Source organism: Micromonospora sp. CNZ295 (assembly GCF_004217535.1).
Genome location: NZ_SHKZ01000001.1, coordinates 1,658,435 through 1,885,437 on the forward strand (window position 1 = coordinate 1,658,435; position 227,003 = coordinate 1,885,437).

Genomic DNA, 227,003 nt, shown 5'->3' on the forward strand with positions numbered 1-227,003 from the left:
CGACGATGCGGAAACTCATCTGGACCTGCCGGGACCGGCCACTGCGCGGGTCCAGCCTGCCGACGACCGCGCCGGCCAGCGGGGCGCTTCGCTGGGCCTCCGGCGTGGCCGCCACCGGCAGGCGCAGGTCGGCCGTACGACCGGCCGGCACGGTGCCGACCTCGCACCGGGTGCGCGTGGCGTCGACGGCGACGCAGCCCGGCGGCAGCGTCGGTACGGTCACCCCGGCCGGAAGGACGACCTCGATCCGGCCGCTCGCGTCCACCGGCCCGGTGTTGCCGAGCCGTACCCGGAGCCCGTTCGCGGCGCCACCGGCGTCGAACGCGACCTCGTCGGCCTCGAGCCGGATCCCGGCGGCCGGCGGGCCGGGCGGGAAGAGCACGGCGAAGCCCTGGTCGTCGGTGACCGGGCTGGCGCCCGGTGCGCTCGCGGTCACCCGTACGACGCCGTTGAGCGGCATCTCCCGCCAGGCGTCGCCGCTGACCCGGAGCCGTAGTTCGGTGCTGAACCGCGCGCCGGGCGCGGCCGCCCACTCGCCGCACCGGTGGTCCCGGCCACCGGCGGCGGAGCAGCCCTTCGTACCGGCGTCCGTGATGCCGTCCGGCAGGGTGTAGGCGAGCCGGATCCGCTCGGCGACGGTGCCGGTGTTGGTGACGGTGACCCGCAGGGTGGCCGCGGTCGAGCGCCGGTTCCAGTACCCCGGGGTCAGCACGACGTCGCCGGTGGTGACGCTGACGCCCGGTGCGGGTGCCGCACCTGGCGCCGGAGGGTGCACCACCGGGGGCGGGGGTGGTGGGGCCGCCGTGGTGGGGACCGTGGTGGTCGGTGCGGTGGTGGCCGGAGGCGGGACCGTGGGGCCGGTGGTCGTGGGCGCCGGATCGCTGGTGGGTGGCTCGCTGGTCGGCTCGGCCACGGTGGGCGGTGGGCTGGTCGGCGCTGGCTCGGTCGAGGTCGGGTCGCCGGTCGGTGTCCCCCCGCCCGGCTCGGTCGCCCCTCCGCCCGGCTCACCCGGGTCGGTGGCCGTGACGGCGACGGCGCCCAGGACCGGGGCGGCGGTGGCCAGCCCGGGCGGCGCGGCGACGGTCAGCGCGGCCGTCAGCGAAACGGCCAGCCGGTACGCCGTGCGCGGGTCTCGCGGGCGGCGTCCGGATGGTTGGTCCACGCGGGCCATCAGGTCCTCCGTGACAGTGGGTGAGGGAACCATGGTCGGCAATAGTTGCTGGAAGGCACTAGTCCCCAGGAGAAACGAATCCGTAACGTGTTCGGTGCGGTCCGGCGGGGTGGACCGGTAGGCTGAGCCACCGTGACCGGTTACCTGGGCTCGTACGCGACGCTCGGGCTGCTGCTCCTCGCCAGCCTTCTCTTCTTCGGTACTGCGTTCGCGGCCAACCGGGTGCTACGTCCCGCCCGTCCCGCCGAACCGGCGGGCAAGCGCACCACGTACGAGTGCGGCCTCGATCCGGTGGGCGGCGACTGGGCCCAGGCCCAGATCCGGTACTACGTGTACGCGTACCTGTATGTGCTCTTCGCCGTCGAGGCGGTGTTCCTCTTCCCCTGGGCGGTGGTCTTCGACCGGCCCGGCTTCGGTCTCGTCACGGTCGTCGAGATGGCGATCTTCGTGGCGGTCCTGGCGCTGGGCATCCTCTACGCCTGGCGGAAGAACATCCTGCGCTGGACCTGACCCGGCCGCGCACCGGCCCGGGCAGGCCGGCCGCGCACCGGCCCGGGCAGGCCGGCCGCGCCGGGTCAGGCCAGGCCGCGCCGGGTCAGCGCCGGTGGCCGATCGCCCCGGATCGAGGCCACCATGTCCAGGACCCGACGGGTGGGCCGGACCTGGTGGGCGCGGAACACCCGGGCGCCGAGCCAGGCCGAGATCGCGGTGGCGGCGAGGGTCCCGTCGAGCCGGTCGGTGACCGGAAGGTCCAGGGTCTCGCCGACGAAGTCCTTGTTCGACAGGGCGACCAGCAGCGGCCAGCCGGTGCCGGACAGCTCGTCCAAGCGACGGGTGATCTCCAGCGAGTGGCGGGTGTTCTTGCCGAAGTCGTGGGCCGGGTCGATCAGGATGCCGTCCCGCCGTACGCCGAGGGCCACCGCACGCTCGGCGAGCCCGGTCACCGTCGTCACGACGTCGGCCACGACGTCGTCGAAGGCCGCCCGGTGCGGCCGGGTCCGTGGGGCGAGTCCGCCCGCGTGCGAGCAGACCAGCCCGGCGCCGGTCTCGGCCGCCACCCGCGCCAGCGCCGGGTCGGCGCCGGACCACGTGTCGTTCAGCAGGTCCGCGCCGGCCGCCACCGCCTCGACGGCCACCTCGGACCGCCAGGTGTCGATCGAGATGACCACGTCGGGAAAGGCGGCCCGGACCGCGGCGATGGTGTCGACGGTCCGGCGGATCTCCTCGGCCGCGTCGACCTGCGCCCCCGGGCCGGCCTTGACCCCGCCGATGTCGATGATGTCGGCGCCCTCGCCGACCGCGCGCTCCACCGCGCGCAGCGCGCTGTCCGGCGCGAAGGTGGCCCCCCGGTCGAAGAACGAATCCGGCGTGCGGTTGACGATCGCCATCACGGCCAGCTCGCCGGGGCCGAAGGTTCGCCCGCCGAGCCGCAGCGTGTCCGTCATCCCGCCTCCCGAGGGTCTCCGCCGCCGGCCGTTCCGGCCGGGTGGCCGATCACGACGCTAACCGGTGGCGCGGCGGCCGGCCCGACCGGTGCCGATCCGGCTGCTCACGAGGCGTCCCGGGGTGGTGGGGTCGCCCAGGTCCGTTCGACATGCCACGATCTGTGCATGGGTCAGGTTCTGCTCCTGCTGGTCGTTGCGCTGACCGTCGCGGCGGTCGTCTTCGGGGTGACCGTGCTGGTCACGGGTCGGGATCCCGGTCTCGCGCCGGCCGAGCCGGACGGCAAGGCGGTGCCCCTGCCCGGCACCCGGCCGTTGCGCGAGTCGGATGTCGGGGAGGTCCGGTTCGACACGGCCCTGCGCGGGTACCGGATGGCCCAGGTCGACCAGGCGATGCGCCGGGCGGCGTACGACATCGGCTACAAGTCGGAGCTGATCGGGGTGCTGGAGGCGGAGATCGCCGCGTTGCGCGAGGGGCGTACGGCCGATGCCGACGCGCTGCGCCGCGCCCGCGAGCAGGCCGCCGGGGGGCAGCCGCCGGCGTCCGATGTGGCGGCCGGGCCGGAGGCCGTCGGTCCGGACGACAGCCGAGCCGAGGCCCCGGACCAGGCGGGAACGCCGGCCGTGCCGGGCGGTGCCGTCGCGAACGGTGCGAGCCCGACCGCCGGCCCGGCCACCTCCGGCGACGCCACGGCCACGCCCGACGGGGCGACGGACCCGGCCGGTGGCGACGCCACGGCGGCGCCCGGTGCGGCCGACGCCGACGCGACGGGCGGTGCCGACCGGTCCCCGGCCGATCGGTCGAGCGGAGCCGCCGGGCCGGGCGACGAGGCGTCCGGGGTGGAGGACGGCTCCGGCCCGGTCAGCGAGCACGGCCCGGTGGTGCGCTCGGAGTCGGCGTGACGGCCGGCGACGGCGCCGACGACCTGCGTGAGGCGGCGCAGCCGGGTGCCGCCGAGGTGACCGCGACGGTCATCGTCAAGGCACCCGCCGAGCGGGTCTTCGCGGCGCTGACCGCCTGGGAGCGGCAGTCCGACTGGATCCCCTTCACCCGGGTGCGGGTGGTCGAGGGCGACGGCGGCGAGGGCAGCCGGATCGAGGCGGTCACGACGGTGGGTCCGGCGGCGCTCCGCGACGAGATGCGCGTGGTGCGGGTGGACGCCCCGTACGAGGTCGGTGTGGTGCACTGCGGGAAGCTGCTGCGCGGCCCCGGGGTGCTGCGCTGCACCCCGTTGGCCGGGGACCGGACGCAGGTGGTCTGGCACGAGTGGTTCCACCTGCCGGGCGGGACGGCCGGGCGGATCGCGTGGCCGCTGCTGTGGCCCGGCTCGAAGGTGGGCCTGACCCAGGCTCTCAAGCGCTTCGGGCGGATGGTGGAGCAGGGCCGCCTGCCCTGAGGCACCGGGGACGCCGCCCGGGCGGGCGGTCAGGTGATCGGCGCCGGCGCCGGCGGTGGTGGTGCGCCCTCGGCGGACGGCGCCGGTAGGGCCGGCTCCGGTTCCCAACCCGGCGAGCGGAACAGGTGCCCGGCCCGCTGCCGCCAGTCGCGGGCGGCGCGTACGTCACGGGCGATGGCCGCGTACTCGTGGAACGCCACCCGGATCGGGTTGTAGGTGGCGATGTTCTTGGTCAGGCCGTAGACGCAGCGCTCCCGCTCCGGCGCGAACGTGCCGAAGAGCCGGTCCCACACGATCAGGATGCCGCCGAAGTTGCGGTCCAGGTAGCTGCCCTGGGAGGCGTGGTGCACCCGGTGGTGGGAGGGGGTGTTGAACACGAACTCGTACCAGCGGGGCAGCCGGTCGATCCGCTCGGTGTGGATCCAGAACTGGTAGAGCAGGTTGACCGAGCCGGCGAACGCCAGCACGGCCGGGTGCACCCCGGCGAGGATCAGCGGGATGTAGAAGATCCAGCTGGTCACGCCGGTCCACGGCTGGCGCAGCGCGGTGGACAGGTTGAACCGCTGCGACGAGTGGTGCACGACGTGCGAGGCCCACAGAACACGGATCACGTGGTGCCCGCGGTGGGACCAGTAGTAGCAGAAGTCCTGGGCGAGCAGGATCAGCGGCCAGGTCCACCAGACCTCGGCGACCCGGAGCGGGGTGAGCGCGTAGAGCAGGGCGTACGCGGCCGCGATCGGGATCTTCCAGAGCAGGTCGGTGAAGACGCTGCCCAACCCCATGGCGAGGCTGGTCGCCGTGTCCGCCCCGGCGTAGCCCACCTCGTCGTCGTCGCGGTGCAGCAGGTACGACACCCGCTCCAGGACGACGAGCAGCAGGAAGGCCGGGATCGACCAGGCGATGATGTCCGGGAACTCCTTCATCCGACCGCCTCCGTCCCGGTGCCGGCCGGCACTGCTACCGGCCGGTAGCAGCACCATAGGCAGCCCCCGGGCCGCAAGGCAACGGTGTCAGACGCGTCGCCTAGCGTTGACGCGTGACCGACCTGGTGATCGGCGCTGACGGCGCGCCGCGCTGTGCCTGGGGGGCGAGCACCCCGGACTACGCCGTCTACCACGACACGGAGTGGGGCCGCCCGCTGCACGGCGACGACGCCCTCTACGAACGGATGACGCTGGAGGCCTTCCAGTCCGGCCTGTCCTGGCTGACCATCCTCCGGAAGCGGCCGGCCTTCCGGCAGGCCTTCGACGGGTTCCGCATCGAGCCGGTGGCGGCCTTCACCGAGGCGGACGTCACCCGGCTGCTCGCCGACGCCGGCATCGTGCGCAACCGGGCCAAGATCGAGGCGGCGGTCGCCAACGCCCGCGCCGCCCTGGAGCTGCCGGACGGGCTCTCCGCCCTGCTGTGGTCCTTCGCGCCGCCGCCCCGGCCGGCCCGCCCGGCCTCGTTCGCGGAGGTGCCGGCGCTGACCGCGGAATCCACCGCGATGGCGAAGGCGCTCAAGAAGCGCGGCTTCCGGTTCGTCGGCCCGACCACGGCGTACGCGCTGATGCAGGCCACCGGAATGGTCGACGACCACCTCGCGGGCTGCCACGTGCCGGCGCCCGTGGCGGCGTGATGGGATGGAAGCATGACGAGCGACACCGCATACCGGGCCGACCGGACGACCCACGCTGACGGCACGGACACGTGGGCCGTCCGGCTGCCGCCCGGCCGGTACGAGGCCGAGCGGCTCGTCCACCACGACACGCTGGAGCTGACGGGTCTCACCGACGGGCCCCGGCCGCGCCCCGGCGACCGGGTGGCGGTGCTGGCCGACGAGCCACCGCGGCTGGTCGCGCTGGGCCGGGTCACCGACGCCGGCGAGCGGCGCCCGGAGGTGCCGGAGGATCCGCTGTCCGAGCGGGTCGAGCCGCGGCTCGTGGTCGCGTACACCCGAAGGGTCTTCGACGAGCCCGTCGCGGCCGACGCGCTGGCGCTGCACGGGCCGGTCACCGCCCTGGATCCGGCGGTGTTCCGGGAGCTGGCCGACCGGCTCGGTCCGCCCCCGCCGCGGCGGACCTGGCTGGTCAGCCTCGACCTGCCGATCGAGGCCGCCTCCCCGGCGGAGGCGGTCCGGCTGTTCTGGGCCTACGTGCAGGAGCTGGGTCCGCGCGAGCTGCCCGCCTTCGTCTCGCCGTCCGGTGACGAGTTGGCGATGCAGGCGTTCGTGCTCGGCGAGGAGGCCAACCAGGATCCGGAGGAGGACGACTGAGCCGGCGCCGGTGGCCGCCGCGCCGTCCGGGCGCGGGACCGGCTCCGCTCCGCGTCAGCTGCCCTCGAAGACCGGCTTCTGCTTGTTGACGAAGGCCATCGTGGCCCTGCGGTGGTCGTCGGTGGCTCCGCAGATGGACTGGGCCTGGGCCTCCGCCGCGAGGGCGTCGGCGAGGGTTCCCGCGTCCGCGATGGAGAGCTGTCGCTTGATCGCCCCGTACGCGACGGTCGGGCCGGCGGCGAGCCGCGCCGCCAGCTCCTGCGCGGCCGGCAGCACCTCCTCGTCGTCGGCGACCAGCCGGTTGAGCAGCCCGAGTTGGCAGGCCTCCTCGGCGCGCACCGGCTCGGCCAGCATCAGCAGCTCGACGGCCTTGGCGTGGCCGACCAGCCGGGGCAGCGTCCAGGAGGCACCCGTGTCGGCGGCGAGGCCAACCTTGGCGAAGGCCATGAGGAAGCTGGTGGACGGCCCGCCGATGCGGATGTCGGCGAGGAAGGCCAGCGAGGCGCCCGCGCCGGCGGCCATGCCCCGGACGGCGGCGACGACCGGCTTGGGCAGGTTCGCCAGCCGGGCGGCGATCGGGTTGTAGTGCGCCCGGACCGTGTCCAGCGGGTTGCCCTCGGTCGACTCCAGGGTCCGCACGTGCTCGCGCAGGTCCTGCCCGGCGCTGAACGACCCGCCCGCCCCGGCCAGCACCACCGCCCGGCAGCTCCGGTCGGTCTCCAGCTCGGCGAGGGTGTCCCGGAGGGCCTCCTTGAGCGCCACGTCGAGCGCGTTCAGGGCCGTCGGCCGGTTGAGCGTCAGGGTGACGACGGCGTCGGTGCGGTCGACGAGCAGGGGCTCGGTCACGGTGTCAACGACCCTTCTGTCGGGCGATGCGGTTGCCGGCGTCGAGGCAGTGCTCGACGTACCGGTCGGCGGCCGGCCGCAGCCGGGCCGCGTGGCGGTCGAAGAAGCTGGCCGCGGCGGTGCCGGGCCAACGCTCGGGGAGCAGCGCCGGGGGCAGCTGCGGGTCCCGGAAGAGGAAGGTACGCCACGCGTGGACGAGCCGGAACCGGGCCGCGTACGCCTCCTCGTCCGGGCTGCGCACGGTCACGCCGGACAGCTGCGGGCGCTGCTCGGCGACGAACTGCTCGTACGCCCGGCCGATCTCGGCCAGGTCCCAGGCGCGGCGGACGACCCCCATCGCCCCCGGCGTGCCGGCGGTGTGCGCGGCGGTGAACCGCTCGTAGCGCACGCCCGCCTCGTCCAGGAGCAGGTCGACGTCCTCCCCGGGGCGGGTGGCCACCCAGGTGCACTCGTCGAGGGTGCCGTAGCCGAGGAAGCTCAGGTTCGCGGCGAGGCGCTGCCGCTCGCGGCGGGAGGCCGGCGCCTCCAGGACCAGCAGGTCGAACCGCCCGTCCCAGGTGATCCGTCCGGTGCGGTAAATTCGCGCGGCCGCCTCGTCCAACCGGCGGGCGGCTTTCGGTGTGATCGCGTAGCCCGGTCCGGAGGCCATCCGGAGGGGTTCGAGCCAGCCCTGGCGCACCATTCGGGAGACCGCCGTCCGCACCGCGGGCGGTGCGATGCCGAGTGGCGCCAGCAGCTTGACCAGGGCGGCGACCGGCGCCCGGCCACCCCGGGGCCGGAGGTAGTCACCGTACAGGTCGAAGAGTGCCGACCGTGCCTGCATGACCGCACATTGTGACAGGCCTTCTCAGGATAAGCTAGATGCTGTTACATCAATGCTGCCTCGGTTTGGGTCCGGCGGTGTTCATCAGGGAAAATCGTTGGTCGACACCCCCGCACTGGTTGCGGGTGGTCGTGGCGAAGTGGCTGTGGGGCAACCCACCGACCCTGGTTCAGGTCTGAGGGGAGACAACATGGCGGCGATGAAGCCGCGGACGGGCGACGGTCCGCTGGAAGTCACCAAGGAGGGCCGGGGCATCGTCATGCGCGTCCCGCTGGAGGGCGGTGGCCGGCTCGTCGTCGAGATGACTCCCGACGAGGCCAACGCGCTCGGCGACGCGCTGAAGGCAGCCGCCGGCTGATCACGGCCCGTTCCGCGCAGTCGCGCGGACGGTCCATTCACCCCTGAGCCACCGGCCTGCCGGTGGCTCAGGGGCCTTCACGTCCTGCGGAGGCCGCTCCGCACGCTCTTCCTGGAGGTACGGCGCCGCGTGCTCGCCATCCGTCTGCTCGCCGAGCCCGACCGGCTCGACGTCCTCGCTCTGCCCGTTCGACCGGTCACCGGCGCGGAGCCGCCGGCGGAGCCGGTGCCCGTCGCCTCGGCCCTGCCCGACGGGGTCGCCGACGAGCTGGCCGCCCTGGTGCCGGCGGCGCGGCTGACCGGCACTCCCGGCGAGACCTGGACGCAGGTGCGGCCCGGCCGCGTTCCGGGCCGGCTGCTTCCGTTCGGCGTCGGTGCGGGCGACGAGGACGCCTGGCGGGCCGCCGGCGCCGCCCTCGTCCGGGCGACCAAGGATGAGAGCCACATCACAGTCGCGCTGCCCGCCGACGCTTCCGCCCCGGCCGTCCGGGGGCTCGTCGAGGGGCTGCTGCTGGCGTCCTACCGGTTCCGGCTCGGCGCCGACGACGCCGCGCCCGCACTGGGGGCGGTCGACCTTCTGGTGGCCGACCCGGCCGGGTCGGCGGCGGCGGTCGAGGTGGCCCGCACCACCGCCGAGATGACGCGGCTCGCCCGCGACCTGGTGAACATGCCGTCGTCGGTGAAGAATCCGCGCTGGTTCGCCGAGCAGGTCGCCGACGCCTCGGCCGCCGTCCCCGACCTGCACCTGCGGGTCCGGGAGCCGGCGGAACTGGCCGCCGAGGGCTTCGGCGGCATCCTGGCGGTCGGCTCCGGCTCGGCCAGCGGCCCGCGCCTGGTGGAGCTGGACTGGCGGCCCGCCGGGGCGCGTACCCACGTGGTGCTGGTCGGCAAGGGGATCACGTTCGACACCGGCGGCATCTCCATCAAGCCGGTGCCGGCGATGAAGCTCATGCGCAAGGACATGGCCGGCGCGGCGGCCGTGGTCGCGGCGACCCTGGGGGTGGCCGCGCTGCGGCTGCCGGTACGGGTCACCACCCTGGCCCCGCTCGCCGAGAACATGGTCAGCGGCGCCTCGTACCGCCCCGGCGACGTCATCCGCCACTACGGCGGCGTGACCAGCGAGAGCACCAACTCCGACGCCGAGGGGCGGCTCGTCCTGGCCGACGCGATCGCGTACGCCGTGCGCGAACTGCGGCCCGACGTGCTGGTCGACCTGGCCACCCTGACCGGCGCGAACGCGGTGGCCCTCGGCAAGCGCACCGGCGCCCTCTACAGCGAGAACGACCGGCTCGCCGCGGACCTGCTGGCCGCGATCGAGGCGGCCGGGGAGGCGGCGTGGCGGATGCCGCTGCCCGCCGACTACGTCGACTACCTGCGCAGCGACCTCGCCGACCTCTACAGCGCGCCCACCCGGGGCGCCGGCTCGGTGGTGGCGGCGCTCTACCTGCGCGAGTTCACCGGTGAGCTGCGGGACCGGTGGGTGCACGTCGACATGTCGGCGCCGTCCTGGTCCGACGGCGACGACGCGGAGCTGACCAGGGGGGCCACCGGTTGGGGCGTACGCTCCCTGCTGCGCTGGCTGGCCACGCTCGGCTGAGGCCCGGCGCGGCTCAGCAGCGGACGGCGGCGAGCAGGCCGTGCCCGACCGGCAGCAGGGCGGGGATCCAGTGCTCGGACTCCCGGATCGCCTTGACCGTCTCCCGGATGGTCACCGTCTCCACGTCCCGGGCGGCCGGGTCGCCGATCCGGCCACCGGCCAGCGTGCCGTTGAGGGCGAGCACCCCGCCCGGGCGCAGCAGTCGCTGGGCGGCGTCCACGCAGGCGGCGAAGCCCGTCGACTCGGCGTCCACGAAGACCAGGTCGTACGCCCCGTCGGCGAGGCGTGGCAGGACGTCCAGCGCCCGCCCGGTGATGATCCGGGTCCGGCCGGCCGGGAAACCCGCCTCGGCGAAGATCCGCCGGGCGATGCGCTGGTGCTCCACCTCCACGTCGATGGTGGTCAGCACCCCGTCGGGACGCATGCCGCGGAGCAGCCAGACCCCGCTCACCCCGGTCCCGGTGCCGATCTCCACCACGGCGCGCGCGTTGCCCGCCGCGGCGAGCAGCCGCAGCGCCGCTCCGGCGCCGGGCGTCACCGCGTCGAGGCCCACCTCGCGGGCGAGGGCGCGGGCCGTGCGCAGCACGAGATCCTCGGTCACGTACGACTCGGCGAACTGCAGAGCCTGGGTCGAGGGGCCGGAACCGGCGACCGTGGCGATGGGGCACCTCCGGGCGGCGCGTGTGGTCACACAGGGGCGGGTGGGCACTGTGAGCCTAGAGGCGACGTGCGGCGGGCGCAGCCGCGCGTCCCGGCATTGACGATCACGGAGGCAACCGGTGACTCCACCGGTGGCATCCGTGTAATCCTGGAAGCGGTGTCCGTTCGACCGCGAACCGCCGTGGGCGGGTCGCGCGGATGGCCCGGGGACGAGTGGGAGGCAGCGACGTGACCGACGGCTGGGACTGGCGCCAGCCCGGGACGGGGCCCGGAGCGGCCGGCCCGCCGCCGTCCGCGTACCCCCCGGCGGGCCCACCGCCGCACGGGCCGGGCGGCACGGGTTCGCCCTGGTGGTCCGACGCGCTCGCCGACCCGTGGCGCGACCCGGGAGCGCCGGCCGCCGTCGTCGTGCCCGGCGGGCCGGTTCCCGGCGCCGAACCCGAGCCGGTCACCGACCCGGACGCCCCCGGCCGGCCCGCCCTGCGGGACCTGCTGCTCATTCCGCTGATCACCGCCCTGCTCGCCGGCGCGCTGGGCGGCGCCCTCGGCTACGCGTTCGCGATCCGGGGCGGCGGCGCCGGCCCCGTGCTCGGCGCGAACCCCGGGCAGCCGCCGGAGCTGGCCCAGCGCAAGCCGGAGTCGCTGGCCGGCGTGGCGGAGCGGGTGCTGCCCAGCGTGGTGACGGTCCGGGTGGCCAGCGTCGGTGGGACGAGCGAGGGCTCCGGGTTCATCGCCACCGCCGACGGCCACGTGATCACGAACGACCACGTGGTGGCGGGCGCGACCGGTCGGGCCTCGGTCATCTTCAACGACGGCAGCTCGGCGCCGGCGACCGTCGTGGGGCAGGACCCGGAGTCGGACATCGCGGTCATCAAGGTCACCAACAAGAGCGGTCTGCGTCCGGTGGAGTTCGGTGACTCCGACGCGCTCGCGGTCGGCGACCCGGTGCTGGCCATCGGCTCGCCGCTCTCGCTGGCCAACACCGTCACCGCCGGCATCGTCAGCGCGCTCGACCGCACCATGCAGGCGGGCGAGCCGGGCGGCCCGACCCGCTACTACGCGGCGATCCAGACCGACGCGGCGGTGAACCACGGAAACTCCGGCGGTCCCCTGGTGGACGGAGCGGGCCGGGTGATCGGCGTCAACTCCACGATCAAGTCGCTGGTCGCCGACGGGCAGGAGGCCGGCAACATCGGGCTCGCCTTCGCCATCCCGATCAATCAGGCCAAGCGGATCACCCAGGACATCATCGGCACCGGCAAAGCCCGCCGTACGGTGATCGGCGCCCAGGTCGGCGGTGTGGGGGCGGGTGCCGGAGCGGGCGTCCGGCTGGCCTCGGTGGAGCCGTCCGGCCCGGCGGCCGGCGCTGGGCTGAAGGCCGGCGACGTGATCCTGAAGCTCAACGGCCGGCCGATGACCGAGCCGACCGACCTGATCGCCCTGGTCCGCAAGTTCGCACCCGGATCCGTGGTGGCCGTGGAGTACCGCCGGGGTTCCGCCCGGCAGAACACCTCGGTGACGCTCGCCGCGGATGCGAAGTGAGCCCGTCACCCCCTCCCGGGGTGGCGTACGACGTGCGTAGGCTTGCTCTGACGCCGAGAGGAGGCCCGCGCAGTGTTCGACAACCTGAACTGGTGGGAGATCGGTGCGCTGCTGCTCCTGGCGCTCCTGATCTTCGGTGACCGGCTGCCCACGGTCATCAACGACGGCCTGCGGATGGTGCGCAACCTGCGCCGGATGGCGACCAACGCCACCACGGACCTCAGCCGGGAGCTGGGCACCGACATCAAGCTGGAGGACCTGCACCCGAAGGCGTTCATCCGCAAGCACCTGCTGAGCGAGGAGGAGGAGGCGGCGATCCGGAAGCCGCTGCAGGGCGTCTACGACAACCTGCGTGCCGACGTCACCGGCGTGCACGACGAGCTGAAGGACGTCGCGTCCGCCGTCGACCCCCGCTCGAACGGGAGCCGCTCGTCCACCACCACCGCCTCACCCGCCCCGGCCCCCCGCGTCAGCTACGACGACGCCACCTGACCGAACCGGTACGCCCACAGACAGCGAAGAGTGGCCCTCCCGCGTGGAGGGCCACTCTTTCTGCTGTGCGGGATCTTGGGTTGTGGTCAGCGGCCGGCGGGCTTGAGGCCCAGCGGCTTGCCGAGGAGCGACTCGCGGCGGACGGCGAGCCGGTCCGCGACCTGGCCCAGTGCCTTGGCGGCGGCCGACTCCGGCTCGGCCAGCACGATCGGGTTGCCCTCGTCGCCGGCCTCGCGGACCCGGGTGTCCAGCGGGATCTGACCCAGCAGCGGCACCTGCGCGCCGATCGTCTGCGTCAGCGAGTCGGCGACCGTCTGCCCGCCACCGGCCCCGAAGACCTCCATCCGGGAACCGTCCGGCAGCTCCAGCCACGACATGTTCTCGATCACACCGACCACCCGCTGGTGGGTCTGCAGCGCGATCGCGCCGGCCCGCTCCGCCACCTCGGCGGCGGCGGCCTGCGGCGTGGTGACCACCAGGATCTCGGCGTTGGGCAGCAGCTGGGCCAGCGAGATGGCCACGTCGCCGGTGCCCGGCGGCAGGTCGAGCAGGAGCACGTCCAGGTCGCCCCAGTAGACGTCGGCGAGGAACTGCTGCAGCGCGCGGTGCAGCATCGGGCCGCGCCAGACCACGGCGGCGTTGCCGGAGGTGAACATGCCGATCGAGATGACCTTCACGCCGTGCGACTGCGGCGGCATGATCATGTCCTCGACGCGGGTCGGTCGACCGTCGGCGCCGAGCATCCGGGGCACCGAGTGGCCGTAGATGTCGGCGTCGACCACGCCGACGGAGAGCCCCCGGGCGGCCAGCGCCGCCGCCAGGTTGACCGTCACGCTGGACTTGCCGACGCCGCCCTTGCCGCTGGCCACCGCGTACACCCGGGTGCGCGACCCCGGCTGGGCGAACGGGATCACCGGCTCCTGGCCGGCGGCACCGCCCCGGAGCTTCGCCTGCAGCTCCTGGCGCTGCTCGGGGCTCATCACGCCGAACTCGACAGCCACGCCGGTCACACCGGGCACCGCGCCCACGGCGGCGGTGATGTCGCTCCGCAGCTTGTCCTTCAACGGACAGCCGGCCACGGTGAGCAGCAACTCGACCCGGACGACGCCGTCGTCGCCGACCGCCGCGGAGCGGACCATGCCCAGCTCGGTGATGGGCCGGCGGATCTCCGGGTCGTTGACGGTGGCCAGCGCGGCCTGGATCGCGTCGGAGACGGTGCTGACGGGTGCTGACATGCCCGCAATGCTACGTCGGCGGTGATCCGTCACCGCCCCAGGCGGGGGTCGGTGTGAGCGAATCGATGGGCTGGACGGGACCCGGCGGAAATGCGACGATCCGAGGCGAACGCCGCTCGCCTGGCCCCTTGAGGCAAGCGGCGTTCAATACTTCCCGGACTCCGGGCGGCCGTCCCGGGCGTAGTCGCTGTCCAGCTCGTCCCGGGGCTCGTCCAGCCCGTCTCCGCCGGCCGTCCGCTCCTGCGCCCGGCGCTCCAGCCGCTGCCGGCGCTGGGCGGCGTCGTCCAACTCCTGGGCGAGCCGGGCCAGCTCGGAGCGGAGGAAGTCGCGGGTCGCCACCTCGCCCATCGCGTTGCGGAGCGCGGCGATCTCCCGGGTCAGGTACTCGGTGTCCGCCTTCTGCGCGGTCGCCCGCCGCCGGTCCTCCTCCATCGCGAGCCGGTCCCGGTCGGCCTGGCGGTTCTGGGCCAGCAGGATCAGCGGCGCCGCGTAGCTGGCCTGCAACGACAGCACCAGGGTCAGGAACGTGAAGGTGTACGGGTCGAAGCGCAGGTCCGGGGGCGCGAGCGTGTTCCAGAGGAACCAGGTCGCGATGACCACCGTCATGTAGACGATGAAGTGGGCTGTCCCCATCCCCCGCGCGATCGCCTCCGACCAGCGGCCGAAGGCCTCCGGGTCGAACCGGGGCAGCTGGAGCCCCCGGGCCTCGCGCGGCTGGTCCAGCCGCTCCGGCCGCCGCCGCTCAACCATCCGCGGCCTCCGGCGGCTCGTCGGTGGCGGCCTGGCCGGTCGGCGCGGCGTCCCGTTCGCGCCAGTCGCGGGGCAGCAGGTGGTCCAGCACGTCGTCGACCGTGACGGCGCCCACCAGCCGGTTGTTCCGGTCGATCACCGGCATGGCGACCAGGTCGTACGTCGCCATCCGGCGGGTGATCTCGGGCAGCGGGGTGGCGGGGCGCAACGGGTCGATGTCGTTGACGACCACGCCACCCAGCAGGTCGGCCGGCGGTTCCCGGAGCAGCCGCTGGAAGTGGACCATGCCGAGGTACCGGCCGGTCGGCGTGGTCATCGGCGCCCGGGTCACGAACACCTGGGCGGCTATCGCGGGGGAGAGCTGCGGCTCCCGGACCCGGGCCAGCGCCTCGGCGACCGTGGCGTCCGGCGGCAGGATCACCGGCTCCGAGGTCATCACCGAGCCGGCCGTGCCGGGCAGGTACTTGAGCAGCTGACGCACCGGGTCGGCCTCGTCCGGCTCCATCAGGTCGAGCAGGACGTCCTGCTCCGGCGGCGGCAGTTCGCCAAGCAGGTCGGCGGCGTCGTCCGGGTCCATCAGCTCCAGCACGTCGGCGGCGCGCTGCCGGCCCAGCGCGGCCAGGATCTCCACCTGGTCCCGCTCCGGCAGCTCGCTCAGCACGTCCGCGAGCCGCTCGTCGTCCAGGGCGGCCGCGACCTCGTTGCGCCGCTCGTCGGGCAGATCCTGCAGGGCGTTGGCCAGGTCGGCGGGGCGCATGTCCTCCAGCACCGCGAGCAGGTTGGCCGTACCCCGGTTGTCGGCGATCCCGCTCAGCCCGCGGACCCGGTCCCACTCGACCTGGTGCAGGTTGCCGCGGCGGGTGAGCCGGCCGGTGTGCTCGCGGACGGCGACCCGGGACAGCGTCCACTCGCCACGGGAGGACTCCATCGCCACGTCCACCACGGTGCCCGCCTGCCCGCCCGGGTCGATCTGCACCCGCCGGTCCAGCAGCTCCTGGAGCACGAGCAGCTCGTTGGGGCGCTTCTCGAAGCGGCGCAGGTTGAGCGTGCCGGTGCCGAGCACCACCGCGTCCGCGTCGAGGGAGGTGATCCGGTTTATCGAGAGGAAGATCCGCCGCCGCATCGGCATCTCGGCGACCAGACCGACGACCTCCGGCGGGCGCTTCGTGGCGCGCAGCCGGGCCACCGCGTCGCGTACCCGGCCCACCTGGTCGCCGTTGGGGTCGTAGACGGCGACGCCGGCGAGACGGGCGATGTAGACCCGGGTCGGCGTGCTCACGCGCACCAGCCTAAGCGCCTAGTGTTTATCAACATGTCGACCCTGGCCTACGAGATCGTGGACGTGTTCACGGACCGCCCCTTCGCCGGTAACCCCTTGGCGGTGGTGTTCGGTGCCGACGGCCTGGCCACCGAGCAGATGCAGTCGCTCGCTCTCGAGTTCAACCTCTCCGAGACCGTGTTCGTGCTCCCGCCCACGCAGGCCGGCGCCACCTACCGGGCGCGGATCTTCACTCCCGTCGACGAACTGCCGTTCGCCGGGCACCCGAGCGTCGGCGCGGCGGTCACCGCCTGCCGGCGTGGGCTCTTCGACGTCGGCCAGGTCACCCAGGAGTGCGGCGCGGGCGTGCTGCCGATCGAGGTGACGGCCACCGGCGCGACGCTGACCGGTGGCCTGCCCACCCTCGGCCCGGAGCTGGACCCGGGGCCGCTGCTGGAGATGGCCGGGCTCACCGCCGACGACCACGTCGGGCCGCCGCCCCGGGTCGCCGGCTGCGGCCTCGAGTTCCCGTACCTGCCGGTGCGGCGGGACGCGGTGGCGCGGGCGCGGGTGAACGCGGCGGCGGCGCAGCGGTACGGAGTGGAGCACGTGAGCGTCTTCTCCTGGGACGCCGATTCGCAAACCGCCCACGCCCGGGTCTTCGTGCCCGGGCTCGGCGTACCGGAGGATCCGGCGACCGGGTCGGCCGCCCTCGGGCTCGGCGTCTGGCTGGTGGCCAGCGGCCTGCTGCCCGGCGACGGGCGGTCCAGCTACGCGGTCCGGCAGGGCATCGAGATCAACCGGCCGTCGTCGCTGGCCTGCACGGTCACCGCGGCGGGCGGGGCGGCGGTCGGCGCGACCGTCGCCGGCCAGGTGATGCCGGTGGCGAAGGGCGAGATCCTGGTCCCGCCCTTCATCGGCTGAGGGGTAAGGAAGGGTCCCTTCTCAACGCCTGCGGCAGCGGAAGGGCCCTTGTCAACGCCGCACTGAGGAAGCGGGACGGCGACGGGCGCGGGAGGATGTGGGAGTGAGCGACGCGGCGGAGCGCAGCACCCCCCTGATCGACGAGGCGATGAAGAAGGCCGCAGTGGCCTGGGTGGGCGTGCCCGGCGGGCCGGCGTACGCCCTGTGGTGCGTCCCCCTCGAGGGGGCGCTCTTCGTGGTGAGCGGGCCGGGCGAGCAGTCCGCGCCCGGGCTCGCCGACGCGACGCGGGCGGAGGTCACGCTGCGGGGCGACCACGGCGGCCGGATCGTCACCTGGCCGGCCGACGTGACCCGGCTGGTGCCGGGCACCGAACACTGGGAGACCATCGCACCGCTGGTCGCCGCCAAGCGGCTGAACGCACCCGGCCCCGCCGCCGATCTGGTGGCGCGGTGGGCGGCCGAAGGCTGTGCGCTGAACCGGCTCGCCCCCGCCGGCGAGTCGACCGCCGGTGCCGCGCTGCCCACCGGGGCGCTGGCCGAGCCGCCCCGGGCGGCGACGGTGGTCCGGGCCACCCGCAAGCCCTTCCGGCTGCACCGCGTCCGTCGCCGCTGACACCGCCGCTACGTGTTGACAAGGGACCCCTGCTCTACGGCAGGCGTCAAGCAGGGGCCCTTCCTTTCACCTGCCGCATCGACGTAGTCCAGCACCTCGGCGAGGGATGCCAGCTCCGCGCCGACCCAGCCGTGGTCCGGGTTGAAGACCAGGTGATCGGCGAGATCGGGGGACGCCAGTCGTACCGCGGTCAACCCGGCCCGCTCCGCCCCGGTCAGCTCCTGGCTGTCCCCGTCGCCGACGTACAGGCACCCGGCCGGCTCCACGGCCAGGCGGCGGCACGCGGCCCGGTAGAGCTCCGGGTCCGGCTTGCAGCGCCCGACCTGGACCGACAGGACGCGGACGTCGAGCAGCGGGTCGACCGGCAGGTCCGGCAGGTAGGCGGGCAGCTCGTGGGTGCAGTCGCTGACCAGACCGGTGCGCAGTCCGCGCCGGCGCAGCGCGGCCAACGTCGGTACGGCCTCGGCGCGGAGCCGGATGTCGGCCCGGACGGCGCGGTGCCGGGCGGCGACGGCTGACCGGACCGCCTCGTCGGAGGGGTGGACGCCGGCCTGCTCACAGACCCAGCGCAGGGTCGCCTCGGCGGTGCCCAGGCGGCCGGTGGCACGTTGGTAGAAGGTGCGGTCGAGCACGTCGACGAACACCTCGAGCGGGCAACCGAGCAGCTCGGCGGCGGTGCGATGAGCCGCGCCGCGGGGTGCGGAGCAGGTCAGCGTGCCGAAGAAGTCGAACAGCACCGCCTGGAACGTGGGCATGGGGGAGGGCCTCCGGGCGGTCGAGGGGTCGCCGGCGGATCGCGTGTGATCGTAACCGAGCACTGACGGTCCGTGGTTGCCCGGGCCGTGTGAGTATTGCTCTCCGTGTCATCCCCGCCGCACCGCCCGTCGCCGGACCCGCTGACCCTCGGCGCGCTCGCCCTCGCGGTGGTGGCCGTGTCGTCGTCCGCACCGCTGGTCGCGTTCGCGGCCGCGCCGGCCCTCGCGATCGCGTTCTGGCGCAACCTGCTCTCGACGGCGGTGCTCGGACCGGTCGCGCTGGTGCGGCGGCGGGCCGAGTTCCGGGCGCTGAGCGCACCCGCCGGCCGGCGGGACGCCGGGTACTGCGTGTTGTCCGGGGTCGCGCTCGCCGCGCACTTCGCCGTCTGGATGCCGAGTGCCAAGCTCACCACGGTGGCGGCGGCCACCGCGCTGGTCGCCACCCAACCGGTGTGGCAGGGGTTGATCGCCCGCGCGCAGGGCCGGCGGCTGTCGTGGGGGGTGTGGGTCGGCATCGGCGTGGCGGTCGCCGGCGCGGGGCTGGCCACCGGCGCGGACGTCACGGTCTCCGGGCGGGCCTTCCTCGGCGACCTGCTCGCGATCGTCGGTGGCATGTTCGCGGCGGTCTACACCGCCCTCGGCGAGCGGGCGCGCAGGACGTTGAGCACCACCACGTACACCACCGTCTGCTACGGGGTGTGCGCCCTGCTGCTGCTCGTGGTCTGCCTGGTCGGCGGGGTGCCGCTGACCGGCTTCGACGCCCGTAGCTGGCTGGCGGTGCTGGCCCTGGTGGCCGGCGCCCAGCTGCTCGGCCACTCGATGTTCAACTACGCCCTGCGCCGGGTCTCCGCGACCACGGTGAGCGTGCTGATCCTGCTGGAGGCGCCGGGCGCCGCGTTGATCGGCTGGGTCTGGCTGGGCCAGCTGCCGCGTCCGTTGGCGCTGGCCGGCCTGGCGCTGCTGCTGGCCGGTGTCGCGGTCGTCATCCTCGCCAACGCGGGAACCCGCCGCGCCAGAGCCGGGGCACCGGTCCCGCCCACCGTCCCGGCCGATGCCACCCCGCTCCGCGACGACTAGTTCCGTTACCGGTTCCCGACCGGGCCGGGACCTGACCTTGCCGCCCACGACCTCTCGGCAACCAGAACCGGGTGCCCACAGAAGCCGCGAAACCGCGTCCCGGTCCACCTCGCCGAGTGACGCTCAGACCTCCCGCACCTCGAGGACCCTGGTGGTCGGGGCGGCGTCGCCGAGGGCGGCCCGCAGCGCGACCCGCTCGGGGTCGGTCAGGAAGGACTCGTAACCCGTTCGCGTGTCGAACCGGATGACGTGCACCTCGGAGCGCCCGTCGCCGGTGCGCAGCCGGCGCTCCACCCGGCCGCCGTGCCGCCCGAGCAGGGCGAGCACGCGATCCTCGTACGCCCGGCCGGCCTCGACCGCGTCGGCGGCCAGCTCCACCAGCGCGACCAGGAGCACGGCGGCCGCCGGGTCGGTGTCCTGCCCAGTCGACGTCATGTGGCGGAGTATGGCAGCCGGCCGCTACTCGCCGATGCCGACGGCCTTGGCGCTGGCCGTCCAGAGCCGGGCGGCGAGTTGCGGGTCGGCCGCCTTGGGCAGCGGCCGGCGCAGTCGCCGGTCGAAGTAGTAGCCGCCGCTGCGCAGCCGCTCCGGCTCCTGGTTGGCGAGCCAGACCAGCGTCTCGGCCCCCTTCTCGGGGCTGCGGAACGGCAGCAGCCGCATGCCGAGGGCGACCACGCGGCTGTCGTTGCCGAACCGGGTCCGCACCACGCCGGGGTGGAAGCAGTACGCCGGCAGGTCCGGCCAGCGGCGGGCCGCCTCCGCGGTGAACAGGATGTTCGCCTGCTTGCTGGTGCCGTACGCGTTCATCGGGCGGTACCGGCGCAGCGGGCGGTTGAGGTCGTCCGGGTCGAGCGAGCCGCTGCGGTGGGCGCCGGAGGCGGTGCCGACGATCCGGCCCACCCGGTCCCGCAGGAGGTTGGTCAGCAGGAACGGCGCGAGGTGGTTGGCCTGGATCGACAGTTCGAACCCGTCGACGGTGGTGATCGGCTGGAGCACGATCGCCCCGGCGTTGTTGGCCAGCACGTCGATCCGGTCGTACACGGCGCGCAGCCGCTCCGCCAGGCCGCGGACGTCGTCGAGGACGGCGAAGTCCGCCCGGAACAGCTCCGGGCGCTCACCGGCGGCCTCGCGGACCTGCTCGGCGGCGGCCTGGAGGCGGGCCGGGTCGCGGCCGACCAGTACCACCTGGTCGCCGCGGCAGGCCAGGTCGACGGCGGCTGCGAGGCCGATGCCGGAGCTGGCCCCGGTCACCACCACCAGCCGACGCCCAGTGAGATCTTCCACAGGTCCATTCACCCCGGTCACGGCACGAGGTTACCGTGGCGTCACAACGTCCTTTGGGATCGTTAAGTCTTCACACTCTCAGGTTCAGGTGACGTCGGCGTGCCCGCCGAACGCTGGAAGGAGCGCATCCATGGCCGCAGTCGGTCGCCCCCGCCGGTCCTGCCTGGCGGTACCGGGTTCCAGCGTCAAGATGCTCGGCAAGGCCCAGGGCCTCCCCGCCGACCAGGTCTTCCTCGACCTGGAGGACGCGGTCGCCCCGCTCGCCAAGCCGGACGCCCGCAAGAACATCGTCGCCGCGCTGAACGAGGGCGACTGGACCGGCAAGACCCGGGTGGTCCGGGTCAACGACCTGACCACGCCGTGGACGTACAAGGACGTCATCGAGGTGGTCGAGGGGGCGGGCGCCAACCTGGACTGCATCATGCTGCCGAAGGTGCAGAACGCCGCCCAGGTGCAGTGGCTGGACCTGACCCTCACCCAGTTGGAGAAGACGCTCGGCCTGGCGGTGGGGCGGATCGGCATCGAGGCGCAGATCGAGAACGCCGCCGGCCTGGTGAACGTCGACGCGATCGCCGCCGCGTCGCCGCGGGTGGAGACCATCATCTTCGGGCCGGCCGACTTCATGGCGTCGATCAACATGAAGTCCCTGGTGGTCGGTGCGCTGATCCCGGACTACCCCGGCGACCCGTACCACTACATCCTGATGCGCATCCTGATGGCCGCCCGGATGCACGACAAGCAGGCCATCGACGGCCCGTTCCTGCAGATCCGCGACGTCGACGGGTTCCGTGACGTGGCCAAGCGCTCGGCCGCGCTGGGCTTCGACGGGAAGTGGGTGCTGCACCCCGGCCAGATCGACGCGGCCAACGAGGTCTACTCGCCGGCGCAGGCCGACTACGACCACGCCGAGCTGATCCTCGACGCGTACGAGCACTACACCTCGGAGGCCGGCGGCAAGCTCGGCGCGGTGATGCTCGGCGACGAGATGATCGACGAGGCGTCCCGCAAGATGGCGCTGGTGATCGCGGCGAAGGGCCGCGCGGCCGGGATGACCCGCACCTCGTCCTTCACCCCGCCGGCTGAGTGACCGTCCCCGCGACGTGCCGCCCCGGCTCCGTTCCCCGGAGCGGCACGTGGCTTTCCGGCGCCGCTCAGACGCTCGACTGGGACGTCGTGATGGCGAAGACGATCGCGACCACGTAGAAGGCGATCAGCAGCGCCAGCAGGCCGGTCAGGATCCAGCCGACGATGATGGCGGCCTTCGCCATGCCCTCGCCGCCCTCGCCGGTCTGCTGGATCTGCTTGCGCGCCACGTGACCGAGGATCGCCCCGATCGGCGCGGTGATGCAGGACGCGATGCCGACGAGCGACAGGACCAGGGCCGCGATGGCCATGCTGTTGGTCTTCGGCTGCGGGTAGCCGTAGCCGGGATACATCGGCTGCGGGTAGCCGCCCATCGCGTACGGGTCGGGCATCGGCTGGCCGGGCGCCTGCTGACCCCCGTACGGGTCGGGGTACGGGCTCGCCGGCGCGCCCGGGTACGGGTTCGTCGGGGCGTACGGGTCGCCACTGGTGGGCTGGGCGGGGATGGGCTGGCCGCTCACCGGGAGGGTGGGGTCAGCCGGCGGGGAGGACTGCTGGCCGGCCCAGGCCGGGTCCTGCCAGCCGCCGGACGGCGGGGGGTAACTCATCGTCTGCTCTCCATCGAGGTTCGGGTGAGCCGTCAGCGTAATCAGCGGCGGGCAAACCCGGGCGCTCCGCCACCGGGTGCCGCGTTGCCCGAACCAGGGTGAACGGGCAGGATCCTGGCATGGCGATTGACTCGAGAGCCGGCAGCCGGTCGAGACGGGACGCGAGCCGTCCCGGTGTGGCGCGCCGCAACCGGTCGGTGACCGGCCCCGCCGGTCAGGACGAGCCGGCGGCCCTTCCGGAACCGGTCACGATGCGGCTCGACGGCCGGGTCGCGTTGGTCACCGGGGCGGGCAGCCCGGACGGCATCGGGTACGCGACCGCGCGTCGCCTCACCGACCTGGGCGCCCGGGTCGCCATCGTCTCCACCACGCGCCGCATCCACGAGCGGGCCGGCGAGCTGGGAGTCACCGGCTTCGTGGCGGACCTCACCGACGAGTCGGAGGTCGGCGCGCTGGCCGACGCCGTCGCGGAGCAGCTCGGCGACGTGGAGGTGCTGGTCAACAACGCGGGCCTGGCCAGCCGGGCCAGCCCGGAGGTGTTGCGGCCGGTCGCCCAGCTGAGCTACGACGAGTGGCGCGGCGAGATCGACCGCAACCTCACCACGGCCTTCCTGTGCAGCCGGGCGTTCATCGGCGGGATGGCGGAGCGGGGCTGGGGGCGGATCGTCAACCTGGCGGCGACGGCCGGTCCGGTCAACGCGCTGCCCACCGAGGCCGCGTACGCGGCGGCCAAGGCGGGCGTGGTCGGGCTCACCCGCGCGCTGGCGATGGAGATGATCGCCGACGGGGTGACCGTCAACGCGGTCGCTCCCGGCACCATCCACACCGCGGCCTCCACCATGGCCGAGATCAGGCAGGGCCTGGGCACGCCGGTCGGCCGGCCCGGCACGCCGGACGAGGTGGCGGCCGCCATCGCGTTCCTGTGCTCGCCGGCCGCCTCGTACATCACCGGTCAGATGCTGGTGGTGGACGGCGGCAACAGCGTCCGCGAGGCGCAGTTCCGCTGACGACGGTGGCCGGTGCCGGCCGCGCGGTCAGTACCGCATTCCGCCGTCGCTGCCGGCCAGCGCCACCAGGGCGATCCAGCCGCAGCAGGACAGCAGGATGAGCGCGGTGAAGACGTAGCCCAGGATCAGGCCCCAGGTGGCGAGCTGGTCGCCGTCCTCGCCGCTGGTGCGGATCTGGCGCTTCGCCAGGTGGCCCAGCACGATTCCGGCCGGCGGGAAGACGAATGCGAAGACCAGGGACAGGATCGCCAGGACGTTCACGCCCCGGTTGGCGCTCGGCGGCGGCCCGTAGGGACCGTACGGCGATCCCCACTGCTGCCCGTACGGCTGACCGCCGGGCGGCTGCCCGTACGGCGGTTGGTTCGGGTCGTACCCGTGCGGGGGCTGGTTCGGGTCGTACCCGGGGGGTGGCGGCGGTGGGGGCGGCGGTTCGGGGCCCGACGTGGGCTGCTCCCACGGCGACGGCGGCCGGTCGGGATCCGGCGGTCCCGGCGGCGGTGGCTGGCTCACGGTCTCCTCCTCCTGCCGGATCGCGTCCTATTGCCGGACGCTACCGCGACCGGTGAACCTTTTCACAGCGGTTGTGTGGACTGGTCACCTTGGCGACGCCGTCCGCGCGGCCGATACTGACCGAGCGTTTAGTTACCCCTGAGTAATGCGTCGATCCCCCGGAGGCTGAGATGGCCCGACTCGCCCAGACGCCCGGCCTGACCGATGTGCAGCGGTCGATCCTGGAAACCGTCCGGGAGTTCGCGGACAAGGAGATCATCCCGCACGCGCAGCGGCTGGAGCACGCCGACGAGTACCCGACCGACATCCTCGACGGGATGCGCGAGATGGGGCTGTTCGGCCTGACCATCGCCGAGGAGTACGGCGGCCTGGGCGAGTCGCTGCTGACGTACGCCCTGGTGGTCGAGGAGCTGTCCCGCGGCTGGATGTCGATCTCCGGGATCGTCAACACGCACTTCATCGTCGCGTACCTGATCTCCCAGCACGGCTCCGCGGAGCAGCGGGCCCGGCTGCTGCCGAGGATGGCCACCGGCGAGGTCCGCGGCGCCTTCTCCATGTCCGAACCGGAGTGCGGCTCCGACGTCTCGGCGATCAAGTCGAAGGCGGTGCGCGACGGCGACAACTACGTGCTCAACGGCCAGAAGATGTGGCTGACCAACGGGGCCTACTCGTCGGTGGTCGCGACCCTGGTCAAGACCGACACCGGGGCCGACTCGGTCTACGGCAACATGAGCACGTTCCTGCTGGAGAAGGAGCCCGGGTTCGGCGAGACCGCACCCGGTCTGACCATCCCCGGCAAGATCGACAAGATGGGCTACAAGGGCGTCGAGACCACCGAGATGGTCCTCGACGGGGTGACCGTCCCCGCCTCCGCCGTGCTCGGCGGCGAGGAGCGGGTGGGTCGCGGCTTCTACCAGATGATGGACGGCATCGAGGTCGGTCGCGTCAACGTCGCCGCCCGGGCCTGCGGCATCTCGATCCGGGCCTTCGAGCTGGCCGTCGCGTACGCCCAGCAGCGCCGCACCTTCGGCCAGCCGCTCGCCAAGCACCAGGCCGTCGCGTTCAAGCTCGCCGAGATGGGTACGAAGATCGAGGCGGCGCACGCCCTCATGGTCAACGCCGCCCGGCTCAAGGACGCCGGCCAGCGCAACGACGTCGAGGCCGGTATGGCCAAGCTGCTCGCGTCCGAGTACTGCGCCGAGGTGGTGCAGGAGGCGTTCCGCATCCACGGGGGCTACGGCTACTCCAAGGAGTACGAGATCGAGCGCCTCATGCGTGAGGCCCCGTTCCTGCTGATCGGCGAGGGCACCTCGGAGATCCAGAAGACCATCATCAGCCGCGGCCTGCTGAAGGAGTACAAGCTCTGAGTTGAGAAGCGTCCGCCCACCCTCCGTCGGGCCGGAGGTCAGCTCAGGCGGGTCAGGCCGGCGGCGGCGCGTTCGATGACCAGGCAGCGGTCCTCGACGTAGTCCATCCCGGCCTCGGTGGCGATGCGGCGTGCCTCCGGCGAGACGATGCCGAGCTGGAGCCACACCGCCGGCGCGCCGATCGACACCGCCTCGCGGACGACCTCGACCGCGTCGTCGGCCGGGCGGAACACGTCCACCAGGTCGACCGGCTCGGGGATCTCCGACAACGAGCGGTAGACCCGCTCGCCGAACAGCTCGTCGGCGGTCGGGTTGACCGGGATGATCCGCCACCCGTACCGCTGCATCTGCAGGGGCACGCTGTGCGCGGCCTTGCGCGGGTCGCGGGACGCGCCGACGACGGCGATCACGGCGGCGTCGGCGAGGATCTGCTGAGGTGAGCGCACCAGCCGACTCTAACTCCGCTGATCAGGGCGCGCCGCTGAGCGCGCGACGCAGCCGGTCGTACTCCTCCGGCGTGCCGATCGCCGCGGTGCTCGGGGTTGCGGGCGTGGTGGCCGACGGCGGCGGCGAGGAGCACCGGGGACCCGGCCACGTCCAGGGGCCGCACCCGCTCCTCCCGGCGGCGGACGCCGCGCCGGTTCACTCGCTCGGGCTGGGCCAGCGGCAGGCGGAGGGAGCGGTCGGCAGCCGCCCGGTCGGTGAGCTCGCCCAGCGGCAGGCCGAGCAGCTGCCGCCGGGCTACAGCAGCGAGAGCTGCTCGGCGGCCGGCCGCGGGGGCGGCGGATCGGGCTGGCGACGGTTGTCGCCGCTCTCGCCCCGGTGCAGGCCGTGGCGGCGCGCCGCGATCCGCACCCGGGCGGTCAGCTCCCGCTGGTACGACTGCGGCGCGTACGCGCCCGCCCGGTAGAGCTCCCGGTAGCGGGGGACCAGGTGGGGGAACTCGCGGCCGAGCCAGCGCGCGTACCACTCCCTTGCGCCCGGGCGCAGGTGCAGCGCCAGCGGCGTCACGCTCGCCGCGCCGGCCGCGGCGATCGCCGACACCGTCGCGTCGATCGACCCGTCGTCGTCGCTGAGGCCGGGCAGGATCGGCGCCATCAACACTCCGACGGGGAAGCCGGCGTCGGTGAACCGGCGTACCGCCTCCAGCCGGCGACGAGGGCTCGGCGTGCCCGGCTCGACCGCCCGCCACAGCCGCTCGTCGACGAAACCGACGGAGAACGAGATGCCGACCCGGGTCACCTCGGCGGCCTGCCGGAGCAGGGGCAGGTCCCGCAGGACGAGCGTGCCCTTGGTGAGGATGGAGAACGGGTTGGCGAAGTCCCGCAGGGCGCTGAGGATCTCCGGCATGAGCTGGTAGCGACCCTCGGCGCGCTGGTAGCAGTCCACGTTGGTGCCCATCGCGACGTGCGCCCCGCGCCACCGGGGTGCGGCCAACTCCCGGCGGACCAGCTCGCCGGCATTGACCTTGACGATCACCTTGCGGTCGAAGTCCGCGCCGGCGTCCAGGTCGAGGTACGTGTGGGTGTTGCGGGCGAAGCAGTTGTGGCTCACCACGCCGTTGGCGATGAAGTCGCCGGTGCCGGTGGTGATGTCCCACAGGGGGAGGTCGACGCCGAGCGGCTCGACGGCGGTCACCCGTGGCGCCACGCTCCGGGGAACGGGCGCGCCCTCGACGAGCCGCCCTGCCGCGGCCCCGGTCAGGTGCAGGAACCGCAGCCGTTCGCGGAGCCCGCCGGTCAGCCGGATCTGCCGGGGCCCGCCGGGAAGGTTGTGATCCTCCCGGACGGAGGTGAAGCCGAAGTGCTCCAGCGCCGCGGCGACGTCGCGGAAGAGCGCCCCGTCCGGCAGGCCGATCCGCAGTGCGTCACCGCCGCACCGCCCACCCCGGGCGAACGCCCCGGCCAGCAGGCCGAGCAGCCACTCGTCGGTCGGCGCGTCCGGCCGGTCGCCGCCGGCCGTCGCCCAGCGGTGGCCGCGTTCGTGGTCGGCGGAGCCCTTGGGGCTCTCGGCGAAGGCGCCCGTGCCGAGCAGCCGCTCGCCGGGCACCAGTGGCCGGCGGCGTCCCGGGTCCGGCGCCACGTACCGCCAGCCTTCGTCGGACAGGAAGCGGTGGTCGCCGCTCGCGACCAGGCTGGTGCCGTCGTCCAGGGTCAACCGGTAGGCAGGCTTGACCGTGGACCAGATGGCGCGGACGGTGGTGACGACGTAGCGGCGGCGACCGCCCCGGCGTTCGGTGCCGAAGATCCGGTCGCCGACCCGGAGGTCACGGATCTGCCGTGGCCGGCCATCTGCCATCAGGACCGGCGTGTCGCCCGAGAGGCAGTACACGCAGGCGTGGCTGCAGCCCCGGTAGGGGTTGATGGTCCACTCGAACGGGACGCGGGAGGCGCCCGGCACCCGATTGATGATCGACTTGGCCCGGACCTCGTAGAACGTCATTCCGGCGAAGCCGGGCGTGTCGAAGGTGCGGGTGATGGCGCCGGGCAGCGCCAGCGGCAGGGGTGGCGTCGCTGGCGCTGACCCGTCGGGACGTCCCTCGTCCGGGGGAGCGGAGAGGTTGTCCCAGCGCATGGTCATTATTCGAACACATGTACGAGCACGGCGCAAGCAGCACGGCCGGCCCCGGATTCGGGGCCGGCCGTGACGGTGTCGGTGAACCTCAGTGCTTGTGCTCGGCGAGCTTCTTGCGGACGTCGTCCATGTCGAGCGCCTCGACCTGCTCGATCAGGTTCTCCAGGGCGGACTCGGGCAGTGCGCCCGGCTGCGCGAACACGATGACGCCGTCGCGGATCGCCATGATGGTCGGAATGGAGCGGATGTCGAACTTCGCGCCCAACTCCTGCTGCGCCTCGGTGTCTACCTTGCCGAAGACGATGTCCGGGTGCTTCTCCGACGAGCGCTCGTAGACCGGGGCGAACCGCTTGCAGGGGCCGCACCAGTCGGCCCAGAAGTCGACGAGCACGATGCCGTCGCGGCCCGTGACCTCGTCGAAGTTTGCCGTGGTCAGCTCAACGGTTGCCATCTCAATCTCTCCGATCACCGCGGAATAGCTACGTCTGGTGGAACCAGGGCGTACCTCGTCGAATTCCCGCCCTCCGATGGCCGAAACGCCACGGCCCGGCCGGCGTTGCCGGCGATCATCGGCATCGATGGTCTTCGGTGCCGGGGCGGTGTGCGGTGCGCAAGTGCACGTCGCATTTGCGTGACGACCCGTGATGGGAGCGTTTCCATCGAGAACGGACGCTCGATCAGCTACGAATCGGTAACTTGACGCTTGACATGGAGCTATCAACCACCCGGAGATCGCCCCCACACATGATCTTAGTGACTCTGAGTAGTGTTACAAAAAGATAAATGTGATCCCCGTCTCTGTCCGGACGTTGCTCGGGTGGGGCAGAATCTTCCGCATCAGAGCGTGGGCGGCGGGTGCCGGGGAGGGCCCCGCCGCTCATTGCGTCCGGCCCCGGGTTCGCGGTGTGAGATTTCCCCGCCGTCGCCGCCCCGCCCATCGCCTTAACACCGCATAAGGCATGCTGTGCCGAACTCCATCGCCGCCCGTCGAAGGGGACAAGGATGCAGTTCGGCCGCTACTACGAGGAGTTCGAGGTCGGCGCGGTCTACCGGCACTGGCCGGGGAAGACGGTCACCGAGTACGACGACCATCTCTTCTGCCTGCTCACCATGAACCACCACCCGCTCCACCTGGACGCGCACTACGCCGAGACGTCCAGCCAGTTCAAGCGCAACGTGGTGGTCGGCAACTACATCTACTCGCTGCTCCTCGGCATGTCCGTGCCCGACGTCAGCGGCAAGGCGATCGCGAACCTGGAGATCGAGTCGCTGCGGCACGTCGCGCCGACCTTCCACGGCGACACCATCTACGGCGAGACCACGGTGCTGGACAAGCGGGAGTCCTCCTCGAAGCCCGACCGCGGGGTCGTCGCCGTCGAGACCCGCGGCTACAACCAGGACGGCACGCTGGTGTGCGTGTTCCGGCGCAAGGTCATGGTGCCGAAGAAGGAGTACGCGGCCGCCGCGGTCCCCGAGGGCGTCGACCCGGAGCGGCCGAGCTTCCCCGAGCCGCGCTGACCGCGTACCGGTGTCGGTGCCGGGCACCCGGCGGTGCCGGGCGCGGCGCGCCCTTCCCGACGTTTGCGGATGGATGGGGCCCTACCCGCTCAACCGGGGCATATGCTGACGCCGGAGGTTCCCATGAGCCACTCCGTCGCCGGAGAGCCGTCCTCTGCCGGCCGCCGTGCCGCGCCGTTGACCACCGCCGTCTACTCCGCCGCCGAGTGGGACCTGCTCACCAGACTGCCCGGCCGGACGGTCGTGGCCGCCGCCGCGCCGGCACCGGGGCGGCCGGCGCGGGGGGTCGCCGCGGGGCTGGCCGGCCTCGACGCCGTCGCCGCCGGCCGGGCCTTCGACAGCGACCTGGTCCGTGCCGTGGTGGCCGCGATCTACGCCCGGGACGACGGACCGCTCCAGGGGGCGGCCGGCCAGCTCACCGATGTCGTCGACCTGCTCGCCGCCGCCCGGGCCGCGGTCCGGGTGCTCAGCCGGCGGGCCGACCCGGCCGACTCGGCGGCGTACCGGCAGTGGGTGCAGTCGGTCGCGGCCCGGGTGTGCCGGGCTGCGACGGAGGGGCAGCCGGCCCCCGCCGACCGCCGGTTCCTCGACCGGCTCGGCCGGGCGCTGGGGCTGGGCTGAGCGGTCCCGCCCGCTGGCCGTACTGTCTTGTGACCGTGACCGGTGACCAGCTCGACGTCGGCGTCGGCCCCTGGGCGGGCGACCCGCCGGACGACCCGCGGTACGACCCCGAACTGCTCGCGGGCGGCGACCGGCGCAACGTCGTCGACCGGTACCGCTACTGGCGGCGCGAGGCGATCGTGGCGGACCTCGACCGGCGGCGGCACGACTTCCACGTCGCGATCGAGAACTGGCAGCACGACCTCAACATCGGCACGGTGGTCCGCAACGCCAACGCGTTCCTCGCCGCCGAGGTCCACATTGTCGGCCGCCGCCGGTGGAACCGTCGGGGCGCGATGGTGACCGACCGCTACCAGCACGTCCGCCACCACGAGACGATCGAGGACTTCGCCGCCTGGGCCGCCGGCGCGGGACTGCCGGTGGTGGGCATCGACAACCTGCCGGGCTCCCGGCCGCTGGAGACGACCACGCTGCCGCGGCGGTGCGTGCTGCTCTTCGGCCAGGAGGGTCCGGGCCTGTCCGACGCCGCCCGCGCGGTCTGCGACCAGCTCTTCTCCATCGCGCAGTACGGCTCGACGCGCTCGATCAACGCGGGTGTGGCGAGCGGCATCGCCATGCACGCCTGGATCCGGGCGTACGGCGGGCCTCCGCCGGCCTGAGGCCGACGCGCCGCCCGACCGCCTCGGTCCGGCGGTTCGCCGCCGCCCGGTCCGCGCCGGATTCGCCGCCCCGGTCCGCGCCGGATTCGCCGCCCCGGCCCGCGCCGGATTCGCCGCCCCGGTCCGCGCCGGATTCGCCGCCCCGGCCCGCGCCCCGAGCGTCGCCGATCGCCGCGGGTCCGGGTGTTTCCGCAGCCACGGGCGGAAACGGCCGCTCCGCTTGACGGCGTGGCCCGGCCGGGTGACGGTGGGGTGGTGAGCGTCGCGGTGAGTTGTCCACGGTGCGGTGGCGAGGTCCGGCCGCCGGACCTCATGCACTCCGAGTCGCGGTGCCTCCTGTGCGGCCCGGTTCCGCCACTGCACGTTCCGGAGCACATCAACGCGGAGATCGTCGCCAGCGTCGTCGACCGCATCACCGCCTGCGCCGATCCGCCGCACCGGCCGCCGGTCCCGCTCTGGTGCCCGTGGCCACTGCCGACGGGCTGGACCCTGACCGGAGTGGCGTACGCCGGTGACGACCGCACCGGGGTGCGCGCCACGGCGGTCGCCTGCGCCGGGCCGGAACCGCTCGGCGGCGGCCCGGCAGACCTGGTCTTCGTCGCCGAGGAACCGGGCGTCGGCCTGGCCACCCGGTTCGCCGGCATCATCGGACCGGACGCGGGCCCGCAGCTCACCGAGGCGCTCGCCGACCCCGGGCCGGGGCACCCGGAGCATCACGGGCAGGCCCGGATCCGGGTGGCCGGCCACCCCACTCCACTGTGGCTCCTGGAGTCACCGACCGATCGAAGCGCGTACGCGGGCGAAGCTCGGGGAATGTGGCTGCATGCGATAGCCTGGCCGGCGAGTGCGGGACATCTGCTCGCCGAGGACGTCGTCCTGCGCGACCTCACCGAGTGGATGCCACCCGAGCTCGTGTACGGCGCACCATCTCCGTATCTGCACGGGAAGGCTTGACAAGTCCCCCGGAATGTCGGAGAACGGACGCAGGAAATAACTGTACGACACCACGCTGATACTGTGAGTGCTGCTGCGGTAATCGACCCGGCGCCGCGCGAGAGGATGGCCCGCCATGGTCAAGAAGGTCCTCACCTGGGCCGGTATCGCATTCTTGATCTTCTTTGTCGCCTACCGGCCAAACTCCGCCGCCGATGTCTTCAAGTCCCTGGGCGGCGGCATCGTGGACATCGCCCAGGGCTTCGGCGACTTCTTCACCAACCTCGTCGCCTAGCCGGCCATGGGCAGCCCCTCCGGTCCACCCTTCGACCCGGACGACCCTGACCGGGAGCGTCGGGAACGAGACACGGAGCCGATCCCCCGCGTCGGTCCGGACGACGGCCCGGGCTACGGCTCCGGTGCCGGTCTGTCCGACGGCCCCTCCCTGTCCGAGGACGCGAGCCTGGGGGACGGCCCGGGCTTCGCGGGCGAGGGCCGGTCGGGCCGGGCGTGGATCCGCGACCCCGAGGGCGGCTACCAGCCGCCGCAGATCTCCGAGGACGAGCTCGCCGGCCTGCGGGCCGACGCGGCCGGCATGACGCCGCGCCGGGTGCTGCCCCTGGAGGACGAGCCCAGCTCCCTCGTCGCGCGCTACCTCTTCCCCACCGAGCGGTACCGGGGCGAGTGGAAGCGGCACTGGATCCACCTCGCGACCCCGCTGCTGATCGGCGTCGCCGCGACCTTCGTGCTGGGTTACCTCTCCGGTTTCCTCGCCGGTCAGGACGTCGGCGCGCTGACCACGGTCGCCGTGCTGCTGTGGTTCGCGGTGATGGGCTGGGTGGCGTGGAAGGTCGCCGACTGGTGGTACGACCGCTTCATCCTGACCAACAAACGGGTGATGGTGGTCAACGGCATCATCACCCGCCACGTCGCCATGATGCCGCTGGTCCGCGTCACCGACATGAAGTACGAACAGACGCCGGCCGGGCGGGCGCTCAACTACGGCACGTTCGTGCTGGAGTCCGCCGGCCAGGAGCAGGCGCTGCGCGAGATCAAGAACCTGCCCAACCCGAACGAGCTCTACCTGCGCGTCGTCGAGGAGATGTACGAGCCGCAGGCGGTCGAGGCGCGGCTGGGCAAGGAGGCCGACGAGGCGAAGGCCGACGACGGTGCCTGAAGGTTTCTGTCCGAAAATCGGATGAACAGCGCGCCATTTTCCGTGGGAGCCTGCTGGCAGGACGGGGGATGGAGGTTGGGCGGTGGCGAGCAGGGACCTTCGGGAGGAGGAGTTCCGCGAGTTCGTCGCGGCGCGCTCCGGCGCCCTGCTGCGGACCGCGTACCTGCTCGCCGGGGACTGGGCCACCGCCGAGGACCTGCTCCAGACCGCGCTGACCAAGACCTACCTGGCCTGGAAGCGGCTCGGCGGCATCGAGGCCGTCGAGCCGTACGCCCGGCGCGTCATGATCAACACATCGACGAGCTGGTGGCGGCGGCGTTGGCACGGTGAACGCCCGACCGAGGTGCTGCCCGAACAGGCCGGCGTGGACGAGATCGAGCGGCAGCTCGACCGGGACCTGCTGTGGCGGCACCTGAAGGCGCTGCCGGCCCGGCAGCGAGCGGTGCTGGTGCTGCGCTTCTATGAGGACATGTCGGAGGCGCAGACCGCCGCCCTGCTGGACATCTCGCCGGGCACAGTCAAGAGCCAGACCTCCCGGGCCCTGACGACGCTGCGCAAGCGGATGGGTGTCGACGCCGCCGACCTTCCCGCCGCGCCCACGCCGCCACGGCAGCGGTCCCCCCGTACGCCCGGGGCGCCCGCGCTCCGGCCCGCCGCGCCCGCGCCGCCGGTGGACGTGCCGCCGGGTGAGTCGTCGGTCTCCGGCGGCACGCCGCCGACCTCCGGCGCAACCCGGTCCGGCGCCTCCCGGACCGCGCCGGTGCCGGTGGGCGCACGGACCGGCCGCCCGGGTGGTGCCGCAGCGGCACCGGCCGGGGAGGGTCGGTGAGCGGCCCGGCACGCCGTGACAACCTGACCGTGCCCCCGGCGCGTTCAACAGGCGTGACACCGGACGAGCTGGAGCAGGCGGTGCGCGAGGCGCTCGGCCAGCAGGTCGCCGAGCCGCGCCCGCCCGCCGCGGACCACGCCGGCGCCGCCGTCCGGCGTGCCCGGCGGACCCAGCGTCGCCGTACCGCCGCCGGCCTGGCCCTGGCCGCGGTCACCACGGTCGGGGTCAGTACGGGGATGATGCAACTCCTCAGCGACCCCGTGGTGGTGCCCGGTCCCGCCGTCGTCGGGCTGGGCGACCCCGAGGCCACCGGGCGACCCGACCCGGCCTTCCAGCTCCCGCTTCCCGAGCCCGCCGAGGTCGACCTGATCGTGGGGGACGTCCTGGTCACCACCAGCAACCGGCGGGTGATGCTGACCGGGGTCGGTGCCGTGGAACGGGCGCAGCGTTACCCGGAGGCCGGCGCCTGGCTGCTCGTCGGCGCGAAGACGCCGGCCGGGCGCTCGCTCTGGATCGCCCGGCCGAACGGGGTCGCGCAGATCCTGCTGGCCGGAGCGGGGGAGATCGTCCTGTCCCGCGACGGGCGCCAGGTCGCCTGGAGCGAGGGCGGCCTGCTGGTCAAGGGCACGGTGATCAACAACGGGGTGATGGTCGTGGCCCGCCACCCCGCGCCGGCCGGGGCGGAGCCGGTCGGCTTCGTCGGGGACGACGTGCTGCTGCGGCTCGACCCCGAGCGGGGCGGGCACGGGCTCTGGGACCCAGTGACGGGCCGGACCACGCCGGAGAGCGGCACCGGAAGCCGCCACGTCTACGGGTCACGGCCCGACGGTCTGCTCGTCGGGCAGATCCTCGCCGGCACGCCGCGCCGCCCCTGCCTGGCGTTGCTCGATCCGGCGAAGGCGCTGACCGTGGTCCGCAGCGCCTGCGGCCACGCGCTCAGCGACGACGGGCGCGGCACGGTGTCACCCGACGGCCGCTGGCTGCTGGTCAACGGCGAGGGGGGAGCGTTCCTGGTGGACCTGGAACGGCTCGGCCCCGACCCGCTGGTGCGCGCGGCCGGCCCGTCGCTGACCGGGCCGGTCGCCTGGACGCCGAACGTCGCCGTCCACCTGCTGGAGGGCAACCGCCTGGCGCGGATCGATCCGAACCTGGTGAAGGCCGGGCAACCGGTGGGCAACACGCTGGTCTCCGGCGTACCCGCCGGCGCTCGCGTGTTGCCGGTGGCCGGCGCCGGCTTCTGAGCCCGGCCGGCCCGCGCCGTCCGCCACCGTGCGGCCGACCCGGTAGCGTCAGGCGCGATGAGCCCGCGGATCGACCTGCACACGCACTCCACCGCCAGCGACGGCACCCTGACGCCGGCGGAGCTGGTCCGGGCGGCGGTGGAGGCCAACCTCGACGTCCTGGCGATCACCGACCACGACACCACCGCCGGCTGGGATCCGGCGGTCCGGGCCCTGCCGCCCGGGCTGCGCCTGGTGCGCGGCGCGGAGCTGTCCTGCCGGTGGTACGGCGCGGACCCGCCCGTGCCGCTGCACCTGCTCGCGTACCTCTTCAACCCGACCGAGCCGAACCTGGCCGCGGAGCTGGCCCGGGTTCGTCTCGCCCGCGAGCAGCGCGGGGAGCGGATCGTCCGGCTGCTCCAGGCCGACGGCATCGACGTGAGCTGGAGAGAGATCCTGGCCGGGGCGGCCGGGGGGACGGTGGGCCGCCCCCACATCGCCCAGGCCCTCATCCGGGCGGGACTCGTCGCGACCACCAACGAGGCGTTCGGCCCGGACTGGCTGGGCGAGCGGTACCGGCTGCCCAAGGAGGACATCGAGGTCTTCCGGGCGGTCCGGCTGGTCCGCGCCGCCGGCGGCGTCCCGGTCTTCGCCCACCCGCGGGCCACCCGGCGGGGGCGCATCGTGCCCGACGCGCTGATCGCCGACCTCGCCGCCGCCGGGCTGGCCGGCCTGGAGGCGGACCACGAGGACCACGCACCGGCCGAGCGGGCGCACGTCCGGGCCCTCGCCGCCGACCTGGGCCTGCTGGTCACCGGCTCGTCCGACTTCCACGGCACCCACAAGACGGTCCGGCTGGGGGCGTTCACCACCGGCGTCGAGGCGTACGAGCGGATCGTCGCGGCCGGCGTGACCGAGATCGCTTCCGGCTGATCCGCGTTTGGCGGGGAACCGCGCGGTTAGGTTGATCCGGTGGATCTCAAGCTCTTCGGCGAGGTCTTCGTGACCCTGCTGGTGATCGTCGACCCGCCGGGCATGATGCCCATCTTCCTGGCGTTGACCGGCCCGCTGCCGGCGCGGGACCGGAACCGCGCCGCGTGGCAGGCCGTGGCGCTGGCGCTCGGCGTGATCGTGATCTTCGCGGTCGCCGGCCAGACCCTGCTCGACTACCTGCACGTGGACCTGCCCGCGCTCCAGGCCGCCGGTGGCCTGCTGCTCGTGCTGGTGGCGCTGGAACTGCTGACCGGCAAGGCGGACGACCCCAGCCAGCAGGCCACCTCGAACATCGCCCTGGTGCCGTTGGGCACCCCGCTGCTCGCCGGCCCGGGCGCCATCGTGGCGACGATGCTCTTCGTCCAGCAGGCCGACGGTGTGGCCGACGTCAGCGCGATCGCGGCCGCCATCGTCGCGGTGATGCTCACGGTCTGGGTGGTGCTCCGCTTCTCCGGCGGGATCGTCAAGGTCCTCCGGCCGGGCGGGATCGAGGTGCTGACCCGGATCGCCGGCCTGCTGCTGGCGGCGATCGCGGTGCAGCTCATCGCCGACGCGGTGGCCGCGTTCGTCAGCCAGTACACGACCACGGGCTGATCCTGTCGGGGCCGGATGGCAGGATCGCGGTGTGCGACGAGCCGGCCGACCCTTCACCTCCGCGCCGCGACCCCGCGCCGAGCCCGAGCAGCTCGGCTTCGAGGGCATGCCGGAACGGCTGTTCGTCTGCACCCCCAGCAAGCTGGGGGCCTACGCGGACTGCCCCCGGCGCTACCGCTACTCCTATCTGGACCGTCCGGCCCCGCCGAAGGGCCCGCCCTGGGCGCACAACTCGCTCGGCGCCAGCGTCCACACCGCCCTGAAGAACTGGTACGCGCTGCCCGCCGACCGGCGCCGGCCGGAGGTGCTGGCCACCCTGCTCAAGGGCACCTGGGTCCGCGAGGGTTACCGGGACGACGAGCAGGAGCGGGCCGCCTACCGGCGGGCGCTGAGCTGGCTCGAGGCGTATGTGGGGACGCTCGACCCGGAGACCGACCCGCTGGGCGTCGAGCGGGTGGTCGCGGTGAAGACCGGGGTGCTGGCGTTCAACGGGCGCGCCGACCGGATCGACTCCCGTCCCGGCCCGTCCGGCCCCGAACTGGTCATCGTGGACTACAAGACCGGCCGGACCGGGCTGGACGCCGACGACGCGCGCGGCTCACAAGCCCTCGCGCTCTACGCGTACGCGGCCGAGCGGGTGTTCCGCAAGCCGTGCCGGCGGGTGGAACTGCATCACCTGCCGACCGGGACGGTCGCCGCGCACGAGCACAGCCCGGAGTCCCTCGCCCGGCAGGTCGGCCGGGCCGAGGAGACGGCTCGGGACATCATGGCCGCCGAGCGGTCGGTCGCCGACGGCGGCGACCCGGACGAGGCGTTTCCCGCCGCGCCGGGCCCGCGTTGTGGCTGGTGCGACTACCGGCGCAGCTGCCCGGAGGGCACGCGGACGCCCGGAAAGGAGCCGTGGGCCGCCATCGACCGGGCCGGCGACGCCTGACCGTGTGGACGGCCCGGCGGTCAGTGGGGGGTGTCGGTCAGGCGGGCGGCGCGTTCCTTGGCGGCCTGCTGCAGCGGCCCCTCCCGCCACCGGCGGGGCAGCGCGGCCAGCGCCAGCCGCAGCCCGCGGACGGTCAGGTCGGCGGAGAGCGCGGTCGTCGGCAGGCCGAGACCGCCGTAGAGCCGCCGGGCCCAGGCCGGCAGCAGCGCCAGCGCCGTGCCGGCGATCCCGAGGTACGCCCAGCGGGGCGGCCCGAGGGTCAGCCCGACCCGGGCCGGAAGGCTCACCTTCCACGGCAGCGGAGGGGCCGTGAGGAACAGCGCCGTCTCGGCGGCCTCGCGGGTCATCCGCAGCTCGGGCCGGATCCGGCGGTAGTACTCGGCCACCTCGGCGGCCGTGCCGGGGACGGTGTCCGGGGCGAGCCCGACCAGGGCGGCGGCCCACCGCTGCTCGGTGTAGTAGCCGTCGATCTCCGCGTCGGTCAGCGGCAGCCCGGCCCGCCGCGCGGTGTCGAGGAACGACTCGACCTCGGTGACGTGCACCCAGCGCAGCAGCTCGGGCTCGTCGATCCGGAACTGCTCGCCGGTGAACGGGTCGGTGGCCCGCATCCGCGCGTGCAGCCGGCGCAGCCGCTGCCCGGCCGCCCGCGCCTCGGCAGTGGTGCCGTAGACGGTGGTCCCCACGTAGGTGGCCGTGCGGACCAGGCGACCCCAGGCGTCCGAGCGGTAGTTGCTGTTCTGCGCCACCCCGGCCATCGCCCGAGGGTGCAGGGCCTGCAGGTAGAGCGAGCGCAGGCCGGCGACGATCAGGATCGGCTCGTCGTGCACCTTCCAGGTGACCGAGCCGGGGCCGAAGAGGCCGAGATCGTCGGAGTTCACCGACCAAGAGTGCCACGAGCCGGGGCGGGCCGGCGGCGGCCCGCTCAGTCGTCGACCGAGCGCCGGGCCTGGCAGGCCGGGCAAAGGCCCCAGAAGGTCACTTCGGCCTCGTCCACCTCGAAGCCGTGCGCCGGGCCCGGGTCGAGGCAGGGCGCGCGGCCGACGGCGCAGTCGATGTCGGCGATGTCGCCGCAGCCCCGGCAGACCACGTGATGGTGGTTGTCGCCGACCCGGGCCTCGTAGCGGGCGGGGCTGCCGGCGGGCTCGATCCGGCGGGACAGCCCGGCCCGCGACAGCGCGCCGAGCACGTCGTACACCGCCTGGGTGGAGACCGAGTCGAGGCGCTCCCGGACCCGCCGGGTGATCTCGTCCACCTCCAGGTGACCGCCCGAAGCCAGCACGTCGAGGACGGCGAGGCGCGGCCGGGTGACCCGAAGGCCCTTCGACCGGAGCAACTCCTCACCCGTGGACATGTGCCAATGACAGCACGCGGGGCAGGGACCGACAACCGGACGGCGATGCGGGTGGCCCCGGACACAGATGGCGGTTTCTGCACGGGCGGTGAACCGGTTCGGTTCCGGGTGCGTGTAGCCCCGGTGAGAGTTTTCGGCGGGCAGGCCAGCGCACCTTAGGCTGACCTCCCGCGACCGCATCCTGCCGGAGGTGCCGATGTTCAAGGAGATCATGGGGTTACCAGTGCACGTGCTGGTCGTGCACGCGGTGGTCGTCCTCGTCCCGTTGCTCGCGCTGCTGTCGATCGCGTACGTGGCGCTGCCCAGGTTCCGCTCCCGCCTCGACTGGGCGCTGGTCCTGCTGGCCGTGGCGGCGCCGGTGACCGCGTGGGTGGCGGTGCGGTCCGGTGAGGAACTGACCGACGTCTTCACGGCGCGCGGCCTCCAGGGCCCCGTCGTCGACCAGATCTTCGAACACTCCCGGTACGGCGATCTCACCTTCCGGTACGTGCTTCCGCTGGCCATCTCCGCCGTTCTGCTGCTCGTGCTGACCAGCGGCCACCCGCGGGTGCCGAAACTGCCGTCCTGGGTGACCCCGGCGCTGTCGGTGGTGGTGGTCGTGCTGGCCGCCGTGAGCCTCGTGTACGTCTACCTCACCGGGCACAGCGGCGCCGAGACCGTCTGGGGCAACACCCTCTGACCGGGGTGGCTGTCCCGGCGGCCGCTCAGAAAAGCAGTCGCGAGCAGAGTGTGCAGGTCAGGACCAGGACCACCACACCGGCCACGGCGCCCACGATCCAGGTGACTCGCTGAGCCCGTTGCTCGGTGAGGTCCAGCTCCGCCATGTCCTGCGGGGGCAGCCGCCGCGGCGGCGGAGGCTGGACGTGCAGCGGTGGGCGCCAGCCGGCCGGCGGCGGGATGGTGGGCGGGGGACCCGGGTATCCCGCCGGTGGACTCGACCGGTCGGGCGGGCCGGGGCGGGTGCCCGGGTCGGCGTCGGTCGCTCCGCCCTGCCCGGCCGCGTCGGGTTGGCCGGGGGCGGGTCGACGCCAGTAGTCGTCCGGGGTGTCGCCGGGGGTCGTCACGTCGTCCGACGCTACCAACGGCGTGACGCTCCGGCCGCCGGGCGCGCGGCGCCGGCGGGCGGCATCGCGTGGCGACGGCCGGCGCGACGACCGCCGGCCTGGCGGCTCGATGCGCCGGCTGCGCTACCGTTGCCGCTCGTGACCATCGAGGATCCGGGGACGGCCGGGGTACGCGGTGACGACGACCGGCCGGTCGACCTGAGCGACGACGATTTCCTGGTGCTGCCCGAGCAGACCAGCGACGACACCGACCGGGGCTGGGGCGAGCGGGCCGGCGGCAACGACGATTGGCTGCTCGAACAGCGTCCGCCGCACTGGGACTGACGTACCGCCGGGTCGGCTTCCGCGGCCCGGACGGGCGCCGGGGTCAGGAGGCGGTGCTGGCGGCCGGGGCCTTGGCCGAGGACGAGCCGCCGGAGGCGCTGCTGGACGACCCGTTGGACGACCCGTTCGACGAGGTCGACGACGAGCTGCTCGACGAGCCGGAGTCGCCGTTCGACGCGGCGGGCTTGCCGGCGCTGGTGCCGTTGGCGGAGTCGGAGCCGGCGGAGCGGGAGTCGGTGCGGTAGAAGCCCGAGCCCTTGAACACGATCCCGACCGAGTTGAACAGCTTCCGCAGCCGCCCGTCACACGCCGGGCACTCGGTCAGCGGCTCGTCGGAGAAGGACTGCACCGCCTCGAGCTGGTGGCCGCACGCGGTGCAGGCGTACTGGTACGTGGGCACGTTCTCCTCCGGATCTGGCACGGCCGGTTGGCACTCGACGTCTTCGAGTGCCAATGGTGCGGCATCGCCCCCGGATTCGTCCAGCGGAAGTGTGGGGCGCGACACCTCCCGACCATGGTCAGGCCGGTGTGGTGCCGTCCAGCGTACGCAGGCCTCCGGCGGGCGTGACCACGGCGCGGACCGGGCGGTCGTGCGGCTCGGCGGGCAGCGCCCCGACCAGTTCGCCGTCGTACAGCGGCACCACGGTCAGCGCCGACGTCGGCACCCGGGCGAGCGCCCGGTCGTACGAGCCGCCGCCGCGGCCCAGCCGCACGCCCCGGCGGTCGACCGCCAGTGCCGGCACCACCACCAGCTCGGCACTCGCGACGGCGGTCACACCCAGCCGGGGCCAGGTCGGCTCCCGCATCCCGCGCCCGGCCGCCACCAGGTCCGCCGGGCCGGTCCAGGGCGCCCAGTCCAGGTCCAGGTCCTCGCGGAGCACCGGCAGCAGCAGTTCGGCCCCCTCCGGCAGGGCCGCGTGCAGCACGGCCGGCAGGTCCGGGCCGCCCGGTTCGGAGGCCACCGGCACGTACGCGGTCATCCGGCGCGGGCGCAGCCGGCGTACCAGAGCCGCCAGCTCGGCCTGGACGCGCCCGGCGGCGGCGGCCCGCTGCGCCGCGGTCAGCGACCGGCGGCGGGCGAGCAGCGCGACGCGGACGTCCCGCTTCGCACCAGTCGTCACTTCCGCTCCATCAGAAAATTCCGGCACGCAACACTCCTGACGCAAAGCTCATCCCGGGGTGGCTCTGTGTCAGCATCGCAAGCATCGGCCGGCGAAGTTCCGGGGGGACCGAGTGACACTACGGGGGCGCCTGACCGCAGCCTTCCTGACGGTGGTGCTCGGCCCGGTCCTGGTCGGGGCGTTCTTCGTGGGGTCGGCCGTGGCCGCGGTCGACCGCAGCCGCTCCACCGAGCGGCTCGCGGTGGCCGCGGCGGCCGTCCGCACCTCGGTCGACGCGCTGTGCCAGCAGCTACGGGCGGCCGCCGACGCGGTGGCCCTCACCGACGACCGCGTCGCCGCCGCCGGGCAGGTGGTCAGCCGGGGCCTGGCCGCGGCCGTGCTGGTCACCGACGTCACCGGCCGGGTCGTCCACGCCACCCCGGGGGCACCACCGGCACCCTGGCGGGACTGCTCCGCCGCTGCCCCCGCCGGCGGGCCGCCCGGCGCGCTGGCCGCCCGGGTCGACCTGCGGGACACCGCCGGCGCGCCGCTGGGCGCGGTCACCGCCGCCCAGCCGGTCGACCCGGCCTTCGTGGCGCGGCTCGCGGCGGTCACCGGGGTGGCGGTCACCCTGCTCGACCCCGCCGCGCCCGTCCGGCTCCGCCACACCACCGAGTCGGCCGGAGTACGCGACGAGGTACTCGCCGCCGCCGGCGGCCTGGACGGCGAGCGGGTCGTCGGGACCACCGACGGTCGGTACGTGCGCCGGGTCGGGCCCTCGGAGGGGCAGCCGCTGCCACTGGTGCTGTCGGTCCCCAGCGACACGCCGCCCGGCCTGTACACCGCCCTGGTCGTCGCCGTGCTGCTGGCCGCCCTGCTGGCGGTCGCCGCGGCGTGGCGGCTGGCCCGGGTCACCACCCGGCCACTGGTGGAGCTGGCGGGTGCGGTCGACCGGGTGGCCCGGGGCGACCTGACCGCGCGGGTGCCGGTGCGCAGCCGCGACGAGATCGGGCGGCTGGCCGGCGCGTTCAACCGGATGACCCGGGAGACCGGCACCTACGTGGCCGCGCTGACCAGCAGCCGGGACCAACTGCGCGGGCACCTGGCGGTACTGGGGGACACCCTGGCCAGCACCCACGACCTGCAACGCATCCTGCGCGTCATCCTGCACAGCGCGATCGCGGCGACCGGCGCCCGGGCCGGCGCCGTCCTGCTCGTCGACCCGGGTGGGCTGCTGGTCGCGCAGGCCACCGAAGGGCTGACGCCGCCCGACGGCGCGTCCGGACCGGTGCGGGTGCCCCTGGGCAGCGGCGTGGTGGGCGCCGTGGCGGTGACCGGTGAGCCGCGCCGCGGCCGGGTGGACCCCTCCGCCGGGCCACCGGAGGAGCCGCGCTGCCGCACGTACATCGCGGTGCCGTTCGCGGCGCCCGGCCCCGACGTGACCCGCGCCGACGACGCCGGCGGCCGGCCCCCGCCGGACGGCACGGCGCCGGCCGCGGTGCTCGGCGTGCTGGCCCTGTACGACCGGCACGGCGGCGACGAGTTCGACGACGACGACCTCGTCACCCTGCGGACCTTCGCCGGCCACGCGGCGGTGGCGGTGGACAACGTGCGGGTGCACGAGGAGACCCAGCGGCTGTCCCTCACCGACCCGCTGACCGGTCTGTGGAACTACCGCTACCTGCGCGAGTCGATCCGCCGGGAGGTCGAGCGGGCCAGCCGGTTCGGCCGCATGCTCAGCGTGCTCGTCCTCGACCTGGACCGGTTCAAGGACGTCAACGACACGTACGGGCACACCGCCGGGGACACGGTGCTGGCCGAGTTCGCCCGCCGGGTCCGCGGCGAGATCCGCGAGGTGGACCTCGCGTTCCGGCAGGGCGGCGAGGAGTTCGTGGTGCTGCTGCCGGAGACCGACGCCCGGGGCGCGACGACCGTCGCGGAGCGGCTCGGCGACGCCATCCGGACCACGCCGATCGCCGTCGCCGGACCGGGCGGGCCGGTCCCGGTGCGGGTGACCGTCTCGATCGGTATCGCCGTCTACCCCGATCACGGCAGCAGCGGGCAGCAGGTGCTCGACGCCGCCGACGAGGCGCTGTACGCGGCGAAGGCCGGCGGGCGGGACGCCTGGAGCGTCGCCCCGATGGCGCGGGCCACCCCGCCGGTCCGCGAGATCCCGGTGCCGACCGGCGCGGTCAGCCCGGAGGACGGGCTGCCCCGGGCCGGCGCGCACCGGGAGGCGCGGGACCCCGACGCCCGGCCCGCCCCCGGTGCGGCCGCCCCCGACGGCGGCGCGTCTTCCGGTCCTCACCCGCCACGACAGAGCCGTGGCCGATAGTCTCGCGGCATGTCGGAGCACTCAGCGAACCCCTCAACGACGGCCGCCGCGACCGGCCGTCCCCGCGCGGTCAAGGCTGTCATCCCGGCCGCCGGGCTCGCCACCCGGTTCCTGCCGGCCACCAAGGCCGTGCCCAAGGAGCTGCTCCCGGTGGTCGACCGGCCGGTGCTGCAGTACATCGTCGAGGAGGCCACGCAGGCCGGCATCAACGACGTCCTGCTGATCACCGGGCGCGGCAAGACCTCCATGGTCGACCACTTCGACCGCCGCCCGGACCTCGAGGAACGGCTCGAGAAGAAGCCCGACCTGCTCGCCGCCGTCAAGCGGACCGAGGAGCTCGCCGCCATCTACACCTGCCGGCAGCCCGAGCAGCTCGGCCTCGGCCACGCCGTCGGGTACGCCGAGTCCCACGTCGGCGACCAGCCCTTCGCGGTGCTGCTCGGCGACGAGTTCGTCAAGCCCGCCGAGCCGCTGCTGCCGGCCATGCTGGAACTGCAGGCCCGCACCGGCGGCATCGTGCTCGCCTTCTTCGAGGTCGACCCGGCCGAGACGACCCGGTACGGCATCGCCTCGGTCGAACCCGCCGAGGCGGAGTTCGGCGACATCGCCGACGTCGTCCGGGTCACCGGCATGGTGGAGAAGCCGAAGCCCGAGGACGCCCCGAGCAACCTCGCCGTGCTGGGTCGCTACGTGCTGCCCGGGCGCATCTTCGACGCGATCCGCCGCACCGAGCCGGGCAGCGGCGGCGAGATCCAGCTGACCGACGCCATGGAGATCCTGCGTACCGAGGGGGTGCCGGTGCACGCCATCGTCTACCGCGGCACCCGCTACGACACCGGCATGCCGCTGGGCTACCTGCAGACCGTCGTGCAGATCGCCGCCGAACGCGACGACCTCGGCGCCGAGTTCCGCAAGTGGCTCGTCGAGTTCATCAACTCCGACGCGTCGGGCGGTCCGAGTACATGACCGCGACGGCCGACGCCGAGGCGGCCGCGAACGAGTTGACGCCGCTCGCCGACTACCTGGGCAGCGTGCTGCGCAGGTTACGCGCGCTGCCTCCGCTCGACCTCGACCTCACCCAGGCGTACGGCAACGTCCTCGCGGAGGACGTCGTCGCCCCGTCCTCCTTCCCGGCCTTCGATCAGGCGGCCGTCGACGGGTACGCGGCGCGCTGGGACGACATCGCCGGCGGCGGCCGGGGCGTGGGCTACGTCCCGGTCCAGGCCGGTTCACCGGGCGGCCGCGCCGTCCGGCTCAATGTGGTCGGTGACCTCGGCGCGGCGAGTTGGCGCCCGGTCCGGCTCACCCCGGGGGCCTGCTTCTCGGTCGCCGCCGGTGCGCCCCTGCCGATCGGCGCGGACGTGGTGGTCCCGGTGGAGTGGACCGACCAGGGCATGGCCGCGGTGGAGATCCACCGCACCCCGAAGCGCGGGTACGGGGTCCGCAAGGCCGGCGAGGAGATCACCGCCGGGACCCCGCTCGCCCGTGCCGGCACGTACGTCTCACCGGCACTGGTCGCGGTGCTCGCGGCCACCGGCATCGGGCACGTGGTGGTCCGCCCCAGCCCACGGGTGGTCATCGTGGCCACCGGCGACGAACTCGTCGAGGTGGGCCGGGGCAGCCAGCCCGGCCAGGTGGTGGACGTCAACTCGCACGCGCTGACCGCCGCCGCGGCCGAGGTCGGTGCCCTCGCGTACCGGGTGGGGATCTGCGACGACGACCCCGAGGGGCTGCGTGGGCTGCTGGAGGACCAGACCCTCCGCGCCGACCTGATCATCACCACCGGCGGCACCGGCACCGGGCCCGGCGACATGGTGCGGCGGATCCTGTCCCGGCGGGAGGGGAGCCGCGCCGGGCCGGTGACCTTCACCGAGGTGGCGCTCTACCCGGGCACCGCACTCGGCTTCGGCACGGTCGGTCCGGAGGAGGTGCCGGTGGTGTGCCTGCCCGGCGAGCCGGGCAGCGCGCTGATCGGCTTCGAGGTGCTGGCCCGGCCGGCGATCAACCTGCTCGCCGGGGCGGAGCCGGTGTTCCGGCCCAGCGTCCGGGCACACCTGTTGGAGACCATCTCCTCACCGGCCGGGCTGCGCGAGTTCCGCCCCGCGAACGTCGCCGAGCGGCGCGGCGGCGGTTACACCGTCCAGCCGCTGCGCGGCGGGCCGCTGACGCTGTCCGGGTTGGCCGAGGCGAACGGCCTGATGGTGCTCGGCGAGCGGGTCACCACCGCCGCCGCCGGCTCCACCGTGGACGTGCTGCTGCTGGACCGACGCCGGTGAGGAGTCTTGCCCTCGACGCGGCGAGGGGCGGAGGATCGGCCGGGTGAGCCTTCTGGGAGGCCGTACGCCCGGCTGGCCGGTCGTGCTGGTGGACGGCCCGGTGCTGCTGCGCCCGTACCGGCGTTCGGACGCCGCGGCCTGGTCCGAGGTACGCCGCGCCAACCAGGCCTGGCTCGCACCGTGGGAATCCGTCATCCCCGGCAGCTGGGACGAGCTGAACTCGCCCGCCGCCTTCCGCTGGGTGTACCGCGACCAGCGCCGGTCGGCCCGGATCGGCGAGAGCATGCCCTTCGCGGTCTGCCTCCGGGAGGAGGGCCGCGAGCGCCTGGTGGGGCACCTGAACATCGGCAGCATTGTGCGCCGCGCGTTCTGCTCCGGCTACGCCGGCTACTGGGTCGACTCCCGGGTGGCCGGGCGCGGAATCACACCCACCGCCCTGGCGCTCGCCGTGGACCACGCGTTCGGCCCCGGCGGGCTGCACCGGATCGAGGTCAACATCCGCCCGGAGAACGGGCCCTCCCGGCGGGTGGTGGAGAAACTGGGCTTCCGCGAGGAGGCGTACCACGTGCGCTACATGCACATCGACGGTGCGTGGCGTGACCACATCGGGTACGCCATGACCAGCGAGGAAGTCGCCGCCGACGGCGGGCTGCTGGCCCGCTGGCACCGCCTGCGGGCCGCAACCGGGTGAACCGTCCCACCCGTGACGATCGGCGCGGCGTGCCAGCATCCGGCAGGACCGCCCGTAACCTCAGGTAACTGCAAGCTGCGGCAAGCGCGGCCCGCCCGTACGATCCTCGCCCCCGAGGCTGATCGGTGAAAGATCCTGCGGTCGGGTGGCGGTTGCTCCGAACTCGGTGACGGGAGGGGTGAGGGTGCCGACCTCGGTGCTCCTCGCCGTCCTCGCCGCCGCCGGCCTGCTCGCCCTGGCACCGGCCCTGGTTCGCCGGTACGACGCCACCGAGCGGCTGGCGGCGGAGCGGGCGCAGTCGACGGCGCGGGTGCTCCAGCGCCGTCGACGGCGCCGTACTGTCCCGGGCCGCCGGCCGCTGAACCCGCCGCGTACCCTTGTCGTCACCCTGAGTGAGGATGTGTCGACCGGCCGCCTGGCCGCGCCGATCTCCGCGCCGCCGGCCGGGTCCCGCCGGTCGGACCGGCTGCGGGCGATCCCCCCGACGGGTACGCGGGCCTTCGGGCGTGCCCGCCGCCGGCCGCCGCGCCGCCGCCAGCACACCCCGGCCGTCTACCGGCGGCGCCGGGTGCTGGCCGCGCTGCTGCTGCTCAACGCCACCGAGCTGGTCGGCGTGCTAGTGGTGGGCCCGGGGTTCTGGATCAGCTTCGCGGTCACCGGCACCCTGCTCATCGTGTACGTCGTCCACCTGCGGTCCCGTGCGCTCGCCGACCAGCGCCGCCGGCGCGCCCGCGCCCGCGAGGCGGCCTGGCTGGCCGCGCGGCAGGCTGAGGTGCGCCGGGAGCAGGCCCGCCGGGCGGCGGCCCGTCGCGAGGCGCAGCGCCGCCTGGCCGCCCAGCGCGAGTCGGTACGCCGTACCGCGATGGGCCTGGACCGGCCGGCGGACCTGCCGGCGGCGGCGAACGGGGGCACGGTCTCCTACCGGCGTACGGGCGGCCTGCGCGGCCGCCCGTATCAGTCCGGCGGCGGCCCCCACTCAGCCTGACCGCGCCACACCGCGCCGGCGCCGCGCCCTCCCGCGGAGGCTGCCCCGCGCCCGCCCGTCGTGCCCTCCCGCGGGGGCCGCCCCGCGCCCGCCCGCCGCGCCCTCCTGCGGGGCCGCCCCGCGCCCGCCCGTCGTGCCCTCCCGCGGAGGCCGCAACTTCGGGGAAGTTGCGGGCTCGCGTGCGGTGGAGGCAGCAACTTCCCCGAAGTTGCGGTGTCTCTGACCGTCGGGCGCCCCGATCCACGGGGAGATCGGGTGGGTTTCGGGCGCGGCGCAGCGCGGCCGCCGGCCGGGGGTAGTTCGCGGGGAGGGTCGGTGACCTGTTAGCCTTGTCGCCGGCCCGCCCGGTGCAAGCCGGGTGGGACCGACGCCGGCACGCCGGCGGAGGGGCTGTGGCGCAGACCGGTAGCGCACCTCGTTCGCATCGAGGGGGTCAGGGGTTCAAATCCCCTCAGCTCCACCAGTAACACCGTTCACCTGGGGATACCCGCCGCACAAGATCGGCGGGTACAGATCGGGTACAAGTCAGCTCAGATCTCGGGTCTTCGGACCCTGCTGACGCTTGGCGCTCGCGTCCCGGAGCGCGCTGCTGATGATGTTGCGGCGACGATCTTTCTTGGGCCACCAGTGAACGTAGGTTTCCAGCGTGATCCGCAGGCTGGAGTGCCGTAGCGCGTTCTGCACGTCGGTGGGATCGGCTCCCGAGGTGATGAGGCGGGTGGCGAAGTAGTGCCGCAGGCAGTGGAAGGTGCCTTCGTCGGGCCAGCCGGCCGCCTTGCGCCAGGTCTGCCACAGGTCGGACCAGCGTTGGTCGTGGATTGGCCGGCCGTAGTCGTCCGTGAACAGCAGCGGGACCAAACGTCGCTTGGGATCCTTGCCCGGGTCTGGTGTGCCGGTGGTGATGTCGGGCAGCTCGACCAGGACGGGCGGGTACTTCCGAACGTGCTCGGCGAAGACCGTCGCGACGTGGTCGTCCAGGTCGACATCGCCGACTGAGCCGGCCTTGGGCGGCGCGAGGTAGAAGCCGCCGTAGGTGGCCTTGTGGAACCGCAGTTGCTGAACCACGTGGACTTCCTGACGGTTCCGGTCGATGCACCGCGGACTGTCCTCCAGGCCGAGGACTTCCCCGAGTCGCATTCCCTCGCCGGCGCCGGCCCAGACGGCCGCCTGATATTCGTCGGGCACCACGTCGACCAGGGCGAGCACGTCGTCATCGGTCGGTACCCATTTCGGTGCGCGGGAGAAGCCGCGCAGGATCGCGAAGAGTCGGATCGACTTGCAGGGGTTGTCGGGGATCACCTTGTCGGCTACGGCGGAGTTCATGATGTTGTTGAGCAGGTCGAAGTAGGTCTTCACCGATGACTGCGCGACGTTGTTCTGTAGGAGCTGGGCGACCCATTCCAGGATGTCGGTGACGGTGATCGCGCGGATCGGGCGGTGGCCGAAGGGCGGGTAGTGGTGGTGGCGTAGCCGGGACTCGATGTGGCGCTGATAGTCCAGGGCCTGACCGATCTGGCGAGACAGCCGCCACCGTTCCGCGTAGTCGTGGAAGGTCGTGCGTCGCTCGCCCTGGTCGACCTGGGTTTCCTCGGCAGCGCCGCTGCTGGCCTTCTTGTCCCAGGCGTCGGCATCGGCCTTGCGGTCGAAGAAGCGAGTCCGGGTGCGCCCAGCGGCGTCCTCGTAGCGGCAGCGCCAGCGCTTCCCCCGGCCGTAACGCTTCGACTTCACCTTCTCGCCGTTGGGGCCACGCTTGCTCAGGTACCACAGGTCATCGACGGCCATCGTCGCTCCCTCGCTCCGCAAGCCAAGACCGCACATCGCTGGGGTCATAGCGCAGGTGACGACCGATTTTGAACGCGCGCGGGCCGGTGCGACGCGACCGCCACTGATAGAGGGTGTCTACCGGAATGCGCAGGAACGCTGATACCTCCTCGATGGTCCAGAGCGGTTCGCTGGTGGCTACTGTCATGGGCTCTCCTTTCGCTTGGTCATGACGGGCGCGGCTTTCGCCAGCGCATTGGCTGGGCGGGCCCTCTTGCCGCACGACCCGCTCGCGGGCCATGAATGGTTGAGAGGGAAAGTGCGGTTCTCGCGTACGGTCGGTCGCGTGCCCACAGACGAAGACCGGGACCATCTCGCCGAACAGCTCGCGGCGTTCCCGATCCGCGAACTCGTTGATGTCCTGCGGCGCGTCCTCCCGCGCTACACCCAGGACAGCCACGGCATACGAACGGTGCTGGTCCTGGCTACAGCGACTCAGTACGAGGACGAGCCGGGTCTCGACCTTGAGCTGGTCGCCTGGCCCGACCGGGACTATTACGGTGGCGGCCTTGGACCCGACCAGGGCCTCTGGGAGGACGGGCGCTGCGCGAGGTGCGATACGGACGTGACTTCGAATGCCAAACGTGGGTACTGCCCGATCTGCGGCTCTCGGTGCACTCTGACCTGACCCAAGGCTGGCTGCTGGCCATCCGTGATTGGTGCGCTTTGGAGTTGTCAATGAACATGCACCCAGCGGGCCGGGCGGGTGTTGACACGTACGTGTCAAGCGGCCAGGGGTCGGGCGGCGGTCCGGTGGGCTGCCAGCTCGTCGGCCAGGGCGTCGAGGCCGGCTTGGTGTCGGGCGCGGGCTTGAGCGGCGGCGGTGTTGGCGAGCAGGGCGTCTCCGGTGGTGATCCAGCCGGTGGCGTGGTAGCCGAGTTCGTAGATGACGCGCTCGGTCAGGGATCCGCACCCTGTCGATGGACGAGGTGGCGTACAACCCGATCGGATACCACCTCGGCACGGTGTGGCCGCACGACAACTCCATCGCGGTGCTCGGCATGGCGCGCTACGGCTACCGGGAGGAAGCGAACCGGGTCTCCCTGGCGCTGTTGGAGGCGGCGAAGGCGTTCAGCTTCCGACTGCCGGAGGCGATCGCCGGCTATCAACGGGCGCGCTCGACCTGGCCGGTGCAGTACCCGACCGCGTGCAGCCCGCAGGCCTGGGCGGCGGGTGCGCCGCTGAACTTCCTCCGCTCCATGCTCGGCCTCGATGCGGTCAACGGCAAGCTGGTGGTCGACCCGCAGGTTCCGGAAAAGATCGGCCGGGTCATGATCAGTGGGGCGCGGGCGTTCGGCCGGCACTGGGACATCGAGGCGGTGGGCTCGACCGGATACGTTCGGCTGGCCGAGCCCTGACCGGTCGCGCCGGCCGACGGGGTCCGACCGGTCGCGCCGGGCGACGGGTCCGGACGTCCGGCCGCCACCGATTCCATCTCCAGCACTTCAGCAGCCGTTCGATACGCCAGATCGGGTCAGTGCGTCAGGGTCTCCCAGACCGGCTGCTGAGGCTCGTCGTTGTGCACGATGAAGTCGACGTGCTCGGTCGGGCGGACCGTAGCGAAGTAGAGCTGTTGGGCGGGGATGTACCGCTCGCGCCAGCGCCGTTCGACGTCGGCTCGGGTTGACACCCGGCGCTCTCGGATCACGGCCCGGTCCACGGTCGTCTCGAGCGCGGTCGACACGAAGATGCGCAGGTCCCACCGATCAATCAGGTCGGGGCGCATGAGGAAGACGCCGTCGAACACCAGCACGGCGTCTGCTGGGGCAGTCGTGACCGGCGGGGACAGGGCAGCATCGGCGGTGCGGTCGTAGACCGCGGGTTGGAAGCGTCGATCTCCGCCGGGACCGAGCGGATCGAGCAGGACCCGGTTCAGCGCGTCGTGGTCGTGGGCGTCGAAGTAGCAGCCCTCGGCCGAGTACTCGCCGCGCGGATAGCGCCGTGCCCGCGGGAAGAGGAAATCGTCGATCGTCGCGCGGATGACGTGGCGGCCCTGTCTGCGCAGCACGACGGCCAGCTCGTCGGCGAGGGAGGTCTTGCCCGCGGCCGGCGGTCCGTCGACGGCAACCCGGGTCGGGTGCGCGGCTGTGACGGCCTCGACCGCCTCAGCCAGGCGGCCGAGCAACTCGTCGCGGGTGCCTTGATCCACGTCCTACCCGTCCTAGCGTCGCGTAGGTGGGGTCAAGCCTCGCGGCTCCGTCCGGTTGGCGGCCGCAGGCCGGGATCCAAACCCTGTCACGAATTTCGAGGCCTGGACCCCGGCCCGCCGCCGGGTCGATGACTCAAGCACGGACGGCGGACACCCCGCGTCGATCAGAAGGCGACGAAACCGCCAAAGTTCGTCCCGTGCGTTGCCTCGGGGAAGTGCAGTTCGACGCGGAATGTCGTGTTGTCTACAACATTCGAGGCGATGACCATCCAGCCATGCTTATTGATGTCATAGGTCTTCCAGGTATTGCAGTAGCCGGCGCCGACAAAACAGACTCGCACCAGGAATGATTTGTAGCTACTGCTGCCACTGTATGTCCTGACATCAAAGTTGATGTCGTTGCACCGGCTGGTCGTCTTGTACGTTCCCGATGCGGACGGGAGAAGAGCGTTCTTGCTGCTCCCGGTTGCATACCAGGTAACTGCCCCGTCGTAACACGACGCAGCATGGGCGGGTGACGCCGGCGCGAGCGCCAGCGGTATGCTCAACAATGCGGATAGCGCGCTGGCGAACATCACGCGAACACTGCGTCTTTGCTTCATGAGTAACCCTTTCGGCCGGTGCCCGAGGAGTGCGGTTTTCCGCCTCCCGCATAGGGGATGATCGTAGCGACGAGCTTCGTTGTCGGCAATCCCGGGTGCGCCGGAAACATTGCCGGCACCGCCTTGGTGGCCGTGCCATTCCTTTTGGCCGCAGGAGTCGCCTGGCGCCGGTCCGGCTAAGCGACTTCACGCAGTCGTAAACAACCATGCGCGCAATCTCTGCTCACGTCGGTTGCAGAACTCCAGCGCTCGATCATCGATATGCCAGTCCAGCAACTGGTGTCGACCGGGGAGCTTTTCCAGCCCTTCGGCCGGACGAGTCTTCTTCCTCGCCCGGAGGGCGAGGTCCCCGGTGTGGGCGACCGGGGCGCCGGTGTCCGGTGGCTAGCTCTGCCCGAATGCCGGCGAGCGGCTGCGCCGAGGTGACGGAGAACAGCAGGGTGCCCAGGTCCTGCGTCGAGTCGTTGTCGGCGTCGGTGGCCTGCAGGACATCGCTGGCGTGGGCGGGCGTCGGCCAGCCGACCACCGCCGGGGCCGCCTCAGAACGATGGCAGCAAGAAAGAACCTGCTCTTCATGTTTCCCCCGTGTCGAGCCCGCCGAAGGTCGACGGACCTGACTGTATTTATAGAGACGGACGTGACTTCCCGCAACCCCGTCGAGCGGACGCGGTACTGCTCCAGCGTGAAGAGACTTCGGGGGACTCTGGCGCCGGGCGATACCTAGCACTACTATGCATTGCAGTTCTAGGGTATGAGCCCGGGAGGTCTGATGAAGGTCACCAAGGATCTCGTGGCCGCCTCGGCGACCCCGATGGTGCTGGGCATCCTCGCCGACGGCGAGAGCTACGGCTACGCCATCCTCCGGCGGATCAACGAGCTTTCCGGCGGCGAGCTGGACTGGACGGAGGGGCTGCTCTACCCCCTGCTGCACCGGCTCGAGCGCCTCGGGCACGTGAAGTCGAGCTGGCAGTCGGTCGCCGGCGAGCGGCGGCGCAAGTACTACCGCATCACCGACGCGGGCCTGGCCGAGCTCGCCGAGCAACGGCGCCAGTGGGACACGGTCGTGGGCGCGCTCAAGGAGATCTGGATCGAGCCGGGTGACTTCCGGCCGTTCCGGGCGATCCCGCTGGGCGGACCGGCATGACCGCGCCGAGCGGCAACGACGAGCTGGCGGCCCAGTTCGCCCAGTGGCGCCACTACGTGCAACGCCGCCCGGAACTGCAGCCGAGCGACGCCGACGAGCTCGAGGACCACCTGCGGGGCTCCGTCGACGAGCTCATGACCGCCGGCCTACGCGCCGACGAGGCGTTCCTGGTCGCGGTCAAACGCATGGGAAGCCTCGACGACCTGTCCCGGGAGTTCGCCCGGGAGCACTCGGAACGGCTGTGGAAGCAACTGGTGCTCAGCGGCGACGCGGCGGGGCCGGCGGCGGACACCCGGTCACGGCGTGATCTGTACGCGATGATCCTCTGCGCGGTGGGTGCGGCGGCCTCCGTGAAGGTTCCGGAACTCTTCGGGATGAGGTTCGAGGAGGACGGCTCGTTCTACGCGCCCAACTTCAGCCTGTTCGCGCTGCCCTGGCTGGCCGCCTTCCTGGCCTGGCGTCGCCGGGCCAGACCCGCGCTGGTCGGCGTGCTGCTGGCGTTGTTCGCACTCGGCGCCGTGGCGGCGAACGCCTACCCGCTTCGGGACGGGTCCCAGTCGCTGGTCGTCACCAGCATCCACCTCCCGATCGCCCTGTGGCTCGTGGTCGGTCTGGCCTACGTGGCCGACAATCTCCGCTCGGCACGCCGGCGCATGGACTTCATCCGCTTCACCGGCGAGTGGTTCGTCTACTACGTCCTCATCGGGCTCGGCGGTGGCGTGCTGATCGCCTTCATGTTCGGGACCTTCGAGGCCATCGGGCTCCTCCCCGGGGACTTCATCGGGCAGTGGGTCGGTCCCTGCGGGAGCGTGGCCGCGGTGGTGGTGGCCGGCTGGCTCGTCGAGGCCAAGCAGAGCGTCGTCGAGAACATCGCCCCGGTGCTCACCCGGCTGTTCACCCCGCTGTTCACCGCCGTGCTGCTGGCCTTCCTGGTCGCCCTGGCCTGGAGCGACTCCGGCATCGACGTCGAGCGGGAGGCGCTGATCCTGTTCGACCTGCTCCTGGTCGTGGTGCTGGGGTTGCTGCTCTACTCGCTCTCGGCCCGCGACCCGCTGGCGCCGCCCGGCCTGTTCGACAAGCTGCAACTCGCCCTCGTGGTCAGCGCGCTCGTCATCGACGTGCTGGTACTGGTGGAGATCACCGGGCGCATCACCGAGTACGGCAGCACACCCAACAAGGCGGCGGCGCTCGGGGAGAACGTCATCCTGCTGGCCAACCTCGCCTGGTCGGCGTGGCTGCTGTGGGGTTTCGTCCGCCGGCGGACGCCGTTCGGCGCCCTGGAGCGGTGGCAGACCGGTTACCTCCCGGTGTACGCGGTGTGGGCCTGGATCGTGGTGCTCGTCCTGCCGCCGGTGTTCAACCACCTGTGACGGAGACCCAGGCTCCGGCCGGCACGCCCGCCGGCAGGGCGCTCAGGTCTCGGACGCCGGGTACCGCCGGCAGAGCCGGCGGTACTCGGCCGACACGACGGCGAGCAGGAACAGGTCCACGCCGAGGGCGGCGAGCGCCCCGAACTGGTTGACCGTGAAGCTGAAGATCTGCCCGAACAGCAGATCCACCAGGAGCGCGAGCTTGAACAGCCGGAAGGCCCGCACCTGGTCGGTCGGCAGCAGCAGCGCCCCACGGATGGCGAGCACCGCGGTGATCAGCGCCGAGAGCGCGACCCCGAGCACGGCCCCCCACTCGCGCTGGTCCGGCAACTGGCCGCTGACCGCGCTCTCCACGACCTTGAGTACGACGACGAAGGGCTCGCCGACCAGGTAGAGGACCACCAGCGACACCACCCACCGGTGGGTGGTGACCCACACCATCGCCCGGCGGGCCCGGTCGACCCAGGGCTGCCAGAACCGGGTGCCCGGCGGCTCCCGTCGGGGCACGGCGTCCAGCAGCCGGGCCACCGCCTCCTCCACGTCCGGGCCGCACCCGCGGACCAGCCGCGTCACCGCCTCGCGGCGGCGATCGGTGAGACCGGCGCCGAGCCCGCCGACCACCGTGTACAACGCGTTCGCCGTCCGCTCCGGCCCGGAGAGCCGGAGCCGTCCCCGGATCGCCTGGCTGATGACGACCAGCAGGGCGAAGGCGCCGTAGATGATGCCGGCGGCCGGAGCGTAGAAGTAGTCGGTCCCGGCGGTGACGAACTTGCCGACCTCGTCGATGAACAGCCCGAACCCGGTCCCGCCCAGGATCGCGCCGAGGATGCGCGCCGCGCTGCCGAGGAAGACCAACGCGGCGGCGAGGCCGGCGGTCATCAGCAGGCCGCCCCAGAGCACGTGCGCGATGTGGAGGCCGCCGCCGCCGAGCTGCGGGTAGCCGGTCGCCTGGAGGAAGGCCCGGGTGAGCAGCACCGTCACCACCCCGGAGAGTACGAACGCCTGCAGGTAGGACGGTGCCTCCAGGACCCGGGGCGGCCACGACCGGCGGAACGGGCGGGCGGGCATGTCCCGACGCTAACGGCGCGCCGCGTACGCCTGGGTCCGTTCTGCCCGAATCACCGCCGCCCGCGCCGCTCAGGCGGGGGGACCAGCCACGATCCGTTCCCGAGCGGCGGCGACTCCGCCGCGCCACCAGCCCATCGCCTCGATCCACCAGGTCAGCCCGGCGGCGGCGTACGGCGCGATGGCCTCCGCCGCGTCCGCCGGCGCGGTCCAGCCCTCCACCGCGATGTCGAACCCCGCCAGGGTGCCGCGTTCGGCGGCGACGAACCGCACCACGTCCTCGAACTCCTCGACCGGCACCGGCACGCCCTGCCCCGCGTCGGTGAAGGTCGCCACCACCCCGTCCCAGCGGGCGGAGCGCCGGAAGCCCGGGCGGTTGGGCCACCGGCCGGCGCACCAGACCGGTACGCGGGGCCGCTGCACCGGGGTGGGCAGCATCCGGACCCGGGCGCCGGAGGGCGTCGCCACCTCCTCGCCCGACCAGAGCGCGCTGAGCTGCTCCAGCGACTCGTCGAGGCGCCGGCCGCGTACGCGCAGGTCGGGATCCTCAGCGAAGGCGGAGTACTCCAGGTCCATCGAGCCGATGCCCGCCCCGAAGACCAGCCGGCCGCCGGAGAGGGCGTCGAGGGTCGCGGTCTCCCGCGCCACGATCTGTACCCGCCGCCTCGGCAGGGCCGTCACGAGGACCCCGAGCCGGATGCGCGAGGTGCGCGCCGCGATCGCGGAGGCGACGACGACCGGATTGACCACGGGCCAGTCGGCCTCGTGGAAGAGCACGTGATCCCAGAGGAAGACGCCGTCCCAGCCGGCGTCCTCGGCGGCGACGGCCAGGTCGAGGAGGGTCTGGGCGTCGGCGAAGGGCCCCACGTTGGGCAGACCGACGGCGTACCGGGGCATGTGCCGACCCTACCCAGCCGGGGCGTCGCACGCCGACCCGGTCACCGCCACGCGGCCGCGTGGGTGCCGCCCGGCGTGTTGATCCAGCCGACCAGCAGCCGCCGGTCGTTGAGCGCCAGCACGGCGGCCGCCGGGTCGCCGGTCACCGTACGGCCAGCACGCCACAGCAGGGCTCGTCGCGGGGAGCCGCTGGTGCTGCCGCCGATCCAGCCGGCCTCGTTGATGTCGCCGGCGTAACCGCTGAACTCGGTGCGGACGCCCCGGTGCCACCGGAACGCCTGCTGGGCCCCGCCCGGCGAGACCGTCCACCCGGTGACCTCACCGCGGTCGTTGACCGCCAGGGCGCCGCTCATGCCCGACGGCGTGCCCAGGTCGATCATCCGGCCGCGGTCCCAGAGGAACGCGTGCTGGGCGCCGTCGGCCGTGGTGCTCGTTCCGACGATCTGCCCGCGCTCGTTGATGTCGGCCGGCACCGACTCGCTGCCGCCCAGGGTGCCCAGGTCGGTGAGCCTGCCGCGCTGCCAGCGGAAGGCCCGCTGCCCGGCGTCCGTGTAGTGCACGCCGATCACCTGGCCGCGGTTGTTGATGCCGGTGGCGCTGCGGTCGCCCACGCCGCCGAGGTCGGTGAGCACACCACGCCGCCAGAGGAAGGCCCGCGTCTCCCCACCCCGGATGAACGTCTGGTTGTCGCCGACGACCTCCCCGCGGTCGTTGACGGCCAGCGCGGTGCCCGTTCCGCGATGGTCGAGCGTGCCGAGGTCGTACGGCCGGCCGTGCCGCCACAGGCACGGGCGCGCCGCGTACGCGTCGGACTGGCAGAACCCGACGACCTCGCCGTGTTCGTTGATGTCGCGCGGAAGGGTGCCGGTGCCGCCGGGCAGGGGCCGCAGCACCGTGTGCCGCCCCGCCCGCCAGACGAACCCGAGCGGCGGCTGGATCTCGCCGTCGACCACGTTGGTCGCCGTGATGATCACCTCGCCGCGACCGTTCACGTCGGACGCCGCGCTCGACATCCAGCCCGCCGGGTGGATGTCGCGGACGGCGAGTTGCGCCCGGCCGGTGGCCTCCGCCGGCGCGGCGGCCAGCAGGGGGACGGTGATGAGCAGCGCGGCGGCGAGCCGCCCGATCGGCCGGGTCATCACGCCAGCCTGCGCCGCCGGCCGGCCCGGGCGGACGCACCGTCCTAGATCCGACAGCCGCGGGGGCGCGGATGCTGCCCGGCAGCGCCGCCCCGACGGCACCGAGCCGGGCGGGCAGGGTCAGCCGGGGGCGCCGCCGAGGAGATGGGCCGGAGGGCCGCCCGAAGGCGGCCCTCCGGACCCGACGCGATCAGATGGTGAAGTTGTCCGGCGTGTCCCGGGCGTCCTCCTGGATGTGCTCTCCGGGCTTCTGGCCGTGGATCTCGTCGTGCTTGCGCACCCGATCCGCCTCGGACCGCTCGTTCCGGTTCAAGTCGCCCATCCGGGCCCGGGCCGGGCCGGCGAGCTGCTCGATGTTGTCGGTTGCCCGCTCCACGCTCATGTCGCCTCCCCTGTCGTCGCGGCGAACGGCGGCGGTTCCCCGCCCGCAAGGACGCGTCCCCAGCGGGGGGGCGACGAAACGCGGACGCCCCCGGTACGCGAGGCGTTGTTCGTAGAATCGACGATGTGCCCGAGATCGTCCAGTTGCTGGCCTCGCCCGTACACCGGTACGTGGGCCGGCCCGCGGACGGTCCGGCACCGGCGCCACCCGGCGAACTGGTCGACGAGGTGCGGATCCGGGCCGGGCTCGGCATCGTCGGCGACCGGTACTTCGGCAAGCCGGCCCACCGGAACGCGAGCGTCACGCTGATCGCCCGGGAGTCGTTGCCCGCCGGCACCGACCTGACCCAGGTACGGCGAAACATCCTCACCGCGGGCATCGAGGTGGACGGCCTGGTCGGGGCCGTGCTGGTCCTCGACTCCGGCGACGGGCCGGTGCGGCTGCGGGCGAACCGCCCGGCCAACCCGTGCGCCTGGATGGACGTGACGATCGGCCCGGGGGCGTTCCGGGCGCTGCGCGGGCGGGGCGGCGTGCGCTGCTCCCCGCTGGACGACGGGGTCCTCCGCGTCGGCCCGCTCACGGTGGCCGTCGAGCCCTAACCGAGCAGCACCGCCGCGGTGCGGACCAGGCCGTGGTCGACGGCGAACCGGCCCGCGACGACGGTCGGGGCGCCGGCAACGGGCGCGGCGTCCACCCGGGCGGCGGCGATCCGGGCCGTGAACGTGCCGGCCTCCGGATCCAGTTCCACCTGGGCGTCGTGGAAGTCCAGCCACGTGCCGACCAGCGGGTGCCACACCTTGTAGACGGTCTCCTTGGCGCTGAACACCACCGCCGGCCAGGAGACCCCCGCCGGCAGCCGGGCGAGGCGGTCCTCCTCCTCGTTCAGCAGGATCGCCCGGCGTACCCCCGGGTTGAGGGTCTTGTGCTGCTCGGCGTCGAGGCCGACCGACCGGATCTCGCCGGCGTGCGCCGCGGCGGCGGCGCAGTACCCGCGCGTGTGGGTGATCGCCCCGACCACCCCGCGCGGCCAGACCGGTGCGCGGTCGGCGGCGGCCGGTACCGCGACCGGCGGTAGGCCGAGTGCGGCGATGGCCCGTCGCGCGCAGACCCGGCCGGCGGTGAAGTCGCGGCGGCGGCTCTCCACCGCCCGCTCGCCGAGGCCGGCCAGCTCCTCGGGCAGCAGCAGGCCCACCCAGTCGGTGGACCCGGCCACGGCGACCGCGACCGCGGGCGGCAGCAGGTCACGCATGGAAGCTCCCGGAGGGGTACGACATGGCCGCCATGGTCGATCAACGTACCGCAATGGCGTAACGCCGGAGAGTTCTGCGACGCTGTTGGGGCGTCGCGTGGGGAAGCGGGCGGCATCCACTGTCGACTGTGTCCGGCCGGGCACGGACCAGAAAGGGAGCGCGATGACCGGTGCTGCGGAATCCTCGACGTCCAGGACGGACGAGCATGCTCCGTCGACCCCGGACTGGACCTGTGGGACCTGCGGTGCCGAGTGGCCGTGCGAGCCGAAACGGGGCCTCCTCCTGCGGGAGTACCAGGCCGATCGCGCGATGCTGACCGTCTACCTCGGCTCCTGCCTGGCCGCCGCCACCCAGGATCTGCCCGCGCCGGCGGCGACCTCGCTCCAGGACCGGTTCATCGGCTGGTTGCCGCGGCTGCCGAAGCAGCCCTGACCGGCACCGCGGGCGGCGCCCCGCGCGGGGCGCCGCCCGCCCTCCTCACCTCCTCACCTTCTCGCGAGGCAGCGGCGCCGGTTCCGGTACGCGCACCGGGCGCGCCACGACGGGCCGGGGCTTCGCCCGGGCCGGCCAGGGTACGAGGCGTGGCTTCCGCTGCGCGCTGACGTCCTCCACCCAGCCGAGCAGCAGCACGACCCCGAACAGGAGCAGCAGGGCCACCGCCAGGTAGCCGGCCTGCCCGAGCCGCCAGGCGTCGAGCAGGTCGCCGACGGCGAAGCAGGCCGCGATCGCGGCGTTGTGCCACAGGTAGATGGTCAGCGCGCGACTGTTCAGTGCGGTGACCAGGCCGTCCAGCGGGCGTACCCGCGCCAGCCAGGCCATCCGCGGCGCCGCCCGGAGCAGCACCAGCACGAACGCGAGCGAGTAGAACGCCTGGGCGACCGGGATGTCGTTCAGGTCGAACCCGGCCTCCGGGTGCGTCCAGACCCAGCCCGTCCCGATCGCCGCGCAGAGGACGGCCAGGGTGAGCAGGACGCCCCACGGGATCCGGCGCAGGTGACCGTCGCGGTGGGCGAAGCCGACGATCCAGCAGGCGCCGAAGGTGGCCAGGTCGACCGCGACGGAGTCGACGACGGCCCGCCCGAGGGCCGGTGCCGAGGTCTGCAGGATCACGAGGACCGCCAGCGGCAGCAGGACCGTCGGCAGCGGCCACCGGCGGTACAGCCCGAGCAGCACCGGGGAGAGCAGGACCAGCCAGAGGAACGTGACCAGGTACCACAGCACCCCGGTGACGTCCTCGGCCCACCCGCTGCCCGCCGGCTCGGCGAGCGGCAGCACCCAGGTCAGCAGCCCGGGCCAGGGCGGCCGGTCCGGCCAGCCCTGCCAGATCATGAGCGGCACGAGCACCAGCCCCAGCACCCACAGCGCCGGCAGGAGCCGGCGGAGGCGGGCGTTCACCGCACCGGTCGGCGACCGGTCGTACGACCGGGCCAGCAGCGATCCGGCGAGGGCGAACATGACGCCCATCGCCGGGAAGGCCCAGCTCAGCCAGGCGAAGCCGAACATGTGATAGATCACCACCCGGCCCAGGGCGACCGCCCGCAGCAGGTCGAACCACCGGTCCCGGCCGCCGGGGGCGACGGGTGCTCCGGCCGGCCCGGCCACCGGGTCCCCGGCCCGCTTCAGCTTCCGCCACCGCAGCCGGGTCCCGGTCAGCGCGGTGATCATCGAGCGGACCAGCACGAGGTACATCAACTGCCGGTACGCGAACTGCTGCAACGGCAGCGCCAGCAGGGGAGCGAGGCGTTCCCGGTCGAGCCGGAAGGCCACCAGCGCGGTGAGCGCCTGGACGGCGAGCATCGCCAGCCACGCCACCGCCGTCTCGGTGGTGCCGAGGAAGAGCAGGCCGTAGACGGCCATCAGGTCCAGCACCGGCCCGAGCAGGGGCAGCACCACCCCGAACAGGGCGAGCACCGGCAGCCCGAGGCGGCCGAAGCGACCGGAAGCGCCGCGGTCGAACACCGCCCGGCGATGCTTCCACATCGCCTGCATCGTGCCGTAGCTCCAGCGGTATCGCTGGCGCCAGAACTGGGGCAGCGTGGTCGGCGCCTCGGTCCAGGCCCGGGCCTGCTCCTCGTACACGACCCGCCAGCCGGCCCGCAGGACGGCCATGGTGAGGTCGGTGTCCTCGGCCAGCGTGTCGTCGCTGACGCCGCCGACGGCGAGCAGTACGCGGCGGCGGAAGGCCGCGATCGCCCCGGGGACGGTCGGCATGCAGCCGAGGGTCTCGTACAGCCGGCGGTCCAGGTTGAAGCCGATCACGTACTCGATGTGCTGCCACCGGCCGAGCAGGCCGGTGCGGTTGGCCACCTTGACGTTGCCCGCGACCGCGCCGACGGAGGGGTCCGCGAACGGCTGGACCAGCCGGCGGACCGAGTCGCGCTCGAACACGGTGTCCCCGTCGACCATGACGACGATCTCGTGCCGGGCGTGCGCGATCCCGGTGTTCAGGGCGCTCGGCTTCCCGCCGTTGGCTTTGCGGATCACCCGGACGTTCGGCAGGTTCAGCGCTTCCACCAGGTCGGCGGTCCCGTCGGTCGACCCGTCGTCCACGACGATGACCTCGGTGCCCCGGTGGTCGCCGCCGGCCAGCGACCGGACGGTGGCCACGATGCCGGCCCGTTCGTTGTAGGCCGGCACGATGATCGACACCGGTTCGGTGACCGGAGGGCCCCACGACCAGCGCCGGGAGCGCCGCCGTCGGGCGTGCCGGCCGGCGAGGACGAGCAGCAGCAGCGTACGGGCGAGCACCAGGAGGCCGACCAGCACGAACAGCACGCGCAGGACCTCGAGGAACAGGTCGGCGATGCCGACGGCCAGGACGACGGCGCTGGCGCGCCAGCGTTCGAGGCCGGACACCGGCACGTTCCCCGCGACCGGTCGGGCTCCCTCCTCGTCGGTGACCAGAGCCCGGTTCACGCCGTCGGTGACGGTGGTGAACCGGTACCCCCGGGCGGTCATCATCGGGATGAACCGGTCCAGGGCGGCCAGCGTCTGGGAACGGTCGCCGCCGGCGTCGTGCAGCAGGACGACGGCGCCCTGCCCGGCCGGCGGCGTCATGTCGCGCACCATGACGTCCAGGCCCGGTCTCGCCCAGTCCCTGCTGTCGGTGTCGTTCACCGCCGTCAGGTAGCCGAGCCGGCCCGCCTCCCGGATCGCCGCCCACGCCTCGTTGTCGATGGCCCGCGGCGTCGACGAGTACGGGAAGCGCAGCAGGCTGGTCCGGACGCCGGCGGCGCTCATGATGGCCTGCTGGGTCTGCGCGTATTCCAGGCGCCGCCACCAGCCGGGCAGCACGGTGGCGTCCGGGTGGCTGAAGGTGTGCACTCCGAGCTCGTGACCTTCGGCCGCGATCCGCCGGGTGAGGCCCGGGTGTCGCGCGACCTGGCTGCCGACCACGAAGAAGGTGGCCCCGACCCGGTGCCGGCGTAGCACGTCGAGCACCTGGGGCGTCCACACCGGATCGGGGCCGTCGTCGAAGGTGAGGGCGATCGTGCGTGGCGGCATCCGGTACGACGTGGTCCGCCCCTCGGTGGTGTCGACCACCGGGCCGCCGGCCCGGATGGTGGCGGGAACACCGTTCTGGTCGCCGCTCTGCCGCACGTGGTCGGGAACGAACTCGGAGTTCGCGTACGCCTCGACGAACAGCACGCAGAGTACGACCGTGATCAGCGTCCCCCAGACGAGCCAGCCGGCGCGCGGCCCGGACCGGGCGGGGCGCTCCGGGCGGGCGGGCGGCACCGCGAGGCCGGCCCGGGCCGTCAAACCAGCCACCCCCCGGTGGGCTCGGGCTCGGGCTCGGGGGTGGTCGGTACCGGTGACGGGGTGACCGGCGGCGGGGGCGGCACCGGCGCGGGCTCCGGGCCGGTCGGCGACGGCGTGGCGATCGGCGGGGTGGGCGGCGGTGCCGGTGCCGGGGGCGCCGGGGCCGGACCCCCGTCCGCCGCCGGTGCCTGCGGAGCCGGTCCGTCCGGTTCGGAGCGGACGAGCGGCTCGAACGGGCGTGGGCCGAGGTCGTCGAGGTCCGCCGGCAGCTCCCCGGGCACCGGTGGGGCGGGCTGGTCGGCTGCCTCCACACCGGATCGGTGGTCGGGCGGCGGCAGCGCACCGGACGGCGCGGCGGCGCCGGTCAGGACGGCGGTCGCGACGAGTGGGAGGTATACGAGGGAGCCGCTGGCGAGGATGAGTCCCCACCGGCGGACGCGACGGTGCCGGCGGCCGGTGACGTCGACGAACACCGGGGCGGGCGGGGCCGGTACGGCTGTCCGGACCAGAGTTGCCACCGGGACGTCAGGTGTCCGGAGATGGTGAATGTGAGCGACCACCCGGACGAGGCTAGAGGGGCGGCAGACCCCTTATGTCCGCTTCGGCAGACCCCTCGCTGTCCATTCTTCGTAAGGTGAACATCCGGATACGACGGCACGAACAGGCATACCCGTGATGAGCGGCGCAGCAGGGACGAGGCGGATCAGAAAGCACGTTTTCTCCCTGGCCCGCCCCGTCCCCGTCCGCCTCACCAGGCGTGGGTCACGGTGACCGTGATGTTGGTGCAGGAGTTCGCCAAGCTGGTGAGCCTGCTCTTCTCCGCGCTGTCCACGGTCAGCCGCCACCGGGTCTTCACCGCGGCCCACTCGCGGACGTAGCGGCACCGCTCCTGAGCGGGTAGCCAGGTCGCCGGGTCCTGGTCGCCCTTGGCCTGGTTGACGTTGTCGGTGACGGCCACCAGGGAGCGCGCGTCGCCCAGGTCGTTGGCGAACGACCGTCGCCGCGAGGTGGTCCAGTTGCGGGCACCCGAGTCCCAGGCCTCGGCGAGCGGCACGAGGTGGTCGATGTCCAGGTCGGACGGGTTGGTCCAGTAGGCGGCGTCGTAGTAGGAGTACCACCGGCCGCCGGAGAGGGAGCAGCCGGAGCCGACCGACGGCTTCGTGGTGGCCTCGGCGATCAGCACCTCGTACCGGGTGCTGCAACCGTCGCCGTCGGCGTCGATCCAGTGCGGGAAGAGGTCGCGCGAGTAGCCGGTGCGCACTTCGGAGGCGACGGGAAGGTCGGCGACGAGGGTGCGCAGCGGCACCGAGATGGTCGCGGCCCGGGCCGGGGCGGCGACGCCGAGGGTCGAGAGGGTGGCGGCGGCCAGGAGGCCGCACAGCCAGCGGAGGGTACGGGTCATCGCGTGCTCCATCCGGTCGGTCGGGGGTCGCCCGACGGTCCAGTCGTGCCGGGTGCCGTCGAGTTCGACAGCCGTTAACCAGAAAGATAAATTCATCAATGCGTGGAAGGAATGGTGAACCCGGAACCGGCGCGCGGCGACGGTCATCCGTGACGCCGTGCCCTGGCCGGCTGACGTACCGTCACCGGTCCCGGGTGCAACGACTGTCGGGCGTGGCGTCCGTCGTGAATCTGACCCGAGCCGACCCGTTGTGCCGTTGGGGCAGGCTGGTTAAGCTCTCCCTGCGCGCTCCAATCGCCCGCTTCCCCCGTGGCAGGCGATCGGGGCGCGCATCTACGTGAACGGGCCCGCACGCGAAACCGTGCGCGCGTCAACGTTCGGCCGGTCGCCGACGCGAGCGGCGGCGATCCGTGAACGGTGCGGCGGCGAGCCGCCGCATCCCCGTCAGATCCAGCGGCCGTCCAACCACATCCGGTTCGACCAGTCGTCGTACGGGATGGTCTCGCCGACGAAGATCGGGTAGAAGTACGCGAAGCAGAGCGCCACCAGCACGACGTACGCCCCGGCGATGACGCCTCCGACGAGCCGGCGGTCCTGGTCGGCCTCCGGCGCGGCGGCCGCCGACACCGGCGGGCCGATGATCGCCCCCAGCACGTAGGTGACCGCGAGCACCAGGAACGGCAGCGCCGGCGCCGCGTAGAAGGAGAACATCGTGCGACCGCCGGCGACCGCGAACCAGAACCAGGGCAGCAGGCCGGCGGCCACGCAGAGCAGGATCGCCCCGGCCCGCCAGTCGCGCCGGGCCAGGCCCAGCCAGGCCAGCGCGACCAGGGCCGGCAGGAACGACCACCAGAGCAGCGGCGTGCCCAGCAGCAGCACCTCCGAGGCGCAACTCGCCGCGCCGCAGGCGCCGTCGCCGGACCAGTAGAAGGCGACCGGACGACCGAGCAGCAGCCACTGCCACGGCCACGACTGGTACTTGTGCGTGTCGTCCAGCTGCGCGTGGAAGCCGTACGCGGCCCGGTGGTACTCGACGAGGTTCTGCAGCGCCCCGACGACCGGGGTGTCGCTCAGCCGGGCGTTCGGCCAGCGCTGCGCGTCGATCACCCGGTAGTACCCCTCGTCGCCGAGCAGCCAGCCGGACCAGGTGGCGACATAGGTGACGACCATCAGCAGCCCCGCCAGCACCAGCCAGGGGACCTCGTCCAGCAGGGTGTCCCGCCACGGCCGGCGCACCCCGGCGGAGCGGCGGGCGCCCACCTCCCAGAACACCACCAGCAGCACGAAGGCCGGCAGGAAGTACAGGGCGCTCCACTTCACCGCGCACGCGCAGCCGAACAGCACCCCGGCGGCCAGCCGCCACCACGGCCAGTTACGCCAGCCACCGGCCGGCCGGCCGGCGCGCCCGGGACGGCCCGGGTCCAGCCCGTCCGCCAGGGCACCGGCCCAGCGGCGCCGCCGGGCGTCCCGGTCGAGCACCAGCGCGCCGAACGTGGCCAGCACGAAGAAGAGCAGGAAGATGTCGAGCAGCGCGGTGCGGGACAGCACCAGGTGGAAGCCGTCCAGGGCGAGCAGCAGGCCGGCGGCGCAGCCCAGCACCGTCGAGCGGAACAGCCGCCGCCCGATCCGGACCAGCAGCAGCACCGAGAGCGTGCCGACGATCGCCGCCGAGAACCGCCAGGCGAACTCCGGAGCGGTGGTGAACAGGTGCCCGGCGACCTGTTCGACCACGACGACGCCGCGCTCGTTGTCGTAGTCGTAGTAGCCGAAGGCCCACTCGCCGAGCCCGATCAGCCACTTGCCCAGCGGCGGGTGGACCACGTACGACGGGCCGTCGTCCTGGTAGCTCCACTCGACGCCCTTGTTGATCAGACCCCAGGCGTCCCGGGCGTAGTAGACCTCGTCGAACACCTTGCCCGGCGGGTGGGCGAGGTTGACGAGGCGCAGGATCGCCGCGATCGCGACGACCACAGCGGTGGCCAGCCAGGACCGCCCGTCGAGGTGGGCGTCCACGCCGGCCAGCCGGCGTCGTACGACGTCGGGGACGCCGCCCGCGGACGCGTCTCGATCGGAGTGCTCCGACCCGGCCTGGCCGGCGGGGTGCGCTGTCGACGCCTGAGTCACCCCGCGATCGTAGGCTGCGAAGGTGGGTGCTGGCGCCCGTCGTCCCAAGAATCTCTACCGCCGTCGATGAAGGAGCACCGTCTCGTGGGTGAGAAGTCCGAGCCCGGACGCCTGATCCTCCTCGGCGCGCCGCTGGGAAACCCGGCCGACGCGTCCGCCCGTTTCCGCGCGGTGCTCGCCACCGTCGACGTGGTCGCCGCCGAGGACACCCGACGGCTCACCCGGCTGGCCCGGGACCTCGACCTGACCGTGCCCGGCCGGATCGTCTCGTACTTCGAGGGCAACGAGGAGCGCCGTACCCCGGACCTGGTGGATGCGCTCCTGGCCGGCGACTCCGTCGCCCTGGTCACCGACGGCGGGATGCCGAGCGTCTCCGATCCCGGCTACCGGCTGGTCCGGGCGGCGCTGGACGCCGGGGTGCCGGTCACCGCCGCCCCCGGTCCCAGCGCCGTCACCACCGCGCTCGCGCTCTCCGGGCTGGCCAGTGACCGGTTCTGCTTCGAGGGCTTCCTGCCGCGTACCCCGGCGGCCCGGCGGTCCCGGCTGCGCTCCCTGGCGGCGGAGGAACGCACGCTGGTCTTCTTCGAGGCCCCGCACCGGGTGGCCGGGGCGCTCGCCGACCTGGCCGCCGCCTTCGGGGCGGACCGGCCGGCCGCGCTGTGCCGCGAGCTGACCAAGACGTACGAGGAGGTGCTCCGCCGTCCGCTCGGCGACCTGGCGACGTGGGCCGCCGAGGGGCCGGCGCGCGGTGAGATCACGCTCGTGGTGGCCGGCGCGCCGCCGGTCACCGCCGAGCGGCCGGACGACGAGACGCTGCGCGCGACGGTCGCCGAGCGGGAGGCGGCCGGCCGCTCCCGGCGCGACGCGGTGACCGAGGTCGCCGCCGAGTACGGACTCCGGCGCCGCGAGGTCTACGACGTCGTCCACCGCTGAAGCCGCTCGCGCGCCCGCCCGCGGCGCGGTCAGGACCCGCCCGCCCGCCCACGGCGCGGTCAGGAAGCGGCCCTTCGCCTACCGCAGCCGTCAACAGGAGCCCTTCCTGACGCCCTCACCAGGCGGCGATGAGGAAGCCGACCGTGAGGAGCAGCGGCCCGGCGGCCGAGACGGCCACCGCCCAGCGACGGCGACCCGGGTCGGCCAGCCGGGTGGCGCCGCTCCACCGGGCGATGCCGGCGCCGCAGCCCACTACCGCCAGGAGGCCGAGCAGCCAGCGCAGGTGCCCGGACGCGCCGGTCTCGGCGTACGCGGTGCCGGCGTCGGGGCCGGTCACCCGGGCCGGTACGACGCTCCCCGGCACCGCCTGCTCCCCGGGCACCCCGGTCACCGCCACGCCGTGCGCGATCCACCGGTCCTGCCCGGCGACGAAGTTGCCCCGGCAGCGCTGGGTCAGCCCTCCTCCGGAGCAGTGGTCGATCACCACCCGCCCGGACGTCGAGTGCCCCAGCGCCAGCCACAGGGGTGCCGCGCTGACCCAGGCGAAGAACGCCGCGACCAGGCTGAGGGCGACCAGCGCGGCCAGACCCGGCAGCGGGTCGGGCGGGTGGGTGGGCTTCCGCGCACGCCGCCGCCACCGGTCGAACCAGGCCCACCGGTCCCGCTCCGGCTCCGCCTTCACCGGTGTGCCGTCCCAGTGCACCTCCTCGATCGGTGCCCACGTCTCGTCGCCGTCCGGTGGGTCACCGAGGCGGGAACGCCCCCGGCGCAGCCGGCGCGGCTGGCGGACCGGGACCCGGCGCGGCAGCGCGTCGAGCGGCGCGCCGGTGGTCGGCTCCACCTCGACGGCCGGTTCGGCCGCCGCCGGCGCGGCGGCCGGCACCGGGCGGGGGTGCGGCGCCACGGCGCCGGTGCGCTGCGGTACGGCGGGATCGTGGTGACCGCCGGCCGGCGGACCGTCGGGGCGCTCGTCGGCTCGTCTGCCACTCACGGTGTTCATTGCACACCGGTACGCACACCTCACCGGGCACGTCCGGCCGCGTGTCGAGGACAAATCGGACCAACGTCCGGTCCGGCGACCGCTGCGCGAGGCGACCCGCCCGCCTATTGGTTCGCAGCGGTCCCGCACCGGTCACTAGGCTTGCTGGTCATGAGTCACGTTCTCGCCGCGGTTGCCTGGCCCTACGCCAACGGCCCGCGCCACATCGGCCATGTCTCCGGTTTCGGCGTTCCCTCCGACGTCTTCGCCCGGTACATGCGCATGGCCGGCCACGACGTGCTCATGGTCTCCGGCACCGACGAACACGGCACCCCGATCCAGGTGCAGGCCGACGCCGAGGGGGTCACCCCCCGCGAGCTGGCCGACCGCTACAACCGGGTGATCGTGGAGGATCTGCACGGCCTCGGGCTGTCCTACGACCTGTTCACCCGCACCACCACCCGCAACCACTACGCCGTCGTCCAGGAGCTGTTCGAGGGGATGTACCGCAACGGGTACATCGTGCCGAAGACCACCATGGGCGCCATCTCGCCGTCCACCGGCCGGACGCTGCCCGACCGCTACATCGAGGGCACCTGCCCGATCTGCGGCTACGAGAGCGCCCGCGGCGACCAGTGCGACAACTGCGGCAACCAGCTCGACCCGATCGACCTGATCAACCCCAGGTCGAAGATCAACGGGGAGACGCCGGAGTTCGTCGAGACCGAGCACTTCTTCCTGGACCTGCCGGCCCTCGCGGACGCGCTGCGGCAGTGGCTGGACACCCGGGAGGGCTGGCGGCCCAACGTGCTGCGCTTCTCCAAGAACCTGCTGGACGATCTCCAGCCCCGCGCCATCACCCGGGACCTGGAGTGGGGCGTGCCGATCCCGCTCGAGGGCTGGCGGGACCGCGGTGACAAGCGCATCTACGTCTGGTTCGACGCGGTGATCGGCTACCTGTCCGCCTCCATCGAGTGGGCCCGCCGCTCCGGCGACCCGGAGGCCTGGCGCAGCTGGTGGTCGGCCGACGGGCAGGGCAAGGACGCCCGCGGCTACTACTTCATGGGCAAGGACAACATCGTCTTCCACTCGGTGATCTGGCCGGCCCTGCTGTCCGGCTACTCCGCTGCGGGCGCCCGCGACGGGCAGCCGGGCGAGCTGGGCCGGCTCAACCTGCCCACCGAGGTGGTCTCCAGCGAGTTCCTCACCATGGAGGGGCGCAAGTTCTCCTCGTCCCGCCGGGTGGTCATCTACGTCCGCGACTTCCTCGAGCGCTACGACGCGGACGCGCTGCGCTACTTCATCGCCGTCGCCGGCCCGGAGAGCAACGACACCGACTTCACCTGGGCGGAGTTCCTCCGGCGCAACAACGACGAGCTGGTCGCCGGCTGGGGCAACCTGGTCAACCGGTCCATCTCGATGGCGGCGAAGAACTTCGGCGCGATCCCGCCGGTCGACCCGTCCGGGCTCACCGAGGCCGACGAGGCGCTGCTCGCGGTGTCCCGCGCCGGCTTCGCCACGGTCGGCGAGCTGATCGGCAAGCACCGGCAGAAGCAGGCCATCGGCGAGGCGATGAAGGTGGTCGCCGAAGCCAACCGCTACCTGTCCGAGCAGGCGCCGTGGAAGCTCAAGGACGAGGCGGACAAGCCGCGGATGGGGACCATCCTGCACGTCGCCCTGCAGGTGGTCAGCGATGCGAACACGCTGCTCACGCCGTTCCTGCCGCACGCCGCGCAGAAGATCCACGAGCTGCTCGGCGGCACCGGCGTGCACGCGCCGATGCCGGTCATCGAGGAGGTCGAGGATCTCGACGGCGGGCCCGCGTACCCGGTGCTGACCGGCGACTACTCGGTCGGCGCGCGCTGGGAGTCGGTGCCGCTGGCGGCGGGCCGACCGCTGGCCCCGCCCAAGCCGGTGTTCCGCAAGCTCGACCCGTCGATCGTCGACGAGGAGCTCGCCCGCCTGTCCGGCTGACGCGCGGCGGCTGGCCGGCGGACGCGGGGGCGGCTCCGGGGCTCGTGGCTCCGGGGCCGCCGTGCGTCGCGGTGGCCGCGACCGGTGTACGCCGCGGCGCCCCGCTCAGGCGCGGGCCATCGCCGGCGCCCCGATGAACTCCATGATCGCCTTGGTGGCCTCGGGCGCGTTGGTCCACGGAATGCCGTGCGGGGCGCCCTTCAGCGTGACCAGTTGGCTGCCGGGCAGCATCGGTTGCAGCCGGGCGCCGGTCTTCGGGTACGGCAGGACGTTGTCCTTGTCGCCCTGGATGATCAACACTGGCACGTCGATGTTCGGCAGGTCACCGCGGAAGTCGGTGAGCCAGGCGTCCACCGAGTCGTGGCTGCCCTTCGCCGACGCCCGCGCGCCGATCTCCCAGTGCGCCCGGAACGCCTCCTCGCTGACCAGCTTCCCCTTGTTCTCCGAATAGTTGAAGAAGGCGTCGCAGAACTGGGTCAGGTAGGCGAACCGGTCCTCGATGATCGCCTTCTGGAAGCCGTCGAACAGGCTCTTCTCGACGCCCTCCGGGTTGTCCGGCGTCTGCAACAGGTACGGCGCCAGCGGCGAGATCAGCACCGCCCGCTGCACCCGGTCCGAGCCGTACGCGCCCAGGTAGCGGGTCACCTCTCCGGTGCCCATCGAGTGGCCCACCAGGATCGCGTCGCGCAGGTCCAGCTCCGTCATGAGGACGTCCAGGTCGGCGGCGAACGTGTCGTAGTCGTACCCGAACGTCGGTTGGGCGGAATTGCCGAAACCACGCCGGTCGTAGGTGATCACCCGGTATCCGGAGTTCAGCAGCGGCATCGACAGCTTCTCCCAGGTGGCCCCGTTGAACGGGAACCCGTGGATCAGCACGATCGGCTGGCCGGACCCGTGGTCCTCGTAGTACAGGTCGATGGGGGCGGAGTTCTCCGTCCCCACGGTGATGAACGGCATGTTCGCTCCCCGAGGTCGTGCTCCCGCATCGGTCCCCGGGCGCATTCCCGTGCCGCCCGCCGGTATGCGCCGCCCGCTCAGATCGCGTACGGGTGTCAACGACCGGTCGTCGGTCACGTGAACCTCGGGTGCGGGCGGATGGCCAGGCCCGGTGTGTGATGCTTGCGGCGATGAGCGAGCAGACCGAGTCCCGCAGGCAGCGCGCGGCCCGCCGCGCCGGGGAGTTCCCGCCCGCACCCGAGCCGCTGCCCCGTCCCGTGCCGGACAGCCACACCCACCTCGACATCACGGTCAGCGAGGCCGGCGTACCGGGCGGTGGCCCGGTCGACGACCCGGTCGGGAGGGCGGTCGAGGTGGCCGCCGCCGTCGGCGTCGACCGGCTGGTGCAGGTGGGCGTCGACGTCGACTCGTCCCGGTGGAGCGCGGACGTGGCCCAGAAGTACCCGGCGGTCGTCGCCACCGTCGCGCTGCACCCCAACGAGGCGCCCCGGCTGGCCGACCTGGACGAGGCGCTGCGCGCCATCGAGGCCCTCGCCGCGGACGAGCGGGTCCGCGGGATCGGCGAGACCGGCATGGACTTCTACCGCACCGGCGACGAGGGCCGCGCGGCACAGGAGCTGAGCTTCCGCGCGCACATCGACATCGCCAAGCGGTACGGCAAGACCCTGGTCATCCACGACCGCGACGCCCACGCCGACGTGCTGCGGATCCTCGACGACGAGGGCGCACCGGACACGGTGGTGCTGCACTGCTTCTCCGGCGACGCCGAGTTCGCCCGCGAGTGCGTCCGCCGCGGCTACCTGCTCAGCTTCGCCGGCACGGTCACCTTCGGCAGCGCGGGGGCGCTCCGCGAGGCCGCCGCGGTGACCCCGCCGGACCAGCTCCTGGTGGAGACCGACGCGCCGTACCTCACCCCGATGCCGCACCGCGGCCGGCCGAACGCGTCCTACCTCGTCCCGCTCACCGTCCGCGCGCTGGCCACCACCACCGGCGTCGACCTGGACGAGCTGTGCGAGGCCATCTCCACCACCGGTGACCGCGCCTTCGGCCCGTGGTGACCGCGACCGCCGGCGGCAGGTGACGGGTCCCCTCCGGGCACCGGTCCCGGCCGGCATACGCTACGGGGCGTGACCGGTCTCCTCGGCCCGGCCGAGATCCGGGACCTCGCCGCCCGCCTCGGCGTCGCCCCCACCAAGAAGCTCGGCCAGAACTTCGTCCACGACCCCAACACGGTCCGCCGGATCGTCACCACCGCCGGCCTCGCCCCGGACGACGTGGCACTCGAGGTCGGCCCCGGGCTCGGCTCGCTCACCCTCGCCCTGCTGCCGGTCGCCGCGCACGTGCACGCCGTCGAGATCGACCCCGCGCTCGCCGCGGCTCTCCCGGAGACCGCCGCCCGGCACGCCGGCGCCGTCGCCGACCGGCTCACCGTGCACCGGGCCGACGCGCTGCGGGTCACCGCCGCGCAGCTCGCCGACCCGATGCCCACCGCGCTGGTCGCCAACCTGCCGTACAACGTCGCCGTGCCGGTGGTGCTGCACCTGCTCGCCGAGCTGCCCAGCCTGCGGCACGGCCTGGTCATGGTGCAGAAGGAGGTCGCCGACCGGCTGGTCGCCGGTCCGGGCTCCAAGGTGTACGGGGTGCCGTCGGTCAAGCTCGCCTGGTACGCCCGCGCCCGCGCCGCCGGGAAGGTCCCGCCGAACGTGTTCTGGCCGGTGCCGAACGTCGACTCCGGACTGGTCGCCTTCACCCGTCGCGAGCCGCCCCGCGCCGACGTACCCCGCGAGCGGGTCTTCGCCGTCGTCGACGCGGCGTTCGCCCAGCGCCGCAAGACCCTCCGCGCCGCCCTCGCCGGCTGGGCGGGCGGCGCCGACCGGGCCGCCGAGGCGCTCACCGCCGCCGGTGTCGACCCCGGCGCACGCGGGGAGTCACTCACCGTCGAGCAGTTCGCCGACATCGCCGCGTCGGCCCCGACCGCCGCACCGGCCGCCCGCTAGGCTGGCGCCGTGCCCGCCAGGGAGTGTCTTCCGGATCTCGTCGAGATCCGGAGGACAGAGCCTCTTGAGGGCCCGCGTGAACGCGTCCGCCGCCGACAGCAGGAGCCGATCGTGACCCAGCCGCCCGACATCCGGTCGCGTCTCCGGGACGACACCCCGTGACCGAGGCCTGGCGACCGGAGGACGACGAGCCGCGGGGTGCCAGCGGGCCGGTGCGCGTACGGGTGCCCGCCAAGGTCAACCTGCACCTCGGGGTGGGGCCGCTGCGCCGCGACGGCTACCACGAGCTGAACACCGTCTACCACGCGATCTCCATCCACGACGAGCTGACCGCCCGACGCGGTGACACCCTCACCCTGACGATGGAGGGCGAGGGCACCGGCGAACTGGCCCTGGACGACTCCAACCTGGTCATCCGCGCCGCCCACGCCCTCGCCGGGTACGCGGGCGTCCTCCCGCACGCCCGGCTGCACCTGCGCAAGCAGATCCCACTCGCCGGCGGGCTAGCCGGGGGCAGCGCCGACGCCGCCGCGGCGCTGGTCGCCTGTGACGCCCTGTGGGGCACCGGCCTGTCCCGCGACGAACTGGCCGGCATCGCCACCGACCTCGGCTCCGACGTGCCGTTCCTGATCCACGGCGGCACCGCGCTCGGCACCGGCCGGGGCGAGGCGGTCAGCCCGGTACTGGCCCGCCCCACCTCCTGGCACTGGGTCGTCGCGATCGCCGACGGTGGCCTGTCCACCCCGGCCGCGTACGCCGAACTCGACCGGCTCCGGGCCGCCGGGGCCGCCGGTCCGCCGCTCGGCAGCACCGACGCGCTGCTCGCCGCGCTGCGGCAGCGGGACCCGCGGGTGCTCGCCGCCGCCCTCGGCAACGACCTCCAGGACGCCGCGCTGTCCCTGCGCCCGTCCCTGGCCGCCACCCTGAAGGCGGGCGAGTCCGCCGGGGCGCTCGCCGGCATCGTCTCCGGGTCGGGTCCGACCTGCGTCTTCCTCGCCGTTGACGCGGCCGACGCGGAGCGGATCGCCGCCGACCTGGACGCCGCCGGCGTGTGCCGGCAGGCCCGCACCGCCCACGGCCCGGTCGCCGGCGCCCGGGTGGTCTGACCGCGCCGCCGCCCGGGGGCCGCTCGTGACCATCGCCGGCCGCGTCCGCGTACCCTTGGGACCGGGCGTCCACAGGTGCCGGGCCGGCACCGGGACGCCCTGATCATGGGAGGTGAAGTGGCCAACATCGTCAACCTGGACCGCGTGTCCAAGGGCTACGGCGCCGCCGGGCCGCTACTCACCGACGTCTCGCTCGGCCTCGACGACGCCGACCGTATCGGCGTCGTCGGCCTCAACGGCGCCGGCAAGTCCACCCTGCTGCGCCTGCTCACCCGGCAGGAGGAGCCGGACGACGGCCGCGTCACCCACCGCCGCGACCTGCGGGTCGCCTGGCTGCCGCAGACCCTCCAGCTCGCCCCGGAGGCGACCGTCCGCGACGTCGTCCTCGGCACCGCCTGGCTGGGCGAGAGCATGGGCGCCGAGCACGAGTGGGCTGGCGATGCCGGCGTCCGCGCCATCCTCGACGGCCTCGGCATGCCCCACCTCGGCCTCGACGCCCCGGTCGGCCCGATGTCCGGCGGCGAGCGCCGGCGGGTGGCCCTCGCCGCGCTGCTCGTCCGCGACTCCGACCTGCTCGTCCTCGACGAGCCCACCAACCACCTCGACGTCGGCGGCGTCGACTGGCTGGCCCGCCACCTCCTCGGCCGCAAGGGCGCCCTCGTCGTGGTCACCCACGACCGGTGGTTCCTCGACGCCGTCTGCACCACCACCTGGGAGGTCGCCGACCAGACCGTCCGGGCGTACGAGGGTGGCTTCGCCGCCTGGACCCTCGCCCGCGCCGAACGCGAACGGGTCGCCGCCGCCACCGAGGCCCGCCGGCAGAACCTGCTCCGCAAGGAGATCGCCTGGCTGCGTCGCGGACCGCCGGCCCGCACGTCGAAGCCGAAGTTCCGGATCGAGGCGGCCAACACGCTCATCGCCGACGTCCCGCCGCCGCGCGACACCGTGTCGCTGCAACGGCTCGCGACCGCCCGACTCGGCAAGCAGGTCTACGACCTGGAACACGTCCGCCTGCACGCCGGGCCGAAGGAGATCCTGCACGACCTCACCTGGCAGGTCGGCCCCGGCGACCGGATCGCGATCCTCGGCCGCAACGGCGCCGGCAAGACCACCCTGCTGCGGATGCTGGCCGGCGTGACCCGCCCGGACGGCGGCCGGTTCGCGGCCGGCTCCACGGTGCGGCCCGCGTTCCTCTCCCAGGAACTCGCCGAACTTCCCGGGCATCTGCGCGTCCTCGAGGCCGTCGAGGAGGTCGCCCGCCGGGTCCGCCTCGGCGACCGGGAGATCTCCGCCGCCCAGCTCGCCGAGACCTTCGGCTTCGACGACCGGCGGCTCTGGACCCCGGTCTCCGACCTCTCCGGCGGAGAGCGGCGCCGGCTCCAGATGCTGCGGCTGCTCGCCGGCGAACCGAACGTGCTCCTGCTCGACGAGCCCACCAACGACCTCGACACCGACACCCTCGCCTCGCTCGAGGACCTGCTCGACTCCTGGCCCGGCACGATCGTCGTGGCCAGCCACGACCGGTACCTCATCGAGCGGGTCACCGACTCCGCGTACGGGATGTTCGGCGACGGCCGACTGGTCCACCTGCCCGGCGGCGTCGACGAGTACCTGGCCCGGGCCTCCGCCGACGGAGACCGGCCGGCCGCCGCCGCGGAACCCGCCCGGCCCGCTCCGGCCGGCCTGTCCGCCGCCGAGGTACGCCAGGCCCGCAAGGAACTGGCGAAGCTGGAGCGGCAGGTCGGCAAGCTGGAACAGAAGGAGGCGGACCTGCTCGACCAACTGGCCGCCAACGCCACCGACTACGCGACGGTCGCCGACCTCGACGCCCAGCTCAAGGACGTACGGGCCGAACGGGAGCAGGTCGAGGAGGCGTGGTTGGCGCTCGCCGAGCAGATCCCGGCGGGCTGACCGCCGGCTCAGCGCCGACGGGCGGGGCTGTGTGCGGCGTCACATCGGCGCATGCGGGAGAATCACCGGCGACCCTCACCCGAACGTCGTTGGAGACTCAGACATGGCCCACACTCCCGTCAACCACCCCGCGCGGCCGATCTACCGGGCGATCGGCGGGCTGACCGGTCTGTACCTGGTCGCCTTCGGTGTGGTCGGGCTCATCACGAGCGCCGGCAGCGAGGTCCTCGCCCAGGACGACACCACCGTCTTCGGCCAGGGCACCAACCTAGGGTTCTCGCTGCTCAGCGTGCTGCTCGGCGGCGCCGTCCTGGCCGGCGCGGTGATCGGCCGCAACTTCGACGTGATGATCAACCAGTGGTTCGCGTACGCGATCATGGCCCTCAGCCTGGCCGGGCTCGCCTTCAGCCGGACCGAGGCCAACATCTTCAACTTCAGCGTCGGCACCGTCATCGTGCTGATGGTGGTCAGCCTGGTCCTCCTCATGTGCGGCATGTACGGCAAGGTCGGCACGGAGGAGGAGAAGGAGGCGTGGCAGAAGGCTCGGCTGGTGCTCTGAGGCTGTCCTGCGGCTTCTCTGGTTGCGCTCCTGGTTCTGCGGCTTCTCTGGTTGCGCTCCTGGTTCTCGCCGGAGCCCGACCCGCTCCGGGCGGTCAGGCTTGATCCCTCCGCGGGTCGGGCTCCGGCGAGAACCCGTCGTGGTTGCGGTTCGCACGCACCTGCCGGGTGGTGGGTGTGATCATTGGTGGTGGCGGTCTCGTGGTGGCGCTTCGCTGCCGGCGCTGCCGGGCCTACCTGGGCGATTTGGGGCACGGGTGGCGGTTGGCCGGGGGACAATGGCCCCTGACTGTCGTCACTTCCGGTCGGAGGCGTCATGGCGCACTTCCCGCTGAACCATCCGGCGCGGCCGATCTACCGGGTCCTCTCCGGGCTGATCGGGCTCTACATCCTGATCTTCGGTGTCTGGGGCACCGCGTTGACGCTCGGCGACCCGCTCTTCGCGCGCGACGGCGACTGGGTGCTCGGCCTGCGCACCAACCTCGCGTTCTCGCTCGTGTCGGTCGTCTTCGGCGCGTTCCTGCTGGTCGGCGCGTCCCGGCGGGGCAACCTGGGCCACTACATGAACCTCACCGCCGGGGCCGTCTTCCTCGTCACCAGCATCCTGATGATGGCGGTGCTGCAGACCTCGGCGAACTTCCTCAACTTCTCGATGTCGACCGTCATCGTGTCGATGTTGTTCGGGCTGATCCTGCTCGGCACCGGCCTCTACGACAAGGTCGGCTCCCCGGAGCACGCCGAGGAGGAGAAGCTCCGGCGCAACCACCCCGTCGCCGGGGCGAACAACCGCTGACTCAGCGCCCCCGTACGGTGATCAGCCCCGGCTTGGCCTCCAGGTGCGACAGGCCGTTCCAGGCCAGATTCACCAGGTGCGCGGCCACCGTCTCCTTGCGCGGCTTGCGCACCTCCAGCCACCACCGGCCGGTCAGCGCCACCATCCCCACCAGCGCCTGCGAATAGAGCTCGGCCAGCTTCGGGTCGTACCCGCGGCTGGAGAACTCGGCGCCCAGGATGTGCTCCACCTGGTGCGCGACGTCGTTCATGACGCTGCTGAAGTTGCCCGTCGCCGACATCAACGGCGACTCCCGGACCAGCACCCGGAACCCGCTGGTCTCCTCCTCGATGTAGGTGAGCAGCGTCAACGCGGCCTGCTCCAGCAACTCGCGCGGGTGGCCGGCGGTCAGCGCGGTGGTGACCCGGTCCAGCAGGCTGCGGACCTCCCGGTCCACCACCACCGCGTACAACCCCTCCTTGCCGCCGAAGTGCTCGTACACCACCGGCTTGGAGACCTTCGCCCGGGACGCCACCTCCTCGATCGACGTGGCGTCGAACCCGCGCTCGGCGAAGAGCTGCCGCGCGATCGAAATCAGCTGCTCGCGTCGCTGAGTCGCCGACATGCGTACCCGGGAGGTCTTGCCGGACGCCGGGACCGCCCGGCGGCGACCAGCGACGCTGTCGCCGCCCGGCGCATCCGTCATGTCGTCACCTCGTCGGCGCTCGGTGACGCCCTGTCGTGGGATCGAGCCGCTCACCCCGGCCATACTGCCAGGTAACGTCGGGGGGCACCGCCCGGTTACCGCTCCGCGGCGGCCTTCACCAGCTTCGCCGCGATCCGCTCGGGCTTCGGCCACCGGACGTCCCGGGCCGCGCCCAGCTTCTCGAACAGCCAGATCACCCGGGCCGAGATGTCCACCTGGCCGGGCAGTACGCCGTGCCGGGCGCTGGTCGGATCGGCGTGGTGCAGGTTGTGCCAGCTCTCCCCGAACGACAGGATCGCCAGCGGCCAGAAGTTCGCCGCCCGGTCGCCCTGGCGCATCGCGAACGGGCGCTCGCCGTACACGTGGCAGACCGAGTTGATCGACCAGGTCACGTGGTGCAGCAACGCGATGCGCACCAGGCCGGCCCAGAAGAACGCGGTCAACGCGCCCTGCCACGACCAGGTGAGCAGCCCGCCCATGACCGCCGGGCCGAGCACCGAAACCGCCACCAGCAGCGGGAACAACCGGTCGACCCGGTTGACGTCCCGGTCGGCGATGAGGTCCGGGGCGAACCGCTCGCGATTGGACAGTTGTCGGTTGAACAGCCAACCCATGTGGGCGTGGAACAACCCCTTCGTGAGCCCCCGGACCGTCGCCCCGAACCGCCACGGCGAGTGCGGGTCGCCCTCCAGATCGGAGAAGGCGTGGTGGCGCCGGTGGTCGGCCACCCACTGGATGATCTCGCCCTGCACCGCCAGGGACCCGGCCGCGGCGAGCCCGATCCGCAGCCGGCGGGTCGCCTTGAAGGAGCCGTGGGTGAAGTAGCGGTGGTATCCGACCGTGATGCCGAGTCCCGAGAGCACGTACCAGAAGGCGGCGATTCCCACGTCCGTCCAACTCAGCCAGCCACCCCAGGCGACCGGGACGGCCGCGACCAGGGCGAGGAACGGTACGACCACGAACACCCAGAGGGCGATGAGGATGCCCCGGGACTGGGGGCCCTGGGTGAGGGGCTTCGGGCCGGAGGAAGCGGATTCGACGAGAGCAGTCGACATGGCACCTCACAGAGGGGTCTGAAGATCACGAAGCTACGCCTACGTCACCGTAACTTTTGCGGCGGTGACGCGCACGGTAGAGAGCCGCGAATGAATGCGTTGAATCGTCGTACGCCCGTTCTAACCTGCTGTCCATGACGGATTCACCGCTGTCCCGGCCGTCCCGTCCGCGCGCGCACTCGGCCGCGTTACGTGAGGAAGCGATCCGACTGCGGCGGGACGGTTGCCCGGTGCCGGAGATCGCGCGGAGAGTCGGGGTGGCCCGGTCGACCGCCTATCTGTGGGTCCGCCACCTGCCACTCAACCGTGATACCGAAGCGGCCCGTGCTCGGCGGCGAGCGCACTCGAAGGTCATGACGGACGCCCTGTGGGCGGAGCACCGGGCGGTCCGCGGCGCGGCACGCGCCGAGGCGGTGGCGGAGGCGGCCGCTTCGGTGCGAGGGCTGGGGCGCCGGGAGTTGGTGCTCGTGGGCGCGGCGATCTACTGGGCCGAAGGCACGAAGGCGAAGCCGTGGCGGCGCGCATGACTGTCGGGTGCGCTTTGTGAACAGCGATCCGATGCTGGTGACGCTGTTCCTGCGCTTCGTCGAGGAGTTGGGAGTCGGGCGCGAGGCGTTGCGGTACCGGGTGGCTATTCACGAGGATGCCGACGCCCGGGCTGCGGTGGCCTGGTGGGCGGACGTCGTCGGCGTTCCCCCCCCCAACTGTTTCCAGCCCACGTCGCTCAAGCGGCACCGGCCCGTCACCGCCCGGCGGAACACCGACGGCGGCTATCGGGGCTGTCTCAGCCTCGATCCACCGATCAATGCTGGGATGACGGGACCCCGGAGATAGAAAGTGCCCTCTGAACTGGAAGGATAGGAGTTGCGACGCTTCTATTCCGCCGGTCCGAGAGGGCACCTCGCAGGTGAGATTACGCCATGATGCGCCGGTGGTGCGCGCGACGTTCGATGATCCGAATCTGGTGTCTTGTGCCGGTCTGGTCCCGGTGATGCGCCTGGCTCAGCAGGCCGGTCTGCACGACGCGGTCGCCGACCGGGTGCGGCTGCCGACGGACAAGGGCGCGAACCCGGCGGGCAAGGTCGCCACGGTCGTGGCGGGCATGCTGGCCGGCGCGGACAGCATCGACGACCTGGGCATCGCCCGGCACGGTGGCATGCGGTCGCTGTTCACCGGCGTGTACGCGCCCTCGACGCTGGGCTCGTTCCTGCGCACGTTCACCCACGGGCACGTGCGGCAGTTGCAGGGCGCCGCCCGCGACACCCTGATCGGCCTGGCCGGGCGCACACCGTTGCTGGCCGGCGCCGACGTGCTGACCTTTGTGGATATCGACTCGATGCTGCGGCGCGTCTACGGCAAGCAGAAGCAGGGCACCGGGTTCGGCCATGCCAAGGTCGGCGGCTACAACGTCTGGCTACGCGGTTACAACCCGCTGATCACAACGCTGTCCACTCCGCTGTCCGCGCCGGTGATCGCCGCCACCCGGCTGCGCAGCGGTAACGCCGGCTCCGCGCGCGGTGCCGCGAGCATGCTCGCCGAAGCGATCACCACCGCCCGATCGTGCGGCGCCACCGGGGAGATCGTGGTCCGGGCCGACTCGGCGTTCTACGCCAAGACCGTGATTTCCACGTGCCGCCGCCGGAAGGTGCGGTTCTCGGTCACCTGCCGGATCGATGCGAAGATCCGTGCCGCGTGCGCGAGCATCAACGAGGACCAGTGGATCGACATCCGGTATCCGCAAGCCGTCTGGGACGACGACGCCCAGCGGTGGATCTCCGACGCGCAGATCGCCGAAACCGTCTACACCGCGTTCGTCGGCACCCGGCACGCTGTGACCGCCCGGCTGATCGTGCGCAGGGTTCGCCGCGACAACCCGGCACAGATCCCCGGCCAGGAAGAACTGCTGCCCGCCTACCGGTATCACGCGGTGTTCACCGACAGCCCGTTCACCCTGGTGCAGGCCGAAGCCCAGCACCGCCAACATGCTGTCATCGAGCAAGTCAACGCGGATCTGATCGCCGGGCCCCTGGCGCACCTGCCGTCCGGCCGGTTCGCCGCGAACGACGCCTGGCTGACCTGCGCCGCCATCAGTCACAACCTCAACCGCGCCGCCGGACACCTCGCCGCCGGCCGCTACGCCACCGCTCGGACCGCCACCATCCGCACCCGGATCATCAATGTCACCGCCCGCCTCGCGCACCGGGCCCGCGCCATCCACCTGCACCTACCCGAGCACTGGCCCTGGCAGGCAGGATTCGACAACCTGTTCACCGCCGTCCACCCAGCGCCCGGCTGACCACGCCATAACGACTGAAACCAGGCGGCCCGACCACAGGCCACAACCCCGGTCCCACCCCGAACAAACACGCCCGGAGCAAGCCGATCACGTGATCAGCGGCTTCCCCATACCCGCCGAATCACCCAATACCGAGATGATCAACCGATGTTCGGTGGAAACCGCGTCGGTGGATCGAGGCTCAGCGTCGAGGTCCCGCGATCCCGTCAGCTGTATTGGAGGATCGAGGGGATCATGAAAGGAATGGCAGATGAGGAAGCGCGTGGGGGGCGCTAAGGTGTAGGCGTTCGGCAAGCTGATTGCTTTGCCCGTTTTCGACCATCCCGGGTCGTCTAATGGCAGGACGTCAGATTTTGGTTCTGATTGTAGGGGTTCGAATCCTCTCCCGGGAGCTTCTACTCATCCGCGGATGATGTCTGGTTAGCATGGCCGCGAGACTGTCGCCGTAACGACGGGAGCCACGTCGTGTCCCAGCAGCCCCACCTCCGCACCGTCGTCGTGCTCGCCGCCGGTGAGGGCAAGCGGATGAAGTCCGCGCTGCCGAAGGTGCTGCATCCGCTGCTCGGCCGTACGCTCGTCGGCCACGTGCTGAGCGCGGCCGCACCCCTCGCCGCGGACCGCACGGTGGTCGTGGTGGGCCACGGCGCCGACCAGGTCCGCGCGCACCTGGCCGAGATCGCCCCGCAGGCCACTCCGGTGCTCCAGGCGGAGCAGCTCGGCACCGGGCACGCGGTACGCATCGCGCTGGAGGCGGTCCCGGCGGGCGGCGGCACCGTCGTGGTGATCAACGGGGACGTGCCCCTGCTGCGCCCGGAGACGGTCGGCGCGCTGGTCGAGGCGCACGAGCGGGAGGGCGCCGCGGCGACCGTGCTCGCCGCTGAGGTGCCCGACCCCACCGGGCTCGGCCGGATCGTCCGGGACGCCGAGGGCCGGCTCCAGCAGATCGTGGAGCAGCGCGACGCGACGCCCGCGCAGCGGGAGATCCGGGAGATCAACGCCGGCATCTACGCGTTCGACGGGGCCCGGCTGCGGGACGCGCTCGGCAAGCTGTCCACGGACAACGACCAGGGCGAGGAGTACCTGACCGACGTCTTCGGGCTGCTGGTGTCGGCCGGTGAGCCGGTGGCCGTGCACGTCGCGGCGGACCACGTGGAGACGCTGGGCTGCAACGACCGGGTGGAGCTGGCCGCGCTGCGGCGGCTGCTGCGGGACCGGGTGAACGAGGCCTGGATGCGCACCGGGGTCAGCCTGCTCGATCCGGAGACCACCTGGATCGACGTGACGGTCGCCCTGGACCGGGACGCCGTGGTCGACCAGAACACGCAGCTCAAGGGCGCCACGGTGGTGGGCGCGGGCGCGCTGGTCGGGCCGGACGTCACGCTGGAGGACACCCTGGTCGGGCCGGGCGCCACGGTGGTGCGCAGCCACGCGGTGGGCGCGGAGATCGGTCCGCGGGCCAGCGTCGGCCCGTACGCCTACCTGCGGCCGGCGGCGCGGCTCGCGGAGAAGGCGAAGGTCGGCACGTTCGTCGAGGTCAAGAACTCGGAGATCGGTGCCGGGTCGAAGGTGCCGCACCTGACGTACGTCGGGGACGCGACGATCGGCGAGCAGAGCAACATCGGGGCGGCCACGGTGTTCGTGAACTACGACGGGGTGCGCAAGCACCGCACGGTCATCGGCAGCCACGCGCGTACCGGGGCGGACAACATGTTCGTGGCACCGGTGGTGGTGGGTGACGGTGCCTACACCGCCGCGGGTTCGGTGATCATCGAGGACGTGCCCGCCGGGGCGATGGGTGTGGCCCGGGCGCGGCAGCGCAACATCGAGGGCTGGGTGCTGAAGCGCCGGGCGGGCACGGCGGCCGCGGAGGCGGCCGAGCGGGCGCGGCGGGGTGCCGAGGGTGCGGTGTCCGCGGGGCCTACGGCAAGTGAAGGTGAGGCAATCCACGGGGATACCGAGCCGGTGGGCGGAGCGTCCGGCACGGGAGATACTGCAACCGAATAGTCCCCGGCCACCACCACCGCGCCGGGTACCACCGATCTACGGGAGCAGACGGCCCATGGGCAGCATCGTCGCCGAAAACCGTAAGAGCCTGATGCTCTTCTCCGGGCGTGGTTTCCCGGAGTTGGCCAAGGAGATCGGCGAGGTGCTCGGCGTCGCGCCGACGCCGGCCGACGCGTACGACTTCGCCAACGGTGAGATCTTCGTACGCTACAAGGACTCGGTGCGTGGTTCGGACGCCTTCGTGGTGCAGTCCGTGACGCACGGGGTCAACACGTGGGTCATGGAGACCCTGATCATGGTCGACGCGCTGAAGCGCGGTTCGGCCAAGCGGATCACCGTGGTCCTGCCGTTCTACCCGTACTCGCGGCAGGACAAGAAGCACCGCGGCCGGGAGCCGATCTCGGCCCGGCTGATCGCCGACCTGCTGAAGACCGCGGGCGCCAACCGGATCCTCACGGTGGATCTGCACACCGCCCAGATCCAGGGCTTCTTCGACGGCCCGGTGGACCACCTGTTCGCGATGGACGTGCTCGCGGAGTACGTGGAGCGCCGGTACGCGGGCCGCCCGATGACGGTGGTGGCGCCGGACTCGGGCCGGGTGCGGGTGGCCGAGCGGTGGACGGACCGGCTGGGTGGCTGCCCGCTGGCGTTCATCCACAAGACGCGGGATCCGCTGAAGCCGAACCAGGTGGTGGCGAACCGGGTGGTCGGTGAGGTGGAGGGCCGGGTCTGCCTGATCGTCGACGACATGATCGACACGGGTGGCACGATCTGCAAGGCGGCGGACATCCTGAGGGAGGCGGGCGCGGCGGAGATCATCGTCGCCTCCACCCACGCGCTGCTGTCGGACCCGGCGACGGAGCGGCTGAAAAACAGCCCGATCAGCGAGGTCGTCGTGACGAACACGCTGCCGCTGCCGCCGGAGAAGCAGCTCGACAAGCTCACCGTCCTGTCGATCGCGCCGCTGCTGGCGCGGGCGATCCGCGAGGTGTTCGACGACGGTTCGGTGACCACCCTGTTCGGTGGCCTGAGCTAGCCGAAGGGCACGCTCCCGTCGCCGGCGGTGGCGGCGGGAGCGTGATCCGGGGACTGCCGGAGAGCTCGGAATCCGCTCGGGTAGACTGGTGCGGTTGCCACGGCGAGGGTGCCCGGCGGGCCGCTGACACAGCACCGCACGGAGGCGCCGTCATCGACGCGGTGCTCCGGGCAGTCGTATGACGCATGAGTCCCAGCGAGCCCCTCGCCCAGCACCGCCAGACGACAAGCGCAGCAGCGAAGCATCAGGAGTTTCCCCGTGTCCGAGGTAAAGATCAGCGCCGAGCCCCGCACCGAGTTCGGCAAGGGTGGTGCCCGCCGTACCCGCCGGGCCGGCAAGGTGCCCGCCGTGCTGTACGGCCACGGCGAGAAGCCCAAGCACATCGCCCTCCCGGCCCGCGAGTTCGCGGCCGCGATCCGCAAGGGTGGCGCGAACCAGCTCTTCGCGATCGAGGTGAGCGACGGCACGCAGGTGCTGGCGCTGCCGAAGGCGATCCAGCGTGACCCGATCAAGGACACGTTCGAGCACGTGGACCTGCTGCTCGTCCGCCGGGGCGAGAAGGTCACCGTCGAGGTTCCGATCCAGTTGGTCGGCGAGGCCGCGAAGGACACGCTGATCGTGCACGACCACGACACCCTTTCGGTGACGGCCGATGCCACCAAGGTGCCGGACCGGCTCGAGGCGTCCATCGAGGGCCTCGAGGCGGGCAGCCAGGTGACCGCCGGTGACGTTCAGCTGCCGGCCGGCGTCGAGCTGGCCGCCGACCCGGAGCTGCCGGTCGCCGCGGTGACCGCCGCTCCGACCGCCGAGCAGCTCGAGGCCACCCTGCCCGAGGTCGAGGAGGCCACCGAGGAGGCCGAGGCCGAGGTCGGCGAGGTCACCGAGGGCTCGGAGGGTGCCGAGGGAGTCGAGGGTGCCGAGGGCGGCGCTGCTCCGGCCGCCGCGGGCGAGGAGAACGCCGAGGCGAAGACCGAGGCCTGATCGGTCCGCTGCGCACGCGACAGGCGTCCCCGTTCCTCGGGGGCGCCTGTCGGCGTATCGGAGCGGTGTCGCGTCGGTGGTGCGGTGCGCGGAGACAGCAGCGAGAGCGGGAAGGGACGGACGTGACGGACGAGGTGGGGCCGTGGCTGGTGGTCGGCCTGGGCAACCCCGGCCGGGAGTACGCCGGCAACCGGCACAACGTCGGTTTCATGGTGGCCGACCTGCTCGCGGGGCGGGTGGGGGTGCGGTTCGGCCGGCACAAGCGGGCGGTTGCCGAGGTCGCCGAGGGGCGGCTGGGGTTCGGTGGGCCGCGGCTGGTGCTGGTGAAGCCGCTGACGTACATGAACCTGTCCGGCGGGCCGGTGGCGAGCCTGGCGCAGTTCTACAAGGTGCCGCCGGGGCAGGTCGTCGCCATCCACGACGAGCTGGACATCCCGTACGGCCAGGTGCGGGTGAAGTGCGGTGGCGGCGAGGGCGGGCACAACGGCCTGCGGTCGATGACGAAGTCGCTGGGCACGAAGGAGTACGTCCGGGTGCGGTTCGGGATCGGCCGGCCGCCGGGACGGCAGGACCCGGCGGACTACGTACTGTCGGATTTCGGCTCGGTGGAGCGCAAGGAGCTGGATTTCCTGGTGGACCGGGCGGCGGACGTGGTGGAGTCGGTCGTCGTGCGCGGGGTGGAGCCGACGCAGAACCTCTACCACGGCGCCTGACGGCAGACGGTAGTCTGCCCCCTTTGGGGCGGCACGCGGCGACGGGAGCACGGTGATGGGCAGTCCTCCGATGATCGACGGGGCGTTCGCCCGGTGGCTGGCCGGCCGGGCCGGCCAGGCGCTGTTGGGCTTGCGGGCCGAGATGGGCTTCGCCGACGCCGGCGCGTTGAAGTCCGCGGGGGACAAGGTCTCCCACGACCTGATCCGCACGGAGCTGGCGAAGTGGCGTCCCGGTGACGCGGTCCTGTCCGAGGAGGACGAGGGCTCGCGGTTGGCCTGGGCGGCGGAGGTGAGCACGGAGGCGGTGTCCCGGCTGACCGCCGACCGGGTGTGGATCATCGACCCGCTGGACGGGACCCGCGAGTTCGCCGAGGAGGGCCGCTCGGACTGGGCGGTGCACGTGGCGCTCTGGGCGCGGAACGCGCCCACGCCGCACGGTCTGGTGGCGGGGGCGGTGGGGCTGCCGGCGCAGCAGCGGGTGCTGGGGACGGACTACCCGCCGGCGTACCCGCAGATGACGTTGGAGGCGGCGGCTGCGGGCGGTGGACGGACGATCCGGCTGGCGGCGAGCCGCAGCCGGCCGCCGGTGTTCCTCACCGACCTGGCCGAGGAGGTGGGCGCTCACCTGGTGCCGATGGGTTCGGCCGGGGCGAAGATCGCGGCGGTGGTCACCGGTGAGGTGGACGCGTACATCCACGCGGGTGGCCAGTACGAGTGGGACTCGGCGGCGCCGGTGGCTGTGGCGACGGCCACCGGACTGCACGCTTCCCGAATCGATGGATCTGCGCTGAAATACAACGAGGCCGACCCGCGCCTGCCGGACCTGCTGGTCTGCCGCGCGGATCTCGCCAGTCGGTTGCTTGCGGCGCTGCAACGGCATTGCGGGTAATCTGAGCGCTACTTCCTGGCAAACCCGACCGGAAAGGTCTGGAAATGAGCGTGCGAATCGAGTCGGCGTCATGACCACCGCGGCCGCGTACCAGGTGTCCCACCTCGACGCGTTGGAGGCCGAGAGCATCTTCGTGATGCGCGAGGTGGTCGCCGAGATGGAGCGGCCGGTGCTGCTCTTCTCCGGCGGCAAGGACTCGATCGTCATGCTGCGGTTGGCGCAGAAGGCGTTCGCGCCGGCCAACATCCCGTTCCCGGTGATGCATGTGGACACCGGGCACAACTTCCCGGAGGTCCTGGAGTACCGGGACCGGCGGGTCGCCGAGCTGGGCCTGCAGCTGATCGTGGCGAGCGTGCCGGAGGCCCTGGCGAGTGGGCTGGTGCGGGAGACCGCGGACGGGATGCGCAACCGGATCCAGACGCCGGTGCTGCTGGAAGCGGTCGAGAAGCACCGGTTCGACGCGCTCTTCGGCGGGGCCCGGCGGGACGAGGAGAAGGCCCGGGCCAAGGAGCGGGTGTTCAGCTTCCGCGACGAGTTCGGCCAGTGGGACCCGAAGAACCAGCGTCCGGAGCTGTGGGCGCTCTACAACGGCCGGCACCACCCGGGCGAGTCGATCCGGGTGTTCCCGCTGTCCAACTGGACCGAGCTGGACGTGTGGCACTACATCGCCCGGGAACGGGTCGAGCTGCCTTCGATCTACTACGCCCACGAGCGTGAGGTGATCGAGCGCGACGGGATGCTGTACGCGGTGAACGAGTTCTTCCGCCCGCGGGCGGGGGAGGAGCGGTTCAAGGCGCGGGTGCGTTACCGGACGGTGGGTGACGCGTCGTGCACGGCGGCCGTCCGGTCGGACGCGGACACGGTGGAGAAGGTCATCGAGGAGGTGGCGGCGACCCGGATCACCGAGCGGGGCGCGACCCGCGGTGACGACCGGGTCAGCGAGGCCGCGATGGAGGACCGCAAGCGGGAGGGCTACTTCTGATGACCACCGAGACGATGGCGCCGGTCGGGTCCGACGTCGCCGCCCGCCCGATGGACCTGCTGCGGTTCGCGACCGCCGGCAGCGTGGACGACGGCAAGTCGACCCTGATCGGCCGCCTGCTGTACGACACGAAGTCGCTCTTCTCCGACCAGCTCGCCGCGGTGGAGGCGGTCAGCGCGGCCCGGGGCGACGAGTACACGGACCTCTCGCTGCTCACCGACGGCCTGCGGGCCGAGCGGGAGCAGGGCATCACGATCGACGTCGCGTACCGCTACTTCGCCACCCCCCGGCGGAAGTTCATCATCGCGGACACGCCCGGGCACATCCAGTACACCCGCAACATGGTGACCGGGGCCTCCACGGCCGACCTGGCGCTGATCCTCGTCGACGCCCGCAAGGGCCTGGTGGAGCAGTCCCGCCGGCACGCGTTCCTGTGCTCGCTGCTGCGGGTGCCGCACCTGGTCCTCTGCGTCAACAAGATGGACCTGGTGGACTGGTCGCAGGAGGTCTTCGAGCGGATCGCCGACGAGTTCACCTCGTTCGCGGCGAAGCTCGACGTGCCGGACCTGACCGTGGTGCCGATCTCCGCGCTCAAGGGCGACAACATCGTCGCCCGGTCGGAGAACATGCCCTGGTACGAGGGGCCGTCGCTGCTGCACCACCTGGAGCGGGTGCACATCGCCAGCGACCGCAACCTGGTCGACGTGCGTTTCCCGGTGCAGTACGTGATCCGCCCGCAGTCCACCACCGTCACCGACTACCGCGGGTACGCCGGCCAGATCGCCTCCGGCGTGCTCAAGCCGGGTGACGAGGTGATGGTGCTGCCGAGCGGCTTCACCAGCCGGATCGCCGCGGTGGAGACCGCCGACGGGCCGGTCGCGGAGGCGTTCCCGCCGATGTCGGTGACCGTACGCCTGACCGACGAGATCGACATCTCCCGGGGTGACCTGATCTGCCGGCCGAACAATGCCCCGTCGGTCGCCCAGGACATCGAGGCGATGGTCTGCTGGATGGACGAGACCCGCCCGCTCCAGGTGGGCAGCAAGTACGCGATCAAGCACACCACCCGCTCGGCGCGGGCCATCGTGCGCGGCCTGCACTACCGGCTCGACATCAACTCGCTGCATCGCGACGAGTCGGCCGGTGAGTTGAAGCTCAACGAGATCGGCCGGGTACGCCTGCGGACGACGGTGCCGCTGCTCGCCGACGAGTACCGGCGCAACCGCACCACCGGCGGCTTCGTCATCATCGACGAGTCGACGAACCGGACGGTCGGCGCGGGCATGATCGTCGAGGCGGGCTGACGGGCCGGCGTCTCCGGGGGCGGTCCGGCCCTCGCGCCGCGCCGGGCGGGTGACCGGGGTGGCACCTCAGCCGGTGCGACGGGACCTTCCCGGCAGGCGGGTGGCGCCGCCGGCGGGGCGGACGGTGACGGTGCCGGGGGCGGTGAAGCCGCGTCCGGCGTACGCGGCGCGGACGGCGTCGGCGACCGGGTCGGCGCGGTCCGCGTCGACCAGGGCGAGGACGCAGCCGCCGAAGCCACCGCCGGTCATCCGGGCGCCGAGTGCGCCGGCGGCCAGCGCCGCCTCGACCGCGGTGTCGATCTCCGGGACGGTGATCTCGAAGTCGTCCCGCATGGACGCGTGGGACGCGGTGAGCAGCGGCCCGATCTCGCGTACCCGGCCGGCGCGCAGCAGCGCGACGGTGTCGAGGACGCGCTGGTTCTCGGTGACGACGTGCCGGACCCGGCGACGGGTCTCGTCGTCGGGCAGCCGGCCGAGTGCGCCGTCGAGGTCGGCGACCGGCACGTCCCGCAGGGCGGGCACCCCGAGCGTCGCGGCGGCCCGCTCGCAGGCGGCCCGGCGGGACGCGTACTCGCCGTCGGCGTGCCGGTGGGGTGCCCGGCTGTCGACGACCAGCACGGCCAGCCCGGCCGCGTCGAGGTCGAACGGGATGTGCTCGACCGACTCGTCCCGGCAGTCGAGGAAGAGCGCGTGCCCGGCCCGGCAGCGGATCGCGGCCGACTGGTCCATGATCCCGGTCGGCGCGCCGACGTAGGCGTTCTCGGCCCGCTGGGCGAGCCGGGGCTGCTTCTCCGCGGGCAGGTCGAGGCCGCCCAGGTCGACCAGGGCGGCGAGCACGGCGGCCTCGAGGGCCGCCGAGGAGGAGAGCCCGGAGCCGAGCGGCACGTCGGAGGCGATCGCCAGCCGGGCGCCGGGCACGGCGTACCCGGCGTCGCGCAGCGCCCACACGACCCCGGCGACGTAGGCGGCCCAACCGGTCACCTTTCCCGGCTCGTCGACCGCCGGTGGCCCGAACTCGACCGGGTCGTCGGCCAGCTCCGACCAGACCGTCCAGCCCGCGCCGTCATGGGGGGCGGCGGCGACGACGGTACGCAGCGGCAGCGCGAAGGGCAGCACGTAGCCGTCGTTGTAGTCGGTGTGCTCGCCGATCAGGTTGACCCGACCGGGAGCGGCCCAGCGGCCCGCGGGCTCCCCGGCGTACCGGGAGCGGAAGCCGGCGGCGGCGCGGACCGCGACGTCGGACCGGGTCACGCTCCCTCCAGGACGTGCCCCCGGTAGAACGCCCAGGCGTCCCCGACCATGTCGTGCAGGGTCGGCTTCGCCGGCACCCATCCCAGTTCCTCGCGGGCCAGCCGGGCGGAGGCGACCAGCTCGGCGGGGTCGCCCTCGCGGCGCGGCGCGACCTCGACCGGGAGGGGATGGCCGGTCACCTCGCGGACCACCTCGACCACCTGCCGGTTGGTGAAGCCGTTGCCGTTGCCCAGGTTGTAGATGCGGTGCCGGCCGGCGGTCGCGGCGTCGATCGCGAGCAGGTGGGCGCGCGCCAGGTCGGCCACGTGGATGTAGTCGCGGACGCAGGTGCCGTCGACGGTCGGGTAGTCGTCGCCGAAGAGCTGGAGCTTCTCCCGCCGGCCGGCGGCCACGTCCAGCGCGATCGGGATGAGGTGGGTCTCCGGGTCGTGGCGTTCGCCGAGCGCCACGGCGCCGTCGAGGTGGGCGCCGGCGACGTTGAAGTAGCGCAGCGAGACGGCGGCCAGACCGTGGCCGACGGACTCGGAGGTGAGCGCCATGTCGACGGCGAGCTTGGTGGCCCCGTACGTGTTGGTGGGTGCGGTCACCGCCGTCTCCGGGATCGGCAGCTCGATCGGGTTGCCGTAGACGGCGGCGGTGGACGAGAACACCAGCCTCGGCACGCCGGCGGCCCGCACGGCGTCGAGCAGGGCGAGTGAACCGACGAGGTTGTTGTGCCAGTACAGCTCCGGCTTGACCATCGATTCGCCGGCGGCGATCAGGGCGGCGAGGTGCAGCACTCCGTCGAAACCGGCGTCGGGGGTTACCACCCGCGCCACGTCGTGCAGGGGGAGCTCGACGTGGGTGGCCTCGGGAGCGAGCGCGGCCCGGTGACCGGTGCGCAGGTCGTCCAGCACCACCACCTCGTGGCCGGCGTCGAGCAGCATCCGGGTCACCACGCTGCCGATGAAGCCGGCCCCGCCGGTGACGAGTAGTCTCACGTCGTCTCCTCCTGCCCGGCCGCCACACCGGCGGCCGTCCGGTGATCACCCTACGGCCGGGCCTCGACGGCCGGGCCGCACGGCGGCCATCCTTATTTCACCATAACCTCTCATGACCGAACAGAGCCGAACATGACCGCTCCCGCGGTGGCCCGGATGTCTACCATCCTTCTCATGCGGGAAGCGGGTGGTCCCGGGCTCCGGCGTCGCGCGCGGGGGCGGCCCCGCCGCGAGCCCGGGCCGCTGGCCCGGGCCGTCGCCCGCGTCGTTGTCCGGGCCGCCACCGGCGCCACCCGCCTGGTGACGGACCTGCTCGGCGCCAGCCCGGCGTCCGGCCGGGAACGGATCAGCGAGGACGAGCTGCGCGACCTGGTCGCCGCCGCGACCGTGCTGGACCCGGTGGAGCGGCGGATCATCGACGAGGTGCTGGTGGCCGGCGCCAGCCTGGTGCGCGAGGTGATGATGCCGCGGACCGAGGTGGTCTTCCTCTCCGCGGCGCTGACCATCGCCGAGGCCGAGCGCCTCGTGCGGGTCGAGACGCACACCCGCTACCCGGTGGTCGACGGCACCCACGACGACGTGGTCGGGTTCGTGCACCTGCACGACGTGCTGCTGCGGCCCGACCAGGACCCGTGCACCACGGTCGGCGAGCTGACCCGGGAGGTCAAGCGGCTGCCCGGCAGCAAGCGGGTGCTCCCGGCGCTGACCGAGATGCGCCGCGAGGGGCACCACCTCGCCGTGGTGGTCGACGAGTACGGCGGCACCGCCGGCATCGTCACCTGCGAGGACCTGATCGAGGAACTGGTCGGCGAGCTGCACGACGAGTACGACAGCCCGCCCGAGCCGGCCGCCGCGGGCGTGCCCGCCGTGGTCGACGGCCGGCTGAACCTGGCCGATTTCGCCGAGCGCACCGGGGTGACCCTCCCGACCGGGCCGTACGAGACGGTCGGCGGGTTCGTCATGGCATCGCTGGGCCGCCTGCCCGTGGTCGGCGACGAGGTGCCGCTGGCCGTCGAGCCGACCGGTGGCGCGCCCCGGCCCGGCGATCCGCCGGTCGGGTGGCTCCTCCGGGTGCTCGCCCTGGAGGGGCGCCGGGTGGCCCGGGTGGCGGTCTCCCCGGCGCGGGTGCCCGAGCCCCGGCGTGAGGTCACCATGCCGACGCTGTCCGGCCGGGAGCGACCCGCCGGCCCGTCATGACGGGCGCCGGGTGTTGCTGACAGAATTGCCGGCATGTCCGACGTACCCGCCCGCCCGCGCGTCTTCTCCGGCATCCAGCCGACGGCCGACTCGTTCCACCTCGGCAACTATCTGGGCGCGGTCCGGCACTGGGTGGCGCTGCAGGAGAGCCACGACGCGTTCTACTGCGTGGTCGACCTGCACGCGATCACCGCGGGGCACGACCCGAAGGTGCTCGCGCAGCGGTCCCGGGTGGCCGCCGCGCAGCTGCTCGCCGTCGGCCTGGACCCGGAGCGCTGCACGCTGTTCGTGCAGTCCCAGGTGCCCGAGCACGCGCAGCTGGCCTGGGTGCTCGGGTGCATCACCGGGTTCGGCGAGGCGAGCCGGATGACCCAGTTCAAGGACAAGTCGCAGAAGCAGGGCAACGAGCGGGCCAGCGTCGGCCTGTTCACCTACCCGATCCTCCAGGCCGCCGACATCCTGCTCTACCAGGCCCACGCCGTGCCGGTCGGCGAGGACCAGCGCCAGCACCTGGAGCTCTCCCGCGACCTCGCCCAGCGGTTCAACTCGCTGTTCGGGCCGACCTTCACCGTGCCCGCGCCGCACATCGTCAAGGACACCGCGAAGATCACCGACCTGCAGGACCCGACGGCCAAGATGTCGAAGTCGTCCTCCTCGCCGGCCGGCATCGTCGACCTGCTGGAGGATCCGGCCCGGTCGGCCAAGAAGATCCGCTCCGCCGTCACCGACACCGGCCGCGAGATCGTCTTCGACGCCGAGCAGAAGCCCGGCGTGTCCAACCTGCTCACCATCTACTCGACCCTGTCCGGCCGGAGCATCGACGACCTGGTCGCCGCCTACGCCGGCAAGGGCTACGGCGACCTGAAGAAGGACCTGGGCGAGGTGGTGCGCGAGTTCGTCACGCCGATCCAGCAGCGCACCCGCGGTTACCTCGACGACCCCGCCCAGCTGGACAAGCTGCTCGCCACCGGTGCGGAGAAGGCGCGGGCCGTGGCGGCGCCGACGCTGCGGGCCGCGTACGAGCGGGTGGGCTTCTTCCCGCCCGTCCGCGGCGAGTAGCGGCGCGGTGCGGGTGAGGTCGTGGAGTCGGTGGCCGGAGGGGTGGCGCTGAGCGTGGATCTGAGCAACGACGCGCCGGTGGCCGGTGACACCATCCAGATCGGCATCGCCGTGGACATCCCCGAGCCCTGGGGCGGCATGCTCACCCGGCGCCGGGCAGAGGCCGGCGACCAGCAGGTCGTCCCGGCGCACGTGACGCTGCTCGGGCCGACCGAGATCCCGGTCGCCACGCTCCCGGCCGTCGAACGGCACCTCGGCGCGGTCGCCGCCGCCCATCTGCCGTTCACGCTGCACCTGCGCGGCACCGGCACGTTCCGGCCGGTCACCCAGGTGGTGTTCGTGGCGGTCGCCGCCGGGATCAGCGAGTGCGAGCTGCTGGCCGCGGCGATCCGGGCCGCGCCGGAGTTGCGCCGGGAGGCGCGCTTCCCGTACCACCCGCACGTGACGGTCGCGCAGGACGTCTCCCCGGAGGCGCTGGACAAGGTGTACGAGGACCTCGCCGACTTCTCGGCGATGTTCGAGGTGGAGTCGTTCACCCTGTTCTCGCACAGCGGCCAGGCGCGGTGGCAGCCGCGCCGGGACTTCCGCCTCGGCGGCTGACGCGGGGCCGTCGACCCGCGCCGCGACCCACCCGACGACTCGCCGCCCGGCTTGCGGTCCGGCCTGGATCCCGGCGTACCGGCCGAAGATCGGCGAGGATGACGGCGTGAACGTGTTCGGCCGGGTCGAGGCGAGCATCGCCGGGCGGATCGACGCCGCCCGCCGCCGCTCCGGCGCCTTCGACCACGTGTGGCGGGCCGGGGTGCGCTACACCGACGTCCTGGGCGGGCGGCTGGCCGCGGCGATCGCCTACTACGGGTTCTTCGCGGTCTTCGCGCTCGCCCTGGTCGCGTACTCCGTCTTCGGTGCGATCCTCGAGGACAACGACGAGGTCAGTGCGGCGGCGGAGGACTTCCTCAGGGAGAACCTGCCGTTCCTCGACCCCGGGCAGATCGCGGAGAGCAGCGGCACGGTCGGCGTCGTCGGCCTGGTCATCCTCATCTTCACCGGGATCGGCTGGGTGGAGGCGATCCGCTCGTCGCAGCGGCTCATGTACGGCATCAACCAGCAGCCGGGCAACCTGGTCGTCCGCCGCCTGGTCGACCTCGGCGTGCTGCTCGTGGTGTTCGTGCTGCTCGGGGTCTCGGTGGCCGCCGTGGACGCGCTGGAGTCGCTGCTGCGGTGGCTGCTGCGCAGCACCGGCTCGGTGGGTCTCACCACGGTCAGCGCGGTGCTCAGCGTCCTGGTGAACGCGGTGCTGGCGACCCTGCTGCTGGTGGCGGTGCCGCGGCTGCGGATGAGCCGGGCCCGGCTGCGCCCGGTGGTACTGCTGGTCGCCGTGGGGATCACGCTGCTCAACACCGTCGGGCGCTACTACGTGATGCGGACCGAGCGGAACCCGGCGTACACGGTCGTGGCCGGCGCGGTCGGTCTGCTGCTCTACCTCTACCTGCTCAACCAGCTCGTGCTCTTCGGGGCGGCCCTGGCCGCGACGAGCACCCGGGGGCGGGTGGTGGACCTGGCGGAGGGGCCGGTTGCGGTCGACCTGGACGAGGACACGGATCCGGGCACGCCGGGCGGGGCCGGCTGACGGGGGAGGGAGCACAGGGTGGAGATCGTGGTCGACCCGGACTCGTCGGTGCCGCCGTACGAGCAGGTGCGCGCACGGATCGCGGAGCAGGTGGGCGACGGCCGGCTCCCGGTCGGGGCGCGGCTGCCGACGGTCCGTCAACTCGCGGCGGACCTCGGGCTCGCGGTCAACACGGTGGCCCGGGCGTACCGGGAGCTGGAGGCGGCCGGGCTGGTGGAGACCCGGGGGCGGCACGGCACCGTTGTCGCACCCGGCCGCGATGATGCGATGGACCGCCTGCAACGGGCCGCAGCCGGGTACGCGGCGGAGGCGGCCCGGCTGGGCGTACCCCCCGAGGCCGCGCTCGCGCTGGTCCGGGCCGCGCTGGACGCGCGCTGATCGAGACGACACAGGAGGAGACCGATGACCGATCCGGACGGCACCGTGGTCGAGACCGTCGTGCAGGCACCACCGGAGCGGGTGTGGTCGGCCCTGACCGAGCCGGCGGAGATCCGGCAGTGGTTCGGCTGGGAGTACGACGGGCTGGACGACGAGATCCGGTTCATCTTCGTCGACCGCGCCCGTCCGGAGCCTCCGGGCCGGATCGCGATGGCCGACGGTTCCGAGCTGCGGCTCGCCGCCGACGGCGACGTGACCCGGCTGAGCGCGGTGCTGCCGCCGCCGGCCGACGCGGCCGCGGCCGCCGAGCAGCGGGCGGTCTCGGAGGGTTGGCAGACCTTCTTCGCCCAGCTCCGTTACCTGCTGGAGTGCCGGCCGGAGGGTGCCCGCCGCACCGCCTACCTGACCGGCACCGGGACGGGCCGGGACCTGCTCGCCGTGCTGGGCACGGCCGGGTCCACCGAGGAGTGGTTCCACAGCCCGCGACAGCGGATCGTGGTCGATCCCGACGGCCGGCTGCTGGCGGCGGCCGCCGAGCTGCCGCTGGACGATCCCGAGCCGGGCCCGGTCAGCCTGACGGTCAGCGCGTACGGCGTCGACGACGCCGAGGCGGCACAGATCGAACGGGTGTGGGCGGCACGCTGGAGCCCGCTCGCGTCCGGGCCCGCCTCCGCCTGACCGGCGACGAGGCGGGCGAATCGGCCGCGCGCCCCGGTGCCGGGCGGCGATGATGGGCGGGTGGGCGCTCTCGTGACACTCGACCTGCCGGACGACTCGCCGATGCTCGACCTGCCGTGGATCATCACCTTCGGTCCGCTCGGCGACGCCGACGAGTGGGAGCCGGTGGTGTGCGGGCCGTACGAGCGGGCGCACGCGCTGGCGCTCGCCGAGGCGGTGGTGTCCGAGGAGCAGCTGATGGGGGTCGTCGAGCCGCTGCTGCCGGCCGTGTCGATCGACGAGATCCGCGGCGAGATCGCCGCCGCGCAGATCGCCGCCCGGGACGAGGCGGCCCAGGTCGACAGCGCCGACCTGTACGGCGACTACGAGGACACCATCGACGAGGAGCTGGAGGCGGCCGCGGAGCAGGACCGGCGGACCGGGCCGGCGACGCCCCCGAGCGAGGCTGAGCTGCGGGCGGGCTTCGGCCGGATCGCGGCGCGGCTGCCCGGTGCCGGGGGCTGACGCCGCCCGACGCCCAGGTCCACTCGATGCCCGTGGCTCCGCGGTGGGCCGGAGCACGGGTCGATCACGTCCCGGGCTCCGGTTACGCCGGCCCCGGTGTGACCGGCGGGTCGTGGATGGACACCGGCGCTCCGGGAGGTGTTCCTCCCGGAGCGCCGACGCCACCTCACCCCCCACCACAAGGGGTCGGTTGCCCGGTCGCCCGGCGGCGCGGAGCACGCCGGACGACCAGGTCGATGAGGGCTTACCCGCTCAGCGCCGTTCGAACCAGGCAGCGGCGTCGACCGGGAGCACGTGGACGGTGCCCCGCCGGGTGAGCGTCTCGCTGGCGACCAGCGGGTCGCCGTACCCCTCGATCTCGGCCGGTCCGCCGCTGATGTTGACCACGCAGGTCAGCACCGCGTCGCCGGCGGTACGGGTGAAGGCGAGGACGCCCGGTTCGGTCTCCAGCCAGTTGATCCCGGACGCCGTGGTGGACAGCGCCGGGTGCGCCCGGCGGATGCGCAGTGCCGTGCGGTACAGCTCCAGCGTCGAGCCGGGGCGGCTGGCCTGGGCGGCCACCGACAGCTCACGCCAGGTCGCCGGGGTGGGCAGCCAGCTCAGGTCGCTGCCCTCCGGCCCGAAGCCGTACGGGGCCAGCTCGCCGCTCCAGGGGATCGGCACCCGGCAGCCGTCCCGGCTCTCGCCGGTACGCAGGAACTGCGGGTCCTGCCGGACGTGGTCGGGCAGGTCGAGCACCTCGGGCAGGCCCAGCTCCTCGCCCTGGTAGAGGTAGGCGCAGCCGGGCAGCGCGAGCATCAGCAGGGTCGCGGCGCGGGCCCGCCGCAGGCCCTCGGGGCCGTCGCCGTAGCGGGTGACGTGCCGCTGCTTGTCGTGGTTCGACAGCACCCAGGTGGTCGGCGCGCCGACGATGGTCGACTCGGCGAGCGCCGTGTCGATGACCTTGCGGAACGACTCGGCCGACCAGGTGGCGTCGAGGAAGTCGAAGCTGAACGCCTGGTGCAGCTCGTCCGGGCCGATGTAGCGGGCGAGCCGCTGCGGCGTCTCCGCCCACGCCTCGGCCACCGCCATCCGGCCGCCCGGGTAGCTGTCCAGGATCGGCCGCCAGGAGCGATAGATGTCGTGCACCTCGTCCTGGTCGAAGTAGGGGAGCCGCCCCTTGCCGAGGAGTTCGACCTGCCGCCGGCCGGTGGTCATCGTGCTGAAACCGACGTCCGGCAGGCCCTCGGCCTTGATCATCCCGTGCGCCACATCGATCCGGAAGCCGTCGACGCCGCGGTCCAGCCAGAACCGGAGCACGTCCTCGAACTCGGCGCGGACCTCGGGGTTGCGCCAGTTCAGGTCCGGCTGCGCGGGGTCGAACAGGTGCAGGTACCACTGCCCGTCGTCGAGCCGGGTCCAGGCCGGCCCGCCGAAGATGCTCTCCCAGTCGTTCGGGGGGAGCTCACCGTTCTCGCCCCGGCCCTCGGCGAACAGGTACCGCTCCCGCTCCGCGGAGCCGGGGGCCGCGGCGAGGGCGGCCTGGAACCACGGGTGCTCGCTGGACGTGTGGTTGGGCACCAGGTCGACGATGATCCGCAGGCCGAGCGCGTGGGCGTCGGCGATCATCTCGTCGAAGTCGGCGAGCGTGCCGAACATCGGGTCGACGTCGCGGTAGTCGGCGACGTCGTACCCGCCGTCGATCATCGGCGAGGTGTAGAAGGGCGTCAGCCAGAGGGCGCCCACTCCGAGATCGCGCAGGTAGGGGAGGCGCTGCCGGATGCCCTGCAGATCGCCGATCCCGTCGCCGTCGGAGTCGGCGAAGCTGCGGACGTAGACCTGGTAGACGACTGCGGAGCGCCACCAGTCGTCGTCGGAGGTCAGCGGCGTGGGGTTGCTGACGGTCATCGAGGCATTCCCCGTTCTGTGGCGCGGGACGGCGGTGTGCGGCGCGGGCGTTGGACGCGCGGGTGTCTGTGCAGGATGCCGCCCGGCACTGCAAGAGTCAAGCATTCCTTGCGCAAGAAATGACAGCCATCACGGCGGCCGGTCCAGGAAGGGCCCCTTGGCAACGCGTGACGAGGTGGACGGACCCCGGTTGACACCGGAGTCGGCTGGTGGATCCCGCGCCGGTCAGGCCGAGACGGCGAGGGCCGAGGCCGCCGGGCGCTGCCGTGCGGGACCGCCGGCGGGCGTGTCCGTCGTCCGGGCCACCGCGGTCGAGCCGCGGACCACCAGCTCGGGGCGGAACAGGTACTCCGAGTGCGGGGCGGCGTGCCCGTTGATCTCGTCGACCAGGGCCCGCACGGCGGCCACCGCCATCGCGGACACCGGCTGGCGCATCGTGGTCAGCGGCGGGTCGGTGAAGGCCATCAGCGGGGAGTCGTCGTACCCGACGACCGACAGGTCGTGCGGCACCGACAGGCCGCGCTGCCGCGCGGCCCGGATCGCGCCGAGCGCCATCAGGTCGGAGCCGCAGACGATGCCGGTGACGCCGCGGTCCAGCAGCCGGGCGGCGGCGGCCTCGCCACCCTCCACGCCGAAGAGGGAGAGCTCGGTCAGCTCGGCCAGTTCGTCGTCGGACACGTCGGTGAGGCGCTTCATCGCGGCCTTGTAGCCGTTGACCTTCCGCAGCACCGGGACGAACCGGTCCGGACCGGTGATCAGGCCGATCCGGCGGTGCCCCAGGGCGACCAGGTGGGCGACGGCCAGCTCGGCGGCCTCCCGGTCGTCGCAGGAGATGAAGGGTGCCGGGAGGTCGGGCGCGTACCCGTTGATCATGACGATCGGCAGCGGCCGGGCGATCAGCGCCCGGTAGCGGTCGTGGTCGGCGGCGGTGTCGGCGTGCAGGCCGGAGACGAAGACGATGCCGGAGACCTGGCGGTCGAGCAGCATCTCGACGTACTCGTCCTCGCGTACGCCGCCGGGGGTCTGGGTGCACAGCACCGGCGTGTAGCCGGTGGGCGCCAGCGCCGACTCGATGATCTGGGCGAACGCGGGGAAGATCGGGTTGTCGAGCTCCGGCACCACCAGGCCCACCAGCCCGGCGCTGCGCTTGCGCAGCCGGGCGGGGCGCTCGTAGCCGAGCACGTCGAGGGCGGTCAGGACGGCCTGCCGGGTCTCGGGCGCCACCCCGGGGCGGTCGTTGAGCACCCGAGACACCGTCGCCTCGCTGACTTCGGCCTGCTGGGCGATGTCGGACAGTCGAGCGCGCATGGCGGCACTGTAGCTCACCGAGTCGTTCTTGCGCAGTGGCCGGCAAGATCTTGCAGCTTCGAGCAGGGGTGATCTCGGGTTGATTGCGAAGTCCCGCATCCGGACCGAGCCCGCCCGGAGCAGGGCGGCGATCGCCGGCGCGATCGGTGGCGGGTGGCCCACCCGCGGTCACGACGGTGGGGCCTGGGCCACGTTCGGTGACCCTGATTTGTCCTGTAAGTCCGACGGGGGAGAAGGTCAGGTGACAAGACGGGATCGGTTGTTGCAAGGCGGTTCGCAAGGGGTTTCTAACTCGGAAAGTTCTTGCTACTGTCCCGCCGATACCCGGCAGGCAAACTAGGAGCGAACATGCGTCGCACAGCCAAGGGGATCGCCGTACTCGCCTCCACCACCCTTGCTCTCGCCCTCGCCGCCTGCGGCGGGGAGGACAAGAAGACGGAGGAGCAGCCGAAGGCGGATCCCGCTTCCCTCAAGGCCGAACTGACCTGGTGGGACACGTCGGACCCGAAGAACGAGGGCCCGGCGTTCCAGGAACTGATCGCCAAGTTCAACCAGACCTATCCGAACGTCAAGATCAACTATCAGTCGGTCCCGTTCGGTGAGGCTCAGAACAAGTTCAAGACCGCCGCGCAGGCCAAGACCGGCGCCCCGGACATCCTGCGGGCCGAGGTGGCCTGGGTGCCGGAGTTCGCCTCCCTCGGCTACCTCTACGCGCTCGACGGCTCCGAGCTGCTCGCCGACGAGTCGGACTTCATGGAGACCCCGCTCGCGTCGAACAAGTACGACGGCAAGACCTACGGCGTCCCGCAGGTGACCGACACGCTGTCGCTCATGTACAACAAGGAGCTGCTGACCAAGGCCGGCATCTCCGCGCCGCCGAAGACCTGGGCCGAGCTGAAGACCGCCGCCCAGACCATCAAGCAGAAGACCGGCGCCGAGGGCCTCTACATCAACCCGGCCGGCTACTTCATGCTGCCCTTCATGTACGGCGAGGGCGGCGACCTGGTCGACGTCCAGTCCAAGAAGATCACCGTCGCGTCCGAGCAGAACGTCGCCGGCCTGAAGATCGCCAAGGACCTGATCGACAGCGGCGCGGCCGCCAAGCCGTCCGCCAACGACGCCTACGGCACCATGATGACCCTCTTCAAGGAGAAGAAGGTCGCCATGATCATCAACGGTCCGTGGGAGGTCAGCAACGTCAAGTCGGCGCCGACCTTCGGCGGCCTGGAGAACCTGGGCATCGCCCCGGTCCCGGGTGGCTCGGCCAAGGCCGGTGGCCCGGTCGGCGGCCACAACTACACGATCTGGTCCGGCATGCCGCAGGAGAAGGTCGACGCGGCCGTGGCGTTCGTGAAGTTCATGAGCTCCGCCGAGTCGCAGGCGTTCCTCTCCGAGAAGCTCGGCCTGCTGCCGACCCGCAAGTCGGCGTACAGCCTGGACGCGGTGAAGAACAACCCGGTCGTGGCCGCGTACCAGCCGGTCGTCGAGGTCGCCGTCGGCCGCCCGTGGATCCCCGAGGCCGGCCAGTTCTTCGGCCCGCTGGACCAGATGGCGACCGAGGTCCTGATCCAGAACAAGGACCCGAAGGCCGCGCTCGACACCGTCGCCAAGAAGTACAAGGCCGAGGTCGTCACCTCGTACGGTCTCTGACCTCACCGTCGGCGCTGGCAGCGGCCGGCGACCACTTCGGCACCCGGCAGGGCCGCGCGACCGTGTCCGGTCGCCGGCCCTGCCGGCTCACTCCCCTGGAGCACAGCTGATGAGCACTGTGACAGCCGAGCCGGCGCCGGCGCCCGCGCCGTCCGGCCGCCGCTCCGCACCGCCGTCCCGGCTGCGTCGCAGCTGGGACAAGCACTGGTACGCCTGGGCGATGGTCCTGCCCGTGGTCGTCGTCCTGGCGGTCCTGATCTTCTACCCGCTGTTCCGCGGGGTCTGGCTCTCCTTCACCAACCTCACCGAGGCCAACCAGGTGGCGGAGATCTGCACCAAGTCGATCACCGGAAGCGAGGTCTGCAAGGACAACCCCAACAAGTGGGAGGTCGTCGGCCTCGACAACTACGTGAAGGTCCTCTCCGGCGAGGTCGGCCAGTTCTGGGAGTGGACCGGCATCACGCTGATCTGGACCTTCGTCGGTGTCGCCTTCCACTACGGCCTGGGGCTCGGCCTGGCCGTCCTGCTCAACCGCCCGATGTGGGGCCGCGGCCTCTACCGGGTGCTGCTGGTGCTGCCGTGGGCGGTGCCGGCGTTCGTCAGCGCCTTCGCCTGGAAGTTCATCTTCAACGAGCGCTTCGGCCTGGCGAACTCGCTGTTGTCGTCGCTCGGGATCGACCCGGTGTCCTGGTTCTCCGACCGGTGGACATCGCTGTTCACCGCGATCGTCACCAACATCTGGCTCGGCGTGCCGTTCATGATGGTGGCGCTGCTCGGCGGCATGCAGACGATCCCCGGTGAGCTCTACGAGGCCGCCGAGATCGACGGCGCCTCGCCGTGGCAGCGGTTCCGCAACATCACGCTGCCGGGTCTGCGCTCGGTCAGCATGACGGTGATCCTGCTCGGCACCATCTGGACGTTCAACATGTTCCCGATCATCTTCCTGGTGACCGAGGGGCAGCCGGCCGGGGAGACCGAGATCCTGGTGACCGGCGCCTTCCGGGCGGCGTTCGAGGGCATCCGCAACTACTCGCTCGCGTCCACCTACGGCGTGCTGATCCTGTCGATCCTGCTGATCTTCTCGGTGTTCTACCGGCGCGTGCTGCGCAAGCAAGGCGAGGTGTGGTGACATGAGCCAGCTGACCACTCCCGCGGCGGCCACCCCGGCGGCGGCCGCGCCGGCCGCCCGGAGCCGGACCGTGCGGCGGCCCGGCCGCAGCCGGCGCAGCCCGGCGAAGGCGGTGCTGCTGCACGGCACGCTGATCCTCGCGTCGCTGATCGCGATCGGACCGATCGCCTGGGTGCTGCTCTCGTCGTTCAAGCCCGGGTACGCGGTCCAGAGCAGCGACCTGACCCTGGTCAAGGACCCGACCCTGGCCAACTACAGCTACGTGCTGACCGACACGAACTTCCCGAAGTGGATGCTGAACTCGGTGATCGTCGCCGCGCTCACGATGATCATCGGCATCTTCTTCTCGGCCACCACCGGCTACGCGGTGTCCCGGTTCAACTTCCCGGGCCGTCGCCCGCTGATGCTGGTCTTCCTGGTCACCCAGATGTTTCCGGTGGCCATCCTGATCGTGCCGATCTACACGATCATGGCGCGACTCGGCCTGATCAACACGCTGCCGTCGCTGGTCATCGCGTACCTGACCATCGCGGTGCCGTTCTGCGCCTGGATGCTCAAGGGCTACTTCGACTCCATCCCGACCTCGCTGGACGAGGCGGCGGCGCTGGACGGCTGCGGCCCGTTCGCGACCTTCTGGCGGGTGGTGCTGCCGCTGGCCCGCCCGGCCATCGCGGTCACCGCCTTCTACACCTTCCTCACCGCGTGGGGCGAGGTCGCGTACGCGTCGGCCTTCATCCAGACCGACAACAGGTTCACCCTCGCGTACGGGCTCCAGCAGTTCGTGCCCCAGTTCAACCCGCAGTGGGAGTATCTGACGGCGGCGGCGGTCCTGGTGACCGTGCCGGCCGGCGTGGTGTTCCTGTTCGCCCAGCGGCACCTGGTCTCGGGCCTGACCGCGGGCGGCACGAAGGGCTGACGCGGGGCGGGTTCTCGAACGGGGGAGGGCGGGTGCCGGAGGGCGCCGCCCTCCCTCCGGCACCGCCGGTCAGCCGCCGGCGCCCAGGAGGCCGCGGACGCCGGCGAGGTAGCTGGTCCGGTCCGGCCGGCCGGTGAGGATGTGCTGCAGGAGCCAACCGAGGACGAGGGCGAAGAGGGCCGCCGCGACGTCCTCCGGGTCGGCGTCGCCGGGCACTTCACCGGTGCTCTGCGCCCGGCGGACGAGAACCTCGAAGTGCCGGCGGATGCCGTCGTACTTGTCGGCCACGAAGGCGGCCAGCTCCGGGTCCCGCTGGGCCTCGCCCCACACCTGGATGGCGATCCGCAGGACGCCGTCGTCGCCGGTCTGGGTCGCCACGTAGGCGAGTGCCCGGTCCAGGGCGCCCAGCAGGGGCAGCGGGGGCTCGCGCCGCGTCAGGTCGGCCAGCACGTCCTCCGCGCCGCTCACCGCCTCCTCCGCGATCGCGCTGATCAGGGCAGCCTTGCTGGGAAAGTAGCGGTAGACCGCACCCACCGAGAGCCCGGCCTCGGTGATCACGTCCTGCATCGTCGTGCGGTGGAACCCCTCGCGCAGGAAGCACCGGCGGGCGGCGTCGACGATCTGGCGACGGCGGGCGGCGAGGTGTTGCTCCGAGACACGTGGCACGGGCTACATCGTAAAGCGAGCATTCGTTCTTGACAGTCGACCCCGGCGGGAGGACTCTGAAATAAAGAGAACGAGCATTCGTTTTAGGAGGACCAGTGTCGTCCCGCGTCCGCTCGCCCCTGCTGCTCGCAGTCCTCGTCGCCGCCGTCGTGACGGCGGTGCTGGCGCTGCTCGTACCCGTCTTCGCCGCTCCGGCGGCGAACCTGGCCCCGCGCGACCTGCCGGTCGCGGTGGCCGGTCCGGCGCCCGTCGCGGACCAACTCGCCGGGCGGCTCGCCGCCGCCCGGCCCGGCGCCTTCGACATCACCACCCTGCCCGATGCGGCGGCGGCCGACCGGGCGTTGCGGGACCGCGAGGTCTACGCGGCGTTCGTCGCCGGGCCCGACGGCCTCGCCGTGCACACCGCACCGGCGGCCAGCCCGACCGTCGCGCTGCTGCTCACCGAGGCCGCCGGCCAGCTCGCCGGCGACCGGCCGGTGACCGTGGTCGAGGTGGTGCCGGGCGACCCCGACGACGTACGCGGCGCGGGCTTCGCGGCCGGCTTCCTGCCCCTGGCCCTCGCCGGCATGCTCGCCGGAGCGCTGCTCGTGCTGCTGGTCCGCGCCCGGCTCGCGCGGCTGGCCGGCCTGGTCCTGCTCGGCGTGCTCGTCGGCCCGGTCGGAGCCGCGGTCCTGCACGGCTGGCTGGGCGTCATCGACGGGGACTGGCTCGCCGAGGCGGCCGCGGTCGGCCTCTTCGTGCTCGCCGCGGCGGCGACCGTGGCCGGCCTCGGCGCGCTGCTCGGCCGCCCCGGCCTGGCCCTGGGGGCCCTGCTGGTGTTCCTGGTCGGCAACCCGCTCGCGGCGGTCGGCGCCGCGCCGGAACTGCTGCCGCAGCCGTGGGGCGAGGTCGGCCAGTGGCTGCCGGTCGGCGCCGGTGCGACGGTGCTGCGGTCCGTGGCCTTCTTCGACGGCGCGGGTGCCGCGCGGTCGGTCGCCGTGCTGGCCGGGTACGCGCTGGTCGGGCTCGCGCTCGTGGCGCTGGCGCGCGGCGGGCGGGCCGGTTCCACGGCGGGTGCCGCCCCCGCCGTCGAGGCGGCGGTCGTACCGGCGCCGGCCGGCTGACTCGCCGGACGATCAGCCCTCTACTACAAAACGTCGTTGGTAGGGGAGGATGGGGCGCGTGGAAGCTCTACGACTCATCCTCCGCTACATCCATCTGGTCGGCTTCGCGCTCCTGCTCGGCGGCGCGGTCGTCCAATACGTCAAGGGTCGGCTCCGGATCAACCCGCCGATGCTCTGGGGCGCGGTGATCATGCTGCTGACCGGCGTCGCCCTGTCCGCGCCGCTGCGCGACGGGGACGAGCCGGCCCCCGCGAAGCTTGTTACCAAACTGGTGCTCGCGCTGCTCATCTTTGTCATGGTCTTCTTTTCCCGTAAGCGGGAAGCGGTCAACCGGGGCCACTTCCTCGCGATCATTGGTTTGACCCTGGTCAACGCTGCGGTGGCCGTCTTCTGGAGGTAACGTCCGACAGGAGGGGAGCCATCCGGAAACGGACGTTCCGTCGCGCCCGAACGACCCTCCAATGGCACGGAGAGTGATCTGCCCCACCCAAGGGTTACGTGGGGGTAACAGGCGCTCAACAGTCGTGCACGATTGTCGGCCGGTGGCGGGGCGCGGGCGTACGCTCTGCGTCCGTAACGTGGGACGCCGGCGGCACAGCGCAGGCCGGTTCACAAAGGGCTGCCACCGCCAACAGCGGTGTGCAATGGAAGGAGACGTCTTGCGCTCGGTGCGTGGGATGCGGATCGCCTCGGTCTTCGCGGTGGGTGGCCTCGTGCTGGCCGCCGCCGCGTGTGGCGAGGCCCCCGAAGATGACAACAACGCCGGAAGCGGCGACAAGAAGTACAGCGCCTGCATGGTGACCGACGTCGGCGGCATCGACGACAAGTCGTTCAACACCTCGGCCTGGAAGGGCCTGGAGGCGGCCAAGGCCGAGAACAGCAACGTCGACATCAAGTACGTCGCGTCGAAGGCCGAGGCCGACTACGAGCCCAACCTGACGCAGTACGTCAACCAGAAGTGCGACTTCATCCTGGCCGTCGGTGGCCTGATGGGTGACGCCACCTCCAAGATCGCCAAGGCGAACCCGGACCAGCAGTTCGGCATCGTCGACGCCAAGGTGCCGGAGGCCAACGTCTACCCGATGCAGTTCGACACCGCCCAGGCCGGCTTCCTCGCCGGTTACCTGGCCGCCGGCATGAGCAAGAGCGGCAAGGTGGGCACCTACGGCGGCCTGAAGATCCCGCCGGTGACCATCTTCATGGACGGCTACGCCGACGGTGTCGCCCACTACAACCAGACCAAGGGCAAGAACGTCCAGGTCCTGGGCTGGGACAAGGCCAGCCAGAACGGCTCGTTCACCAACGACTTCGTCAAGCAGGACGAGGGCAAGAAGGTCAGCGACGCGCTGGTCGCCCAGGGTGCCGACATCGTCATGCCGGTCGCCGGCGGCGCGGGCCTCGGCACCACCGGTGCCGCCAAGGCCTCGGGCGGCAAGTACAACACCATCTGGGTGGACGTCGACGGCTGCGAGAGCACGCCGGACTGCGCGGCGATCATCACCACCGTGGTGAAGAACATCCCGGACGCCGTCAAGGAGGCCGTGCTCAAGGCCGCCGCCGGCGAGAAGCTGGAGGCGACCCCGGGTTTCCTGGGCACGCTGGCCAACAACGGTGTGTCGCTCGCCCCGTACCACGAGTTCGACAGCAAGGTCCCGGCCGAGCTGAAGGCCGAGATCGACAAGCTGAAGGCGGACATCGCCGCCGGCACGATCAAGGTCGAGTCCGCGGCCCAGCCGAAGTGACGCCTCGCCGGCCGGCCGCGGTGGAATGATCACCGTTGCTGGTCGGCGAGCGGTACAGCACGACGATCCGGCCGCCCCGGGCGTCGCGGGGAACCCCGCGGCACCGGGGCGGCCGATCGGTTCCACCCGCCCGCACCGGCAGCTACGCTGCACCATCGCTTCGCATCCCGGGAGGTTGCGCTGAGACTCGAACTGCGTGGCATCACCAAGCGGTTCGGTGACCTGGTCGCCAACGACCACATCGACCTGACGGTGGAGCCGGGAGAGATCCACGCGCTGCTCGGTGAGAACGGCGCGGGCAAGTCGACCCTGATGAACGTCCTCTACGGGCTGTACCAGCCCGACGAGGGCGAGATCCTGGTCGACGGGAAGCCGCTGAAGCTGCGCGGCCCGTCCGACGCGATCGCCGCCGGGATCGGCATGGTGCACCAGCACTTCATGCTCGTGCCGGTCTTCACCGTGGCGGAGAACATCATGCTCGGCGCCGAGCAGGTCCGGGGCGGCCTCGCCGGCTTCCTGGACCGCCGCCGTGCCCGGCGCGAGGTCGCCGAGGTCTCCGCCCGCTACAACCTCCACGTCGACCCGGACGCGATCGTCGAGGACCTGCCGGTCGGCATCCAGCAGCGGGTCGAGATCGTCAAGGCTCTCACCCGCGACGTCGACCTGCTCATCCTCGACGAGCCGACCGCCGTGCTCACGCCGCAGGAGACCGAGGAACTGCTCGCCGTCATGCGGTCGCTCAAGGCCGCCGGCAAGTCGATCGTCTTCATCACCCACAAGCTCGGTGAGGTCAAGGCCATCGCCGACCGGATCACGGTGATCCGGCGCGGGAAGACCGTGGGCACCGCCTCGCCCGAGGTCAGCCGCGACGAACTGGCCGCGCTGATGGTCGGCCGCACGGTACGGCTCACCGTGGACAAGGAGCCGGCCACCCCGGGCGACCCGGTCCTGGAGGTGTCCGGCCTGGTGGTCGACGACGACCGGCAGGTACGCGCGGTCGACGGCGTCGACCTGACCGTGCACGCCGGAGAGGTGCTCGGCGTCGCCGGCGTACAGGGCAACGGCCAGACCGAGCTGATCGAGGCGATCATGGGCCTGCGCCCGGTGCTCAGCGGCACGGTGAGCCTGGACGGGCAGCGCATCGACGGCTGGTCGACCAAGAAGGTGCTCCGCGCGGGCGTCGGGTACGTGCCCGAGGACCGCAGCGTCGACGGCCTGGTCAAGGAGTTCAGCGTCGCGGAGAACCTGGTGCTGGACATCTACGACCGGCCGCCGTTCGGCAAGGGCCTGGCACTGCGGTCGGAGGAGATCGCGAAGTCGGCCAAGGAGCGGATCGCCCAGTTCGACGTCCGCACCTCGTCGGCCGAGGCGGCGGTGAGCACCCTCTCCGGCGGCAACCAGCAGAAGGTGATCGTGGCCCGGGAGCTGTCCCGGCCGCTGAAGCTCTTCATCGCCGCCCAGCCCACCCGCGGCGTCGACGTCGGCTCCATCGAGTTCATCCACAGCCGGGTCATCCGGGAGCGGGACATCGGCACGGCCGTCCTGGTCGTCTCCAGCGAACTCGACGAGGTGATCGGGCTGGCCGACCGGATCGCGGTGATGTACCGCGGCCGGATCATCGGGATCGTCGGCCCGGACACCCCCCGCGAGGAGATCGGCCTGCTGATGGCCGGCGTCACCCCCGACAGCGAGGCGGCCGGCGGCCCGGACGGCGCGACGACCGCCGGCGACGCGACGGCCACCCGCCCGGCGACCCCCGACGGCGCGGCTCCGGCCCCTGAGGGCCCCGGCAGCGAGGAAGAGGCATGAGCGAGCGAATCATCAGGCACAGCGCCGTGGTGCCCCAGGGCGGCACGGAGCGAAGCGGAGTGCCGGCATGACCAACGCGCAATCCGGCTCCCCGGACAAGGAGCCGGCGACCGAGGAACAGGCGGCCCGGACAGCACTCGGCAACACCGAGCGGGCCGAGGCGACCGGCCCGAAGCAGGCGGCGCCGGAGGACCGGCCCTCGCTCGGGCGGCTCTTCCTGGACAACCTGTGGGCCGCCAACACCTTCACCGTGACGCTGCTGTCGCTGGTCCTGGCGATGGTGGTCGGCGCGATCCTGATGATCGTGTCCGACCCGGAGGTGCTGGCCACCTACGGCTACATCACCGCCCGCCCGTCGGACGCGCTCAACTCCAGCTGGACGCTGGTCAGCGAGGCGTACGCGAACCTGTTCAAGGGCGCCATCTTCGACCCGGACGCGGTCGGCTTCACCGCCGCGCTGAGCCCGATCTCGGAGACGCTGACCTACACCGCCCCGCTGGTGTTCACCGGTCTGTCGGTGGCGCTCGCCTTCCGGGGCGGCCTGTTCAACATCGGCGCCCAGGGCCAGGCCACCATGGGTGTCGTCCTGGCCGGTCTGGCCGGGTTCCTGCTGCCGCTGCCGCCCGGGCTGCACCTGCTCGTGGCGGTGCTCGCCGGCGCGCTGGGCGGCGCGATCTGGGGTTTCATCCCGGGCATCCTCAAGGCGCGCACCGGCGCCCACGAGGTGATCAACACGATCATGCTCAACTACATCGCGGCGTACTTCCTGACCTGGCTCATCGTGCAGAACGGGGTGCAGGACCCGAACCGTACGGACGCGATCAGCCGGCCGGTGGACGCCTCCGCGCAACTGCCCCGCCTGTTCGGCGACAACCTGCGGGCGCACGCCGGGATCATCCTCGCCGTGCTGGCGACCTGGGCGGTCGCCTGGCTGCTCAACCGCTCCACGCTCGGCTTCGAGCTGCGCGCCGTGGGCGCCAACCCGGACGCCGCCCGCACCGCGGGCATCAGCGTCACCCGCACGTACGTGCTGATCATGGTCTTCGCCGGCATCCTCGCCGGTTTCGGCGGCTCGCAGATGGTCCTGGGCACCACCGCGGCCGCGCTGACCCCGCTGGTCGTGGCCCAGATCGGCTTCGACGGCATCCTGGTGGCGCTGCTCGGCCGGGTGAAGCCGTGGGGCGTCGCGCTCGCGGCGCTGCTCTTCGGTGCGCTGCAGGCCGGCGGCAACCGGATGCAGTCGTACTCGGGGGTCTCGCTGGAGCTGGTCACCGTGCTCCAGGCGCTGATCGTCATCTTCATCGCCGCGCCGGCCCTGGTGAAGGCGATCTTCCAGCTCCGGGCCGCGCGGGCCGCCCGGCTGCAGACGAGCCTCGCGAAGGGCTGGTGACGAGCGTGTCCACCATGGCTGTCGAAGACGTCGCGGTCGCCCCGGTCGACGAGGGGTTCTGGACGCGTACCCGCAAGGTCGGCCTGGTGCTGACCGCGCTCGGCCTGCTGGCGGCGGTGCTCTTCGGTGCGCTGGCCACCGGCGAGCAGGCCCGGTTCACGCTCAGCGAGGACGCCGCCGGCGCCGCGTTGGAGATCAACGGCACGGTCGGTGCGATCCTGTTCGGCGCGATCACGCTCGCCGCCGGCGTGGCGATGCTGGCCGGGCTGCCGAAGCGCTGGTTCGCCCTGGTGCTCGGCATCGGTCTGGTGGCGTTCGTGCTGAGCTTCCTGTGCTGGCAGGTCTCCGCCGCTCCGGTCGGGCAGAACTTCATGCCGCTGGTCAACGTCGTGCGGGGCACGTTCATCCTGGCCCTGCCGCTGATCTTCGGGGCGCTGGCCGGTGTGCTCTGCGAGCGCTCCGGCGTGGTCAACGTCGCCATCGAGGGCCAGCTGCTGATGGGCGCGTTCAGCGGCGCGCTGTTCGGCAGCATCACCGGCAACGTCTGGGTGGGTCTGGTGGCGGCGGCGATCGGCGGCACGTTCATCTCGCTGCTGCTCGCCGTGTTCTCCATCCGCTACCTGGTCGACCAGGTGGTCATGGGCATCGTGCTCAACCTGCTCGCGGTCGGCGTCACCGGCTTCCTCTACGAGCGGCTGATGCAGACCGACGCGGAGCGGTACAACAGCGCTCCGCGCTTCAGCAACTGGGAGATCCCGCTGCTGTCCGACATCCCGGTGATCGGTCCGGCGCTGTTCCGCGGCAACATCTTCCTCTACCTCGGCCTGCTGCTGGTCCTGGTGATCCACATCGGTCTGTTCCGGACCCGGTGGGGTCTGCGTACCCGGTCGGTGGGCGAGCACCCGACGGCCGCCGACACCCTCGGCGTCAAGGTGCTGCGGCTGCGCTACCGCAACGTGCTGCTGGCGGGCGCGGTGGCCGGCATCGGCGGCGCGTCGTACACGCTGGCGCTGTTCTCGTTCACCAAGAACATGATCGGCGGTAAGGGCTTCATCGCCCTGGCGGCGCTGATCTTCGGCCGGTGGAGCCCGACCGGCGCGCTGCTCGCGGCGCTCTTCTTCGGGTTCGCCGACCAGCTCGCCACCTACCTGGGCGCGATCAACAGCACCATCCCGAGCCAGTTCCTGGCCATGCTGCCGTACCTGGCGACGATCCTGGCGGTGGCCGGCCTGGTGGGGAAGGTCCGGGCGCCGGCCGCCGACGGCAAGCCGTACATCAAGGGCTGACGGGGGGAGCAACGGATGGAGATCGACTGGGGGCGGCTGCGGGCGGCCGCGACCGAGGTCATGCGGCACGCGTACGTGCCGTACTCGAAGTTCCCGGTGGGGGCGGCCGCCCTGGTCGACGACGGCCGGGTCGTGGTCGGCTGCAACGTCGAGAACGCCGCCTACGGCGTGGTGCTCTGTGCCGAGTGCGGCGTGGTCTCCTCGCTGCACGCCACCGGTGGCGGTCGCATCGTCGCGCTGTCGTGCGTGGACGCCACCGGGGAGCCGTTGATGCCGTGCGGGCGCTGCCGGCAGCTGCTCTGGGAGCAGGGCGGCCCGGAGTGCCTGATCGAGGCCAAGGGCGGGCCGCTGCGGATGGCCGAGTTGCTGCCGCACGCCTTCGGAGTCGAGGACCTGGAGGCGGTCACCGGGGAGACCGCGGTGCCGGTGGTGCCCGAGCGGCTGGCCGCCTGGCGCGGGCGGGGCACGGTGTTCGTGCACCCCGACCTGTCGGCCGGGCAGCAGGTGTGGACGGCGTACTGGGAGCGGTCGGCCGGTGACGACGAGGGCGCCGAGACCGGCGTCCTGGAGGAGGGCCCGAGCTGGGACGACCCGGCCGAGGCGATCACCTGGGGCCTGGCCCGGACGCCGCGGGTCGTCGTGGTGGACGCGTCGGGCACGATCTTCTGGGCTGGGGAGGGTGAGCCGCCTCTCGAAGTTCCTGTTCGGTGGGGTGATTGAGCTTGGGGCCGGGGCCGACCGTGCCCGGCTCCGGGCGGTCAGGCTTGATCCCTCCGCCGGGCACGGTCGGCCCCGGCCCGCGGTGGTACCGCGCCGTGCGCCGGTCACGGGTCGCGTCGCTCTGCTGATCGTGCCGGGGTAGCTCTAGCTGAAATTGGGGAAGATCTGTTCATGGGTGGGTTTGCGGCGGTTGATGTTATTCGCGTCAAGCGGGACGGGGGTGTGCTCTCCGACGCGCAGATCGACTGGGTGGTGGACGCGTACACCCGGGGTGCCGTGGCGGACGAGCAGATGTCCGCGCTGGCGATGGCGATCCTGCTCAACGGGATGACCGCGCCGGAGATCGCCCGGTGGACCGCCGCGATGATCGCCAGCGGCGAGCGGCTCGACCTCGCCGCCGTCGACCGGCCGACCGTCGACAAGCACTCGACCGGCGGTGTCGGGGACAAGATCACCCTGCCGTTGACGCCGCTGGTGGCGGCGTGCGGGGCGGCGGTGCCGCAGCTGAGCGGGCGGGGCCTCGGGCACACCGGCGGCACGCTCGACAAGCTGGAGTCGATCCCGGGTTGGCGGGCGGGGCTGAGCAACGAGGAGTTCATCGCCCAGCTCCGGGACGTCGGCGCGGTGATCTGCGCGGCCGGCGCCGGCCTCGCACCGGCCGACCGCAAGCTGTACGCGCTCCGCGACGTGACCGGCACGGTCGAGGCGATCCCGCTGATCGCCAGTTCGATCATGAGCAAGAAGATCGCCGAGGGCACGGGCGCCCTGGTGCTGGACGTCAAGGTCGGCTCGGGCGCGTTCATGAAGTCCGTTGACCAGGCCCGGGAACTGGCCCGCACCATGGTCGAGCTGGGCGGTGCGCACGGCGTACGGACGGTGGCCCTGCTCACCGACATGTCCACCCCGCTCGGGCGGACCATCGGCAACGCGGTCGAGGTGACCGAGTCGGTCGAGGTGCTGGCCGGTGGCGGCCCGGCCGACGTGGTCGAGCTGACCCTGGCGCTGGCCCGCGAGATGCTCGACGCCGCTGGCCTGCCCGACGCCGACCCGGAGGCGGCGCTGCGCGATGGCCGGGCGATGGATGTCTGGCGGGCGATGATCCGGGCGCAGGGGGGCGACCCGGACGCCGCGATGCCCGCCGCCCCGGAGATCGAGGTGGTCCGCGCCGACGCCGACGGCTTCGTGGCGGAGGTCGACGCGTACGCGATGGGTGTCGCCGCCTGGCGGCTCGGTGCGGGACGGGCCCGCAAGGAGGACCCGGTGTCCGTGCCGGCGGGCGTGGTGCTGCACAAGCGGCCCGGTGACCCGGTACGCGCCGGTGACGCCCTCTACGAACTCCGGGCCGAGGATGCCGCTCGCCTCCCCGCGGCCCGCGAGGAGGCGGCCCGGGCGGTGCGCATCGCTCCCACCGCACCCGGTGCCACACCCCTGGTGATCGAGCGGATCGGCTGACCCGCCGTTCCGTTCCTCGGGATAGTGGGGCTATCCTCCCTGGCCAGGGGGGACGACCCGGCCTGAGCCGGCACGAGCAGACGAGGATGATCCGTCGTGGCCGTACCTGCCCCCGATCCCCGGGCGGTGCGCGAGGCGAGCCTGGAGGAGCTGTCCCGGCTGGGCCTGCCGCTGCCCCCACCGCAGTTTCCGCTGGTCTGGGAACCAGGAGACGAGATCGAGCTGCGACCGAGGGGTGAGATCGAGGCCCGGGTCGCCGTCCTGCATCTGATCCTGGCCCGCTGCTTCGGGATGCCGCCGCAGGCGGCGATGAGCTGGCTGCTCGCCTCGCACCTGATGGAGGCGGTGACGCCGCCGGAGTGGCAGTTCATCACCGGCGGCAAGGGCGACCACCGGTCCTTCGTGCTGCACCACGACGCCCTGTTCGCGCTGGCCTGGGTGCTCGGCCTGACCAAGCTGCTCGACCCCACGGTGCCGGTGGACGAGCGGCTGATGGAGCGGATGCCGAACATCGTGGCCGGCGAGACGTTCGGGCGCTGGCGGTCCCGGATCCTGGCCGCGCCGCAGTACCCCGCCGACACGGCGGCCCTGCTCGACCTGCACTACTGCCTCGACTGGGCGTACCTGGAGGTGGAGCGCGCCGGGCGGCCGGTGCCCGGCCTGGTGGATGCCAACGCGATCGGGCAACGCCGGTGGGCGCTGGAATGGGCGGTGATCCTGCGGGGCCCGTACCACGACGAGCCCCCGGGCTGGGAAGAGGTGGATCTCTCCACCTAGGACCGGCGCCGGTGGACGGCGAGCCGGACGGCCACGGTCACCCCGACCGGTTCGGGCAGGGCGGCGATCCGGGCGGCGAGCCCCGCCGGATCGGCGTGCCAGGCGCTCGGTCCCATCCCGACCAGCGTGGCGACCTCCGTGCGGGTCAGCGTCAAGCGGGTCCGGTGTTCGGCGCCCGATTCCTCGACGAAGTGCGCGCCCAGGCTGCCGGCCACCCGGTCCGCCTTCGCCGGGTCCACCCGCAGCAGGTCGAGCGCGGTGACCAGCTCGGCGAGGTGGTCGGCGGCCGGCGTGACCACCAGCAGTGCGCCGGCCGGGTCGAGCACCCGGTGGAACTCGGCGCCGTTGCGGGGGGCGAACACGTTCAGCAGCACGGCGGCCGACGCGTCGGCCAGCGGCAGCCGCTGCCAGGTGTCGGCCAGCGCCGCCGCCGCCCGCTCGTGGGCGCGCGCCGCGCGGCGCAGCGCGGGCTTCGACACGTCCAGCGCCAGGCCGACGGCGTCCGGCAGCGCCGCCAGCACCGCGGCGAGGTGCCGGCCCGTCCCGGCCCCGGCGTCGACCAGCAGGGGGTACGCCGCCGAGCCGGGCCCGGGTGCCGTGCCGCCGGGTCGGGACTCCCCGTCCGGCCCCTTTGCTCTGCTCACCTCCACGCAACGGTTTGGCGCCAAATTCGGTGCGTCGGTTAAAGCAGAGCAAAGGGGGCCGGTCGGGGTGTCGTGGCGGGCGGCGCGGTACCGGGCGACGGCCTCGCCGGCGGCGGCGGTCAGGGCGGCCGAGATGAGGTCGTAGTGGCCGGCGGCGAGGAAGTCGGCGCGGGCGGCGACCATCTCGGCGGTGTCCCCGGAGTGCGGAGCGCGGCCGGCGAGCAGGTTCACGTACCCCTGCCGGGCCACGTCGAAGCTGTGCCGGCGCGGACAGCGGAGGGCGCGGGCCGTGCCGGCCTCGGCTTCGGCCAGCGGCTGGCGGCAGACCGGGCAGCGAAGCCGGGCGAGGATGCGGGCGTCCATCCCCAAACGGTAGGACCTGCGGCCGGCGGGCCTTCCGTCGTCCGGCCCACATCGCCAGCGGTCCCCGTCCTGGCCCCGGCGGCGCCGACTAGGGTCTGACCATGGTCGCGACTATCCGGTACGAGGACATCGTCAAGGTCCCGAAGGCGCTGCTGCACGATCACCTCGACGGTGGCCTGCGGCCGTCGACGATCGTCGAGCTGGCCGCCGAGGTCGGGCACGAGCTGCCGACGACCGACCCGGAGGCGCTGGGCCGCTGGTTCGTCGAGGCCGCCGACTCGGGGTCGCTCGAGCGCTACCTGGAGACGTTCGCGCACACCGTCGCGGTCATGCAGACCGCCTCGTCGCTGCGGCGGGTCGCCCGCGAGTGCGCGCTCGACCTGGCCGCCGACGGGGTGGTCTACGCGGAGGTCCGGTTCGCGCCGGAGCAGCACCTGGAGCGGAACCTCACCCTGGACGAGGTGGTGGAGGCGGTCGTCGCCGGCTTCGAGGAGGGCAGCGCCCTCGCCGCCGAGGCGGGCACCCCGATCCGGGTCGGCACCCTGCTCACCGCCATGCGGCACGCCGCCCGGTCGCAGGAGATCGCCGAGCTGGCCGTCCGGCACCGGGACACCGGCGTGGTGGGCTTCGACATCGCGGGCGCCGAGGCCGGCTTCCCGCCCACCCGGCACCTGGACGCGTTCGAGTACCTGCAGCGGGAGAACTTCCACTTCACCATCCACGCCGGTGAGGCGTTCGGCCTGCCCTCGATCTGGCAGGCCATCCAGTGGTGCGGTGCCGACCGGCTCGGGCACGGCGTGCGGATCGTGGACGACATCACACCCGGCCCGGAGCCGGTGCTCGGCCGGCTGGCGGCGTACGTGCGGGACAAGCGGATCCCGCTGGAGCTGTGCCCGTCGTCGAACGTCCAGACCGGTGCGGCCGCGTCGATCGTCGACCACCCGATCGGGCTCCTCCGGGACCTGCGGTTCCGGGTCACCGTCAACACCGACAACCGGCTGATGAGCGGCACGTCCATGTCCCGCGAGATGACGCTGCTGGTGGACGCGTTCGGCTACGGCTGGCGCGAGCTCCAGTGGTTCACGATCAACGCGATGAAGAGCGCGTTCATCCCGTTCGACCAGCGGCTGCGGATCATCGACGAGGTGATCAAGCCGGCGTACGCCAAGCTGCTGGGCTGAGCGCGACGAACCTCACGTGCGGTGCGGGTGGCCGGCGAGCAGGCCGGCCACCCGGCGCAGCACCTCGCCCGCCCGGGCGGCCTCGGCGCCGAGGCCGGTCTGCCGGCGCAGCACGGCCGGTTCGGCGCGCAGCAGCGCCACCCCGCGGCTGACCAGCACCCGCGGCGCCTTCCGCTGCTCGGCGAGGTCGCGGGCCAGCCGGCGGACGAAGGTCGCGCTCCGGGGCCGCCGCAGGGCGTACGCCCCGGCGAGCACGCCCCGCCGGCGGCACTCCGCGACGATCTCGGCGGCGAAAATCCCTTCGGCGACGAAAAGTGGCGAACCGGCTAGATCAATTGTCCGTGTGGCCACCTTGCGGTCCTCCCCGAAGGCATAGACCGGCACCTCCGCACGACCCTCCCGGGCCAGTCGGACGACCGTCTCCACGGCCGCTCCGGCGTCCCACGAAGCGGGCGACTCCCAGTCGACCTGCCCGTTCTGCCGTGGCAACGTAGGGTCATCGCCGTTCTTGTAGAAGTCGTCCAAACAGAGGACGGGAAGCCCGGTTCGGCGGGCTATATACGACTTTCCGGAGCCCGAAGGGCCGGCGAGCAGGACAACTCGGTGGGGGTGTTCCATTGCGGTGAGTAACTCCGGCCAGACAGAACGCTATTGGATCGCAACAACATCTCATCACACCGTCGGCGACGGCCAGCCTGGGCTTTCTCTTTCCGGGGTGGCGTGATGGAATCTCGGATGGTCCGACCCGCCGGGTCGGCTGCTGGGCGTTGCCCGAGGGTAACGCGGACGCTGCAATCGAGGGCGGTGACGTGAGCAAACGGCCAAAGCCGGCAGGTTCGTTCCTGTCGCGTCTGCGCCGGCCGGCCGGTCGGCTCCGCGACATGCCGATCTGGTCCAAGCTCGGTCTCATCATGATCGTGCCGACCATCGCCACGGTCGTCGTGGGTACCAGTGGTCTCATCGACCACCTGCAGACGCTGAACAACGCCAACCGTGCTGGCGACCTCACCACCCTGGTCGGCTACTCGGGCGGCCTGGTGCACGAGCTGCAGGACGAGCGGACCGCCGCGATCCGGCTGCTGAATCCGAGTCTGTCGGGACCGCAGCGCGACCAGCGCCGGAAGGCGTACGAGGAGGTCACCAACCGCGTCGAAGAGGCGAAGGTGCCCTACTCCCGGCAGCGGAGCGAGGTGGAGGACCTGCCGAGCGCGCTGGAGAACCAGCTGCGTTTCATCGACCGCACCCTCACCGACCTGCCGGGTATCCGGAGCCAGGTGCTCAACGGCCGGCTCGGCGCCACGCAGGCGCAGCAGCAGTACGAGTCGCTGATCGCCGACCTGCTCAACGTGCGGGACTCGGCGGCCCAGCTGACCGGTGACCCGGGGCTGAGCGACCGGATCCGCACCGCGACCGCCCTCGCCCGGAACAAGGAGTTCTCCGCCCAGCAGCGGGACACGGTGCACCTCGCCTTCATCCGGAGGGAACTCAACCCGGATCTCCGTAACAAGTACATCTCCACCTACACCGGCCAGGAACAGTGGCGGGACACCTTCAACGCCATCGCGCCCCAGGCGGACCAGGAGTTCTTCGCCCAGTCCCTCGGCGGCCCGGACGCCCGCGAGGCCGAGAACCTCAACGGCACGCTGCGGGGCCTGTCGAACGCATCCGACCTGAGTGCGGCGGGCTTCACGCCGGACCAGTGGGACAACGCGATGGCCGCCTCCGCCGGCATGGTCCGGCAGGTCGAGGCGAAGATCGACGGGGACGCCGTCAAGCTCGCCAGCGAACTCCGGTCGGACGTGCAGCGCCAGGTCTTCCTGGAGACCGGCCTGCTGCTCAGCATGCTGCTGCTGGCCATCCTCTTCGCCTACCTGGTCGCCCGCTCGATGGCCCGCTCGCTGCGTGACCTGCGCCAGGGCGCCCTCTCGATCGCCCAGTACGGACTGCCGCAGGCCGTCGCCCGGCTGCGTGACCCGCAGGTCGCCGGCGGTCAGCTCACGCCGGTGCAGTTGGCCAACCAGATCGCCGAGCCGCTGCCGGTGCGCAGCAAGGACGAGTTCGGCCAGGTGACCGAGGCGTTCAACGCGGTCCACCTGGAAGCCGTGCGTACCGCCGCCGAGCAGGCCGCCCTGCGGGCCTCCGTCGCCACCATGTTCGTCAACCTGGCCCGCCGGTCGCAGATCCTGGTCGACCGGCTGATCGGCCACCTCGACCGCCTCGAGCGCGGCGAGGAGGACCCGGACCGGCTGGCCGAGCTGTTCCAGCTCGACCACCTGGCCACCCGGATGCGCCGCAACGACGAGAACCTGCTGGTGCTCGCCGGTGCCGACTCCACCCGCGTGCAGCGGGAGCCGGCCGCCCTGATCGACGTGCTCCGGGCCGCCCAGTCCGAGGTCGAGCACTACACGCGGATCGAGTTCGGGGTCATCGACCGGGACATCGAGGTGGCGGCGCACGCCGTCAACGACCTCGTGCACCTCGTCGCCGAGCTGTTCGACAACGCGACGGCGTTCTCGCCGCCGGATTCCCAGGTCGTCGTGGAGGCCCGCCGCGTCGGCGACCGCGCCTCGCTCTACGTCGAGGACCGCGGCATCGGCGTCAGCCCCGACCAGTTGCGGGAGCTGAACGAGAAGCTCGCCACTCCGCCGCAGGTGGACGTCGCGGTTTCCCGGATGATGGGTCTGGTCGTGGTCGCCCGGCTGGCGTCCCGACACGGCGTCAACGTGGAGCTGCGCCCCGGTGCGGAGCGGGGGACCGTCGCGGACGTCACCCTGCCGACGTCGGTGCTGGTGCCCCGGGTGCTCGCCGGCCGGCCGCAGCCGTCGCCCGCGTTGCCGCCGGCCGCCAACGGTCCGGCGCCGGCCTTCGGCGCACTGCCCGCGCTGGGGCACACCCCGGCCGCACCGGTTCCGGGTCCGCGCCCCGGCGAGTCCGGCAACCAGGTGTCGTTCGGCGGCCGGTCGTTCGAGCCCACGCACCCCAACGGCGCACCCGCCGGGGCCGGTGCGGGCCGACCCATGCCGGCCTGGTCGGACCTCACCGGTGCGACCGCCGTCAACGGCGTCAACGGCGGGGACGGCTTCGGTCCGCGCACCTCCAACGGACAGCCGATCGACCCGCTGCCGCAGCGGCGCGGCCCCGGCGACCCGGGTACCACCGGGCAGCAGCCCGGGATCCCGCGTCAGCTGCCCAGCAGCCCGGAGGCCCACCCGTACGGGCCTCCGCAGGTCCCGCCGGTGTCGGCCCCGCCGGTGCCGCCGGTCTCGGGGCCGCCGGTCCCGTACTCCGCGCCGCCGGTCTCCAGCCCGCCGACGTCGGGCATGCCGGTCTCGGCCTCGCCGGTCTCCGGGCAGCCGATCTCCGCGGCGCCGGCGTCCGGTCAGCCGTACCCCACGCCGCTGCCGCAGCGCCCCGTCTCCGCCCCGACGGCTGCGAACAACCCCGCGCCGCCGGCCTGGCCGCCGGTCGCGGGCGGGACGCGGGACACCACGGCCCCGGCGGTGCCGGAACGGGTCGCCGCGGCGCTGGACATGACCACCGAGCTGCCCCGCGTGGCGCGGCCCGGCGAGCAGCCGGCCACTCCGGCTCCGCACCAGGCGGCTCCGGCGCAGAGCAGCTCGGGCGTACCGGCGCCGGTCACCCGGCCGACGCCGGCCACGCCACCCGCGGTCGCCCGGCCGACCACGCCGCAGCCGGCCCAGAACCGGCAGCGGTACGCGGACGAGACGATGGAGCTGCCGATCTTCCGGGAGCTGGAGTCGGCCTGGTTCCGTACCCGCCGGCCCGGTCCGGAGGAGGCGGCGAAGGGGGCCGCGACCAACGGCGGCGCCGCGACGCAGCAGTTCGCCAAGGTGGACGCGGCAACCCAGCAGACACCACCCGCGACGACAGGTAACGCACCGATGGCAGAGACCCCGACGACCGGTGGCGCCCCGCGCCAGAACGGCTCGGCGGCGAACGGGAATTCCACCCCCGCCGACGGGTTCGCCCAGCGGCGCACGCCGGCCGGCAGCGGCAGTGCCTGGCAGACCGCCGCCGACGACGGCTGGCGGGCGGCCTCGAAGGCCAGCGATGTGCCGGTGTCGGCGACCACCCCCACCGGCCTGCCGAAGCGCACCCCGATGGCCCAGTTGGTGCCGGGCGCCGTGGAGAAGCCCGCGACGTCGGTGCAGCGGCGTACGCCCGAGTCGGTCCGTGGCCTGCTCTCCGCCTACCACCGCGGCGTCCAGCGTGGGCGTAGCCACCCCGACAGCAACCCGACCAGCCCGGAGGCGACTCCGGGTGGGCAGTCCTCGCAGTCTGGCTCAGGCCCGGTGGCCGGGAGCGGGCAGAAGGAGCAAGAAGGATGACAACTACGCAGGATCTCGGTTGGCTGCTCGCCAACTTCGCCGACCGGGTACCCGGGGTCGCGCACGCGGTCGCCGTTTCGGCGGACGGCCTGCTCCTCGCGGCCTCGCGGGACCTCCCGCGTGACCGGGCCGACCAGCTGGCCGCCATCGCGTCCGGTCTGGTCAGCCTCACCCAGGGCGCGGCCCGCTGCTTCGAGGGCGGAGCGGTGCTCCAGACGGTGGTTGAGATGGACAACGGGTTCCTGTTCCTCATGTCCATCTCGGACGGCTCGTCGTTCGCGGTACTCGCCGCGCGCAGCTGCGACGTCGGGCAGGTCGGCTACGAGATGGCCCTCCTGGTGGACCGGGTGGGCGACGCGTTGACCCCGCAGCCGCGCGCGGCCGCGGGAATGTTGGGCTGACGTTCCGCTGGCCGTGCGGTCGGCGGGGCAACGACAACGTGGGGTTCGACCGGCGCTAGCCGGCATCGGGTGCGAAGGAGGTGAGCGGCGACATGGCCGATCGTGACGAACCGACCGGGGCGTTGGTACGTCCATACGCCGTGACCCGCGGTCGTACCCGCCCCCGACTCGACATCGCGATGGAAGCGCTCGTCGAGACGACGGTGCGCGGCCGGGCCGCTGCCAACGGCAACGGCGGCCAGGGCCGCGAACACCAGTACATCGCCGCGCTGTGTGACGGACGTGTGCAGTCGCTTGCCGAGATCGCGGCGCGGATGCAGCTCCCGCTCGGTGTGGCCCGGGTGCTCATCGCCGACATGGCGACGGACGGCCTGGTCGCGGTCCACGAGCCGACCATCCTGGACGACTCGGACGACGCGGTGGGCACTGAACTGCTGGAGAGGGTGCTGAGTGGACTTCGCAGGCTCTGACATGTCGCGGCCGCCGACCCCGAGCGGTCGCGTGACGTCGGCGAAGATCGTTATCGCCGGTGGATTCGGCGTCGGCAAGACGACGCTGGTCGGCTCGGTCTCGGAGATCACGCCGTTGACGACGGAGGCGATCATGACCTCCGCCAGCGTGGGCGTCGACGACAACCGGCAGGTGCCGGGGAAGACGACCACCACGGTGGCCATGGACTTCGGCCGGATCACGATAGACCGGGACCTGATCCTGTACCTGTTCGGTACGCCCGGTCAGACCCGGTTCTGGTTCATGTGGGACGAACTGGTCCGTGGTGCGATCGGCGCGGTCGTGCTGGTCGACACCCGCCGGCTCGCCGACTGCTTCGCGGCGATCGACTTCTTCGAGCACCGACGGCTGCCGTACCTGATAGCCATCAACTGCTTCGACGGCATGCAGTACCACGACCCGCAGGACGTCCGGGACGCATTGGCGATCTCCAGTGACGTGCCGGTGGTGGCGTGCGACGCCCGGAACCGGGAGTCCACGAAGCACGTGCTGATCTCACTGGTCGAGTACGTGCTCACCATGCGCCGGTCGCGGGCCGTCGCGCGGGCCTGACCGACCCGGTGGTGCCCGGCGGTGGCCTCGGTCGCCGCCGGGCGCGTCGTGCTGTCCGGATCCGCCCCGGACGGCGGGCCGGCGACGCCGGGCCGTCCTCGACGGCATAGGTGCGTGTCCCGGTCCCTCCCCGGGGCACCCGTCTCGCCGCCCTCGCCGGCGCTGTCGTCCGTCCCGCTGACACCGGCGCTGGCGACCGCACCCATGACGGAGCCCCCCGGTGCTGCCGGGGGGCTCTTCGTCGTCTCTCGGTGGCTCTGAGGGCCGGGAAGGCCGTCAGGACCGGTAACCGGCCGAGCGGTACTCGTACTCCCGGTCGTCGTCGCGGTCCCCGGTGTCGCGGGTGAAGTCCCAGCCACCGGCGGACTCCCGGCCCGGACGGCCACCGACCGCGAAGCCGCCGATCTCCTGACCCCGGCGCCAGCCACGGAAGTAGCCGGTGGTGTTCTCGGCGAGGCTGGCCGCGTCCCGGACGATCCGCAGTGGGCGCTCGTCGCGCAACGGCGAGCCGGGCACGAGATTCGCCTGGGGCACCCGCTTGGGCAGGCCGGCGGATGTCTCGGCGCCGACCGCCGGCTTCGCGGCCTGCTCGGCCGCCTGCCAGCCGCTGTCGTTCAGCGAGGACCAGTCCAGGTCGGCGCTCTCACTGTGACCGACGAACCACGCGGACTTCGCCTGAGCGAAGATCAGCAGATCGCCGTCCCCGTCGTCGGGAACCGGCGGGGGACGGTGCTCGACCGGCGGTGCCGGTCGGTGCTCCGCGGCCGGGTGTCCCGCGGGCCGGCCGTTGCGGGGCTCCTCCCGGTCGACCAGGCGGAGCGGCGGCGTCTCGAGGTGCGGATCGGTGGACGGACCGGCCCCGTTCCGCAGTGCCCGATCGGCCAGCGGCGGCGGCTCGACCAGCCGCAGCATCGGCGGCTCCTGGGGCAGGTCGTCGGCGAGCCAGGGCGGGGTGACCCGGCGCTCCTTGCCGGGATCGGTCGGGCCGTCGATTCCGCCGCCACCGTACGAGCCGGCCACCGGGTTCCGCGCCGAGCTGTCGGCCGGATCCTGCGGGTTGTTCACCAGTGGCCAGTTCGCGCGGGAGCCCGGAGCGGCCCCCTCCTGACCGGGACGCGGGGTGGGGACCGGAACGCTGATCTCGGTGGCGCTGAAGCCGCCGGTGGGCGTGGCGGGCTCGCTGGTGGTCTTGGGCCGCGGCGGGATGACGGTGCGCTGCCGCTCGGCGCGGGCGCTCTGGATCGCCGCGGTCGTCAGCGTCGGCCGGAACGGCTCGCCGGCGTCGGCGGGCGGGATCGAACCCCGCTGCGAGGGGGCGATCGGCGTGATGCCGGGCGGCGGAGGCGGCGGTGACGAGATCGGACGGTTCGTCGGACCGTCGATGCGGCTCGGCATGGTCTCCGGACGGGAGGGCTGGCCGGAGACCGGCATGCTGGCGGCGGCCGCGGGCGTGACCGGGCGTGGGGCCACCGGCGGGGGGGTGACCGGTGCCGGCGCGACCGGCGGCGGGCCGAGGGGCTGGGGCGACGGGGGTGCGCTCTGCCCCCCGACGGGCTCCGGCCGGGGCCGCCGAGCGCCGGCCGGCCGGACGGCGCGCAGCGTGGCGCCGCTGGGGGCGTCGACCAGGTCGCCGACCGGCTCACCGCGACGGGCGGCGGCGCGGCGTCCGGGCACGGGTGGGCTCATCCGCTCGTTGAGCGCGCCGACCAGCGCCCCGCAGCCGGCGTCGCAGGCCCGGACCGACGCGACGGCCTGGCGGATCGTCTCGGACACCGCCGCGGTGAGGGCCCGGTTGACGGCGGCACGGCGGGGTGTCTCGGAGATGGCGACCCGCAGCGCGGTCACCGCCGCCTCGATCTCGTCGGGATCGGCGACGCCCTCAGCGCTGAGGTCCGCGGTGACCCGGTCGGCGGCGGTGTCCCGGCCCCGCCCCGCGCCACCCAGCATCCCGGGCTCGGGAAGGGCGTCCAGGACGGCCAGTGCGACCGGCTCGGCCGGGTCGGGGTACGCCCGGAGCGCCGCCGGGTACAGCTCGCGGAGCACCTCGCGGAGGGCGACGGCGGCCGAGTGCCGGCCGTTGGCGAGCGCGGCGTGCGCCGCGAGCACCTGCTTGTAGCCGGCCAGATCCCGGGGCGCGGGAAGCGTGACGGCGGAGAGCGCACCGGCCTGCAGGGCGCGGGCCAGACCGACCGCCCGGCGCTCGGCCGGCGGCGACTGCATCTCCTCGAGGGAGTCGTCGTCGGCGAACCGCTCGGCGAAGTCGTCCACCGAGTCGTCGTCGGCGATCGCGAGGGGCCGCCCGGCCGCGCTGAGCAGTGACGTGACCGCGTGGTCGTCGCTGTCGGCGGCGATCGCCGCACCGCTCGGCCCGCCCGACCGCTCCACGAGCAGCGCGACCAGCTGGGCGTAGCCAGCGGGGTCGTCACCGACCTCGCAGACATGCAGCAGACGGCCTGCGTCGTCGACCACAGCGGACGTCAGCGTCGAACCGGCCGAAGCCGGTCGGTCGGCCGGATCCGCCGAGGCCAGACCGCAGTACACGCGCACGAGCGCCACGGCGTCGTCCTCCTCCCGGGACACAGGTCTTCTCTGCCAGAGACTGATGCTCCCTGGTACGGGTCAGTCGCGCCAGTCCACGACGGCAGAGATCTTGCCGATAATGGTGCGCCAACCCAAACTTGCCGTTTGTGCCCCGATTCTCTTCAGTCGACGTCGGCCGAGGAATCCGCCGATCCCCCCGTTGACAGACGCCCGGAGAGCCTCATCCAGATCGTCGAGACTGGAGCCGGCGGAGAGCATGTCGAGCACGGCGGGTAGCCGCAGGGCGTACGACAGGTCACGGGCGATCTCGCCGGCCTCGATGAGCAGCGCGGGATCCCAGGCGTCGTGCCCGCCCCGCAGGTTCTCCACGACCAGGTCGAGCTCGTAGACGTCCTCGTCGAGCGGGGCGACGTCGGCCGGTTCCACCCGTTCGGACAGTTCATTCCAGCTGTCCAGTTGGGACAGGTCGTTGGGAGCGCCGGAACGGACGTAACTGACCAGGGACTCCGGCGTCTTGAAGAGCAGCAGCCGACCCTTGTGGCTGAGGAAGATCGGCACCTCCTCGTCGCCCGCGTCCTCGTCGTCCGCCTCGGGCTCGTCCGCCGACTCGTCCTTGCCGCCCCGCCGGACCTCGCGGGCCTCCTCCTCGTCGCTCTCGGCGAACTCCTGGGCGACCTCCTCGTCGAGGATGACCACGCTCTCGTCGTCCTCGTCCTCCTCGGTCACCACCTGGCGGCGGGCGAGGAACGGGTCGTCCTGGTCGCGCTCCTCGACGTCGGTCGGGGTCAGCTCCCGCGCCGGCCGGTACGCCCGCAGGGTGTAGCCGGTGCCGGCGGGCAGGGCGATCTCCACCGGGTCGATCCGCAGCTCGTCCCAGAGTGCGCGGGCGGCCTCGGCCGACGCGGCTGCGGTGCCGGACTCGGCCTGGGCGTCGAGCTCGGGCTCGTCGGCGTCGGGCCGTTGAGAAGACTGGCGGGCCACGCTGACCTCCGTGTGCATCGGGCTGCCCACCCGCCGGGCTCCGCCGGCGAGTGACTACGCGCACATACCCTAGTGGGCGACTCGGGGGTCGCGGTGCCCGCACCCCGGTGGCGGTCCGGCCGGTCGACAAGTAGCGTTGCTACACATGAAGGCCCAGGCACTGCACGGACACCTCGACGCGCTGCTGCTCGCCGTGCTGGAGCAGGGGCCGTTGCACGGCTACGCGATCATCGAGGCGCTGCGCACCCGCAGCGATGGTCACCTCGATCTGCCCACCGGCACCATCTACCCCGCCCTGCGGCGGCTGGAGCGCGCCGGTCACGTGGCGAGCACGTGGAGCACGGTCAACGGCCGGGAGCGGCGGACGTACCAGCTCACCGACGCGGGCCGGCGGGCGCTGGCCGGCGAGCGCTCCGGGTGGCGCGAGTTCAGCACCACCGTCGGCCGGTTCCTCGACGCGGGCACGCCCCCGACCGCGCCGGCCTGACCCGCGGCCCGACCCCGCCGGTCAGCGCACGGCGTGCAGCCAGCACCGGACGGCGCTGCCCAGCCAGAGGAAGCCGATGCTCACCACCACCGCACCGATGATCATCGGCGGCCAGGTCAGGGCGGCGTCCCACAGCCCCACCGACCAGCCGAACACGGCCGCGCCGGCGAGCGCACCCAGCACGAGCACACCGGTGAGCCCGGCCCCCACCAGCCGGTGGACCAGCCGGCTGCGGCGGGCGGCACCGGCCACCAGCACGCCCAGGCCGGCGAGCACCGCCGCGACGAGCCAGAGCCAGTCCAGCGACTCCGCCAGCAGCAGGTAACCGTCGGGAGGCCGGGGGCCCTCGGCCCAGCTGGCGCCGTACCAGGTGAGGTCGCCGACCGCGAAGCCGGCGGCGGCCACGGCGAGCACCCGCCAGGACAGCCCGCGCAGGGCGCCGACCGCCAGCTCGGCCTGGTAGGCCGGGGCGAGCTGCGCCGGCGAGCCGAACTCGGCCACCGCCCGGCGGTGCGCCTCGGTGGCCGACAGGCCGCCCTCCTGGTACGCCTCGACGGCGTCCAGCAGCCCGTGCCGCGCCTCGGTCAACAGGTCGGCCTTCAGCCGGCTCGGCCCGCGCAGCCGCTCACCCAGCGCGCGCAGCCGCTCCTCCACCATCACGTCGTCGCCGACCCCCATGGGCACCACCCTGCCACGCGCGGCGGTTCCGCGTCGTCCGGGACAACCCTGGGCGGACCCCGATCCGCAGCTCCGGCCCGGGTCAGGGCACTGGACCGAGGGCGAGGTAGCCGCGCTCGGCGGCCTCCTGCAGCAGCCACTGGTCCCGGTACCAGCCCGGCGCGGCGACCAGGTCGGCGTGCCGCCCGCGCTGCACCACCCGGCCGGCGTCGAGCACCACGATCTCGTCGAACCGGTCCAGACCGCGCAGCCGATGGCTGATCAGCAGCACGGAGTGCCCACCCGGGGTGGCGGCCAGCACGGACGCGAGCACGGCGTCCGCCGCCGCCGGGTCGAGCCCCTCGGTCGGCTCGTCGAGCACGAGCACCGGCGGAGCGGCGAGCAGCGCCCGGGCCAGGGCCAGCCGCTGCCGCTGCCCGCCGGAGAGCTGGCCGCCCTCCTCGCCGACCATGGTGTCCCAGCCGTCGGGCTGCTCGCGTACCCAGTCCCGAAGGCCGGCCGCGGCGGTGGCCGCGGCCAGCTCCTCCTCGCCCGCGCCGGGGCGCCCGAGCAGCAGGTTCTCCCGGACGGTGGCGTGGAAGACGTACGCCTCGGCGAGCAGGCCGCCGACGACCCGGGGCAGGCTCTCCTCGGAGTACGCGGAGACGTCCCGCCCGTCCAGCGTGACCCGCCCGGCGGTGGGGCGTACCGCGCCGGTCAGGACGGCGGCGAGCGTGCTCTTCCCGGCGCCGCTCGGCCCGACCACGGCGACCCGTCGCCCGGGCGGCAGGGCCAGCCGGAACCGGTCGAGAGCGGGCGGCGTCCCGGGACGGTACCGGACCGTGACGTCGGAGAACCGCACCTCGGCGGCGGCGGGGGCCGGGTCGGTGGCCGCTGGCAGCGGGGCCGGAGCCTCCGCCAGCAGCGCGGCGACCCGGGTCAGGCCGGCGCGCAGGCCGGTCCACTGCCGGGCGGCACCGACGAGTGCGAGCGCCACCTCGACGGCGGCCAGCGTGCCGACGGCGAGCACGCCCACCAGCACCCCGTCCACACCGGCGGCCAGGCTCACGAGCACCACCGCCCCGGCGGTCGCCCCGGCCACCAGCACGCCCAGCGCGTCCACCGCGAAGCCGACGGCGGCCAGCCGCCGCTCGATCCGGGCCAGCCGCCCGGTGCGGGCCGTGGCCGCCTCCAGCGCCTCGCCGGTGGCGCCGAAGGCGGCGAGATCGGCGGCGCCGTGGGTGAGGTCGACCGCGTCGGCGGCCAGCGCACCGCGCAGCGGTGCCAGCTCGGCGGCGGCGCGCCGGGTCAGCACGGTGGCCAGGGCCGGCAGCGCGACGCCGGCGACCAGCAGGCCGGCCGCGAGCGCCCCGGCGGCGGCCGGGGAGATCAGTGCCGTCAGGGCGACGGCCACCACACTGACCACCCCCGCCGCGGCGGCCGGTACGAGCACCCGCAGCAGCAGGTCCTGGACCGCCTCCACGTCCGAGACCAGGCGGCTCAACGCGTCGCCGGAGCGCTGCCCGGCGGGGCCCCGGCGGCCGGCCAGGGCCGCGAAGACCCGGGCGCGGACGTCGGTGACCAGCCGCAGCACCGCGTCGTGCCCGGCCAGGCGTTCGGTGTAGCGGAGCACGCCCCGCCCGATGGCGAGCGCGCGGACGGCGACGATCGCGACGGTCAGGCGGTCCAGTGGCGGCTGGCCGGCGGCGCTCATCAGCAGCCAGGTCGCCGTCGCCATCAGGGCCAGCGCGGCGAACTCCGTGGCGGCGGCGAGCAGACCCGCACCGAGCAGCCGGTTCAGGTACGGGCGGGCCAGCCGGAGCACGACCCGCTCCGGCGCTCGGGCGGGCGGGCGGGGGTCGGCGGGCAACGGGCCCGCTGCCCGGTCGGCGGGCGCGTCGGCGCCCACGGCCGGCAGCGGGCCGGCCGCCTCCTCGACCGCGTCGACGCGGGCGGCGGCCGCCCGGGCGGCGCCCGGCGCGCCGGCCGGCCCCGCCCGCCGGGTGGTGGGGTCGTCGGAGCCGGTCACGGTGCCACCTTCGTTCGCGACTGCGGGGCTCGCAGGGTCGGCTCACTCCTGGCGTTCACGGTGCCCGCCTTGGTTCGCGACTGCGGGGCTCGCAGGGTCGGCTCACTCCTGGCGTTCACGGTGCCCGCCTTGGTTCGCGACTGCGGGGCTCGCAGGGTCGGCTCACTCCTGGCGTTCACGGTGCCCGCCTTGGTTCGCGACTGCGGGGCTCGCAGGGTCGGCTCACTCCTGGCGTTCATGGTGCCCGCCTTGGTTCGCGACTGCGGGGCTCGCAGGGTCGGCTCACTCCTGGCGTTCACGGTGCCCGCCTTGGTTCGCGACTGCGGGGCTCGCAGGGTCGGCTCACTCCTCGCGCTCACGGTGCCGCCTTCCCGGCGGCGGTCGGGGTGAGCTCGGTGACCCGCCCGTCGGCCACGCGCAGGATCCGGTCGGCGTCGGCGAGCAGCGCGGGGCGGTGCGCGACCAGCAACGCCGTCCGCCCGGACACCAGGGTGCGGGTGGCGGCGAGGACGGCCGCCTCGCTGGCCGAGTCCAGCCGGGCGGTCGGTTCGTCGAGCAGCACCACCGGGGCGTCCCGCAGGAAGGCGCGGGCCAGCGCCACCCGTTGCCGCTGGCCGCTGGAGAGGCCGTGCCCCCGCTCACCGAGGACGGTGGCCAGCCCGTCGGGCAGCGCGGTGACGACCTCCTCCAGCGCGGCGTCCCGGACCGGGCCGGCCAGGGCGGCGTCGGGGGTGCCGGGGGCACCCAGACGGATGTTGTCGGCCAGCGACGCGGCGAAGAGGTGGGCCCGCTGCGGGACCCAGGCGAGCTGCCGGCGCCAGGCGTCCAGGTCGGCGCCGGCCAGATCCACGCCGCCGACGGTGACCCGGCCCGCGGTGGGCGTGACGAAGCCGAGCAGCAGGTTCAGCAGGGTGCTCTTGCCGGCGCCGCTCGGCCCGACGACGGCGATCCGCTCGCCCGGCCGGATCGTCAGCGTGACGTCGCGGAGGGCGGTGGTGCGGTCGTACGCGACGGTCACGCCCTCGAACCGGATCTCGCCGCGGCCGTCCGGCACCGGCCGCTCCGGTCGGGTGCCGGCGGCCGGCGCGCCGGCGGAGAGCGTGAGCGCCTCGTCCAGCGCGGTGAGCCCCTCCATGCTGGCGTGGAAGCGGCTGCCGGCCGCGCGCAGCGGCAGGTACGCCTCGGGGGTGAGCAGCAGCACCAGCAGCGCGGTCTGCAGGGTCAGCCCACCGCCGAGCAGCCGGACGCCCACCGGCACGGCGACCAGTGCCACGGAGAGGGTGGCGACCAGCTCCAGCACCAGGGCGGAGAGGAACGCGATGCGCAGCGTCTTCATGGTCGCCACCCGGTGCCCGTCGGCCATCCGGCGGACCACCTCGGTCTGCTTCCGCGCCCGCCCGAAGGCCCGCAGCGTGGGCAGCCCCGCCACCATGTCCAGGAAGTGCCCGCCGAGCAGCGACAGCCGCCGCCACTGTCGTTCGGTCGCGGCCTGCGCCTGCCAGCCGAGCAGCGCGCCGAAGATCGGGATGAGCGGCAGCGTGACCGCGATGATGACGGCCGAACTCCAGTCGGCGAGGAAGATCCGACCCAGTACCGCCACCGGCACGGTGACGCTGAGCACGAGCTGGGGCAGGTAGCCGGTGAAGTAGGCGTCCAGCGCGTCCAGACCCCGGCCGGCCAGGGTGGCGAGCTGGCCGGCCCGCTGCCCCGCGACCCAGGTCGGCCCGTGCCGCCCGACCGCGTCGAGCAGCTCGACCCGCAGCGCCGCCTTGACCGTCGCCGCGACCCGGGCCGACACCGTGCCCTGCGCCCACACCAGCAGGGACCGGGCGGCGACCGCCGCGACGAACCCGGCCAGCGCGGGCCGGTGCAACCGCCCGTCGAACGCGGTCGCGAGCAGCGCCGCGAGGGACGTCGCCTGCGCCACCACCAGACCCGCGGCGAGCACGCCGAGCAGCGCGAGCACGGCGAGGTCACGCCGGGCCGCGGGGACCCGACGCAGCAGACGCGGGTCGAAGGGGCGGCGGTTCACCAGTACACCGGTGCCCTGCCGTCAGTCCGTCCCCGGAACACCCACCAGCACATCGCCTGAAAGCCTAGTAAGGCCGGCAGGAGCGGCGCGGTCAGCCATCCCAGCAGCCGCAGGGTCGGCCCGCTGGCCGCGGCGTCGGCCACGGTGAGCGAGGCCGCCGGGTCGACCGTGGAGACCAGCGCGTACGGCCAGAGGGTGGCCCCGACCAGCGCGACCGGCACGGCGAGAGCGGCGGCGGTGGCGGTGAACGCCGGGCCCGGCCGCCGCCGGGCGAGCGCCACCCGGGCCGCCAGCAGCGCCGCGACCAGCAGCGCCAGCAGGAGTACGCCCACCGCCGGGCGCTGCGCGGCGGCGCGTACCCGGTCGGAGAGCAGGCCCACGACGGCGGCCGTGCCGACCGCGGCGATGGCCACCGGGACCAGCCGGCGCGCCAGCCGGGCCACCGGCTCGGCGTCGGTGACCGGCAGGCGGAGGGCGAGGAAGGTCGCGCCGTGCAGCGCCACCAGCGCGACCAGGGCCAGGCCGGTGGCGGCCACGAACGGGGTGACGAGATGGGTGACCCCGACCACGTACCCGTCGCGGTGCAGCGGTACGCCCTGGAGCAGCCCGCCGAACACCGCGCCCCAGCCGAGCGCGGCGAGCAGGCTGCCGACCACGACCACCCGGTCCCAGGCGGTGCGAGCCCGATCGCCGGCCGGTCGGCTGCGCAACTGCACCCCGGCGGTCACCAGGATCACCCCGGCCAGCGCGCCGACGACGGCCGGGTAGAGGCCGGACAGCAGTTCCCCCTCCAGCACGGGGAACGCCCCGAAGAGAATGCCTACGGCGGCCACCAGCCAGACCTCGTTGCCGAGGAAGAACGGGCCGACCGCGTTGAGGGCCTGCCGGCGGCGGGCCGGGTCGGCGCGGCGGGCGAGCAGCAGCCCGACCCCGTAGTCGTAGCCGCCGAGCACGAGGTAGGTGGCGAAGAAGGCGCCGAGCAGCGCGTACCAGGCGAGTTCCATGGTCGTCTCCCTCAGGCGAAGGCGGGTTCGGGGCGGGGCTCGGCGGCTTGGTCGGGCCGGCGACCGAGGGCGGGATCGGCGGCGCCGCGGGCGGCGTGCCGGGCCAGCAGCACCCAGTTGGTGACGGCGAGGGTGCCGAGCAGCAGCGTGAAGCCGACGAAGGAGACGAGCATCACGCCGGGGCCGACGCCGGACACCGCCTGATCCGTGGGGAGCAGGCCGTACGCCACCCAGGGCTGCCGGCCCACCTCGCGGGCGAGCCAGCCGAGGATCACCGCGACGAAGGGCAGTGGCAGGGCGAGCAGCAGCAGCCAGAGCGGAAAGCGGAGTCGGATGATCCAGTCCCGCCAGAGCAGCGGCAGGAGCAGCCACAGCGTGCCCAGGCCGAAGCCGATCAGGATCATGAACCCGAGCCCGACGCTGGCCAGGGCCGGCGGGGTGTAGTCGCCGGGGCCGAATCGGGCCACCCACTCCGCGACCAGCGCATCCGCGTCCGGGCCGGCACCGAACTTGGTCGGCTGCACCTCGCCGACGGGGCCGAACTGGGCGAAGCCGAAACCCTGCACCAGGCTGATCGACAGTGCCGAGGTAACCAGGCCGATCCGCAGCGCCGTGCGGTGCAGGGCGAAGTCCGGCGTCCGGCGCAGGAGGTGCCCGGCGCTCACGGCGGCCATCAGCATCCCACCGACGAGCAGGGCCGCCGCGACCAGGTGCCCGAACGCCATGCCGAGACTCGGGTTGCGCAGCAGGGCGGAGAAGTCGGTCAGGTGGGCGATCCCGTCGCGGACCTCGTACCCCACCGGGTTCTGGAGCCACGAGTTGGCCACCATGATCCAGAAAGCCGAGGCGTACGCGGTGATCGCCACCCCGTAGAGCAGCGCCAGGTGGACGCCCCGGCGGAGCCGGTGCCAGCCGAAGATCCACATGCCGAGGAACGTCGACTCCAGGAAGAACGCGACAAGCGTCTCGATCGCGAGCGGCGCCCCGAAGACGTTGCCGACGTAGCGCGAGAGCCCGCTCCAGTTGAGCCCGAACTGGAACTCCATCACGATGCCGGTGGCGATGCCCAGCACGTAGTTGATCACATACAGCTGCCCCCAGAAGCGGGTCAGCCGCTCGTAGACCGGCTTGTCGGTGAGCACCCACGCCGTCTGCAGGCCGACCAGCAGGGTGACCAGGCCGAGCGTGACCACGACGAAGAGGAAGTGGATCGAGGCCGTGGTGGCGAACTGGAGGCGGGCGAGGAGCAGGGTGTCCATGAGCGGCCCTCCGGCGGATCAGCGGATCTTACTGAGCGAGCCTACACGTAGCCTCACTACCTATCCCACCTCCTTCCCCTGGCTGGCGCGCACCGTCGTGGAAGTAGTGGCCTCGGCGGCGTCCGGAGGGCCACCACCTCGGCCAGCAGGCACGATCTCGGTGCCGCGCCCGGCGCGGGGTCAGCTCAGGAACAGCGAGATCGGGAGGGCGGCCAGGGTGGTCGCCAGGCTCAGCGCGGCGGCACCGACCAGCCGGGGCGGCCGGCCGGACTCCAGCAGGCGCTGCACCCGTACGTCCAGGTCGCGGTCGCCCAGCCCCAGCGTGCCCGCCGGGATGATCCGGTTGCCGGCCGCGGCGAACCGGCGCAGCGCGCCGGCCAGGGGCGCCTCGTCGTGCAGCTCGCGGGCCTTGTCGTCGGCGCGCATCTCGACCAGCAGGGCGACCCGCGCGTGCGCTTCCCGCACCCACCGGAACCAGGGCAGCGCCCGACACAGCGCGGTGAACGGCAGCAGCACGAGGTCGTGCCGCTCCTCGGCGTGCGCCCGCTCGTGGGTGAGCACGGCCGCCAGCTCGGCCCGGTCCAGCAGGTCGAGCGTGCCGGCGCTGACCACGACGCGGGGCTTCACCCCGGGCAGGCAGTACGCCGCCGCGCTCGGGTGGTCGAGCACCAGCGCGCCGGGCACGGTCGGGTCCCGCCGCGCGACCAGCGCGAGCAGGTCGCGGTGGCGGCGCTGGGCGCGGACGGCGGCGGACAGGCTGCGGACGGTCGTGGCCAGGAGCACCGCCCCGATGCCGAAGCCGACGCCGACCAGCCCGAGGTGGACCGCACCCACCCCGGCCGGCAGGGTGCCGTGGCTCAGGTCGGTGGCCAGGGCCCACAGGGCGCTGCCGGTCGGGCGTTCGTACCCGGCGAGGCCGAGCGCCATCGGCAGCCCCATCGCCGAGAGGCCGACGGCCAGGCCGACCGCCTGCCAGCAGAGGATGGCCACCCGGGGGCTGCGCCAGGGCCACGTCGAACGCGCCAGCACCTGGGCGGTGAGCCAGCAGGCCAGCACCGACACGCCGAAGTGCACCGCGTAGGCCATGCTCGCCCGCCCTACCGGTCCGCTGCCTCGTCGGCCCGGCGCGCCCGGGTTGCCCGGGTTGCCCGGCCCGTCGCGGGCGGGTCGACCCGCTCGACGAGCGGACCCGCCTCGCCACCACGCTCGGGCGGGGTGGCGGTGTCGGTCAGGCCGGCCTCCGCGCTCAGCGCGGCGCGCAGCACCTCCGCCTCGGTGCCGGTGACCGACCGGGCGAAGCGCACCAGCGCGGCGTCCCGGCTGCCGCCGAGGTCGAGCGCGTCGAGCATGAGCTGGGCGATGTGTGCCTCGCGGCTCGCGGCGGCCCGGTACCGCCACGCCCGTCCCTCGCGCTCCCGCTGCACCATGCCCTTGCCGGCGAGCCGGTCGAGCACCGTCATCACGGTGGTGTACGCCAGCTCACGCCCGGCCAGGGCGTCCGCGACCGCCCGCACGGTGACGCCGTTCGACGTGCCCGGGACCGAGTCCCACAGCACGTCCATCACCGCACGTTCGAGATCACCGAGCCGAGTCACGTGCCAATCCTACCCTGTGTAGTAGGTCGTCCGGCGGCGGCGGGGCGCACCACCGACCAGGCCCGCCGGACCGGCCGGCGCAAGGGGCCGAAGACCTACACCCCCTTGGGGTGCCAGACCGTCTTCGTCTCCAGCAGGGCCGTCATGCGGGCGAGGCCCGGGTCCGCGAACCAGTCGTGGTCGGCCGGGGCCGGACGCAGCACCCGCTTGAGGTTCTCCGCCGCCCTGACCTCCAGGTCCGCCGCCAGCTCGGCGTCGGCCACGCCGGTCAGGTCGATGGCGTTGACGTCCATGTGGCCCGCCAGCGTCGGCACCGTCTCCGACAGCCGGCCGGTCAGCAGGTTCACCACGCCGCCGGGCAGGTCGGAGGTGGCCAGCACCTCGGCCAGGGTCACCGCCGCGAGCGGGGCCGTCGGCGAGGTCGCCACCACCACCGTGTTTCCGGTCACGATCGCCGGGGCGATCACGCTGACCAGGCCGAGCAGCGCCGGCGTCTCCGGGGCCACCACGGCCACCACGCCGGTCGGCTCGGGCGCCGACAGGTTGAAGTACGGGCCGGCGACGGGGTTCGCGCCCCCGTACACCTGGGGCAGCTTGTCGGACCAGCCGGCGTACCAGACCCAGCGGTCGGTGGCGGCGTCCACCTCGTCGCCCGGCACGCCCAGGGCCACGAACTGCTCGCGGCGGCCCTCCAGCATCTCGGCGACCCGGTAGAGGATCTGACCCCGGTTGTAGGCGGTGGCGCCGGCCCAGCCCTTCCCGGCGGCCCGGGCGGCGACGACGGCGTCCCGCGCGTCCTTGCGGGAGGCCAGGGAGACATTCGCGTCCTGCACGAGATACGACCGTCCCGACTCGCTGCGCGGGAACTTCCCGCCGATGAAGAGCTTGTACGTCTTGCGTACCGCGACCCGCTCAGACATTGAGGTACGCCTCCAGCCCGTGCCGGCCGCCCTCGCGACCGTAGCCCGACTCCTTGTAGCCGCCGAAGGGCGAGGTGGGGTCGAACTTGTTGAACGTGTTGGCCCACACCACGCCGGCGCGGAGCCGGTCGGCCATCCACAGGATCCGCGAGCCCTTGTCGGTCCAGATGCCGGCGGACAGCCCGTACGGCGTGTTGTTGGCCTTCTCGACCGCCTCGGCCGGGGTGCGGAAGGTCAGCACGGACAGCACCGGGCCGAAGATCTCCTCCCGGGCGATCCGGTGCGCCTGGGTGACCCCGGTGAAGATCGTCGGCGCGAACCAGAAGCCGCGGTCGGGCAGCTCGCACGGCGGCGACCAGCGCTCGGCGCCCTCGGCCGAGCCGGCGTCGGACAGCTCCCTGATGCGCGCCAGCTGAGCGGCCGAGTTGATCGCGCCGATGTCGGTGTTCTTGTCCAGCGGGTCGCCGACCCGCAGCTGGGCCATCCGCCGCTTCAGCGACTCCAGCACCCGGTCGGCGACCGACTCCTGGATCAACAGGCGGGAGCCGGCGCAGCAGACGTGCCCCTGGTTGAAGAAGATGCCGTTGACGATCCCCTCGACGGCCTGGTCGACCGGCGCGTCGTCGAAGACGATGTTGGCCGCCTTGCCGCCGAGCTCGAGGGTGAGCTTCTTGCGGGTGCCGGCCACGGCGCGGGCGATGGCCCGGCCGACCTCGGTGGAACCGGTGAAGGCGACCTTGTCCACGCCGGGGTGCTCGACCAGTGCCCGGCCGGTGTCGCCGGCGCCGGTGACGATGTTGACCACACCGGCCGGCAGGTCGGCCTGCTGGCAGATCTCGGCGAAGAGCAGCGCGGTGAGCGGGGTGGTCTCGGCGGGCTTCAGCACCACCGTGTTGCCGGCGGCGAGGGCCGGGGCGATCTTCCAGGCGAGCATGAGCAGCGGGAAGTTCCACGGGATGACCTGCGCCGCCACGCCCAGCGGCCGCGGGTCGGGACCGAAGCCGGCGTGCTCGAGCTTGTCCGCCCAGCCGGCGTAGTAGAAGAAGTGCGCGGCGACCAGCGGGATGTCGACGTCCCGGGACTCCTTGATCGGCTTGCCGTTGTCGAGGGACTCCAGCACCGCCAGCTCACGCGAACGCTCCTGGATGATCCGGGCGATCCGGAACAGGTACTTGGCCCGGTCCCGGCCCGGCATCGGGCCCCACACCTTCTGGTACGCGGCGCGGGCCGCGCGGACCGCCCGGTCGACGTCACCGGCGCCGCCCTCGGCGACCTCGGCGAGGACCTCCTCGGAGGCCGGGTTGATCGACTTGAAGGTGCCGCCGTCGGTCGGGTCGACGAACTCGCCGTCGATGAAGAGCCCGTAGGAGGGCTTGAGGTCCACCACCGAGCGCGACTCGGGGGCGGGGGCGTACTCGAACATCACGCTCAGTCCAGGGTGAAGTAGTCGGGGCCGGCGTAGACGCCGGTCGTCAGCTTGGTGCGCTGCATCAGCAGGTCGTTGAGCAGGCTGGAGGCGCCGAAGCGGAACCAGTCCGGGTCGAGCCAGTCCGGGCCGACGGTCTCGTTGACCATGACCAGGTACTTGATGGCGTCCTTGGTGGTCCGGATGCCGCCGGCCGGCTTCACGCCGACCTGCCGCCCGGTGGCGGCGCGGAAGTCGCGGACCGCCTCCAGCATCACCAGCGTCACCGGCGGGGTGGCCGCCACCGGGACCTTGCCGGTGGAGGTCTTGATGAAGTCGCCGCCGGCCAGCATCGCCAGCCACGAGGCGCGGCGGACGTTGTCGTACGTGGCCAGCTCGCCGGTCTCCAGGATCACCTTGAGGTGGGCGTCCCCGCAGGCCTCCTTGGTGGCCACGATCTCGTCGTAGACCTCCTGGTAGCGGCCGGCCAGGAACGCGCCCCGGTTGATCACCATGTCGATCTCGTCGGCGCCGGCCGCGACGGCGGCCCGGGTGTCGGCGAGCTTCACCTCCAGCGGAGCCTGCCCCGAGGGGAAGGCGGTCGCCACGCTGGCCAGGTGCACGCCGGATCCGCGCAGCACCTCGGCCACGTACGGGACCATCGACGGGTAGACGCAGACGGCACCGACGTGCGGGCAGGACGGGTCGGTCGGATCCGGGCGCAGGGCCTTGGTGGCGAGCGCCCGCACCTTGCCCGGGGTGTCGGCCCCTTCGAGGGTGGTGAGGTCGACCATCCGGATCGCCAGGTCGATCGCCTGTGCCTTGGCGGTGGTCTTGATGGATCGGGTGCCGAGCTGTGCCGCCCGCTGCTCCGCGCCGACCTGGTCCACGCCGGGCAGGCCGTGCAGGAAGGTCCGCAGAGCGGTCTCGGATCGTCCCAGCTCGGAGAGGTCCGACCGGGCCGACGTCGCTGTCGCCGTCATGCCCCGAAGTCTACGCGGACGACCGCCGCGTGATCTTGGTCACGGTCGGGTGCGCGTGAGCGGCGTCGCCGGTGCGACCACAACGGCCGGTGTCCGCGACGGCAGGCGGTAGGTTGAGCGACCGTGGACGTACTCGTCATTGACCACCCGCTCGCCCAGTCGCGGCTGACCGCCATGCGCGACGCCCGGACCGACTCGGCCGCGTTCCGCGCGGCGCTGCACGAACTCACCACGATGCTGGTGTACGAGGCGGCGCGCTCCTTCCCCGTCGAGCGGTACCCGGTGCAGACCCCGGTCACCGGCACCGAGGGCACCCGACTGGCGAACCCGCCGCTGCTGGTGCCGGTGCTGCGGGCCGGTCTCGGCATGGCCGACGCCGCGCTCGGCCTGCTGCCGGAGTCGTCGATGGGCTTCGTCGGCCTGGCCCGGGACGAGGAGACCTTCGAGCCCCGCCCGTACATGGAGTCGCTGCCCCGGGACCTCGCCGGCCTGCCGGTGCTGGTGCTCGACCCGATGCTCGCCACCGGCGGCTCGCTGGAGCACGGCTGCCGGCTGCTCGCCGACCGGGGATGCACCGACATCACCGTGCTCTGCGTGCTCGCCGCGCCCGCCGGCATCGAGCGGCTGGAGCGCTCCGGCCTGCCGCTGCGCCTGGTCACGGCCTCGATCGACGAGGGTCTCAACGACCGCAAGTTCATCGTCCCCGGCCTCGGCGACGCCGGTGACCGTCAGTTCGGCGGCATGCCCCGCTTCTGACAACCTGGGCGCGTCCGGCCGCCCGCGGTGCGGGGAGGCGTTAGCGTCCGGGCCATGACTGGTGTTGCGCTCGCCGACGAGTTGCTCCTTCTCGCGTACGACGACGAGACGGGCAAGGCGACCATGCCCCGGATCAGCCTCGACCTGGGCATGGCCGCGGCGGTGCTGATCGAGCTGGCGCTGGCCGGCCGGATCGCGTACGCCGAGGGGAACCTCACGGTGCTCGACCCGACGCCGATCGGCGAGCCGGTGACCGACGCCGTGCTCGCGAAGATCGCCGCCGACACCCCGCACAGCCCGTCGTCCTGGGTGCAGCGGCTGCGGCACGGCCTGCGCGACCGGATCCTCGGCGACCTGTGCCGCCAGGGCGTGGTGCGGGACGTGGACGAGACCGAGTTGGGTTTCATCCACGTGCACCGCTACCCGGTGGTCGACCCGTCGGTGGAGGCGGACACCCGGCGCCGGCTCGCCGAGGCGCTGACCGGCTCGGTGGCCCCGGACGAGCGGACCGCCGCGCTGGCCACACTGGTGGCGGTGCTGCGGATGGAACCGGCGCTCGGGGTGAGCGGGGCGGCCGCCGACGATGCCCGGCGTCGGCTGACCGAGATCGCCAGCGGCGCCGGTTTCTCCGGCGAGGTCAGCCTCGAGGACTCGGTGGTCCGCCCGTCCGTCGCGCTGGTGGTGAGCGCGCTCGGCCACGCCGTCGACGCCGCCCTCGGCCCCCGCCCCTGAGTGTCAAGAAGGGGTCCGTCCACCACCTCAGGCGTCGAGAAGGGCCCTTCCCTACACCCCGAGCGCGGCGGCGATCTCCTTGCGCAGGTCGGTGACGGCGGTCGCCGCGCGGGTGCGGGCCGCGGACACGTCGCCGTCCGCGACCGGCTCCACCACCTCCAGGTACGCCTTGAGCTTCGGCTCGGTGCCGGACGGGCGGATCACCACGCGGGCGGCGGCGTTGCGCAGGATCACCACGTCCGCCTCGGGGAGCAGGTCCCGGGACTCGGTGAGCGGCTGCCCGAGCAGCGTGGTCGGGGTGGCGGCCCGGAACCGGGCCATCATCTCGGCGATCCGCCGCAGGTCGTCGACGCGTACCGAGAGCTGGTCGGTGTGGTGCACGCCGAACTCGGCGGCCAGCTCGTCCAGCCGGTCGGCGAGGGTGCGCCCCTGCGCCTTGAGCCCGGCCGCCAGCTCGGCCACGGTCAGCGCGGCGGTGATGCCGTCCTTGTCCCGGACGTGGTCGGGCGCCACGCAGTAGCCGAGCGCCTCCTCGTAGCCGAACACCAGCGGCGCGGAGCCGCCGCCCGCCCGCACGATCCATTTGAACCCGGTCAGCGTCTCGTCGTACGGCAGGTTCCGGGCGGCGCACATCGCGCGCAGCAGCGACGACGACACGATCGTGGTCGCGTACAGGCCGGTGACGCCACGACGCATCAGGTGATCGGCGAGGAGCACGCCCACCTCGTCGCCGCGGAGCATCCGCCACCCTGGTGCGCCGAGGTCGCCGGCCCCGGGGCCGGCGACCTCGGCGTGGCCGCTCGCCGCCGCGCCGGACTCGCGCACCACCACCGCGCAGCGGTCCGCGTCCGGGTCGTTGGCGATCGCGATGTCGGCGCCGGTGGACCCGGCCAGGGCGGTCAGCCGGTCGACGGCGCCCGGCTCCTCGGGGTTCGGGAAGGCGACGGTGGGGAACGCCGGGTCCGGCTCGGCCTGGTCCGGCACGATGCCGGGGACGGGGAACCCGGCGCGGGCGAAGGCCGCCGTGAGCACCGCCCCGCCCACCCCGTGCAGCGGCGTGTAGGCCACGGCCAGGTCGCGTGGGCCGTCCGGGTCTATCACGCCGACGGCCTGTTCGACGTACGACGTCACGAGGTCGTCGCCGAGCACCGTCCCGGCCGGGCCCAGCGGCACCTCGGCCAGCGGGCCGACCGCCCGGATGGCCGCCTCGATGCCGGCGTCGGCCGGTGGGACGATCTGCGCGCCGGCGCCCAGCTCACCGCCGAGGTCGGCGCCCAGGTAGACCTTGTAGCCGTTGTCCTGCGGCGGGTTGTGACTGGCCGTCACCATCACCCCGGCGACCGCGCCGAGCCGGCGGACCGCGTACGCGAGGACCGGGGTGGGCAGCGGACGGGGGAGCAGCAGGGCCGGGCGGCCCGCGCCGGTGGCGACCTGCGCGGTCCGTTCGGCGAAGGCGCGGGAGCCGTAGCGGGCGTCGTACCCGATCACCAGCGGTCCGTTCCCGCCCTGGGCCGCGAGCCAGCCGACCAGGCCGGCGGCCGCCTGCGTGACCACGGCGAGATTCATCCCGTTCGGGCCGGCGCGCAGCGGGCCGCGCAGACCCGCGGTGCCGAACGTCAGCGGGCCGGCGAAGCGGTCGGCCAGTTCCGGGGCGCTGGCCGGGAGGCGGTCGAGCACCTCTTCCAGTTCGGCGCGGGTGGCCGGGTCCGGGTCGTCGCCGAGCCAGCGCCGGGCCCGCTCGCGAAGGTCGTTGAGGTCAGTGGTGTCCGCCGGCATGCCTCTTGATAGCACGCCGGCGGATCATCACGTCGGCTCGCCCTGGTCTCAGCCGGCGTCGGCGAGCTGGAACGACCGGACCATCTCCGCGAAGATCGGCTTGCTCTCCTCGAACTTGGCGTCGGTGGAGGTCAGGTAGAACGAGTACGCCCGGCCGTCGTGCGCCACGCCGCGCCACACGCCGTGCCGCATCCCGTCGCCCTCGCCGCAGGTGTACTCGAACTCCGCCGCCGGCTTGCCGGCCAGCTCCGCGTTCAGGTCCGACGAAACCTGGTTGTAGGGCTTCGCGCACGAGGTCGAGCGGGTCTTCAGCCCGTTCTCGGCGACCTCCGCCCAGCGCTCGGAGGTGGTGCTCCACTTCTCGTTCAGGATCCGCACCTTCCGGCCCTCGTCCTCCGGGTCGACGTAGTCGACCCAGTCGCCGGCGCTCTTGCGCAGCCAGCCCGCCGGCACCATCACCCGGATCCCCTTGCCGGTGTGCTCCGTCATCTCGGGCAGGTTGGCGGCGGGGGCCGCCGAGGTGGGCGCGGCCTGCGGCGCGGCGGGCGGCGGCCCGTCGTCGCCGTCGGAGAGGGCCAGCACGCCGAGCAGGAGGACCACGGCCAGCCCGCCAGCGGCGGCGAGCTGGACCTTGCGCGGCCAGCCCTTGACGGTCCGGACGAGCTGGTCACCGGCGGCGCGGGCCTTGCCGACGAACCCACCGCCGGTCGCGGCGGGCGGCGGCGTGGTGGTCCAGGGCTGGCCGGTGCCGGGCACCGTCCACTGCGCTCCGCCCACCCGCTGGGTGGCGTCGGCCGACCCCGGGTACCCGCTGATCCGCTGGGTGGCGTCCCCGCCGTACGTGCGGCTCGGCGGGGGCATCGCCCCGGTCGGCGTGTGCAGCGGGCCGGCGAGGGCGTCGGCGCTGGTGTCGTCCAGCGCGGTGGCGCCGGCGCCGGCCGCCGGTCGCCCGCCCTGGCGCAGCGCCGCCAGCCGGTCGGTGAGCGACTCGCCGGGCGCGAGCATCGCCCGGCCGCCGATCTGCCCGCTCGGCTTCGCCTGCTCCGGCTGCACGACCGGCGTCGGCCGCTGCTGCACGGGCACGACCGAGTACGGGTCGGTCACCGAGTTCACCGCGGCCGCGGTGCTGGTCAGCGGGCCGGCGAGCAGCTCGCGGAGCATGGCCCGGGCGGTGTGCACGTCGAGCCGGCGGGCCGGGTCCTTCTCCAGCAGGCCCATCAGCACGGGGACCAGGGGACCGCTGCGCTGCGGCGGGGCGGGCGGGTCCTCCACGACCGCGTGCATCGTCTCGATCGGGTCGCCCTTGTCGAACGGCGGGCGCCCCTCGACGGCGGTGTAGAGCGTCACGCCCAGGGAGAACAGGTCGCTCGGCGGGCCGAACTCCTGGCCCATCGCCCGCTCGGGCGAGATGAAGTGCGGCGAGCCGAGCACCATGCCGGGGGTGGTGAGCTGCACGTCGGTGGGCATCCGGGCGACGCCGAAGTCGGTCAGCACGCAGCGACCGTCGGTGCAGATCAGCACGTTGGCGGGTTTGACGTCCCGGTGCAGCACACCGATCGCGTGCGCCACCTCGAGCGCGCCGAGCAGGGCGATGCCGATCTTCGCGACGACGCGCTGGGCGACCGGCCCGTCCTCGATCACCATGTCGGCGAGGCTGCGGGCGTCGAGCAGCTCCATCACGATCCACGGCCGGCCGCCCTCGGTGACCACGTCGTACACCTGGACCACGGCCGGGTGCTGGATCGCGGCGGCGGCGCGGGCCTCCCGCAGGGTGCGCTCGTACATGGCGTCACGGTCGCTGGGGGCGAGCCCCGGCGGCAGGACGACCTCCTTGACGGCCACGTCCCGCCGCAGGAGTGTGTCTGTCGCACGCCAGACCGTGCCCATGCCGCCGTTGCCGACCGCCGAGCGCAGCGAGTAGCGCCCGCCGATCGTGGTGCCGGGTGTCGCGCGGCCGCTTGGGGGACTGACTGGTCCGCCGCTCCACGTCGGGATCTGAGTCACTGAAGAGCCACCGGGGGATATCGAGGGGGCTGGGACACAACCCCCCTATCTTGCTGGGTCGGACGCCGGAAGCGAAAGCCGACGCGGCGGACGTTTGGTGAACTCGACAGTACGTGCCCGGCCGGTCACCTGCGGTCAGGGTCCGTCGACCGGGTGTGCGGAATCCCTCACCCGATGGCCGGTCACCTCGTCCTACCATCCGGTGATGAGCGAACGGCGGTCAAGCGAGTCCGGGTTCCCGATCAAGGGCGTCTACACGGCGGCCGACCTCCCCGAGGATCTGGACTCCCGGCTGGGCGGCCCGGGCGAGTACCCGTACACCCGCGGGGTCTACCCCACCATGTACACGTCCCGCCCCTGGACGATGCGCCAGTACGCCGGCTTCGGCACCGCCACCGAGTCCAACGCCCGCTACCACCAGCTGCTGCGCGCCGGCACGATGGGCCTGTCCGTCGCCTTCGACCTGCCCACCCAGATGGGGTACGACTCGGACGACCCGATCGCACACGGCGAGGTCGGCAAGGTCGGGGTCGCGATCGACTCGATCGAGGACATGCGGCTGCTCTTCGACGGCATCCCGCTGGACAAGGTCTCCACCTCGATGACCATCAACGCGCCCGGCTCGGTGCTGCTCCTGCTGTACCAGCTGGTCGCCGAGGAGAACGGCGTGCCGGGCTCCGCGCTGAACGGCACGATCCAGAACGACATCCTCAAGGAGTACATCGCCCGGGGGACGTACATCTTCCCGCCGAAGCCCTCGCTGCGCCTGGTCGCGGACACGTTCGCGTACTGCCGGGCCGAGGTGCCGAAGTGGAACACCATCTCGATCTCCGGCTACCACATGGCCGAGGCCGGCGCCTCGCCCGTCCAGGAGATCGCGTTCACGCTCGCCAACGGCGTCGAGTACGTGCGTGCCGCGATCGCCGCCGGGCTGGCCGTGGACGACTTCGCGCCCCGGCTGTCGTTCTTCTTCGTCGCCCGGACGACGCTGCTCGAGGAGGTGGCGAAGTTCCGCGCCGCCCGCCGGATCTGGGCCCGGCTCATGCGCGACGAGTTCGGCGCGAAGAACCCGAAGTCGATGATGCTCCGCTTCCACACCCAGACCGCCGGCGTGCAGCTCACCGCGCAGCAGCCCGAGGTCAACCTGGTCCGGGTGGCGGTGCAGGGCCTGGGCGCGGTGCTCGGCGGCACCCAGTCGCTGCACACCAACAGCTTCGACGAGGCGATCGCGCTGCCGACCGAGAAGGCGGCCCGGCTCGCCCTGCGCACGCAACAGGTCCTCGCGTACGAGACGGACCTGACCGCCACGGTCGACCCGTTCGCCGGGTCGTACGTGGTGGAGGCCATGACGGACGAGATCGAGGCGGCCGCGGACGCGCTGATGCAGCGGGTCTTCGAGCACGGGTCGGCGGTCGAGGCCATCGAGGCCGGCTTCCAGAAGCGCGAGATCGAGCAGTCCGCCTACCGGATCGCGCAGGAGATCGACTCCGGTGAGCGGATCGTGGTGGGTCTCAACCGGTTCGCGATCGACGAGGAGGAGCCGTACGAGCCGCTGCGGGTCGACCCGACGATCGAGGCCGCGCAGGCCGAGCGCCTGGCGAAGCTCCGCGCGGAGCGGGACGGCGCAGCGGTCGAGCGGGCTCTCGCCGAGTTGCGTGCCGCCGCCGAGGGCAGCGGGAACGTGCTCTACCCGATGCGTGAGGCGCTGCGGGCCCGGGCGACGGTGGGCGAGGTCTGCGGGACGCTCCGGGAGGTCTGGGGCCTGTACCGCCCGTCCGACCGGTTCTGACGGCCCGGGCACCGGCAGGGCGGCCTCCGACCGACTCGGCTTTGGGCAGGTCGGGGTGTTCGAGCCGGGGACACCGCGGCAGGCCGGGTGCCGGGTGCCGCCGAGCGTGCTTCTGAGCCGGTGTTTGCGCAGGTCGTCAGCGTTTTGACCGGCGGCGTACAGTTGTCGCCATTCCCGCCGCCGATCGGCGGCGCAGGCGGGTGAGCGGCCCGCGCGACGACGCCGGGGCCGCTCCCGTCCCCCGGGCGGCGCGGCCCACCGGCCGCGGCGCATGCGGGGAAGCTTTTCCGGGTATCCGGGCCGGGTGATCGGGGACGCACACCGTGTGCGGTCGGATGCCGCCCGAGCGTGTGAACGTCTGCGAGGTCTCGTCGCCGAGCGTGGTCGGGTAGTTGTCGGACCGTCAGTTAACAGAACCGACTAATGCCACAATTCGGAAAGGCGGCTCCGGAGCCGGCGACGATTTCGCCACCTGCGAATCGGTTACGCGTTGTAGGAGGTGTGGGGCAGATGACGGCGTTCGACCGCGATCTACCTGCTGTCCCGCTGATACACGAGCGCCCCGAGCAGGGCGTACGTGACGCAGCGCGGTTTGATCACTACCGGAACGAGGTTGCGCAGCGTCACCGCCGGAGGTCTAGGCTGTCTGCTGTTCCCGAAGATCCATCCATTTCTAGTGATCGAGAATTCGACGTGACGAGTGCGTTGACGCTGCCGAGCGGCGGCCATCTGGCGTCGTCCTGGATAGAGGCGCCCACCGGGTCCCAGGCCCTGCCCTTCGAGCTGGACCACCTCCTCGCTCTCCGGGTACCGGGCCTGATCGCCACGCGCCGTCACATCCACTCGCACCCGGAGCTCTCCGGCCAGGAGTTCGAGACCGCCGCCCTGATCGCCCGGGAGCTCTCCCTGGCCGGGCTGCGCCCGCGGCTGCTGCCCAAGGGCAACGGCGTCATCTGCGACATCGACGGCCGCCCCGACGGCCCGGTGGTCGCGCTCCGCGCCGACATCGACGCGCTGCCGCTGACCGACACCAAGGACGTGCCGTTCCGGTCGACCGTGGACGGCGTCTGCCACGCCTGCGGCCACGACGTGCACACCACGATCATGCTCGGCGTGGGCATGCTCCTCGCCCAGCTCGCCGACCAGGGCGAGCTGCCGGGCCGGGTGCGCCTGATCTTCCAGCCGGCCGAGGAGATCCTGCCCTGCGGTTCGCTCGAGGTGATCGAGGCCGGCGGTCTCGACGACGTGGTGCAGATCTTCGCGCTGCACTGCGACCCGAACCTGCCGGTCGGCAAGATCGGCCTGCGGGTCGGCCCGATCACCGCCGCCGCCGACAACGTGACCGTCCGGCTGACCGGGCCCGGCGGCCACACCGCCCGGCCGCACCTGACCGTCGACCTGGTCGACGCGCTCGGCCGGCTGATCACCGAGGTTCCGGCCCTGGTGAGCCGCCGGGTGCCGGCCAACAGCGGGCTGCTGCTGGTGTTCGGCCATGCCTCGGCCGGCACCCGGTACAACGTCATCCCGTCGGAGGCCTGCGCCTCCGGCACCCTGCGCGTGATGGACCGGGACACCTGGGAGATGGCCCCCAAGGTCGTCGGTCAGGTGGTGCGCGACGTGATCGCCCCGACCGGCGCCACGGTGGACCTGGAGTATCTGCGCGGCCGGCCGCCGGTCAGCAACGACTCGCGGGCCATCCAGGTGCTCACCGCCGCCACCGCCGCGGCGCTCGGGCCGGAGGGCATCGCCGAGACCCCGCAGAGCATGGGTGGCGAGGACTTCTCGTGGTACCTGGAGTACGTCCCCGGTGCCCTCGCCCGGCTCGGCGTCGGCCGCTCCGGCCCGAACGTCGACCTGCACCGCGCGTCGTTCGACCCCGACGAGCGAGCCATCCCGGTCGGCGTCCGGGTTATGGTGCAGACCGCGCTCCGGGCACTGGCGGCGGCGGGCTGACACCGGCGTCGGCCCGGGCGGTGGGAACGGCCGGCGTGGCGACCAGCGCCGGCCGCGGCCGGCGACGGCGCAGCAGCCACACCAGCACCCCGACGGGTACGCCGAGGACGATCAGCCAGGGCAGCACCGCCCCGAGCACGGTCAGCAGCACGACCATCGAGGCGAGGAAGACCTTCCAGCCACCCTCCAGCCCGACCATGAAGCCGAGCTCGGGCTCGCCGTCGTCGGTGGCGGCGTCCGGGCCGACCAGCGACACCGTGATCGTGGACAGCGCGGTCAGATCCGCCAGGCGGCGCTTCTTGGCCTCCAGGGAGGCGAGGTCGGCCTCGCGGCGGGCCAGCTCGTTCTCCAGCGACACCAGGTCGCTGATCGACTGGGCCCGGGCGAGCAGCCGGCGGGCGTTCTCCACCCGGGCCCGCTGGGTAATGATCCGGGCGTCCAGGTCCACCGTTTCCTCGGTGACGTCCTCGGTGCTGATCTCCTGCCGCTGGCGGGTGCCCAGCCTGGCGATCTCGTCCACCACCGTGGTGAACTTCGCCGCCGGCACCCGCAGCGTCAGCTCTGCCGTGGCGTCCCCGTCGACGCTGCGCCGCTGGTCCCCGCCGACGAAGCCGCCGGCAGCGGTCACCAGGGCGAGCGCGTCGCGCGCCGCCCGGTCCACGTCCTCCACCTGCACCCGCATCGAGCCGGTGTAGATGATGGCGCGCTGGTCGAGCCGCAGGTCCGCCCCGCCACCGCCCTCCGCTTTCCCGGGCTGGCCGGCCCCGGCCGGCGCCGCACCGGCCTGGTCGGCCGCACCGCCCTCCGCGCCGGTGGCCGGCTGCACCGCCGCGCCGTCGCTGCCGCTGTTGTCGCCTCCCGCGCCGCCGCAACCGCCGACGGCCAGCACCGCCGCCAGCGCCGCCGCGACCAGCACGCCCCGACGACGTCCGATTCCGCCCATCCCCGCTCCGATCCCTCGTGGCCGGCCGCCAAGCCGGCCGCCCGTGTCTGTGGCCCCGGACCACCGGGACGATCGGTCAGACGGGACGCGGTGCCGCGTCCGTTCCGGCAGACTGCGCTGAGGACGTCACGATTCGATAATCGAGGAGTCACGAAATGCGGCTGACCAAGTACGCCCACTCCTGTGTACGCGTCGAGCACGACGGGGGAGTCCTGGTCATCGACCCGGGCGCCTTCAGTGAGCGCGCCGCGCTGGACGGGGCGGACGCCGTACTGATCACCCACGAGCACCCCGACCACGTCGACGTGGCGGCGCTGACCGAGCAGCACGACCGCCGCCCGTTCCCCGTGTACGGCCCGGCCTCGCTGGCCGCCACACTGGACGGTCTGGCCGACGTGCTCACCCCGGTCGAGCCGGGTGGCGAGTTCACCGCCGCCGGCGTCGCGGTCCGTGCCTACGGTGGGCGGCACGCCGTGATCCATCCCGACCTTCCGGTGATCGACAACCTGGCGTACCTGATCGACGACCGGGTCTACCACCCCGGTGACTCCCTGGTCGTCCCCGATGACGTGCAGGTGGACACGCTCTTCCTGCCGATCCACGCGCCGTGGACCAAGTTCTCCGAGTCGCTGGACTTCCTCCGTGCGGTCGCGCCGCGCCGGGCGTACGCGCTGCACGACGGGCTGCTCAACGACAACGGCCTGACCGTGCTGAACAACAACTTCACCCGACTCTCCGACGTGGACTACCGGCGGCTCGATCCGGGCACCCGGGTCGACGCCTGAGCCGCGATGCCCGGTCCACCCCGGGAACTGGTGCGGCAGCTCTACCGCACACCCCCCGACCGGTTCGTGGCCGCCCGGGACGAGGCGGTCGCCGAAACCCGTCGTGCCGGCGACGCGCGTACCGCCCGGGAGATCGCCCGGCTGCGCCGCCCCACGGTGGCGGCCTGGCTGGTCAACCTGCTCGCGCTGGAACGGCCCGAGCTGGTCGCCGACCTCAGCCAACTCGCCGAGTCGCTGCGGTCCGCCCAGCGGGAACTGCGCGGCGCGAAACTGCGTGAACTGTCCGCACAGCGCCGGGCCGTGGTCGGCGCGCTGGTCGCCGAGGTGCGCAAGCTGGCGGCAGCGGTCGACGGTGCGCCAGCGGCCGGGAAGCTGCCCCTGGGCGAGGTGGAGGCGACCCTGAACGCCGCGCTCTCCGACGCCGAGGTGGCCGAGCAGGTGCGCTCCGGCCGGCTCCTGCGGGCCGCCAGCTACGCCGGCTTCGGCGAGGTGCCTCGCCCGCAGCTGCGCCTGGTGACCGGTGGCGGGGACGAGGAGACCGAGCCGCCGTCCCGGCCGGGCGGGGCGGACCGGTCGGCGCTCCGGGCCGGGCAGGCGGAGCGGGCCGCCCGTGCCGAGCGGGCGCGGCGGCGCCGGGCGCTGGAGAGGGAGCTGGCGAGGGCGCGTACCGACCAGGACCGGGCCGAGGCGGAGCTGGCCGGCGCCGCGGAGGCCGAGCGCGACGGCGCGACCGCCCTCGAAGCCATCGAGACGGAACTCGCCGAGCTGGAGCGCCGGCGGGCCGTCGCCGAACAGGAGCTGAGCCGGGCAAAGCTGGCCCGGCGGGCGGCCGAGCGGACGGCGACCGTCGCCCGCCGTCGCACCGGGGAGGTCGAGGCCGCGGTGGAGGCGCTCGACGCCGAGGTGGGGGATGCCGGTCCTGCCGGCGGCACGGCAGACTGACCGCTGTGGACGGACAGGCCCTGGGGCGGGGAGCGCCGGGATGACCCCGGAGCAGGTGGCGGCCGGCTGCAAGCCGTCCGTGCTGGAACTCGGTGACGCCTTCACCCGCTGCCCGGTCACCCTCCGCCAGGCGCGGCTGCTCGGCATCTCCGGGTGGGCCTTCTACATCGCCGGGCGGGCCGGCGCACTCGGTGACGTCCGCGCGGAGACGGTGGCCGCCGCGCTCGGGTTCATCGCCCCGGACGCGGTCGCCGACGGTTGGGACGCCGCCGTGCGGACCGTCCGGCCGACCCAGGTGGCCGCCGCGACGCTGCTGGAGTGCTGCCGGTGGGGCGACGAGAACCTCGAACCCCTGCCGGATGCCGGCCGGCTCGCCGGCCTGCTGGAACGGGCGGTCGAGGCCGCCGACGCCACCGGGATGCCGCTCTTCGCGGCCTGGCGGGCGATGCCCGTGCCGCAACGCTCGGCGGGTGCCCGGGCGGCGGTGAGCCTGCGCCTGCTGCGGGAACACTTCGCCGGGGCGCACCTGCTGGCGGTGCGCGCCGCGGGCATGACACCGCTGGAGGCGGTGCTGGCCGGCCCGGAGGGCGAGGCCGGAGCCGTCGCGGCCGGCTGGCCGCCCCCGTACCCGCCGGTGGGCCCCCTGGTCCGCCGCCGGCTGTGGGCGGAGGCGGTGACCGAGCGGTTGACCGCCCCGGCGTTCACGGCGCTCGGCCGCACCGACGGCACCGAGCTGGTGGACCTGCTGGCCGGCGTTCGCGCCCGGCTGCGCCGGCCCTGAGGGCGGACGGTCCTGAGCCACGCCGTGCCGGCGGCCGGGCGGTGTCCGGCGCCCGCCGTCGGCGGCACGGAACCGCTCACGAGGCGCCGAAAATCGGCGGCGGCCCCGACGGCGGGCTGTCAGGATCGGCGCCGTGACCCTTCCCGCCGGCTGGACCGCCCGCCGACCCACCCTCGACGACGTCCCCGCCATCCTCGCCGTCGTGCACGCCGCCGACGTCTTCGCGGTCGGCTACCCCGACTTCGACGACGAGGACGTCAAGGCCGCCCTCGCGGCGCCCTTCACCGATCCGACCCGGGACTCCTGGGTGGTCAGCGACCCCGACGGCGAGCTGGTCGCCTGGGCGACCGTGGACAATCCGACCGGCGTGGGCCGGGAGTTCGTCGAGGTCTACGTCGACCCCGAGCGCGGGGCGGACCTGCGCGCCCCGCTGCTGGCCCGAATGCTCGACCGGGTCGCCGAGCGCGCCGCCGAGCGGGACGTGCCCACGCTGACCGCCCGGGTGTCGGTCTTCGCCCCGGAGACCCGGTGGGCCGCCGAGGTGGCCGAGGCCGGTTTCACCCGCGCCAAGCGGTACCTGGCGATGCGCCGGTCCCTGGCCGACCTGCCCGCCGAGCCGCCGCCTCCGCCCGGGGTGACCGTCCGCCCGCTGCGCGACGACGAGGCCGACCTGCGCGAATTCTACCGGATCTTCGACACCGCCTTCCGGGACACCCCGGACTACGAGCCGGTCGGCTTCGACCGGTGGCGTGAGCAGCTCCGCCTCTTCGGCACCACCTGGGACGAGTGGTTCGTCGCCGAGGTCGACGGGGCGCCCGCCGGGGCGCTGCAATCCTCCGACCAGGCGCTGGACCAGAACGAGGGATGGGTGCGCAGCCTGTCGGTGCTGCCCGCGTACCGGCGGCGTGGGGTCGGCGCGGCGCTGCTGTGGCGGGCCTTCACCGCCTACGCCGCCAAGGGCCGGCAGTGGGCCGGGCTCGGGGTCGACCTGGCCAACCCGACCGTGCCGGTCACCCTCTACCGGTCGGTCGGGCTCGGCGAGACGCGCTGGACCGACATGTACGAGCTGGTCGTACCGGCCGCGGATGTGTGATTGACGACGCGCGGCGGGGCCGGCTCGTCGCCCCGCCGCCGCCGGTAGCAGACTGGGGCCGTGCGACAGGCCCTACGCGGACGCGGTGCCGGTGGGGCGGGAGCGCAGGTCCGTGACGTAGTCGTCCGGCGCGCCCGCCTTCTCGGCGGCGTTCGCGATCTCCGACAGGTACCACGACGTCGGCAGGCCGCCCTCGTAGCCGTCGAAGACGTAGATCCACGCCGTCACGTCGCCGTCCAGCGTCGAGACCCGTACGTGCAGCTTGCGGTAGGTGCCGGAGGTCACACCCTCGATCTCGTCGAGCTGCGCCGCGTCGTACGGGTGGATGTCGTACAGCGCCACGAACACGCGGTCGCCGGGCGATTCCACCACCGTGCTGACCGCCCCTTCCCAGCCGATGACGCCCTCGCCGGCGAAGGTGAGCCGCCAGCCCTCCAGCCAGCCGGTACCCACCATGGGCGAATGCGGACAGTAGGCGCGCATCCGGGCAGGGTCGAGGTTTGAGCCGTAGGCGGCGTAATGACGCACGGCGATGACGATAGCCGGGCCGGCCGGTGGGGGAGAATACGACGGTGCGTGTCGGACGCGTTCGGGAGAAGAAAGTCACTGTGAGCATGGACGAGGGGCGAGCACTGTGAGCCGGATCGTGATCATCGGCGGCGGGCCGGCCGGCTACGAGGCGGCTCTGGTCGCCGCCCAGCTGGACGCCGACGTCACCGTCGTGGAGGCCGAGGGCGCCGGCGGGGCGTGCGTGCTGTCCGACTGCGTGCCGTCGAAGACCTTCATCGCCAGCTCGCAGGTGGTCACCGGTTACCGGGACACCGAGGAGTTCGGGGTCCACTCGGACGGCCTGGAGGCGGTCACGGTCGACGCGCCGGCCGTCAACGGCCGGGTCAAGCGCCTCGCGCTCGCCCAGTCCGCCGACATCCACGCCAAGCTCGTCAAGGCGGGCGTGACGTTCGTGGCCGGCAGCGCCCGGCTCGGCGAGGACACTCTCGGTCACACCCACCGGGTGATCGTCACCCCGGCCGACGGTGGCGCTGAGTACGCGATCGACGCCGCCACCGTCCTGGTCGCCACCGGCGCGACGCCACGCCAGCTGCCCACCGCGGTCCCCGACGGGGAGCGCATCCTGACCTGGCGGCAGGTGTACGACCTGGCCGAGCTTCCCGAGCACCTGATCGTGGTCGGCTCCGGCGTGACCGGCGCCGAGTTCGCCAGCGCGTACCTGGCGATGGGGATCGAGGTCACCCTCGTCTCCAGCCGGGACCGGGTCATGCCGCACGAGGACGCCGACGCGGCGATGGCCATCGAGCGGGTGTTCCGCAGCCGGGGCATGAGCATCCTGAACAACTCCCGGGCCGAGGCGGTCCGCCGGACCGACGGCGGCGTCGAGGTCGAGCTCTCCGACGGGCGCAAGGTGTACGGCTCGCACGCCCTGATCGCGGTCGGCTCGATCCCCAACACCGCCAACCTCGGCCTGGCCGAGTACGGCGTCGGGCTGGCCAAGGGCGGGTACGTCACCGTCGACCGGGTCTCCCGCACGAACGTGCCCGGCATCTACGCGGCCGGCGACTGCACCGGCGTGCTGCCGCTGGCCAGCGTGGCCGCCATGCAGGGCCGCATCGCCATGTGGCACGCGCTCGGCGAGGCGGTCCGCCCGCTGCGGCTGCGTACGGTCGCGGCGAACGTCTTCACCGACCCCGAGCTGGCCACGGTCGGCGTCAGCCAGGACGAGGTCGACGCGGGGAAGGTCCCCGCCCGCCAGGTCATGTTGCCGCTCGCCGGCAACGCCCGGGCGAAGATGGACGAGGTCTCCGACGGTTTCGTCAAGCTCTTCTGCCGGCCCGCCAGCGGCCAGGTGATCGGCGGCGTGGTGGTCGCCCCGAAGGCGAGCGAGCTGATCCTGCCGATCACGATGGCGGTGGAGAACAACCTGACGGTCAACGAGCTGGCGCAGACGATCACGATCTACCCGTCCCTGTCCGGCTCGGTCACCGAGGCGGCCCGGCAGCTGATGCTGCACGAACTGGAGTGACGGCGGTCAGCGCGACGGCGACGGTGGCGAGGATGGCCACTTCGGCGACGATCAGCAGGCGTTCCACCAGGCCGAGCAGCATCCGGTCGCCGGGGTAGGCCGACCAGATCATCGCGGCGGCGAGCACCAGGCTGGCGACGGCGAACCGGCGTACCCACCGGGCGGGGCCGGCGGGCAGCCGGTCGGCCAGCAGCCAGCCCCCGAGTGGCAGGGCCAGGAACGCGATCACCGACGCGTACCGGTGCACGTACGCGGCAGTGTCCATGGGCAGCCCCGGTTCGTTCGTGGGCACCGCCGCGGCGAGCAGCAGCCCACCGATCCAGGCCGCCAGCAGCATCTCGACCGGGCGCGCCCGCCACAGCCGCCGCAGGGCGGGAAGCAGGACCGCCGTGGCGACGGCGAGCACCATCATGGCCGTGTCGATGGCGCCGCCCCGGTCCGAGACGGCGTAGTCGCTGATCGTCAGCGACCAGGGGTCGAGGCCGTCCACCCCGAGGTGGCCGACCACGGCGAGCAGCGCCGCCAGGGCGATCCCGCCGAGTGCGAGCAGTCCGCTGTTCCGGCTTTCGGGCATGCCTCACCCTGTCGCCGGAGCCACCCGAAGCGGATCCGGGCGGGCCACCGAAATCGATGCCGGGGTCCGCCCCTAGGGTCCGCCGCGCGTCGCTCAGTCGATCGGGACGTCGGTCGGGCGGGTGGTGCGGGAGGCCAGCAGGGTCATCGCCCAACCGGCGGCCGCGAACCCCACCGCCGCCGCACCGGCGATGAGCGCGAGACGCCACGCCGAGCCGGTCAGGGCGGCACCGCCGAGGTGGCCGACCAGTGCCCCGTACGCCGCCCAGCCCAGCGCGGCCATGGACTCGTACAGCAGGAACAGCCGGTACGGGTAGCGGCGCCGGCCGGCCGAGAAGCAGGCCGCCATCCGGCCGCCGGGCACGAAGCGGCAGACCAGGATGACCACCGGTCCCGGGCGGCGCAGGCCCCGGGTGACCCGGCCGGCGACCCGCCGGGCCGGACCGGGCTCTCCGGCCCGCCGTAGGCTGCGGCCGGCCCGCAGGGTGGCCGCGAGCCGCGAGGACGGCGCCACCCGACCGAGCAGGTAGCAGGTCAGATCTCCGGCGAAGACGCCGGCCGCCCCGACCGCGATGGTGACCGGCAGGCTCAGGCCGCCGTAGACGGTCAGCGCCCCGGAGGTGATCATGATGGCCTGGGTCGGGATCACCGGGACGAAGGCGTCCGCGATCAGCAGGCCGAGCAGCGCGAGGTACGCCCAGGTCGGCGACGCGACGTCAAGGAGTTCGGGCACGGCTGTCACCTCGCCGGACGGGCCGATCGGATGCTGGAGAGCCTGCCGGGCCGCCGGGCCTCACCGGGGGCGACCCTGGCGAGTCGTGACCGTCGACACGGAATCCAGTCGCAGGTGAACGATCCGGGGGATGCGGAGGTTACGGCCTGCGCCCGGAATCCGGGAACGCGACCGCTCGCGGGATCGGCGGTCATCGGCGTACCGTTGTCGGCGCGCGGCCCCGTCGGGTCCCCCGTTCTCGACGAGCCGGCCGCCGCGGGCCGCCGGCAGGTCCCGTGCCGGCGGCCCGCCCAATAGATGGCGGTACCGGTGATGGGCACCGGCACCGTAGCCCGTGTCAGTCGACCGGAATGCGGTAGACCAACTCATAGCGGCCGCAGGCCGCCCCGCGCGACTGCTGGCCCAGGCGATCACCGATGGGCTGCGGCTCTCCCGGACGCAGCATGCAAGATCATTTGCGGGGGCAGTGCAGGAGGGTGGCGGCATGAATGCGTATCGAGACGAAGGCCTCGGATGGCTCGCCGGGGTCATGGCGGCGCTCGGCGCAGCGATCGTCGTCGTGAACCTTCTCGAGCTCGACTTCTGGCTGTTCAGTGTCTTCGCCGTCCTGCCGCTGGCATTCGGCCTCATCCTCCTTGCTGTCGGCGGGGGTCTACTCCTGGCCGGCCTGCTCTCCGGGCGGAAATCCGGCGCCTGATCGGGGATCGTCGCCGCCACCACAACTGGTCCGTCGACCTGATCCGGCCGCCGTGATGAGCGTGTCCCTCGAAATCCGGATGCCCGTGCGCGGCGGGTCGACGTACGCTCGCCGCATGCATGGTGCGGTACGGACCACGACGCCGGGAGACCCCGGCGTGCCGCACTGACACATCCGTCGACGAGGCCCCGGGGCGATCCGCCCCGGGGCCTCGTGGCGTTTCCGGGCGTCGGACGCCTTCGGGCCGTACCCGAACCAGGAGCGCGACATGATCGACCACCGCAAGCTGGGCCGGGAGCTCGGCCTCTTCACCTCCGACCCGCTCGCCGGCGCGGGCCTGCCGCTCTGGCTTCCGGCCGGGGCCGCGGCCCGGCAGGCCGTCGAGGAGTACGTCCGCGACCTCGAGCGCCGGGCGGGCTACCAGCACGTCCTCACCCCACCGATGGGTAAGCGGGAGCTCTTCGAGCTCTCCGGCCATCTGGATTACTTCGCGGAGGACATGTTCCCACCGATGCGGCTCTCCGCCGACGACGTCTTCGTGCTGCGGCCGGCGCTCTGCCCGCACCACGCGCTGGTGTACCGGTCGCGCGGTCGGTCCTGGCGGGACCTGCCGCTGCGGATCGCCGAACTGGGCGGCATGTACCGGGCCGAGCGCTCCGGTGTGCTCGGCGGGCTGGCCCGGGTGCGCGCCATCTCGTTGAACGACGCGCACAACTTCTGCGCGCTGGAGCAGGTCGGCGAGGAGGTGGCGGAGATTCTGCGGCTGATCCGGGAGGCGCACGCCGCGCTCGGCGTACGGCCGGCGGGGTTCCGCCTGTCGCTGCGTGGGCCGGGGGCGAAGTACGTCGGCGACGAGGCCGACTGGGCGCGGGCCGAGGACCTGCTCCGCGCCGCGCTCGACGGGGTGGCGTACACCGACGGCCCGGGCGAGGCCGCCTTCTACGGCCCGAAGATCGACATCCAGATCGTCGACGCCGCCGGCCGGGAGTCGACCCTGGCCACCGTCCAGCTCGACTTCGACAAACCGGAGCGGTTCAACCTGTCCTACGTGGACTCGGGTGGGGCGCGGCGGCGGCCGGTCATGGTGCACCGGAGCCTGGTGGGCAGCATGGAGCGGCTGTTCGCGTACCTGATCGAGGTGCACGAGGGCGCCTTCCCCGCCTGGTACGCGCCGGTGCAGGTGGTGGTCCTGCCGGTCGACGCCGGGCAGGACCGCGCGGCCGACGGGTTCGCCGCCGAGGCGCGGGCGGCCGGGCTGCGGGTCGAGGTGGACCGGGCCGGGTCGCTGGGCGCGCGGATCCGCGACGCGGCCCGCGCCCGCGTCCCGTACGCGGCGGTGATCGGCCCGAGCGAGGCGGCCGACGGCCGGGTCTCGCTGCGCCTGCGCGACGGTCGGTCCCTGGACCCGGCGCCCGCCGCCGAGGCGCTCGCCCTGATCGCGGCGGTCGTCGGGGCCCGCGCCGCCGATCTCCTCCCGGCCGGGTGAACGGTCGCCGGCCGGTCCCCGCGGCGCGCCGCGGGGACCGGTCCGGTCCCGTCGTCCGGTCACGGCCCGGCAACCGCCGGTTCCGGCTCCGCCGCGGTTCCGCGGGTGAACTGGGAGCGGTGGAGGCGCGCGTAGGCGCCGTCCGCCGCGAGCAGCTCGTCGTGGGTGCCCTGCTCGACGATCCGGCCGTCCTCCATCATCAGGATCAGGTCGGCGTCGCGGATGGTGGAGAGGCGGTGCGCGATGACGAAGCTGGTCCGGTCCGACCGCAACGCCGCCATCGCCCGCTGGAGCAGCACCTCCGTCCGGGTGTCCACCGAACTGGTGGCCTCGTCGAGGATCAGCAGGGACGGCTCGGCCAGGAACGCGCGGGCGATGGTGATGAGCTGTTTCTCGCCGGCGCTGACATTGCTGCCCTCCTCGTCGATCACCGTGTCGTAGCCGTCCGGCAGACTGCGGACGAACCGGTCCACGAACGTCGCCCGGGCCGCGGCCAGGATCTCCTCCTCGGTGGCGTCCGGTCGCCCGTACGCGATGTTGTCCCGGATCGTGCCGGCGAAGAGCCACGTGTCCTGCAGCACCATGCCGACGCGGCCGCGCAGGTCGTCCCGGCTGAGCCGGGTGATGTCCACCCCGTCGAGGGTGATCCGGCCGCCGTCCAGCTCGTAGAAGCGCATGACCAGGTTGACCAGCGTGGTCTTGCCGGCCCCGGTCGGCCCGACGATCGCCACCGTGTGGCCCGGCTCGGCGACCAGCGACAGGTCCTCGATCAGCGGCTCGTCCGGCGCGTAGCGGAAGGAGACCTGCTCGAACTCGACCCGCCCGCGCGGGTCGGTCACCCGCGCCGGCACGGCCGGATCGGGGGTCTGCTCCTCGGCGTCGAGCACCGCGAAGACCCGCTCGGCGGAGGCCACCCCGGACTGGAGCAGGTTCGCCATCGAGGCGACCTGGGTCAGCGGCTGGGTGAACTGGCGGGAGTACTGGATGAACGCCTGCACGTCGCCGAGGGTCATCGTGCCCGACGCCACCCGGAGCCCGCCGACCACGGCGATCGCCACGTAGCTGAGGTTCCCGATGAACATCATCGCCGGCATGATGATCCCGGAGACGAACTGCGCGCCGAAGCTGGCCCGGAACAGCTCCTCGTTCTTCGCCGCGAACGCGGCCTGCACCTCGCGCTGCCGGCCGAACACCTTGACCAGCTCGTGCCCGGTGAACGCCTCCTCGACCTGGCCGTTGAGCTCACCGGTGTGCGTCCACTGCGCGACGAACCTCGGCTGCGACCGCTTCGCGATCTGCTGCGTGACGATCACCGACAACGGCACCGCGACCAGCGCGACCAGGGCCAGCAGCGGCGAGATCCAGACCATCATGGCGAGTACGCCGATCACGGTGAGCAGCGAGGTGAGCAGCTGGCTCAGCGTCTGCTGGAGGCTGATCGAGATGTTGTCGATGTCGTTGGTCACCCGGCTGAGCAGCTCGCCGCGGGGCTGGCGGTCGAAGTACGGCAGCGGCAGCCGGTTCAGCTTCGCCTCCACGTCCTCCCGCAGCCGGTGGACCGTCCGCTGCACCACACCGGTCAGCAGCCACCCCTGCCACCAGGTGAGCAGGGCCGCCGCGACGTAGAGGCCGAGCGCCAGCAGCAGCACGCGGGCCAGCGCGGCCGAGTCGATGCCGGCGCCGGGCACGACATCCATCCGGGTGATGATGTCGGCGAAGCTGTCGTTGCCCGCCGCCCGGGCGGCCGTCGCCGCCTGCTCGGTCGTCGTACCGGCCGGGAGCTGCCGGCCCAGCACCCCGGCGAAGATCAGGTCGGTGGCGCGCCCGAGCACCTTCGGCCCCACCACGGCCAACCCGACGCCGAGCACGGCGAGCCCGAGCACCCCGACCAGTTGGACGCGGTGCGGGCGCAGCCGGCCGAGCAGCCGCCGGGCCGACGGCCCGAAGGACATCGACCGCTCGGCGGGCATGCCGGCGCCCATCCACCCGGGGCCGCCGCGCTGGCCGCCGGGGAGCCGCCGCGGCGTCGGCCCGTCGCCGGCCGGCTTCTTCTGTCGTACGACGCTCACGCTGGCACCCCCGTGCTCAGTTGGGACGCGACGATCTCCGCGTACGTGGGGCAGGTCCGCAGCAGCTCGTCGTGCCGGCCGATCCCGACCACGCCGCCGTCCTCCAGCACGACGATCTGGTCGGCGTCGACGACCGTGGACACCCGCTGGGCCACGATCACGACCGCCGCGTCGGCGGTGACCGGCCGCAACGCCGCCCGCAGCCGCGCGTCGGTGCCGAGGTCGAGCGCCGAGAACGAGTCGTCGAACAGGTAGATCTCCGGCCGGCGGACCAGCGCCCGCGCGATGGCCAGGCGCTGTCGCTGCCCGCCGGAGACGTTGGTGCCGCCCTGCGCGATCGGCGCGGCCAACCCGTCCGGCGTCGCCTCGACGAAGTCGCGCGCCTGCGCCACCTCCAGCGCCTCCCACAGCTCGGCGTCGGTCGCGTCCGGGTTGCCGTGCCGCAGGTTGCTCGCGATCGTGCCGGTGAACAGGTACGGGCGCTGCGGCACCAGGCCGATCCGCCGCCACAGCTCGTCGGGCGCGAGGTCCCGGACGTCGACGCCGTCGACCAGCACGGCGCCCGACGTCACGTCGATCAGGCGTGGCACCAGGGACAGCAACGTGCTCTTGCCGGCGCCGGTGCTGCCGACCACCGCGGTGGTGGTGCCCGGCGCCACCCGGAACGACACGTCCCGCAGCACCGGCTCGGCGGCGCCCGGGTACTGGAAGCGGACGTCGCGCAGCTCGAGCTCGGCCCGACCCGGTGGCCGGGTGACCGGCCGCGCCGGCGGGACGACGGAGGACTCGGTGTCCAGCACCTCGACGATGCGTTCCGCGCACACCGCCGCCCTCGGCACCATCATCAGCATGAACGTGGCCATCATGACGGCCATCAGGATCTGCATCAGGTACTGGAGGAAGGCGGTGAGCGAGCCGACCTCGATGGCTCCGGCGTCCACCCGCTGGGCACCGAACCAGAGCACCGCGACGCTGGAGACGTTGAGCACCAGCATCACCACGGGGAAGATCAGGGCGGCCAGCCGGCCGGTCCACAGCGCGGTCGCGGTCAGGTCGGTGTTGGCGGCGGCGAAGCGCCGCGTCTCGTCCGGCTCGCGGACGAACGCCCGGACCACGCGGATGCCGGTGATCTGCTCGCGGAGCACCCGGTTGACCGTGTCGATGCGGGTCTGCATGAGCCGGAACCCGGGCACCATCCGCCGGATGACCAGCCCCAGGCCGATCGCCAGGACGGGCACGCTGACCAGCATCAGCCAGGAGAGGCCGACGTCCTCGCGCAACGCCATCACCACTCCGCCGACGCTCATGATCGGGGCGGCGACCAGCATCGTGCAGCTCATCAGCACGAGCATCTGCACCTGCTGCACGTCGTTGGTGTTGCGGGTGATCAGGGACGGCGCGCCGAACCGGGCCACCTCGCGGGCGGAGAAGCGGTTGACGTGCGCGAAGACCGCCGCGCGGACGTCCCGGCCGTACGCGCCGGCGGTGCGGGCGCCCAGGTAGACGGCGGCCACCGCGCAGACGATCTGCACCAGGCTGACCGCGAGCATCCAGCCCCCGGTGCGCAGGATGTAGCCGGTGTCGCCGCGGGCGATGCCGAGGTCGATGATGTCCGCGTTGAGGCTCGGCAGGTACAGCGAGGCGATCGTGCCGACGAACTGGAGGGCGACCACCGCGGCCAGCGGTCCGCGGTAGGGGCGCAGGTACGTCCGGAGCAGCCGGGTCAGCACGGGCGTCCTTCCGTGGCCTTCGCGCCGGCGGCGGAGCCGATGACCGCCAGCAGGAATTCGCGGATCACCGCGGCCTTCGCCGGGTCGGCGTCGACGGGGGTGAGCGGTCGGTCGGACCGCATCATGGCCCGCAGGGTCTCGACCCGAGTCCGTCCGGTCGGGGTGAGCGCCAGCCGGACGCTGCGCCGGTCGGTGTCGTCGCGCTGCCGCTCGACCAGGCCGTCGCGTTCGAGGGTGTCGACGATGCCGGTGAGGGTGGCCGGCTTGACGAAGCACCGCTCGGCGACCGCGCGGTGGGGCAGCTCACCGTGCTCGTGCAGCGTCATCAGGGTGACCATCCCGGCCTGGGTGAGGCCGTGCTCCTCGGCCAGGAGGCGGTTCCACCGCTGGCTGGTGAGGTGCCCGGCCACCACGAGCAGGCGCCCGATCGGTACGTCGTCGAGGCGGATCAGGTTCATGGGGGCCAGGTTAGCGTCCTGACAATCAGGGGCCAAACTAATTAACCCACGACGACAGCCACCGCCAGGGCGAGGAAGAGTGCCTGTTCGACGCTGCGGATGCCCAGCGGGGTGGCCGGCTTGCCGCCGAGCGTGAGCCGGTGCCGGGCCGCGCGGACGTTGGCCGGGAACATGGCGATCATGAGCAGCGACAGGCCGGCGGCCGCCCACCGCGCCGTCACCGGGAGCAACAAGCCGGCGGCACCCGCGAACTCCAGGATCCCGGTCGCGGTGACCAGCAGGTCGGGGCGGGGCAGCGCCGGCGGCACCATCGCGATCATGTCGCCGCGGAACGACGGGGCGAAGTGCGCCGCGCCGGTGACCACGAACATCAGCGCGAGACCGACCCGCAGGGCGGGGTGCCACCCGTTCAGCACGTCCACCCCGGCGAGGCCGGCAGTCCGGGCCAGCGCGGTGCCGGCCAGCAGGGCGATAAGTGGAACCATGTGACCTCCTCGGCGCAATCTTGTCGCCGACAAGATTGCCCTCGGGAGGGACATCTTGTCAATGGAAAGATAGGATCGGCCGATGACCGGCACACGTGGCTACCATCACGGGAACCTGCGTCGGGTCCTGCTCGCCGCCGCGGCGGAGGTGATCGAGGAATCCGGCCCGGCCGCCCTGAGCCTGCGGGACCTCGCGCGCCGGGCCGGGGTGTCGCACGCCGCGCCCGCACATCATTTCGGCGACAAGGCCGGCCTGCTCACCGCGCTCGCGGTCGAGGGCTTCGACCTGCTCGCGGAGGCGCTGCACGCGGCCGACGGCGGTCTGGTGGACGCCGGAGTGGCCTACGTGGACTTCGCCGTCCGGCACCGGGCGCACTTCGAGGTGATGTTCCGTCCCGATCTCTACCGGGCGGACGCGCCGGAGGTGGCGGCCGCGCGGCAACGATCGGGGGCGGCCCTGCGGGCGGGAGTCGCGAACCTCCCGCCCGGCCACGGCACGGCGGGGGACACCGCCGGGGACGCCCTCGCCGCCTGGTCGATCGTGCACGGCTTCGCCACGCTCTGGAACGCCGGGGCCCTGCCGGAGTCGGTCGGGGACGACCCACGGGCGGCGGCGCGGTTCGTCATCCACCGCCTCTTCGGCCCGCGCTGAGTGGCCGTGGAGCGGCACCTCAGCGGGCCGGCCGGCCGCCCGCCGTGGAGTCCTCCGGAGCGGTCGCGACGTACTCCCGCATCACCGTCGCCACCTCGCGCAGGAAGCCGGCGGTCGCGGCCGCCTGCTCCGGGGTGAGCCGGGCGACCGCCCGTTCCACCCCGGCCAGCATCGGCCGCAGCGCCTCCCGCAGGTCGTCGTACGCCCGGTCGGTGACCTGGAGCGCCACCCGGCGGCGGTCCTGCGGGTGCGGCGTCCGCTCGACGTGGCCGGCGCGTACCAGCCGGTCGACCAGGGCGGTGGCCGAGGCCGAGCGGATGCCGAGCCGGTTGCCCAACTCGACCGGGCCGAGCGCGTCCGGGCTGGAGACCAGGTGATCGATGGCGGCGGCGTCGGTCACCCCGATGCCGAGCCGGCGGGCCAGGGCGCCCCGGGTGTTACCAGCGGCCCGGATCACCTCGCGCAGCGCGCGGGCGGTGTCGCTGGTGGACGGCGCCTCGCCGTACGGGCCGCGGCGCGCGCCGCGCCCGCCGGCGGTTGACGCGGGGTGAGCCACCGCAGAAAGCTAGCATCACCTAGCTAGAAAAACTAGCGATCGGAGGCGGGTATGCCGGACCAGGGACGCGGCCGCTGGTGGGGGCTGCTCGCCCTCAGCCTCGGCGTGGCGACGATCATCGTCGACGCCACGATCGTCAACGTCGCGGTGCCCGCGATCATCCACGACCTCGGCATCACCTCCGCCGACGCGCAGTGGGTCCAGGAGGCGTACACCCTGGTCTTCGCGTCCCTGCTGCTGGTGGCCGGCCGGTTCGCGGACCGGGCGGGCCGGCGGCGGATGTTCGTCGCCGGCGTGGCGGTCTTCGTCGGGGCCAGCGTGCTCGCCGCGGTGGCCGGGTCCGGCGAGGCGCTGATCGGTGCGCGGGTGCTCCAGGGGCTCGGCGGCGCGATGATGCTGCCCACCTCGCTGTCCCTGCTCAACGCCACCTTCGCCGGGCGGGAGAAGGCCATCGCCTTCGCGGTCTGGGGCTCCACCATCGGCGGTGCGGCCGCGCTGGGCCCGTTGCTCGGCGGCTGGCTGACCACCGAGTTCTCCTGGCGGTGGGCGTTCGGCGTCAACGTCCCGGTCGGCGCGGTGGTCATCGGCGCCACGCTGGCGCTGGTGCGCGAGTCCCGCGACGAACGCGCCGAGCGGGGTGTCGACTGGCAGGGCGCCCTGCTCTCGGTGGTCGGCATGACCGGCGTCGTCTTCGCGCTCATCGAGGGGCGGACCTACGGCTGGTGGGAGCGGGAGAAGCCGTTCAGCCTGTTCGGCCTGGACTGGACCGCCCAGATCTCACCGGTGCCCGTCGCCGGGCTGGGCGGGCTGACCGCCCTCGCGGTCCTCGTCGCCCACCAACTGCGCCGCAACCGCAGCGGCCGGCCGGCCCTGCTCGACCTGTCGCTGTTCCGGATCGGTTCGTTCCGCAACGGCGTCACGGCCGCGGCGATCGTCAGCCTGGGCGAGTTCGGCCTGCTCTTCGCCCTCCCGCTCTGGTACCAGAACGTCCTCGGCTACAGCGCCTTCGAGACCGGCCTGGCGCTGCTGCCGCTCGCCGTCGGCAGCTTCCTGGCCAGCGGTCTCGTCGCGCCCCTCGTCGGGCGGTGGGGCGCCGCCCGGGTGGTGCAGCTCGGCGTCGCGGCCGAACTCGTCGGCATCGCCGGCCTCGGCGTCGTCGTCGCCCCGGACACCCGCTGGTGGGCGCCGCTCGGCTTCCTCTTCGTCTACGGCGTCGGCGTCGGCCTGGCCACCGCCCAGCTCACCGGGGTGTCGCTGCGGGACGTGCCGGTCCGGCAGGGCGGCCAGGGCTCCGGCGTGCAGAGCACGGCGCGGCAGGTCGGCTCGGCGCTCGGCATCGCCGTGCTCGGCACGGTCCTCTTCGCCGGTCTGGGCGGCCTCCTGAGCGACCGGCTGGCCGACCGGCCCGACGTCGACCCGGCCCAGCGGGAGCAGGTCGTGGCCGCGGTCCGGGAGAGCGCCGGAGCGGCGATCGGCGGGCTCGCCGCCGACCCGCGTACCGCCCCGATCGCCGCGGAGGCGAAGTCAGCCTTCTCCGACGCCACCCGGTACGCGGCCCTCTCCGCCGCCGGCTTCCTGCTGATCGGCCTCGTCGCCTGCGCCCGGCTGCCGAGGGACCGTCCCCGACCGGCCGACCGGTCGCCGGAGCCGGCGGCGACCCCGGCCGGCTAGGGGCTTCGGCACCGGCCCGGTGGCCGTCACCAACTCGTCGGCAGCGGCATCCCCTCGGTGTAGCCGGCCGTGCTCTGCACGCCGACCAGCGCCCGCTCGTGGAACTCGGCGATGTTGTGCGCCCCGGCGTACGTGAAGGCACTGCGCACCCCCGAGATGACTTCGTCGATGAGGTCCTCCACGCCCGGCCGCTCCGGGTCCAGGTACATGCGCGCCGTCGAAATGCCCTCCTCGAAGATGGCCTTCCGGGCCCGGTCGTACGCCGAGTCCTCCGCGGTCCGGGCGCTGACCGCGCGGGCCGACGCCATGCCGAAGCTCTCCTTGTAGCGCCGGCCGTCCGCCTCGACATAGAGGTCGCCCGGCGACTCGTACGTGCCGGCGAACCACGAACCGATCATGACGTTCGAGGCACCGGCCGCAAGCGCCAGCGCGACGTCGCGCGGATGCCGGACCCCGCCGTCCGCCCACACGTGCCGGCCCAGCGCCCGCGCCGCCCCGGCGCAGTCCAGGACCGCGGAGAACTGCGGCCGCCCCACGCCGGTCATCATCCGCGTGGTGCACATCGCTCCCGGCCCCACCCCCACCTTGACGATGTCGGCGCCCGCCTCGACGAGGTCGCGTACCCCGTCGGCGGTGACCACGTTGCCGGCCGCGACCGGAACGGACGGATCGAGCGCGCGCACCGCCCGCAACGCCGAGATCATCCGCTCCTGGTGGCCGTGCGCGGTGTCCACGACCAACGTGTCCACCCCGGCCTCCAGCAGGGCCTTCGCCTTGCCGGTGACGTCTCCGTTGATGCCGACCGCCGCGGCGATGCGCAGCCGGCCCCGGTCGTCGACCGCCGGCTTGTAGAGGGTGGCGCGCAGCGCGCCCTGCCGGGTGAGCACGCCGACCAGCCGGCCCTGTTCGTCGACGACGGGCGCCAGGCGGCGGCGGCCGGCGGAGAGCCGGTCGAAGCCGGTACGCGGGTCGGCGTCCGCCGGCACCGTGTGCAGCTCGGTCGACATCACGTGCCGCAGTTGGGCGAACCGGTCCACGCCCACCGTGTCCGCCTCGGTCACCACACCGAGCGGACGGCCCGCGTCGTCGATCACGATCACGGCACCGTGCGCCCGCTTGGGCAGCAGGTGGATGGCGTCGCCGACGGTGTCGGTCGGGCCGAGTGTGATCGCGGTGTCGTGCACCAGGTGCCGCTGCTTGACCCAGGCGACGACGTTCGCGACCACCTCGATCGGGATGTCCTGGGGGATGACGGCGATCGCGCCGCGCCGGGCGACGGTCTCGGCCATCCGCCGGCCGGCGACCGCGGTCATGTTCGACACCACGATCGGGATGGTGGTGCCGGTCCCGTCGTCGGTCGCGAGGTCGACGTCGAGACGGGACGCGACCTCGGAGCGGGCCGGTGCCATGAAGACGTCGTTGTAGGTCAGGTCGTGCGCGGGGACCGCGCCGTTTAGGAACCGCACCCGGCCATCATGACCGTCCCCCACCCTCCGCGCCGCCGCTGGTGCGAGGAAGGGCCTCCTTGTTGACGTCTGCGGTAGTAGAAGACCCCTTCTTGACAGGAGCCGCGGTGGTCAGCAGCGAGCGGGTCACGCCAGCACCAGCGCCGCCGCCAGCGCGGCCATCACCAGTGCGATCACGCCGTCGAGGACCCGCCAGACGGCGGTACGCGCGAGCAGCGGCCCGAGCCGGTACGCGCCCGCGCCCAGGGCGGTGAACCACGCGAGGCTGGCCCCGGCCGCGCCCGCGCCGAACGCCCACCGGTGCGCATGCTGCTGGGCGACGCCGCCGAGCAGCAGCACGGTGTCCAGGTAGACGTGCGGGTTGAGATAGGTGAAGGCGAGACACGCCAGGAGCGTGGTGCGCAGGCGCGCCGGCGGCCGGTCGGTCGGCCGGAGCGCGTCGGGACGCAGCGCGCGCCGCCCGGCGAGCACCGCGTAGCAGGCCAGGAAGGCCGCGCCGCCCCAGCGGACGGCGGCGAGCAGCGCGGGCCGGTCGGCCACCAGGGCACCCATCCCGGCGATGCCAGCTCCGATCAGCAGCGCGTCGGAGACGGCGCAGGTGAGCACGACCGGTACGACGTGCTCACGGCGCAGCCCTTGCCGCAGCACGAACGCGTTCTGCGCGCCGATGGCGACGATCAGGGCGACGGACAGCGAGAACCCGGCGAGGGCGGAGGCGAGCACGCTTCGACGCTAGGGCGGGCCCCTTGCCGCGTCCAGCTAAAGATTCTGAGGATCCGTAAGCTGTTCTTATGTTGGACACTGCGCAGCTGCGTACCCTCGCCGCGGTCGTGGCCGAGGGCAGCTTCGACGCCGCCGCCCGGGTGCTGCACGTCACTCCGTCCGCGGTGAGTCAGCGGATCAAGACACTGGAGGAGGCGGTGGGCCAGGTGCTCGTCCGGCGGCACCGGCCGTGCCGGCCGACCGAGGCCGGGGAGCCCCTGCTGCGCCTCGCCAACCAGTTGGCCCTGCTGGAACGGGAGGCGTTGGCCGAGGCACGAGGTCCGCTCGCCGGCGGCCGGGGCCGGACCCGGCTGGCGGTGGTGGTGAACGCGGACTCCCTGGGCACCTGGTTCCCCGCCGCGCTGGCGCGGGTGCCGGAGCGGCTCAACCTCTCCTTCGACATCCGGCAGGACGACCAGGAGCACACCGCCGAGCTGCTGCGGGACGGCTCGGTGACGGCGGCTGTGACCGCCCAGCGGGAGCCGGTCCAGGGGTGCCGGGTGCAGCGGCTCGGCGCGATGCGCTACCGGGCACTGGCCGCTCCCCGGTTCGCCGATCGATGGTTCCCCGGTGGCCTCACCGCCGACGCCCTGGCCGAGGCGCCGGTGCTGGTGTTCGACCGCAAGGACCGGGTCCAGCACCGCTTCCTGCGTACGGTGAGCGGCCGCGAGCTGGACCCGCCGGTGCATTACCTCCCGTCCGTGCCGGCGTTCAGCGAGGCGATCCGGCTCGGGCTGGGCTGGGCTCTGGTGCCGGAGCAGATCGCCGGCGCCGACCTGGCGGCCGGCCACTGCGTCGACCTCGCTCCCGGACGTCACCTGGACGTCCCGCTGTACTGGCAGCACTGGCGCCTGGACTCGACGGCGCTGACGGCGCTGACCGACGCGGTCCGCGCCGTCGCCGCCGACACCCTGCGGTAAGGACGGGCCCCGGGTTAGCGCCTGCGGTAGTGGACGGGTCCCTCTCCTGACAGCCGTCCGTCCCGGGGCGGCGCGTCAGGAGATGGTGCAGATCGCGGCGCCGGCCGGGATGACCGCGCCCACCTCGGCGGACAGGCCGCCGACCGTACCCGCCTTGTGCGCGTGCAGCGGCTGCTCCATCTTCATCGCCTCCAGCACCACGACCAGGTCGCCCTCGGCCACCGTGTCGCCGTCGGCGACCGCGATCTTCACGATCGTGCCCTGCATCGGGGAGGTGAGCGCATCCCCACTGGCCGCGGCGCCGGCCTTGGCCCCACCGCCCCGGCGGGCGGGCTTCTTCGCCGCGGGCGACGCGGTGGTCGTACCCCCGCCGAGGCCGGCCGGGAGGGTGACCTCGAGCCGCTTGCCGCCCACCTCGACCACGACGGTCTCGCGTTCCGCCGGGCCCTCGGCGGCGCCGGCGGCAGCGGTGAAGGCTGGAACGGTGTTGTCGAACTCGGTCTCGATCCACCGGGTGTGCACGGTGAACGGCTCCGCGGTGAACGCCTCGTCCCGGACCACCAGGCGGTGGAACGGCAGCGCCGTGGCCATGCCCTCGACGACCATCTCGTCCAGCGCGCGACGGGCCCGCTCGATCGCCTCGGTACGCGTCTCGCCGGTGATGATCACCTTGGCGAGCAGCGAGTCGAAGTTGCCGCCGATGACGTCGCCGGCGGAGATGCCGGTGTCGACCCGTACGCCGGGGCCGGTCGGCAGGCGCAGCGCCGTGATCGTGCCCGGGGCGGGCAGGAAGTTGCGGCCCGGGTCCTCACCGTTGATCCGGAACTCGATGGCGTGCCCGCGCGGCGTCGGGTCCTCGGTGAAGCGCAGCTTCTCGCCGTCGGCGATGCGGAACTGCTCGCGGACCAGGTCGATGCCGGCGGTCTCCTCGGTGACCGGATGCTCCACCTGGAGCCGGGTGTTGACCTCCAGGAACGAGATCGTGCCGTCGGCGCCGACCAGGTACTCGACGGTGCCGGCGCCGTGGTAGCCGGCCTCCCGGCAGATCGCCTTGGCGGACTCGTGGATCTGCCGCCGCTGACCGTCGGTGAGGAACGGCGCCGGGGCCTCCTCGACCAGTTTCTGGTGGCGGCGCTGCAGCGAGCAGTCGCGGGTGCCGACCACCACCACGTTGCCGTGCTGGTCGGCGAGGACCTGGGCCTCGACGTGGCGGGGCTGGTCGAGGTACCGCTCGACGAAGCACTCGCCCCGGCCGAACGCGGCGACCGCCTCCCGGGTGGCCGACTCGAACAGCTGCGGAATCTCCTCCATGGTGCGGGCCACCTTGAGGCCGCGCCCGCCGCCGCCGAAGGCCGCCTTGATGGCGACCGGCAGGCCGTGGTCGACCGCGAAGGCCATCACCTCGTCGGCGTTGCCGACCGGGTCCGGCGTGCCCGGCACCAGGGGCGCTCCGGCGCGCTGCGCGATGTGCCGGGCGGTCACCTTGTCGCCCAGGTCACGAATCGCCTGCGGGGTCGGGCCGATCCAGGTCAGGCCGGCGTCGATGACCGCCTGGGCGAAGTCGGCGTTCTCGGAGAGGAACCCGTAGCCGGGGTGCACCGCGTCGGCGCCGGACTTCCCGGCGATGTCGATCAGCTTGTCGATGCGCAGGTAGCTGTCGGCCGCGGTGTCGCCGCCGAGCGCGTACGCCTCGTCGGCGAGGGCGGCGTGCAGGGCGTCCCGGTCCGAGTCCGCGTAGACGGCGACGCTGCTCAGACCGGCGTCGCGGCAGGCGCGGATCACGCGAACGGCGATCTCGCCGCGGTTGGCGATGAGTACCTTGCGCACCTTGGTGCTCCTCCCGGGAGGTCGTTGACCGGGAGTGTATCGGCCACTCTGACGCCCCTAACGATCGCTCAGTGTGGGATGCCGCACTGTTCCGGCGCGTTTAATCGGAGGCGCGGAGTCGTACCCGAATGGTCGACTACCGGCACCCCGGTACTGACCGTAGCGGCGAATGAGGAGCCAGAATGATCGAGGCCAGGGGGTTGCGGAAGTCGTACCGCAGCCGGGCCGGTCGCGAGACGAAGACCGTGGAGGCGGTACGCGGTGTCGATCTCGACGTGGGCGCCGGGGAGATCTTCGGGTTCCTGGGCCCGAACGGCGCCGGCAAGACGACGACGCTGCGTATGCTCGCGACGCTCATCGAGCCGGATGGCGGGGAGGCCACCATCGCCGGCGCCGACCTGCGCACCGACCCGGGGGAGGTGCGCCGCCGGATCGGGTACGTCGCGCAGGGCGGCAGCACGTGGGACGAGTCCACCGCCCGCGAGGAACTGGTGCTCCAGGCCCGGCTGTACGGCGTCACCAAGGCCGAGGCGCACCGTCGCGCGGCCCGCGCGCTCGACGCCTTCCAGCTCAGCGAGTACGCCGACCGCAGGTGCAAGACCTACTCCGGCGGCCAGCGCCGCCGGGTCGAGATCGCCCTCGGCATCATCCACGAGCCGAAGGTCGTCTTCCTCGACGAGCCCACCACCGGGTTGGACCCGCAGAGCCGAGCCCACATGTGGGACGAGATCCGCCGGTTGCGCGCCGACGGGATGACCGTGTTCATCACCACCCACTACCTTGACGAGGCCGACGCGCTCTGCGACCGGATCGCGATCATGGATCACGGCGAGGTGGTCGCCGAGGGCACCCCGGCGGACCTCAAGCGCGAGATCAGCGGCGACGTGGTGCAGATCGGTCTCGACGTCGCGGCGACGCAGCAGGCCGCCCGGCTGCTCGACGGCGAGGGGTACGTCAACGAGTCGGAGCCGCTCGACGAGGGTGGCCTGCGGCTCTTCGTGGACGACGGGGCCACTGCCATCCCGCGGATCCTCCGCCGCATCGACGCCGCCAACCTCGATCTGCGCTACATCGAGCTGCACCGGCCCAGCCTCGACGATGTCTTCCTCACCAAGACCGGCCGCTCGCTGCGCGAGTCCTGAGATCGGAGGCCACCGTGAAACTCGCCCGCGACACCTGGTTGATCTTCCAGCGGCAGTTCCAGCTGCTCCTGCGCAATCCGGTCTGGGTCTTCGTCGGTGTCTTCCAGCCGGTGATGTACCTGCTGCTCTTCGCGCCGCTGCTCAAGCCCGCGCTCAACGCGCCCAGCCAGGCCGAGGCGTACAAGATCTTCGTGCCCGGCCTGCTCGTCCTGCTGGCCATCTTCGGCGGCCTGTTCCAGGGCTTCGGCCTGATCGCCGAGCTGCGAGCCGGAGTGATCGAGCGGTCCCGGGTCACCCCGGTCAACCGGCTCGCCCTGCTGCTCGGCCGATCCCTGCGCGACGTCGTCTCGCTGATCGTTCAGGCGATCATCATCACGCTCCTGGCGCTCCTGTTCGACCTGCGGGTCTTCATCGGCGACCTGCTGCTCGCGTACCTGATGCTCGCCCTCATCGCGCTGATGACCTCCGCGGTCTCCTACGGTCTCGCCCTCAAGGTCAAGAGCGAGGACGCGCTCGCCCCGCTGATGAACACCGTGGCCCAGCCGGTCCTGCTGCTCTCCGGCATCCTGCTGCCGCTGGCCTTCGCCCCCGGTTGGCTGCAGGCCATCGCCCGGTGGAACCCGTTCTCCTGGGCGGTCGACGGCACGCGGGCGCTCTTCGCCGGTGACCTGGGCAACGACCGGGTCTGGCAAGGGCTGACCATCATCGCGGTGCTCGCCGTCCTCGGCGTCTACTGGGCCGCCCGCCAGTTCACCCGCAGCGTGCGGTGACAGGACCGGCCCTTGGCTGACACCCCGGGTAGCGAAGGGCTGCAGGTGCGAGTCAGTGGACCCGGGCGAGGGTGAGACCGTCGGCGATCGGCAGCATCACGGCTTCGACCCGTACGTCGGCCAGCACCTCGTCGTTGAAGGCGGCGATGGCACGGTCGTCCGCGTTCCCCGGGGCGATGACCCGGCCGTCGCGGAGGACGTTGTCGACCGCGATCACGCCGCCCGGCCGCATCCGCGGGACCAGCTCCGACCAGTAGATGGGGTACCCGGTCTTGTCCGCGTCGATGAAGGCGAAGTCGATGTGGCGTTCGTACGGCAGCTCGCGCAGCGTCTCGCCGGCCGGCCCGATCCGCAGGTCGATCCGGTCGTCGACGCCGGCGCGGGCCCAGTACCGCCGAGCGATGCCGGTGTACTCCTCGGAGATGTCGAAGCAGGTCAGCCGCCCGTCGCCGGTCAGGCCCCGGGCGATCGCCAGCGAGGAGAGCCCGGTGAACGTGCCGACCTCGACCGCCCGCCGTACGCCCAGCAGCCGGGTCAGGAAGGTGAGGAACGCGGCCTGCTCCGGCGCCACCTGCATCCGCGCGTCCCGGGGCAGGGCGGCGCGGGTCTCCTCGATCAGGTCGCGCATCACCTCGTCCGGAGGGCTGCCGTGGGCGACCAGATACGCGTGCAGCTCAGGGGTGAGCGGGATGGATTTCGTGGTCACGCTTGTTCTCCTGCTTCTGCTCCGGCTCGCGGGGCCTTCTGCTCCTGCGTGGCGGTCAGGCGAGTGGCTCGACGGTCTGGTTGCCCGGCGCGACCTTCGTCCACAGATCGGTGATCCGCAGGTCCAACTCGGCCAGGAGGTGGCGCAGCAGCGGCAGGGACAGGCCCACCACCGTGCCCGGGTCACCCTCGATCCGCTCGACGAAGGGCCCGCCCAGCCCGTCGATCGTGAACGCGCCCGCCACCGCCAGCGGCTCTCCGGTGGCCACGTACGCCGCCAACTCGTCGTCGTTGACGTCGGCGAAGTGCACCGTCGTCGAGGCGACGCCCTCGGCCCGGCGTCCCGCCTCGACGTCAACGAGGCAGTGCCCGCTGTGCAGGACGCCGCTGCGCCCCCGCATCCGCTCCCACCGGCGTACCGCGTCGTCCGCGTCCGCCGGCTTGCCGAGGATCTCGCCGTCGAACTCGAGGACGGAGTCGCACCCGATCACCAGCGTGCGCTGGTCGTCGGCGGGCCGCAGCCGGGTCAGGACGGCCTGGGCCTTGAGCCGCGCGAGCTCCAGACACAACTCGTCCGCCCGGTCCGTCACCACGAGGGATTCGTCGACGCCGCTGACCAGTACGTCCGGCTCGATGCCGGCGGCCTGGAGGGTCTTGCGACGGGCGGGGCTCGCCGAGGCGAGCACGAGACGGAGCGGCAGAGATCCGGGCACGAAGCCGACGCTACCGGTATGGCTCCCTCGCTGTGGGCCAAGGTTGCTTAGCTGGCGCGCCGAACCCCAGACCGGGAGCTCGACTCCGGATATACTGACCTGGCTTCTCGTATATAGAGGTGGTCATGACCAAAATTCTCGTAGACGTCGATGACGAAGCCCTTGCTGATGCGGCTGAAGCCTTCGGGACGAAGACCAAGAAGGACACCGTGAACGTCGCCCTGAGAGAGGGAGCGGCGCGCCTTCGCAGGGCCAAGGCGTTAGCCGAACTCGCGCGGCGTGGCGAGGCCGGTGACTTCGACGAGCTGCTCGACAAGTCGTCGTACCGGTCGTGAAGCTCGCCGACTACCTCGTCGACACCAGCGCATTGGTCCGACTCCTGCGCAGTCCGGAGCTGAGATCCCGGTGGGAGTCGCCCCTGACCGCGGGTCTGCTGGCTGTGTGCCCCATTACCGAGCTGGAGTTCTTGTACACCGCGCGCTCGCTCGCCGATCGCGAGCAACTGCAAACGCAGCTCCGGACGGTCTTCGGGTGGGTTGTCATGCCCGAGCGCGTCTACGCCCGAGCCGCTGAGATCCAGCAGGATCTGACGGAACGCGGGGCGCACCGCTGCGCGGGGGCAGTCGACCTGCTCGTCGCGGCGACCGCCGAGTATCACGGCTTGTCCCTGCTGCACTACGACCGCGACTTCGACCAGATCGCGAGGGTGACCGGACAGCCGGCCGCGTGGGTGGCCCGCCCGGGCTCAATCAAGTAGCCGGTTCTGGTCGCACGGAGGACGTGCTCACCGACTTACGCGGGGAGGCGGATCGTCACTCTGGCGACGGCGTCTGACGATGACGGCCCAAGCGCCTCCCGCGACCACGATCACCCCCAGAGTGACGAGGCCCCGGGTTGTCGCCGTGTTTCCGTCCTCATCGGGTTGTGCCTGGGCGGACGCTGGCGGGGTGGACGACGCGTCTGGCGCAGTGGATTCGAACCCGAGCGGAGGAACATCCGCGGTCAGCGCCGCAACGATGTCTATCACTCCGTAGCCGTACTGGTCATCACGGCCGGGCGGTCCCTTATCAATGGCTGTGGCAGTGAGTCGGTGTGCCACCTCATTCCGTGGAAGATGAGGGTGCTCAGCTCGGATCAAGGCGGCTGCCCCGGCCACGATAGCGGTGGCGCTGGATGTTCCCGTACCTTTGCTGTAGTTCCCGCCGATGCTCGTGCTGTAGATATCGACGGCTGGCGCTACCACATCTACCTCTGATCCCGCCACCGAAATGCTGGCAATTTCGCCGCTTCGGTCGATGCCCCCCACCGTAATGACATCGGGGTAGGCGGCGGGAAAAGCGACTCTGTCCTCCCCGGGGCGGTTCCCGGTCCCTGCAACCACGACAACGTCCGCACGAACGGCGGCTGCCACAGACCTTTGCAACTCGATGTCCGGATGCCCCGCCATTGAAATGCTAATTACCCTCGCGCCTTGGCTGACTGAGTAATCTATAGAGCGAGCCAGGCCTCCAGTGTCACCAGTAAGGTGGTCGATTGCGAAGCGTACCGGAAGTAGTTTTGCTTTTGGAGCGATGCCGAGGGCGCCCGTGGTCCCGGTGCGCCCATGGGCAGCAATCAGACCCGCCATGCTGGTGCCATGGCTATCCCGATCTGTGCGACCATCTCGGTTTCCTTCCGCAGTCAAGTCGACGCCGCCGAGCAGGTTGCCGGCCAAATCTGGATGTGCGTCGACTCCGGTATCTAGCACCGCAACAACCACGCCATCGCCCTGGCTAATCTGGTGTGCCTCGCCTGTCTTCAGGTATCGCAGATGCCACTGGTCACTCCGAATTCGGGCGATACCATCATCCGGCGGACCAGGCATTGCTGCCGGCCCAAGGAATGGTGGAGGTAGCAGACCGCATGCGGCAGTTGCTAGCAGAGCTGTTGCTCTTTGCCAAACTCCGGCCGTCACCGGTTCAGGCCGATGGCAGGTCCGGGGTCAATTGGTCCCTCGTCGTCCGGGGGACGAACGACTGGACTTACCCCGCGTTCCGTCTCCCAAGGGTGATCCGGATCCCAATGGCGCGGCTCCTCGCCCTCATCTGCCTGGCCTGGTCCCCGAGATCTTGCCCCCGGCGCAATATGCCCTGTGTCTACTGGCCCGGTGGGGCCAAGGAACGGAGGGATCCCGTGAGGCCCCCCAAAAAGGCGACTGCCACCGGGACGCGAGCCCGCTCCGCCGGCTGGTGCCGTGCCAGCGGCTCCTCCACTGATTACTCCACCAATCGGATTAACTCGACGAGGCTGACTGCTGCTGGCTCCGGGCTGGGTCAACCCCAGACCCGGCGGTCCGCCGATAACGCCGCCGGGCGGCGCAGCTCGCCAGGATGGCGTACCCGGGTGCCCAGTCCCGCTGCCCCTGCCGGCAATCGAGCGAGGAAGGTTGTCGACGTGTGGCTTGCTTTGGCCCACGACACGCTGTCCGGGATTCAGTGGCGGCGCTCCTGCGCTCGACGACGGTCCTGTTGGGGTGAGAGGTGTTGCTCCCGGACGCTGTGAATCAACGGGTGCTGGCGCCAGCCCTGCCCCTGCTCCGCCGAGGACTGGCCCGACCCCAGGTACGGTGCGCATCGCGACCGACCGTGCCGGAGAAGGCTTAGGGACTGCTGAAGCGCTGGGTGCCGGCATAGGCACAGGCACGATGGGTGGGATGACAGGGCTAGGCGTGCCTGCCGTTATGTAGGTGTTTGGTTCCTGTTGGTTGATGCCTGTGGTGCTTTTCGGCGCAGGTGGAGGTTGGCAGAGTGCTACGCGGGCTTGTTGGAGTTCGCTGCTCAGGCCGTACATGATGCCGCGCGCCTGAACGTTCAGCCGTTCCAAGTCAACGTCCGTCACCGGCGGCTCGGAGACACGGCTACCGACGATCGCCTTCGGGTCTGCCGCCGTCGCCTCGTACGACCGCTTCTGCTGGACCTTCACCGCGTACTCGTCGTGGATCTTTTCGAGGGCGGTCCGGGTGCTGCCGATGGCCTGCGTGGCGGCGGCCAGTGCGGTGTAGTTCGCAGCGGCGGCGTCGTGGGTCCGGCGCACCTGGTCGATCAGCTCGTCCAGCTCGCGGAGGTAGGCCTGCGACGCGGCATTCGTGTCCGGCGGCCATGCCTCAGCCAGGCCCCGCCGGTACGCCTGGAGGCGGCCGAGGTGGGCCTGTGCGAGATCGCAGACCTTGCGCCAGCCGGCGACGTGCCGCCACTGGTTGGTGGTGTCCTGGTCCTTGAGGCAGGCCCACATGCTCGCCACGTCCATCAGGTGCCAGTCGGTCAGGCCACCGGAGCGGCCGACGCCGGGTTCGTTCACGGCAGCACCACCGGCCCCGGCCTGGTGTGGTCCGGGACGGTCGGCGCGGAAGGACCGGTCGGGTCGCCCAGTACCACGGAGGGCTCGGCCAGGCGGGGTGCGGTCGGGGTGGCGAGCGCCCGCTCGACGTCGGCCACCCGCGCGGACGAAAAGGCGTCGGAGTCGCCGTACCCGTCGGCGACCTTGCCGGCGACGGCGGCCAGGTGGCTGGTCGCGCCGCCGACGCCCCAGACCATGTTGGCCGTCGCCTGCTGGGCCTCCCAGTGTGCGTGCAGGAACTGCACGAGCTCGACGAACGCGTCCGCCGGGTTGGGCACGGCGGCGGTCAGGTCCTCGGCGATGTACGACAGGTGCGGCGCGTAGTGCCGCTCGACCTCGATCTGAAGCTTGTCGGCGAACTCACGCAGCTGGCGGATGTCGGCTTCGATGCCGCCGTAGCTGCGGAGCCAGGCCGCTGGACGGTCCTCCTCGGGGATCATCGTCCCTCCCTACCCGTCACCGCACCGTTTCCCTGAGTGAGGTTAGCCGGTGCCATGCGGGAGTTGCAGCCCCAGCGCGGTGCAAACCGGACGGACGGCCGCCCCGCAGCATTCTGCCGCTGCCTGCACGCGGCTCGCGGAGCGTCTGGTCAGCGCGGCAGGCCGGAGGCGCGCCACGCACCGGGACCTGCGGCGACGGCCGGGCCGGCGGGGCGGGCGCTGCGCGCCCAGGTGGAGACGGCGGTGGGGGCGGACACCGCCGCCGGCCGGGACCGGGCCACGATCGCACCGACGAGGGCGGCCAGTTCCTCGGCGGTCGGCACGCCGCGGACGACCCGGAAGAGCGGCTCTTCGGCAGACATGCCGTCAGGGTACGCGGCCGGAACTTGACCTTCGCCGCACAGTGGCGTGCCGACGGTGTGACTGTGGTGCTCGCCGGGTACCGTCTCAGCGATGTCGAACGCGCTTCCCCAACTCGTCGCTGACCGATACCGGCTCATTTCGCCGCTCGGTCAGGGTGGCATGGGTCGGGTGTGGAAGGCGCGCGACGAGGTGCTGCACCGGGACGTGGCGATCAAGGAGTTGGTCCCGCCGCCCAGCCTGACAAACGAGGAACGCCGCGAGATGCGGGAGCGGTCGCTGCGGGAGGCGCGGGCCATCGCGCGGCTCAACCACATCAACGTGGTCCGCATCTTCGACGTGCTGCGCACGGACGGCGACCCGTGGATCGTGATGGAGTACGTGCCGTCGAAGTCCCTTCAGGACACCATCGCCCAGGACGGGCCGGTGTCGCCGGCCCGGGCGGTGGAGATCGGGCTGGGCGTGCTGGGTGCCCTGAAGGCGGCGCACAAGGCGGGCGTCATGCACCGCGACATCAAGCCCGGCAACGTGCTGCTCGGCAACGACGGCCGGGTGGTGTTGACCGATTTCGGTCTCGCCACCGTCCCCGGTGACCCGAACGTCACCCGCACCGGCATGGTGCTCGGCTCGCCGGCGTACATCGCGCCGGAGCGGGCCCGGGACGGCACCGCCGGGCCGGAGGCGGACCTCTGGTCGCTGGGCGCGACCCTCTACGCGGCCGTGGAGGGCAAGTCGCCGTACGCGCGGCCCTCGGCCATCGCGACCCTCGCCGCGCTGGCCACCGAGCCGCTGCCGCCGCCGAAGAACGCCGGGCCGCTGCGGCCGGTCCTCACCGGGTTGCTGCGCAAGGACCCGGAGGAGCGGATCACCGCGGACGTGGCGGAGCGGATGCTGCGCAAGGCCAGCGGCAAGCGCACGCGGACCATCCCGCTGCTCGACGGCGTACGGCGGCCGGGGCCGAACGGCCCACGCGCACCGCGTACCCCGGTGGTGCCCGCGCCGCGGCCGGCCGAGCGGCGGTCCGACAAGCCGGCGACCCCGCCGGCGCCGCGTACCCCCGAACGGGCGACCGGGCCCGCGGCGGCCGACGCGGACGCGGCGGCGAACGTGACGTCGGACATGGCCCCGACCGCGAAGGTCGACCGCCCGCCGGCCCCGACGGACGCCGATCCGACGACGAAGGTCGCCGCGACGGCACCGGGAGCCGAGCCCCGGTCCCAGCCCGACGACACCAAGGTCGAACCGGCCGCCACGTCCGTCCTGCCCCGCCCGGCGCCGGCCGGGCGCGCGCCGGTCCAGCCCACCGACGGCACGAAGCGCGACAACACGCGTCGTAACCTGCTGATCGGTGCCGTGGTGGCCGTGCTGCTGCTCGGTCTCGCCATCGCCGTGCCGCTGCTCGCCGACGGCGACGACGGTGGCGGCACCCCGGGTGCCGACCCGACCGGTGCCGCACCCACCTCGGTGGCGGCGCCGACGTCGGCTCCGCCGAGCCTTGCGCCGAGCAGCGCCGCCCCGACCGGTTCGGCGCCGGCGAGCCCGGCGACGAACGCCCTGCCCGCCGGCTGGAAGCTGCACGAGGACCCGGCCGGGTTCGCGCTGCCGCTTCCCGAGGGCTGGGTACGCCGCAACGCCGGGACCAACACCGTCGTCTTCGACGAGCCGAACGGGGTGCGTGAGCTGCTCGTCCAGTGGACCGACAGCCCGAAGCCGGACGCGGAGCGGGACTGGAGGCAGCTCGAGCCGGCCCGGAAGAACTACGTCCGCGACTACAAGTACCTCAGCATCGAGCGGTGCGACTACGGCCTGACGTGTGCCGACTGGGAGTGGCTGGAGACCCGGGACAACACCCGGATCCACGTCCGCAACCGGGGCTTCGCCACCGCCCGCAATCGCGGTTACGCGCTGCGCTGGGAGGTCGCCGAGAAGGACTGGGCGGCGAACCTGCCGAACTTCGACCTGATCATGACGGGTTTCCGCCCCGACCGCCGGGACTGACGCGCTCGCGCCGGCATGACCCTCCTCCGTCCGGGGTATCTGACTGCCCACGACGGAAGGAGGCACGAGATGAGCTACCGGCAGAAGGACAGCCGCCCCCGGTTGGCACTGTGGATGCTCGTCGCTCTCGGTGACGTCGTCCTGCTGCTCGCCAGTGCCGGCCTGCCGGTCCTGGTCGCCCTGCTCACCGTCGTCACCGGCACCGTCGCGGGGATGGTGTCCTGGCGGCTGTCCCGCCGCGGCTCCCACGCCCGGACCGACGTCGCCACCGTCCCGGTGCGCCGGCGGGCCTGACGTTCCGTCGACCGGACGGCGGGGCGGCAGTCGGACCGGCCGGTCCGGCTGCCGCCAACCCGTCAGCGGGTGTTGTTGGCCAGTGCGATCAGCCGGCTCCGGTCACCGTTCCAGTGGTTGCGGTCGACGGCGCCACTGATGCCGGCGACGCTGCCGGAGGACGTGTACTGCCAGAAGCTCCAGACGGCCGCGCCGGGCGGCAGGGCGCCGGGCGAGCTGGCCCACCGGGCGAGCCAGAGCGGGTGGTTCGCCCACGGCGCCGACCAGCTGCCGGTGCAGGTGTTCCACCAGCTGGTGGTGGTGTAGATGACGGCGTAGCGGCCGGTGCGGGAGCGGTAGGTGTTCAGGAAGTCCTGGACCCAGTTGCGCATTCCCGTGGTGCTGAGGCCATAGCAGTAGCCGCCGCTGTAGGGGTTCGCCTCCAGGTCCAGCGCCGCCGGGAGGGTGCGGCTGTCCGCCGACCAGGCGCCGCCGTTGGAGGCCAGGTAGTTCGCCTGCGTCGCGCCGGAGGAGATGTTCGGCCGGGCGAAGTGGTACGCGCCGCGGATCACCCCGGCGTAGTACGCGTTGGTGTAGTTGGCGTTGAACCTGGGGTCCTTGTAGCTCGTCCCCTCGGTGGCCTTGATGAAGGCGAACTGGATTCCGGCGTTACGGACGCTGGTCCAGTTGATCGTCCCCTGGTAGTGGGAGACGTCGATGCCGGGGACGGTGGCCGCGGCCGCGGGGGTGGCGGTGGCGACGAGGGCCGTGGCCGCGGTGGCGACCGTGGCGAGGGCGGTGGCGAGGACACGGCGCAGTGACGATCTGGTACGGGTCATGGCTGCCTCCAGGGACGCAGATTGATTGACTCTCATCATTGAAGATGAATGTCGATGGAGGCAACAGGTGTGGGGAAAAGTTTCATGACCGGATGTGTCGGCGACCAGGACGCCGGGGACGGCGATCCGTTCGGCATCGAACCGGCTGCACATCATTCGGGCCGGCGTCAGCGGAGCGACCGGCGACGAGGGCGGTAGGCTCCCCGCCCATGACCGCGATCGACGGGCTGACCGGGTTCTGGGACACGCTGCTCGGCGCGCAACCGGATCCGCCCCCGCTACTGGTGCTGCTCACCGGCCTGGCCGCCCTGGCGGTCGTGGCCACCCGGCTGCCCTGGCGGATCGGCCGCAACGCCGTGACCATCGCCCACGAGGGCGGGCACGCTCTGGCCGCCGTGCTGACCGGCCGCCGGCTGCACGGGATCCGGCTGCATTCGGACACCTCCGGGCTCACCCTGTCGGCCGGCCGGCCCACCGGACCCGGCATGGTCCTCACCCTGCTCGCCGGGTACATCGCCCCACCGCTGATCGGTCTGGCCGGCGCGTGGATCCTCGGCGGCAACCGGATCACCCTGCTGCTGTGGATCGCCGTGGCGCTGCTGCTGGCCATGCTGATCATGATCCGTAACGTGTTCGGGGTGCTGTCGCTGCTGGTCACCGGCGGGATCGTGCTGGCCGTCTCCTGGTACGCGACCCCCCAGGTCCAGGCCGCGTTCGCGTACACCGGGGTGTGGTTCCTGCTGCTCGGCGGCGTCCGTCCCGTCGTCGAGCTGCAACGGCTGCGTGCCCGGGGTCGGATGCCCGCCTCCGACGCCGACCAACTGGCCGGGATCACACCGTTCCCCCCGTTCTTCTGGGTCTCGGTGTTCGCGCTGGTCAACCTGGCCGTGCTCGTGGTCGGCGCGCTCCTGCTGGCCGGTCCGATCCTGACCGACGCCGGCCTGACTCGCTGACTCCCGGCCCGACAGTTTCCCATCGCGCCGCGGAAATCCGGGGCCGCCGGCAACCCGGTGCACCCGCCGGTGCGTGTTCCCTGCGACCGTCACGGGGGAGGTAGCGCAGGTGCCGGACGTCGACGGGTTCGACGAGTTCTACCGCGGCAGCCGGCAGCGGCTGCTCGGGTTCGTCTACGTGCTCACCGGTGACCTCGCCGAGGCCCAGGACGCGGTGCAGGAGGCGTACGTCCGGGCGTGGCAGCGCTGGTCGACGGTGAGCGGGTACGACGAGCCGGAGGCGTGGGTGCGGGTGGTGGCGAGCCGGATCGCGGTCAGCCGGTGGCGCAGCCTCCGCAGCCGGGCCCGCGCGTACCTGCGCCACGGTGCCGTCGAGAGCGTGCCCGGTCCGGGCACCGAGAGCATCGAGGTGGTCGAGGCCCTGCGCCGGCTGCCCGAGGCGCAACGGGTCGCGATCGCGCTGCACTACCTGGTGGGGATGCCCGTCGCGGAGGTCGCCCGGCAGACCGACACGCCGGTGGGCACGGTCAAGGCCCGGCTGTCCCGGGGGCGCGTCGCGCTGGCCGGGCTGCTCGCCGTCACCGACCTGGAGGGGGCTACCGATGCGTGAGGAGCTGAGCTTTGTCGAGCGGGTGCAGCGCGACCTGGGTGAGGTCCGCTGGGTGGAGCCGGCGGAGATCCGGGCCCGCGCACGTCGCCGCAGCCGTCGGACCGCCCTGGTCGCCGGCTGTGCGGTGGTGGCGACGCTCTCGGTGGCCGCCGCGGTGACCGGTCACCGCCCGGAGTACGGGCGGACATCGCCGCCCACCGTGAGCGCTGCGGCACCGCCCACCGTGAGCGCTCCGGCGGCGCCCACCGTGAGCGCTCCGGCGGCGCCCACCGTGAGGGCGACAGCGGGGCCTCCGGTCAACTCGGCCGGCCGGGTCGAAGTCCCGCACGAGGCGCTCGTCCAGCAGTCGGACCTTTCCGCGCGGACCGAGGTCCAGCTCGGTGAGCCCGGGCTGGGCGGCACGGTCGACGTGGGCCTCGGGCTCGACCGATGCAGTGCGGGCCCGCGGACGGAGGCCTGGGTGAGCCGCTCGCAGACGCTGCTGCGGCCGGGCGGCGCTGGCCGACGGCTCGGGGACATCCTGCTCGCGCAGGACCTGTACCGGCTGCGGGGCGACGAGGCGCAGCGGTTCTTCCAGCAGGTACGCCAGCGGCTCGCCGCGTGCCGGGAGTGGCGCGAGGTCCGGTCGGTCGAGGACCGGGGCAAGGCCTTGACGGTGGAGAGCACGCACCGCTGGGACGCGCCGCGGGTGGACTTCGCCGGCGACGAGGCACTCCTGTTGCGTCACTCGGCCACCCCGGACCGGAATCGCACCACCGGCGACGTCCTCGGCGGACCGAAGCTGGATCAGCAGGTCGTGTTGCGGGTGGGCGACCTGGTGACGGTGCTCTTCCTGAAGGACGCCAGCGAGCCGGATCTGGTCCGCCTCGCCGAGACGGCGGGCCGGCGCATGTGCGTCGCCGCCAACCCGTCCTGCTGACCGGGCCCGTTGGACGTCAAGAAGGGGCCCCTCCGCTACCGGAGGCGTCAAGAAGGGCCCTTCCTCACCTCTACAGCGGGATGTTGCCGTGCTTCTTCGGGGGGAGGGTCTCCCGCTTGGTGCGCAACACCCGCAGGGCACGGACGATCTGCGTCCGGGTCTCGTGCGGCGGGATCACCGAGTCGATGTACCCGCGCTCGGCCGCGATGTACGGGTTGGCGAGCGTGTCCTCGTACTCGGTGATCAGCTCGGCGCGCCGGGCCGCCGGGTCCTCGGCGCCGGCCAGCTCCTGCCGGTAGAGGATGTTCACCGCGCCCTGGGCGCCCATCACCGCGATCTGCGCCGTCGGCCAGGCGAAGTTCAGGTCGGCGCCGAGGTGCTTGGAGCCCATGACGTCGTACGCCCCGCCGTACGCCTTGCGGGTGATGACGGTGACCTTCGGGACGGTCGCCTCGGCGTACGCGTAGATGAGCTTCGCGCCCCGGCGGATGATGCCGTCCCACTCCTGGCCGGTGCCGGGCAGGAAGCCGGGAACGTCCACGAACGTCAGCACCGGGATGTTGAACGCGTCGCAGGTGCGCACGAAGCGGGCCGCCTTCTCGCTGGCGGCGATGTCGAGGGTGCCGGCGAAGTGCATCGGCTGGTTCGCGACCACCCCGACCGGGCGACCCTCGACCCGGCCGTAGCCGACGACGAGGTTCTGCGCGTACAGCGGCTGGACCTCGAGGAACTCGCCGTCGTCGAGGACGTGCTCGATGACCCGGTGCATGTCGTACGGCTGGTTGGCCGAGTCCGGGATCAGGGTGTCCAGTTCCCGGTCCTCGTCGGAGACGTCGAGGTCGGCGGGGGTGTCGTAGACCACCGGCTCGTCCAGGTTGTTCGACGGCAGGTACGACAGCAGCGCCTTGACGTACTCGATCGCGTCCTCCTCGTCGGTGGCGAGGTAGTGCGCGTTGCCGCTGCGCGTGTTGTGGGTGCGGGCACCGCCCAGGTCCTCCATGGCGACGTCCTCGCCGGTGACGGTCTTGATGACGTCCGGACCGGTGATGAACATGTGGGAGGTCTGGTCGACCATCACGGTGAAGTCGGTGACCGCCGGCGAGTAGACGGCGCCGCCCGCGCACGGCCCCATGATGAGCGAGATCTGGGGGATCACCCCACTGGCGCGGACGTTGCGGAAGAAGATCTCCCCGTAGAGGCCGAGCGAGGCCACGCCCTCCTGGATCCGGGCGCCGCCGGAGTCGTTGATGCCGATGACCGGGCAGCCGATCTTCATGGCCAGGTCCATCACCTTGACGATCTTCTCGCCGAACACCTCACCGAGCGAGCCGCCGAAGACCGTGAAGTCCTGCGCGAAGACGCAGACCTGGCGGCCGTCGATGGTGCCGTAGCCGGTGATGACGCCGTCCCCGTACGGGCGGGTCTTCGCCAGTCCGAAGTTGGTGGACCGGTGCCGGGCCAGCTCGTCCAGCTCGACGAAGGACCCCTCGTCGAGCAGCAGCTCGATCCGCTCCCGCGCGGTCTTCTTGCCCCGCGCGTGCTGCTTCTCCACGGCGCGAGCCGACCCGGCGTGCACCGCCTCGTCGACCCGGCGCTCCAGGTCCGCCAGCTTGCCCGCGGTGCTGTGGATGTTGATCCCGGTCTCGGTAGTCACCCAGGGAATATAACGATGGTTCAGGCCGGTGCCGCTGTGCAGTACACCTCACCACCGCCGCGCCGCCGGGCCCGTAGGCTGGCGGGATGCCGGGCTCGCCGTACACGGATCTGGACCGCCCGCCGCTGTCGGCGGCGCGGCTGCGGCGCGCGCTGGTCGCGCCGCACGGCCCGTGGGCCCGGCTGGAGCTGCGCGGCGAGACCGGGTCGACCAACGCCGACGTGGCCGGCTACGCCCGCTCCGGCGAACCGGAGGGCCTGGTGGTGATCGCGGAGCGGCAGACCGCGGGCCGGGGGCGGCGGGGTCGGGTCTGGCAGTCGCCGGCCCGGGCCGGCATCGCGACGAGCGTCCTGCTCCGGCCGGGGGAGGCCGTCGCCGACCGCGGCTGGCCGCCGGCGCCCGCGTCGGCGTACGGGTGGCTGCCGCTGCTCGCCGGCGTGGCGCTGGTCGAGGCGGTGGCCCGGCTGGCGGAGCTGGAGGCCACCCTGAAGTGGCCGAACGACCTGCTCGTGGACGAGGCGAAGTGCGGCGGGATCCTCGCCGAGGGCGTGCCGGTGGCGACTCCGGCCGCAGCGCCGGCGATCGTCCTCGGCATCGGCCTGAACGTGACCCTGCGCGCCGACGAACTGCCGGTGAACCCGACCGGCCTGCCGGCCACCTCGCTGCAGCTGGCCGGTGCCGCGGCCACCGACCGGGATCCGCTGGCGCGTGCCCTGCTCCGGTCGCTGGCCGACTGGTACGGCCGCTGGCGGGCCGCCGGCGGCAGCGCGGTCGACAGCGGCCTGCGGGACGCCTACCTGACCTCGTGCGCGACGGTCGGCCGCCAGGTCCGGGTGCTGCTGCCCGGCGGCGGTGAGCTGACCGGCACCGCGACCGGCGTGGACCCCGACGGCCACCTGACCGTGGCCAGCGGGGAAACCACCCACCACCTCTCCGCCGGGGACGTCCTCCACCTCCGCTAGCCCCCGGCCCCTCGCCGCGGCGGGAGGGCCGCGCGGCTGATGCCTTCCGGCCTCCCGAGCGGTTAACGTCTGCGCGTCCTTTTCTCCTGGAGGTAGCCGTGGCGTTTCCCGAGGACGTGCTCACCGAGGACGAGCACGTCGTGCTGCACCTGCACCCGCACTGGAAGGCCCTGGTCCGGCCGGCCGCGGTGCTGGTGCTCGCCGTCGCCGCGGTGGCGGCGGCCGTGGTCCTGCTGCCGTCGGGCGGTGGCGGGTCCGTCGCGCTGGCGGTGATCGGCGCGCTGGCACTCGTGGCGGTGCTCTGGTTCGCGCTCTGGCCGTTCCTGGTCTGGCGGACGACCCACTACCTGTTCACCGACGAGCGGGTGCTCATCCAGCAGGGTGTGCTCTCGCGGGACCGCCGGGACATCCCGCTCACCCGGGTCAACGACCACGCGATGAACCAGCGGTTCAGCGAGCGGCTGTTCGGCTGCGGCACCCTCACGATCGAGTCCGCGGGCGAGCGCGGCCAGTCGGTGCTGCACGACGTGCCGCAGGTCGAGCGGGTCCAGACCACCCTGTACGAGCTGGTGGAGGCGCACCACGACCGGCACTCGCTGGGCGACGGCGAGATGCGCGACATCCTCGCCGACGTCCAGGACGGCAAGCCGTTGCGCGAACCGAGCTGAGGCCCCGCCGGCGCGGTCGCGTCACCCGACCGGGTGACCCGGCCGCGCCGCCGTCAGGGCCGACGGGCGCGGCGGGCGCTGGCCTGGAGTTCGGCGGCGAGCTGGGCCTCCAGCTCCCGGTCGAAGGCGAACCCGGGGTCCAGCGGCGCCGCCCGGCCCTGGACCGGCGTGCCGGGTGGCCGCTGGATGCCCGGTGGTGGCGCGGCCTCCTCCAGCTCCGAGATGGACTCCGCGAGCTCGGCCACCGGGTCCATCTCGGCCATCGTGTCCCACTCGTCGCGGGGCAGGGCGTGCCAGGTGTCCGCCGCGGGGGCGGGGGCCGGCTGGAAGACGAACGTCCGGTACGACCAGAACCGGAACAGCGTGGCCAACCCGACACCCAGCGTCTTGGCGACGTTGAGGGCGAGGAGACCGGTCACACCGAAGCCGTACTTTGCGGCCGCCAGCACGCCCAACTCGATGAGCAGGCCGGCGCCGTTGAATAGGAAGAACAGGGCGTACTCGCGTCGCATCGCCGATTTCGGGCGGTCGCGGTACGTCCAGTGACGATTCATCAGATATGACGTGATCGTCGCCACGATGGTGGCCACGACCGTCGCCTTCAACTGTCCGTCACGGAAAACCGTGAGTGCGAGCGCATTGAACACCGCGTAATTGATGACGGTGTTGACGCCCCCGACGAGGCCGAATTTGAGCGCCTCGTTGACGAACTTCTGCCAGCGCTCGGGCAGGAGACGGACAAGACGCATGCGGAACACCTTAAGCGAGTGGACGGGGCCGGAAGGTCCCGGCCGGACGGGATGGGCGGCAGGTCACGCCCGGTGTCGGTCGTGCTTCACTTCCGGAACGTTGGGAGTTCCCGCTGCCACGAAGACGAACCGTCGATAGGACCAGAACCGGAAGAGCGTCGCCAGCCCGGTGCCGACGATGTAGCTGGCGATGTTGTCGGCCAGGGGGGTCTGGAAGATCTCCGGCCAGATCCGGCCCAGCCCGTACCGGCTGATCGCCAGGACCGCCACCGTGATGCCGAGGCCGACCCCGTTGAAGAAGAAGAAGAGGGCGTACTCGCGGGCGGGATTGGTGCCCCGGCGGTGCCGCCACGTCCAGAACCGGTTGCCGAGGAAGGCGAAGGTCGCCGCCACCACCGTGGAGATGGTCTTCGCGGTCACCTGCTCGACACCCTGGGCGGCGACCAGGAAGTTGAAGAGTGCGAAGTCGATGAGGAAGGCGATTCCGCCCACGGTCGCGAACTTGCTCAGCTCCCGGACGAGATGACCGAACCGGTCGAGCAGGGTGCGGAACAGACCCGGTCTGGTCTGCCGGGAGCCGGGCTCCCCGATCATCGTCGCGGCCACCTCGCGAGCGTACCGGCTGCGGGCACGCCGTACGGGGAGCAACGGCGGGCAGGGCTCATGGTGACGGCGTCGATGAGCGGAGCGTAACCGTTCCGGCGGTGGTCCGGGGGAGGTTCGACGAACGCGGCCGGCCGACTCTCGCGATCGGACGACGGCGCCCCGCGTTCCGAGGTTCGCCGCAGGATTTGCGTGAAACTGCGCGCGAAAGCGGGTATCAGCTCGTGATGCCGCAGCGTGGCCGCACCTTGTGCAGTTCTTCACAACCAGTCCCACTGACTGGCGACGCAAGCCGGTTTACGCTGAGGCCAATCCCAGGTTTCCACGAAGACGACGCATAGGCGCCGTCAAGACTCGTGCATCCCATAGACCGGTCAGCGTCGACCACCAAGGAGATGTGTCATGGTTGCTCCGGCCACTGTTCGGGGTATCGATCAGGCCCCGACGTCCCACCCCAAACTCCTCGCCTGGGTCCGAGAGGTCGCTGAACTGACCACCCCCGACCGGGTCGTGTGGGTCGACGGGTCCGACGAGGAGTGGCGCCGCCTCACCGACGAGCTGGTCGAGGCCGGCACCCTGATCCGGCTCAACCCGGAGAAGAAACCGAACTCCTTCTACGCGCGGACGGACCCGACGGACGTCGCCCGGGTCGAGGAGCGCACCTTCATCTGCTCCGTCGACGAGGCGGACGCCGGGCCCACCAACAACTGGATGGCGCCGGCGGAGATGAAGCGGACGATGACGGAGCTGTACCGCGGCTGCATGCGCGGACGCACCATGTACGTCATCCCGTTCTGCATGGGGCCGGTCGAGGCCGAGAACCCCATGTTCGGCGTCGAGATCACGGACAGCCCGTACGTGGTCGCCTCCATGCGCATCATGACCCGGATGGGCTCGAAGATCCTGGAGGCGATGGGCGACGACGCGGACTTCGTGCACGCGCTGCACTCGATCGGCGCGCCGCTCGCGCCGGGCCAGCAGGACGTGGTGTGGCCGTGCAACGAGACGAAGTACATTTCGCACTTCCCGGAGACCCGGGAGATCTGGTCCTTCGGCTCCGGCTACGGCGGCAACTCGCTGCTCGGCAAGAAGTGCTACTCGCTGCGGATCGCCAGCGTGATGGGCCGCGACGAGGGCTGGCTCGCCGAGCACATGCTGATCCTCAAGATCACCTCGCCCGAGGGCAAGGTCTACCACATCGCCGGCGCCTTCCCGTCGGCCTGCGGCAAGACCAACCTCGCCATGCTGGAGCCCACCATCCCGGGCTGGAAGGTCGAGACCATCGGCGACGACATCGCCTGGATGCGGTTCGGGCAGGACGGTCGCCTCTACGCCATCAACCCCGAGTACGGCCTGTTCGGTGTCGCGCCCGGCACCGACTGGAAGACCAACGCCAACGCGATGCGGACGCTCGACCGCGGCAACTCCATCTTCACCAACGTGGCCCTGACCGACGACGGGGACATCTGGTGGGAGGGCATGGGCGAGCCCCCGGCGCACCTGATCGACTGGAAGGGCAACGACTGGACGCCGGAGAGCGACAGCCTCTCCTCCCACGCGAACAGCCGGTTCTGCACGCCCATCACGCAGTGCCCGATCCTCGCCGAGGACTACTACGACCCGAACGGGGTGCCGATCGACGCGATCCTCTTCGGTGGCCGTCGCCGCGACACCATCCCGCTGGTCACCGAGGCGCGCGACTGGGTGCACGGTGTCTACATGGGCGCGACGCTCTCCTCGGAGACCACCGCCGCCGCCTCCGGCGCGGTCGGTGTCGTGCGCCGCGACCCGATGGCCATGCTGCCCTTCATCGGCTACCACGCCGGCGACTACTTCCGGCACTGGATCGAGATGGGCAAGGGCGTCGACGGTGACGAGTCGAAGCTGCCGAAGATCTACTACGTCAACTGGTTCCGCAAGGACGCCGAGGGCAACTTCCTCTGGCCGGGTTACGGCGAGAACTCGCGGGTGCTGAAGTGGATCATCGAGCGGCTCGAGGGCAGTGCCGAGGGCGTCGAGACCCCGATCGGCATGGTTCCCGCGCCGGACGCGCTGGACGTCGAGGGCCTGGACATGACCCCGGAGGACGTCCGCATCGCGCTGAAGGTCGACGTCGACGAGTGGCGCAACGAACTGCCGCTGGTCACCGAGTGGTTCGAGAAGTTCGGTGACAAGCTGCCCGGCGTTCTCTGGGCCGAGCTGGACGCGCTGCGCGCCCGGCTCGACGCGGAGCCGCAGAACAAGTAGGTGTGAGCCCCCGCCTCGGCGGGGCACCACTGAATCCATGAGGACGGCCGCCGAGACCACCGAGGTCGGGCGGCCGTCCGCTGTCCGGGCCCTCACCGCGCTGCTCGCCGTGACCGCGGCGGCGACCGTCGTGGTCGAGCTGCTCAGTTTCTGGTACGCCCCGGAGCAGGGCGTCGGCCTCGCCGTCCGGACCGGTTGGGCGCTGCTCCGGTCGCTCGGCTTCCTGCTGCTCATCGGCCACGTCCGGCGCGGACGGACATTGGCCCGCCCGTTCGGGCTGATCCTCGCGGTGACGACCGTCCTGGCCGTGGGCCGTTTGATCGTCCCCCGGCAGGGCGTCCCGCCGCTGCCCGGGGTGCTCGGTTTCGCACTGCTCACCACGCTCTGCGCGGCGGTGGTGTGGCTGCTGTACCGCTCGCCGGCGCTGGCCGGGCATCTGGTCCGGCACCGGCCACGGCTGATCATCGACCGGACCGGCGTCTCGTGGCGGGAGGTCCCGCCGCGCCGGCCCGAGGTCAGCGGTTGGTTGCTCACCGCGCGGGTCGCGGCGTTCACCTTCAGCCCGCTGATGCTCGTTCCCGCGTTGGTGGCCGGCGGTGCCGTCGTCGATGGTCGGCTGGCGGCGCTACCCGCCGTGCTGCTCTGGCTCGGCGCCGGGATCGTCACCAGCTACGCGGTGCTGTTCTGCACCGCGTTCCTGCTGCGCGGCCGGCACTGGGCCCGCACCGCGCTCGTCGTGGTCACGCTCGGCGTGCTCGCGATCCAACTGCCGCTCTGCTGGTGGCTGCTCGGTGTCGACGGCCTGGTCCGCGACGGCGGCGCGCTGGCCGCGGCGGCGCTGCTGACCCTGTACGCCCTGCGCCGCGCCACCCGCGCCGAGCAGATGGACGTCCGGGCCGCCAGAGCGACCGGCCCCCCACGCTGACGCCCCGCGCACACCCCACCCGGCTGGCATCCGCCGCGTCGACCCGACGTCGGCCGCCGGTGGCGCGGTCCGAGGCGACATCTTCCGGGAAACTGCGCGGATCCTGGCCGGCGAGGCAGCATCTTCCCCGAAGTTGTGCCGGTCCTGCGCCCCGGCGCGGTATCGACGGTGGTGGCGGCCGGCGGGGCAGGATGGCGTTGCGGACCGGGGGACGGAAGGGGCGAACGTGGACTTGTTCGACGTGGTGGTGGTCGGGGCGGGGCCGGCCGCCGCGATCGCCGCCCGCGGGGCGGGAGCCCGGGTGCTCCTGGTGGACCGGTCCGACTTCCCCCGGGACAAGGCCTGCGGGGACGGCATCGCCGCGCACGCGCTGGACGTCCTCGCGGCGCTGGGCGTACCGGACGCGGTGGCGGGCTACCCGCCGCTGCCCGCGCTGCGCCTGATCGGCCCCGGCGGCGGCGCGGTGGCGCGGCGACTGCCCCGGCCGGCGTACACGGTGCCCCGGACCGTCTTCGACGCCCGGTTGGTCGCGGCGGCGGTCGCGGCGGGCGCCCAGCTGTGCCGGCATGCGGTGCGCCGGGTCGAGGCGCGCGCCGACCGGGTCGTACTCGACGGGCGGATCGCCGGACGGGCCGTGGTGGGCGCCGACGGCGCCGGCTCCGTCGTGCGCCGCGCGCTGGGGCACCGCCCGAACCCGGACCGCCACCTGGCCCTGGCCATCCGGGGGTACGCGCCGGCGCCGCCCGGTCCGCCGGAGCAGCTCATCGTCACGTCGGCCGCCCGCTGGCCGGCGTACGCCTGGTCGTTCCCGATCGGCGACGGCCGGGCGAACGTCGGTTACGGGGAGGTGCTGCGCGGCGAGCCGCTGACCCGGGCGCACCTGGTCGAACGGCTCGGCGCGCTGCTGTCCGGCACCGATCCCGCGACGGTGACCGACCTGCGCGCGCACCACCTGCCGCTGTCGACCCACCGGCCGGTGCCGGGCCGCGGGCGGATGGTGCTGGCCGGCGACGCGCTCTCGCTGATCAATCCGTTCACCGGCGAGGGGATCTTCTACGCGCTGCTGTCCGGGGCGCTGGCGGGCGCCGCGGCGGCCGGTGCTCCGGAGCACGCCGGCCAGGTGTACGCCGAGGCGCTGCGCCGCCGGCTCGGCGTACACCTGCGGCACAGTTCGGTCGCGGCCTGGCTCGCCCGGCGGCGGCCGGTGGTCGACGCGGCGGTGCGGGCGGCCGTCCACGACGACCGGGTCTACCGGACGGTGGTGGAGTTGGGCCTCGGTGACGGCCGGCTCGACGCCCGTACGCTGGCCATGATCGGCCGCGGTCTCGCCACGCGGGAAGGGCATCCCGGGCCGTGAGTCCGCCCTCCGGTCGCTACCCTGACAGGTGATGACTCTGCGGAACCTTGTCTATTCGGTGTACGAGCGCCGGCTCACGGCGAAGCTGGCCGGCAAGCCGGTGCCCCGGCACGTCGGTGTCATGTGCGACGGCAACCGCAGGTGGGCGAAGGAGATGGGGTTCGTCGACCCCAACGACGGCCATCGTGTCGGCGCCGAGCGGATAAAGGAGCTGCTGCGCTGGTGCGACGCGGCCGGTGTGGGGCACGTGACGCTCTGGCTGCTCTCCACCGACAACCTCTCCCGCCCGGCGGCGCAGCTCAACCCGTTGCTGCAGATCATCGAGGATCTGACGACCGAGCTGGCCGAGGAGGGCAACCCCTGGCGGCTGCGCATGGTCGGCGCGCTCGACGTCCTGCCGGCGCAGCTCGCGGCGGCGCTCAAGGCGGCCGAGGAGCGCACCCGCGACCGCACCGGCGGCGCCCAGGTCAACATCGCCGTGGGCTACGGGGGCCGGCGGGAGATCATCGACGCGGTGCGCTCGCTGCTGCACGAGCACGCGAAGGCCGGCACCAGCATCGCGCAGCTGGCCGAGGTGCTCGACGTCGACGACATCGCGGAGCACCTCTACACCCGCGGCCTGCCGGATCCCGATCTGATCATCCGCACCAGCGGTGAGCAGCGCATGTCCGGCTTCATGTTGTGGCAGTCCGCGCACTCGGAGTTCTACTTCTGCGAGCTCAACTGGCCGGATTTCCGCCGGATCGACTTCCTCCGCGCGCTGCGCTCGTACGCCACCCGGCAGCGCCGCTACGGCGTCTGACGCCGCTGGTGCGGACGGCGGCCGTCAGGCGAGCCGGCGGGCGGCGTCGGTGAGGAAGTCGCCGAGGGCGGCCGGCGAGTCGATCGTGAGGTCGGCGGCTTCGGCGACCTCCTGACCGGTCTCCGGGTTGGCGACGGCGACGCAGACGCCGAAGAAGTGCGGATCGGCGGCGGCCCGGGCGCGGAGCGCCGCGAAGGCCTTGATGTCGGAGACGTCGTCACCGAAGTACCAGGCGCCCTCCGCGTCCCGGACCACCTCGTCGATGACCATGCCCTTGTCCCGGTCGACCGGGGGCTTCAGCTCCAGCACCATCCGCCCGGCCTGGACCCGCAGGCCGAGCTGCTCGGCGCGGGCGCGACCCCACTCCTCGACGGTCGGGCCGAGCTGGGGCGCGGTGCGCCAGTGCAGCGCCACGGAGAGCCGCTTGTACTCCACGAGAGCGTCGGCGGGCAGTTCGGCGCGGGCCTGGTCGGCGACCTCCGCCATGGTCGGCACCCAGGGCAGCGCGGCCGGCTCGGTGACGGTCTCCCCGCCGGAGTGGCTGTGTTCGAGCCCGTACAGGCCGTAGAGGTCGACGCCGGCGAGCCCGCCGAGGTGGTCACGGAGAAAATCGACCGGACGCGCGGAGACGATCGCGATCCGGCGGACGGCGGGGGCGATCGCCTCGATGGCGGCGAGCACCTTCGGCGCGGGCTGGACCGCGGTCGGATCGTCGTCGACCGGCGCGAGAGTCCCGTCGAAGTCGAAGAAGAGGACTGTCCCCGCCGCCCGGGCAGCGGTCGCGCGCCAGGCCAGGTCGGCGTCCAACGGGGTCTTCGGCTGCGGCTTGCCCAGATTCAACGGCGGCACGCGCGACAGCGTACCCCGGGTGGAGCGGCTCATTCCCGGCCGTGAGGTACCCCTCCACCCGGTCTCTGGCGGGCGGCCCGCCGGCCGGCCGGTCCCGCGCTCAGCGTTCGGCGGCTCCCCGTCCCCGGCGTCCGAACGGAACGACGGCAGCCTCCTGGCTGTTGCTCAGGAGATATCCCTCCACGAAACCACTGTTCCGGTCGCCGGTGCTGGTCTCGATCTCGTTGAGGCGGGCCACCAGGAACTCGGTGAGTGCGCTGACCCGGTCGTTCAGCCGGTCGTGCAGCTCGGCGAGCACGGCCAGGATGACGGCGGTGCCGGTGGCGGTGAGCGTGAGGAGGTTGACGAGAATGGGCAGCTGCCCACCGTTCACCGCCAGGGTCACCGCATTTCCGGTCACGCACAGTGTCAAGGACACGGTGGCGACCACGACTGCCAACCACTTCAGGGTCATGGACAGACCCCTCCTTCTGTCCCGCAGGGCTGGGTTCGGCCTTGTCCCGTCCCCCCGCCGACGACGAGCCCAAGCAGTACGAATACGGACGCTAGCGTGCCGATCCGAGCCCGGGAGCGAAACGAATGAGTCTGACCAGCTGTTCTTTCGCCATCTGAGGAACTACCCGGCCTGTTTACCGCGCTTTCGGACATCGACCGGGAGAGTCGGGCGATATGCGAGGTAGCGAATGGTCTCCCGGATGTGGAACTTCTCCGCGTCCGACACGTTGGGGTCCACCAGCCGGCGCAGCAACGCCTCCACGTCCGGGTCCATCGGGGGTGGGTTCGGAGTGCTACGGGCCGTGGTCCGCCGGTCCCAGCCCAGCGCGGCGAAGGCGGTCGCCGGGTTGAGGCCGAGGCCCTCGCAGAACGCGACGACGCGTTCGGCCTCCGGGTCGCTCGCCCAGTCGCCCCGGACCCACCGGTTGATCGTCTGCCGGGAGACTCCGGTGCGCCGGGAGACCTCGGTGCCGCTCCACGCCCGGGTGGCCCGTGCCTCGTCGAGCGCCCGGCGGACGAAGGTGGCGAAGGCGATCTTCCGTGCGTTGGCCGTCTCGGTCACCTGGTGACCGTACGACCAGCCGGCTGCCGCCGGGCGACCTGGCACGCGGTTGTCACGTGAACGTGACGTCCGCTTCAAATTCCCGGTAAACGATCCGGGTCCACTTCTGAGGGGTGTCACCTGGGCAGAATAGATAAACTTAGGTGCGGGGGTAATCGGACGAAAAGCTGATACTGTCACGCCCATGGGACACTCTACGGTGTGTCACGTGCAGGAGACGATGAGTGCTCACATGCGTGACATCTCCGGCACTGGGGGGACGCGGTGACCGAACTCGCCACCCGGGCGCAGGCCTTCGCCCTGATCGCCGACGGCGTCGCCGCCGGGCTGAGCGCGCCCTGGCGCCTCTACCTGGCCCGCGGCTGCCGCTACCTCTCCCTCAGTGTCGGTGACCGTGCGGAGTGGAACGCCTGGCGTACCCACCTCGGCTGCCCCGAACTCAGCGTCCGCGTCTACGACGCCGGCGGTGAGATCCGTCGTTCCTCGGTGGCCGAGGTCGTCCTGGACGGGTGCCGGATCAGCGTCGAGCTGGTCGAGGAGGTCAGCACGGAGGACCTCGACCGGCTCCTCGTCGTCGATCCCACCCCGGTCGAGCCGGAGGACCGATGAGCACACCCGTACGGCGGCCCGGAGCGGCCGCATGAGCCCGTTCCTCGTCGTCTTCCTCGTCCTCGTCCTGGCCGCCGCCAGCTACGCCGCGGGCCGCCTGCACGGTCAGCTCAGCTACCGGATCGGCTACCGCTTCGGCTACCGCCAGGGCTACTTCGACGGTGACCGCGGGGCCTGGAACCGGCGCCGCCGGGACGCCCAGGCGGCGATCGCGTCCGCGCTCGCCGGCCCGCCCCCGGCGGGCAGCGCGAGCCGTACCCGGGTCACCGGCACGGTGGTCCGTCCCGGAACCACGTACACCGGTTCCGCCGCCGCCCCGGTCAGCGGGCGGCAGCCGACCGGCACGCTGGTCCGGCGGACCGGCTGAGCCCGGCCGGCGGGGACCCGAGACCCGCCGGCCGGTACGTGATGGCGCGGTGCGTCGTCCGCGGCGGACACGCACCGTCGGGGCCAGGTCAGACCGGTGAACTGGTCCCACCGGCCGGGATGTGCGCAGGGGGCATGCATCCCGGCCGGCCCGCCGTCGTGCGCGTACCCCGTCCGTGGAAGATCCACGTCCGCCCTCTAGCCCGGAGGGTCCGGCGCGGCTAGCGTCTAGGCATGGCACGGGGTTGTCCCGGGCCAGCCGGCAAGCCCGGATCTGCGACCTCGCGCACGGGGCCCGCATCCGACCCCGTGTCCCCGGGCACCGGAGGAGGCGGAACGCGGGTGGCGGGTGCCCATCCGCCGGAGCAGGCCTGTGACGACTCGCCGTACGACCGCCGGTGCCGATCAGACCCCGGCCGCGACTGCCACGACCCGCCGCACCAGCCGGAGCCGCCGCACCGCGGCCACGCCCACCGGCACCGAGGAGCCCCGACCAGCCGGCCAGGCGTTCGTCCTGGACACGTCGGTGCTGCTCGCCGATCCGGCGGCGTTCCACCGGTTCGCCGAGCACGAGGTGGTGCTCCCGCTGGTGGTCATCTCCGAGCTCGAGGGCAAGCGACACCACCCGGAGCTGGGCTGGTTCGCGCGCCAGTCCCTGCGGCTGCTGGACGAGCTGCGGGTGCGGCACGGCCGGCTGGACCGGCCGGTCCCCGCCAACGACCACGGCGGCACGCTGCGCGTCGAGCTGAACCACACCGACAACGGGGTGCTGCCGCCGGGTTTCCGCACCGAGTCCAACGACGCCCGGATCCTGTCCGTGGCCCTGAACCTGGCGGCCGAAGGCCGTGCGGTCACGCTGGTCAGCAAGGACATGCCCCTGCGGGTCAAGGCGGCGTCGGTGGGCCTGCGGGCCGACGAGTACCGGCACGGTCAGGCCAGCGACCCCACCTGGACGGGCATGTCCGAACTGGACCTGGCCGAGGAGCAGATCAGCCGGCTGTACGCGGGTGAGTCGCTGGACGTGGACGAGGCCGCCGGCCTGCCGTGCCACACCGGGCTGGTGCTGCACTCCACCCGGGGCTCGGCGCTCGGCCGCGTGCTGCCCGACAAGACCGTCCGGCTGGTCCGGGGTGATCGTGAGGCGTTCGGCGTGCACGGCCGCTCGGCCGAGCAGCGGATCGCGCTCGACCTGCTGCTGGACGACACGGTGGGCATCGTCTCGCTCGGCGGCCGGGCGGGCACCGGCAAGTCCGCCCTGGCGCTCTGCGCCGGTCTGGAGGCGGTGATGGAGGCCGCCGGCACCGCAAGGTCGTCGTGTTCCGCCCGCTGTACGCCGTCGGCGGGCAGGAACTGGGCTACCTGCCCGGTTCCGAGTCGGAGAAGATGTCGCCCTGGGCGCAGGCGGTGTTCGACACCCTCGGCGCGGTGGTCCACGAGAACGTCCTCGAGGAGGTCACCTCCCGTGGCCTGCTGGAGGTGCTGCCGCTCACCCACATCCGGGGGCGCAGCCTGCATGACGCGTTCGTCATCGTCGACGAGGCGCAGTCGCTCGAGCGCGGGGTGCTGCTGACCGTGCTGTCCCGGATCGGCCAGGGCTCGCGGGTCGTGCTCACCCATGACGTCGCGCAGCGGGACAACCTCCGGGTCGGGCGGCACGACGGTGTCACGGCGGTGATCGAGGCGCTGAAGGGCCATCCGCTCTTCGCCCACGTCACGCTCACCCGTTCGGAGCGGTCGCCGATCGCCGCCATGGTGACGGATCTTCTGGAGGACAACGCGATCTGACGACCGGTTTCACCCGGTTGGTACCGATTAAACCTGTGGCCCAGATCACAATTGGGCTTCACCGTTTCCCATCAGCCTCACTGTGCGCGATGGTGTCCCACGAGCGCTCGCGCACCAACAAGATCGTCAGTTGTCGTTCGCCACACCACCGCGGACGGGGCCGGCGGCACCGGGTGCGCCGGTGGCGACCCGCGCGGTCGGGGCGCTCACGGCGCGGCTTCCCACCCCGGGTGGCTCCGCGCCGTGCCCATGCCCCCGACGAAGGGACACTTCGTGAGTCGGCTGTGGAGCCGGTTGGGTGCCCGTACGGCCGCTGTCGCGCTGCTCTCCGTGGGCGTCGCCGGCGGCTTCCATCTGGGCGACGACCGGGATCAGGGCCAGCACGCGCAGGTCGGCGTCGCGGTCGAGCAGGCCGGGCTCCAGGTCCGGCCGGTGCACTCCGCCAAGGAGCGGGCCGTCGAGTACCAGGCGAAGCTGCGGACCGCCGCGGTCGCCGAGGCGGCCGCCGAGCGCAAGCGCCGCGCCGACGCCGCCGCGGCATCACGCAAGAAGGCCCGCGAGGCGGCCGCCAAGGCCGCGGCGGAGACGAAGTCCGCCGAGAGCAAGCCGTACGACGGGCCGATCCCGTCGTCCTGCGAGGAGTACAGCGGCAACCGGAAGGTCGGCTGCGCGTTGATGATCGACGCGGGTTTCGAGATCGACCAGTTCCCCTGCCTCGACAAGCTCTGGACGAAGGAGAGCGGCTGGAACCACAAGGCCCGCAACTCCTCCTCCGGCGCGTACGGGATCCCGCAGGCGCTGCCCGGCAGCAAGATGGGTTCGGTCGCCGACGACTGGGAGACGAACCCGGCCACCCAGATCAAGTGGGGTCTCGGCTACATCAAGGGCCGGTACGACACCCCGTGCAAGGCCTGGGCCCACTCACAGGACGTGGGCTGGTACTGACCGACGGCGACGGCGGGGTGTGACCGATCACACCCCGCCTTCGCCGTGTCCGGCCTTCCGGATCAGGCCCCGGGTGGCAGCATTCGCCGTCACCTGATAGCTGTTGACAGGTGAGCCTCCTCCCGGGAAACGGCGATCCCAACCGGTTCGGCACCGAAGCGTTCTACGCGGCGCTCGGTCGGGCCTTCGTCGCCATGTGCGCGGTGGTGCCGTTCCTGTTCCTCATCGAGGCCGCCGACCAGGGCCTGGCACTCGCACTCGACCCGACCGCCGGCATCATCCCCAAGCGCATCGAGGGCCTCGACGGCATCTTCTTCTCGCCGTTCCTGCACCACGGCTTCGACCACCTCTACAGCAACAGCATCCCGCTGATCCTGCTCGGCACCTTCGTGCTCGCGGCCGGCGCCCGCCGCTTCCTCTGGTCCACGCTGATCATCGTGCTGGTCAGCGGCCTCGGCGTCTTCTTCACCGGCTCACCCAACTCGGTGGTGGTCGGCGCCAGCGGCGTCATCTTCGGCTACCTGGGGATCCTGCTCACCCGCGGCATCGTCGAGCGGAGCTGGTGGAACTTCGCCGTCTTCCTCCTCGTCGGCCTGCTCTACGGCTGGCAGCTCGTCGGCATCCTCCCCACCGACGAGCAGATCTCCTGGCAGGGCCACCTCTTCGGGCTGCTGGGCGGGATCGTCGCCGCGATCATCTTCCGGCGACGCCGACCCGACCTCGGCGGCCCGTACCAGTCCGAGTCGACGCTCACTCTGCCCTGACCTGGACCGACCTCGGCTCCCACGGGCGGTGGGACATCCTTGCCCCACCGCCCCGGCGCCTCTACCGTCAGAGATCAGCACCGGTTGATCCGTGAACGGAAGGCGACGGTACGCCCATGCGCGAGGTCGATGTCGCGGTGATCGGGGCCGGGCCCACCGGCCTCTTCGCGGCGTACTACGCCGGTTTCCGAGGGCTCTCGGTCGCGGTGGTCGACGCCCTGCCGGAGCCCGGCGGCCAGATCACGGCGATGTACCCGGAGAAGCTGATCCACGACGTGGCCGGGTTCCCTTCGATCAAGGGGCGGGACCTGGTCGCCAACCTGGTCGCGCAGGCCGCCCCCTTCGACCCGCTCTACCTGCTCGGCACCCGGGCGGAGAAGCTCTCGTACGCCGACGGCCGGCCGGTGCTCGGCCTCGCCGGGGGCGAGCAGCTGGCCTGCGGGGCGGTGCTGATCACCGGCGGGCTGGGCAGCTTCACGCCACGTCCGCTGCCGGTCGCGGAGCACTTCGTCGGCGGCGGCATCGTCTTCTTCGTACCGCAACCGGCCGAGCTCGCCGGCCAGGACGTCCTCATCGTCGGCGGCGGCGACTCCGCCTTCGACTGGGCCCTGACCCTCCAGCCGCTGGCCCGCTCGGTGACCCTCGTGCACCGCCGGGAGAAGTTCCGGGCGCACGCCGCCACCGTCGCCCGCGTCCTGGCCCTGCCCGTGCGCGTGATCGTCAACGCCGAGGTGACGAAACTGCACGGCGACGGCGCGGTCACCGGCGCCGAGATCACCGTGCGGGGCGGCGCGGCGGAGGTGCTGCCGGTCGACACCGTCGTCGCGGCGCTCGGCTTCACCGCCGACCTCGGTCCCCTGGCCGAGTGGGGGCTGCGGCTCGACCGCCGGCACGTCCTCGTGGACAGCACGATGGCGACCAACCTGCCACGGGTCTTCGCCGCCGGCGACATCACCGAGTACCCGGGCAAGGTCCGGCTGATCGCGACCGGCTTCGGCGAGGCAGCCACGGCGGTGAACAACGCGGCCGTGACGATCGACCCCACGGCGCACCTCTTCCCGGGCCACTCCTCCGACGGCACCTGATCTCCGCCTTGCCGTGGCCGGAACGAGATCCGTCACTGCGACCGTTCCGGGATGGACGATCGCACGCCGGCCCGCGACGGGGCATCAGCGGCCCTGGCCTGGCTCGGCCACCCGGCGACCGTGCTCGCGCTGGTCGTCCTCGTCGTCAACGACCACCTGCTGAAGGCGGCGTTCCCGGGCCCGCTGACCGGCAAGCTCAGCGACGTCGCCGGCCTGGTGCTGGCGCCACCGCTGGTCGCGGTGCTGCTCACGCTGGCGGCGCCGCGCCTGCCGGTCCGGGCCGCCGTCGTGGTCGGGCTGGTGTCGGTGGGCGCCGGCTTCGCGGTCGTCAAGTTCAGCGGGTACGCCGCCGAGCTGGCCTCCGCGGCGTGGACCGCGATCGCCGGGCCGTCCCTGGTCCGGGCCGACCCGACCGACCTGTTCACGGTGCCGGCGCTCGGCCTGGCGTGGTGGAGCTGGACCCGGTCGCGCCGCCGGGCGGTGGGGGTGCGGGCGGCCCGGCTCGTCCGGCTCGTCGTCCTCCTGCCGGCGGCGATGCTGGCGGTCGCCGCCACGAGCGCGGTCCACTACCCGTACGCGCTGGGCGCGTCGACGCTCGACGGCCGGCCGGCGATCTCGACCGGTGCCGGGTGCTGCAACGTCTGGCCGGAGTCGGCCGCCGAGGGACGGTGGTGGGTCGGCGGCGCCGTGGCCGGCACCTGGCGCCCGGCCACGGTGAGCGAGACCGCGCAGCTGAACGGCGAGGCGACGCCGCGGCAACCCGCGTGCACCCCGGCGGGTGACCGGTGCTACCGGGCGGTGGCGGGTCATCTCCGGGTGGAGGAGACCGACGACGGCGGCCGGTCCTGGCGGACGGCGTGGGAGATCACTGATTCCCAGCGGGAGCCGCTCGCCCGCCGGTATCCCGATCCCGGGGATCCGGACCGGCACTTCTCCGCACGGGCTCTCGTCGTGTTCGTCACCGACGGTGGGCACAGCGTCGTCGTCGCCAACGGCCGCGACGGTTTCGTCGTCCGGCACCCGGACGGTCGATGGGAGCGTGCCGGCTGGTTCGGCCTCGAGAGCCACGGCGAGTTCCCCGGCCGGAACGGGGGCGCGTTGCCCGAACTCGGGGAGAGCGACCCGGCCGGGCGCGGGAACGATGTCCCGCTCGCCTTCGGCGTGGCGCTGATCCTGGGCTTCGGGGTGGTGGCCGTGGCCGCGCACCTCGCCGTGCGTCGCTCCGGCGGCAGTCCGGTCTGGGGGGTGGCGGCGGCGGTGGCGGGGACGGCGTCGGTCGGCCTGCTCGCCAGAGCGTGGAGCAGGAGCAACGATCTAGTCGTGCCGGCGGTGGTCGTCATGTTCGCGCTGCCGCTCGGTGCGCTGACCGTCGGCGGAATGCTCGTCGTCGCCGGGATCCGGGAGCGGGGCCGGGACGGTCGCCAACGGGGCTGGGACGGCTGGTGGGGTGAGGTGTTCCGCGCCTTCCTGGTCACCGTGCTGCTCGTCAGCCTGCCGCTCACCGGTTGGCTCTACGCCGTTCCGCCGCGCACGTGGATGGCGGTGACGCTGGCGGTGGCCGCTACCATGCCGGGCCTGTGGCTGGCCCGTCGGGCCGCCCGGCTGGCGGATCCGGCGCTCACCGCACCCCTGGGTGATGCCGCCCCCGCCCCTGGAGCAGCCGAGCCCGGGCACCCGCCGGGGGGCTCCCCGTACCCGCCTGGTCCGGTGCCGCCTCCGGGGCGGTAGCCGCGCCGGCCCTGCGGGGTTCCCCCGCCGGCGTCGACAAGGGCCCCTTCCTCACCGGCGGGCGGCGACGAGGACGGCGACCAGCGTCAGGGCCGCTCCCAGCAGGGTGGTCGCGTCCGGGTGGGAGGCGGCGGTCGGCAGGATCACGTCCAGCACGACGGCGCCGACCACCTGCCCGGCGATGGTGGCCAGGCCGAGCAGCAGGACGCCGGTGAAGCGGACGATGGCGGCGGCGACCGCGATGAAGACGATCCCGATCAGCCCGCCCAGGTAGAGCCACGGCTCGGCCGGCGGTGAACCGGCCGGTGGTCCGCGTACCGCCACGTCGACGGCGAAGACGACCAGCAGGGCCAGCGTGCCGACGGTGAAGTTGACCAACGTCGCGATCAGCGGGCTGGTCGCCCGGCCGACCAGCCCGTTGACGGCCTGCTGCCAGGCGATGGCCACGCCGGCGAGCAGCGGCAGCAGCGCCAGCGCCAGCGCGTGCGGGTCGCCGAACCGGTCGCCGACCGCCAGCACGACGGCGACCACGGTGAGGGCCGCCCCGGCCAGGCGCCGGACCGTCACCGGCTGGCGTCCGGTGGGACCGATGCCGGCCCGGTCGACGGCCAGGCTGCTGCCGGACTGGCCGGCGACCACCGCCACGGTGAAGACGGCGACGCCGAGGGTGCCGATCGTGAGGCCCTGGGTCGCCACGAGAAACGCCCCGCACACCCCGCCGAGGCACTGCCAGGGGCGCAGCGTGCCGGCCGCGAGCGCACCCCGCAGGGCGGCGAGGCCCCGCCGCCCGCGCGGGGTGGCGGGCACCAGCACCAGCAGCACCAGCAGGCCGCCGCCGAACGAGACGACCGCCGCGGCGATCCCGTCGGCCAGGCGTACGCCCAACTCGCCGTTGATCCGGGACTGCCCGGCCACGGCGACCCCGGAGGCGGTCGCCAGAACCACGCCGGTGATCCGGCGGGTCGCCGACGGGGTCTGCCGGGCCATCGTCCCGGCGGTGCTCACTCCTGCTCGGCCAGGGGGCGGCCGTCGAAGTCCACCGCCGAGTACAGCGCCAGCTTCTCCAGCCGGTGGTACGAGTCGATCACCCGGATCGTGCCGCTCTTGGAGCGCATCACGATCGACTGGGTGTACGCCCCGCCGGCCCGGTAGCGCACGCCCCGCAGCAGGTCTCCGGAGGTGACGCCGGTGGCGACGAAGAAGCAGTTGTCGCCGGTCACCAGGTCGTCGGTGGTGAGCACGCGGTCCAGGTCGTGGCCGGCGGCGAGGGCCTTCTCCCGCTCCTCGTCGTCCCGCGGCCAGAGCTTGGCCTGCATCACGCCGCCCATGCACTTCAGGGCGCAGGCGGCGGTGATCCCCTCGGGCGTGCCGCCGATGCCCATCAGCACGTCGACGTCGGACTCGCCGCGGGCGGCGGCGATGGCGCCCGCGATGTCACCGTCGGAGATGAAGCGGATGCCCGCGCCGACGCGCCGGATCTGGGCGATCAGGTCGTCGTGCCGGGACCGGTCCAGCACGCAGACCGTGACCTCGGACACGTCGGTGCCCTTGACCTTCGCGATCCGCCGCAGGTTCTCGGCCACGCCCGCGTTGATGTCGACGACGTCCGCGTACGCCGGGCCGACCGCCAGCTTCTCCATGTAGAACACGGCGCTCGGGTCGAACATCGCCCCGCGCTCGGCGACGGCCAGCACCGCCAGCGCGTTCGGCATGCCCTTGCTCATCAGCGTGGTGCCGTCGATGGGGTCGACCGCGACGTCGACCTCGGGCCCGGTGCCGTCACCGACCTCCTCGCCGTTGAAGAGCATCGGCGCGTTGTCCTTCTCGCCCTCGCCGATCACCACGACGCCCCGCATCGGGATCGAGTTGATCAGCTTCCGCATCGCGTCGACGGCGGCGCCGTCGCCGCCCTCCTTGTCGCCCCGGCCGACCCAGCGGCCGGCGGCCATCGCTGCGGCCTCGGTCACCCGGACCAGGTCGAGGGCGAGGTTGCGGTCGAGATTCTGTGGGGTTCGCGTCGTGGTGTTCGTCATGACGGCTCCTCCTCGCGACGATGCGGGGTGGCCCGGCAGGGCGCGGCGTCGCCACTGCCGGCTTTGTCGCTGATCCTCACACGATCGCCGGTCGCGCGGGGTGGCGGGGCGGTGATGGGTTGAATACGCCTCGCCGGGCGGCTGCGAAGATGTCGGGGTGGAACCCGCACAGCCTGATCGCGTACCCGCCGACACCACCCCGCCGGAGGGCCGGCCGCCGGTCGACCCCGCGGCCCCGGGCGACCCGGCCGGACCCGTACCGCCGGGGGAGCCGGCCCTGGTCGAGCCGGACGGTCCGGCCGGCGCGGCGGAGACCGGGGAGCTTCCCGCGCCACCGCCCGCGGTGGACGCGGGCCGCTCGGACCGCTCGCCGAAGGACATGGCGATCTCGCTGCTCGTGCTGCTCATCCCCATCGCCCTGCTGCTCGCCTTCTACCGGGGATTTCTCGGCGGTGACCAGCCGGCGGTCGTCGACCCGGCGCCTGCGCTGGAGTCGGCGCGCGTGGCGAACGCCTTCCCGGTCAGCCAGCCGGAAGGGCTGGGTGAGGGGTGGCGCACGGTCCGGGCCAACTTCCGGACGGTCGAGGGCGGGGCGACGCTGCGGTTGGGCTACGTGACGCCGGAGGGGCGGGGTGCCCAGGTGGTGCAGAGCAGCGTGCCGCCGGAGCGGCTGTTGCCCACCGAGCTGACCGACCAGGGGCAACCACAGGGCCAGACCGACCTCGGCGGACGCACCTGGCAGCGGTACACGGCCCGGGGCAACGAGCAGGCGCTGGTGTTGCTCGAACCGGACCGGACCGTGATCGTGGTCGGCGACGCCCGGGACAACGAGTTGCGGACGCTGGCCGGCGCGCTGCGCTGAGCCCGGGTCCCGCCTGTCGGGCGGAATTGGTGCGCCGGGGTCGCGAGAAGCCGCCGGCGGGCCAGGTCATCGAGGCGGAGCAGACGAGACGTACCGGATGTTCAACGGGACGATCCGGTGAGCGGGGGCGACCACGGCCGCCCCTCGCCCGTCTCCCGGCCGGCCACCGTCCGACGGATCCGGACGAGCCGGTGATTGTGGGACGCGGCGGCAGGGAACAAACAGGGGTGCGGCCCGGCCGGCTCCCGCAGCCGGACGCGGCTCGCGCGGCGCGGCCGGTAGCGGCGTGCGCCGCCCGGTACCGGCGCCGCCGAGGGGCGCGCCGGGTGACCCACCTGGGAGACACGTATGACTGTTCGACGCCTCAGCGCCGGCCTGGTGGCCGCCGCGTTGTTCGTACCCGGTCTCGCCGCCTGCAACGCCGACGGCACCACGCAGGCCGGCTCGTCCGCCACCCCGACCACCACCGCGTCCGGGTCGGCGCCGGCCAGCGGGATCCCCGGGGACGCCAAGCAGGCGCTCCTGGACTCGACGCGCGAGATCAGCAACGGCAACTTCCGCTTCACCATGTCCGGCGCCGGCTCCACCGCCGAGGGGCAGGTCCACGAGCCGAGCCAGAGCGCGCAGATGAAGGTGTCGCTCGGCCGCCCGGCCGACGACCTGTCGATGACGCTCGACCTGGTCCACATCAAGCCGGACAGCTGGGTCAAGCTGGACCTGGGCGGCCGCGCGGCCGACAGCGTGCCCGGCCGGCAGAGTCTCAACCTCGGCAAGTACCAGCACCTCGACCAGACCCGCGTCCAGGGGAACCGGAATCTGGCCTTCGACTTCGACAAGGTCGACCCGGCCGGCAGCGCCGTCCTCACCCAGGGCATCACCGAGGTACGGCAGACCGGCGAGGGCGCGTACGCCGGCACGCTCGACGCGTCCAAGGCAGCCGACGCCGGCTCGATCGACCCCGCGGTGATCGCCGCGCTCGGTCCGCAGGCGCGGTCGGTGCCGTTCACCGCGAAGCTGGACCCGCAGGGCCGGCTCAGCGAACTGGTCGTCCAGATCCCGGCGGCCGGGCAGTCGGCGGCGCAGGAGATCCGGATCACCTACTCCGCCTACGGCAGCGCCACCCCGGCCCAGAAGCCGCCGGCGGACCAGGTGGTCGAGGCGCCCGCCGAGTTCTACAACCTGTTCAAGTGACGTACGCGGGGGCGGCCCTGGGCCGCCCCCCGCCGTCACTGCTGGCCGGTGGTCGCGAGGCCGGGTGGTCGGGCGGCCGGTGGCGCGGCGGTCTTTGGGCCGGTGGCGGGTGGTCGCGAGGCCCGTGGTGGATGGTCGGGAGGCCGGTGGTGGGAAGGCCGATGGCTGGTGGCCGGGGTCATCCTGAACCGGATGGCCGCCTCGGGCGGAATCCCGGTGCGCGACCGGTCAGGACTCCGCCGCCTCCTGGCGGGCGGCGTCGAGGCGGGCCCGCGCGCCGTCCAGCCACGCCTGGCAGATCCCGGCCAGCTTCTCGCCGCGCTCCCAGAGCGCCAGCGACTCCTCCAGCGTGGTGCCGCCCGCCTCCAGCCGCTCGACCACCGACGCCAGCTCGGCGCGGGCCTGCTCGTAGCTGAGCCGCTCGTCCTTCGTCTCGTCGCTCATCGACCCCATCCCACCACACCGTCCCGACACCGCCGACGACCGGCGGAGCAGCGCGCGTCGCCGGCCCCGCCGCCATGATCATGCTGAATGGCACAAGTAGTGGCCTCCGGCTCGCGTGGAGGCCACTACTTGCGCCTCCGAGCGTGATCAAGGCCGCGGCGGCCCGATCAAGCTGGGGTCCGTCAGCCGTCCACGGTTGCGGTCAGTTCGCCGTCGGCGAGGCGTACCCGCAGCGGGTCGCCCTTGGCGACCTCCGACGCCGCGCGGACGACGTGGCCGTCGGCGCGCTGCACGATCGCGTACCCGCGGTCGAGGGTGGCGGCCGGGGACAGCGCCCGCAAGCGGGCCAGGGTGTGCCGCAGGTCGTCGTCGGCGGCGGCCAGCCGGTGGTCGAGGCAGCGGCCAGCCCGCTGGCGCAGGCCGGTCACGTCGGTCGTCCGCTGCTCGACCATCACCTGGGGTCGGGCCAGCACCGGCCGGGACCGCAGCAGGTCGAGCCGGTGTGACTCGCGGTCGACCAGGTTGCGGACCGCGCGCTCGAGCCGGGACCGGGCCTGCCCGATGAGGCGTACCTCCTCGGCGAGGTCCGGGACGATCCGCTTCGCCGCGTCGGTGGGGGTGGAGGCGCGGACGTCCGCGACGTAGTCGAGCAGCGGCGCGTCGGTCTCGTGGCCGATCGCGCTGACCACCGGTGTGCGGCAGGCGAACACCGCCCGGCACAGCGCCTCGTCGGAGAAGGGCAGCAGGTCCTCGATGCTGCCACCACCCCGGGCGATGACGATCACGTCGATGGTCGGGTCGGCGTCGAGCACCTTCAGCGCGTCGATGATCTGCGGCACCGCCGAGGGCCCCTGCACGGCCACGTTGACCGTCCGGAACGCGACCGACGGCCAGCGGCGGCGCGCGTTGGTGAGCACGTCGCGCTCGGCCGCGCTGGCCCGGCCGGTGATGAGCCCGATCCGGTTGGGCAGGAACGGTGGGCGTCGCTTGCGCGCCCGGTCGAAGAGTCCTTCGGCGGCCAGCAGCTTCTTGAGCTTCTCCAGCCGGGCCAGGAGCTCACCGAGCCCCACCTGCCGGATCTCGTCCGCGCGCAGGCTCAACGTGCCCCGGGCGGCGTAGAACTCCGGTTTCGCGTGCAGCACGACGCGGGCGCCCTCGCGCAGCTCGGGAGCGCCGGAGTCCAGTACGTCCCGGTTGGTGGTGACGGTGAGGCTGAGGTCGGCGGACGGGTCACGCAGGGTGAGGAAGACGGTGGTGGCGCCGGGTCGGCGGCTGATCTGCGCCACCTGGCCGTCCACCCAGACCCAGCCCAGCCGCGCCACCCACGCGCCGATCTTCTGGCTCACCACCCGGACCGGCCACGGCTCCTCGGACGTGCTCCGCGGTACGTCCCCTCCCGAACTCATCCGCCCACCCTAAGGCCCGCCCCGACCCAGCCGGGGTGCCGCGCTCGACGGCCGCTGCCGGTCGGCGAGGCGACACGTACGATGGGCGGGTGACTGAGGCTGACGTGATCCGGACCGGCAAGCGCGTCCTCCTGGCGAAGCCCCGCGGTTACTGCGCGGGCGTCGACCGGGCGGTGCAGACCGTCGAGGAGGCGCTCAAGCTCTACGGCGCGCCGATCTACGTCCGCAAGCAGATCGTGCACAACAAGCACGTGGTGCGGACGCTGGAGGCCAAGGGCGCGATCTTCGTGGAGGAGAACGAGGAGGTGCCCGAGGGCGCGACCGTGATCTTCTCCGCGCACGGCGTCGCCCCCGAGGTGTACGAGCAGGCGAAGGCGCGCTCGCTGAAGGCGATCGACGCGACGTGCCCGCTGGTCACGAAGGTGCACCAGGAGGCGAAGCGGTTCGCCGCCGAGGACTACGACATCCTGCTGATCGGTCACGAGGGGCACGAGGAGGTCATCGGCACGTCCGGCGAGGCCCCCGAGCACATCCAGCTCGTCGACGGCCCGGAGGACGCCGACCGGGTCACCGTGCGGGACCCGGACAAGGTGGTGTGGCTGTCCCAGACCACGCTGTCCGTGGACGAGACGCTGGAGACGGTGGCCCGGCTGAAGAAGCGGCTGCCAATGCTGCAGTCGCCGCCCAGCGACGACATCTGCTACGCCACCAGCAACCGGCAGCACGTCGTCAAGGAGATCGCGCCGGACTGCGACGTGGTGATCGTCGTCGGCTCGCGCAACTCGTCGAACTCGGTCCGCCTGGTCGAGGTGGCCCTCGACGCGGGTGCCCGTGCCGGTCACCTGGTCGACTTCGCCCACGAGATCGACGACACGTGGCTCGACGGGGCGCGTACGGTCGGCCTGACGTCGGGCGCCAGCGTCCCCGACGAGCTGGTGCACGAGGTGCTCGCCCACCTCGCGGCCCGCGGCTTCACCGACGTCGAGGAGGTGGTGACCGCCAACGAGCGGCTGACCTTCTCGCTGCCGCAGGAGCTCAAGCGGGACATGAAGGCCGCCGCGGCGGCCCGCGGCTGACCGGGAACGCCCGGCGCCGTCGCCGCGTCAGATACGGCATGAGGACCTTTCGGCTCGTCGTCCCGGCGCTGGCCGTCTGTCTGGCGCTCGGCGCCTGCGGCGGCGCGGGCACCGGAGACGGCACCCCGACCCCGACGGGAGCGTCGCCGGTGACCACCCCGCCCGAACCCGATCCGACGCCCACCGACGCCGTACCGCCGACGCCGGCCGACCCGCCGCCGTCGACGGTCCCGGTGCCGACCCGGCCGCCCAAGTCGCCGAGCGGGCCGGCCAAACCGCCGCCCGGTGGGGCGACCACCCTGGCCGGGACGGTCGAGTCCGGCGTCGAGCCCGGCTGCCTGCTCCTCGACGGCTACCTGCTGCTCGGCGGCCCGCGCGACGTGCTGGCCGCCGGTGCGTCGGTGGTCGTGACCGGGAAGATCCAGCCCGACATGATGACCACCTGCCAGCAGGGCATCCCATTCCTGGTGGAGACGGCCCGCCGGGGCTGACGGCCGGGCCTGACGCGTCGGTGGGGGACCGCGACAGACGACGGGAGCCCGTCCCCGGGGACCGGGGACGGGCTCCCGCCCTGTTACGGGTGGGTCAGTTCACCGCACCGATGGCGACGGCGCCGCGGCCGACGACCGCGCCCTCCGACGTCACCACGGCCAGCTCACCGTAGAGCGCCCGGCCGGCGTCCGGAGCGGACTGGGCGGTCACCGTGCCCGTGAGGGAACCGGTGGCGCCGTGCGCCAGGGTGAGCGAGGTGGACGGCGCCGACAGGGTGCCGAGCGCCGGGGCGGAGAACGAGTCCCGGTAGTCGTACTCGGTGCTGCCACCGGCACCGTCGACGTTGTACGCGTCGACGACGATCCGGTAGGTGCCGGCCACCGGGTTGGTGATCGTCACCGCCTCCTCCGAGTCGCCGTCGGCCTGCTGCCCGACCAGGGTGGTGCCCCGGTAGATGAACAGGTCCAGGTCGGCGCTGGCGTTCGCCGGGTTGCCGATCCGGGCGGTGAAGCTGGTCGCGCCCGCCGGCACCTCGACGGTGAACTCCTGCTGGGCCAGCTCCACGATGGTGGGCCGCTCGGAGTGCACGCTGGACAGCGGGCCGCCCTGGCCGGTCACCGACACCGGGCCGAAGGTGTTCTTCAGCGACCAGGTCACCGGGGTGGCCGCACCGGCGTCGACCGCCGGCAGGTCGACCACGGCCGGCTCGACCGCGACGCCCTGGACCCGGGCCTGGATCTGGTACGGGTTGTTCAGCGCCGGCGAGGTGCGACGGGACTCCACCTCGATCTCCCAGACGCCGGGGATCGGGTTCTGGTAGTCCCGCTCGAAGGCGTTGCAGGCGACCGTGCTGGCGAAGTTGGTGAAGCACGCCAGGCTCGAGGTGCTCTCCACCGGGACGCCGTACGGGTTGAAGGCGATGAACCGGGTCTGCGAGCCGGTGGCGATGCCGGAGAGGTTCACCTGCAGCGCACCGGCGCCCGGCGGCACCGTCACGAAGTACGACGTGGTGCTGTTCCGGTCCACCGAGCCCTCACCGGAGTAGGCGAAGGCCGGCTTCTTGACGTCGTTCGAGGCCACCACCACGGCGGAGACCTCGAAGTCGATCGTGTTGGTCGCCGGGTCGTCGATCGTCACGATCGTGCCGTGCGCACCCGCGCTCTTCGGCTTGGCGGTGACGGCGATGGTGACGGTCCGGTTCAGCGGCAGCGTGACGTTCTTCGGCGCCGAGAAGGTGCCGTCGTTGCCACGCAGCCCGACGTTGTGCTTGATGTTGCCGGCCGGCCCGCTGGTGCGGGTGAGCTTGACCTGGTAGGTCTTCGACTGGCCGACCTTGTGGCCGCCGTCGGCGGCGCCGCAGCGGTTGTAGACGCCGGTGCCCCGGTTCGGGGTGGCGAGCTGGCCGGAGAGCACCGTGCAGACCGGGGCGTCCGAGACGTACGAGCGGGTCGTGACGCCCTTGCGCAGCAGCTTCCAGGCGCCCGGCACGTTGAACATGCCGTAGCCCTGACCGTGGGTCGGGACGCCGGCGATCGGCTTGGCCGAGCTGAAGATCGCCCGGCGCAGCGCGGCCGGCGTGACCCCCAGGTCGTTCGCCTTGGCGGCCGACAGCAGCAGCGCGGCGGCACCGGTGGCCTGCGGGGAGGCCATCGAGGTGCCGTTGAACATCCCGTAGCCCGGCGGGAGGGTGTAGCCGGCCTCGACCGGGCCGCTGCCCGGCTGCCAGACCGGGGTGGTGGAGACGGCCGAACCCGGAGCGGCGATGTTCGGCTTGGCGCCGCCGTCCTCACGCGGGCCGCGCGAGGAGAAGTTGAACAGCGCGTTCTTCTGCTTCACGACGGAGCCGTAGTTGGCCAGCCAGGTGTCCCTGCTGACGCTGGCGGCGACGCTTACCACGTTCGTCGAGGCCGACGGGTCGCCGATGGTGTTCACGCCCGGGCCGGAGTTGCCGGCGGAGATGAACATCTGCACGCCGTACGTGGTGATCAGGTTGTTGTACAGCTCGGCGCGGGCGTTGTTGCCGTCGTTCAGCGCCGGCAGGCCGCCGATCGACATGTTGATGACGTCGACGCCGCGGTTGATCACCAGGTCGGCCATGCCGGTGGTGAGGGCCGCGTACGTGCAGCCGCCGCCCCAGGAGCAGGCGCGGGCCGAGACGATCTTGGCGCCGGGGGCGGCACCGTCGAACGCGTCGTTGCCCATCATGTCGTTGGCGGCGGTGATGCCGGCGACGTGGGTCCCGTGCGCGCTCTCGATGATGCCGATGTTGACGTAGTCGACCAGGCCGGGGCCGCCGACCGGGGTGGTGTCCACGCCCTTGCGGTACTGGACGACGAACGACATCCGCTCCTTGACAGCGGTCGCCGGGTCGTCGGTGCCGAAGTGGCCGACGTCGAACTTCTCCCGGTACGGCCGCATCACGGCCTCGTCGGTGAAGTCGTTGTCGTTGTCGGTGTCGACCCAGATGTTGTTGGTCGCCGGGTCGAAGAGGATGCCGAAGGCGTCGGTCCGGTCGCCGTCGCGGTTGACGTCACCGCCCGGTTCGCTGTTGGTGGTGACGGACTCGCTGAACCGGTTGAAGCGGTAGGTGCCCGCCGGGGCGGTCCAGGTGAGGCCGGCGGCGCTGAACGTCGGGCCGGTCACCTCGGTGAGCATCGGGCGCCAGGTGGCGTCCTCGAACGGGTCGGTCGCGGTGACCCAGTCGACGATCTTGCGCTCGCCGGTGGTGGTCTGCTGGAGGGCCGGGTGCTCGAGGTCCACACCGGAGTCCATGATGCCGATCGTGACGCCGCGACCGTCCCACTCGGGGTGCTGGTCGACGAACTTGACGGCGCCGGTCTCGTTGGTCGGCATGTACGGGTTGTCGGCGCGGGTGCCGGCGCCGGGGCCACTCAGCGTCGTGCCCTGCTTGGCGGCCTTCCGGCCGTCGGCGGCGGCCTCCGGCCTCGGGTCGGGCCGCTGGATCGTCTCGTCCAGGTCGACCGCGGAGACGCCCGGCAGGGTCGCCGCCTTGACCGCCTTGCCGGTCGGCACCTTGGCCAGCACGTAGCCGATCGTGTCGTAGCGCTCGGTGACCGCCGCGCCGAGGCCCTTGAGGTCCTTCTCGACGTCCTTCGCCTTGCCCTTCTGGGTGGCGACGATCATCGTGACGGTCGGGGCCTTCTTCGCCTCCGCCTCGGCTAGCAGCTTGGCGTCGTGCGAACCCAGCGCTTCGATGGGGGTGGCCGGCGCGTTGGCGGGTGCGGCGCTCGCGGTGGTGGCGCCGCCCGCGACGGTCACGGCACTGGCGGCCATGACCGACGCGAAGAGCGCGGCGGAGGTACGCCGGCTCAGGTTTCGGGGTTTGCTCACGTTCTCTTTCCTCCAGAGAACAGGGCCCTCAGATGCAGGGCACGCGTGCCCGCATCCTTCGTGGTATCGATGTCCGGTGTCACTACCGGCCAGTTCGTTGTGACCATCTCGTGACTTCCGTGGACACGCGTTGTCACATCTTCGGCCCGGTGTGGACGGACCGTGAGCGTCTACTCAGGACCCCGGCTCCAGCAGCTCCGGCGCCTGCGGCTGGCGGGGTGCCACCTCCAGCTGCGCCGGCGCGGCCAGCTCCTCGTGGGAGACGCCGAGCTCGGCGAGCTTGCGTGCGCTGACCAGCACCCGCGCCTCCAGGGAGCCGACCGCCCGGTTGTACGCGGTGACCGCTCCGCCGAGCGCCGAGCCCAGCTTCCCGACGTGGTCGCCCAGGGTCGACAGCCGCCCGTACAGCTCCCGGGCGAGCGTGTGCACCGCCACCGCGTTGCGCGCCAGCGCCTCCTGCCGCCACGAGTACGCGACCGTGCGCAGCAGCGCGACCAGGGTGGCCGGGGTCGCGAGCACCACGTTGCGCGTGAACGCGTGCTCCAGCAGCGTGGGGTCGCGCTGCAACGCCACGTCGAGGAACGGGTCGGCCGGCACGAACAGCACCACGAACTCGGGCGCCTGCTCGAACGCGGCCCAGTACGACTTGGCGGCCAGCGCGTCCACGTGGGCGCGCAGGTGCCTCGCGTGGGCGTCGAGCTGCGTGTCCCGCCCGCGCTCGTCGCGCGCCTCCATCGCGGTCAGGTACGCCTCGAACGGCGCCTTCGCGTCCACCACCACCGAGCGGCCACCGTGCAGCCGGACCACCAGGTCGGGGCGGACCCCCTGGTGGTCGGTGGCGGCGGTCACCTGCTCGGCGAAGTCGCAGTGCTCGAGCATGCCGGCCGCCTCGACGATGCGGCGCAGCTGATGCTCACCCCAACGGCCCCGGACCTGCGGCGCCCGCAGCGCCGCGACGAGCTGCTTCGTCTCGGTGCGCAGCTCACCGGAGACGGTGCTCATGGCCCGGACCTGCTCGCGCAGCTCGGCGTACGCGTCGACCCGGTCGCGCTCCAGCTCGGCGACGCGCTGCTCGTACCGCCGGAGCGTGTCGTGCAGCGGCGCCACCGCGCGGGCCACCGCCTCCTGGGACTGAGCGGTGGCCTCGTAGCTGAGCGCGCGCATGGACTGCTCCAGCCGGCCCTCGCCCTCCCGGGTGGCCGTGAGGGTGGCCTCCAGCCGGGCGATCTGGGTGGCGGACCGGGCGCGGGCCGCGTACCACCCCACCGCGCCGCCGGCGGCGAGGCAGACGACCACCACGGCCAGCGTCGGAAAGTCCATGTGCAGAGCTTGCCAAACGGGTACGACGGGGCGGGCGTGGGTACGTACGCGTCATGGAACTTCTGCTGTGCCTCGGCATCGTGGCCATCGGCGCGGTGATCGCCGTCGCGGTCGCCGGCGCCCGGTCCGGTGCCCGCCGGGGCGACGAGCTGGCCGACGCCCGGGCGGAGGCCCAGCGCTGGTACGAGCGTCTCGGTGGGCAGCTGATGAACCTGCACGGCGAGGATCCGGCGGTACGGCAGGCGCTGGCCGACGCGGGGGAGCGGTACAACGCCGCCGGCTCCCAGCTGGAGCAGGCGCGGACGCCGCACCAGTACGCGCTCGCCCGGGAGACCGCGCTGGAGGGGCTGGCGTACATCCGGGCGGCCCGGACCGCGCTGGGGATCGACCCGGGGCCGGAGCTGCCGCCGCTCGCGGCCGCCCGGGGAGCCGGGCAGCTCACCCGCGAACGCGAGGTGGATGTGCAGGGACAGACCTTCAGGGCCGGTCCGCAGCCGGGCCGGGACACGCCCTACTACTACCCCGGTGGGCGGTTCCAGGGCCGGCCGGTCCCGGCCGGGTGGTACTCGACGCCGTGGTGGAAGACGGCGCTGGGCACTGGCGCCGGGGTGGTCGGTGGTCTGCTGATCGCCGACGCGCTCTTCTCCCCGATGTGGGGCGACCCCGGGTACGGCGCCGGGTACGGGGAGGGCTTCCAGGACGGCGCCGGCTACGGCGACGCCGGTGCCGAGGGAGCCGGCGACGCCGGTGGCGGTGATTACGGCGCCGGCGACTACGGCGGCGACCTCGGCGGCTTCGGTGGCGGTGACTTCGGGGGTGACTTCGGGGGCGGCGACTGGTGACGCGGCGGCGGAGGAAGGGTCCCTTCCGCTACCTGAGGCGTTGACAAGGGGCCCTTCCGCGCACCTCAGCCCGTGTTGCGCATGCCGGCGGCGATGCCGTTGACCGTGGTGAGCAGCGCCCGTTCCAGTGCCGTGCCGTCGCTCGGCGCGCGCCGGCCGCCGGGCGCGGTCGCCACCGACCGGCCCGCCGCCCCGGACTCCCGGTACTGACGCAGCAGCGCCACCTGGAGGTGGTGCAGCGGTTCCAGGTAGGTGTCCCGCACCGCGAGCGTGCGCTGGAGCACCGGCGAGTTCTCCAGCAGGTCCGGCGAGGAGGTCACGGCGAGCACCTCGCGCTTGGTCAGCTCGTACTCCTGCTCGATCTGGTGGAAGATCGGGTGCAGCTTCTTCGGCACCAGCGTCTCCACGTACCGGCGGGCGATCGTCAGGTCGGTCTTGGTCAGCATCATCTCGACGTTGGACAGGAACGTCCGGAAGAAGTGCCAGCTGCGGTGCATCTCGGCGAGCACGTCCGCGTGCCCGGCCTCGCGGGCGGCGGCCAGGCCGGAACCCACCCCGAACCAGCCCGGCACGATCTGCCGGGTCTGGGTCCAGCCGAACACCCACGGGATGGCCCGCAGGCCGGCCAGCCCGGCACCGGTGTTCGGCCGCTTCGCCGGCCGGGAGCCGATGTTCAGCGCGCCCAGCAGCTCGGTGGGGGTTGACGCCCAGAAGTACGCCGGCAGGTCCGGGTCCTCCACCAGCGACCGGTACGACCGGTAGGCCGCCGCGCTGACCACGTCCATCGTCGCGTCCCACCGCTCCAGCATCTCGGCGGGCTGGCGGGGCGCGGTGTGCAGCAGCGTGGCCTGGAGCACCGCGGCCGTGGTGAGCTCCAGGTTCTCCCGGGCCAGTGCCGGCAGGGTGTACTTGTCGGAGATGACCTCGCCCTGCTCGGTCACCTTGATCGCGCCGTCCAGCGTCCCGTACGGCTGAGCCAGGATGGCGTCGTGCGTCGGTCCGCCGCCGCGGCCGACGGTGCCGCCCCGGCCGTGGAAGAGCCGCAGGCGGACGCCGTGCCGGGCGGCCACGTCGCGCAGCGCGCGCTGCGCCCGGTGGATGGACCACTGGCTGGTGGTGATGCCGGCCTCCTTGTTGGAGTCGGAGTAGCCGAGCATCACCTCCTGCACGTCACCGCGGGCCGCGACCAGCGCCCGGTACGCCGGCAGCGCCAGCAGCTCGTCCAGCAGGTCACCGCCGGCGTTCAACTCGCTCGGCGTCTCCAGCAGCGGCACGAAACCGATCCGGGCCCGGCCGCTGTGCACGTCGATCAGGCCGGCCTCGCGGGCCAGGACGACCGCGGCGAGCACGTCGTCGACGCCGAGGGTCATCGAGATGATGTACGACTCGATCACCTCGGTGCCGAACCGGTCCTGCGCCTCGCGGATGGTGGCGAAGACGTCGAAGGTCTTGCGGGCCGACTCGGTGAGCGGGGTGTCGAGGGTGGACAGCGGCCGACGACCGGTCAGCTCGTCGGCGAGCAGCTTGGTGCGCTCCAGCCGGCTCAGCGACGGGTAGTCCGCCACCTCGCCCACCGCCTGGTAGAGCTGGGCGAGCACCTCGTGGTGCTTCTCGGCGTGCTCGCGTACGTCCATGGTGGCGAGGTGCAGGCCGAAGGCGGAGACGGTACGGATGGTCGAGGCGAGCAGGCCGACGGCGGTGAGCTGGCCGGAGTTGCGGGCCAGCGAGGCACGCAGCAGTTCCAGGTCGGCGATCAGCTCGGCCGACCCGCGGTAGTCGCGCCCCGGCACGTGCGCGGTGCCCTGCCGCAGCCGCTGCCGGGTGTTGGCGAGCTTCGCCTTCACGCAGCGGGCCTTGAGCCGGTACGGCTCCTCGGCGTTGACCCGACGGAACCGGGGCGCGACCTCGGGCAGCGCGTCCAGATCGGCGGCGAGGCTGGCGGAGAGGTCCAGCGAGACGCCGCGCAGCCGCCGGGAGACGGACACCTCGTTGATGAGCTGGTCCATGGCCTTCTCGGTGGCCGCGATCCCGTGCTCGTGCTGGATGACCAGGACCTCGCGGGTCACCGTGGGCGTGACGAACGGGTTGCCGTCCCGGTCACCGCCGATCCAGGTGCCGAAGGTGAGTGGCCGGGCGGTGGGCGACGTCTCCACACCGAGCGTGCGCAGCGTGTCGGCGAGGTCGTCGAGGACCTGCGGCGCCGCCTCGGCGTAGAGGTCGCGCAGGTAGTAGATGGCGTTGCGGGCCTCGTCGGTCGGGTCCGGCCGGTCCAGCCGCAGCTCGTCGGTCTGCCACATCAGGTCGAGCAGTTCGGCGAGGCGGCGGTTGGCCGGGCCCTCGTCGCTGGCGCCGTAGAGGATCGCGTTGGTGGTCTCGGTGTCCAGTTCGTCGGCGATCGCGCGGAGCTTCGACAGGATCGAGCGGCGGGCCGCCTCGGTGGGGTGGGCGGTGAAGACCGGGCGGACCGCGAGCCGGCGGGCGGCCGCCGCGATCTCCTCGGCGGGCACCCCGCGTTCGGCGATCATCTTGGCGGCCTGGTCGAGCCAGCCGCCCTGGATGGCGCGGCGGCGACGCAGGTCGCGGGCGCGGTGGACCTGCTCGGTGATGTTGGCCAGGTGGAAGTACGTCGAGAAGGCCCGGGCCAGCTTGGTGCCGGTGGTGACGTCCAGCCCGGCGAGCCGCTGCGCCGCGGCCGGGGGATCGGTGCGGACCTGGGCGCGGATCTCCTCGACGAGGTCGAGCAGGGGCCGGCCCTCCTGGCGGGCGAGGGTCTGGCCGAGCAGGGTGCCGAGGCGGCGGATGTCGGCGCGCAGGGCGGCGTCGGGACCGTCGTGATCGTGCTGGTCGGTCACTGTGCGCTCCTTACGTGAGTACGAAGGACAGCGCTGTCCGACTCCCTGGATCGTATCCGCGCGGGCCGGTATGTAAGGAGGGACCCCTCGTTAACGGTGTTTCACTCCGACCCACGGCGAGCGCGGTCGAGGCCGGTGCCGGTCCCGCTGCTCCTTCCCGCCGCCAGCCTAGGGAACGGTTCGGGCGTCTCATGCCGTTTCGCCCCGCGGCGGTCGGCAAAACCGGTGGTCCGGGTGGGTAGCGTGTGGATCATGCCGACGTTGCGCTATCCGCCCAAGCCGCGCCCCGGTGACCGGGTCGCGGTCGTGTCACCCTCCGCCGGGCTGCCGGGTCTCTTCCCCCGCGTTTACGAGCTGGGCCTGCGCCGGCTGCGCGAGGAGTTCGGCCTGGAGCCGGTCGAGTACCCGACCACCCGGGTGATGGGTGCCGACCCCCGGGACCGGGCCCGGGACCTGACCGCCGCCTTCGCCGACCCGACGGTCACCGCCGTGCTCGCCACCGTCGGCGGGGACGACCTGATCACGGTCACCCCGCACCTCGACGACGCGGTGCTGCGGGCGAACCCGAAGCCGTACTTCGGCTACTCGGACAACACGAACGTGCTGAACCACCTGTACCGGCTGGGGATCGTCAGCTACCACGGCGGGTCGGTGCTGGTGCACCTCGGCCGGCCGGGTGCCCCGCACCCGCTGACGTTCGACTCGCTGCGGGCGGCGCTGTTCACCTCCGGCTGGCACGACCTGGCCCCGGCCACCGAGTGGGGCGACCAGCCGAACGACTGGAACGACCCGGCGTCGCTGGCGGACGAGCCGGTGATGTTCCCCGGGTCGGGCTGGACCTGGGCCGGCCCGGAGCGGGTGGTCGAGGGCCGGCTGTGGGGCGGCAACCTGGAGATCCTGCACTGGCTGCTGGCCGCCGACCGGGTCGCGTCCGCCGCCGACCTGGCCGGCTCGGTCTTCCTGATGGAGACCTCTGAGGAACTGCCGTCGGCCACCGAGGTCTTCCGGATCCTGCGCAACCTCGGCGAGCGGGGGCTGCTCGGCACGTTCCCGGCCGTGCTGGTCGGCCGGGCGAAGGCGTGGGAGTTCAGCCGACCGCTCGCGCCGGCCGAGAAGGCCGCGTACGCCGAGGAGCAGCGCGCGGCGGTGACCCGGGCGCTGGCGGCGTACAACCCGGACGCGGTGGTCGTGTTCGATCTGGACGTCGGCCACACCGACCCGCAGCTGATCCTCCCGTACGGCGGCGACGTCCGGGTCGACGCCGTGCACCGCCGCGTCTCGGTGCGCTACTGACGGATCAACTCGGCATCCCGCAAGTCGCGGCATCCGCTGCTTCGGATACCGCGACTCGCGGGATCCCGTGCTGGCGCCCGGCCGGGCCGTCAAGCCTCCAGGACGGCGAAGGCACGGACTGGGAAGGTGCCCATGCCGGCCACCCGCGGCGGTGCGGCGGTGAACCGGAACCCCTCCGGCGGCAGCGCGTCGAGGCCGGTCAGGTGCTCCACGACCGGGATACCGGCGGCCAGCAGGGTGCTGTGCGCCGGCCGCTCGCCGCCCGAGGCCGGGCTCATGTCGTCGATGTTGATCGAGTCGATGCCGACCAGGACCGCGCCCGCCTCGACCAGGGCACGGGCGCCGTCCCCGGTCAGGTACGGCGCCTCCGGCGCGCCGTACCGCTCGGTGCCGAAGCGCTCCGACCAGCCGGTGTGCAGCAGCACCGCCCGGCCGGCCACGTCGTACGGCGCCAGCATGAGCCGGTCCACCGCCCGCGTGCCGGCCGGTACCCGGACGACGACGCCCGGCAGGTCGGCGAGCCGGTCCAGCGGTACCCCGGCGAGGTCGGGCCCGTCCGCGTAGCGGTGCGCCGGGGTGTCCACGTACGTGCCCGTGTTGGCGATCATGTCGATGCGGGCGACGTGGAACTCGGTGCCCGGCGCGTAGTTCGCCCGGGACGCCTCACGGGTGAGCCAGTCGGTGATTCGCGGCACGGGCCAGCCGGGCAGGGTGACCATGCCGTCGGTGACCGGATGGCTCAGCTCGACGAGGCGGCGCCCGCCCGCCTCGCCGGCGGTCCCGGATACGCCACGCCCGCCCTTGTGCGGCTCCTCGATCACGGTCTTGCCGGCGATCCGTACCTCGGCGACCATCAGCAGCCCGAGATGGCGGACGAAGAGCGCCGCCAGGTCCGCGTCCTCGATCTCCCGGCCCGGGATGTCGAGCCGGAAGCCCTCGGCCCGGAGGCCACCTCCGTTGGCGAAGTCGACCTCCGCGTCGAACTGCACACGCCACTGCCCGCTCATACCCGACAGCCGATCACGCCCGGTAGGGCCGGTCAAGATCGTGGGCCGGCGGCCGGAGGTGCCGCGGGGGGGGTGCGGCACCGCCGTGACCGGCGTCGGGTCGCCGCCGGCGACCCGCCCGAGCCGGGGGCTGCGGGCCTCCCCGAACAGGTCCGCCCACCCCCGGACGCCCTCGGGTCGACGGGATCCATCCTCCGGGGCGCCGGCGGGCGCGGTCTTGAAGATCCTTGCTCGGTTGGCCGGGCCGCCGGAGCGGCGGGTGTCAAGAAGGAGCCCGGTTACTACCGGAGGCGTTGATCGGGGCCCTGCCGCGCACCTCAGGCGGCGAGGAGGGCGCGCAGGCGGGCCGGCGGATGCCCCACGTGGTCGCGGACCACCCGGGTGAGGTGGGCCTGGTCGGCGAAGCCGTACTCCGACGCCACCAGGCGCAGCGGCAGACCGCCCGGCTCGGCGAGGGTGTCGAGCACCGCCCGCACCCGTAGCCGGTTGCGGTACGTGGTGAGGCTGCTCCCGGTGACCCGCTGGAACACCCGGCTCAGGTGGTGCGGTGACGCGCCGACCGCCCGGGCGACGTCGTCGAGGGTGAGCGAGAAGTCCGCGGTGGCGAGGACCTCGCGGGCTCGGTCGACCAGCTGCCGGTGTGCGGCCAGGGTGGCCGCCCGCCGACCGACCGCCCGGTCGAGGTCCGTCCCCGGCCGGTCGCCGTCCGGGTCGGTGTGGTCGACCAGCCGGTCGAGGAAGCGGTGCAGCCGCTCGGACATCTCGAACGCGTCCAGCCCGCGCCGCAGGTCCGCGACCAGCAGCCGGTGCGCCAGGTCCAGCGTCGCGTCGGACGAGCCCGCCCAGCCGGCCTCGTGCAGCCAGCGGGCGGCGGCCGGTCGCTCGGCCAGCACCTCCGGGTCGACCTCCAGGCAGGTGTACGAGTCGCCGCAGCCGAGCGGGTGCGCCACCGCCATCTCGTCACCGGGCCGGGTGAGCAGCACCGAGGTGGCGTCGGACAGCGCGGTCCGGCCGTTGACCCGACGCCGGTAGACGCCCGACCGGCCGAGCATCACCCGATGGGTCCGCTCGGCCACGGGCTCGGACCAGCCGTGGTGTTCGACGATGCACCGCACCTGGTAGATCAGGATCCCGGTCGGGTGACCCAGCACCCGCCACCGGGCGGGTGTGGTCCGCTGGCGTGGGTCACTCCCGGTTCCCTCCGGCATCCGTCCTCCCCAGGATCGTCGTCACCGGCGTCGCGGCGCGATCCCCGCCACGTGGACGTCGATCGTCACCCCGGAGAGATAGTGTCGACTGGTGCAACCCCCCGTCCAGCCCGGACGAGGGGTGATCGTCGTGCCGTCGCACCCCGAAAGTGGTCACATGCTCACCGGACTCTTCGCCGCCGCCCTCGCCGACCCGGCCCTCGCCCGGGCCCGTGACCTGGCGCGATCCGGTGCCGCTCAGGTCGACGGGCTCGACCTGACCGCCCCGCCGGCGCTGCGCCCGTTCGCGGTCGCCGCCGTCGCGGCCGACGAGCCGGCCGGTGGCGCCGGCCGCCCGGTGCTGGCGGTCACGGCCACCAGTCGGGAGGCCGACGACCTCGCCGCCGCGCTGGGTTGCCTGCTGCCGGCCGAGCAGGTGGCGGTCTTCCCGTCCTGGGAGACGCTCCCGCACGAGCGGCTCTCGCCCCGCTCCGACACGGTCGGCCGCCGGCTGGCCGTGCTGCGCCGGCTGGCCCACCCGGAATCGGCCGACGCGCAGGGCCGCACCGGCCCGCTGCGGGTGGTCGTCGCGCCGGTCCGGTCGCTGCTGCAGCCGCAGCTCAAAGGCCTGGGAGACCTGGCGCCGGTGCGGTTGGCGGCCGGCTCCGAGGCCGACCTCGAGGACGTGGCGCGCCGGCTCACCGACATGGCGTACGCGCGGGTCGACCTGGTGACCAAGCGCGGTGAGTTCGCGGTGCGCGGCGGCATCCTCGACGTGTTCCCGCCCACCGACGAGCACCCGTCCCGGGTCGAGTTCTGGGGCGACGAGGTGGAGGAGATCCGCACCTTCGCGGTCGCCGACCAGCGCACCATCGAGCAGGTTCCGCTGCTGTGGGCCCCGCCCTGCCGGGAGCTGCTGCTCACCCCGTCCGTGCGCAAGCGCGCCGCCGTCCTCGCCGACGAGCACCCGGAGCTGGCCGAGATCCTCGACAAGCTGGCCGAGGGCATTCCGGTCGAGGGGATGGAGTCGCTGGCGCCGGCCCTGATCGGCTCGGACGCGCTGGAGCTGCTGATCGACACCATGCCGGCCGGCACCCACGTGCTCCTCTGTGACCCGGAGCGGATCCGCACCCGCGCGCACGACCTGGTGCGTACCTCGGATGAGTTCCTCCAGGCCAGTTGGGCCGCCGCCGCGGTCGGTGGCGCCGCCCCGGTCGACCTCGGCGCCGCCGCCTTCCGGACGCTCGCGGAGGTCCGGGCGGCCGCCCGAGCCCTGGGGCAGCCCTGGTGGACGGTGTCGCCGTTCGGCCTGGTGGAGCCCGCCGCCGCTGCGGAACGGCAGCCGTGGGAGGACGCGCCGGCGGAGGTCGACGTGACGCCCGACGACGCGATCGCGGTGACCCTGGCCGCCCAGCCCGCCCCGCTCTACCACGGTGAGACCGCGCGGGTGGTGGACGACCTCAAGCGCTGGGCCGGCGAGGGCTGGTCGATCGCGCTGGTCTTCGAGGGGCACGGCCCCGCCCAGCGGGCGGTCGAGGTGCTGCGCGACGCGGGCCTCGGTGCCAGTCTGGTCGAGGAGGTGCCGACCGCGCCCGCCCCCGGCGCGGTGCTGGTCACCTGCGGGTCGCTGAGCAGCGGGTTCGTCGACGAGGCGGCGCGGTTCGTGCTGCTCACCGGCGCCGACGTCACCGGCGGTCGGGGGGCCTCGACCCGGGACATGCGCAAGCTGCCGAGCCGGCGGCGCAACACCATCGATCCGCTGGAGCTTCGGGCCGGCGACTACGTGGTGCACGAGCAGCACGGCATCGGCCGGTACGTGGAGCTGGTGCAGCGCACCGTCAACGGCGCGAGCCGGGAGTACCTGGTCATCGAGTACGCCCCGAGCAAGCGCGGCCAGCCCGGTGACCGGCTCTTCGTCCCCACCGACCAGCTCGACCAGCTCTCCCGCTACGTCGGCGGCGAGCAGCCGACCCTGCACAAGATGGGCGGCTCGGACTGGCAGAAGTCCAAGGCCCGGGCCCGCAAGGCGGTCCGGGAGATCGCCGCGCAGCTGATCCAGCTGTACGCCGCCCGCAAGGCCGCCAAGGGGCACCCGTTCGGGCCGGACACCCCGTGGCAGCGGGAGCTGGAGGACGCCTTCCCCTGGCAGGAGACGCCGGACCAGCTCGCGGCGATCGAAGAGGTCAAGCGGGACATGGAGCAGAGCGTCCCGATGGACCGGCTGATCTGCGGCGACGTCGGGTACGGCAAGACCGAGATCGCGGTACGCGCGGCGTTCAAGGCGGTGCAGGACGGCAAGCAGGTCGCCGTGCTGGTGCCCACCACCCTGCTCGTGCAGCAGCACTACAACACGTTCGCCGAGCGGATGACCCAGTTCCCGGTGACGATCCGCCAGCTGTCCCGGTTCCAGACGCCGAAGGAGGCCGAGCAGACGCTCGCGATGGTCGCCGACGGCACCGCCGACATCGTCATCGGCACCCACCGGCTGCTCCAGGCGGCCACCCGGTTCAAGTCCCTCGGCCTGGTGATCGTGGACGAGGAGCAGCGCTTCGGCGTCGAGCACAAGGAGCACCTCAAGTCGATGCGGGCCTCGGTCGACGTGCTGAGCATGTCGGCCACCCCGATCCCGCGGACGCTGGAGATGGCGATCACCGGCATCCGGGAGATGTCCACCATCGCCACCCCGCCCGAGGAGCGGCATCCGGTGCTCACCGCCGTCGGGGCGTACGACGAGCGGCAGGTGGCCGCCGCCGTGCACCGCGAGCTGCTCCGCGACGGGCAGGTCTTCTACCTGCACAACCGGGTCGAGTCGATCGAGCGGGCGGCCCGCAGGCTGCGCGAGCTGGTGCCCGAGGCGCGGGTGGCGGTGGCGCACGGGCAGCTGGGCGAGGAGGCCCTGGAGAAGGTCATGGTCGGCTTCTGGGAGAAGGAGTTCGACGTCCTGGTCTGCACCACGATCGTCGAGTCCGGCATCGACATCCCGAACGCCAACACCCTGATCGTGGAGCGGGCCGACCTGCTCGGCCTGGCCCAGCTGCACCAGATCCGCGGCCGGGTCGGCCGGGGCCGCGAGCGGGCGTACGCGTACTTCCTCTACCCGCCGGACAAGCCCCTCACCGAGCACGCCCACGAGCGGCTGGCGACCATCGCCCAGCACACCGAGCTGGGTGCCGGCATGTACGTGGCGATGAAGGACCTGGAGATCCGCGGCGCCGGCAACCTGCTCGGTGGCGAGCAGTCCGGGCACATCGAGGGTGTCGGCTTCGACCTGTACGTGCGGATGGTCGGCGAGGCGGTGCAGGCGTTCAAGGGGGAGCGCCCGGAGGAGGAGGTCGAGGTCAAGGTCGACCTGCCGGTGGACGCGCACCTGCCGCACGACTACGTCGGCGTCGAGCGGTTGCGCCTGGAGATGTACCGCAAGCTGGCCGAGGCCCGCGACGAGGAGCGGCTGCGCGAGGTGGTCGCCGAGATGACCGACCGGTACGGCGAGCCGCCCGCCCCGGTGCAGAACCTGGTGGCGGTGGCGCGGTTCCGGCTGCTCGCCCGCCGCTACGGCCTGACCGACGTCAGCGTGCAGGGCAAGCACGTCCGGTTCAGCCCGCTGCCGCTGCCCGACTCGAAGCAGCTTCGGCTCAAGCGCTACCACCCGGACGCGGTCTACAAGTCCGCGCTCGACCAGGTCAGCGTGCCCCGGCCGAGCACCCGCCGGGTCGGCGGCGAGCCGCTGCGCGACCAGGCGCTGCTGGAGTGGTGCGCGCAGCTCCTCTCCGACGTCCTCGGCGAGCCCGAGAAGCTGGCCGGTTCTGCCAGCCCCGCAGTGGCGAGCGGAAGGTGATTCGGCGAGCCGGCGGCCCTGGCGGGCGTCGGTCGATGAGCCGTGGGGGGTGTCACACCTCCGGTGGCGGGCGTGAGAGAGTTGCCGTCATGCGTGCTCGCCGTCTTGTCGCCGTCGCCAGCCTGGCGGTCGGTCTCGTCGCCCTCGCCGGATGCCGTACCGAGCCGGGTGTCGCCGCGTACGTCGGCGACCAGCGGATCACCGAGGACGCCGTGAGCGCCGTCCTCGACGAGCTGCGGGAGAGCCCCGCGGCGACGGCCGCCCCCGAGCTGGGCGGGGCGCCCGCGCCGTTGCCCGGCCGCAATCAGGTCGTGAGCACGCTGGTGCTGGCCGAGGTCTGCCAGCGGGTGTCCGCCGACAAGGGCTACCGGCCGCAGGGCCAGGCGGAGCCGGAACAGGTCGCCCGCCAGCTCAACCTCGCCCCCGACTCGGAGTACGTGCGCGAGGTCGCCGCGCTCTACACCTGCCTGTCCGGCCTGCCCGCCGGCGAGCCGGTCGCGCCCACCGAGCAGGAGCTCGCCGACGTGATCGCCGCCGGCCGCCAGGCGGGTGCGATCCCGCCCGACGTGCCCGATGACGCCGCGGCCCGTCAGCTCGACGTCCCCCAGCTCCGCAGCGCGCTGGCCACCCGCAAGTCGCTGGCCGAGGCGGTCGAGACGTACGACGTCACGGTCAACCCCCGCTACCGGCCGCTGGAGTTCCCGGTGCTCAGCTTCGCCGGCAACGCTCCGGCGGTGAGCGTGCCGCTGGGTGAGCCGGGCTCCGACGCGGTCACCGACATCTCCACCCCGGAGCCGCTCCCGACGGTCGAGCCGACCGAGGCGGACGAGCCGGTCGCCTCCTGAGCATGTCGGCGCGGATCGTCCTGCTGGTCACCTCGCCGCGGCTGCCGGCCGGCCTGCTCACGGCGGCCGCCTGGGACGTCGTACGCCGGCACCCGGTGCTGGCCGGGGCGGAGAGCGAGCTGACGACGGCGGTCCGCGCCGCG

The 227,003-nt window shown here is 73.0% G+C and carries 218 protein-coding genes, 2 tRNA genes and 4 pseudogenes (2 of these 224 running past the window's edge); 130 read left to right on the forward strand and 94 right to left on the reverse strand.

Annotated elements, in window-relative coordinates; genetic code table 11:
• Positions 1–1,171, reverse strand: the 5' portion of a protein-coding gene (locus EV376_RS07940) for a hypothetical protein (RefSeq protein ID WP_130321481.1). Its footprint begins 248 nt before the window's first position; only the first 1,171 of its 1,419 coding nucleotides appear in the window; its start codon is at positions 1,169–1,171; its stop codon lies beyond the left edge, outside the window.
• 132 nt (positions 1,172–1,303) lie between these two features.
• Here EV376_RS07940 and ndhC point away from each other — a divergent pair, with 132 nt between their 5' ends.
• Positions 1,304–1,681, forward strand: a complete 378-nt coding sequence (gene ndhC / locus EV376_RS07945) for an NADH-quinone oxidoreductase subunit A (RefSeq protein ID WP_130321482.1) — start codon at positions 1,304–1,306, stop codon at positions 1,679–1,681.
• Positions 1,682–1,746: 65 nt separating this feature from the next.
• Here the strand turns inward: ndhC and folP are convergent, their stop codons facing one another.
• The gene (gene folP, locus EV376_RS07950) at positions 1,747–2,616 is read right to left on the reverse strand and encodes a dihydropteroate synthase (protein ID WP_130321483.1); all 870 of its coding nucleotides are present in this window, start codon (positions 2,614–2,616) and stop codon (positions 1,747–1,749) included.
• Between the two features lie 165 nt (positions 2,617–2,781).
• On the opposite strand from folP, the gene EV376_RS30770 reads away from it, so the two are divergent.
• On the forward strand, positions 2,782–3,516 hold the full coding sequence (locus EV376_RS30770) for a DivIVA domain-containing protein (protein WP_486482554.1): 735 nt from the start codon (positions 2,782–2,784) through the stop codon (positions 3,514–3,516).
• A complete protein-coding gene (locus tag EV376_RS07960; RefSeq protein WP_130321484.1) occupies positions 3,513–4,010 on the forward strand; it encodes an SRPBCC family protein in 498 nt (165 codons plus the stop codon). The genes EV376_RS30770 and EV376_RS07960 overlap by 4 nt, the downstream gene beginning before the upstream one ends.
• A 29-nt stretch (positions 4,011–4,039) precedes the next feature.
• Here EV376_RS07960 and EV376_RS07965 read toward each other — a convergent pair whose 3' ends face one another.
• Positions 4,040–4,933 (reverse strand): sterol desaturase family protein, encoded by an 894-nt coding sequence (locus EV376_RS07965; protein ID WP_130321485.1) that lies wholly within the window; start codon positions 4,931–4,933, stop codon positions 4,040–4,042.
• A 113-nt stretch (positions 4,934–5,046) separates the two neighbouring features.
• Between EV376_RS07965 and EV376_RS07970 the strand changes: the two genes are divergently transcribed.
• Together EV376_RS07970 and EV376_RS07975 are read left to right on the forward strand one after the other, a co-directional pair.
• Positions 5,047–5,628 carry a DNA-3-methyladenine glycosylase I gene (locus EV376_RS07970; RefSeq protein ID WP_130321486.1) on the forward strand — a complete coding sequence of 194 codons (582 nt, stop codon included), beginning with the start codon at positions 5,047–5,049 and terminating at the stop codon, positions 5,626–5,628.
• 12 nt (positions 5,629–5,640) lie between these two features.
• Complete coding sequence (locus tag EV376_RS07975; protein WP_130321487.1) at positions 5,641–6,264, forward strand: hypothetical protein; 624 nt, start codon at positions 5,641–5,643, stop codon at positions 6,262–6,264.
• A gap of 54 nt (positions 6,265–6,318) precedes the next feature.
• On the opposite strand, the gene EV376_RS07980 is transcribed toward EV376_RS07975, so the two are convergent.
• Both EV376_RS07980 and EV376_RS07985 read right to left on the reverse strand, forming a co-directional pair.
• Positions 6,319–7,110 carry an enoyl-CoA hydratase-related protein gene (locus EV376_RS07980; protein ID WP_130321488.1) on the reverse strand — a complete coding sequence of 264 codons (792 nt, stop codon included), beginning with the start codon at positions 7,108–7,110 and terminating at the stop codon, positions 6,319–6,321.
• Between the two features lie 4 nt (positions 7,111–7,114).
• Complete coding sequence (locus tag EV376_RS07985) at positions 7,115–7,933, reverse strand: PaaX family transcriptional regulator C-terminal domain-containing protein (protein WP_130321489.1); 819 nt, start codon at positions 7,931–7,933, stop codon at positions 7,115–7,117.
• A gap of 190 nt (positions 7,934–8,123) precedes the next feature.
• Between EV376_RS07985 and EV376_RS07990 the strand changes: the two genes are divergently transcribed.
• Together EV376_RS07990 and EV376_RS07995 are read left to right on the forward strand one after the other, a co-directional pair.
• Entirely contained in the window at positions 8,124–8,291 is a 168-nt protein-coding gene (locus EV376_RS07990) for a DUF3117 domain-containing protein (protein ID WP_007455245.1), read from the forward strand.
• Positions 8,292–8,420: 129 nt separating this feature from the next.
• Positions 8,421–9,887, forward strand: a complete 1,467-nt coding sequence (locus EV376_RS07995; RefSeq protein WP_130321490.1) for a M17 family metallopeptidase — start codon at positions 8,421–8,423, stop codon at positions 9,885–9,887.
• A gap of 13 nt (positions 9,888–9,900) precedes the next feature.
• Here the strand turns inward: EV376_RS07995 and EV376_RS08000 are convergent, their stop codons facing one another.
• Positions 9,901–10,488: an O-methyltransferase gene (locus tag EV376_RS08000; protein ID WP_130328570.1), complete on the reverse strand. Its 588-nt coding sequence runs from the start codon at positions 10,486–10,488 to the stop codon at positions 9,901–9,903.
• Between the two features lie 287 nt (positions 10,489–10,775).
• On the opposite strand from EV376_RS08000, the gene EV376_RS08005 reads away from it, so the two are divergent.
• Together EV376_RS08005 and EV376_RS08010 are read left to right on the forward strand one after the other, a co-directional pair.
• Complete coding sequence (locus EV376_RS08005; RefSeq protein ID WP_130321491.1) at positions 10,776–12,089, forward strand: trypsin-like peptidase domain-containing protein; 1,314 nt, start codon at positions 10,776–10,778, stop codon at positions 12,087–12,089.
• 72 nt (positions 12,090–12,161) lie between these two features.
• The gene (locus tag EV376_RS08010; protein ID WP_130321492.1) at positions 12,162–12,581 is read left to right on the forward strand and encodes a twin-arginine translocase TatA/TatE family subunit; all 420 of its coding nucleotides are present in this window, start codon (positions 12,162–12,164) and stop codon (positions 12,579–12,581) included.
• A gap of 86 nt (positions 12,582–12,667) precedes the next feature.
• Here EV376_RS08010 and EV376_RS08015 read toward each other — a convergent pair whose 3' ends face one another.
• The 3 genes from EV376_RS08015 to EV376_RS08025 all read right to left on the reverse strand — a co-directional run bounded on the left by EV376_RS08015 (position 12,668) and on the right by EV376_RS08025 (position 15,845).
• Positions 12,668–13,816 carry an Mrp/NBP35 family ATP-binding protein gene (locus tag EV376_RS08015; RefSeq protein WP_130321493.1) on the reverse strand — a complete coding sequence of 383 codons (1,149 nt, stop codon included), beginning with the start codon at positions 13,814–13,816 and terminating at the stop codon, positions 12,668–12,670.
• 144 nt (positions 13,817–13,960) lie between these two features.
• A complete protein-coding gene (locus EV376_RS08020; protein WP_130321494.1) occupies positions 13,961–14,566 on the reverse strand; it encodes a DUF1003 domain-containing protein in 606 nt (201 codons plus the stop codon).
• The gene (locus tag EV376_RS08025) at positions 14,559–15,845 is read right to left on the reverse strand and encodes a magnesium transporter MgtE N-terminal domain-containing protein (protein ID WP_130321495.1); all 1,287 of its coding nucleotides are present in this window, start codon (positions 15,843–15,845) and stop codon (positions 14,559–14,561) included. Before EV376_RS08025 ends, EV376_RS08020 begins: the two co-directional genes overlap by 8 nt.
• 33 nt (positions 15,846–15,878) lie before the next feature.
• On the opposite strand from EV376_RS08025, the gene EV376_RS08030 reads away from it, so the two are divergent.
• Together EV376_RS08030 and EV376_RS30110 are read left to right on the forward strand one after the other, a co-directional pair.
• Positions 15,879–16,748 carry a PhzF family phenazine biosynthesis protein gene (locus EV376_RS08030; RefSeq protein ID WP_130321496.1) on the forward strand — a complete coding sequence of 290 codons (870 nt, stop codon included), beginning with the start codon at positions 15,879–15,881 and terminating at the stop codon, positions 16,746–16,748.
• A 103-nt stretch (positions 16,749–16,851) separates the two neighbouring features.
• Positions 16,852–17,361, forward strand: a complete 510-nt coding sequence (locus EV376_RS30110) for a hypothetical protein (RefSeq protein ID WP_165437966.1) — start codon at positions 16,852–16,854, stop codon at positions 17,359–17,361.
• Between the two features lie 8 nt (positions 17,362–17,369).
• On the opposite strand, the gene EV376_RS08035 is transcribed toward EV376_RS30110, so the two are convergent.
• Positions 17,370–18,116 carry an HAD family hydrolase gene (locus EV376_RS08035; protein WP_165437967.1) on the reverse strand — a complete coding sequence of 249 codons (747 nt, stop codon included), beginning with the start codon at positions 18,114–18,116 and terminating at the stop codon, positions 17,370–17,372.
• A 96-nt stretch (positions 18,117–18,212) separates the two neighbouring features.
• On the opposite strand from EV376_RS08035, the gene EV376_RS08040 reads away from it, so the two are divergent.
• A complete protein-coding gene (locus EV376_RS08040) occupies positions 18,213–19,193 on the forward strand; it encodes a DMT family transporter (protein WP_486482555.1) in 981 nt (326 codons plus the stop codon).
• Positions 19,194–19,316: 123 nt separating this feature from the next.
• Here EV376_RS08040 and EV376_RS08045 read toward each other — a convergent pair whose 3' ends face one another.
• On the reverse strand, positions 19,317–19,628 hold the full coding sequence (locus EV376_RS08045) for a hypothetical protein (RefSeq protein ID WP_130321498.1): 312 nt from the start codon (positions 19,626–19,628) through the stop codon (positions 19,317–19,319).
• 24 nt (positions 19,629–19,652) lie between these two features.
• Positions 19,653–20,477 (reverse strand): SDR family NAD(P)-dependent oxidoreductase, encoded by an 825-nt coding sequence (locus EV376_RS08050; RefSeq protein WP_130321499.1) that lies wholly within the window; start codon positions 20,475–20,477, stop codon positions 19,653–19,655.
• 130 nt (positions 20,478–20,607) lie between these two features.
• On the opposite strand from EV376_RS08050, the gene EV376_RS08055 reads away from it, so the two are divergent.
• Entirely contained in the window at positions 20,608–21,564 is a 957-nt protein-coding gene (locus EV376_RS08055) for an HpcH/HpaI aldolase/citrate lyase family protein (RefSeq protein WP_130321500.1), read from the forward strand.
• A 64-nt stretch (positions 21,565–21,628) separates the two neighbouring features.
• Here the strand turns inward: EV376_RS08055 and EV376_RS08060 are convergent, their stop codons facing one another.
• The gene (locus EV376_RS08060) at positions 21,629–22,168 is read right to left on the reverse strand and encodes a DUF4190 domain-containing protein (protein ID WP_130321501.1); all 540 of its coding nucleotides are present in this window, start codon (positions 22,166–22,168) and stop codon (positions 21,629–21,631) included.
• 119 nt (positions 22,169–22,287) lie between these two features.
• Between EV376_RS08060 and EV376_RS08065 the strand changes: the two genes are divergently transcribed.
• Complete coding sequence (locus EV376_RS08065; RefSeq protein ID WP_130321502.1) at positions 22,288–23,175, forward strand: SDR family oxidoreductase; 888 nt, start codon at positions 22,288–22,290, stop codon at positions 23,173–23,175.
• Between the two features lie 27 nt (positions 23,176–23,202).
• Here EV376_RS08065 and EV376_RS08070 read toward each other — a convergent pair whose 3' ends face one another.
• The gene (locus tag EV376_RS08070; protein WP_130321503.1) at positions 23,203–23,685 is read right to left on the reverse strand and encodes a DUF4190 domain-containing protein; all 483 of its coding nucleotides are present in this window, start codon (positions 23,683–23,685) and stop codon (positions 23,203–23,205) included.
• A gap of 170 nt (positions 23,686–23,855) precedes the next feature.
• Here EV376_RS08070 and EV376_RS08075 point away from each other — a divergent pair, with 170 nt between their 5' ends.
• On the forward strand, positions 23,856–25,052 hold the full coding sequence (locus tag EV376_RS08075) for an acyl-CoA dehydrogenase family protein (RefSeq protein ID WP_130321504.1): 1,197 nt from the start codon (positions 23,856–23,858) through the stop codon (positions 25,050–25,052).
• Between the two features lie 38 nt (positions 25,053–25,090).
• Here EV376_RS08075 and EV376_RS08080 read toward each other — a convergent pair whose 3' ends face one another.
• The 3 genes from EV376_RS08080 to trxA all read right to left on the reverse strand — a co-directional run bounded on the left by EV376_RS08080 (position 25,091) and on the right by trxA (position 28,077).
• On the reverse strand, positions 25,091–25,498 hold the full coding sequence (locus EV376_RS08080; protein WP_130321505.1) for a CoA-binding protein: 408 nt from the start codon (positions 25,496–25,498) through the stop codon (positions 25,091–25,093).
• 295 nt (positions 25,499–25,793) lie between these two features.
• Positions 25,794–27,632, reverse strand: a complete 1,839-nt coding sequence (locus EV376_RS08085; RefSeq protein WP_486482556.1) for an intein-containing Rv2578c family radical SAM protein — start codon at positions 27,630–27,632, stop codon at positions 25,794–25,796.
• Positions 27,633–27,714: 82 nt separating this feature from the next.
• A complete protein-coding gene (gene trxA, locus EV376_RS08090; RefSeq protein WP_130321507.1) occupies positions 27,715–28,077 on the reverse strand; it encodes a thioredoxin in 363 nt (120 codons plus the stop codon).
• A 551-nt stretch (positions 28,078–28,628) separates the two neighbouring features.
• Between trxA and EV376_RS08095 the strand changes: the two genes are divergently transcribed.
• The 11 genes from EV376_RS08095 (at position 28,629) to EV376_RS08145 (ending at position 37,104) form a co-directional block, all read left to right on the forward strand.
• Positions 28,629–29,144 (forward strand): MaoC family dehydratase, encoded by a 516-nt coding sequence (locus tag EV376_RS08095; protein WP_130321508.1) that lies wholly within the window; start codon positions 28,629–28,631, stop codon positions 29,142–29,144.
• A 102-nt stretch (positions 29,145–29,246) separates the two neighbouring features.
• Positions 29,247–29,765 (forward strand): hypothetical protein, encoded by a 519-nt coding sequence (locus EV376_RS08100; protein WP_207228078.1) that lies wholly within the window; start codon positions 29,247–29,249, stop codon positions 29,763–29,765.
• A gap of 35 nt (positions 29,766–29,800) precedes the next feature.
• Entirely contained in the window at positions 29,801–30,424 is a 624-nt protein-coding gene (locus tag EV376_RS08105; RefSeq protein ID WP_130321510.1) for a TrmH family RNA methyltransferase, read from the forward strand.
• A 255-nt stretch (positions 30,425–30,679) separates the two neighbouring features.
• Positions 30,680–31,378, forward strand: a complete 699-nt coding sequence (locus tag EV376_RS08115) for a DUF6758 family protein (protein WP_486482557.1) — start codon at positions 30,680–30,682, stop codon at positions 31,376–31,378.
• Positions 31,379–31,493: 115 nt separating this feature from the next.
• Entirely contained in the window at positions 31,494–31,652 is a 159-nt protein-coding gene (locus tag EV376_RS30115) for a hypothetical protein (protein WP_165437968.1), read from the forward strand.
• A gap of 6 nt (positions 31,653–31,658) precedes the next feature.
• Positions 31,659–32,534: a PH domain-containing protein gene (locus tag EV376_RS08120; RefSeq protein WP_130321512.1), complete on the forward strand. Its 876-nt coding sequence runs from the start codon at positions 31,659–31,661 to the stop codon at positions 32,532–32,534.
• Between the two features lie 82 nt (positions 32,535–32,616).
• Positions 32,617–33,363 (forward strand): SigE family RNA polymerase sigma factor, encoded by a 747-nt coding sequence (locus EV376_RS08125; RefSeq protein ID WP_130321513.1) that lies wholly within the window; start codon positions 32,617–32,619, stop codon positions 33,361–33,363.
• Complete coding sequence (locus tag EV376_RS08130) at positions 33,360–34,604, forward strand: hypothetical protein (protein ID WP_130321514.1); 1,245 nt, start codon at positions 33,360–33,362, stop codon at positions 34,602–34,604. The genes EV376_RS08125 and EV376_RS08130 overlap by 4 nt, the downstream gene beginning before the upstream one ends.
• A gap of 57 nt (positions 34,605–34,661) precedes the next feature.
• Entirely contained in the window at positions 34,662–35,516 is an 855-nt protein-coding gene (locus EV376_RS08135) for a PHP domain-containing protein (RefSeq protein ID WP_130321515.1), read from the forward strand.
• A gap of 39 nt (positions 35,517–35,555) precedes the next feature.
• A complete protein-coding gene (locus EV376_RS08140; protein ID WP_130321516.1) occupies positions 35,556–36,170 on the forward strand; it encodes a MarC family protein in 615 nt (204 codons plus the stop codon).
• Between the two features lie 31 nt (positions 36,171–36,201).
• The gene (locus tag EV376_RS08145) at positions 36,202–37,104 is read left to right on the forward strand and encodes a PD-(D/E)XK nuclease family protein (RefSeq protein WP_130321517.1); all 903 of its coding nucleotides are present in this window, start codon (positions 36,202–36,204) and stop codon (positions 37,102–37,104) included.
• Between the two features lie 20 nt (positions 37,105–37,124).
• Here the strand turns inward: EV376_RS08145 and EV376_RS08150 are convergent, their stop codons facing one another.
• Both EV376_RS08150 and EV376_RS08155 read right to left on the reverse strand, forming a co-directional pair.
• Positions 37,125–37,982, reverse strand: a complete 858-nt coding sequence (locus EV376_RS08150; protein WP_130321518.1) for an oxygenase MpaB family protein — start codon at positions 37,980–37,982, stop codon at positions 37,125–37,127.
• Positions 37,983–38,026: 44 nt separating this feature from the next.
• A complete protein-coding gene (locus EV376_RS08155; protein WP_130321519.1) occupies positions 38,027–38,455 on the reverse strand; it encodes a Fur family transcriptional regulator in 429 nt (142 codons plus the stop codon).
• A gap of 196 nt (positions 38,456–38,651) precedes the next feature.
• Between EV376_RS08155 and EV376_RS08160 the strand changes: the two genes are divergently transcribed.
• Positions 38,652–39,134, forward strand: coding sequence for a DUF2231 domain-containing protein (locus EV376_RS08160; protein ID WP_130328572.1), 483 nt, complete (start codon positions 38,652–38,654; stop codon positions 39,132–39,134).
• Positions 39,135–39,159: 25 nt separating this feature from the next.
• On the opposite strand, the gene EV376_RS08165 is transcribed toward EV376_RS08160, so the two are convergent.
• Entirely contained in the window at positions 39,160–39,519 is a 360-nt protein-coding gene (locus EV376_RS08165; RefSeq protein ID WP_130321520.1) for a hypothetical protein, read from the reverse strand.
• 138 nt (positions 39,520–39,657) lie between these two features.
• Here EV376_RS08165 and EV376_RS08170 point away from each other — a divergent pair, with 138 nt between their 5' ends.
• On the forward strand, positions 39,658–39,843 hold the full coding sequence (locus tag EV376_RS08170) for a hypothetical protein (protein ID WP_130321521.1): 186 nt from the start codon (positions 39,658–39,660) through the stop codon (positions 39,841–39,843).
• Between the two features lie 43 nt (positions 39,844–39,886).
• Here EV376_RS08170 and EV376_RS08175 read toward each other — a convergent pair whose 3' ends face one another.
• Positions 39,887–40,264 carry an FmdB family zinc ribbon protein gene (locus tag EV376_RS08175; protein WP_486482558.1) on the reverse strand — a complete coding sequence of 126 codons (378 nt, stop codon included), beginning with the start codon at positions 40,262–40,264 and terminating at the stop codon, positions 39,887–39,889.
• A gap of 97 nt (positions 40,265–40,361) precedes the next feature.
• A complete protein-coding gene (locus EV376_RS08180; RefSeq protein WP_130321522.1) occupies positions 40,362–40,991 on the reverse strand; it encodes a 5-formyltetrahydrofolate cyclo-ligase in 630 nt (209 codons plus the stop codon).
• 85 nt (positions 40,992–41,076) lie between these two features.
• On the opposite strand from EV376_RS08180, the gene EV376_RS08185 reads away from it, so the two are divergent.
• From EV376_RS08185 to EV376_RS08210, 6 genes are all read left to right on the forward strand, one after another.
• Positions 41,077–43,278, forward strand: coding sequence for a diguanylate cyclase (locus tag EV376_RS08185; protein WP_130321523.1), 2,202 nt, complete (start codon positions 41,077–41,079; stop codon positions 43,276–43,278).
• Between the two features lie 9 nt (positions 43,279–43,287).
• Positions 43,288–44,244, forward strand: coding sequence for a UTP--glucose-1-phosphate uridylyltransferase (locus EV376_RS08190; RefSeq protein WP_130321524.1), 957 nt, complete (start codon positions 43,288–43,290; stop codon positions 44,242–44,244).
• The gene (locus tag EV376_RS08195; RefSeq protein ID WP_130321525.1) at positions 44,241–45,554 is read left to right on the forward strand and encodes a molybdopterin molybdotransferase MoeA; all 1,314 of its coding nucleotides are present in this window, start codon (positions 44,241–44,243) and stop codon (positions 45,552–45,554) included. Before EV376_RS08190 ends, EV376_RS08195 begins: the two co-directional genes overlap by 4 nt.
• 43 nt (positions 45,555–45,597) lie before the next feature.
• Positions 45,598–46,245: a GNAT family N-acetyltransferase gene (locus tag EV376_RS08200; RefSeq protein ID WP_130321526.1), complete on the forward strand. Its 648-nt coding sequence runs from the start codon at positions 45,598–45,600 to the stop codon at positions 46,243–46,245.
• Positions 46,246–46,423: 178 nt separating this feature from the next.
• Positions 46,424–47,230 carry a divisome protein SepX/GlpR gene (gene sepX, locus EV376_RS08205; protein ID WP_207228080.1) on the forward strand — a complete coding sequence of 269 codons (807 nt, stop codon included), beginning with the start codon at positions 46,424–46,426 and terminating at the stop codon, positions 47,228–47,230.
• A gap of 386 nt (positions 47,231–47,616) precedes the next feature.
• Positions 47,617–47,693, forward strand: a tRNA-Ala gene (locus EV376_RS08210).
• Between the two features lie 62 nt (positions 47,694–47,755).
• Here EV376_RS08210 and EV376_RS08215 read toward each other — a convergent pair.
• Together EV376_RS08215 and EV376_RS08220 are read right to left on the reverse strand one after the other, a co-directional pair.
• Positions 47,756–49,012, reverse strand: coding sequence for a tyrosine-type recombinase/integrase (locus EV376_RS08215; RefSeq protein WP_130321528.1), 1,257 nt, complete (start codon positions 49,010–49,012; stop codon positions 47,756–47,758).
• The gene (locus EV376_RS08220; protein ID WP_130321529.1) at positions 48,999–49,199 is read right to left on the reverse strand and encodes a helix-turn-helix domain-containing protein; all 201 of its coding nucleotides are present in this window, start codon (positions 49,197–49,199) and stop codon (positions 48,999–49,001) included. Before EV376_RS08220 ends, EV376_RS08215 begins: the two co-directional genes overlap by 14 nt.
• A gap of 138 nt (positions 49,200–49,337) precedes the next feature.
• Between EV376_RS08220 and EV376_RS08225 the strand changes: the two genes are divergently transcribed.
• Entirely contained in the window at positions 49,338–49,679 is a 342-nt protein-coding gene (locus EV376_RS08225) for a hypothetical protein (protein ID WP_130321530.1), read from the forward strand.
• A 292-nt stretch (positions 49,680–49,971) separates the two neighbouring features.
• A complete protein-coding gene (locus EV376_RS08235; RefSeq protein WP_130321531.1) occupies positions 49,972–50,409 on the forward strand; it encodes a glucosidase family protein in 438 nt (145 codons plus the stop codon).
• A 116-nt stretch (positions 50,410–50,525) separates the two neighbouring features.
• Here EV376_RS08235 and EV376_RS08240 read toward each other — a convergent pair whose 3' ends face one another.
• Positions 50,526–51,200 (reverse strand): nucleoside/nucleotide kinase family protein, encoded by a 675-nt coding sequence (locus EV376_RS08240; protein ID WP_130321532.1) that lies wholly within the window; start codon positions 51,198–51,200, stop codon positions 50,526–50,528.
• A gap of 164 nt (positions 51,201–51,364) precedes the next feature.
• Positions 51,365–51,802, reverse strand: a complete 438-nt coding sequence (locus EV376_RS08245) for a hypothetical protein (protein WP_130321533.1) — start codon at positions 51,800–51,802, stop codon at positions 51,365–51,367.
• A 769-nt stretch (positions 51,803–52,571) separates the two neighbouring features.
• Between EV376_RS08245 and EV376_RS08250 the strand changes: the two genes are divergently transcribed.
• Both EV376_RS08250 and EV376_RS08255 read left to right on the forward strand, forming a co-directional pair.
• Positions 52,572–52,946, forward strand: a complete 375-nt coding sequence (locus EV376_RS08250; RefSeq protein ID WP_130321534.1) for a helix-turn-helix transcriptional regulator — start codon at positions 52,572–52,574, stop codon at positions 52,944–52,946.
• The gene (locus EV376_RS08255) at positions 52,943–54,316 is read left to right on the forward strand and encodes a permease prefix domain 1-containing protein (protein ID WP_130321535.1); all 1,374 of its coding nucleotides are present in this window, start codon (positions 52,943–52,945) and stop codon (positions 54,314–54,316) included. The genes EV376_RS08250 and EV376_RS08255 overlap by 4 nt, the downstream gene beginning before the upstream one ends.
• Before the next feature lie 42 nt (positions 54,317–54,358).
• Here the strand turns inward: EV376_RS08255 and EV376_RS08260 are convergent, their stop codons facing one another.
• From EV376_RS08260 to EV376_RS08275, 4 genes are all read right to left on the reverse strand, one after another.
• Entirely contained in the window at positions 54,359–55,384 is a 1,026-nt protein-coding gene (locus EV376_RS08260; RefSeq protein ID WP_130321536.1) for a hypothetical protein, read from the reverse strand.
• 69 nt (positions 55,385–55,453) lie between these two features.
• Positions 55,454–56,278, reverse strand: a complete 825-nt coding sequence (locus tag EV376_RS08265) for an LLM class flavin-dependent oxidoreductase (protein WP_130321537.1) — start codon at positions 56,276–56,278, stop codon at positions 55,454–55,456.
• Between the two features lie 41 nt (positions 56,279–56,319).
• The gene (locus EV376_RS08270) at positions 56,320–57,417 is read right to left on the reverse strand and encodes a hypothetical protein (protein ID WP_130321538.1); all 1,098 of its coding nucleotides are present in this window, start codon (positions 57,415–57,417) and stop codon (positions 56,320–56,322) included.
• Positions 57,418–57,607: 190 nt separating this feature from the next.
• Positions 57,608–57,799 carry a general stress protein CsbD gene (locus tag EV376_RS08275; RefSeq protein WP_130321539.1) on the reverse strand — a complete coding sequence of 64 codons (192 nt, stop codon included), beginning with the start codon at positions 57,797–57,799 and terminating at the stop codon, positions 57,608–57,610.
• Positions 57,800–57,924: 125 nt separating this feature from the next.
• On the opposite strand from EV376_RS08275, the gene EV376_RS08280 reads away from it, so the two are divergent.
• Positions 57,925–58,398: a molybdenum cofactor biosysynthesis protein gene (locus EV376_RS08280; RefSeq protein WP_130321540.1), complete on the forward strand. Its 474-nt coding sequence runs from the start codon at positions 57,925–57,927 to the stop codon at positions 58,396–58,398.
• On the opposite strand, the gene EV376_RS08285 is transcribed toward EV376_RS08280, so the two are convergent.
• Complete coding sequence (locus EV376_RS08285; protein ID WP_130321541.1) at positions 58,395–59,048, reverse strand: 4'-phosphopantetheinyl transferase superfamily protein; 654 nt, start codon at positions 59,046–59,048, stop codon at positions 58,395–58,397. The two genes, EV376_RS08280 and EV376_RS08285, sit on opposite strands and share 4 nt — an antisense overlap.
• 163 nt (positions 59,049–59,211) lie before the next feature.
• Here EV376_RS08285 and EV376_RS08290 point away from each other — a divergent pair, with 163 nt between their 5' ends.
• On the forward strand, positions 59,212–59,481 hold the full coding sequence (locus tag EV376_RS08290; protein WP_130321542.1) for a hypothetical protein: 270 nt from the start codon (positions 59,212–59,214) through the stop codon (positions 59,479–59,481).
• Positions 59,482–59,526: 45 nt separating this feature from the next.
• Here the strand turns inward: EV376_RS08290 and EV376_RS30775 are convergent, their stop codons facing one another.
• The 4 genes from EV376_RS30775 to EV376_RS08310 form a co-directional block, all read right to left on the reverse strand.
• On the reverse strand, positions 59,527–62,820 hold the full coding sequence (locus EV376_RS30775; RefSeq protein ID WP_130321543.1) for a glycosyltransferase: 3,294 nt from the start codon (positions 62,818–62,820) through the stop codon (positions 59,527–59,529).
• Positions 62,808–63,329, reverse strand: a complete 522-nt coding sequence (locus EV376_RS08300) for a hypothetical protein (protein WP_130321544.1) — start codon at positions 63,327–63,329, stop codon at positions 62,808–62,810. Before EV376_RS08300 ends, EV376_RS30775 begins: the two co-directional genes overlap by 13 nt.
• A gap of 230 nt (positions 63,330–63,559) precedes the next feature.
• The gene (locus tag EV376_RS08305) at positions 63,560–64,213 is read right to left on the reverse strand and encodes an HNH endonuclease family protein (protein WP_130321545.1); all 654 of its coding nucleotides are present in this window, start codon (positions 64,211–64,213) and stop codon (positions 63,560–63,562) included.
• A 444-nt stretch (positions 64,214–64,657) separates the two neighbouring features.
• Positions 64,658–66,337, reverse strand: coding sequence for a phospholipid carrier-dependent glycosyltransferase (locus tag EV376_RS08310; protein WP_130321546.1), 1,680 nt, complete (start codon positions 66,335–66,337; stop codon positions 64,658–64,660).
• 66 nt (positions 66,338–66,403) lie between these two features.
• On the opposite strand from EV376_RS08310, the gene rsmI reads away from it, so the two are divergent.
• The gene (rsmI, locus tag EV376_RS08315; RefSeq protein ID WP_486482559.1) at positions 66,404–67,270 is read left to right on the forward strand and encodes a 16S rRNA (cytidine(1402)-2'-O)-methyltransferase; all 867 of its coding nucleotides are present in this window, start codon (positions 66,404–66,406) and stop codon (positions 67,268–67,270) included.
• Between the two features lie 115 nt (positions 67,271–67,385).
• Here rsmI and EV376_RS08320 read toward each other — a convergent pair whose 3' ends face one another.
• Complete coding sequence (locus EV376_RS08320) at positions 67,386–68,270, reverse strand: hypothetical protein (protein ID WP_486482560.1); 885 nt, start codon at positions 68,268–68,270, stop codon at positions 67,386–67,388.
• Positions 68,271–68,420: 150 nt separating this feature from the next.
• Between EV376_RS08320 and metG the strand changes: the two genes are divergently transcribed.
• A complete protein-coding gene (metG, locus tag EV376_RS08325; RefSeq protein ID WP_130321548.1) occupies positions 68,421–70,223 on the forward strand; it encodes a methionine--tRNA ligase in 1,803 nt (600 codons plus the stop codon).
• 105 nt (positions 70,224–70,328) lie between these two features.
• Here metG and EV376_RS08330 read toward each other — a convergent pair whose 3' ends face one another.
• Entirely contained in the window at positions 70,329–71,180 is an 852-nt protein-coding gene (locus EV376_RS08330) for an alpha/beta fold hydrolase (protein WP_130321549.1), read from the reverse strand.
• Between the two features lie 158 nt (positions 71,181–71,338).
• Between EV376_RS08330 and EV376_RS08335 the strand changes: the two genes are divergently transcribed.
• From EV376_RS08335 to EV376_RS08360, 6 genes are all read left to right on the forward strand, one after another.
• On the forward strand, positions 71,339–72,238 hold the full coding sequence (locus tag EV376_RS08335; protein ID WP_130321550.1) for a TatD family hydrolase: 900 nt from the start codon (positions 71,339–71,341) through the stop codon (positions 72,236–72,238).
• A gap of 69 nt (positions 72,239–72,307) precedes the next feature.
• Positions 72,308–73,177 (forward strand): 16S rRNA (adenine(1518)-N(6)/adenine(1519)-N(6))-dimethyltransferase RsmA, encoded by an 870-nt coding sequence (gene rsmA, locus EV376_RS08340; protein ID WP_130321551.1) that lies wholly within the window; start codon positions 72,308–72,310, stop codon positions 73,175–73,177.
• Between the two features lie 158 nt (positions 73,178–73,335).
• Positions 73,336–74,283, forward strand: a complete 948-nt coding sequence (locus EV376_RS08345) for a 4-(cytidine 5'-diphospho)-2-C-methyl-D-erythritol kinase (RefSeq protein ID WP_130321552.1) — start codon at positions 73,336–73,338, stop codon at positions 74,281–74,283.
• Positions 74,284–74,400: 117 nt separating this feature from the next.
• Entirely contained in the window at positions 74,401–76,194 is a 1,794-nt protein-coding gene (locus tag EV376_RS08350) for an ABC-F family ATP-binding cassette domain-containing protein (RefSeq protein WP_130321553.1), read from the forward strand.
• 103 nt (positions 76,195–76,297) lie between these two features.
• Entirely contained in the window at positions 76,298–76,753 is a 456-nt protein-coding gene (locus tag EV376_RS08355) for a DUF4383 domain-containing protein (RefSeq protein WP_130321554.1), read from the forward strand.
• Positions 76,754–77,068: 315 nt separating this feature from the next.
• The gene (locus EV376_RS08360) at positions 77,069–77,545 is read left to right on the forward strand and encodes a DUF4383 domain-containing protein (RefSeq protein WP_130321555.1); all 477 of its coding nucleotides are present in this window, start codon (positions 77,069–77,071) and stop codon (positions 77,543–77,545) included.
• Position 77,546: 1 nt separating this feature from the next.
• Here the strand turns inward: EV376_RS08360 and EV376_RS08365 are convergent, their stop codons facing one another.
• Positions 77,547–78,230: a TetR/AcrR family transcriptional regulator gene (locus EV376_RS08365; RefSeq protein WP_130321556.1), complete on the reverse strand. Its 684-nt coding sequence runs from the start codon at positions 78,228–78,230 to the stop codon at positions 77,547–77,549.
• A gap of 95 nt (positions 78,231–78,325) precedes the next feature.
• Entirely contained in the window at positions 78,326–79,285 is a 960-nt protein-coding gene (locus EV376_RS08370; RefSeq protein ID WP_130321557.1) for an acyl-CoA desaturase, read from the reverse strand.
• A 134-nt stretch (positions 79,286–79,419) separates the two neighbouring features.
• Here EV376_RS08370 and EV376_RS30780 point away from each other — a divergent pair.
• The 12 genes and pseudogenes from EV376_RS30780 to cysN all read left to right on the forward strand — a co-directional run.
• Positions 79,420–79,566: pseudogene (locus EV376_RS30780) on the forward strand (helix-turn-helix domain-containing protein); the annotation flags it as partial.
• Between the two features lie 72 nt (positions 79,567–79,638).
• Positions 79,639–79,812: a hypothetical protein gene (locus tag EV376_RS30785; RefSeq protein ID WP_486482949.1), complete on the forward strand. Its 174-nt coding sequence runs from the start codon at positions 79,639–79,641 to the stop codon at positions 79,810–79,812.
• A 16-nt stretch (positions 79,813–79,828) separates the two neighbouring features.
• On the forward strand, positions 79,829–80,119 hold the full coding sequence (locus EV376_RS08380) for a hypothetical protein (protein WP_130321559.1): 291 nt from the start codon (positions 79,829–79,831) through the stop codon (positions 80,117–80,119).
• A 73-nt stretch (positions 80,120–80,192) separates the two neighbouring features.
• Positions 80,193–81,581: an IS1380 family transposase gene (locus tag EV376_RS08385; RefSeq protein ID WP_130321560.1), complete on the forward strand. Its 1,389-nt coding sequence runs from the start codon at positions 80,193–80,195 to the stop codon at positions 81,579–81,581.
• A 321-nt stretch (positions 81,582–81,902) separates the two neighbouring features.
• Positions 81,903–81,973, forward strand: a tRNA-Gln gene (locus EV376_RS08390).
• 73 nt (positions 81,974–82,046) lie between these two features.
• Positions 82,047–83,585: a bifunctional UDP-N-acetylglucosamine diphosphorylase/glucosamine-1-phosphate N-acetyltransferase GlmU gene (gene glmU / locus EV376_RS08395; protein ID WP_130321561.1), complete on the forward strand. Its 1,539-nt coding sequence runs from the start codon at positions 82,047–82,049 to the stop codon at positions 83,583–83,585.
• A gap of 55 nt (positions 83,586–83,640) precedes the next feature.
• Positions 83,641–84,621 (forward strand): ribose-phosphate diphosphokinase, encoded by a 981-nt coding sequence (locus EV376_RS08400; protein WP_130321562.1) that lies wholly within the window; start codon positions 83,641–83,643, stop codon positions 84,619–84,621.
• Between the two features lie 258 nt (positions 84,622–84,879).
• Positions 84,880–85,602, forward strand: a complete 723-nt coding sequence (locus EV376_RS08405) for a 50S ribosomal protein L25/general stress protein Ctc (RefSeq protein ID WP_130321563.1) — start codon at positions 84,880–84,882, stop codon at positions 85,600–85,602.
• Positions 85,603–85,724: 122 nt separating this feature from the next.
• Complete coding sequence (gene pth / locus EV376_RS08410) at positions 85,725–86,315, forward strand: aminoacyl-tRNA hydrolase (RefSeq protein WP_130321564.1); 591 nt, start codon at positions 85,725–85,727, stop codon at positions 86,313–86,315.
• A 55-nt stretch (positions 86,316–86,370) separates the two neighbouring features.
• Positions 86,371–87,204 (forward strand): inositol monophosphatase family protein, encoded by an 834-nt coding sequence (locus EV376_RS08415; protein WP_130321565.1) that lies wholly within the window; start codon positions 86,371–86,373, stop codon positions 87,202–87,204.
• 70 nt (positions 87,205–87,274) lie between these two features.
• Complete coding sequence (gene cysD, locus EV376_RS08420; RefSeq protein ID WP_130321566.1) at positions 87,275–88,186, forward strand: sulfate adenylyltransferase subunit CysD; 912 nt, start codon at positions 87,275–87,277, stop codon at positions 88,184–88,186.
• Complete coding sequence (cysN, locus tag EV376_RS08425; protein WP_130321567.1) at positions 88,186–89,490, forward strand: sulfate adenylyltransferase subunit CysN; 1,305 nt, start codon at positions 88,186–88,188, stop codon at positions 89,488–89,490. Before cysD ends, cysN begins: the two co-directional genes overlap by 1 nt.
• A 66-nt stretch (positions 89,491–89,556) precedes the next feature.
• Here cysN and galK read toward each other — a convergent pair whose 3' ends face one another.
• Entirely contained in the window at positions 89,557–90,741 is a 1,185-nt protein-coding gene (gene galK, locus EV376_RS08430) for a galactokinase (RefSeq protein ID WP_486482561.1), read from the reverse strand.
• Positions 90,738–91,721 carry a UDP-glucose 4-epimerase GalE gene (gene galE / locus EV376_RS08435; protein WP_130321569.1) on the reverse strand — a complete coding sequence of 328 codons (984 nt, stop codon included), beginning with the start codon at positions 91,719–91,721 and terminating at the stop codon, positions 90,738–90,740. Before galE ends, galK begins: the two co-directional genes overlap by 4 nt.
• Before the next feature lie 174 nt (positions 91,722–91,895).
• Here galE and EV376_RS08440 point away from each other — a divergent pair, with 174 nt between their 5' ends.
• The 7 genes from EV376_RS08440 (at position 91,896) to EV376_RS08470 (ending at position 97,167) form a co-directional block, all read left to right on the forward strand.
• Complete coding sequence (locus tag EV376_RS08440) at positions 91,896–92,918, forward strand: hemolysin family protein (RefSeq protein WP_130321570.1); 1,023 nt, start codon at positions 91,896–91,898, stop codon at positions 92,916–92,918.
• Between the two features lie 33 nt (positions 92,919–92,951).
• The gene (gene trpS, locus EV376_RS08445) at positions 92,952–93,977 is read left to right on the forward strand and encodes a tryptophan--tRNA ligase (RefSeq protein WP_130321571.1); all 1,026 of its coding nucleotides are present in this window, start codon (positions 92,952–92,954) and stop codon (positions 93,975–93,977) included.
• 21 nt (positions 93,978–93,998) lie between these two features.
• Entirely contained in the window at positions 93,999–94,577 is a 579-nt protein-coding gene (locus tag EV376_RS08450; protein WP_130321572.1) for a 2'-5' RNA ligase family protein, read from the forward strand.
• 106 nt (positions 94,578–94,683) lie between these two features.
• Positions 94,684–95,607 carry a YhjD/YihY/BrkB family envelope integrity protein gene (locus EV376_RS08455; RefSeq protein ID WP_130321573.1) on the forward strand — a complete coding sequence of 308 codons (924 nt, stop codon included), beginning with the start codon at positions 94,684–94,686 and terminating at the stop codon, positions 95,605–95,607.
• 18 nt (positions 95,608–95,625) lie between these two features.
• Positions 95,626–95,985, forward strand: coding sequence for a GntR family transcriptional regulator (locus EV376_RS08460; protein ID WP_130321574.1), 360 nt, complete (start codon positions 95,626–95,628; stop codon positions 95,983–95,985).
• A 24-nt stretch (positions 95,986–96,009) separates the two neighbouring features.
• The gene (locus EV376_RS08465) at positions 96,010–96,663 is read left to right on the forward strand and encodes an SRPBCC family protein (RefSeq protein WP_130321575.1); all 654 of its coding nucleotides are present in this window, start codon (positions 96,010–96,012) and stop codon (positions 96,661–96,663) included.
• A gap of 60 nt (positions 96,664–96,723) precedes the next feature.
• Positions 96,724–97,167, forward strand: coding sequence for a hypothetical protein (locus EV376_RS08470; protein WP_130321576.1), 444 nt, complete (start codon positions 96,724–96,726; stop codon positions 97,165–97,167).
• A gap of 252 nt (positions 97,168–97,419) precedes the next feature.
• Here the strand turns inward: EV376_RS08470 and EV376_RS08475 are convergent, their stop codons facing one another.
• The gene (locus EV376_RS08475) at positions 97,420–99,054 is read right to left on the reverse strand and encodes a glycoside hydrolase family 13 protein (protein WP_130321577.1); all 1,635 of its coding nucleotides are present in this window, start codon (positions 99,052–99,054) and stop codon (positions 97,420–97,422) included.
• Between the two features lie 225 nt (positions 99,055–99,279).
• A complete protein-coding gene (locus EV376_RS08480) occupies positions 99,280–100,362 on the reverse strand; it encodes a LacI family DNA-binding transcriptional regulator (RefSeq protein WP_207228082.1) in 1,083 nt (360 codons plus the stop codon).
• Between the two features lie 348 nt (positions 100,363–100,710).
• On the opposite strand from EV376_RS08480, the gene EV376_RS08485 reads away from it, so the two are divergent.
• The 3 genes from EV376_RS08485 (at position 100,711) to EV376_RS08495 (ending at position 104,057) form a co-directional block, all read left to right on the forward strand.
• Entirely contained in the window at positions 100,711–102,012 is a 1,302-nt protein-coding gene (locus EV376_RS08485) for an extracellular solute-binding protein (protein WP_130321579.1), read from the forward strand.
• A gap of 109 nt (positions 102,013–102,121) precedes the next feature.
• On the forward strand, positions 102,122–103,141 hold the full coding sequence (locus EV376_RS08490) for a carbohydrate ABC transporter permease (protein WP_130321580.1): 1,020 nt from the start codon (positions 102,122–102,124) through the stop codon (positions 103,139–103,141).
• Position 103,142: 1 nt separating this feature from the next.
• Entirely contained in the window at positions 103,143–104,057 is a 915-nt protein-coding gene (locus tag EV376_RS08495) for a sugar ABC transporter permease (protein ID WP_130321581.1), read from the forward strand.
• A gap of 69 nt (positions 104,058–104,126) precedes the next feature.
• Here the strand turns inward: EV376_RS08495 and EV376_RS08500 are convergent, their stop codons facing one another.
• Positions 104,127–104,723 (reverse strand): TetR/AcrR family transcriptional regulator, encoded by a 597-nt coding sequence (locus tag EV376_RS08500; protein WP_130321582.1) that lies wholly within the window; start codon positions 104,721–104,723, stop codon positions 104,127–104,129.
• A gap of 95 nt (positions 104,724–104,818) precedes the next feature.
• Here EV376_RS08500 and EV376_RS08505 point away from each other — a divergent pair, with 95 nt between their 5' ends.
• The 9 genes from EV376_RS08505 to EV376_RS08545 all read left to right on the forward strand — a co-directional run bounded on the left by EV376_RS08505 (position 104,819) and on the right by EV376_RS08545 (position 115,002).
• On the forward strand, positions 104,819–105,826 hold the full coding sequence (locus tag EV376_RS08505) for a hypothetical protein (protein WP_130321583.1): 1,008 nt from the start codon (positions 104,819–104,821) through the stop codon (positions 105,824–105,826).
• A 58-nt stretch (positions 105,827–105,884) separates the two neighbouring features.
• Positions 105,885–106,226 carry a hypothetical protein gene (locus tag EV376_RS08510; RefSeq protein WP_130321584.1) on the forward strand — a complete coding sequence of 114 codons (342 nt, stop codon included), beginning with the start codon at positions 105,885–105,887 and terminating at the stop codon, positions 106,224–106,226.
• 277 nt (positions 106,227–106,503) lie between these two features.
• Complete coding sequence (locus EV376_RS08515) at positions 106,504–107,568, forward strand: BMP family ABC transporter substrate-binding protein (protein ID WP_207228522.1); 1,065 nt, start codon at positions 106,504–106,506, stop codon at positions 107,566–107,568.
• A gap of 240 nt (positions 107,569–107,808) precedes the next feature.
• Positions 107,809–109,377, forward strand: coding sequence for an ABC transporter ATP-binding protein (locus EV376_RS08520; protein WP_486482880.1), 1,569 nt, complete (start codon positions 107,809–107,811; stop codon positions 109,375–109,377).
• Positions 109,378–109,444: 67 nt separating this feature from the next.
• The gene (locus EV376_RS08525) at positions 109,445–110,767 is read left to right on the forward strand and encodes an ABC transporter permease (RefSeq protein WP_130321587.1); all 1,323 of its coding nucleotides are present in this window, start codon (positions 109,445–109,447) and stop codon (positions 110,765–110,767) included.
• 5 nt (positions 110,768–110,772) lie between these two features.
• Positions 110,773–112,053, forward strand: coding sequence for an ABC transporter permease (locus EV376_RS08530; RefSeq protein WP_130321588.1), 1,281 nt, complete (start codon positions 110,773–110,775; stop codon positions 112,051–112,053).
• A gap of 15 nt (positions 112,054–112,068) precedes the next feature.
• Positions 112,069–112,773, forward strand: coding sequence for a cytidine deaminase (locus tag EV376_RS08535; protein WP_130321589.1), 705 nt, complete (start codon positions 112,069–112,071; stop codon positions 112,771–112,773).
• A 171-nt stretch (positions 112,774–112,944) separates the two neighbouring features.
• Positions 112,945–114,225, forward strand: coding sequence for a thymidine phosphorylase (locus EV376_RS08540; protein ID WP_130321590.1), 1,281 nt, complete (start codon positions 112,945–112,947; stop codon positions 114,223–114,225).
• Between the two features lie 96 nt (positions 114,226–114,321).
• Positions 114,322–115,002, forward strand: coding sequence for a DUF4272 domain-containing protein (locus EV376_RS08545; RefSeq protein ID WP_130321591.1), 681 nt, complete (start codon positions 114,322–114,324; stop codon positions 115,000–115,002).
• Here EV376_RS08545 and EV376_RS30790 read toward each other — a convergent pair.
• Both EV376_RS30790 and EV376_RS30795 read right to left on the reverse strand, forming a co-directional pair.
• Positions 114,999–115,619 (reverse strand): annotated as a pseudogene (locus EV376_RS30790) (class I SAM-dependent methyltransferase); the annotation flags it as partial. The gene EV376_RS08545 and the pseudogene EV376_RS30790 sit on opposite strands and share 4 nt — an antisense overlap.
• Before the next feature lie 105 nt (positions 115,620–115,724).
• Positions 115,725–116,009 (reverse strand): annotated as a pseudogene (locus EV376_RS30795) (putative RNA methyltransferase); the annotation flags it as partial.
• A gap of 101 nt (positions 116,010–116,110) precedes the next feature.
• Here EV376_RS30795 and EV376_RS08555 point away from each other — a divergent pair.
• A complete protein-coding gene (locus EV376_RS08555; protein WP_130321593.1) occupies positions 116,111–117,190 on the forward strand; it encodes an adenosine deaminase in 1,080 nt (359 codons plus the stop codon).
• Between the two features lie 12 nt (positions 117,191–117,202).
• Here the strand turns inward: EV376_RS08555 and EV376_RS08560 are convergent, their stop codons facing one another.
• Positions 117,203–117,616: a hypothetical protein gene (locus EV376_RS08560; protein ID WP_486482562.1), complete on the reverse strand. Its 414-nt coding sequence runs from the start codon at positions 117,614–117,616 to the stop codon at positions 117,203–117,205.
• A 383-nt stretch (positions 117,617–117,999) separates the two neighbouring features.
• On the opposite strand from EV376_RS08560, the gene EV376_RS08565 reads away from it, so the two are divergent.
• The 4 genes from EV376_RS08565 to EV376_RS08580 all read left to right on the forward strand — a co-directional run bounded on the left by EV376_RS08565 (position 118,000) and on the right by EV376_RS08580 (position 123,002).
• The gene (locus EV376_RS08565; protein ID WP_130321595.1) at positions 118,000–121,539 is read left to right on the forward strand and encodes a nitrate- and nitrite sensing domain-containing protein; all 3,540 of its coding nucleotides are present in this window, start codon (positions 118,000–118,002) and stop codon (positions 121,537–121,539) included.
• Positions 121,536–121,940, forward strand: a complete 405-nt coding sequence (locus EV376_RS08570) for a roadblock/LC7 domain-containing protein (RefSeq protein WP_109901346.1) — start codon at positions 121,536–121,538, stop codon at positions 121,938–121,940. The genes EV376_RS08565 and EV376_RS08570 overlap by 4 nt, the downstream gene beginning before the upstream one ends.
• 92 nt (positions 121,941–122,032) lie before the next feature.
• Positions 122,033–122,410, forward strand: coding sequence for a DUF742 domain-containing protein (locus EV376_RS08575; protein ID WP_130321596.1), 378 nt, complete (start codon positions 122,033–122,035; stop codon positions 122,408–122,410).
• A 1-nt stretch (position 122,411) separates the two neighbouring features.
• On the forward strand, positions 122,412–123,002 hold the full coding sequence (locus EV376_RS08580) for a GTP-binding protein (protein WP_130321597.1): 591 nt from the start codon (positions 122,412–122,414) through the stop codon (positions 123,000–123,002).
• Positions 123,003–123,278: 276 nt separating this feature from the next.
• Here EV376_RS08580 and EV376_RS08585 read toward each other — a convergent pair whose 3' ends face one another.
• Both EV376_RS08585 and EV376_RS08590 read right to left on the reverse strand, forming a co-directional pair.
• Positions 123,279–125,582 carry a transposase gene (locus tag EV376_RS08585; protein ID WP_130321598.1) on the reverse strand — a complete coding sequence of 768 codons (2,304 nt, stop codon included), beginning with the start codon at positions 125,580–125,582 and terminating at the stop codon, positions 123,279–123,281.
• Between the two features lie 39 nt (positions 125,583–125,621).
• Positions 125,622–126,554, reverse strand: coding sequence for a DNA primase (locus tag EV376_RS08590; RefSeq protein WP_130321599.1), 933 nt, complete (start codon positions 126,552–126,554; stop codon positions 125,622–125,624).
• Between the two features lie 115 nt (positions 126,555–126,669).
• Between EV376_RS08590 and EV376_RS08595 the strand changes: the two genes are divergently transcribed.
• A complete protein-coding gene (locus EV376_RS08595) occupies positions 126,670–127,011 on the forward strand; it encodes a helix-turn-helix transcriptional regulator (RefSeq protein WP_130321600.1) in 342 nt (113 codons plus the stop codon).
• Between the two features lie 21 nt (positions 127,012–127,032).
• Here the strand turns inward: EV376_RS08595 and EV376_RS08600 are convergent, their stop codons facing one another.
• The 10 genes from EV376_RS08600 to deoC form a co-directional block, all read right to left on the reverse strand.
• Positions 127,033–127,689 (reverse strand): permease prefix domain 1-containing protein, encoded by a 657-nt coding sequence (locus EV376_RS08600; protein ID WP_130321601.1) that lies wholly within the window; start codon positions 127,687–127,689, stop codon positions 127,033–127,035.
• Positions 127,690–127,771: 82 nt separating this feature from the next.
• A complete protein-coding gene (gene cydC / locus EV376_RS08605) occupies positions 127,772–129,586 on the reverse strand; it encodes a thiol reductant ABC exporter subunit CydC (RefSeq protein ID WP_130328575.1) in 1,815 nt (604 codons plus the stop codon).
• Positions 129,587–130,052: 466 nt separating this feature from the next.
• Complete coding sequence (gene cydD, locus EV376_RS08610; protein WP_130321602.1) at positions 130,053–131,729, reverse strand: thiol reductant ABC exporter subunit CydD; 1,677 nt, start codon at positions 131,727–131,729, stop codon at positions 130,053–130,055.
• Positions 131,726–132,733, reverse strand: coding sequence for a cytochrome d ubiquinol oxidase subunit II (locus tag EV376_RS08615; RefSeq protein WP_130321603.1), 1,008 nt, complete (start codon positions 132,731–132,733; stop codon positions 131,726–131,728). Before EV376_RS08615 ends, cydD begins: the two co-directional genes overlap by 4 nt.
• Before the next feature lie 11 nt (positions 132,734–132,744).
• Positions 132,745–133,992 (reverse strand): cytochrome ubiquinol oxidase subunit I, encoded by a 1,248-nt coding sequence (locus EV376_RS08620; protein WP_130321604.1) that lies wholly within the window; start codon positions 133,990–133,992, stop codon positions 132,745–132,747.
• A 180-nt stretch (positions 133,993–134,172) separates the two neighbouring features.
• Positions 134,173–135,078 carry a M56 family metallopeptidase gene (locus EV376_RS08625; protein WP_130321605.1) on the reverse strand — a complete coding sequence of 302 codons (906 nt, stop codon included), beginning with the start codon at positions 135,076–135,078 and terminating at the stop codon, positions 134,173–134,175.
• 11 nt (positions 135,079–135,089) lie between these two features.
• On the reverse strand, positions 135,090–135,587 hold the full coding sequence (locus EV376_RS08630; protein WP_130321606.1) for a BlaI/MecI/CopY family transcriptional regulator: 498 nt from the start codon (positions 135,585–135,587) through the stop codon (positions 135,090–135,092).
• 95 nt (positions 135,588–135,682) lie between these two features.
• On the reverse strand, positions 135,683–136,507 hold the full coding sequence (locus tag EV376_RS08635) for an aldehyde dehydrogenase family protein (RefSeq protein WP_130321607.1): 825 nt from the start codon (positions 136,505–136,507) through the stop codon (positions 135,683–135,685).
• Entirely contained in the window at positions 136,500–137,930 is a 1,431-nt protein-coding gene (locus EV376_RS08640; RefSeq protein ID WP_130321608.1) for an aldehyde dehydrogenase family protein, read from the reverse strand. Before EV376_RS08640 ends, EV376_RS08635 begins: the two co-directional genes overlap by 8 nt.
• Before the next feature lie 5 nt (positions 137,931–137,935).
• Positions 137,936–138,895, reverse strand: a complete 960-nt coding sequence (gene deoC / locus EV376_RS08645; RefSeq protein WP_130321609.1) for a deoxyribose-phosphate aldolase — start codon at positions 138,893–138,895, stop codon at positions 137,936–137,938.
• 123 nt (positions 138,896–139,018) lie between these two features.
• Here deoC and upp point away from each other — a divergent pair, with 123 nt between their 5' ends.
• Together upp and EV376_RS08655 are read left to right on the forward strand one after the other, a co-directional pair.
• Positions 139,019–139,651, forward strand: a complete 633-nt coding sequence (upp, locus tag EV376_RS08650; protein WP_130321610.1) for a uracil phosphoribosyltransferase — start codon at positions 139,019–139,021, stop codon at positions 139,649–139,651.
• Positions 139,652–139,705: 54 nt separating this feature from the next.
• Entirely contained in the window at positions 139,706–140,383 is a 678-nt protein-coding gene (locus tag EV376_RS08655) for a GOLPH3/VPS74 family protein (RefSeq protein ID WP_130321611.1), read from the forward strand.
• 51 nt (positions 140,384–140,434) lie between these two features.
• On the opposite strand, the gene EV376_RS08660 is transcribed toward EV376_RS08655, so the two are convergent.
• The gene (locus EV376_RS08660) at positions 140,435–142,159 is read right to left on the reverse strand and encodes a phospho-sugar mutase (RefSeq protein ID WP_130321612.1); all 1,725 of its coding nucleotides are present in this window, start codon (positions 142,157–142,159) and stop codon (positions 140,435–140,437) included.
• A gap of 48 nt (positions 142,160–142,207) precedes the next feature.
• Entirely contained in the window at positions 142,208–144,163 is a 1,956-nt protein-coding gene (locus EV376_RS08665; RefSeq protein WP_130321613.1) for a serine/threonine-protein kinase, read from the reverse strand.
• 205 nt (positions 144,164–144,368) lie between these two features.
• On the opposite strand from EV376_RS08665, the gene EV376_RS08670 reads away from it, so the two are divergent.
• Entirely contained in the window at positions 144,369–145,952 is a 1,584-nt protein-coding gene (locus EV376_RS08670; RefSeq protein ID WP_130321614.1) for a methylmalonyl-CoA mutase family protein, read from the forward strand.
• 693 nt (positions 145,953–146,645) lie between these two features.
• Positions 146,646–147,905, forward strand: a complete 1,260-nt coding sequence (locus tag EV376_RS08675) for an amidohydrolase (RefSeq protein WP_130321615.1) — start codon at positions 146,646–146,648, stop codon at positions 147,903–147,905.
• Here the strand turns inward: EV376_RS08675 and EV376_RS08680 are convergent.
• Positions 147,862–148,848: a DUF4349 domain-containing protein gene (locus EV376_RS08680; RefSeq protein WP_130321616.1), complete on the reverse strand. Its 987-nt coding sequence runs from the start codon at positions 148,846–148,848 to the stop codon at positions 147,862–147,864. The two genes, EV376_RS08675 and EV376_RS08680, sit on opposite strands and share 44 nt — an antisense overlap.
• Before the next feature lie 155 nt (positions 148,849–149,003).
• On the opposite strand from EV376_RS08680, the gene EV376_RS08685 reads away from it, so the two are divergent.
• The 4 genes from EV376_RS08685 (at position 149,004) to EV376_RS08700 (ending at position 152,449) form a co-directional block, all read left to right on the forward strand.
• Positions 149,004–149,633: an MBL fold metallo-hydrolase gene (locus EV376_RS08685; RefSeq protein WP_130321617.1), complete on the forward strand. Its 630-nt coding sequence runs from the start codon at positions 149,004–149,006 to the stop codon at positions 149,631–149,633.
• 6 nt (positions 149,634–149,639) lie between these two features.
• Positions 149,640–150,575, forward strand: coding sequence for a hypothetical protein (locus EV376_RS08690; RefSeq protein WP_130321618.1), 936 nt, complete (start codon positions 149,640–149,642; stop codon positions 150,573–150,575).
• Positions 150,576–150,615: 40 nt separating this feature from the next.
• Positions 150,616–151,356: an SCO6745 family protein gene (locus EV376_RS08695; protein WP_130321619.1), complete on the forward strand. Its 741-nt coding sequence runs from the start codon at positions 150,616–150,618 to the stop codon at positions 151,354–151,356.
• Between the two features lie 133 nt (positions 151,357–151,489).
• Positions 151,490–152,449, forward strand: coding sequence for a GNAT family N-acetyltransferase (locus EV376_RS08700; RefSeq protein WP_130321620.1), 960 nt, complete (start codon positions 151,490–151,492; stop codon positions 152,447–152,449).
• Positions 152,450–152,521: 72 nt separating this feature from the next.
• Here the strand turns inward: EV376_RS08700 and EV376_RS08705 are convergent, their stop codons facing one another.
• Positions 152,522–152,977, reverse strand: a complete 456-nt coding sequence (locus EV376_RS08705) for a gamma-glutamylcyclotransferase family protein (protein WP_130321621.1) — start codon at positions 152,975–152,977, stop codon at positions 152,522–152,524.
• A 106-nt stretch (positions 152,978–153,083) separates the two neighbouring features.
• Here EV376_RS08705 and EV376_RS08710 point away from each other — a divergent pair, with 106 nt between their 5' ends.
• Positions 153,084–154,487 carry an NAD(P)H-quinone dehydrogenase gene (locus tag EV376_RS08710; RefSeq protein ID WP_130321622.1) on the forward strand — a complete coding sequence of 468 codons (1,404 nt, stop codon included), beginning with the start codon at positions 153,084–153,086 and terminating at the stop codon, positions 154,485–154,487.
• Here the strand turns inward: EV376_RS08710 and EV376_RS08715 are convergent.
• Positions 154,444–155,061, reverse strand: coding sequence for a DUF998 domain-containing protein (locus EV376_RS08715; RefSeq protein ID WP_130321623.1), 618 nt, complete (start codon positions 155,059–155,061; stop codon positions 154,444–154,446). The genes EV376_RS08710 and EV376_RS08715 overlap by 44 nt on opposite strands.
• Before the next feature lie 93 nt (positions 155,062–155,154).
• On the reverse strand, positions 155,155–155,793 hold the full coding sequence (locus EV376_RS08720; RefSeq protein ID WP_130321624.1) for a VTT domain-containing protein: 639 nt from the start codon (positions 155,791–155,793) through the stop codon (positions 155,155–155,157).
• Positions 155,794–156,277: 484 nt separating this feature from the next.
• Between EV376_RS08720 and EV376_RS08725 the strand changes: the two genes are divergently transcribed.
• Together EV376_RS08725 and thrS are read left to right on the forward strand one after the other, a co-directional pair.
• Positions 156,278–156,490, forward strand: coding sequence for a hypothetical protein (locus EV376_RS08725; protein ID WP_130321625.1), 213 nt, complete (start codon positions 156,278–156,280; stop codon positions 156,488–156,490).
• Positions 156,491–156,758: 268 nt separating this feature from the next.
• On the forward strand, positions 156,759–157,976 hold the full coding sequence (gene thrS, locus EV376_RS08730) for a threonine--tRNA ligase (RefSeq protein ID WP_130321626.1): 1,218 nt from the start codon (positions 156,759–156,761) through the stop codon (positions 157,974–157,976).
• Positions 157,977–158,035: 59 nt separating this feature from the next.
• On the opposite strand, the gene EV376_RS08735 is transcribed toward thrS, so the two are convergent.
• The 4 genes from EV376_RS08735 to EV376_RS08750 all read right to left on the reverse strand — a co-directional run bounded on the left by EV376_RS08735 (position 158,036) and on the right by EV376_RS08750 (position 162,718).
• On the reverse strand, positions 158,036–159,946 hold the full coding sequence (locus EV376_RS08735; RefSeq protein ID WP_486482881.1) for an ABC transporter ATP-binding protein: 1,911 nt from the start codon (positions 159,944–159,946) through the stop codon (positions 158,036–158,038).
• Between the two features lie 95 nt (positions 159,947–160,041).
• Positions 160,042–161,775 (reverse strand): ABC transporter ATP-binding protein, encoded by a 1,734-nt coding sequence (locus EV376_RS08740; RefSeq protein ID WP_130321628.1) that lies wholly within the window; start codon positions 161,773–161,775, stop codon positions 160,042–160,044.
• Positions 161,769–162,233: a MarR family transcriptional regulator gene (locus EV376_RS08745; RefSeq protein ID WP_130321629.1), complete on the reverse strand. Its 465-nt coding sequence runs from the start codon at positions 162,231–162,233 to the stop codon at positions 161,769–161,771. The genes EV376_RS08740 and EV376_RS08745 overlap by 7 nt, the downstream gene beginning before the upstream one ends.
• Before the next feature lie 41 nt (positions 162,234–162,274).
• Positions 162,275–162,718 (reverse strand): DoxX family membrane protein, encoded by a 444-nt coding sequence (locus EV376_RS08750; RefSeq protein WP_130321630.1) that lies wholly within the window; start codon positions 162,716–162,718, stop codon positions 162,275–162,277.
• A gap of 82 nt (positions 162,719–162,800) precedes the next feature.
• On the opposite strand from EV376_RS08750, the gene EV376_RS08755 reads away from it, so the two are divergent.
• The gene (locus EV376_RS08755) at positions 162,801–163,370 is read left to right on the forward strand and encodes a TetR/AcrR family transcriptional regulator (protein WP_130321631.1); all 570 of its coding nucleotides are present in this window, start codon (positions 162,801–162,803) and stop codon (positions 163,368–163,370) included.
• Positions 163,371–163,389: 19 nt separating this feature from the next.
• Here the strand turns inward: EV376_RS08755 and EV376_RS08760 are convergent, their stop codons facing one another.
• Positions 163,390–163,926: a MarR family transcriptional regulator gene (locus tag EV376_RS08760; protein WP_130321632.1), complete on the reverse strand. Its 537-nt coding sequence runs from the start codon at positions 163,924–163,926 to the stop codon at positions 163,390–163,392.
• A gap of 51 nt (positions 163,927–163,977) precedes the next feature.
• Between EV376_RS08760 and EV376_RS08765 the strand changes: the two genes are divergently transcribed.
• A complete protein-coding gene (locus EV376_RS08765; protein WP_130321633.1) occupies positions 163,978–165,597 on the forward strand; it encodes a DHA2 family efflux MFS transporter permease subunit in 1,620 nt (539 codons plus the stop codon).
• Positions 165,598–165,623: 26 nt separating this feature from the next.
• Here EV376_RS08765 and EV376_RS08770 read toward each other — a convergent pair whose 3' ends face one another.
• Positions 165,624–167,063, reverse strand: coding sequence for a GuaB1 family IMP dehydrogenase-related protein (locus EV376_RS08770; protein ID WP_130321634.1), 1,440 nt, complete (start codon positions 167,061–167,063; stop codon positions 165,624–165,626).
• A 126-nt stretch (positions 167,064–167,189) separates the two neighbouring features.
• Positions 167,190–167,786 carry a LysE/ArgO family amino acid transporter gene (locus tag EV376_RS08775; RefSeq protein ID WP_130321635.1) on the reverse strand — a complete coding sequence of 199 codons (597 nt, stop codon included), beginning with the start codon at positions 167,784–167,786 and terminating at the stop codon, positions 167,190–167,192.
• Positions 167,787–167,854: 68 nt separating this feature from the next.
• Here EV376_RS08775 and EV376_RS08780 point away from each other — a divergent pair, with 68 nt between their 5' ends.
• A complete protein-coding gene (locus tag EV376_RS08780; protein ID WP_130321636.1) occupies positions 167,855–168,745 on the forward strand; it encodes a LysR family transcriptional regulator ArgP in 891 nt (296 codons plus the stop codon).
• A gap of 75 nt (positions 168,746–168,820) precedes the next feature.
• On the opposite strand, the gene EV376_RS08785 is transcribed toward EV376_RS08780, so the two are convergent.
• A complete protein-coding gene (locus tag EV376_RS08785) occupies positions 168,821–170,572 on the reverse strand; it encodes an ATP-binding protein (RefSeq protein WP_130321637.1) in 1,752 nt (583 codons plus the stop codon).
• A 182-nt stretch (positions 170,573–170,754) separates the two neighbouring features.
• Here EV376_RS08785 and EV376_RS08790 point away from each other — a divergent pair, with 182 nt between their 5' ends.
• A complete protein-coding gene (locus tag EV376_RS08790) occupies positions 170,755–171,714 on the forward strand; it encodes an ATP-binding cassette domain-containing protein (RefSeq protein WP_130321638.1) in 960 nt (319 codons plus the stop codon).
• 14 nt (positions 171,715–171,728) lie between these two features.
• Entirely contained in the window at positions 171,729–172,484 is a 756-nt protein-coding gene (locus EV376_RS08795; protein WP_130321639.1) for an ABC transporter permease, read from the forward strand.
• Between the two features lie 52 nt (positions 172,485–172,536).
• Here the strand turns inward: EV376_RS08795 and EV376_RS08800 are convergent, their stop codons facing one another.
• Together EV376_RS08800 and EV376_RS08805 are read right to left on the reverse strand one after the other, a co-directional pair.
• Positions 172,537–173,190 (reverse strand): O-methyltransferase, encoded by a 654-nt coding sequence (locus tag EV376_RS08800; protein ID WP_130321640.1) that lies wholly within the window; start codon positions 173,188–173,190, stop codon positions 172,537–172,539.
• Positions 173,191–173,245: 55 nt separating this feature from the next.
• Positions 173,246–173,902, reverse strand: coding sequence for a Maf family nucleotide pyrophosphatase (locus tag EV376_RS08805; RefSeq protein WP_130321641.1), 657 nt, complete (start codon positions 173,900–173,902; stop codon positions 173,246–173,248).
• A gap of 125 nt (positions 173,903–174,027) precedes the next feature.
• On the opposite strand from EV376_RS08805, the gene EV376_RS08810 reads away from it, so the two are divergent.
• On the forward strand, positions 174,028–174,237 hold the full coding sequence (locus EV376_RS08810; RefSeq protein ID WP_130321642.1) for a type II toxin-antitoxin system VapB family antitoxin: 210 nt from the start codon (positions 174,028–174,030) through the stop codon (positions 174,235–174,237).
• Positions 174,234–174,659 carry a PIN domain nuclease gene (locus EV376_RS08815; RefSeq protein WP_130321643.1) on the forward strand — a complete coding sequence of 142 codons (426 nt, stop codon included), beginning with the start codon at positions 174,234–174,236 and terminating at the stop codon, positions 174,657–174,659. The genes EV376_RS08810 and EV376_RS08815 overlap by 4 nt, the downstream gene beginning before the upstream one ends.
• Before the next feature lie 27 nt (positions 174,660–174,686).
• Here the strand turns inward: EV376_RS08815 and mycP are convergent, their stop codons facing one another.
• From mycP to EV376_RS08835, 3 genes are all read right to left on the reverse strand, one after another.
• The gene (gene mycP, locus EV376_RS08820) at positions 174,687–175,766 is read right to left on the reverse strand and encodes a type VII secretion-associated serine protease mycosin (protein ID WP_130321644.1); all 1,080 of its coding nucleotides are present in this window, start codon (positions 175,764–175,766) and stop codon (positions 174,687–174,689) included.
• Positions 175,767–177,234: 1,468 nt separating this feature from the next.
• Positions 177,235–177,717: a hypothetical protein gene (locus EV376_RS08830; protein WP_130321646.1), complete on the reverse strand. Its 483-nt coding sequence runs from the start codon at positions 177,715–177,717 to the stop codon at positions 177,235–177,237.
• A 149-nt stretch (positions 177,718–177,866) separates the two neighbouring features.
• Positions 177,867–178,079 carry an acyl-CoA carboxylase subunit epsilon gene (locus EV376_RS08835; protein WP_130321647.1) on the reverse strand — a complete coding sequence of 71 codons (213 nt, stop codon included), beginning with the start codon at positions 178,077–178,079 and terminating at the stop codon, positions 177,867–177,869.
• Positions 178,080–178,170: 91 nt separating this feature from the next.
• Here EV376_RS08835 and EV376_RS08840 point away from each other — a divergent pair, with 91 nt between their 5' ends.
• Positions 178,171–180,075 (forward strand): serine/threonine protein kinase, encoded by a 1,905-nt coding sequence (locus tag EV376_RS08840; protein WP_130321648.1) that lies wholly within the window; start codon positions 178,171–178,173, stop codon positions 180,073–180,075.
• A 69-nt stretch (positions 180,076–180,144) separates the two neighbouring features.
• Entirely contained in the window at positions 180,145–180,369 is a 225-nt protein-coding gene (locus tag EV376_RS08845) for a hypothetical protein (RefSeq protein ID WP_130321649.1), read from the forward strand.
• 62 nt (positions 180,370–180,431) lie between these two features.
• Here EV376_RS08845 and EV376_RS08850 read toward each other — a convergent pair whose 3' ends face one another.
• Positions 180,432–181,187, reverse strand: coding sequence for a GH25 family lysozyme (locus EV376_RS08850; RefSeq protein ID WP_130321650.1), 756 nt, complete (start codon positions 181,185–181,187; stop codon positions 180,432–180,434).
• Positions 181,188–181,396: 209 nt separating this feature from the next.
• On the opposite strand from EV376_RS08850, the gene EV376_RS08855 reads away from it, so the two are divergent.
• The 3 genes from EV376_RS08855 to EV376_RS08865 all read left to right on the forward strand — a co-directional run bounded on the left by EV376_RS08855 (position 181,397) and on the right by EV376_RS08865 (position 183,669).
• Positions 181,397–182,140, forward strand: a complete 744-nt coding sequence (locus tag EV376_RS08855; protein WP_130321651.1) for a M50 family metallopeptidase — start codon at positions 181,397–181,399, stop codon at positions 182,138–182,140.
• Positions 182,141–182,249: 109 nt separating this feature from the next.
• Positions 182,250–182,750 (forward strand): SigE family RNA polymerase sigma factor, encoded by a 501-nt coding sequence (locus tag EV376_RS08860; protein ID WP_130321652.1) that lies wholly within the window; start codon positions 182,250–182,252, stop codon positions 182,748–182,750.
• The gene (locus EV376_RS08865; RefSeq protein ID WP_130321653.1) at positions 182,743–183,669 is read left to right on the forward strand and encodes a hypothetical protein; all 927 of its coding nucleotides are present in this window, start codon (positions 182,743–182,745) and stop codon (positions 183,667–183,669) included. Before EV376_RS08860 ends, EV376_RS08865 begins: the two co-directional genes overlap by 8 nt.
• Before the next feature lie 70 nt (positions 183,670–183,739).
• Here EV376_RS08865 and EV376_RS08870 read toward each other — a convergent pair whose 3' ends face one another.
• Positions 183,740–185,323 carry an acyl-CoA carboxylase subunit beta gene (locus EV376_RS08870; RefSeq protein WP_130321654.1) on the reverse strand — a complete coding sequence of 528 codons (1,584 nt, stop codon included), beginning with the start codon at positions 185,321–185,323 and terminating at the stop codon, positions 183,740–183,742.
• 86 nt (positions 185,324–185,409) lie between these two features.
• Here EV376_RS08870 and EV376_RS08875 point away from each other — a divergent pair, with 86 nt between their 5' ends.
• Both EV376_RS08875 and EV376_RS08880 read left to right on the forward strand, forming a co-directional pair.
• Positions 185,410–186,285, forward strand: a complete 876-nt coding sequence (locus EV376_RS08875) for a biotin--[acetyl-CoA-carboxylase] ligase (RefSeq protein WP_130321655.1) — start codon at positions 185,410–185,412, stop codon at positions 186,283–186,285.
• A 98-nt stretch (positions 186,286–186,383) separates the two neighbouring features.
• The gene (locus EV376_RS08880; protein ID WP_130321656.1) at positions 186,384–186,953 is read left to right on the forward strand and encodes a PH domain-containing protein; all 570 of its coding nucleotides are present in this window, start codon (positions 186,384–186,386) and stop codon (positions 186,951–186,953) included.
• 53 nt (positions 186,954–187,006) lie between these two features.
• Here the strand turns inward: EV376_RS08880 and EV376_RS08885 are convergent, their stop codons facing one another.
• Positions 187,007–187,702, reverse strand: coding sequence for a GtrA family protein (locus EV376_RS08885; protein ID WP_130321657.1), 696 nt, complete (start codon positions 187,700–187,702; stop codon positions 187,007–187,009).
• Positions 187,703–187,765: 63 nt separating this feature from the next.
• A complete protein-coding gene (locus EV376_RS08890) occupies positions 187,766–188,569 on the reverse strand; it encodes a GtrA family protein (RefSeq protein ID WP_130328576.1) in 804 nt (267 codons plus the stop codon).
• Between the two features lie 138 nt (positions 188,570–188,707).
• Here EV376_RS08890 and EV376_RS08895 point away from each other — a divergent pair, with 138 nt between their 5' ends.
• The 4 genes from EV376_RS08895 (at position 188,708) to EV376_RS08910 (ending at position 193,636) form a co-directional block, all read left to right on the forward strand.
• Positions 188,708–190,552, forward strand: coding sequence for a phosphoenolpyruvate carboxykinase (GTP) (locus tag EV376_RS08895; protein ID WP_130321658.1), 1,845 nt, complete (start codon positions 188,708–188,710; stop codon positions 190,550–190,552).
• Between the two features lie 37 nt (positions 190,553–190,589).
• Positions 190,590–191,477, forward strand: coding sequence for a hypothetical protein (locus EV376_RS08900; protein ID WP_130321659.1), 888 nt, complete (start codon positions 190,590–190,592; stop codon positions 191,475–191,477).
• Positions 191,478–191,703: 226 nt separating this feature from the next.
• The gene (locus EV376_RS08905; RefSeq protein ID WP_486482563.1) at positions 191,704–192,834 is read left to right on the forward strand and encodes a geranylgeranyl reductase family protein; all 1,131 of its coding nucleotides are present in this window, start codon (positions 191,704–191,706) and stop codon (positions 192,832–192,834) included.
• Between the two features lie 31 nt (positions 192,835–192,865).
• Positions 192,866–193,636 carry an isoprenyl transferase gene (locus EV376_RS08910; protein ID WP_130321660.1) on the forward strand — a complete coding sequence of 257 codons (771 nt, stop codon included), beginning with the start codon at positions 192,866–192,868 and terminating at the stop codon, positions 193,634–193,636.
• A 24-nt stretch (positions 193,637–193,660) separates the two neighbouring features.
• Here EV376_RS08910 and otsB read toward each other — a convergent pair whose 3' ends face one another.
• The 3 genes from otsB to EV376_RS08925 form a co-directional block, all read right to left on the reverse strand.
• The gene (gene otsB / locus EV376_RS08915; protein WP_130321661.1) at positions 193,661–194,485 is read right to left on the reverse strand and encodes a trehalose-phosphatase; all 825 of its coding nucleotides are present in this window, start codon (positions 194,483–194,485) and stop codon (positions 193,661–193,663) included.
• 100 nt (positions 194,486–194,585) lie between these two features.
• A complete protein-coding gene (locus tag EV376_RS08920; RefSeq protein ID WP_130321662.1) occupies positions 194,586–194,939 on the reverse strand; it encodes a hypothetical protein in 354 nt (117 codons plus the stop codon).
• 162 nt (positions 194,940–195,101) lie between these two features.
• On the reverse strand, positions 195,102–195,542 hold the full coding sequence (locus EV376_RS08925) for an XRE family transcriptional regulator (RefSeq protein ID WP_130321663.1): 441 nt from the start codon (positions 195,540–195,542) through the stop codon (positions 195,102–195,104).
• 264 nt (positions 195,543–195,806) lie between these two features.
• Here EV376_RS08925 and EV376_RS08930 point away from each other — a divergent pair, with 264 nt between their 5' ends.
• From EV376_RS08930 to EV376_RS08960, 7 genes and pseudogenes are all read left to right on the forward strand, one after another.
• Positions 195,807–196,151 (forward strand): hypothetical protein, encoded by a 345-nt coding sequence (locus EV376_RS08930; RefSeq protein ID WP_130321664.1) that lies wholly within the window; start codon positions 195,807–195,809, stop codon positions 196,149–196,151.
• 31 nt (positions 196,152–196,182) lie between these two features.
• Positions 196,183–196,518, forward strand: coding sequence for a hypothetical protein (locus EV376_RS08935; protein ID WP_130321665.1), 336 nt, complete (start codon positions 196,183–196,185; stop codon positions 196,516–196,518).
• A 372-nt stretch (positions 196,519–196,890) separates the two neighbouring features.
• Positions 196,891–198,302, forward strand: a pseudogene (gene phoH2 / locus EV376_RS08940) (RNA 5'-3' helicase PhoH2).
• A 273-nt stretch (positions 198,303–198,575) separates the two neighbouring features.
• Positions 198,576–199,247, forward strand: coding sequence for an aggregation-promoting factor C-terminal-like domain-containing protein (locus EV376_RS08945; protein WP_130321666.1), 672 nt, complete (start codon positions 198,576–198,578; stop codon positions 199,245–199,247).
• Between the two features lie 110 nt (positions 199,248–199,357).
• On the forward strand, positions 199,358–200,011 hold the full coding sequence (locus EV376_RS08950; protein WP_130321667.1) for a rhomboid family intramembrane serine protease: 654 nt from the start codon (positions 199,358–199,360) through the stop codon (positions 200,009–200,011).
• 116 nt (positions 200,012–200,127) lie between these two features.
• A complete protein-coding gene (locus EV376_RS08955) occupies positions 200,128–201,096 on the forward strand; it encodes an NAD(P)/FAD-dependent oxidoreductase (RefSeq protein WP_130321668.1) in 969 nt (322 codons plus the stop codon).
• A 51-nt stretch (positions 201,097–201,147) separates the two neighbouring features.
• Positions 201,148–202,824: a hypothetical protein gene (locus EV376_RS08960; RefSeq protein ID WP_130321669.1), complete on the forward strand. Its 1,677-nt coding sequence runs from the start codon at positions 201,148–201,150 to the stop codon at positions 202,822–202,824.
• A gap of 51 nt (positions 202,825–202,875) precedes the next feature.
• On the opposite strand, the gene EV376_RS08965 is transcribed toward EV376_RS08960, so the two are convergent.
• Both EV376_RS08965 and glpX read right to left on the reverse strand, forming a co-directional pair.
• On the reverse strand, positions 202,876–203,811 hold the full coding sequence (locus EV376_RS08965) for a DMT family transporter (RefSeq protein WP_130328578.1): 936 nt from the start codon (positions 203,809–203,811) through the stop codon (positions 202,876–202,878).
• 14 nt (positions 203,812–203,825) lie between these two features.
• Positions 203,826–204,857 (reverse strand): class II fructose-bisphosphatase, encoded by a 1,032-nt coding sequence (glpX, locus tag EV376_RS08970; RefSeq protein ID WP_130321670.1) that lies wholly within the window; start codon positions 204,855–204,857, stop codon positions 203,826–203,828.
• Between the two features lie 157 nt (positions 204,858–205,014).
• Here glpX and EV376_RS08975 point away from each other — a divergent pair, with 157 nt between their 5' ends.
• Positions 205,015–205,719, forward strand: a complete 705-nt coding sequence (locus tag EV376_RS08975; protein ID WP_130321671.1) for a DUF4245 family protein — start codon at positions 205,015–205,017, stop codon at positions 205,717–205,719.
• 348 nt (positions 205,720–206,067) lie between these two features.
• Positions 206,068–206,910: a hypothetical protein gene (locus tag EV376_RS08980; RefSeq protein ID WP_130321672.1), complete on the forward strand. Its 843-nt coding sequence runs from the start codon at positions 206,068–206,070 to the stop codon at positions 206,908–206,910.
• A 228-nt stretch (positions 206,911–207,138) separates the two neighbouring features.
• Here EV376_RS08980 and EV376_RS08985 read toward each other — a convergent pair whose 3' ends face one another.
• The gene (locus tag EV376_RS08985; protein WP_130321673.1) at positions 207,139–207,354 is read right to left on the reverse strand and encodes an exodeoxyribonuclease VII small subunit; all 216 of its coding nucleotides are present in this window, start codon (positions 207,352–207,354) and stop codon (positions 207,139–207,141) included.
• A 182-nt stretch (positions 207,355–207,536) separates the two neighbouring features.
• Positions 207,537–208,760, reverse strand: coding sequence for an exodeoxyribonuclease VII large subunit (gene xseA / locus EV376_RS08990; RefSeq protein WP_130321674.1), 1,224 nt, complete (start codon positions 208,758–208,760; stop codon positions 207,537–207,539).
• A gap of 89 nt (positions 208,761–208,849) precedes the next feature.
• Here xseA and EV376_RS08995 point away from each other — a divergent pair, with 89 nt between their 5' ends.
• Both EV376_RS08995 and EV376_RS09000 read left to right on the forward strand, forming a co-directional pair.
• Complete coding sequence (locus EV376_RS08995) at positions 208,850–209,836, forward strand: 4-hydroxy-3-methylbut-2-enyl diphosphate reductase (RefSeq protein ID WP_130321675.1); 987 nt, start codon at positions 208,850–208,852, stop codon at positions 209,834–209,836.
• Positions 209,837–209,874: 38 nt separating this feature from the next.
• Positions 209,875–210,327 (forward strand): hypothetical protein, encoded by a 453-nt coding sequence (locus EV376_RS09000; protein WP_130321676.1) that lies wholly within the window; start codon positions 209,875–209,877, stop codon positions 210,325–210,327.
• A 94-nt stretch (positions 210,328–210,421) separates the two neighbouring features.
• Here the strand turns inward: EV376_RS09000 and EV376_RS09005 are convergent, their stop codons facing one another.
• A complete protein-coding gene (locus EV376_RS09005; RefSeq protein ID WP_130321677.1) occupies positions 210,422–213,679 on the reverse strand; it encodes a S8 family serine peptidase in 3,258 nt (1,085 codons plus the stop codon).
• Positions 213,680–213,853: 174 nt separating this feature from the next.
• Positions 213,854–214,999, reverse strand: a complete 1,146-nt coding sequence (locus tag EV376_RS09010; RefSeq protein ID WP_130321678.1) for a DNA recombination protein RmuC — start codon at positions 214,997–214,999, stop codon at positions 213,854–213,856.
• 53 nt (positions 215,000–215,052) lie between these two features.
• Between EV376_RS09010 and EV376_RS09015 the strand changes: the two genes are divergently transcribed.
• Positions 215,053–215,841, forward strand: a complete 789-nt coding sequence (locus EV376_RS09015) for a hypothetical protein (protein WP_130321679.1) — start codon at positions 215,053–215,055, stop codon at positions 215,839–215,841.
• 65 nt (positions 215,842–215,906) lie between these two features.
• Here the strand turns inward: EV376_RS09015 and ppc are convergent, their stop codons facing one another.
• On the reverse strand, positions 215,907–218,693 hold the full coding sequence (gene ppc, locus EV376_RS09020) for a phosphoenolpyruvate carboxylase (RefSeq protein WP_130321680.1): 2,787 nt from the start codon (positions 218,691–218,693) through the stop codon (positions 215,907–215,909).
• Between the two features lie 252 nt (positions 218,694–218,945).
• Here ppc and EV376_RS09025 point away from each other — a divergent pair, with 252 nt between their 5' ends.
• Positions 218,946–219,986, forward strand: coding sequence for a S66 family peptidase (locus EV376_RS09025; RefSeq protein WP_130321681.1), 1,041 nt, complete (start codon positions 218,946–218,948; stop codon positions 219,984–219,986).
• 89 nt (positions 219,987–220,075) lie between these two features.
• Here EV376_RS09025 and EV376_RS09030 read toward each other — a convergent pair whose 3' ends face one another.
• Positions 220,076–220,993: a cyclase family protein gene (locus EV376_RS09030; RefSeq protein WP_130321682.1), complete on the reverse strand. Its 918-nt coding sequence runs from the start codon at positions 220,991–220,993 to the stop codon at positions 220,076–220,078.
• 317 nt (positions 220,994–221,310) lie between these two features.
• Positions 221,311–222,201 carry a helix-turn-helix domain-containing protein gene (locus EV376_RS09035; protein WP_130321683.1) on the reverse strand — a complete coding sequence of 297 codons (891 nt, stop codon included), beginning with the start codon at positions 222,199–222,201 and terminating at the stop codon, positions 221,311–221,313.
• Positions 222,202–222,358: 157 nt separating this feature from the next.
• On the opposite strand from EV376_RS09035, the gene mfd reads away from it, so the two are divergent.
• From mfd to EV376_RS09050, 3 genes are all read left to right on the forward strand, one after another.
• Positions 222,359–226,015 (forward strand): transcription-repair coupling factor, encoded by a 3,657-nt coding sequence (mfd, locus tag EV376_RS09040; RefSeq protein ID WP_130321684.1) that lies wholly within the window; start codon positions 222,359–222,361, stop codon positions 226,013–226,015.
• An 89-nt stretch (positions 226,016–226,104) separates the two neighbouring features.
• Positions 226,105–226,860, forward strand: a complete 756-nt coding sequence (locus EV376_RS09045; protein WP_130321685.1) for a hypothetical protein — start codon at positions 226,105–226,107, stop codon at positions 226,858–226,860.
• A 2-nt stretch (positions 226,861–226,862) separates the two neighbouring features.
• On the forward strand, positions 226,863–227,003 hold the 5' end (the start) of the coding sequence (locus EV376_RS09050) for a nucleoside triphosphate pyrophosphohydrolase (RefSeq protein WP_130321686.1). It continues 855 nt past the right edge of the window; only the first 141 of its 996 coding nucleotides appear in the window; it begins with the start codon at positions 226,863–226,865; the stop codon falls past the right edge of the window.

Bases quoted from the DNA above. Each gene is read 5' to 3' on its own strand.
- EV376_RS08160 (WP_130328572.1), top strand. From the start codon at position 38,652: ATGTTCAAGGAGATCATGGGGTTACCAGTGCACGTGCTGGTCGTGCAC.
- EV376_RS08780 (WP_130321636.1), top strand. From the start codon at position 167,855: ATGTTGGACACTGCGCAGCTGCGTACCCTCGCCGCGGTCGTGGCCGAG.
- EV376_RS08215 (WP_130321528.1), bottom strand. From the start codon at position 49,012: ATGGCCGTCGATGACCTGTGGTACCTGAGCAAGCGTGGCCCCAACGGC.
- EV376_RS08830 (WP_130321646.1), bottom strand. From the start codon at position 177,717: ATGATCCCCGAGGAGGACCGTCCAGCGGCCTGGCTCCGCAGCTACGGC.
- EV376_RS07965 (WP_130321485.1), bottom strand. From the start codon at position 4,933: ATGAAGGAGTTCCCGGACATCATCGCCTGGTCGATCCCGGCCTTCCTG.
- EV376_RS09025 (WP_130321681.1), top strand. From the start codon at position 218,946: ATGCCGACGTTGCGCTATCCGCCCAAGCCGCGCCCCGGTGACCGGGTC.
- EV376_RS08900 (WP_130321659.1), top strand. From the start codon at position 190,590: ATGAGGACGGCCGCCGAGACCACCGAGGTCGGGCGGCCGTCCGCTGTC.
- EV376_RS08400 (WP_130321562.1), top strand. From the start codon at position 83,641: ATGGGCAGCATCGTCGCCGAAAACCGTAAGAGCCTGATGCTCTTCTCC.
- EV376_RS08790 (WP_130321638.1), top strand. From the start codon at position 170,755: ATGATCGAGGCCAGGGGGTTGCGGAAGTCGTACCGCAGCCGGGCCGGT.
- EV376_RS08845 (WP_130321649.1), top strand. From the start codon at position 180,145: ATGAGCTACCGGCAGAAGGACAGCCGCCCCCGGTTGGCACTGTGGATG.
- EV376_RS08480 (WP_207228082.1), bottom strand. From the start codon at position 100,362: ATGCGCGCTCGACTGTCCGACATCGCCCAGCAGGCCGAAGTCAGCGAG.
- EV376_RS08095 (WP_130321508.1), top strand. From the start codon at position 28,629: ATGCAGTTCGGCCGCTACTACGAGGAGTTCGAGGTCGGCGCGGTCTAC.
- EV376_RS08575 (WP_130321596.1), top strand. From the start codon at position 122,033: ATGGCCGATCGTGACGAACCGACCGGGGCGTTGGTACGTCCATACGCC.
- EV376_RS08895 (WP_130321658.1), top strand. From the start codon at position 188,708: ATGGTTGCTCCGGCCACTGTTCGGGGTATCGATCAGGCCCCGACGTCC.
- EV376_RS08735 (WP_486482881.1), bottom strand. From the start codon at position 159,946: ATGCCCGCCGAGCGGTCGATGTCCTTCGGGCCGTCGGCCCGGCGGCTG.
- cysN (WP_130321567.1), top strand. From the start codon at position 88,186: ATGACCACCGAGACGATGGCGCCGGTCGGGTCCGACGTCGCCGCCCGC.
- EV376_RS08360 (WP_130321555.1), top strand. From the start codon at position 77,069: ATGGCGCACTTCCCGCTGAACCATCCGGCGCGGCCGATCTACCGGGTC.
- EV376_RS09015 (WP_130321679.1), top strand. From the start codon at position 215,053: ATGGAACTTCTGCTGTGCCTCGGCATCGTGGCCATCGGCGCGGTGATC.
- EV376_RS08635 (WP_130321607.1), bottom strand. From the start codon at position 136,507: ATGTCTGAGCGGGTCGCGGTACGCAAGACGTACAAGCTCTTCATCGGC.
- EV376_RS08365 (WP_130321556.1), bottom strand. From the start codon at position 78,230: ATGACGGATGCGCCGGGCGGCGACAGCGTCGCTGGTCGCCGCCGGGCG.
- EV376_RS08085 (WP_486482556.1), bottom strand. From the start codon at position 27,632: ATGACCATGCGCTGGGACAACCTCTCCGCTCCCCCGGACGAGGGACGT.
- EV376_RS08020 (WP_130321494.1), bottom strand. From the start codon at position 14,566: ATGGTTGAGCGGCGGCGGCCGGAGCGGCTGGACCAGCCGCGCGAGGCC.
- EV376_RS08475 (WP_130321577.1), bottom strand. From the start codon at position 99,054: ATGACCGTCAGCAACCCCACGCCGCTGACCTCCGACGACGACTGGTGG.
- EV376_RS08655 (WP_130321611.1), top strand. From the start codon at position 139,706: ATGACTGGTGTTGCGCTCGCCGACGAGTTGCTCCTTCTCGCGTACGAC.
- EV376_RS08490 (WP_130321580.1), top strand. From the start codon at position 102,122: ATGAGCACTGTGACAGCCGAGCCGGCGCCGGCGCCCGCGCCGTCCGGC.
- EV376_RS08540 (WP_130321590.1), top strand. From the start codon at position 112,945: ATGGGTGGGTTTGCGGCGGTTGATGTTATTCGCGTCAAGCGGGACGGG.
- EV376_RS08980 (WP_130321672.1), top strand. From the start codon at position 206,068: ATGACTGTTCGACGCCTCAGCGCCGGCCTGGTGGCCGCCGCGTTGTTC.
- EV376_RS08750 (WP_130321630.1), bottom strand. From the start codon at position 162,718: ATGGTTCCACTTATCGCCCTGCTGGCCGGCACCGCGCTGGCCCGGACT.
- EV376_RS08220 (WP_130321529.1), bottom strand. From the start codon at position 49,199: ATGACAGTAGCCACCAGCGAACCGCTCTGGACCATCGAGGAGGTATCA.
- trxA (WP_130321507.1), bottom strand. From the start codon at position 28,077: ATGGCAACCGTTGAGCTGACCACGGCAAACTTCGACGAGGTCACGGGC.
- rsmI (WP_486482559.1), top strand. From the start codon at position 66,404: ATGAAGGAGCACCGTCTCGTGGGTGAGAAGTCCGAGCCCGGACGCCTG.
- EV376_RS08840 (WP_130321648.1), top strand. From the start codon at position 178,171: ATGTCGAACGCGCTTCCCCAACTCGTCGCTGACCGATACCGGCTCATT.
- EV376_RS08555 (WP_130321593.1), top strand. From the start codon at position 116,111: ATGGTCGCGACTATCCGGTACGAGGACATCGTCAAGGTCCCGAAGGCG.
- EV376_RS09000 (WP_130321676.1), top strand. From the start codon at position 209,875: ATGAGGACCTTTCGGCTCGTCGTCCCGGCGCTGGCCGTCTGTCTGGCG.
- EV376_RS08725 (WP_130321625.1), top strand. From the start codon at position 156,278: ATGAATGCGTATCGAGACGAAGGCCTCGGATGGCTCGCCGGGGTCATG.
- EV376_RS30770 (WP_486482554.1), top strand. From the start codon at position 2,782: ATGGGTCAGGTTCTGCTCCTGCTGGTCGTTGCGCTGACCGTCGCGGCG.
- EV376_RS08615 (WP_130321603.1), bottom strand. From the start codon at position 132,733: ATGGAACTCGCCTGGTACGCGCTGCTCGGCGCCTTCTTCGCCACCTAC.
- EV376_RS08670 (WP_130321614.1), top strand. From the start codon at position 144,369: ATGAGCGAACGGCGGTCAAGCGAGTCCGGGTTCCCGATCAAGGGCGTC.
- EV376_RS08245 (WP_130321533.1), bottom strand. From the start codon at position 51,802: ATGAAGCAAAGACGCAGTGTTCGCGTGATGTTCGCCAGCGCGCTATCC.
- EV376_RS08690 (WP_130321618.1), top strand. From the start codon at position 149,640: ATGCCCGGTCCACCCCGGGAACTGGTGCGGCAGCTCTACCGCACACCC.
- EV376_RS08755 (WP_130321631.1), top strand. From the start codon at position 162,801: ATGACCGGCACACGTGGCTACCATCACGGGAACCTGCGTCGGGTCCTG.
- EV376_RS08320 (WP_486482560.1), bottom strand. From the start codon at position 68,270: ATGAACACCGTGAGTGGCAGACGAGCCGACGAGCGCCCCGACGGTCCG.
- EV376_RS08920 (WP_130321662.1), bottom strand. From the start codon at position 194,939: ATGACCCTGAAGTGGTTGGCAGTCGTGGTCGCCACCGTGTCCTTGACA.
- EV376_RS08075 (WP_130321504.1), top strand. From the start codon at position 23,856: ATGGCCCGACTCGCCCAGACGCCCGGCCTGACCGATGTGCAGCGGTCG.
- EV376_RS08015 (WP_130321493.1), bottom strand. From the start codon at position 13,816: ATGTCAGCACCCGTCAGCACCGTCTCCGACGCGATCCAGGCCGCGCTG.
- mycP (WP_130321644.1), bottom strand. From the start codon at position 175,766: ATGCCTGGTCCGCCGGATGATGGTATCGCCCGAATTCGGAGTGACCAG.
- EV376_RS08030 (WP_130321496.1), top strand. From the start codon at position 15,879: ATGTCGACCCTGGCCTACGAGATCGTGGACGTGTTCACGGACCGCCCC.
- EV376_RS08745 (WP_130321629.1), bottom strand. From the start codon at position 162,233: ATGAACCTGATCCGCCTCGACGACGTACCGATCGGGCGCCTGCTCGTG.
- EV376_RS08495 (WP_130321581.1), top strand. From the start codon at position 103,143: ATGAGCCAGCTGACCACTCCCGCGGCGGCCACCCCGGCGGCGGCCGCG.
- EV376_RS08765 (WP_130321633.1), top strand. From the start codon at position 163,978: ATGCCGGACCAGGGACGCGGCCGCTGGTGGGGGCTGCTCGCCCTCAGC.
- EV376_RS08695 (WP_130321619.1), top strand. From the start codon at position 150,616: ATGACCCCGGAGCAGGTGGCGGCCGGCTGCAAGCCGTCCGTGCTGGAA.
- EV376_RS08255 (WP_130321535.1), top strand. From the start codon at position 52,943: ATGACCGCGCCGAGCGGCAACGACGAGCTGGCGGCCCAGTTCGCCCAG.
- EV376_RS08885 (WP_130321657.1), bottom strand. From the start codon at position 187,702: ATGCGTCTTGTCCGTCTCCTGCCCGAGCGCTGGCAGAAGTTCGTCAAC.
- folP (WP_130321483.1), bottom strand. From the start codon at position 2,616: ATGACGGACACGCTGCGGCTCGGCGGGCGAACCTTCGGCCCCGGCGAG.
- EV376_RS08685 (WP_130321617.1), top strand. From the start codon at position 149,004: ATGCGGCTGACCAAGTACGCCCACTCCTGTGTACGCGTCGAGCACGAC.
- EV376_RS08415 (WP_130321565.1), top strand. From the start codon at position 86,371: ATGGGCAGTCCTCCGATGATCGACGGGGCGTTCGCCCGGTGGCTGGCC.
- EV376_RS08855 (WP_130321651.1), top strand. From the start codon at position 181,397: ATGACCGCGATCGACGGGCTGACCGGGTTCTGGGACACGCTGCTCGGC.
- EV376_RS08835 (WP_130321647.1), bottom strand. From the start codon at position 178,079: ATGTCTGCCGAAGAGCCGCTCTTCCGGGTCGTCCGCGGCGTGCCGACC.
- EV376_RS08985 (WP_130321673.1), bottom strand. From the start codon at position 207,354: ATGAGCGACGAGACGAAGGACGAGCGGCTCAGCTACGAGCAGGCCCGC.
- EV376_RS08570 (WP_109901346.1), top strand. From the start codon at position 121,536: ATGACAACTACGCAGGATCTCGGTTGGCTGCTCGCCAACTTCGCCGAC.
- EV376_RS08305 (WP_130321545.1), bottom strand. From the start codon at position 64,213: ATGACCCGTACCCTCCGCTGGCTGTGCGGCCTCCTGGCCGCCGCCACC.
- EV376_RS08100 (WP_207228078.1), top strand. From the start codon at position 29,247: ATGCTGACGCCGGAGGTTCCCATGAGCCACTCCGTCGCCGGAGAGCCG.
- EV376_RS07985 (WP_130321489.1), bottom strand. From the start codon at position 7,933: ATGCAGGCACGGTCGGCACTCTTCGACCTGTACGGTGACTACCTCCGG.
- deoC (WP_130321609.1), bottom strand. From the start codon at position 138,895: ATGACGGCGACAGCGACGTCGGCCCGGTCGGACCTCTCCGAGCTGGGA.
- EV376_RS09045 (WP_130321685.1), top strand. From the start codon at position 226,105: ATGCGTGCTCGCCGTCTTGTCGCCGTCGCCAGCCTGGCGGTCGGTCTC.
- EV376_RS08270 (WP_130321538.1), bottom strand. From the start codon at position 57,417: ATGACCCGGCCGATCGGGCGGCTCGCCGCCGCGCTGCTCATCACCGTC.
- EV376_RS08235 (WP_130321531.1), top strand. From the start codon at position 49,972: ATGGACGAGGTGGCGTACAACCCGATCGGATACCACCTCGGCACGGTG.
- EV376_RS08275 (WP_130321539.1), bottom strand. From the start codon at position 57,799: ATGAGCGTGGAGCGGGCAACCGACAACATCGAGCAGCTCGCCGGCCCG.
- EV376_RS08195 (WP_130321525.1), top strand. From the start codon at position 44,241: ATGACCGCGACGGCCGACGCCGAGGCGGCCGCGAACGAGTTGACGCCG.
- EV376_RS07975 (WP_130321487.1), top strand. From the start codon at position 5,641: ATGACGAGCGACACCGCATACCGGGCCGACCGGACGACCCACGCTGAC.
- EV376_RS07990 (WP_007455245.1), top strand. From the start codon at position 8,124: ATGGCGGCGATGAAGCCGCGGACGGGCGACGGTCCGCTGGAAGTCACC.
- EV376_RS08190 (WP_130321524.1), top strand. From the start codon at position 43,288: ATGTCGGAGCACTCAGCGAACCCCTCAACGACGGCCGCCGCGACCGGC.
- EV376_RS08640 (WP_130321608.1), bottom strand. From the start codon at position 137,930: ATGTTCGAGTACGCCCCCGCCCCCGAGTCGCGCTCGGTGGTGGACCTC.
- EV376_RS08330 (WP_130321549.1), bottom strand. From the start codon at position 71,180: ATGCCGTTCATCACCGTGGGGACGGAGAACTCCGCCCCCATCGACCTG.
- EV376_RS08035 (WP_165437967.1), bottom strand. From the start codon at position 18,116: ATGCCCACGTTCCAGGCGGTGCTGTTCGACTTCTTCGGCACGCTGACC.
- EV376_RS08680 (WP_130321616.1), bottom strand. From the start codon at position 148,848: ATGGGCGGAATCGGACGTCGTCGGGGCGTGCTGGTCGCGGCGGCGCTG.
- xseA (WP_130321674.1), bottom strand. From the start codon at position 208,760: ATGAGTTCGGGAGGGGACGTACCGCGGAGCACGTCCGAGGAGCCGTGG.
- EV376_RS08660 (WP_130321612.1), bottom strand. From the start codon at position 142,159: ATGCCGGCGGACACCACTGACCTCAACGACCTTCGCGAGCGGGCCCGG.
- EV376_RS30785 (WP_486482949.1), top strand. From the start codon at position 79,639: ATGACGGACGCCCTGTGGGCGGAGCACCGGGCGGTCCGCGGCGCGGCA.
- EV376_RS08580 (WP_130321597.1), top strand. From the start codon at position 122,412: ATGTCGCGGCCGCCGACCCCGAGCGGTCGCGTGACGTCGGCGAAGATC.
- trpS (WP_130321571.1), top strand. From the start codon at position 92,952: ATGTCCGACGTACCCGCCCGCCCGCGCGTCTTCTCCGGCATCCAGCCG.
- EV376_RS30115 (WP_165437968.1), top strand. From the start codon at position 31,494: ATGGTCAAGAAGGTCCTCACCTGGGCCGGTATCGCATTCTTGATCTTC.
- glpX (WP_130321670.1), bottom strand. From the start codon at position 204,857: ATGACGAACACCACGACGCGAACCCCACAGAATCTCGACCGCAACCTC.
- EV376_RS08135 (WP_130321515.1), top strand. From the start codon at position 34,662: ATGAGCCCGCGGATCGACCTGCACACGCACTCCACCGCCAGCGACGGC.
- EV376_RS08120 (WP_130321512.1), top strand. From the start codon at position 31,659: ATGGGCAGCCCCTCCGGTCCACCCTTCGACCCGGACGACCCTGACCGG.
- EV376_RS08260 (WP_130321536.1), bottom strand. From the start codon at position 55,384: ATGCCCGCCCGCCCGTTCCGCCGGTCGTGGCCGCCCCGGGTCCTGGAG.
- EV376_RS08065 (WP_130321502.1), top strand. From the start codon at position 22,288: ATGGCGATTGACTCGAGAGCCGGCAGCCGGTCGAGACGGGACGCGAGC.
- EV376_RS08625 (WP_130321605.1), bottom strand. From the start codon at position 135,078: ATGGCCTACGCGGTGCACTTCGGCGTGTCGGTGCTGGCCTGCTGGCTC.
- EV376_RS08910 (WP_130321660.1), top strand. From the start codon at position 192,866: ATGACTCTGCGGAACCTTGTCTATTCGGTGTACGAGCGCCGGCTCACG.
- EV376_RS08525 (WP_130321587.1), top strand. From the start codon at position 109,445: ATGACCAACGCGCAATCCGGCTCCCCGGACAAGGAGCCGGCGACCGAG.
- EV376_RS08440 (WP_130321570.1), top strand. From the start codon at position 91,896: ATGCGGGAAGCGGGTGGTCCCGGGCTCCGGCGTCGCGCGCGGGGGCGG.
- EV376_RS08265 (WP_130321537.1), bottom strand. From the start codon at position 56,278: ATGCCCCGGTACGCCGTCGGTCTGCCCAACGTGGGGCCCTTCGCCGAC.
- EV376_RS08955 (WP_130321668.1), top strand. From the start codon at position 200,128: ATGCGCGAGGTCGATGTCGCGGTGATCGGGGCCGGGCCCACCGGCCTC.
- EV376_RS08335 (WP_130321550.1), top strand. From the start codon at position 71,339: ATGCTTGCGGCGATGAGCGAGCAGACCGAGTCCCGCAGGCAGCGCGCG.
- EV376_RS08535 (WP_130321589.1), top strand. From the start codon at position 112,069: ATGGAGATCGACTGGGGGCGGCTGCGGGCGGCCGCGACCGAGGTCATG.
- EV376_RS08290 (WP_130321542.1), top strand. From the start codon at position 59,212: ATGACCGGTGCTGCGGAATCCTCGACGTCCAGGACGGACGAGCATGCT.
- cysD (WP_130321566.1), top strand. From the start codon at position 87,275: ATGACCACCGCGGCCGCGTACCAGGTGTCCCACCTCGACGCGTTGGAG.
- EV376_RS08045 (WP_130321498.1), bottom strand. From the start codon at position 19,628: ATGACGTCGACTGGGCAGGACACCGACCCGGCGGCCGCCGTGCTCCTG.
- EV376_RS08060 (WP_130321501.1), bottom strand. From the start codon at position 22,168: ATGAGTTACCCCCCGCCGTCCGGCGGCTGGCAGGACCCGGCCTGGGCC.
- mfd (WP_130321684.1), top strand. From the start codon at position 222,359: ATGCTCACCGGACTCTTCGCCGCCGCCCTCGCCGACCCGGCCCTCGCC.
- EV376_RS08485 (WP_130321579.1), top strand. From the start codon at position 100,711: ATGCGTCGCACAGCCAAGGGGATCGCCGTACTCGCCTCCACCACCCTT.
- EV376_RS08850 (WP_130321650.1), bottom strand. From the start codon at position 181,187: ATGACCCGTACCAGATCGTCACTGCGCCGTGTCCTCGCCACCGCCCTC.
- EV376_RS08155 (WP_130321519.1), bottom strand. From the start codon at position 38,455: ATGTCCACGGGTGAGGAGTTGCTCCGGTCGAAGGGCCTTCGGGTCACC.
- EV376_RS08600 (WP_130321601.1), bottom strand. From the start codon at position 127,689: ATGGGGGTCGGCGACGACGTGATGGTGGAGGAGCGGCTGCGCGCGCTG.
- EV376_RS08935 (WP_130321665.1), top strand. From the start codon at position 196,183: ATGAGCCCGTTCCTCGTCGTCTTCCTCGTCCTCGTCCTGGCCGCCGCC.
- EV376_RS08865 (WP_130321653.1), top strand. From the start codon at position 182,743: ATGCGTGAGGAGCTGAGCTTTGTCGAGCGGGTGCAGCGCGACCTGGGT.
- EV376_RS08355 (WP_130321554.1), top strand. From the start codon at position 76,298: ATGGCCCACACTCCCGTCAACCACCCCGCGCGGCCGATCTACCGGGCG.
- metG (WP_130321548.1), top strand. From the start codon at position 68,421: ATGAGTCACGTTCTCGCCGCGGTTGCCTGGCCCTACGCCAACGGCCCG.
- thrS (WP_130321626.1), top strand. From the start codon at position 156,759: ATGATCGACCACCGCAAGCTGGGCCGGGAGCTCGGCCTCTTCACCTCC.
- EV376_RS08285 (WP_130321541.1), bottom strand. From the start codon at position 59,048: ATGCGTGACCTGCTGCCGCCCGCGGTCGCGGTCGCCGTGGCCGGGTCC.
- EV376_RS08875 (WP_130321655.1), top strand. From the start codon at position 185,410: ATGCCGGGCTCGCCGTACACGGATCTGGACCGCCCGCCGCTGTCGGCG.
- EV376_RS09035 (WP_130321683.1), bottom strand. From the start codon at position 222,201: ATGCCGGAGGGAACCGGGAGTGACCCACGCCAGCGGACCACACCCGCC.
- EV376_RS08810 (WP_130321642.1), top strand. From the start codon at position 174,028: ATGACCAAAATTCTCGTAGACGTCGATGACGAAGCCCTTGCTGATGCG.
- EV376_RS08250 (WP_130321534.1), top strand. From the start codon at position 52,572: ATGAAGGTCACCAAGGATCTCGTGGCCGCCTCGGCGACCCCGATGGTG.
- EV376_RS08620 (WP_130321604.1), bottom strand. From the start codon at position 133,992: ATGGACACCCTGCTCCTCGCCCGCCTCCAGTTCGCCACCACGGCCTCG.
- EV376_RS09010 (WP_130321678.1), bottom strand. From the start codon at position 214,999: ATGGACTTTCCGACGCTGGCCGTGGTGGTCGTCTGCCTCGCCGCCGGC.
- EV376_RS08960 (WP_130321669.1), top strand. From the start codon at position 201,148: ATGGACGATCGCACGCCGGCCCGCGACGGGGCATCAGCGGCCCTGGCC.
- EV376_RS08595 (WP_130321600.1), top strand. From the start codon at position 126,670: ATGAAGGCCCAGGCACTGCACGGACACCTCGACGCGCTGCTGCTCGCC.
- EV376_RS08715 (WP_130321623.1), bottom strand. From the start codon at position 155,061: ATGCCCGAAAGCCGGAACAGCGGACTGCTCGCACTCGGCGGGATCGCC.
- EV376_RS08465 (WP_130321575.1), top strand. From the start codon at position 96,010: ATGACCGATCCGGACGGCACCGTGGTCGAGACCGTCGTGCAGGCACCA.
- EV376_RS09030 (WP_130321682.1), bottom strand. From the start codon at position 220,993: ATGAGCGGGCAGTGGCGTGTGCAGTTCGACGCGGAGGTCGACTTCGCC.
- EV376_RS08370 (WP_130321557.1), bottom strand. From the start codon at position 79,285: ATGTCGACTGCTCTCGTCGAATCCGCTTCCTCCGGCCCGAAGCCCCTC.
- EV376_RS08055 (WP_130321500.1), top strand. From the start codon at position 20,608: ATGGCCGCAGTCGGTCGCCCCCGCCGGTCCTGCCTGGCGGTACCGGGT.
- EV376_RS08965 (WP_130328578.1), bottom strand. From the start codon at position 203,811: ATGGCCCGGCAGACCCCGTCGGCGACCCGCCGGATCACCGGCGTGGTT.
- EV376_RS08515 (WP_207228522.1), top strand. From the start codon at position 106,504: ATGCGGATCGCCTCGGTCTTCGCGGTGGGTGGCCTCGTGCTGGCCGCC.